Genomic DNA, 202,500 nt, shown 5'->3' with positions numbered 1-202,500 from the left:
GAATATTTTCATTTCGGGGCTTCTTACGAAGACATAACAAAAGAAGTAAAATCTCTGCAACCCGATCTCGTGGGGATTTCGTCCTTGTTTTCTCCCTATTACAGAGAGGCCTTAAAAACGGCGGAAGCCGTGAAAAAAATTTCGGACGTTCCCGTTTTGATGGGCGGCTCTCACGTTTCCGCTTGTCCGACACTGATGCTTTCCAACCCGAACGTGGACTTTATCATCCGAGGAGAGGGAGAAAAGGCCGTCTGTGATTTTTTAAAAGAATTTCAAAACGACAAACGTTATGCGCTCGTTGATTCTCTCGGATGGAAAGAGAACGGAGAACTTCGCCTGAATCCTGTTGGAGAAAATTTTTCGATCCCGGAACTTCCGCCTCCCGATCTATCTTCCTTATCGAAAGAACATTATCTTTTCGAAGGAAAGCCGATGCGTTTTATCGTCACGTCCAGAAGTTGTCCGCATCGTTGTAGTTTTTGTTCGGTTCATACGACTTTCGGAACCAAGTACAGAAGAAACACCGTAGAGAATGTGTTAAACGAAATCAAAGAATCTTATAAACTCGGTTATAGAGTATTCGATTTCGAGGACGATAATCTGACTTTTTTCCGTCCGGAGATGAAACTTCTCTGCCAAGAATTGATCCGCGCCTTTCCGAAAAAAGACGTTCAGTTCGTCGCGATGAACGGAATCTCTTACATCAGCTTGGACGGCGAACTCCTCGGTTTGATGAAGGAGGCCGGATTTACGAATCTGAATCTTGCCCTGGTCAGTTCCGATAAACTCGTACGAGAAACCACAAAAAGACCGCATACGATCGAAAAGTATCTTCAAATCGTTCGAGAAGGTTTTGAACTCGGATTTCAAATCACTTCGTATCAAATCCTCGGACTTCCGATGGAAACCTTGGATTCGATGATTCAAACAATGGCGTTTAACGCGGCACAACCCGTTTTGATGGGCGCTTCTCTTTTTTATCTAACGCCGAATTCTCCGATCGCTTCGGGTTTTCCGGAAAGAAACGAATCGGACATTTTCCTTTCCAGACTGACCTCGATGGCGATCCCTTCCGAACATTTCGAAAGGGAAGACATCTATTCCCTTTTTATCGTAACCCGCATTCTGAATTTTCTAAAAAGCGCCGCCGTCCCCAAGGAAACGACCCTCTCTCTAAATGAAACTTTAAGAATATTAGAAAAATCTGGAATTCGATCCTCGATAGGCGTTCGTCTTTTCGAAAAGTTGCTCCATGAGAAAAAGTTATACGCTTTCACAAACGGGGATTGGATCCTTTTGGAAAAATTTCGTTACGAGGTTTTTGAAAGGGTTTTTTCCGGATTGGATCGGATCGTCGCTCTTTCCGGAGGAAAAATCGATCTGCAAAATTCGAATCCGCTTTTGTTTGCGGATTTTAAGCCGAGTTCGATTTCGTTTTAAAACGGAAGATTTCGATTTGTCTACGATTTTCGTAAAAAAAAATTATAGTTTATACGAATATTATAATTTTCGGCGAGAAGCTTCCACACGATCGGACCAAAAATCCAAAGTCTTTTTGAAAGCCGGCAAATCCAAAGGTTTGAAAAGACAGTCGTTCATTCCTTTAACAAGGTATTGTTCCTTACTGTTATCGATCGCGTCCGCAGTCAAAGCGATGATGATCGGAAATTCCGCGTTTTCTTTTCTGGAGCGAATCCATCTCGTAGCCTCGATTCCGTCGACTTCGGGCATATGAATATCCATAAGAATCAAATCGAAAAATTCCAACTGCATCCTTTCGATCACTTCTCTGCCGTTGTGAACGACAAACGGATCGTAACCCAATTTTTTAAGCGCCCTTTCGATCAAAAGGCGATTGGTTTCATTATCTTCCGCAACGAGAATTTTTATGCTTTTAGGAACCGCATTCGAATAGGAACTTTCCAGATCTTTCGTTTTTTCCGCTTCCAGAATCTTTTCGATTTCCGATTCGGAAGGAATATCGTAAGTAATCGCAAACGCAAACTTGGAACCCCGACCTTCCTTACTCTCCAAACTCAAAACTCCACCCTGAAGTTCCACAAGTTGTTTCGTGATACTGAGACCCAAACCGGAACCTCCGAACTTTCTCGCAATGGACGTGTCGCTTTGTGAGAACGCGTCGAAAACTTGTTTCTGTTTTTCGAAAGGAATTCCGATCCCGGAATCCAAAACCGTAAATTCTATCGAAACCTTATCTTTCGAAATATTTTTTTGAAACGCGTTAAGCACAACTTCTCCGCGATTCGTAAATTTAATTCCGTTACCGGTGAGATTCCATAAAATTTGCCGAAGTCTGAGTTGATCCCCGTAAACGTATTCTTGAATTTCGAATTTACCTTCCAGACGAAAATCGATTTGTTTCTGTTTTGCAAGAGGATATAAAAGATCGTGTATCTCGTCCAAAACCGAGCGGACGGAAAACACTTCCTTATCCAATGAAATTTTTCCGGCTTCGATTTTGGAAAAGTCCAGAATATCGTTGATAATCTGTAACAATGATTTGGCGGAAATGGAAAGAATATTGACGTATTCTTTTTGTTCCTCGTTGAGTTTTGTGGTTCCCAAAAGTTGAACCATCCCCAACACTCCGTTCATCGGAGTTCGGATCTCGTGACTCATGTTCGCAAGAAAACTGCTTTTCACCTTGGCGGCTTTTTCCGCAACTTCCTTCGCCTGAATCAATTCCCATTCGGTTTCTCTTCTCTGTTGGATTTCTTTTTTGAGAAGAATTATGTTTTTATGAATCTCGGATTGTAATCCGTCCTTCAGCTTATATTCCAATTCCTTAATTCTTTGAACGAGCATGATCGAAAAAAGGACGGACTGGGAAATAAAGGCCAATTCCAAAAGGTGAAGCGAAAGATAATTGATCGAAATCGCCTCAACGGCGCTTAAATTCGTGAGAATTCCCGCGATAGGAAATACCATATGAATCAGTAAAAAGTTTTTTGCGGACTTAAAACCGTCCCGAATCCTCACGATACAAAAATATGCGATGATTAAGTTGTTGATCAGTCCCAAATAATAGGAAAAACGATTGAGCGAAGTCGGATAAAAAATCGAAAGCGACATCAAAAGAAAACTGAAGACGACGTATCCGATCGCTACAATTTGAACCTTCTTTTCCTTTTTTTCCGGATACAAAAATTCGAAAGAAAACAAAAATAAGAACAAAGCGGAAGTATAAATCAGAATCAGGACAACGGAAAGATAATACCGTCCGTACTCCGGTTTAAACAAGGGTAAAGTCAATCCGTCCCAAGAAGTCAGGTAAGCCGTAGAGAATAAAATCATAATAAAGTAATATAAATACGACTTCTCCCTAAAAAAGAAATATAACGACAGATTGTATAAACCCATCGCAATTCCGAAGCCGATGGTCAAACCGACTAAGATCGACCTGAGTTGTTTCGTAAAACCGTATTTTTTTTCCGATTCCAACACGAAAGGAATACGAAGAGGGGTTTCGCTTTTGATCCTACAAACGATCTGGATTTCTTCTCCGGGGCGGAGATAAAAATCGAAAGTGGGAAAGTTTTCCTCGTAAACGCGGTTCGTTCCCGCAGAAATTTTTTGAATTCGATCCTGATTCCCGTATCGATAATGGATATCGACTTCTTCGAGATAAGGATTATATATTTCGAATATTCCATAATATTCCTTTTCTGTATCGTTCTTCAAAGGAATGTAAAACCAGGCCGTTGTTTTCGTAAACCCCAACGAAAACATTTCGGCCGGAATATTTCGAAACGAAAGAGAAGGATCTTTTGCAAAAATTCTTTCCTGAAAATTTTCGTTTTCGGAATCGCTGAAATAATACACGAAGGAACGGAAATAAACGCTCTTCTGCAATTGAGAAATCTTTCCCGAAATAGGAGACTCCCCAAACAGAGAATGATTGAGCAGAAAAGTTATGCCGAATAATATTAAGAAAAATCTCATATTAAAAAATAAGAAACCGATTGTTGAAACGGTAAGTTCGATATAGTATCCGAAATTTGTTCTATAACTAACAAGATTTTTTAGACAAATCTTTTTTAGATCGGATTTTAGAATGTGAGACGAACAATTTGCGCTTATTTCGGCAAAGTAGGAGGGAACTCCGCATCGGTTCTTCCGTTACGGATCGGATTTTAGGAAGAAAAGACAAAATGCGTTCCGATCAGGAATTACTTTAAATTCTTCCCTTATCCTTGAGTCGTTTCTGCAAATCTTTGGACATTTGTTTGTCCTTTTGTTTTTTCTTTCTGGCCTCTTCCGGGTCGTTTAAAACCTTATAAGCCCGCAATTCTTTTGAAAGTTTCAAATAAGAAGAATAACGTGCCTCGCTAATCCTTCCTTCCTCCAAGGCGGCCGCAACTCCGCAATTCGGTTCTCCGTTATGCGAACAGTCGTTAAAACGACATTCTTTAGCGGCCGTCGCAATTTCCGGAAAAATTTCTTCGAGCTCTTCCTCGCCTTCTCCTCCGGAAAAAAGACCAACTTCCCGAATTCCGGGATTGTCCATGAGAACTCCACCCGAAGGCAAAAGAAACAATTCCCTGTGAGTCGTAGTATGTCTTCCGGTTCCGTCGGAAGATTTTACTTCGTTTGTCTTTTGAATTTCGGCACCTAACAGTGAATTGATGATCGTAGACTTACCCGCGCCCGAAGATCCCAAAAACGCGACCGTCTTTCCGGGTTTGATAAACGACAGGATGGTCCGAGTTTGCGATCCGTCTAAAGCGGAAATCATTTCGACCGGAATTTCTCCGGCGATCGTTTTGATTTCGGAAAATTTTTGTTCCGGATTTTCGCAGAGGTCTTGTTTGTTCAACACGATCGCGACGTCCGCTCCGCTTAACTTCGCCAAGAACAAATAACGTTCGATTCTTCTCGGACTGTAATCGTTGTCCAAACCCATAACCACGAGCAACCAATCGATGTTCGACGCTATCGCCTGAACCTGATTTCGTTTTCCCGGATCGTTTCTTCTTAAAAAAGTTTTTCTGGGAAGAATTTTCTCCACGATACAAAGATCGTCTCCGTCGATTTCCCGAACGAGAACCCAATCTCCCGTTACGATCGATTCCCCCGAAGAAGTCAAAACGCCGGAGGGAATCCCTCTCAGTTCGCCTTGCTCTATTATAATCTTTGAATATTCTCCGTAAACGGAGACAACTCGCCCGGGTTTTAAGTTTTCGAGAGATTCGGTTTCCGAAAGGAAAAGTTCCGGTTCCCATCCGTAAGATACGAGGATTGAAGTTGACTGTGACATGTAATTCCTTCTGATTTTAGATAAAGATACATAACGCCCTTCCCTTTTCGGGAAACGGTAAGTTTAGATTTTCAGAATAGAATCAAACAATCATATGCGTATTTGATACGTTAGCCTGTACGATTTTAAATCGGGCGTCAACCACAAAGAACGTTTCATTATTTTAAAGAATCAACATCCTTGAGCCGCTTTTTCCTTGCAATATTTTCCTTTTTTGGAAATATTCTGCCAATTTAACCCAGGTAAAGACATTGATTCAAAAAATTTCTCAACCCATCGAAAAAATTAAAAGTCAATACGGCGCGGTTGTAATCGGTTCCGGTTACGGCGGCGGCATCGCAGCCTCTCGGCTTTCCAGAGCGGGAATCGAGGTCTGTCTTTTAGAAAGAGGCAAGGAAATTAGACCGGGAGAATTTCCGAACAAGGAAATCCCCGCCCTGGAAGAAGTGCAAGCGAACTACGAAGACAAACACATCGGTTCCAAAACGGGACTGTTTGATTTTCATTTTAACAAGGACATCAACGTTTTAGTCGGTTGCGGCTTGGGCGGCACTTCGCTTATCAACGCAAACGTGAGTTTGAGAGCGGTTCCCGAAGTGTTTCAAGATCCCGCTTGGCCGCAGATCATCCGCGAAGAAGCGAACAGCCACGGAATGGACCCGTATTATTCCCGCGCGGAAGAAATGTTAAGACCGAACGTTCTTCCGAGTCGATATCGCAGTCTTGCCAAACACCAAGCGCTTAAAACTTCCGCCGCGTTTTTAAAAAAAGAATTTTATCCCACTCCGATCAACGTCACGTTCGAATCCAAAATCAATCACGTCGGAGTCAGGCAAGACGCTTGTACGAACTGCGGAGATTGTGTCACGGGTTGTAATGTGTCTTCCAAAAACACGACTCTGATGAACTATCTTCCCGACGCGGTTAACTTCGGAGCTCAGATTTTTACGGAAGTAAAGGTAAACTACATCGAAAAAAAAGACAACTCTTGGTTGGTTCATTTCATTCCTCTCGGAATGGATCGTGAAAAATTCAACAACGACGAATTGTTCATCCGAGCCGACACGGTAATTCTCGCGGCGGGAGCTTTAGGTTCCACGGAAATTCTTCTTCGTTCCAAGGAAAAAGGACTGAAGGTTTCGGACGCGGTCGGAGTTCGGTTTAGCGGAAACGGAGATATGTTAGGATTTTCTTATAATGGAAATACTACGATCAACGGAATCGGTTTCGGTTCCAAAAAAACGAACGGAAACGCCAACGTAGGTCCTTGTATTACGGGAGTCATCGATACCCGCAAAAGTGCTCCTTTGAACGAAGGTATGATCATCGAAGAAGGTTCGATTCCCGGCGCGATCCGCGCACAATTGCCCGCGATTTTAGCGTTGGGTTCGGAACTCACCGGGGTCAAAACCAAAAAAGGTTTTGTTCAATGGGTAGTTGAGAAAATTAGAATTTTCTTAAGTTTTATCCTGGGTCCTTATCGAGGTGCGGTTAAAAATACCCAGACTTATCTCGTGATGGCTCACGACGGAAACGACGGCAAGATGTTTCTCAAAGACGATCGATTGAGAATTTCCTGGCCGAACGTCGGTAAAAAACCGATCTTCGAAAAAATCAGTACGATTTTAAAAGAAGCCACGGTTCCTTTGCAAGGAACCTATATTAAAAATCCGGTATGGAATCGTCTGACGGATCAGGATTTGATTTCCGTACATCCTCTCGGCGGATGTCCGATGGGAGAAGACGCGTCCTCCTCCGTCGTAAACGAGAACTGTCAAGTTTATTCGGATACAAGCGGTTCCGCGACTCACGACGGATTGTATATCATGGACGGTTCCGTAATCCCAAGGTCTTTAGGAGTCAATCCTTTGCTTACGATCTGTGCGATTTCGGAAAGAGCTTGCGAGAAACTCACGGCTCAAAAAGGGCTCAAGATCGATTACAATCTTCCTTCTTATCCTAAAAACACGGACGTTCAAGACGACACCACTCTCGGAATCGAATTCACGGAATGTATGAAAGGATTCTTTTCCACTCAATCGAAAGAAGACGCGGAAAGAGGTTATCAAATCGGTAAAGACGAAGGATCTTCCATAGAATTTCTGCTTACGATCCGAAGCGAAAACCTGGAGGAGATGGTAGGGAACCCGGATCACAAAGCCACGTTATTCGGCACCGTAAAAGCTCCCGTCCTTTCCAAGGACGTTATCACGGTCACGGGCGGAGAATTTTTACTTTTCATTTCCAGAGAAGACCGAGTGGAAACGAGAAACATGGTCTATCGTATGATTCTCAATACGGAAGAAGGTAAGAAATATCTTTTTGTGGGAGCCAAGTGGATTCAAAACGACGGACTCACGAACATTTGGAGAGACACGAGCACACTCTTTACGACCGTTTACGACGGTGAAACCGAAAATTCTCCCGTACTCGGAAAAGGAATTCTGCATATTCTTCCCGAGGATTTTGCGAAACAAATGACCACGATGAAGGTCATTCATGCGAAGTCGATGCTCGACGACATCAAAGGAATGGCGAAGTTCGGTTCGTTTTTTGCGGGAGCGTTGTACGACGTCTACGGAGGAGTTGCGAGTTCGATCGTTCCCTGGGACAAGGACGCAAGACCCAGAACCAAAAGACCTCTTCGTGTTTCTTCTCCCGAAGTTCATTTTTTTAAAACAACGGACGGAGCGGACTTAAGACTTTTAAGATATAAGGGCGGCAATAAAGGTCCGGTTCTTTTATCGCCGGGTCTCGGAGTTTCCAGTTTGATTTTCAGCATCGATACGATCGATACCAATCTTTTAGAATATCTTTTTGAAAACAAATACGACGTTTGGCTTTTCGATTATAGAACTTCGATCGCTCTTCCCTCCGCGCCGCTTCCAAATACGGGGGATGTAATCGCAACCAAAGATTACCCGGCCGCAGTCAATAAGGTTCGAGAACTTACCAAAGTCGATAAAATTCAAGTGGTCGCTCATTGTTTCGGTGCAACGACGTTTACGATGGCCTTACTCGCAGGTCTGGAAGGAGTTCGCTCCGTCGTACTCTCACAGGTTTCGGCTAACGTGGAAGTTCCGACCTCGATGGATATCAAAGTGGGACTCCATACCGCGGAAATTTTGGACGCGCTCGGAGTGGAAGACATGACGGCTTATACGAGCGATCGGGACGGATGGTTGGATAAATTTTTCAACTCCGTTTTGGCCCTACAACCTCAATCTCTTTTCGCTCACGACGTAAATCCGGTCAGCAGGAGAATCACCTTTCTTTACGGAAGCCTCTATAAATTAGATAATTTGAATGAAGAAACCTATCGATACGGTTTGGGGGAAATGTTCGGAGTATCCAACATCAAGGCGTTCGAACATTTGTCCAAGATGATCCGCGCGCACAAAGTGGTGAATGCGGAAGGAGGGGACGTTTACGTTCCGAATTGGGATCGACTCAACCTTCCGATCACATTCATTCACGGATCGGAAAATCAGTGTTATCTTCCGGAAAGTACGGAATTGACTTACAAAAAGTTGATCGACCGTTTTAATCCTTCCCAGTATAGACGTCACGTGATTCCGGGTTACGGACATATCGATTGTATATTCGGTAAAAACGCTCACAGAGACGTGTATCCTTTGATTCTACAGTCCTTAAAACAGTATTGAAGAATTTTGAATTTTAGAGATTTATAATGTAATTCCACGGAAGAAAATATGTCAAAAGACAACGTATACCACGACGCTATCGTAATCGGCTCCGGATTCGGAGGTTCTATCAGCGCTTTAAGACTTTCCGAAAAAGGTCAAAAGGTTCTCGTTTTGGAACGGGGAAAAAAATATCCTCCGGGATCCTTTCCGAGGGACGTGCGTCAAACCGACAATTTACTCTGGCGTTATCCTAAAAAAAGAAAATCCCTAGGGCTCTACGAACTCAACTTTTTCAGCGGACTCGGAACCGTAACCGCTTCGGGTTTGGGAGGAGGTTCTTTGATCTACGCGAACATTCACATTCGACCCGATCAAAAGGTTTTTGAAGATCCTCGTTGGCCGGCTCCGTTCAATCGAAACTACTTGGATCCTTATTTCGATAAGGTCGCCGCCGAATTCGACGTAAAACCCGTTCCGCCCGAATGGGATCTTCCGAAAAGAAATAAATTTCGAGCCGCTGCGGAACTGAATCGGCATACTTATTTCGATCCGGACGCGGCCGCGAGTTGGCTTAAACCTTCCAGGCCGGGACAATCCACATGCCAACGTTGTGCGGAATGCGAGTTCGGATGTAATTACGGAGCCAAAAATACATTAGATTTTAATTATATTGCGGACGCTCAAAAAAACGGCGCTTTGTTTCAAACGAATTCCATAGTATCGCATATCGCCCCCGATCCCAAAAACGGTTATGCTGTTTATTACGAAAATACGGAAACCGGAGAAAAACAAATCGCATACGCAAAAAGGGTCGTTCTTTCCGCGGGAACGTTAGGCACCAATCGAATTCTTTTTAACAGCAGAGACAGATACAAAACATTACCGAACCTCAGCAAACATCTTGGAAAAGGATACTCCGCAAACGGGGATTTTTTGGGCGGAATCGAATCGAGTAAAACCGATCTCAAACCTTGGGACGGCCCGGACGTAACGACCGTAATCAATTATTTTCCGCAAGGGTTTCAATTCACTCTGGCGGCGCCTACGTTCAGTCAACCCGTAATGGCCGTGCTTGCTTCATTAGGAATCTCTAAACCGAATTGGTTTTTAAGATTGATCGGACCTTTTTTTTGGAAAAGTTTAAAATGGATTCTTCCTTTCGTATTTAAAAAGGGATTACTTTCAAAACCTTTACCGCCCGGTCTTCCGGGTGCGGGAAATCCCACCTATATGACAAACTTATTTGCAATCGGAAGGGACAACGCAAACGGAAAAATCGTCCACCGTGGTAAAAATATCGACGTGAAATGGAAGTATTCCAAGGAAAATAAAACCCTCATCCAAAATATGACGGCCTCCATGCAACAGATGGGAGACGCATACGGAGGGCAATTCGGGCCGTTGGCAAGTTTTTTCCTATTCAATCGGATCATTTCGGTACATTCTCTGGGAGGTTGTATTCTCGCCTCTAATCCGGACAAGGGAGTCGTATCCGAAACCGGAGAAGTATTCGGTTATAAAAATTTGTTTATCGCCGACGGATCGGTCATCCCTTCTTCGATCGGATTTCATCCGGTGATGACGATTTCAGCCGTGGCCGAACATACGGCCGCTTCGATTTGTGCGGGATTATAATTCGACGCGGGAAACCGCGCTTTTGACGGTAATAATCCATATTTTTTGAATACAACAATATTCTAATGTGTTTTCGGAATATACTTGAAGAATTCGGATGAAAAATAAATCGTGCCTTATTCGGCGGAACCCGAACGTTAAAAGGACGAAAAATGCAACAAGATAAATTCTACATCGATCTTGGATTGTCTGAAAATCAGTACAGCCCCGAGGTCATAGAAGGACAACAAGTTTATACTCCGAGTTTTCTGAGGTTTTACGACCTCATCGTTTTACATATCATCAGCAGATGGTTCTGGCGTTGCCCCTCTCAAAACATGATCGACCTTTATAACAAAAATTTAAGCGCCAATCACTTGGATATCGGGGTGGGAACGGGTTATCTTTTGCAAAACGCCACATTCCCGGTTGCAAAACCCGCTCTATCCGTAATGGATTTGAATCCGAATTCCCTGATCGAAGCCAGAAGAAGACTTTCCAAAATCGCGGGACAATTCAACGCGTATAGGGCCAACATTCTGGAACCTATCAACACAAAAGAAAAATTCGATTCCATCGGACTGAGTTTTTTATTCCACTGCGTTCCGGGACCGATCCGCACAAAAGCATCGACCGCATTTAAGAACTTGATTGCGATCCGCAAACCGGGCGGAGTCATTTTCGGTACGACCGCGTTACACGATCTCGGACAAACTCATTACTTATCCAGAAGAGGAATGAAAAATCTAAATCGGGAAGGCGTTTTTCATAATACGGAAGATACGTTCCCGGATTTGGAAGCGGCTCTCAAAGAAAACTTCGAAGACTACGAGTTGTATGTCATCGGAGCCATCGCATTTTTTGTCGGTAGGAAAGCGAAGTAAAAAAGAAGGAGATAATTTAACAAATGAATACGAACCGATTTAAAATTCTCACAGGTGTTCTCTTGATTCTCGCGGGAATTACGTTTTGGTTGAGCTGGTATTTAATGCCCGATCCGGGAACAGTGGACAGCGCGCATATTCTTGCGATCGTAAAACAATCCAGAATGTCAGTGTTCAGTTCCGTAATCGTGCAAATCGTTTCTTCGATTCTATACACAATTGCATTTTTTTCTTTGATTCAAATTGTATTTCCTCCAAGAAGATATACTTCGATCGGAATCGTGCTGGCAGCAATCGGTGTTTTAGGATTTTGTTCGGATGCATTCTTTCACCTTCTCGCGTATTACATGACGGATGATTCTATCAATATTCAGGAGAATGTAGTGCGAGTGATGCATTTTATGCAAACGGGAGGCGTGATCTTTTTAATTCCGTTGTTATTGCCGTTTTTAATCGGAAGTATTCTTTTTGCGATCGGACTGAATCAACAGAGGATCGTATCCAAGATACCTGCGATCTTGTTTATCGTGGTGCCTATCTTCGGATTTTTAGGATCCGTTACGGCAAAGAAGATTTTTTTGTATCAGGGCAATCTGGTTTCTTTGATGGCCCTCGGACTTTTTGCACTCGGCCACGCTTGGATCGGCTGGGAACTGATTTCTTCTTCCGAGAAATAAGAATTCAAAACGAAAGAATACGCGAGAATTTACATTCCTGCACATTCAAAACTCTAACTGAATTTTTACAATTCAGCCGATCAAACTTTCTTCCAAACGTTTCAAATCCGCCTTAGCTCCGAGTTGTTGAAGAATTCCCTTAGCGATGAAAATACGATCCTTATCCTCCAAAAGTAATCCGGCTTCATACAATGCAGTCGCGTATTCCCATTGATTCAGCGTATTGGATAAAAAGGATTCCGCTTCTTTAAAGATGGACTCCGCTTTTTTTCGGTCGCCGCCGTAGAACATTAACTTTCCTTTGAGCATCAAAGCGGGACCGTAAAGATACGGAAGAGACTTTCCGAGTTTTAAAGCGCTTTTTAAACCGTAATCGATGATTTTGTTCAGACTATTATCGCCCAATTCTCTCTTTGCATAAAGAGCCGCTTCCGCAAGATAGACGTTTCCGATTTGAAGTTGAGGAAACTTAACCTCGCACTTTAGAAATCCCGCATAACTTCTTTTAGACCAATGCGCCGCTTTTTCAGGCCAACGTTCGAGAATCGCCAGTTTTAATAATTTATTGATTGTGGAAAGTTCGTTCATCACGTCGTTTTCCAAAGCGGCCCTTTCCACCTCGATTAACAATTTTTTTTCGAGTTCGAGGGAATCCACTTCGCCGAGAAGATATCCGAAATACGGGGACCAAATTCGAGTCCATCGGAGTTGCAACTGAGCGCCTAACTCGCTTGCGATTTCTCCGATATCGTCGAAATATTTTTTTGCGGTTCTAAAGTCGGATTGAAAATAGTAGAGAAACCCGCCCGAAGAAAGCGCGGAAAGCAGATCCCATTTTTCTCCGACCTGACGATAGATCGAAATCGAATCGTGAAGGAACGGAAGTCCTAGATCCGGACGATTGAGCATCATATAATATACGCCTTGCACCAAAAGGCTGATCGCCTTTGCGTAAGGATCGCCCGTTTTTTCGGCGAGTTCCCTTCCTTTGATCAAAAAATGTTTGGAAGGTCCGAACAAATTCATTCCCACAAAAACCTGACCGAGCGCACACTCCGCAAGAGATTGACGAACCGGATCCTCAAATCGTTGAGTTGCGTTGTACTGAGTGAACACGGACCAGCCGAACTTCTTAACGTCCTTCATAATATACATTTTTGCTAATGTAGTTAGGATGGCGCATCTGAGTCTCAAACGTTCGGCCTTATCCGAAGAAGTATAAGAGGATCCGAAAATGGAAAATCGAAGAACAAAAGTAAGTTGTAATACGATTTTTAAAATCGTATCGGGCCTACTTCCAGGCGGACGAATTCCGGTAATTCTCAATGCGTTTTCCAAGGTTTCCATCGCGCGGGAAATATCGTCCTGCTCTTGATAAACCTGACCGAGTCCGGTATAAGAACGAATCAAATTGAGCGTGGATTTATTCTCCAAACATTCCTTAAAAAGAACTTCTGCGATCGAATATTCTCCGAGCTGGCGATGAGCATGTGCGAGTTCCAATTGAACTTCGTAATAGGTTTCGCTTTTTGTTTTTTCAAACTGAGCGATCGTCTCCAAAGCCTTGCCGTAGTGATAAATCGCGTCTCTGTTCGCATATTTGCTTCTCGCCTTACGGGCCGCCATCAAAGAATATTTGGAGGCTTTTTCAAAATCCGAACATTGCTGATAGTGAAACGCGAGAATGTCCGCCATCTCAATCACGTTGTTTTCGTTTTCCTTTTCGATAAACGAAGCGATTCTTTTGTGAAGATCCTCTCTTGTGGAATGTAGAAGAGTGTTATAAACGATATCCCGAATCACGATATGTTTGAATATATACGTAAGAGGTTCCGTAACCTCGAGAGGGGTGAGATCCAAACCTTCCAAACTCTGTAGAATGTTCTGGATTTGAGAACGGAACTCCGGCGGTAACAAATGATTGAGAGTTTCAACGTTGATTAAACGTCCGATCACGGATGCGGTTTTTAAAACGATTTTCTCCCTTTCCTGAAGCCGATCCACACGTGCGAGCAAAACGTCGTTTAACGTATTCGGAATCTGGATGTCCCGAGTTTTATCGGAAGTAGACAGGGTTCCGTCCTCCGATTTTTTGAGAGTTCCTTCTTCGATCAGGTTGTGTACGATGGACTCGAGGAAAAACGGATTTCCGCTGGATCGGTTGAGAATCTGATCCAAAAATTCTTCCTGGCTCGTGTCCATCTTGAATTTATGAATGAGAAAATCCCTCGCCTCTTCCGGTTTGAATTCTTTCAAACGAATGAGTTCTTCGTTAGGCGAAACCGTGTCTTCCGCGAACTGACCTTCCGGTCTGGATACGAGGATGAGCATCGCTTTCATCGCGGGTAATCTCGAAGCGAGTTGTTCCAAAAGGCGACCGGAAAGTTCGTCGATCCAATGAACGTCTTCGAAGATCAACATCAACGGTTTTGTCGCGGCTCGTTCCTGTAACAAGGAGATGATGATTTCAAACAATCTTTCATTTTTTTGTTTTCGATCGATCTCTTTTGTAAGGGGATCTTCTTCCACGGGAGCTCCCATCAAAGCTACGAGCGCCTTAGCCCAAGCGACGTCGAACGAATTCAAATTCTCTAATGCTTTTTCCGCTTTCGCAACTCTTGTTTCCAGAGAATCGTCCTCGAAAATTCCGAGAAAAAGGGTCAACAATTCTTTCCAAGGATAAAACGGAGTGAACTTTTCGTACGGATAACAATAACCGATGAGAATCTCAACGTTTCGATCGTATGCCTGATCGATAAAAGTGTTTGTCAATCTGGATTTTCCAAGTCCTGCGTCCGCGATAATTCTGCAAACCACTCCGCTTTTTTCCATAGAAACGTCCAACATCTTGTGGAGACGATCGATCTCTTCCTTCCTTCCGATCATCTTATCCCTATATTGGATCAAAAGTCCGGGAATATTCTTTTGCTCGGACGTTAGCTGAAATACCTTCTTCGCGCCCGAAACTCCTTTGAGCTCGACGTCTCCCACTTCGTGAAAGGAGAAATTCTTCCCTAACTTGTTTTTCGTCTGCAAATCGATGAGGATTTTTCCGCTATGATCGGAAAGAGTCGCAAGTCTCGCGGCGATATTCATCATCTCGCCGATGGCGGTAAAATCCTTTCGGAAAGGCGCACCTAAATCTCCGCAATACGCCATTCCCGTCGAGATCCCGATCTGCAAATTTTTTGCCGCGGGATAATTGGACGCACCTTCCAAAAGTCGAATCGCAAATCGAGCCGACAACGCTTCCTTGTTTTCAAGCGCGGCAGGAGCTCCGAATAAAATACTGAACACTCCGCCTTTGTCGGATAAATCCGTAAGAACGAACGTTCCCGAACAGGAGGCCGCGGCGCTTTGAACGTATATAAAAAAGTCGTTAAAACTTTTTGAATCCGTGTTCGACTCCAAAGGAGAATCGATTCGAACAAAAACGGAGGCCACTTCGCGGTAATCTCCGGAGAACGCCTTGTGAATACTCGTTACTCTTTGATACAACTCCGGTACGATAAAACGTTTACAACGTTTGAAAAAACGTTCGTCCGAGATTCTTTCTTCCGGCGCGGAACGGGTCGGAGGTGGGACGATATTCTCGCATTTTTCGCAATCGATCAAACGATAGAAATTGGAATCGACGCTCTCGCCGACTTTGGATGCCGGAAGAAGATCCCAGAGCCCGGCGCTGAGAATGATTTCACCACCTAACGCGTGTTTTTCGGCGGAAATGGATTGATCCACCGGAGCGCCTGCGATCACGGCCCTTAAGAATCTATCCTGTTCCCCTAAGATAAATTCATGATACACTCCGTAAGCCAAGCCGACTCGAGCCGGAAGATTTACGGTTTCACCCAAAAGTTCGTTGGAGACATATTCGGAAATCGAATTAAAAATTCCTAATGCACAATTCGCGACACGGAGAGCGGCTGCCGCGTCGGTTTCCCCTTCCCTTTTCTCGAAACTGACTAAAACGGAATCTCCCGCAAATTGATAAACCGCTCCCCCCCATTGGCTGAGATGTTTTAACAACCCCGTATAATAATTGGAAAGAACGGTTTGTAAGGCGTCAATTCCTCGCGTTCCTTTGGCGGCTAACGCCAATGTGGTGGGAGTAAACCCGACAACGTCGAAAAACAAAATGGCGCCCTCGAAAGACTGCGATCTTTGCAGTTTCGATTCGCCGAAATCCGCCAATCTCCGAACGATCCCGGAGGGCAGATAAGGTCTGATCAATTCCAGTGTGTTTTTGGGGGATTCCGTTGTGCTATTCATAATAATCCTAAAAACGAATATTATTTTCGTGTATTCAATTTTGCAAGCCGGATAGGCAAATCGATATGACTTAGCTTAGCCCGTACCAAAACCTCAAGTGAGTTAAAGATTAGCGGTCGGTTTCAATCCCGTAATCCCCTCGGCCACTCTTTCGGAAAGAGCGGCGATCGTCATGGACGGGTTGGCGCCGATCGCGGTGGGAGAAAGACTTCCATCGGCCACGTAAAGTCCTTGGTATGAAAAAACCTGTCCGAAAGTTTTCGAATCCGCCGAGGTCACGGCGTCGACCTTCGAATTTCCGAGGACACAACCGCCTAAGGGATGTACGGAGACGTTGTTCCGAATCGGCCAAGACCAAGTCGGAAGCGGAAAATAAAAATCGGTTTTGATAAACGAAGCAAAATCTTTCATCACTCCTAGAATCGCTTCATAAAGCGGCATACTATTTTTTTGAGGCCATTGAATCTGAAATCCTCTTTTGCGATCCAAAACCATCCGACCGTCCGCGCGATCGATTCCCATACAAAGCAACACCGCCGACGTGTAAGAAAGATCGCCTTTCAACAACTCGCTCATCAGATAACCGACCTTTCCGAAAATTTTTCCGTTCAAAAATCTTCTTAAAAGTTCGCCTAACATGTGAAAGAAAAATCCGATCCTTAAAAACCAAGGAACTGCGGCCGCGGCAAAATAAGCGGCAAAAACCGGATAACTTGCGTCTTGAAGCACAAAAGCCTTTTTAGGATCGTAACTTTTGAATAAATTATAGTCCGTGTATTGTGTGATCACAGGACCGTAGTTCGGATTTGCCGGTTCTTTTCCTTTGATCGCAAAGGACAAAAAGTCTCCGTTGCCGGAAAATTGTTTTCCGAGATGATCCGAAATATCGGGAAGGGTTTTGAATTCATTCTTACATTTGAGAAGAAGTTCGGTACTTCCTAACGTGCCCGCCGAAACTACGACTCGTTTTGTAACGACGGAAGCCAATTCCCTCGTTTGTCCGGAAAGATCTCGGAAATAAACTCGGTAACCGTTTTCACCGTGACAAGAAGGATTGTCCTGTCCATCCGATCCGAGAGGAACGATCTTTTGAACCAGATGTTCGGTTCTAATGTCCGCCTTATATTTATTTTCCGCGACAAAAAGATAATTCAGATCCAAAGTATTTTTGGAATGTGTGTTACATCCTATATCACATTCCGCACAATACGTGCAGGAAGTTTGAACGGCTCCGTACCGATTTTTTTCCTGAAGTCCTATCGGAGTGGGTTTTTTAAAATCGTTACCGAAAAAAACGTTGATATCCGCAAGTTTGGATTCGCGGCCCGCGTGTTTTGCGAATTTTTGATAGAGTGTCGTTCGAACGATTTTTCTGCGCGGATCGTTGTTAAGCGGGATCGGTCTGGAACCCAAAATTTCTTTTACAATTTTATAATATACTGTTAAACTTTTCTTTTTTACGTTTGCGGGCCAACGTTCGTCAAAGACATGATCCGGCGGTTCGAGAAACACATTCGCGTAAATCAAAGATCCGCCGCCGAGTCCCGCGGAAATTACGACGTCCATGTTCTTGTAATTTCGAACGTCAAACAAACCCGTTTGATTCAATTTGGAAAGTTTTCTCGGACGGGTTTTGGAGTTTTTCTCTTCGGGAACGTTCCAAAAATTCTTGGACATATCGTGTGGAGAACGAGGGAAAGAACCCTTTGGATAACGTTTTCCGCGTTCCAGAATCAAAACCTGGCCGGGCCATTTTTTACTCAATCTACAACCGTTTACGGCTCCGCCGAATCCGGTACCGATCACAACCGCTTCGTATTTTTTCATCACAACCCCGAATAGTATGTTCGTACATTAAAATAAACTAAACTCAAAATGATTCAGAAGATAAATCCCGACGATCAAAGCCCCCAAAAAGGAAACAAACGAAACCGAAAAATGAATCTTATCCCATTTTTCCAAGGATCGAAACCCCTTATAAATCCGTTTTGAAGACCATTTGGGCAGTTCCTCGAGTTCGTCCCCCAATTTGTGAAGATCCACGAACGTCAATAGGATTAGGAACAAAGTTAAAATCAAAAGAAGCGGATTGATCGCACCGGAAACGGTACAAAAAACCTCTCCGGTATAACTCAAATTTCCCCAACATACGAAACTACGAAAAGAAATCCAAGCCATCAAAATCGGAAATCCCGCGAATACGATCAGGACCTCTCCCCAAATCGACTTCCTCTTAACTTTTCTTTTTCTTTTTTTACGCGGGTGCTCTTCGCTTAACGATTCTGCCATAAGTCGTCCCCCTTGTAGAGTTCGATTTGTTTGCGAGACTTTTCGTCCTCAAAGTAACCTAAACTTTTCCAAACATTCAAAGAAACTTGTTTGTAAATTTTCCAGGAGCCGCCGCAATCCGGAGTAAACGGAATGTCCTTTTGTTCGACTACTCTGCGAACGTATTCTTGACAATTGTCCGCGGGATAACGGTCCTTCTGAATAGGATTGTATTTTGGAAAAGAATCGGATTCTCTCAATCGATGTAATAAAATTTTTCTGAGTTTGTCCTCGCATTTCCTTCCGAACATACAATGCCAAGGTTTATTGTTTCCGGTAAGTTCTCTGACTTTTTTAAAGTCGTCCTTGGTTACGATTTCCTTCAGATCGGAACGAAACAAATTCGGAATTCCTTTCGCGTAACTTTCCCATTCCACAACACGATCGTCGTTGTAAACCGGATGATCGGGCAGGGTCATATCGGAAGCGTGTCCTCTTCCCGTAGGATACATCTTTTTAGAATTCCGTAATTTACGATGTGCGAATGAATCTCCCAATAGATGAAAAGCAAAACCTAACGCGCATAATTTTTCGGGAGATTTTTCTTTTTGAGAAGTAAGTTCCGTACGCAATCGATCCAAGGTGACGACTGCAATATTACGAAGATGTTCGCTATCTCCTCCGGTCAAACCGTGTAACAACTGTTGCACTTCGGCCATTCTCCCGAGGGTGTTAGGCGAACCTTTATCGGTAAAAACCCAAAGTGTATAATCGAATGGATGTTTGAGGGCCAACTTTTGGTACACGGAAATCGCATCCAACTCGGGAACCTCGTCCGGAAGTTGAGTACAAAAAGCGACAAGAGCGATTTCCTCTTTGGTTAACGGAGAAGAAGTCTGAAAGTTATTTAAAACGGTTTGAACCGTATAAAAATGTCCGTCTTCTTGATACGCATTCAAGCCGTGACATAACGGAAACAACAGAATCAGTAGGGATTGAGTCAATTTCTTCCAAGACATAGTCGGCAATAAATACATTTTTTGACAACAATTGCAACAATTGTTTCTCTTTTCGATGACTTTCCCGACATTTTTTGAAAAAGTTTGCAACATCGAATAACGGGGATTTAACGTTTGGAATTCGAAAAATACGTCCGCCAAAGTCGTAATTTAACCTGAGTTCGCGGAGAAAGACGGCGAATTGAAAATTCAACGCCTCATTTGCAATACACCGATTTACTTTAGAAAAGTCTAATAGAACACAATGTCTTCGATTCACAAAACGATAAGAATTTCTTTTAAGAGAATCGATTCTCAAGAACGAAGGTATTTTTTTGTTTACAGGCCAGTGGCTTCGCTATTCTGGGAAAGGGATCATTTGAAACGACTCATGGGAAATCACAATCCTCACTCGCATAACCATTCTCACGATCACTCCCACGACCACCATTCCGGAAACGCGGGCAAAAGTCTTGTGATCGCGATGTTTTTCAACCTCGTTTATGCGGGAATCGAAGCGGGAATCGGCTTGGCGTCGGGATCGCTTGCTTTGCTTTCGGACGCGGGCCATAACCTGATGGACGTGAGTTCTTTGCTTCTCGCTTGGATCGCGATTAAACTTCAAGAAAGGGGGCCTTCTCCCGGATTTACTTACGGATGGAAAAAATCTTCGATCTTAGTCAGTCTTCTAAACTCCACTCTCATTTTCGGCGCCGTAGGTTTTATCGTTTACGAATCAATTGAAAAATTATCCAAACCGACCGACCACCTATCCGGAGGAATGATCGCCATCGTGGCGTTTGCGGGTGTTTTGGTGAATTTCTCTTCGTCTTTCCTATTTCACAAAAGTAAAGACGAAGACATAAACATGAAAGGTGCGTATCTGCATCTTCTTGCGGACGGATTGGTATCCTTGGGAGTGATCGTTTCCGGATTATTGATTCAGTGGTTCGGGTTTTTGTGGATCGACCCGCTCGTCGGTCTTTTGATAGGGTTCGTCATTCTTTACGGAAACGTTCCTCTTTTTAGACAAAGCCTCAGATTGAGTTTGGATTCCACCCCGGATACGATCCAATCCGAAACCGTGGAAAAGGAACTCAAGTCCATAGAAGGTGTATTAAATATTCATCATATTCATATTTGGCCCTTGAGCACGACTGAAAACGCGCTTACCGCGCATCTCGTTTTGAAAAACGATCTTTCTTCCGAACATCAAAGAATCGTCAAGTCCAAGGCGCGGGAAGTTTTGAAACGTCTGAGAATCGCCCACGTCACTTTAGAAACCGAAGAAGAAAGGGAAAACTGCGGACAAATCGATTGCAACTGACCATGAGATTCTTACATTCTCAATAAATACACGATCGCCAAACCCGGCAAACGTTGGACTGCAAAAGTCCGCTTTCACGGACCGCACCGACTCCGCTTTTGATTCCATCAACTTTTCTTAATATTCCGCTTATAAGTCCTAAAGGTAAAACTATTCTTGTTCCTGTCTGCCGTTCATTCTTTTTAACATCGATTCCTGTAAAATCAAAGCGCTCGTAGTGGCGATCGCAACGAGTTTATTTTTCGGATTTCTAACTTCCGCTTGCATCGTCAACATAGCGGGGGACTTGGAGACCACTTTGGCTTCGATCAAAACGTATTCGTCTTTTGGAGAAAAGGTTCTAAAAAACTGAGTGGATAAATCGGTGGTAACACAAGGTCTTTTGGCGGCAAGATAGGAAAGAGGACCGAACGTGTTATCCAACGCGGTGCAGAGCATTCCTCCTTGAAAAATTCCGATCGGGTTCGTAAAACGATCGTCGTAAGGAATCCGGACTACAATCCTTTTCGATCCTTCAAATTCAACGAATTCCGCATTCATTTCCTTAAAGGATTTGGGCGGAAGTTCAAGGTTAAGACCGTATTCCTTAAACATTTTATCCGCCATCTTGTTCATATCAACCCACGCGTGTGTTACGGATTCAGAAACCGACATTTTTATGCTCCTTAATTTGTATCATCGACTTAAGACTTTTGATCGTCTTCGAGAAATATTCCTTATCCATTCGGATTCTTGAAATCTGCATCGCCCCTTGAATCGCGGACATAAATAAATCCGCCGTGTCGCGAACGCCGAGAGTAAGCGTAAAAGACCCGTCCTTAATTCCGTCTTGCAGAGTTTGTATTAGAAAATCGCGATGTTGATTGTGAAGAACCCGCGTTTTGTCGCGGATCGTTTGAGAAAGAACGTGATACTCCGTACCTACGACGCCGAACGGACAAATCCTTCCGTTCTCGCCCGCGTAACCCTCGTAGAGTTTAAAAAGCCCGAACAGCCTGACTCTGGACGATCTTTCCTTTATGTTTTTCTTATATTCTTCAAAGTCCTTATAATATACTTCCAGTATTTCAAGACCCAATTCATCCTTGGAAGGATAATGATAATGAACACTAGCCTTTTTAATTCCTAAATCATCCGCTATATCTTGAAAGCTGAAAGATTGAAAACCGACGTTTTGAAAATAATCTCTGGCAAGAGCGACAATTTTTTCTTTTGTGTCTCCCATCGGTTTCATAGCACCACTTACCTATCGGTAGGTAAGCGAGTCAAATCTAAAATTAATTAAAAAAATCGGACAGGTTCCGATAAAATTCCTTCATCTTTTTAATTTAAGAATGACAAAACCGGCGAGAATAAAAACATGTCTTCAAGATTCCCGGTGACTATAGAGAGAGGGCCACACCCGTTCCCATCCCGAACACGGAAGTTAAGCCTCTCATCGCTGATGGTACTGTGTGGTTCGCTGCATGGGAGAGTAGGACGTTGCCGGGTTTTCTTGTTTTACGGCTTATTTTCTTTTACATCAATCCATTACAACGTTCTTGAAAGCGAAATCACTTCTTCCCGAGTGTAAGCGTCCGGTTTTTTTAAGATCTGAATCAATGCTTTAAACTGATTCGTTTCCAAGTCGATCGGTTTCTTTTTAAAATAATATCGAGAAGCCTGATTCAAACCGCTCATTCCCCTACCCCAATAAACGCTATTGAGATAATATTCTAAAATCATATTCTTTCCCAGTTCGTCTTCCAACGCCGAAGCGATCTGAATTTCTTTCCATTTTCTAGATAAGGATTTTTCCCGAGATAAAAAAAGCGTCCGGGCCAATTGCTGAGTGATCGTGCTCGCGCCTCTCATCTTCCGAAAAAATAAGGCGGAAGAAACTAACGTAGAATGAATATCCGAAATGGAATATCCTTTATGAGAATAAAATCTTCTGTCTTCCACCTGAACGGTGTATAAAATCCACTCTTCCGGAATCTCCGAAAGACGGACCCATTCCAATTCCAACGGAATCGATTCTTTTCGATCCGGTAAATAAATCAAACGATCCTGTTGTACCAAAATTTTTCTTTCCGGAAAGAACTGTTCGTAAATTAAAACGGAGGCAAAAAAAATCGGAAGAACTCTCAAAAAAAAAGCGAGGAACAATTCCTTTTGTTTCATATATCCGGGCGTTTGATTTTTAAACTTCTACCGTTTTTTCATATATTAGAAAAACTTCATTTTCTAATATTTCCGAAGAGATTAAATCCCATTTTTTTAGATCGAAGTCCAAATATTCCTTATAACCGCCGGTAATCGAAGGAAGATTTTTTTGTCCGATTAAAAAGGGAACGATTGTGAGGTAAATTCTCGAAATTAGATCGGATCTAAAGAAAGAGTCGTTTAGAGAAGGTCCTCCTTCCAAAAGAATTTCTCGATATCCCATTTCGGACAGGACCTTAAGAACTTCCGAAGGGCTCAAATCGTTTCCTGAAAGTAAAACGATTTCCGCCGAGGAACCGAGATTGTCGCGGACCAAGGAATAATTTTGATTCAGACAGAAAATCAACGGAGGTTGATTAGAAAAACGGAATACTTTTTTATCTTCCGGAAGGGTTCCGGACCTAAGAAGAATCACGGGGCGCGGATCTTTACCGCTTTCAACGTAACGAAGATGAACGACGGGATCGTCGTTAAGAATCGAGTTTTTTCCGAGGATTAAAACGTCCGACTTGGAACGGATTTCATCCATTTTTTTCTTATCGTTTCTGGAAGAAAGTCCGTACCACCTTCCATCCGGACGAGAAACCTTTCCGTCCAGAGTCATCGCCATATTGATTGATACGTTAGGAAACGAAGTCATGCTCTCGGAGCGTTCAGTTCTCGAGCCAAAATTTTACGAACCGAATTCGAACAGGTCCCGCATCCGGTCGAAGCGCCCGTATCGTCCATAAGTTTTTGCAAGGTATCGTTTCCGTTTCGAATCGAAGTTAGGATATCTTCTTCGGATATTTGGTTGCACACACAAACTTTACGAGGGCGCATAAGTTGGCAGAGATCTACTTGGTTGAAAAATGAGGAATCCATATTCTTCTATTTAATTGGACAGTCGGAAAACGATTTTCCATTCAGATTAGAGATTCCGAAAATCTTCTGCAAGATAAATTTTTTACGGTTTTCATTTGACACAGGGTTTTCGAAAAAATAGCCTTCGAAATTCCTGATTAAAATCAAAAAGGCAAACCATGCAGGATACCAAAAGAGCCCCCTTTCGAGAAATTCTTGGATGGTGCATGTTCGATTTTGCGAACTCATCTTATACGACTGTCATCATCAGCGTAACTTACGGAATCATTTTCAGTCAATTGGTGGTTCCCTCCACCACAAACCAAGAAAATCCGTTCGAATACGGAAATCTTCTCTGGTCGATCGCTCTTGCGATTTCGTATCTCCTAGTGGTTGTAACGGGACCGATTTTCGGCGCGATCACCGATTATTCCGCGCGTAAAAAACAATTCCTATTTTATAGTTATGTTTTTTGTATCATCTCCACGGGCGCGCTTTGGTTCGTAATCGCTCCGGGACAATATCTTTTGGCGTTTATTCTCATTATCTTTTCCAATTTCTTTTTCGCCTCCGGAGAAAACTTCGCTTCCAGTTTTCTTCCGTACTTAGGACCGAAACAAGATTTGGGTAAAATCTCCGGTTATGCTTGGGGAATCGGATACTTCGGCGGAATCGCAGCCGTTGCGTTAGTCAACACTTTGGGTCCTAAAACGTTGGCGAATTTTGACAATCTGCGTTTGGTCGGCCCTTATACGGCGTTCTTCTTTTTATTCGCAGGAATTCCGACCTTTCTTCTTTTAAGGGAATACGCCGCGGGAAAAGAAAAACCGGAAGGACTTTCCTATCTCAAAATCGGAATCGAAAGAGTCATTTCCACGATGAAAGAAATTCACAAGTTCCGTGATATGGCTTTGTATCTTTTGTCTTTGTTTTTTGCGATGGCCGCACTCGGAATCGTAATCAGTTTCGCCTTTATTTACGGCGCGCAGGAAATCAAAACGGAAGAAAAACACGAGATTGCAATGTTTCTATTGATCCAACTTTTTGCCGCGATCGGAGCGATTATATTCGGTTTTATTCAAGATAAAATCGGGGCGAAGAAAACTTTCAATATTACGCTTTTATTATGGGTTGTTTGTCTCCTACTGATCTATTGGGTAAAGGATCTAACGGCGTTTTTGATCGGTATCGGAATTCCAACCACACAACAATGGGTATTCGTAGGTACGACCGTTTTTGCAGGAGCCGGACTCGGAGCCACACAATCCGCAAGCCGCGCAATCGTAGGTCTTTTTGCGCCCGAATCCAAGTCCGGAGAATTTTTCGGTCTTTGGGGTTTATCCGGAAAAATAGCCGCCGCATTCGGTCTCGTTGCGGTGGGAGGATTGCAGGTTCTTTTCGATTTAAGAAATTCCTTCTTGGTGGTTTCCGTTTTTTTTATCATTTCTCTTCTCATCAACTTTTTAGTGGATGAAGAAAGAGGGATTCAAACCGCGATCGATTATCGGGAGACTTAGACTTAATCGGGGATTCTCGGGCTTTTGTAATATTGGATTGCGAAGAACGACTTGCGTTTTCCCGAGATTTTGATACTCTGAACGAAAGGTAAAAAGTAAGATGGCTTTCGTGACCGAAGACGAGTTCGAATCGCATCAGAGTCAGCGTAGATTGGCTTTGTCTACGATCGACGAACTGACACAGACAAAATTGGATTTGTTGGAAGCGGGAAAAGAAATTCCGCGATTTATCAACAACGCCATTTCCTATCTCAACAAAAAATATCTGACCCAAGAAAAAGTCATCAGCGACTTCTTAATCAAAAAATAACGTTAGCCGTAATTCAAAGCAACCGTTACACAATCCTAAATTTGAATATGCCGATCATCTAAACTCCAACATTTTGGAGATCATGATCTTCTGATCCAATTCCATTCCATGGAGTTTAAGACTTACCATTTTATCCACTTTTCTCAGATATATTTTGTACTGAAGAACGATCTGTTTTTGTTTACTGTATGGAAGCGGATTTGTCGCATCGTGCAACTTGGTGGAAACACTTGCGGGAACGGGTTGAACCGGATTATCCGGCCAAAGAAAATCGGTGTCATGGCTCGAAAAGAATTCCAAAAGAATTTCACTGTTGTTGTTCGGAGTTCTTTTTCCCTCCCCTAAGAAAGTCGGTCCCTTCGGGGAATTATTGACCAAACGTCTCATTTCTCGGATGAAAACTTCTCCCTTTGCGTTCGTTCTTTTAAACTGAAGAATGATCTTTTCCAAGGATTGTCCGTCCGTTCCGGGATAAATATAAATTCTAGATTGATAGAGATACGTTTTCGGATAATCGGCAAAAGATTGACCGAGACCTAAATCGAGTTCCAAATATTGTTTATTTTCCTTATCTTGAAACAAGAACTTCGAGGCTTCCCGAGGTTCGTCTTCGATATAACGAAGCGCTTTTTTATACGTTTCATTGCCGAGTAGACCGTTGATTTTAAGAATATTCCCGGCAATGGACGCGTGAAGGTTATCGATTTCAATATCCGTAAAACCGCTTTTACGTACGGTTTCGATCTGTTTTAATTCTTCCTTTTCTTCCATCGTTAGGACCTTGTTAGGTGCGGCTCCCAAACCGGCCACGGAAAGAATCATCAGAAATGTCAAAATACGGATGTTCATAAATTTACCCTTATTCAGATTATCGAAATTCTGATGTTCCATTCTTGATTTTACAAACCAAAAATTTTAAGACATTATGACTCGTTATTGCAGGTTCAACGGATTTTTTGAGGAAGAGTTACGATCCGGAAAGATCGCTCCCGAAAGATTGGATTTGAAAAATCGATCTCTGGAAAATCTGTTTTTTCTCTTTCAATCGATTTGTAATCCGTCGACGACGATTTTCTTGCGAGAACGTCCCGATCCGAGTTGGATCGAATTTTGGGAAACGAGAGGAATTCGATTTTGCAAATTTCAATTCTTAAAAAGAAATTCCGATCAGAATCTTCAAACTTCACCGATCGATCCGATCCGAACCTGGGAAGAATGGGGTTCCGTTTCCGATCTGAATGATTCGGGCGAAATCCTTTATTCTCCTCAAAAAGCGGAACTTTCCAAAAGGTTGAATTCTAAAATTCTTCTGGCTCGTTGGAAATCGGAACGGGGCTTTCAAGATATCCCCGCCAAGATTTTGGAGAAACCTTCTTATCTCTCCGCGTTGATCTCCGAATGGTCGGAACTACGGCCAGACAAGACCGTTCTCAAACCGGAGTTTAGTTTTTCAGGAAGACATAAAATTCTTCAATTTTCTTCCCTGGTTTCGGAGAATCGGGAAGATTGGGACGCCGCAAAAGATTCCTCTTGGTTTCCAAGCGTCGCCGAACCTTGGATGATACGAACGTTTGATTTTTCGTGTCTCTATGATTTTAACGCGGGAGTTCCCACATTTTCCGGAACTACGATTCAAATCTGCGACCAAAAAGGAAAATACAACGGCGCTTATCTTTCTTCAGAAAAAGAATCCGAACATCTCGCTTCCCTTTTGGAACCGGTCGTGAAAGAATTATCCAAAAGTTTTTCTCCGAAATACGTTGGTCCGGTTTCACTCGACGGTTTTGAGTTCTATTCTCAAAATATAAAAAAAATACAAAGGATCAGTGAAACGAATTTTCGATGGTCCATGGGAAGAATTCTGTTTGAATTTTCAAAGTCCCCCGCCCTCAACGAAATCAAAAAAGGATTCGGTGAAAATCTTTCCATTCTTCCCTTACCATTGAGAGAACCGATTCCGAAATATTCGGAATGGATTTCAGACTGGGGCAAGCCCAAGGGACTGAACATTCTTCCCTTGACTCCGGATCGATTTACTTCGGGAAAGTCTTACGGAATTTCCTGGATTCTTTTGAGCTTTTTAGAAAGTTCTCGAGAAACGATACAAGAGAGAATTGAAAAGTTTTATTCCGATTGGAGGAAACGAATTCTCCACTGAAATGTACTTGAGGCTTTTTCAGACCTTGCCAGGATGTCCTCCAGGTCGCGGTTTACCGCCCGGAAAACCATCCGCAATCTATGCGGTCCACATTCAGGATAGAAAATGGAACTGTTTTTAAACTACGCTCTTTACATAATCGTTAGCATCGGGTTTATGATTCCCTTTACCGGGTTTGTCATCGGAGCCGGGGCGATCATCAGCGCGACTCTCGCGGGATTTACCGTTAACTTTCTTTCTCAAGTTTTAGAAGAAAATAAACTCCAAGACTTTATTACAAGAAACAAAGACAATAAATTAGGAAAGGCTCTTCAAGACGCAGTTTTAAAAGGCCAGGAAAAATTGAAAGGCGCTTCGGCGACCGTTCCCGTTCACGCGGAAGAAAGCCACGGTTCACACCATGTCATCTCCGTAAAAACCTATTCCCTGATTTTTGCCACTTTGATTTTCTTTACGTTGATTACGGTATGGGTTGCAGGAATCGACTTCGGTGCGATGAACGTGATCATCGCCATGGCCGTTGCAACCGCAAAGGCTTCTTTGGTGCTCGGATATTTTATGCACCTTAAATACGATTCGATTATGAACCGAGTCATTTTCGGTTCCGGTTTCCTCTTCTTGCTTCTCCTTTTCGGATTTTCCGCTGCGGATATCTTTACAAGATTTAAGGTTCTGCTTTCTTTCGCATTCTAATCGATCGTTCTTGAAAATCCTAAAAAGCCGATCTGCGGATCGGCTTTTTTATTTCTTTAAAAACCCCTTTTCAATTAAAACACAACCGAACACAAGAATCCTTCGCCTTATTTCCGTTAAATGAAATAAAGCGGCTTATCTTAAATTTTTCACATTCGACAACTTTCTTCGTACATGCGGAAAAGAAAATAAGATACGTTCTAGGATAAATTCTAAATTGACTCGCTTTTTTTTATCGAAAAAAGTATTCTTTTCATTTCTTAGGAGATCCAACCGTATGAAACACAATCCGATTCGTATTCTCTTCATCCTACTCTTCTTAACATTCGTAATACTCGATTGTAAAAAAGAACATTCCTTAAAACCAAACGCGAAAGTGGTTCAAATTCCTTCTCTCGGACTCGGACTCGACTACGAAGGTTGGAATTTTAACGATAATCCGAACCTCATGAACCAAACGGAAAAAATCGCATCGGACACGGACAATTCAGGCACGATCAAAAAGGCTCTTGAATTTGTAGGAATCAACTTTTTTCTTTTTGAATATCCGCAAGGAAGTACGGAAGCAGGTTTATTCAATACTAACATCAATTATACGATAGAGGACCTTTCCAAACAACCGAGGGAAATTTCCTTGGATGATTACATTTCCACAATGACGGGTCTTTATCCGGTCGTATTACAAAAATATGAAATGATCAATCCTCCGAAAAAATCCAAAATCCACGGAATCGATAGTGTCCTTTTAGAAAGCAGGTTTGAACAACCGGTCGGCGGTAAAAATCTTAAAATTCATAACTATCAGAGAATTTTTATCGTGAATCAAAAGGCTCATGTTTTTACGGGCTCGTTTTTAGAAAAAGAGGCAGGTTCCAAAGGACCCAAGGTCCTGGAAGTTTTGGGTAAGTTCGTGAAGTTGTAAGTTAGACGACATTCTTGAAAGAATGAAAACGATACTTTCCATGAAACTTTTACAATCCAAACGAATTCAATTATTCTTATGGATTATTCTTTTAGCTCCATTTTCAACGAACGGAATATGGAGTCATGATATTACACTTCCGAATTATTTCAAAGAAGAGGAAACTTCCAGTTATCCATTTTATTTAAACTTCAAACTGAACAACGATCTTTCTGCGACGATTCGATTCCCTACTAAAATATCGGGCAATTATCAGATCGTACTTGGTGCAAACACTCGGTTTCCCTCCGAATTTATTTCTTTATTCAAAATTTCGTTAAACGGGGAAGGTCACAAAGAACTTCCGTTTCAAATCAGAAAGCCAATCAAACAAGGTAGAATATTTTCAAGTATTGATTTTTCAATTCAGGAAGGAGAAGCCTATCGAAACGAATATGTCGATTTTCACATTACGGTTATAGAAAAAAAAGTGAAACTTCTCAGTCCGAAAAACGCTGCTTTATTCCACCAAAACTTTTTGGAATTAGGTTTTAGGAAAAAAGATTGATCCAAAATCCGAAGACCTTCCCAAAACCTTAAAAAAGTCATTCAAAATACGTAAACTACCGAAAGAGACGGTTTTAGGTTTTTGTGGATCCGAACAAACTCTTTATTCTTTGAAAGGAATTCCCATTCCCTTTAAAATTTCTTTCGCGCGATTTTGAAATTCAATTTCTTCTTCGGTTGTAAAAGAACCGAAAATCCCCTTTTTAAATCGATCGGCAAGAGCGATGTATTCCAAACAACCGGCGACACTCAAAACGGATTTGGCTTTTCCTTCGAAAACTTTCAGCTCCCCGTTCTTCTGTATGACCATCGCTCCCGGAGGAATTTTTTTTCCGCCTCGAACCGTACAACCGGCAGTCACCATAGCGCCGTCTCCGATTTCGGCCTCGTCCAAAACGATACTTCCGATTCCGATGAGACAACCTCTTCCGATCTTACAACCGTGCAACATCGTATTATGACCGACTAACGTGTAGTCTCCGATAAAAATTCCCCGACTCGAATCGGTATGAAGAGTGGAGTTATCCTGAATATTGACTCCTTCTCCTAAAACGATCCGATTCATATCCGCGCGTACGACGACTCCGGGCCAAAGGGAAGAATAGGGGCCCATCTCCACGAGACCGATCGCGGTCGCTTGAGGATGAATAAATGCAGTTTCATGAATATTCATTTTATCGATTCTCCCGAATGAATCTATCAAATGGCTTTACAAAGTCCACAAAAAATGGCGTGGTGTTGATTGAGACTGTCACAAAATCTTAAAATATGCGAGCCGGTAACGAGAATTTAACATCTACAAACACCATCCGCAAGAATTCCCTCACTGATACGGTAGACGGTAAACTTTTGAACTATGAGACTTTATATATTATATTCAATTTTCATAAATTACTTTTCAAACATATATTAAGAACCGATCTTATCGTAAAACGAATCCGTTTTTCCCGGCAAGCGCGACTAACCGATCGGAAATCTCCTTGATTCGTTCTTGTGTGAACGTTTTTTCGTAGTTGACCAATCGAAAACGATAACTCACCGATCTTTTTCCTTCCGGAACGTTACCGCCCGCAAATTGAGAATAGACCCAACCTTCCTCCAATTCGGGAATACTTTCCTTTTTTGCGAGATCGGTAAATACGTTCGTATTTTCCTTTTCTCCGATCAAAATCGAAAGATCGATTTCCGCTTCCGGAAATTGAGAGGGAACGATAAAACGGGAAACTTTTCGGTTTTGATTCCAGAGTTCGACAATTTTCTCGAATTCAATAGAACCGTAAATTACCCTTTTCTTAAGTTCAAAAGAATCCAAAACCGCAGGGTGAACGTATCCTAAATTTCCAACGACCTTTGTTAAATTTTTTTTGTGCGACCTAACGACCAAACGCAAACTCGCTCCGGGATGAAAAACCGGCTCCGGCTCGATCTCCCAGGTACAATCAAAAATTTGAATGGAGTTTAAAAAGGATTCGATTTCCTTTCTCACCTTCAGGAAATCCTCCTCCAAAAGTTTCAGATCCGATTCGGAATTTTTTCTGTCATACGAAACCGCAAACGACAGAAATTTCTTTTCGTTATCCGGTTCCGGAAGATTGAAATACGCTCGTCCAAATTCAAAAATCTTAATCTCCGAAAAACGATCCTGATTGGTGCGAATGTTTTTTAACAGGGAAGGTAATAGAGAATTTCGAAGAACCGATTGTTCTTCCGGCATTTCATTTTTGATCTTTACGGAAAGTTTCGGGTCTCCATCCAACTCGTTCTCCTTTAAGGATTGAAACGAATAGTTAAAAACTTCGCGATAACCCAAACTTCCCGCAAAAAAAGTTTTACATTTTCTTTCCAATTCTCTACTTAGATTTCGAATCGGCGTTTTGACTTCCGCCAAAAGAGGAGACACTTGAATCGTATCGTAACCTCTGGTCCTTCCGATTTCTTCCACGAGGTCTTCCGGAATCGTGACGTCGTAGTTATGACGAAATTTCGGAACCAACACTTCAAGATGATCCCCCTTCCAAGAAACCACAAAATGCAATCTTTCTAATATATCGGTGATGTCGCCTTGAGATAACATAACGCCTAACTTCGCGTTGATAAAGTGAATGTCCGTATGAATGTGAACTTCTTTATGAGGAGTATGTAAAAATCCGACCGGCTCGGAAGCCTTGAGAGAAGGACAACCGTTTTCTTTTAAAAGATTGAGCGCGCGACGAATCACGGGAAGAGTCGTAGTCGCTTCGAGTCCCTTTTCGTAACGTACGGAAGAATCGGATCGGATTCCCGTGGAACGAATGGACTTACGAACTCTTTCCCTTGCAAACACCGCCGATTCCATCACAACTTCGGAAGTAGTATTTTGCACGGCGGATTCTTTTCCACCCATCACTCCGGCGATCGCAACCGGTTTTCCTTGATTGCGTATAATAAGAATATCCTCTTCCAAAGACGGAGACGTTTCGTCCAATAGTGCAAAACTTTCTCCCTTGTTTGTATAGGAAACTTCCAGAGCAACCCCGCCTTGACCTTCCAAAAACTTCTTATCAAAAAAATGTGTGGGTTGTCCCATTTCCAACATTACGTAATTGGAAACGTCGACCACGTTGTTGATAACTCGAATTCCGCATTTCTGCAAACGGGATTGAAACTTTCTTCGGGAAGGAAGAATGGAAATTTCACGAATCGAAGACGCGTAATAGGAATGTGCATTCTGATTTTCTAATACTTTCGGAAGTTCGATCGAAAGATCGAAATTCCACAAAGACTCGAACGGATTGAAAGTGATCGGCAAACGAAGTTGGGATGCAAGTTCTCTCGCAAAACCGAAATGGCTCCAGAGATCCGGCCTGTGTGTGATGGATTTATTATCAACATCGAATATAATGTCATCGTAATGTAAAAAAGACCGAATCGTTTTTCCGACTTCCGCGCCTTCGAGTCCGTTTAAAATCCAAACCCCGTTGTTTTCTTCCGACAAAAAAAGTTCCTTTTCGGAGCATAACATTCCGGAACTTTTGACTCCTCTGAGTTCCGATTCTACAATTTCCTTTTCTCCGAGTTTGGCGCCTGGAACCGCAAGAGGGACCAAATCTCCCGCTTTTACGTTGGTGGCTCCGGTGACGATTTGAGATTTGGAAGATCCGTTGGAAACCTGCGCGATCTGAAGTTTATCCGCGGAAGGATGTTTTTCCAAAGATTCTATTTTAACAATCTTTACAAAGTCCAACTCGGGTCGATAGGAGTCCGCACCGTCGATCTCACAAACGGAGATTGCGATCTTCTTTAAAATCGCTTCGAGACCAACCTCTTTCAAAGGTGTAAAATCGTTCATCCAATCTAAGGAAAGTTTCACGTAGCCAAACTCCGTTCCAATTACTGAGGTCCAGAAACCTCGATCAAAATCGGATGTCGAGCAGGAAAATCCGCTTGGCTTTAGTTCGGGAGATATACCTGAAAGAGTTGAAATCGATGTTGAATCGTTTTTCCGTTTCTTACCTTACGAAGCTCTCGATCAAAGTCTTCCTTAACTTTCTGAATTTCGTTTCGAGTTCGGTTCATCGCCGATTTTTTTTCGGGCTTTCCTTCCCATTTAAAGGCGGCTTCTTGACGCATCCATTTTTCTTCGAGTTGTCTGAGCGTATTCTGGTTGCTCGTTCTGATTTTGAATTCTTCCTTTTGAAAAAGATCCAAAGTCTGATCTCCGAGTTCCTTTTTTCTGGATTCCAAGATTTCATCCAAGGCGAGAAAAGTTCGGATTAAATTTTCCTCCAAACGGGAAGGAAGTTCGAAATGTTCGGGCGTTGAAGTTGAAGATTTTGAGACGGAATGAACTTCCCTAATTTCTTCGGGAAGTCCTTCGATTCTTTTTACGGAACCAGTTCGTGGGTTTGTCTCGAAGTAAAATAACTCGGTTCGATTGAGTGTGAACTGAAACTCCACCAAGAAAACGTAATATTCCTTATTGGAAATCGAATGAAAAGAAGCGCTCCATCCCTTTTGATTTTGAATCAGATAAGAAACGGTTTTATCGACAAGAGGATGACCGAAGGCTAAAAATTCCAAACTGTCGTTTTGAAGCGCGAGTTCGGAATCAAACGTTCCTAATTTTCCCTTATACTGAGGCGAATCGATTTCGTAAACCTGAGGTTTTTTCCGAATCAATTTAAAACCCGCTTCTTCCGGAAACGTACGCGTAAACTTGGAAATAAATTCTTCCAAATGTGTGTTGTTAAACGAACGCTCTTCAAGCGTGTGACTGTAATAATCCAAAAGATTGAAGTCGATCAACTTAGGAGTTACAAGCGCGCCCAATTTCTCAAAACCTTTTTTTGCGATCTTGATCCGGTTATCGATCTCGTCTTCCATTTCAATTTTGGACTTATTACCCGTTACGAACTTCATAAAGGAAGAATTGAAATCCAACTCGTCTTCGATCGCTCCAAGCAGTTCGTCCGAGGACCCGATCGACTCCTCGAAAAGACGGATCTTGTTCGTGAGTACTTCCAAAATTCTTTCCGCAACGGTATCCTTACTCGCAAAGTTAAAGATAAATACGTTGTCCTTCTGACCGAATCTATGAATCCTTCCGATTCTCTGTTCGATTTTGAGAGGGCTCCAAGGAAGATCATAATTGAAAAGGACGTTTGCAAACTGAAGGTTCCTGCCTTCTCCTCCGGCTTCCGTACAAATCAGAATTTCCGTTTTCGTTTTAAATTCCACGATCGCCCTTTCCTTAGCGTCGGCGCTGAGAGAACCGTGAAACAAAGTGACTTGAAAATCGGAAAGAACGCCGGCCAGAAAATCCTGAGTCGATCTGAACTGAGTAAATATGATGAATTTTGAATGTCCTTCTTTTTGAAGTTTGAGAATCGTTTCCTTTAACTTGATGGATTTTTTGTCTTCTTTGATTTTTTTTCCGAGAAGAATCAAACGATTGAGGGAAAGAAGTTCCCTCTTTAAACTCTGAAGATCGAACTGAACGGATTCGTCCAAACCGGAAACAAATTCCTCCACGTCTTCGGTTTCGTCCAGATCCCACTCCTCCAATTTAGATTCCATTTGTTTAATATGATGAAACCGATTTTCCAAAAGGAATTTTCTTTTTGTAAGCGCGGAAATAAGAGCGAACACCGAAGAATCCAACAATTTCTGAAATACGATCATCACGAATCCGATCGCGCGGTTCTGAGTTCTCATCGCAAGGTTGTATTCTCTTCGAACGTAGTTGGTAGTTTCCTCGTAAAATTCCCGTTCCACCGGAGAAAGCTCGATTCTGACCGTTTTTGCGAATCGTTTCGTAAACCCGCCGACTTCCACCTTTCTTCTTCGTAAAAGAACCTTGGATATTTTGTCCTTGAGATCGGTTTTGTTTCCTAGAATATAATCGTTTACGAATGTATGATACGGACCCAAAATATTCGGATCTATCAGGTGCATTAGATAATAAAGTTCTTCTAATTTTCCTCGAAACGGTGTCGCTGTCAAAAGAAGAAGACATTCGCACTTCTTGGAAATTTTTTCGGCAAATAGATAAGCGCGTGTGATTTTATGATAATCCCTTCTGAGCCTGTGAGCCTCGTCGAAGATCACGATATCCCATTTTGTTTTTAGGATCTCTTCGGCATATTTCGGATTTTTAATAAAGTCGACGGAAGTGATGACGTGTTGAAAATTTTTCCAGTTCTTATCGCCTTCGGTATGAAAATTTCTTCGTTTAACGATTTCAAAATCCTCGTTGAACTTGTTCTTCAACTCCTGTTGCCATTGAACCAAAAGAGGAGAAGGCGCTACGATCAAAACCTTCTTGTAACCTCTTCGAAAGATCAGCTCCTTCATCACAAGAGCGGCTTCGATGGTTTTTCCCAAACCGACTTCGTCCGCCAAAATAAAACGAGGACGCAAACTGTTGACCACGATATAAGTCGATTCGATCTGATGAGGAAGAAGTCTCGTTCTGGAATTGGAAAGCGCGGAAAGTTTATCGAATGCGTGTGTGAGTTTTAACTCATAAGCGGTCAGAGCGAGATCCATCAATCCCGCTTGTTCGCATACGTTTCTAAGCGGTGACGGATAACCCGGAAGAATTTTCAAATACGGAGAATTTTCCGAAACCGTCTTTTTGGAAGAAGTCGACGTAAACTCGATCGTAAATTTTCCTTCGCTCGACGAAACGATTTTTCCTATGCCCAATTCGGGAGAACCTGTGAGATAACAAAAATCTCCGCGATAACCCGAGCGGGGATTGGATTCAAAGTCGAGATTGAGTTGTAAAGTATTTTCCAACTAAACTCCTCTTTGATCGCCCCAGATATATTTATGAGTTTGAAGGGAAAGGCGAAGTCCGGAACCCAAAGAGGATTTTATCCATTCCGCGAGAACTTCGGGCGGCAATTCTCCTTGCACCGGAGAAACCAATAGGTTCCCGGATAATTTATGATTTTCGATCACTTCGAGGCATCTTTCAAAATCGTTTCTATCGCGGATCACGAACTTAATCTCGTCCAAATCGTTCTTTCGTTTATTATAAATTTCTAAATTTCTCAAACTCATACGGTCTTCCATTCCGGAACCGGGGAGTTTGTAATCCAAGGTAAAAACGAATTGATCCAATCCTTCGATCGATTCCGCTCCGTTGGTTTCCACTCTCGGCCTTGGATACAAACCAGATGGATTTCTAGTTCTAAAAATTTCGTTTCCTAAGGCGACGCTGAAGTCGCGGTTCCTTCCTTCAAGAGGTTCTCCGCCGGTAAGAAGAACTTGAGTAGGCGCCGGACTTAAATTTTGAATTTTATCCAATACCCGGTTCAAGTTCCATTCTTCGCCCGCGTTCGGAGACAATGCGTATGGAGTATCACACCATAACTTTCTTCCGGTCGCCATTCCGCATCGAAGCGAACATCCGGCCATACGAACGAATACGGTCGGGATACCCGTCGAAATTCCCTCTCCGGAAAGAGAAAGATAAATTTCATGTACGGAGGTTTTCAGATTGTCCATGGGTTCTTTCGAGTACAAGATTTTTCTTTCAACAAACAACGAGATCGTAAAAAAATAAAAAGGTAAATTCCAGAATTTACGACCTGCCCTTTGCGGTCAACTCTCGGAGCTTCCGAGTTTACGATGAGGATTTTTTTCACGAGTAAAACTTCGTGTTGACAAATGGACGTTTTTAGAATTGCGAAAAAATTAAAACGATCCTTTCCCGTTAAAGTCCGCGTAAAAGAACCGGATCTTTTGCTTGTCAATCCGGATCGAAATCGTTCTCCTAGTAATCAAAAAATGATTTCGGAGCTGCTCCTTTGATTCGTTATATACCGTCTTTTATCTTTGTTTATTTGTTCTATCTTCCGTTTCGAATTCTACCGTATCGTTTGTGTCTTTTATACGGAAGATTTCTCGTGATTCTTCTCTATCCGCTTGCAAGAAAACACAGAAGAATCGCATACGAAAATATTTCTCACGCGTTCCCCGAATATTCCGAAACGCAAAAGAAAGAACTCGTTTGGAAAAGTATTCTTCATATCGGGAATCTGGCCGCGGGAACTTTGTATGCTCCGCGTTTGAACCAAAAATGGATGGATCGTTATCTCGTTTATGATCCCGAATCCTTAGCTCTTGAAAAGAAAACAAACGAAGAAGGCGTCGGAGTCGTTTTGATCTCCGGTCATTTCGGAACCTGGGAAATCTTAGTTCAGTTTATGGGGATGCGTATGAAAGGCGGAGGGATTTATAAAAAAGTTAGAAATCCGTTCGTGGATAAATTGATCTATAAACTCAGAACTAAAAACGGAATCAAACTCGTTTCTACGGAAGAATCCAGTCAAGTGACCAAGATGTTAAAACAAGGTTATTGGGTCGGCTTCGGTTCGGATCAAAACGCGGGTAAGGTCGGAATTTTCGTAAATTTTTTCAATCGCCCCGCATCCACTTATCAAGGTCCCGCATTGATGGCTTATCTTACGGGCGCAAAGATGCTTTTGTATTCGGTTCTTTGCGGAGAAAACGGTAAGGTGATCGTTCGAGTCAAAGACCTGGGATTTGTGGATAAAAAAGCGTTCCCGGATCGGGAAACCGCAATTCGTCATTACACGGAAGTCTGGACAAAAGCCTTAGAAGAAGAAGTGAAATTGTTTCCGGAACAATACTTCTGGGTTCATAGACGCTGGAGAACGAAACCGGGAGATTTTCCCGGTCAAGTTTGACTGGATTCTTTTTTTTGAAAAGCCGTAAGGTTGAAAACAAAGTATATTCCAAAACTAAATTCTAATTTTGGAATATACTTTTTTTTGCGACCGAGTTTCCGACCGGATTTAAACCGAAACTCTTAAAAGTTCAATCGTTCGCCGAAAACTAAGATTTACCGATTATTTTTTTGGGAACGTTTTCTTATACAATTCCAAAGAATCTAAAACGATCTTTCTTGCCAACTTCGCGTTTTGAAAGTCTTCGATAACTACGGTTTTGTTTTCCAGTTTTTTATAATCTTCGAAGAAGTGCTTGAGCTCCAATGTAAAATGCGGAGGAAGTTCCGAAATATCGTTGATATGATTAACGGACATATCGTTGGCCGCGACTGCGATGATCTTATCGTCTTCCTCTCCGGAATCCAACATTCTCATCACACCGATCACTTTTGCTTTTACCAAACAAAAAGGTTCCAACTCAACCTGAGAAAGAACCAAAATATCCAAAGGATCGTGATCTCCACAATAAGACTGTGGAATAAATCCGTAATTTGCGGGATAATAAAAGGAGGAATATAAAACCCGATCTAGTTTCAGAATTCCGTATTCTTTATCAACTTCGTACTTCGCGCGGCTTCCGCGTTTAATTTCAATAATGCCGTTTACAAATTCCGGAACTTGATCGCCCGGAGAAATATCGTGCCAAGGGTGTACCATAATAGAAAACTATTTTAACGGTCCAATGAAAGGCAAGTTAAAATACAACCCTCAATCGAGTTAAGCCTTCGGCTTCCAACTCCAAGTAACCGCAAGTAATGCGAGAGAGATCAATGTCGCACCGATGATGAGATACAAGGATTGTTCCCAATGAAATCCCGGTTGTTTGCTCAACCATCCCACCGCTTTGGAAAGAGCCGTTCTTCCTAAATAACCGAACAATCCGATAAAACCCGCGGCGGCTCCCACCGCTTTTTTCGAAGTGAAATCAAGTCCCGCAACACCTAACAACATGACAGGCGGATAGATAAAAAAACCGATTATACCGAACAAAGTAAGATCCAACCAAAGAAAACCGGGAGGAGTGAACAACAATACGACAAGAGCGGAAAGAATCGGAAGCATACATAAGAAACTCACCATTCCCCTTTTCCCGCCGAGTTTATCCGAACCCCAACCCACAAGAAGTGTGGAACCGATTCCCGCAAATTCGTATATGAGAGTACTGATTCCTCCCTTTTCCAAAGAGGCCCCCTTTGCAAATTTTAAATATGTCGGACCGATATCCGTTAAACTATAACGAACCACATAAATGAAAAAATTCGCAAATGCGAAAGTCCAAATATAATAATTCTTTAATACGGATCCGACGATAATTTCCTTAAACGAAAGTTCCCTTTCTTGTTCTTGGGAGGATATTCTCAATTCCTTTTCAGGATCTTCCTGATACTCTTCGATCGGAGGAAGACCTACCGACTGAGGAGTGTCCACCAATCGAAACAAAAGATACATTGCGGTTACGATCGCTATCGAAGCCGGAATATAAAACGCGTTTCTCCATCCCCACCAGGCGGCGCTATAAGCGGCGACAACCCCCACCAAACCGCCGCCCACGTTATGTGCTATATTCCAAATTGCGAATTTAGATCCTCTTTCCGAGACTCCGAACCAGTGACCGAGAGAACGTCCGCAAGGAGGCCATCCCATTCCTTGAACCAGTCCGTTCAATGCCCAGAGATAAAAGTGAACGTCGTATTGACTCGAAGCCCCGAACAATAAATTACAAATCGCGCTTAAGATCAAACCCAAAGGCATGAAGTATTTCGGATTACTACGATCGGATAAAATTCCCATTAGAAATTTTCCGATCCCGTACATGATCGCGGTCACCGCTAAAATGTTCGTAATTTGTTCCTGGCTGTAATGAAGTGTTTCTCCCATCTCCTTGGAAACGACCGGAAAATTATTTCTTACGAGATAAAATACGGCATAACCGATAAAGGTCGCTTCTAAGATTCTCCATCTAAACAGAGGATAAGATCGATCGATTGTTTCTTTCGGTAATAGTGGTTTTGCTTTTGCAGGAAGCAACCAATGGAATGGTGAAATCATTAGGCCCAATCTTATGAATCTAGAATCGCTTACAAGGTCATTTTTACGGTTCAACGACCATTTCGTTACCGGCAAAGTCGAAAAGATCAACGATCAAAATAGGAGTTCCCGCAATTTGCGGAACTTGTAAAAAAATTATACAAAAACGGATTTGCATTTTTTAAAGACCTTCGTTTCCTTACGCCTTATGATAGATTTGAATCCGGACTTAATTAAAAAAATGAAACTTAAGGAAGGAAACAAATTGATCGTTATTGAGAAAGAGAACGAATACAAATCGACTCCTCTCTCGGGCGTTATTTTTACGAATGAAATTTCCGAAGCGGATGGAATTCTTCTTTTTGCGGATTCCACCTCCTCTCTCAAATCTTCTTTTTCAAAAACTCTCAAATCGATCGATAAGGACGTTCTACTTTGGATCGCTTATCCGAAAAAATCCTCGGGAATCAAAACGGACTTAGACAGAGATCACGGTTGGGAACCTCTTTCCAAAAACGGATACGACGGAATCGCACTGATTTCCTTAAACGATACTTGGTCCGCAGTTCGATTTAAAAAAACCGAGGCCGTAAAAAGAGGAGGTTCTAAAGCGGAAAAACAAAAACGCCCGGAACTTTCCCAATATATCGATTACGAAACCAAGATCGTAAAACTTCCGGAAGACGTGAATAAGGCTCTTTCCAAAGATAAGAATATAAAAAAATCTTTCGAGTCCCTATCTTGGTCGCACAAAAGAGAATATATCGAAGCAATCTTAGACGCAAAATCGGCGGAAACCAGAACAAAACGAATTCAAAAATTAGTACAAACGATGAATTCTAAAAAATGAAAGAAACACGAGTCCAAAGAATGAACTCAAGCCACGTCGCTCCCAAACGTAAGTCAACGTCTCTAAACAAAGCCGTGTAACGTCCTAACTCCCGTAACGTTACCCGCAAGTTGAGAAGGATTTTGAAATCGGAAGGATCAAAAATGCCGACGTTTCAAATGACGAGTGGTTAGATTTTAGGACTTTACAAAATTCTTCTTTTTACAATTTCCAAAAAATAAATCGGCTCCTTTAAAAAAATTCCAATCAACAATCTTTGATCCGACATAATCGATAAAAGTTTGTATTATTTTCCATTCGAAAATTACGTCTAAAAACACTATATTCAGTTTTTGAATTTTAGAATATATTTATATTTTATAATACGATAGATTCTAATCATAAACACTCGAATTGATCTTAACGATTCCGCAAATTTAAATTCGGCATCGGTTGAGCGCTTGTAACAACACAAACAGAAAATAAAATCGAGAGGGCCCAAGTTGAAAACTTACAAATTGGGAGTGATCCAACTTTCGTTCCTACTAGTTGTTTTTTCATTCTCGGAAATCAACGCTAAAAAAACGAAAAGAGCCAAACGTCCGAAAGCTCGGACTCACACGATACAAATGGTTCGACAAGAACCGATCGAAGTTCAAAAACAGGAAGTAGCTCCTCAGACCAACACGACCGAAGTTGAAGTTAAAGAACCGAAAAAGGAACCACCCTGGTACGAGTCGGTTAAACTCGGCGGATTGATTCGAATTCGTCCGGAAGCCAGATACAATTACGATTTTGATAAATTCAAAAACGATAATATTTCTTTCGTAGGCGCCAAAGCTCAGATTTGGATCGAAAAGGAATTCACCGAAAAAACGAAGGCAAGAATCACCTTACAAGACTCCGCGCTTTGGGGTGGTGAAAAAGGTTCTTCCAACGGGCTCGATACGGCAAACGACAACACAAGGCAATCGGTCGGAATTCGAGAAGCCTGGATCGAATCCAAAGAATTAATCGGTCCCGTTACGTTACAAGCGGGAAGACAAATTCTAAAATACGGAGACGAAAGGCTCGTGGGCGCGTTGGAGTGGAACAACGTTGGAAGAAGTTTTAACGGTTTCCGTTTCAAAATCGATAAAGAACTTTTTTCCTCTCATGCCTGGGCGATGATCGTAGGCGAACAAGATTCGGACGTCGCTGGTAACTCCACTAACTTAGGAAAAAGAAATTCGTTTCCGATACAATACAGTTGTCCGGCAAATTCCCTCTCTCCTTCCGCATGTACGTTTACTACGGAACTTTCCAAACAACAACAAGGAGACGCGACCTTCACCGGCTTTTACAATACGATCAAACCGTCCGACTTACTTCACATAGACGCGTATTATATCGGATTGTATAAGAAATGGTTGCCTCATAACAATTCTACGATTCTGCTCCTTCCCAATCCCGAAACGATTCCGAGAGATTCCAGATACGATCAACTGCATACGTTCGGGTTCAGACTTTCCAACAGAACAAGTCCCGATAAAAAGGCGAAAATTCCGTTTGATTTTTCGATCGAATACGCGAGACAAACCGGAAGGAACGGACTGAACATCGCGCCGAGTTGGGATCGTTTAAACACGAACTTTGCCACGGTGGATCCTCTTACCGGCAAAACAATGACGAATAACGTTTACAAAGAAAAACAAACTTACGACGCTTATGCGTTTGCACTCGACTTCGGTTATACGATCGGATCTTTTCGACTCGGGGGCGTATACGACGTCGGTAGCGGAGATCCGAATCGAAAGGACGGAAAAATTGCTACGTTCTCAAACTTGTTTCATTCCAATCACGGTTTTTTCGGAGAAGCGGATCAAGTGAGTTGGGTCAACATGATCGGTAAGTCCGTAAATCTTACATGGGACGGGGGCGAATTCGGTAAGTTAAAAATCGCCTATTGGATCGTTGACAAACAAAAAAGACAAGACGGTTGGTACGACGTTACGGGAACCCTGAAAGAGGGAGCCAGCACGGAATCGTACACAAACGACCGTTTCAAGGACCCTTACATCCAAAACGAAAAAGGCGCCTTGGATCAAAGGGGAGTAACCACTCTTGGAAAGAATTTGTTTAGAGAAATCGATATGTTTTATTCATTCAAATATAAGGATATTCTTTGGGCCTTGGGAGGAAGTTGGATTTTTGCGGGCGACGCGGTTCGACGTAAACTCAACGACGATTCGATTTCTCCCGAATTTAGAAAAACCGACTTTCTTCCTCAAGCGCAGTTCGGTTACTTAATGATGACGGTCCAATTTTAAACCGAAGAGAAATAACTTTCAAAATTTTGAATATACTTTCGATAAAACGCGTTCAGTTCGCAATTCGCGTTTCACGCGCAATCGTTAGTTTTTAAATGGAATTCATCTCGAAATCGACGCGTTTCGTTTTAAAATTCGGTTATGCGACATCCGAACTTACATTTGAAAGCGGCTCCGCAAACTCTCCCGAAATCTGCAAACAAGGAGCGTTCTATTCTTTTATCCTTGTATAAATAACCGATTCTAAAATCGTAGTAAATATAAACGTCTCATTAACGAAGACGCAAAATATCTCCTGGTTCCAACCTTCCTCTCTTCGATCGGTTTTTTGATCTTCCGGATGTTCATCTTGAAAATTCAAAGTATTAGAGGTTCCCGGAATTCGGGCGATTCATCGTTTTGAAAGGAACATCTATGAAAAAACTCAAGTTTAGCGAACTAAACTTATCCGCCGAAATCCAAAACGCGATTTCGGAAATGGGCTTTGAAGAAGCCTCCCCCATCCAATCGGAAGCCATTCCGGTCATATTAAAAGGAAAAGACATCATCGGACACGCGCAGACCGGAACCGGAAAAACGGCCGCGTTTGCAATTCCGACGATAGAACTTCTGGAAGTGGAAAGTAAACATCTACAAGCCTTGATTCTTTGTCCGACTCGAGAACTCGTCATCCAAGTCAGCGAACAATTCCGCAAGCTGATGAAATACAAAGGGAACTTCGAAGTTGTACCGGTTTACGGCGGTCAGGAAATAGACAGACAACTCCGAGCGCTTCGTAAAAATCCTCAGATCGTAATCGCAACGCCGGGGAGAATGATGGACCACATGAGAAGGGGCTCCATCCGCCTGGAAGACATCAAAATCGTCGTTCTGGATGAAGCCGACGAAATGTTGGACATGGGTTTTCGCGATGACATGGAATTCATTCTAAAAGACACTCCCGTGGATCGTCAGACGATTATGTTTTCCGCAACGATGTCGAACGATATTCTTACCTTGATGAAACGATTTCAAAAACATCCTCAAATCATCGACGTAACTCATCAGAAACTGAGCGCGCCTAAAATCGAACAAATCTACTACGAAATTCAAGAAAACGCAAAAGGGGAAGCTCTTGCGAGATTGATCGAATACAGAAACGTAAAACTCGCATTAGTATTTTGTAATACAAAAGCCCAAGTGGACACCGTCGTCGAACTGTTGAAATCGAGAGGTTACTTTGCGGAGGCGCTTCACGGAGACTTGAATCAGAAACAAAGAGACAAGGTGATGAACGGATTTCGAAACGGAAGTATCGAAATTTTAGTCGCGACGGACGTGGCGGGAAGAGGAATCGACGTCAACAACGTCGAAGCGGTGTTCAATTACGACCTTCCCAGAGACGGAGAAGACTACGTTCACAGAATCGGTAGAACCGGAAGAGCCGGTAAAAAAGGAATCGCGTTCTCCTTTATCGTCGGTAAACAGATCTACAATCTCAAAAAGATCGAACGGATCAACGGAATCAAAATCGAAGCGGGAAAAATTCCAACGTTAGACGATCTTGAAGAAACGAAAATCCATTCTTATACTTCCAAGGTCAGATCCATCGTGGACGCGGGGCATATCGGTAAATACGTAAACCAAGTGGAAAAACTGATGGGAGACGATTACACCGCGCTCGACATCGCCGCCGCCTTGTTTAAGATGACAATCCTTAAAGACAGCGTTACTTTCGACGATTCCGTACAATTCGAATCCAACTTTAAATTCGATGATAGAGATCCTTCTAAAAAGAAATCCGGCGGAGGAGGAAGATATAGGGATCGGAATTTCGGAAGATCGGAGCCGAAGTCCAAATCGAGTTCGAGTTCACATTTCGGCAATAGTAGTTCCGGCAACGGATCTCGTTCTAAATTCTCCCAAGGTGATAAAAGTCAAAAATCGAGCGGCGCTCCTTCTTTCAAAAAAAAGAAAAAGTAAGAACGGCCTTTAGTCGAAAATCGACTTAGAGCCTGTCCCAAAACTTAAAACAACCGTAAAGATTTGCGGCCATTCCGATAAAATCGGACGGTTTTGTTTTGGGACAAACTCTTAATCAACATGAGTTCAATGTAAAAAACAGGGGCGAATCCAACCCTGGCGCTGCGATCCGTAGAAAGCAGTGCCGCTTTAGTTTTTTGAAACGGACCCCCGTTTAAAATTCTTTTCCAAATCGGAAATTTATGCCGAAACTAATAATAGTAAACCGTCCTTTCGATAAAAAGGGCGATCGAGTATTATGATTTTCGATTTCATTTTTAAACTCAAACGATTGATCGTAATTCTTTTCCTTTTTGTCTTAGGATCTAATCCTTCTTTATTCGCACAAACCCAAGAAAAGGAAGAATCCGCACTCAATCTAAGAATGGTTCCGCTTTGGAAAGGAGAAGTGGAGGCGGTTTATAGTGGAAAGGGAAAAGTAAAAATTCGAATCCGAAGAGGTTCCATCTTTTACGGAAAGGAAGAAGAGGAAATCAAAGCCATCCTGGAAAAAAAAACTCAATACGCAGTTTTACAAAAAAATCCTGAAAAAGAAATCGGCTCCTTTTCCATCCGCCAAATCTCGGTCGCTTATCAAACCAATTCGACGGGAAAAAATGCCTCCGAAATCGAACTCTTCGGTTCGTTTACCGCAAACTCGGGCGTACCGGAAAAACTCCTTACGGCGGGAACTTTCATTCAGGACTATAAACAAGAAATCGCTTATATAGAACCGGGCGCCTTCTTCACCGAAGACAGAAGAAGAACCAGGCCCGCAAAACAACTCAGACATCCGAAAGACGGAAAAGAAATGGTTCTCGTATTCGGAGGATACGAACAAAACGGAGAATCGTTTTACGAGTCGATGGGATTTTTTCTTCACGGACAAGGAAACGAACCTTCGGAAGACAGTTACAATCCGTTTTATTTCAAACCCGAACGAGGCAACCTTCAGGACATTTCCTCCTTTTACATCGATAAATATGAAGTTACAAATCAAGAATATTCAAAATTCCTAAAGGAAATGAATACGCCTCCTCCGCCCCATTGGAAGGGCGGAATGTACCCGGCGAGTCAAGAACATCATCCCGTAAACGGAATCACTTACAGAGAGGCGGAAGCCTACGCGCGCTGGTCCGGCAAACGACTTCCGACCGAAATGGAATGGGAAAAGGCCGCACGCGGAACCGGCATAACTTGGATGATCAATCGAGACGAATCCTATTCCTTTTTCCCGAATGTTTTGGAATATCCTTTCGGAAACGATTTCGATTCTTCCTTATGCAATACTCTCGAAAGCAAAAAAATGGATACGATCTCCGTTTACGAACTTGCAAAAAAATCGGCCAGCCCGTACGGAGCGATCGGAATGTGCGGGAATGTAGCGGAGTGGACGAGTTCGGATTATCTTCCGTATCCGGGACATTCACTCAAAAGAAACGCATTCGGAAAAATGCATAAAGTCATTCGAGGCGGATCTTTTTCCTCCGCAAAGGAAGAATCCACGACGTATTTCCGATCCTTTGGAGGAATTCCGAATTTAAAAACGGATCGCAGAGCGGGAATTCGACTCGTATGGGATCTACCCGGAAAATAAACGGAAAAATCCTTTAGCAAATTCAATCTCCTTAAAAGATGATCCTAGAAGAATCGGAAAATGTTTTGTTTAAAAACGTTTCTTCGGAATAAGAGGTTTGAATGAATACGTTGCAGGAGCTTAAGGAAAGGATTCGTTTTCGGAATACTGACTTCCAAAGGAATTATGAAAGCAGGTACTATTGGTTTCCGGAAGAATCCCCTCCGTTCTGTATCATAGAAGTAAACCAATACGATCCCTATCACGATATGACTTTGTATCTCGAAGTCGATCTAACGACGTTGAAAATCGTCAAATCGGGCGTAGACGAAAAAAGAGTTCCTTACGAATCCTGTCCCGCCGCGGTTAAAACATACGATTATTTAGTCGGAGAGGAAATGTCTTACGTAAAACTGATGAATCGTTTTCCTGCGGATAAAACGTTAGGCTGTCTTCATATCAACGAATTGATTCAAAACGCCGCGATGAATTTTCATTCCGCGTACGCTTTCTATCTCAAAGAAAGAAATTTTCCGGCTCAATTCGACGAATATAAAATGTACGAAGGAAACCTTCCCGCTCGAGAAAGAAGGGAAATCGGAAGACATTGGTGGATGAAAGACAGAGGCGTTAAAAATTCCTGTTATTCTTTTTCCTCGCGTCACGAAAAACCCGAACTCAAGGATCAGGTGAAACATCTTGACAGCATTACTGCAATGATGGTAAAAGAATTTAAGAAGTCGAAGAAAAACGAATCCTGAACTTTTTTAGTCCTCCGGTCTACAACCTGCTTTTACTTAGGTAGCATATTCACGGACAAGGCGGATGATGTAGCCTTCGTAAAAAGAACGTCGAAACTTGTTTTCGGAAGTTGGTATTCAAGATTCTTCTTTCTTCAAATCGACAAACGCCCGCTTAGCTCAGGGGTAGAGCATTTCCCTCGTAATGAAAAGGTCGCCGGTTCAATTCCGGCAGCGGGCTAATCCTAAATCTCTTGCCCTATCGCGGACGCGAGAGACTTTGTACATCGTGTCTCATCTAATACTCATTCCGTTTTGTCTTATAGGAGGTTGGGTACTCAAACGGGGAAAAATTTTTCCCGAAAACTCGGGACTCGTACTTGGAAATTTCGTAGTTTATATTTCCCTTCCTTCTCTAATTTTAGCTAACGTCCCGACGATGAAACTCGAAACGTCTCTGGCTTTTTTGGCCTGGATGCCCTGGTTGATCTTCGGGCTTTCAGTCGCATTTTTTTATACGATCGGAAAGTTCTTCGATTGGGATTCGGAAACGAGAATCGCCACGACACTTTGTTGCGGATTGGGGAACACGTCCTTTTTAGGACTTCCCGTCTTACGAGCGTTCTACGGAGAAGAGGTCACTAACTCGGTGTTGATCATCGATCAGTTCGGAACCTTTCTCTGCCTTGCGATTCCCGGATTTATTCTCGCGTTACGTTTCCTATCCGAGAAAGATCGAGAAAAAAGTGGAAACCCGATCGGATCCATTTTGCAAAAGCTCTTTACTTTCCCTCCTTTTCTTGCTTTACTTTTTTCGTTTTTCCTAAGACTTTTCCCCATTCCGGAATCGATCCGTTCCGTGTTTGAAATTTTGGGAGGAACACTCGTGCCGATCGCTTTATTTACCGTTGGATTTCAAATGGAATTTCCGGCTTTGGGTTCTCAATCCGAGAACTTCATCCAACCTCTATTCGTCGGCCTCATTTATAAATTGCTCCTCGCTCCGATTCTGATATTTCTAACGTATCGTTTTTTAAACGTAAATCAGAGTCTATTGCGGATAACGGTGTTAGAAGCCGGTATGGCGCCCATGATCACCGCGTCCATTGTTTGCATTCAGATGGGTTTCAGGCCCGCGCTTGCAGCCGCTTTTCCGGGACTTGGAATCCTACTTTCGATTCCGACTTTGTTCTTATTCTATACATTATTGGAGAATTTTGTCTGACTGATTTTTCAGAATCACTGGCCGACCTATTTTCCGCAGTCAAAACCGGAAAGATGGAAGAAATTCAAAAACTCCTTACCGTCATGGAAGGAGAACAGATCCTCGTCGATTGGTTAAAAAACTATAGAGACAATTACGGATCTGGAGTTTTATCCTGGGCCGTAAAAAACGGGGATCAGGAAGCGATCGAGCTTCTACTCGGAGCCGGAGCCGAGCCGGATGAAACGAACGCAAGGGGAGAAACTCCCCTTTTGACGTCTTTAGATCAGGGCAACTTAGATTTAATCCGAATCTTTTTGGAAGCGGGAGCGGACACGGATAAAAAGGATTTTGCGGGAAACACTCCGCTTACAAAAGCGGTGAGCGCCGGAGACTTGGAAATCGTGGAAATGGTTTTTGAAAACGATCACTCGCCGACTCCGGACTTAGAAGAAAGAAACGGAGAAGGATATACCCCTCTTCTTTTGGCGGTGGATTTGGGACATTTGGAAATCGCGGAATATCTTCTGGACAAGGACGCAGATTGTTTAAAAAAGAATTCGGAAGGAAGAACCATCCTCCATCTTACCGCCCTTCATAACGATTTTGAGATATTGGATCTATTCCTATCAAAAGAAGAAACAAAAACAATTTTAGAAGATAGAGACGCGGACGGAAATACGGCGCTTCTTCTCGCGGCTTCGCACGACAGTGTGGAATGTTTGGAAAAACTTTTGAAAGTAGGAGCCGATCTTTTACAAACAAACGCATCCGGAAAAACCGGATTGGAAGAAGCGGAAAGACAGAAATACCATCACGTTTCCAAGATTCTTAAAAAAGCCCTTACCGAAAAATTATTTTTTGCCGCCAAACACGGAGAAGACGAAACGTGCCGAAACATTCTTCGACTTGGAATTTCCCCAAATCCGATCGATCAGGAAGGAAACACACCGCTTCACATCGCGATCATTCACGACCGGACTTCCACTGCGGAAGTATTGTTGAACTCGAACGCGTCTCCATTTTTAAAAAATCTGGAAGGAAAATCTCCTTTAGACATCGCAAAAGAAGAAGAGAAAATAGAATTGATTCGGTTGTTGGAACCCGAGCCTGAAAAAGAATAAGAACGTTTCAAGTAGATAGGGATTAGTTTGTTAGGGGTTAGTAAATCAGATCCAAAGATTACAAATTAATTTTCAGAACTTTATAAGATTACATTTTAGGCAAGCGCTGAATCATACAAAACCTTTTACAAAATAAAACGTTGGCTGAGTAGATCGAGTAATTCTTCCGGATCATCCGAAACGATCAGACCGTTTTTAGTTTCCGGATCTAAAAAACCGTCGTCCACCATTCTCCCCAATTGTTTGAGCAAATAGTCGAAATAACCGTTTACGTTGAGTAGACCCAAAGGTTTTGAAATCAGCTTCAATTGATTCCAAGTCGTAATTTCCACGAGTTCGTCCAAGGTTCCGATTCCACCGGGCAACGCGATAAAACCGGAGGACTTTTCATACATTCTAAACTTTCTTTCGTGCATGGAAGAAACGATCATAAGATCTTTGACTCGATCGTGTTTGACTTCTTTGATGGAAAGAAAATCGGGAATGATTCCCGATACTCCGCCTCCTTTTTCCATCACCGCATCGGCGATCGTTCCCATAATACCGCAGGAAGCTCCCCCGAAAACCAAATCGAAATTTTTTTCCACGAGCAATCGGCCCAAGTCCCGAGCCGCCTCGGTATAAACCGGATTGGTCCCCGAACGGGAACCGCAAAAAACACAAACCGCCAATTTGGTTAAACTCATAATCTCTCTTTTTATTTCTATTCGGATCGGATCGTTTCGGAACCTGTTTTAGGACGTAAACATTCGATAAGATCGTTCTATTTCGTTATTTTTAGCGAAGAGAATTTTGTAACGTTTTTCTTTTTGCATACTCGGGAAAAAAATGTTTGAATTCTTACGTCTTATCTATCTCTCACTTCCTAAAACCTATGAAAAAGCAAATTCAAAGATCAATCCCCTTCTTCCTTTTTACGGTCTTTTTCCTCCTGTTTCAAACGAACGTAATCGGGCAAAACGATTTATCTCAATCCAACCCGGACGTTTTGGAAAAAGAAGCCGACGAACTCGAAATCAAAGCGGGTAAGGCGCAAGATCCGGTCACGAGAAAAAGGCTGATTCTCGAAATTCAGAGAAAAAGGAAAGAAGCCGGCGAACTTAGAGATAAACTTCACGAACAAGAACTTGCCAAAACTCCGAAAGGAGCCACGTTTGAAATCACGTTTTTGTTCAATCAAACAAATTGGATTCCGGAATCGTTAGCGAGAAGGCAAAACGTTTCCGTCAACGAGACAAACACCTTTCTTTACACGAACGGACTTTATCAAAATATAGATACGATCGCGAGAAACGGAAATTTCGACGCGCACACGATCAACAACACCGGAAGTTTTTATTCCAACCCGCAGGGAAACACGAAAACCGCGTATCCGATTCGATTCTTATTCTTAACCGAGTCCAAAAAGTTCGGAGTGGAAGCTACGTTCCTAGATCTTAGAATCAATCCATCTTATTCCTCCGTAAATATTAATCCGACTTCGGGAAACTTAAATCAAACGTATAGTTTGTACGGTCCGCAACTTCGAAGAACGGATATTCAATTGAACTTTCTTTACTTTTTTGAAACGGGATCAGGAACCAGAATCGGACCTTCTTTAGGAATCCGGAACTTGGATACGTATTCCAAAGAATACGGAAACTTACCCGGAGGATTGGGCTTCGGAAATATGGAAGAAAAAGCCGGCGGTTTAGGTCCTCAAATCGGATTTAGAATCGTTAAGAAACTGAATAATTTTTTTCAGTTTCACGCAAGCGCCGATTACTTTAAAACATTAGGAAAATATCATCTAAAGACGAACGGAAGTACGACCTATAACGGCGCTCAAAACTTTTTAGTTACGGAAACTTCGGGTTCGGCGGGAGAAAACCTCGTCAAAAGAGGCGGTTATCAAATCGATACCGGACTTTCTTTTTTAAGAACGAGCTGGCTCAAATTTACGTTCGGTTTTCAATATACGGAAATGAGATCTTCCGTCACCGGATATAACTACGACGCGAATTTGTTATTTCCGGATATCATCAGTTCGACGGCGCTGAATACGGTTACAAAAACGGTGGACTTGACTACGACAAGACCCGCACTTCAAAAGGAAGTGATCGATACCTATTACGGGTTTTATTTGGGAGTTTCTCTGACTCTTTAAAACGAGAGTTGTTGAAAAATTAATTTTCTTCTCTTTCTTTTTTAACAAAACGAACGAATGACGCCATTTTGTTAAAAGCAAATATGGAATTTTTCAAAAACTCTAATATAAGAATTCTCTTGAGAATTCTTTTTATGAATCCTAACCTAGTTTTGCGGAAAGGAAAAAAGATAAAACAGCCTTCGGAAACTCTTTCGAGTCAACGAAGGCGAGTTGTTCAAAGAAAGAATTTATTTAACGGGAACGGGTGCGAGTTTCATCCAACCCAATCTTTCGATCAGAGCCAATCCGCCGAAAAGAACGGTCGTATAAAACGCGTCTCCCAAAAGAGAATTTTGAAAGAAAGGAATCGCCATAATAAAACACTGAACGAGTCCGTTCAGATCATAGGAATAATATCCGGCCATCCATACGTAAAAGTTGGTGATCAGAAAGAAAAAAATCGACCCGCCCAAGGACCAAAGTGCAATTCTAACTGCGGAAGAAGAAGTTCTCAACTGCCATCCCGCTACGACCAAAAGTAAAGATATTCCGTAAACCGGAAGTATCTGATCGTGAAAGCCTATCAACAGGTCGCTGATAAAAAGGGCGCCTATCGGAAGAAGCAGAGACAGTTTTTTAGAAACAAAATGGGCTCCCGCAAAAAGGGAAATCGCAAGGATCGGCGTAAAATTAGCCGGGTGTGGAAAATAACGACTCGCAACCGCGACCAGAATGAGTGAAAGAACGATAAGACTTTTTGAACGTATCATAAAGCGCCTACAAAGTATTTTTTTTAACTATACTTCAGTTTTACGGCTCCCGTCAATCCAATCCCGATTCCAAACGGACTGAAAAAGGGTGCAGACTTAGCTCGGCGATAAAAAGTTGGAACAAAACTCCCGCCGTTCTTGGAGGAAACGTATATGCAATCAAAATCACTTACGGATGAAATCGGTAAACTCCAAGAAGTTACAGCCGTTCTTCGAGGAGAAAACGGATGTCCTTGGGATAAGGAACAGGATCATCAAACTTTGGTTCCGTATCTGATCGAAGAATCTCAAGAAGTCATCGAAGCAATCCTAAAAAACGACGACGAACTTCTCAAAGAAGAATTGGGCGATCTACTGTTTCAAGTCGTGTTCCACGCAAGACTTGCGGAAGAAAGAAATGCCTTCGACTTAGGGGACGTAGCCAAAGGAATTTCGGATAAACTCATTTTTAGGCATCCTCATGTATTCAAGCCGGAAGGGCCGGCGTTTTCTTCTTCTCAAGAAGTTTTGGAAAATTGGGAAAAAATCAAGGATCAGGAAAAAAAGAAATCAAACGACTCGTCTATTTTTTCGAACGTTCCCGAGAATTTCTCTTCCCTTTTAAAAGCGGAGAAATATCAAAAGAAGGCGGCTAAAGTCGGATTTGACTGGAAGAACATTTCGGATGTGCAGGGAAAAGTTAGGGAAGAAATGGAAGAATTCTTAGCCGAGTTCGGTCGTGTTCAAGCGAACGGAAGCAATCAGGTTCGTATCGAAGAAGAATTCGGGGATTTACTATTCAGTTTGGTAAATTTAGGAAGGCATCTTGGAATTTCCTCCGAAACCGCGCTCACAAGAACAAACGCAAAATTTAAGAAAAGATTTCAATATATAGAAAAGACCTTACAAACCCGCGGCAAAACGCCGAAGGATTCCGACTTAGAAGAAATGGACCGTCTTTGGGACGAGGCAAAAAAGAATGAATGAACCGGATTCATTCGAAAAGAGAATCGAACAAACGGAAACTTTGATTTCTTTTCTTTCCAGACATTTTTTTTTGGAACTTAAATCGAATTCGGAAGAATGGCCGCGCGCCTATGAATTTACCTATCTGGAAAAAAGTTATAAGACGATGTTTTCTCTTTTCGGTTCCTTTACTTTGATTCCGAACGATACAAAACGAATTGTGGGAACTTCTCCGATTTATTATCTCAGCCTAAGTATGAATTACGACCGACAACTTGTTTGGACCAAACCGGACGGAGAAATCATGAACGACCGGCAACAAATCGTAGACGAGTTGAAAAAATACATTCAAATTTTTGAAACTTCCATTTCAGAGATCGACAAGAAGGGAAAAAAGATTTGAAGGTGCTCGTTTTAGATTCCGGTACAACCGTCAGAAAAATCATATCGTCTTTTTTTCCGGCGGAAGATTTTCAAATCTTCGAAGCGAGTTCGGCAAAGGAAGGATTGGATCTTACCTTTCGGGAAAATTTCGATCTAATCACGATCGGAATGATCCTTCCGGACTCCGACGGATTTACGGTTTGCAAAACCATTCGAAACGGCCTGCGAGAAAACAAAGACAATATATGCAAAAATTCTAAAATATATCTGATCACTTCGGGAGATATCGAAGCCAATCGTACAAAATCCATTGAATTCGGTTTTGACGGAATTTTTCCGAAACCTTCCGGAATCGAAGAATTCAAAATAGTAATTAAAGAAATCATAAAACTCTCTTATCAATCGAATTCTATAGAATCGCAAAAGGCGGGAAAAATTCTCATCGTAGACGATTCGGAGCTGAATTTACTTCTTTTAGGAAAAATTCTGGAAAAAAACGGTTACTCTTTCCATGCATTTACGGAAGGAAAAAAGGCGTACGAATACCTTCAATCTTTCGGCGAAGAAATCTCCTACATTCTCACCGATTGGATCATGCCCGACTTTTCGGGAGAAGAACTCGTGGAAACGATCCGCAAGCAGGAAAAATTCAATGATATTCCGATCGCGGTAATTACGGGACTCGAAGAAAACGAGGATTTCAGGATCTCAGTCTCTCAAAAAAACGTTTATGTCCTTCATAAACCGTATTTTGAAAGAAAAATTTTAGAGTACATTCGAAAAATTTAATTTACTGCGGGGAATTGAATTTCTCGAATCACGTCCGGATGACAGTCCGTTCTGAATTCCCCCGAAAAAGGTTTTAAACCGGAAAACCATTGTCCGTTTTCATACTGCAGATCGTTCCAATACAAAAACAAAGTCGTATCTCCGAATTGATTGTTTAAGGAGACCTGTTGGATCTCGCCGGTCGGGGAAGGTTCCTTGTAAAAAGTTTCTCCCGAAAAGGAAATCATCTGGATTTGATACGGTTCGGCTCGATAAGGAGTTCCTTCCTTTCGTTTATGGGAAGGTTTGAGTTTCCATCCGGTGATTTTGATCTTGGAAACCTCTTCAAGCTTTAAAGATTTTGAATATACAATATTACTTTTTTTATGCTGAAACTTGAATTCAATCGGAGGATTTTTCCAAAAACCTTCCACGTCGCGACCGTCGCAAAAAATCACTTTGATCTTTTTTTCTCCCTTTTCATCCACCCCGGTACCGGTTTGTTTTTCGTTTTCTCCCCTTTGATTTCTGGAATCTCCGACCGTCGGTTCTACGGGTAATGTCGGTTCTTTGGGAGCTTTTTGTGCGTGGACCGAAAAATTTAAAAATAAGAGTAAAAATGCGAACGTAAAAAAATATTCCAAACTTAGAAATGAAATTTGGTCGGAAATCGAAGTTCTGTGTTTCAAGGTTTTCATAGTTACGATTGAAATTCCGAGCTGCACGAGTTATATACGGATCGATTTTAAATTCCCGGCCCGGCGGCCACGTAAAATGGCCGCTGCGGAACCTTGTATGGCTGCCGGGAACTTTTGTTTGAAACGATTAAAGTTTTTTCTGGATCGCTTCCATAAACTGAAAAGTATCCAAGGCTTTTGCGTTCGGATCCGTGCAGAGAAGAGTTAAATCCTTAGTCATCTCTCCGCCTTCGATCGTATCGATCACGGCCTTTTCCAGTTTATGGCCGAAAGCGGTTACGTCCGGAGTTCCGTCCAATTCTCCTCTTTTGATGAGGGCTCCCGTCCAAGCGAAGATGGAAGCTACGGAGTTTGTGGAAGTCGTTTCCCCTTGTTGGTATTTACGGTAGTGTCTGGTTACGGTTCCGTGAGCGGCTTCGTATTCGAATTTTCCGTCCGGAGAAACGAGCACGGAAGTCATCAGTCCCAAAGATCCGAACCCGGATGCGACCATATCGCTCATCACGTCTCCGTCGTAGTTCATCAGAGCCCAGAGCATTCCACCTTCGTTTTTCATAATCTGAGCGACCGCGTCGTCTATTAGATAATACGAATATTCGATTCCCGCTTTTTTGAGATCTGCGGCTTTGGCTTTCGCAAGTTCGTCGAAAATCGCGCGAAATCTAGCGTGATACTTTTTAGAAATGGTGTCTTTTGTCGCGAACCAAAGATCGATCTTTTCGGAAATCGCATAATTAAAACAAGCCTGAGCAAAACTAAGAATGGATTTATCCAAGTTATGCTGACCCATAATTACACCCGCTCCGTCGAAGTCGTGAATCAAGGCTCTTTGTTTTTCCTTTCCGTCTTTTCCGGTATAAACGAGTTCCACTTTTCCGGGTTCGGGAATATAAAGTTCGGTGTCCTTATAAAGATCCCCGTAAGCGTGACGTCCTACCGTGATCGCTTTTTTCCAAGAACGAACCGCGGGAGGAATATTTTTTACGATGATCGGTTTACGGAAAACGGTTCCGTCGAGAATGGAACGAATGGTTCCGTTAGGCGATTTCCATTCTTGTTTGAGATTGTATTCTTTAACTCTGTCTTGGTTCGGAGTAATGGTGGCGCATTTAACGCCGACTCCGTATTTTTGAATCGCGTGCGCGGAATCCACGGTAACTTTATCGTCCGTTTTGTCCCTATATTCCACGCCTAAATCATAATAGTCCAGTTCGATATCGAGATACGGATGAATGAATCTATCCTTGATCTCCTTCCAGATGATCCTGGTCATCTCGTCCCCATCCAACTCTACGAGCGGGGTTTTTACCTTGATCTTTGCCATTGAATTCTCCTTTAAAATTTTGCAATGATAGAATAATAGAATATGATTCTGTTCTAAAGTTTGAATGCGTTATTGGGAAGGAAAATTCGGATTCTCCGTGATTTTCATGATCCCGTTTCTGAGCCAAGTAAGGTTCTGCATTTCGAAATAATTGATCGCAACCGGAAGGGATACGATTCCGATCACGGAGAAATAACGGTATTTCAACGAATCTTTTTTATTCAGACCTTGGATCGTTTTTTCAAGTTTGGCGAGAATTCCTTTCCAACGAAGAAAAAGCGGTTTTAGTTCCGGATTACAATCTTCGAAAAAAAGTTCTTCCGCGCTTTGAGTGATAATTTCCTTGAGACCGATCGGCAACGCAGGGGAACCGAATTGATCCCGTAAACGAACCAAATCCTTTTCTATGTCTTCTTCGGATTGTCTTGCGATCGGGAGAATGGAACTGATTCCGACGGAAATCGGAAGCGAAACCCGAAGAAAAAAATCGCCCGCGACCATACCTTGCAGAAAGGAGCGAACCGACTCCCGAGGCGCCGCCGAAAAATCAAGCTGCTGGGAACTAAAATTCTTGGTGGTTTGAATGATATATTGGGTCAGCTTGATTTTTTCTGTCCAAAATATAGCCAATAGATCGGATTTCATAGTTCTGAATGATACTATTTTGATTTTCGCTTTTTTAGCAAGATTTATTAAAAGGAAGTCTTTGAAGCTAAAAATCGAAATTTTCTTTTCTATTTCAAAAAAAAATCGGGTTTACCCTCCTTGAATTCTCCTTTCCGGAACCGTTTTCAGAGAGGTAAAAAATGGAGAACTCGATCGATCCGAAACGGGAAGAATGGAGGAAGCTGATTTCAAAAAAGGACGACTTTCGAAAGATCGTATCAACGTTAAACGACTTTTACATTCCGAAAATTCCGTTCTCAAAACTGGACGAAGGACAAAGAATGAGAGTTCGACTAGCAAAGGGAAAGATTAAAAACTTCGACGTATTTCTAAAGAAGACGGACGATCACGAGTTCTTAATTTTTCTGAAAGTCGCGGACCGGTTCGAATCCTGGATTCATCAGGACGGAGTCGGGCAAGCGAAGGAACATTTCTCGAAAGAGGGAAAAACCGATCACCTTGTGTTTCGATTTCCTTGTATCGGCGAGCTTTACGAAAAACACAGCGCTTTTGTTCGGGAAGAGGAAATGAAAACTCCAAACGCAAAAGATTCCGCTTGATCATTTTTCTCCCGGACTTAAGGATCTTCGGAATGTTCAAACAAACCGACTCGGAAAAATTTTTCGATCGTATTTCGTCGTTTCCTAAATTCGGAACTTTTTTACTTTTGTTCTTTTGTCTTTTTCTCGCATCCAACGGAACGATCAAAGCGGATGATCCTCCGGTTTTAAAAAAATCCGAAGTTCTCAAAAGAGCGGGACTCAAGGACTATTCCTTTCAACCTTACACACAAGAAGGTTATTTTCAGGCTTGGAACTATTCCTATCGAGACGATAAAACCTTCATCTACGCGACCTTTCTGATAAGTAACTTAGGTCCCGGAACGAAAAACTGCGGGATCAGTTTGGTGATTCACACGTTAGGCGAAGGAACCGAATTTATCACGAAAGAATTTTCCGCAAAAGAATTAACCGCGGAAAAAGGAAAATTCGATCTCAAGATAGAAAACAACCGGATGAACCTCAATGGAGAAGGAATCGAAATCCAACAGGACACGAAGAATATTAAATTATTCTTATCTTTTAAATCGGATCTGAAACATGGCGTTTCCCTTTCCGGAGGTAAACATACGGTCAAGGATCCGAACGGATTTGTGCAGGCGGATATGGCGTATTCGTTCCAATCCGCTTGGGGTTATTTGATCCAAGACGGTAAAAAGAAGGAACTTCTCGGAACCGGCGGGTTGGAACATCTTCTCACAAACTACGAAGTTTACAAATACAGCCGGAGATGGGAACTTTTCCGTTCCATCAATGCAAAGGATTTTCGTTTTTATACGGGAGGTTTTTTAGGAAACGATTCTTTTCCCGGAGGTTATTTCAGAACCGCCACGCTTCTGAACCCAGAAGGAAAAACGGTCGTTTCGGGTAAAATCACCAAGTTTGAAGTGTTGGAAACGGAAAAGGAACCTTTTTCGGGATACGATCTTCCACTTCGGGAAAAAATTTATTTTGAAGACGGTTGTTTTGCGGAACTCGTTCGAAAACAATCGGTCGGCAGCATCAACGTTCTTTCCAACATTTCTTCCGTACTTCGATTTTTTATCCGTTTGTTTTTTGCAAAACCGTATCAGATCTATTCATTAGCGGATTTGAATGTATCTTGTCCGGATAAAAATTTACCTGCGGGTTCGCTCGAAACCTTTAGCGGAATTCTTTCCTATTATTTGATCAATCCTTAATATTCCAAAAATGAGTTTTTTGAAATAAAAATTTTGATTTTAAGGATTTCGATATTTCATGCCGCGATTCGTTCAAACAAAAGATACAAAACCGAGTGTGGCGCGAAAGAGTTCGAAAGTTTTGAGACAAGTTATAAGATAATTTAAGATTTACAAAATCAATAAAAAGAGCGGAATCGAAAGTAATCCCGCTCTTTTTATTATTTTTCGAAATTGGATTGTGTGGCATTTCTACAAAATCGAATATTCTAAAATCATTATTCGATCTTATTTCTCACTGTTCCACACAGACCAGACCTAAATTATACGGACCATAGGCTGTACGAGTGCTGGAACAAGACGTCGTAAAGTTTCCTCCCGTCGAAGCCTTAGCCGCAAGAATATCCGAGTCCGTACCAGTCGAACTCCCAAACGATCCAAAAAGATTAAGGGCAGAACTATTCCAGGAGGTACAAGTAATCGGTAAACCTCCGGATTTCCAAACTGTCCAATCCGAATTTAAGCCGGTCCACTGACCGGAAGCGGCAATTTGCGTAAATGGATTTTCCAGTCTCGCGCCGTTTGCAAAATCAAACATACCGGAACTATTCGTAGTCATTACGATCGCACCGTCCTCGGCTCTTTGATACTGTTGATTCGGTTGGAACACCCAGTTTACTTGTCCATCCGTGGAATTAGGACCCACTGTAGTCGCCACTCTAGCAACTCCGTCCGTGATCATCGCTTTGTATATTCCAGTGCTTGGAACGCTCGAAGGAATATGATTCTGACAAAACGCATCCGCTTCCGTAACACCCCCAAAGTTTCCATTGTGAACAACACCCGAAGACGATGTCGTAAAGATATACGGAGTCATACCTTGTGGAAAAGCCGACTGTAGACTTTGTCCACTCTGAAGCTGATTACCGCTTGCCGTCCGATTCTTTGGACAATCCAATCCGACACATCCCTGCTCGTTAGAGATAAGCGAAATCAATCCACTTAAAACCGTACTGTCGTTACCAGATGACTTATTTAAACACGCGACAAATACCAGCGTGAAAGCCGATAGAATCGCAAGTTTATTTTTGATTCTCATAATCATTGATTTACTCCTTAAATCACGAGAAACTCTGAATCTAATCCATTGACACTATTGGGCCAACAAAACATAAAAGATTCATATTTATCGTATTTTTGATATTTCAACAAATCATATTTCATTTTTTTCAAAAATAAGACAAATAAAAATGTTTTCACGCTCAAATCAAAATAAGACTTCTTTTTGTACATTTAAATTTCGACTAATGTAACTTAAAATGGGAATCCGTTTCCTAAAGGTTCATTTTTCCGTAAAAAATAAAATCGGAATATAACAACTTTTATATTTTTTTAGTCTTTAAAAATCAGAACATTAGTCATAACTGCTTATTCCCGTAATGTAGGAACTCGCGTTACGTGAGTTCGGCCTAAGGAGCGAATAAAACCGGCAATTGTTTTTAGATTTCAAAGTCAAAGACGGTTTTTTGGAAAGAATGAATATGCAACCAAACCGCTTAAAAGATTAACAGCCCATTGAAAAAGCTCCGATGTCTGGTATGTTGAATCTGGCATATATTTTTAAGCTCATCATGAACCGATTCGATGATAGCTCTTTTTCTTAAAAGCCTGTCCCAAAACTCAAAACAATCGCAGAGATTTGCGGCCATTCCGATAAAATCGGACGGTTTTGGGACAAACTCTAAAAGAATTTTGTCGACTAAGGGCATTAATTTATTCTTCATATTCTTTTTTAATTTTGTAATGAGTTGAATTCCTTTTTCATAAAGACTTTCAAAAAGAGATTGGCTAATGTAACCTCTATCTCCGAAAAGTTTACCGAAAATATTTTTAGAAAGTGGGGAGATCACTTTTGAATTCCTGTCGTCGATATTTCCAGGAATAATCATAAATGATGGAATGAAATTCCGGAACATTTTTCCAGGCAAGAATTCGATAGAAACGAAGCTATGACGCCTAACGCATTGGCATCAATTCAACAAAACGATTGTAACTCACTGCTTTTGGAAATTCGGACTTCATATCCTTTTTTATTTCTATCAAATAAAAATTCTTAAATTCTCTGCAATGAGAAAGATGAAAGTAAACTACGATCGTTGCTACTTCACTTAAGGCTAAAGCCGTAATTATACTAGGTGTTTTACAAACAACAGAACTCTAATTTTTTTTCCGTACCGGTTTTATTTTTGGTGTGTACAAAAATCATCGATTGCACAATACATTGTTGTCAGATCCATTATTTTACCCTCTTTTTGCCGTAAGATTCGGTTTAATATGCGATCTGGCGCTTTTGAGTACAAGTTTTTTACTCTTTTTTCTCCAACCGTCGAACTCACGTTAGTTATGTTATTTTATAAAGATCGCAAATAGAGATAGATAGTATGATGTCTTGCTGAGAGAGAGGCTTGAAAGATTTCGGAAAGAGAAAACTCTCGGAGAAACCGGAACCGAGAGGCTGGCAGCATACAGATAAACCCTTTGGAGCTTTGACTCCGTTGTGTTAGATTGGCCTAAGTCGGCTGCTGAAAACCCTTGTGCGGCTCTTTAGGGAGATGAATGCGGATAGGAAGACTAGGCATATCTCACCCCGGGCTTTCTAAGTCCTCTCGGCTACTTAAAGGAGGGTTTAGGGGCGAGGGATTTACAGAGCGACAATAAAGCGATAGTTATTTGTCCATTTTGTGCCTATGACGGATCGGGTCTTTTGTGCGAATCTTGTATTGAAAATCATAAGTGTGTAGAAGAGGAAGGAGAGGATGTACTTTTACCTGTTGTAAATTCTCCAAGAGTGGGAGAATGTGCATACGCCGGTCACGAGGATAAGTACGTAAAAAAGTTTTTTCCGAAAGAAATATTTGAGGATGTAGAGAATCGATATGCAACATCACCTAACCTACACAGACGAAAAGTCGGACAAATTCTGGAAAATTGAAGTTAGTGGAAATTCCTTTACCGTGACCTACGGTAAAGCAGGTACGACAGGACAAACCCGGACGAAGAAGTTCGAGGATGAAAAAACAAGCCTGATAGAAGCGCAGAAACTCTTAAACGAGAAGTTCAAGAAAGGCTATGTGGAAAAACAAGGCGCCAAAACCGATCCCGGCAAGTCGTCTCAGAAAGGTGGAGCGGAAACGGATTACCTGCTCGAATGGAAAAAAATTGCGAATCACAAAAATCCCGATGACTTACCCAAATTACTTACCGAACATTTTTCTTATTTGGCGGATATGCCCGGTTTTGACGCTGTCCTTTGGTCGTTGCTACAAAATGTGAAGCATATCGAAATCCGCGGCGAAGAAGAAAAGAATAAGGAGATGGTGATTCGATTTCGCAATGATGACGATGAACTGATCGCATCATCTCCCGCTTTGGGCTCCGAGTATAAAACATATCCTCATAGTTTTCAGAATTTAATGAAAAAGCATGAAAGACTTTATCTGAATAGATCATCCTTGCTCTTGGGCAATGACGGCGGATTTGAGGTCGAAGGACTCGAGGACGCGGGTTCCGAATGGTTGAGTCTTGTAAAAAAACCGTCACAGATCCAAGTCGCATTATCGGATGGCCCCGATTGGTGGCTTTATCATCCGAAGAAGAAAAATAGTTTCGGAGAGCCCTCCTTACATTTTTGTTCACACGGAGATATGAAGATAGAAGAAGACGGCGAGTCTTATAATGCCGGTGCGTTTTTTCTAAAAAGACTAGTCGAGCGCTTGCAATTCGATATTCCCGTACCTCGTGTTTCGATAGAAGCAAAAACACCGGACAAAAAAAAGAACGAATGGTGGAAATATCTAGTCTGGATTTTGAACGAAAAGCCTTCACCGAATCAATCGAGGAATTTGTATTATCGTCCGAAAGACGGGCTTCTTACAAGCCCGCCTTCGGACGACAAACTGAGCCAAGGTACGGAAGTGCGGTTCGACGGATTGACTTCGTTAGACCAGGTTCCGTTAGGCAAAATGTCGGCTCTCGATAAATTGGTATTACTTCCAGGACAGGAAAAGAAAGCTCCCAAACTCCTATCGCTGGAAGGAGTCGAGCGAGCTCCCTGGTTAGTCAGATTGAATGTGAGTAATCAGGAAGTTTCGGACATCGGTCCTTTGTCGAAACTTCCCAATCTCGAAGTTTTTGACGGATCGTATAACTCGATCAAAGAACTATCTCCGCTCTCTAAGTGCCGAAACTTAAAAATACTTTATCTCAACAAAAATAAAATTTCCGATATCTCTCCGCTTTTCGCACTTTTAGAAATAGAGACGCTTTGGATATCGGACAATCCAGTCAAAGATATACTTCCTTTGGCCGAATTGAAAAAGTTGAAAGAATTGAAAATACCGTTGAAGGTTCCGAAAGAGAATTTAGCGAAGTTCGAAAAATTACGTTCCGATGTGAAAATTTCTTATTGAATGCTTATCCCCAGCGGAAGGATCTTTTCAGTGTCGAAACTCATACCCTGATATCTTGGAACCAACTCCGAATCGTTACGGGCAATCGAGAGGTGTATTCATTTTATCGCAATTTCGACGAAGTAACGATGAAATTACATATTCGATTTTTATTAATTAACGTGAGTTCGGCCGAAGGAGCGAGTAAGAACCGGCAATTGTCTTTAGATTTCAAAGTCAGAGACGATTTTTTTGGAAAGAATGAATATGCAACTAAACCGCTTAAAAGATTAACAGCCCCATTGAAAAGCTTCGATGTCTGGTATGTTGAATCTGGCATATATTTTTAAGCTCATCATGAACCGATTCAATGATAGCTCTTTTTCTTAAAAGCCTGTCCCAAAACTCAAAACAATCGCAGAGATTTGCGGCCATTCCGATAAAATCGGACGGTTTTGGGACAAACTCTAAAAGAATTTTGTCGACTAAGGGCCCGTCTCAAAACTGGTTGTACTCAGAAAGGGTAATAATATAAAAGTGAAATGGACAAATATTATTCAGAGATACCGAACGAGCTTTGGGAAAAAATTGTCCCATTGATCCCGAAAGAAGATCCAAAGCCAAGGAGGCCGCAATCGGGTTCCTGCAAGAGTAGTAATGGCAGGTATCATCTATCGAATGAAAACAGGCTGTCAGTGGTGTGCAATTCCGAAAGAGTTTGGATCCGGTCAAACTTGTCATAGGAGATTTCAAGAATGGGAGCGTGCAGGAGTATTCAAAAAGATATATAAACGCATTTTAAAATATTATGATGTAAAGAATAAGATAGCTTGGGACTGGGCTTCGATGGATAACGTAATGGTTAAGGCTCCAAAAGGGGAGCTTAACCGTGAAAACCCTACGGACCGCGCCAAATTGGGGGTTAAACGGCATATTCTTACAGATGGAAATGGAATTCCATTGGCTATAACATTGAGTGAAGCCGATGTTCATGACAAGCACGGTGTAAAAGATACGTTGAATTCAATCCTAATATTTTCCGAAAAAAAAAGAAAAAAACCAAAACACCTTTGCTTAGATAAAGGTTATGAATTTAAAGATATAGAAGTATTAATTAAAAGAAGAAACATTCGATCTCATATTCGTAAAAAAGGTGAGAAGCCTCTCATCGGTAAATACAAAGGAAAGCCTCGAAGATGGGTCGTTGAAAGAACAACAGTTGGCACAATCGATTCAGGGCCATTCTCATCCGTTGGGAGAGAAAATCGGAAAATTATATGGCTTCTCTTTACCTCGCGAGCACTATTATTGTTTTCAATTTCTTTAATAGATAGTTTTGGGACGGGCTCTAAGTTTTTCGCAGCTACTCTAAAAATAACTTTAATATATTTCAATATTCAATAAAACGAATACCAAAGAAGAGTCAAATCCGGGATGGACTTGGCGATTCACACGTTAGGGAAAGGAACCGAATTGATCACGAAAGAATTTTCTACAAAAGAATTAATCGCCGAAAAAGGAAAATTCGATCTCAAAATAGAAAACAACCGGATGAAGCAATCAAATCATCGGACGATGACAATACATAGGCTTAAAAAACGAGCCTATGTATATCAACCTTCTCTTCATCAAGTCCTTTGGATTCTTTTCAAAAATTCCTAGGAATTTTCAGACTCAGTCGTTTTTACGTTCTTCCCTTTCCGAATTCCGATCAAAAGATTCAGATAATAAAGTCCGGTCAAAACAAGCATCAACCAAGGAATCAGATTTCCGTACTGGGTATAAAAAGTAGGCGGAGAATCGATTACGTCGATCGTCTCGGAAAGCGCTTCCGTAGTCATAAGACCGGTTTTTTTTCCGCCCACAAACCTGCCCAAATGATCGATATTCGCGGAAATACCCGAATTCGTCGAACGCACCATCCATCTGCGTAGTTCGATCGAACGCAATCTTCCGAGTTCCATGTGCTGATCGCTTTCCGTTGTCGTTCCGTACCATTTATCGTTCGTAAGATTTACGATAAATTCGGGATTGCCGGCGGTTCTAAATTCTCTGACAAACTCGGGAAGAATCACCTCGTAACAAATCAAAGGAAGAAATTTACCCGCTTCTTGCACTTCGGTTTTTGCGGATTCGTAGTAAACGCGAACGGCCTCGTGACCTAAGTTTTCCGTATCAACCCAACCCAAATGTCGTCCCTGGGGCGACTTTTCCTTATCGGCCGGAGTGTAATATCGAATGAGGTTATGAGTCAGACCGGGTTCGAACCTTCCGGTTTGTTGACTGAGTTCGTAGAGAAAATCGAAGGGCATGTATTCGCCGAACATCAAAAGAAATTTCTTTTGATAGGAGTCCCTACGATCTCCGTTCGGATCGTACAATACGTTATTATTATAATATCTTAAATTACGATTACTCGGTTCGCCCTTGTATCCGGCGTCTATCTCGTTGAAAAATACGTTCGCTTTGTATCGATTGGCTAGAAGAAACATCAAAGAATCGAAACGATGCCAATAAAGTCTACGGGCCACGGTAGTCACCGGCGTATTGTGCGCGGAAAAAAACGGCACACCGGCCTCGGGCAACACGATGAGGTCCGGTTTTTTTCCCATTTTTGCGACGCCTTCATCGGTCAGTTTCTCGATTCGAGACATCAGGGCCTCGATCGATTCCTTAACCTCTCGTCCGTCTCTAAAACTCAACGGAGCGTCCGGTTGAACGATCAATACGTTTAAAGATTTAACGGGTTTTATATTCTCCCATTTTTTATAAAGAACAAACCCTGAAACGATAAAAGTTAAAAGTAAAAGAGCGGGTAACGTAACAAAACGAAGATACTGTTTTGTTTTTTCTTGAGAATGAAAAATTTCCTTCCAATGCCACGGATTGGATTGAAAGAGCGTATAAGAAACCACAAAGACCAAAAAACTGATTCCGTAAACCCCGGTGATCTCCACGTTCTGCGCGAGAATGATGTTTCCCGCCGCAAGGTTTCCCCAATACCAAGGAAACAACTGAGGTCCGATCAATTCGGATACAAGCCCGCAAAAACCGGCGACCCATACGGAATGACGGCCGATCTTTCCCGAAAGAAATGAAAGGCTCATCATAAAAATCGGAAACTTTAAACTGAATAAAAGTCCGGCAAATAGAAGAATCAGGATCGCAACGATGTACGGAAAATTTCCGAACGTGATCGCCATATGAACGATCCAATGAAAAGAGATCGCATAAAAAACGACTCCGATGATAAGCCCTTGGTAAAATAATTTTTTATACTTCCCATGATATTTCAAACTCAGCCAAAAAAGACCGAAAGGTGCGATCCATACGAAGTGACTTAAAGAAACGGGAGCAAAGGCTAAAAAGGAAAAAAAGCCGGTCCAAAAATAACAGAATAGATTGAACCAGATTGTTTTCTGGAACGTTTGAAAATGATGGTGTAAGTTGTCCATGGATAAAACGTTTATCTCCACTTTGGAATCGGAAGTCAACAGAATTCATTGAGAAGGGCCGTTTCCGATTCAGTCGAACGTAAGCATTTCCAAAAAGCGAAATAAAAAATTCGAGAATTCAGAACCGGTAAATCAAAAGCCGCCTTTGGCTAAAATTCAAACGATTCAAAAGTAACATTGAGTCACAATTCGATTTGCCAGAAAGACCGGATCCTACAGCTTATCACTATGAGTTCTTCGTATTTCAAGATCATTGGAAAGACCCCGCTTCATGGAACCGTGGTTCCGCAGGGAAATAAAAATGAAGCCCTACCTTTACTCGGCGCCGTTTGTATGGTTCCCGGAACCGTTCGTATCGGCAACATCCCGGTTATCTCGGACGTACTCATGCTCATGGAAGTTCTCCGTCACTTAGGTATGGAAATCACCGAAGAAGAATCCGGAACTTATACTTTTAAACACGACGGTAATCTTAAAAATCAACTCCCCGAAGAACTCTGTTCTCACATTCGAGGCGCCGTCACTTTAGCGGGTCCGATCCTTGCCGTAACAGGAAGGGTTTTCTTACCTAAACCGGGCGGGGACAAAATCGGAAGAAGAAGATTGGACACACATCTTCTCGCATTACAAGCATTAGGCGCAAGTATCGAAGTTTTTCCGGACGGTTATGAAATCAAAGCAGATCGTCTCAGAGGAACCGATATTCTGATGGACGAGGCTTCCGTAACCGGAACCGAAAACGCGGTGATGGCGGCGGTTTTTGCGGAAGGAACCACGACCCTTCGTCACGCGGCGAGCGAACCGCACGTTCAAAGACTTTGTCATTTTTTAAATTCTGCGGGAGCAAAAATTTCCGGAATCGGTTCCAACATTCTTACGATCGAAGGGGTTACTTCTTTAAAACCTCCCGAAAAAGAACACAGGATCGGATCGGATTATTTGGAAGTCGGTTCGTTTATCAGTTTGGCCGCGGTCACCGGAGGAGAGCTGATGATTCGAGACGTGGAACTCGAAGACATTCGTATGATTCGAATGGTATATTCAAAACTTGGAATTGAAGTGCGTCCGCACGAAAACGGAATTTTGGTTCCTTCCGATCAAAAGATGGAAATCATTCCGGATTATCACGGAGCCACTCCGAAAATAGACGATTCTCCTTGGCCCGGTTTTCCAGCGGATATGACTTCGGTAGCGCTCGTAACCGCGACTCAGTGTAAAGGAACCGTTTTGATTCATGAGAAAATGTTTGAGTCGAGACTCTTCTTCGTGGATAATATCATCGCGATGGGAGCGCAGATCATTCTTTGCGATCCGCATCGAGCGATCGTCATCGGACATTCCAGATTGTACGGACAAAAAGTGGCAAGCCCGGATATCCGCGCCGGTATGGCGATGATCATCGCGGCGCTTTGTGCGGAAGGAACGAGTACCATTCATAACATCGGACAAATCGATCGGGGTTTTGAAAACATAGATACCCGCTTGCGAGCCTTAGGCGCCAGAATCGAAAGAGTTAAACAAGATTGAACCGGAAGGATTTTTTTAAAAAAGGTCTCGCGAGAATGTTGGACTTTGCGGAAGAAAGCGCAATCGACATCGCTTCCGGTTTTAAAGAAATCGTTTCCGAAGAATCCCCTTCTCGCCAACCTACGCCTAAAAAAACCAAAACGAAAAAATCAAAAAAAGAAACCGAGTTTTTCCTTCCACAACCAATCCAACCGAATCGAAAAAGAAAAATCGCCAACGTTCAACTTCCTCCGGGCGCGTTAGCCGAAACCGAATTCCTTCGAAAATGTACCGGCTGCGGAGACTGCATCTACGCTTGTCCTTACAGCGTTTTGTTTCCGGTTTTCGACGAAACCGCGGAAAAACACATTCCAAGAATGGACGTCAATCTCAACGCTTGTATGCTTTGTAAGGATTGGCCCTGTATCAACGCCTGCAAAGACGAGGCGCTCCTTCCTTTGAATGACGATTCTCCGAAGTTCGGCCAAGCAAAAGGGATTTTCGAATTTTGTCTGAATCATAAAACGGGAGAATCCTCTTGTTCGAATTGTAAGGATAGTTGTCCCGTAGAAGGGGTCGTCGACTTTAAAGGAAATAAACCTTCTTTCTCAAAAAACTGTACCGGTTGCGGTCAGTGTGTTAGCGCTTGTCCTACGTTTCCGAAAGCGATTCGAGTTCAGTGATATTCAAAGAACGTAAACAAAGGGATCGGGAAAAATTATCGCAGATGCGGTGATTGATGGAAAACGAAACTTTCCAATTCCTATAAAAATAGAGTTCGAAAACATTTGCCTTAAGTTTTTACTACTGATTTCTATAAAATCGAGTACCGTTCATTTTTAACACAAAATACCGTTTCAACGCAAAATATTAGGTACTTTATTATATAGTTATGAGCAAAGGATCAATACCGCATAACGCGTTAATGGTTTTATCCGAAATTCGTATTCCTTAGTAACCTAAATTTTTCCGGATCTTTTCGGGAATGTCTTCGAAATGTTTATATTTATGTTTTTTACCGTCCGGAAAAATCACATAATAAATTCCGTTTAAAATTTCCATATAATACTTGCCGGCTTTTTTTTCGCCGGTAGCGCGATGATCCATTTCTTTCACCATTCTTTGATAACGGGAAGGAAGAGTTTGCCAAGAACCGTAGACTTCGATCTCGCCGCCGGTGTTTACGGTATAAATTCCGTTCTCGTGCATAATCTTGATTCCGTTATAATCGAACACTTCCAAAATATTTGTTTTAGAATTTTTATTTTCTGCGGGATCAGAAATTCGATTGATCGAGGAATTCAGATCCTCTTTCTCTTTAGGCAGCGAATATTTTACGATGGAGTTATGAGCGGTTTTCTCCTTCCTTCTTACCAGAAGAAGGAACAAATAAATCAAACCCGCAAGTAAAAGACTGATCCCGAAAAACCATTCCGCAGGTTTCATCCGTTTCCTCAGTATCGAAACTCAATCGACTTACAAGTTGAAGGTGTGGAGTCGACGGAAGTGGAAGCCCAAGATTGACAACTCACGGCAAGTACCGCGGTCACACAAAGATCAATGTTTTTTTTCCGAGCGCGACCCGGAACAAAGGCAGTGATTCTTCGACTCGTGTTACACGTCACGTTTTTGGATTCGTACGCGCTGATCAGTTTCAAATTTGCGTCTTCAAACGTATAAAAATCCGCGTCCGTATTTTTCTGATAACATCCCGTTACGCTCAAGAATAACGCCGAAAGAAAAGTCACAAACTGCGTTCTTCCGTTTGTACGGAATTTTGAGCTTGTCCCAAAACTTGAAAATGTGGGAACTACTACGTTTCTAAACGATGGGAAAATATTACAAAAGCCTAATAATCGCCCAGGAGACAAAATCTGTGGGAACTCCTGCAAATTTCCTTCGAGGTTTTGGGACAGGCCCTTTATTTTCTTAAAAAGGAATTTCATACTGATTTTACAAATTTCGGAATCCATATTTCTCTATGGCTCGAAATAGAACGCCGCAATCGCTTTCGCATTTTTTATACCGAGTTCACTAGCATTTTTATCAAAGATCAAACCGCAAAAAAATTCAAATTCCGAGACCGTTCTTCTTTCCCGCTTTCAAAAAAGTTTTTTCGTTCACCGGAATTTGAACGGAACCGAAAATCGTTTCGTATTCGAAACTTCCTCGGATCGAAAAATTGAGCTCTTTGCCCGCCATCCTTGCATGCAAAATTCCTAATGCGATCTGAAGAAGATTCCGATCCATCCTTTTCTCAAAGAGAGTTTCCACTTGAAACTCGACTCGTTTTTTTTGGAGAGCGGGAACGACAATTTTTTCGTTCGAGAGAACGCGGGCCAGTTCCGATTCTTTTTCGGAGTTGTCGGGTACGTAAAAAGAGAGATCGAACTTATGAAGCGTCACGTCCGTTTCGTTGGGATTTTCGATTTCAACGTTCGCTAAAAAAATGATTTTGGGAACCGGCGGAAAGGAAATCAATTCCGCCTTTTGGGTCTCCAAAGACAAAACCTGAAATTTGCATTTCTGAAGGGCTTTGTAGTTTTCCTTCAGAGCCGAACAGGAATACAAAGAAAAAATCGAAACTCCGCACAAAAGAATCCATTCGATTCGAAATTTAGAATATACGTTCCTCAATCTCTTACTTACCTTCCGCAAATGAAGTCTGAATCAAAACCTTTCCCTTTGTCATGTTAGCCGCGTAATTATCGATCGCTTCCGACGCTTTTTCCAAAGGAAATCTTGCGGCGATGTCGGTCTTCAATTCTTTTTTAGCCAAGGATCTGAGTTCCTTTGAAATCTTCCAGATTTTATACGGAGTTTGTTGCGGAACCCAAGTGGACAACCAAAATCCTTCCAACTTTTTATCTTGAAATATCATCATTCCTGCATGTAACGGAATCTCTTTTTCCGAAAGCGCCCCGTAGACGATCACACGACTTCCATAAGGCATCGCTAATAAAACCTTGGAGGTCAGTTCTCCCGCAACCGCATCCAAACAAACGGTGGCCTTGAGTTCGTTGGAAAGAACTCGGAGTTGTCTTTCGAAGTTGGAAGTTTCCGAATTTAGAATATACTCCGCCCCGATCGCTTTTAAAGCGGCCTCTTGTTCGGGTTTACGAACGATATTGATCACCTTCATTCCTTTGCGAGTCGCAATTCCGACGACCATTTTTCCTAACGCGCTCGCCGCCGCCGTCTGAACCAAAGCCTTGGCTCCGGCCCTTTGTGCTTGTTCAACCATCGCGATCGCGGTAATCGGATTCACAAATAGACAGGCTCCTTGTTCCAAGGAAAGATTTTTCCCGATCGGAAAACAACTAAAGGCATCGGTGATCATATATTCCGCGTAAACCCCGTCCCCTTTACCGGATGCGGTACACGCGACATTTTTTCCTTTTAAATAGGAACCGTACAAACCGCCGCCGGAAGCGACGACGTTTCCGCTTCCTTCAAAACCCGGAACCACCGGAAGTTTCTTTTTGATTCCGTAAAGACCTCTCATAAACATCAAGTCGGAAGGGTTGATCGAAGCGGAGTGCATTCGAATCAGTACTTCCCCTTTTTTTAACGGGCGAATCGTTTTTTCAACGATGACCGCTCTGTTCTTATTTTCGCTGTACTCTCTGAGTTCTAAAGCTTTGTATGTGTTTGGGAGATTCATTAGTTTTCCTTTATGATTAAATGTTCGATTTTTTCAATTTGTTCGGATTGTATATAATATTTTAAGAATATATCTACGTCTTCTTCCGTTTTCAAAGAGAACCACCTTCCTTCCGGATAACTCACTTGGACGGGACCGAGTTCGCATCGATCCAGACAACCGGCTCTCTGAATTCTCACTTTCCCTTCCATCGAAAGATCCTTCATTTTTTTCTTGAGGGACGCCAGTAACTGAATCGAACCGGATCGACCGCAAGAGACTCTTTCCCCTTCGGCTCTCACGTTCTCGCATACGAAAACGTGTTTGGTATAAAAGTTCGACATGAAGTAAGAACCTCGCGATTTCTATTTTCAATACAATCCGACGCCTGCTCGGTTCTGCAATCCGTTTCCGTAGTAAGAATCATTAGAGTTGTTGAAAAATTAATTCTCCATTTGTTTCTGTTTCATTGAAATGGACAATTGAAGCAGTTTTGTGAATCGCGACTATTGAATTTTTCAACAACTCTATTCAAAAAACATCATAAAAAACGAAATATCTTTCCGACAAATATCCTTAACCAAAAAGGATTATGATAGTAACTTGTCATCCTGAATAATTTCGATACGATTTGCTTCTTTTGAAAGCTCTAAGAAGTAAGAATCCGTCGTCGTTCGTAATCCTGAATCAGCGAATATTGTATTTGAATATCATCTTGACGTTTTTGATAAGAACCTGTCCCAAAAGAAACCAATAACACTAAGACGCACGCTGTAAGTAAACGAAACTCAACTTCTCACTTTACGGACCGCTAAACAAGTTTCGGCATACTTATCAACGTTAGATTTGCATTTTTTAGATTTTAGACGATTCCGTATTTACACCGAGGTTTTTTCAGGAATTATAGACTTAGGTTGATACGCTTTTTATCGGAGATTTGTAGAATGCAAAAAATTTTAATCTTATCCATTGGTATTCTTATCTTTTTATCGTCCTGTAAAAAAACTCCGCCGGTTGTGACGGAACCGGAAAAGGACATCTTACAACAAATTCTCGTGGAAAACGAATCCATTCACGGTTTTTTAATGAAAGAAGAAGGTAAAATTCCCGACACGAGCCGGTTAGTCGCTCGTGTAAGGGAACTCGTTTCTTTAAACGGAGGGCTTAAGAGTTCAGCCGAAAAGATGCAAAATTCTTTGAAAAACCAAGACGTCAAAGACGTCGAAAAATTCTTCCAGGCTTATTCTTTTTTTTCCGAAAACCTTGCGGAGAGCCTAAAACTTGCAGGTGGAACCGGTGTGTTTAATCGCTTCTATTGTCCCATGGTAAATAAAACTTGGGTGAGCCAAGGAACTAAAATTCAAAATCCTTACGCTCCCGAAATGAGAGATTGTGGGGATTTAGTCCGATAAAAGTGGGTTTGCCTGGATAAAGAAATTAAACATCGTTGCAAAATCGGCATTTCCATGGGAGAACCGTGCCCTAACAATTGTAGACAAAATCTACTGCCCAACGATTGGAGCCGGGAAATTCGACAATCCTGCATCGCAGGCGAAAAAATGACGGCCTTTGCGGAAGGACGAGTGGGAATTAACGTCGGAGCGTCCGCGTTTTTACAAGCACATCCTCTCGTTTTGGAAGAATTCATTTCCAAAGGAGACGTTTATTTCGAAGTTCTGAGATATTTTCTATCGATCCTAGAACCGAAAAAAATCAAGGAAATCATAGACACGTTCAGCAATAAGTTACTTTATAAAATCATAATTTACGAATACAATATATTTCAGCAAACCGAAGACGAGAGAAAACGTTTAAGAAAAACGGCTTCGTTTTTGGATTTAAAGTCCAACGCGTATTGGGCTTCTCTTTCGCCGAAAAGAATATGCAGTTTTATCGCTTATTGCCTTAAAGAAGCGAAAGATCCGGAGTTCGCTTCTCAATTTTTAATCATCCTTCCCCCCGATGCCGTTTCCGATTTAAAAAATCTCGCGGGTCTGAATGTGGAAGAGGAAAAAGAACTTTATCTTTCTCTCAAAGACGGAATTTACGAATTGCCGATTCAAAGTCCCGGAATCTATCGACATATTCTGAAATTGTTCGAAGACGATCCGGAAATCTTTTTAATCTTATCCACGATGGAAGAGTTGGTTTTGAGAAAAGAACAAATCATAGAATCCTCACACGTCATACTTGAAAAATACAAATCGGGAAAACTCAATCACCAATCTTTATTTGCGGATTTATCGGCTTTAGAACCGGAAATTACGATGGAAATCTTGGGAATATTCGAAGAGAAAGGAATGTTGGGAAGATCCGAAAAAAATCTCATTAAAGAACTTCTTTCCAAACATAAATAAGGGTTTCAAAAACGAAACGACTTAACGTGAGTTTCGGTATAAGAAAGTTTGGGCGAATCCGGCCTTGGCAGGCCGGACCTATCTCGCTTCAATCGCTTTCGCATTGGTTACGCCGAACTCACGTTGGTTATATAATTTTGCGGAACACAAAAACAAAAACGACCCAGGAAACTTAGTAAACGCCTTCCTGTAGATCGGCGTTCAGGAAGTCGTTATTAAACGACCCTTTCTTCCACTTGGTATTCTTTAAAAAGACTTTTTTGATTTCCCAACTCGCTCTGAAACTCCACCGGATATTGGGCCGTAAAACAAGCGTTGCAAAATCCTCCGCCCTTGTGATCCATCACGGCGCGGTTCATAGACTCGACCGAAAGATAGGCGATGCTGTCCACTCTCAGATATTTTCGAATTTCTTCGATTGTGTGGGTCGCGGCGATCAATTCGTTGTGAGTCGGAATATCGATTCCGTAATAACAAGGCGAGATCGTAGGTGGCGCGGAAACCCTGAGATGAATTTCCTTGGCGCCCGCGTTTCGGATCATTTTGATGATCTTTCGGCTTGTGGTTCCTCTCATGATGGAATCGTCGACTACGATGACTCTTTTTCCTTCGACTACGTTTCGAACCACGTTGTATTTGATCTTAGCGCCGAAGTCCCGGATCTTCTGATCGGGTTCGATAAAAGTCCTACCGATGTAATGAGAACGAATCAAACCGGACTGATAAGAAATTCCGGATTCTTCCGCATAACCCAAGGCCGCAATGTTCGCAGAATCCGGAACCGGAATGACAACGTCCGCTTCGACGGGCAATTCTCTGGCTAAGAATCTTCCTAAATTCTTCCGAACCTTATAAACGGATTCCCCGAAGATACTGGAGTCGGGTCTTGCAAAATATATATATTCGAAAATACAAAGACTGGGAGTCGCTTTCGGAAACGGATAGTAAGAATTGACTCCGTTCTTATCGACTACGACCATCTCTCCCGGCTCCACGTCTCTTTCATACTTCGTGTCCGTAATGTCGAAGGCGCAGGTTTCCGATGCGAACACGATCGATCCGTCTTCGCGACGACCCATCACCAAAGGACGGAACCCGTTCGGATCTCGAACCGCAATCAACTGAGATTTGTTCAGAATGACGAGGGAATACGCGCCTCTTACTTTTTTGAGAGCGGTGGAAAGCGCCGAAAGGAAATCGGTTTCTCCGGAACGAGCCATGAGGTGAACGATCACTTCCGAATCGATGGTCGTCTGAAAAATACTTCCTTCCTTTTCGAGTTGGCTTCTGAGTTCCCAAGAATTGACCAAATTTCCGTTATGAGCCAGAGAAACGGCCCCGAGATGAGATTCTACACGAAGCGGTTGGGCGTTTCTTAAAAAGCTCGCACCGGTCGTAGAATAACGATTGTGACCGATCGCGGAATGGCCCTGAAGCTCTTTGAGTTTGGTTTCGGTAAAGATATTGGCGACCAGACCCATCCCTGCGTATCGATAAAGATGCTCTCCGTCCGAGGATACGATCCCGCTCGATTCCTGCCCCCGATGTTGCATCGAGTAAAGACCTAAATATGTGAAATTAGAAGCTTCCGATGAATTAAATATACCGAAAATCGCACACTCATCTTTTGGTTTGTCATTCTGGGCTTGTCTTCTTACTCTGGATTTATCGGGAATTCGACTCATTCTCTGCCTTCTTAAGCTTAAAATCTCAGGTCGCGTATTTCATGCAAATAAATTCCGATTACATTGTCGTAGATACAATTCGAAGCCTACAACTCGTCCTCATCAATTTGAGTCAGGCCGATTCCATCTCCATCGATACGGAGTCCTCAGGTTATTATACGTATTTTTCCAAGGTCTGTCTGATCCAAATTTCGGCTAAGGGAAAAAATTACATCATCGATCCGTTGAAGTTACAAAACTTAGATGGACTCGGAAACTTATTTGAAGATAAAAAAATTCTAAAAATATTCCATTCCGCCATTGATGATATCAAAGCGCTCAAAAAAGATTTCGGTTTTAAATTTCAGAACATCGCGGACACCGGATTCAGTTCCCGTCTTTTAGATCACGATCAATATTCCTTAACTTATCTTGTGGATTATTACCATAAGATCAAACTTTCCAAGAAGGAACAGAAGTCTAACTGGGAAAAACGACCTCTCGAAAAAAGCCAACTTCAATACGCCGCTTTGGACACGGTTTATCTGGAAACGATTTGGGAAAGGATGAAGGAAGAACTTACCAAACGAAATCTCCACGAGGAAGCGCTTTCCGAGTTTGAAAAGATCGCATGCGAAGAACCGGGGGCCGAAGGAAATTCCATCTCCATGGATAAGTTCCCCGAGATTTTGGAATACAGCGCGGACGAAAGAAGATTTATCTATGACACTCTGGTTTTCAGAGACGATAAATCCAGAAAGTTGAATAAGGCTCCCTTTCGAGTATTCAATAACGAGAAAGTAGTTCTTCTCGTAAAATCCAGAAGAGACATGGCTAAGTTAACCGAAATCGTAGGCAAAAAAGACGCGGAAACTCTCTTTCGGATTTATGCGAATCCGAGCGGGCCTCCGATTCAAAAATCCGAACTTTTTAAAAAGCCGGGCGAGAATCTGACGAACGAAGAAGGCGAACGTTTTAAACGTTTGAGAATTTGGAGAGAAACGATCATGTCGATAAGAAGAATGAGCCATCAAATGATGCCTTCTAATAAAATGATCGCGGAGTTGGCGCAAAGAAATCCGAAAACTTTAGACGAGTTGAGAGAGATGAATCTTTTCTCGGAATGGAAAGTGATTCACTACGGACCTTCGATTTTGGCCGCATTGGAAAACGTACCTTACGAATCGAATATCAAAGGACTGATTCCGATTAATAAAAAATTCGAATAAGAATATTCAGTATTTTGAATGCAGTTAAAAAATGAGATTCGATTTTCAATCACTCAAAGAACAACTTATTGTCCCTCGGGAAAGTTTTACCGGAATTCCCGCGCCGCCGATGGGAGAAGAAAAATCAAGGGCCTCGTCCGTCATCCTTCCCATTTATGAAAAGCCGGACTTCACTCAAGGAATCATTTTACAAAAGAGGAATTCCAACCTTAAGGCACACCCCGGACAAATTTCGTTTCCCGGCGGAGCTTATTCCCCAAAGGATAAAAATCTTTTGGATACGGCGCTTAGGGAATGGGAAGAAGAAATGGGCGAATCCAGTTCCGTTCTGGATGTGTTGGGGGAATATCGAGGACTTTTTACTTTTACGGGATTTCATATTTCTCCGTTCATTGCGCGTTACAAAGGTCCGTTTCTGTTTAACACAAATCCGGACGAAGTGGAACGTTCGATTCTGTTGGATCTGAATCGTCTCGAAACTTCTCCGTTTTATTCGATTCGAATTCGAAGATCCGGCGCAAAAGAAATTGAAATTTATTATTTCGATCTTGAAGAAGGTTTACTCTGGGGAGCCACCGGAAGAATTATCGTAAACTTTTTAAGGGAATTCGCGGGCTTTGAAAGAGAAGCGACCCGAGTCGAACCGAATTTAGGCCATCCTCCTTTTTTTGATCCCATTCGAAAATTCTCTAAAAAAAATTAAAAAGACATTTTTTTCTTCAGCTAGTTTGCCCTTTGAGAATTGTGGATAAGTTCCTGTTTTATAGAACACGCAAAAACGCGAGTGGATAAGATCTAAACTTCAAAAACGGAAATAGGTCTTTAAAAAAGAATCGGGAAATTATGCGGCGAATCTTTTTAATCTGCCGATAATCTTAATAAGACATAAGAACCCGTCCGCTTAAGCCGCTTCGTTCTTTCCGAATCGCTCGGCAAGTTTGGGGAAACGACGTAGTTCAATTGCTTACGCGAAAAACCTAACACAATATCATTTGAATTTTAAAACGCACTGAATCATAAAAGGAGATAAAAACAATGAATACGATCAAAAACTTATTTCAAACGGAAATGCGTAATTCATACTTAAAAGAAAGTTTTCAAGAGGAAGAATGGTATCAATCTTTGATCAACCGACCCGGTATCGAGGAAAGAATTCCCTACTTCAAAACCAAAGCGGAAAATGAAAAAGCGGCAGCCGTTGTAAGATGAACCCGGAAGAAAAAGTAAAACTACTGGAAACGTTGGATTTGATTTTGAAACACCTTCAAAGTCAAAGCTCCAATTCCGGTTCCGACTACAAAGTGGTTCTTTATTTGGTTCCGATCTTCGGAATCGTATTCGGTTGTGCGTTGTTGTTTTTTGTTTTTTATTGGTGGTACAGACAACGGATCGAGATCATCAAAGCGGGGCTTTATAAAAAAGAAACCTTCGATCTGAGAACGTATTCTTTCTTTTTAGGATTGATTCTTACCTTTGTAGGAATTGCACTTTCCGTCGGATTCATTTCCGTTTTGGGACAATCGCTCGCAATGCTCGGCGGACTCGTTCCACTCGGCACCGGATTGGGGCTACTCTGCTATTATAAATTTTCCCAGTCCCGATGAGGGAACCCATTGTATGCAACCGGGATGACTGGGATTGCATTCAAAAAGTTTTACACGGCGATTTTAATTCTTTCGAACTGCTGATGAACCGGTATCAAGTGCTGGTTTATTCTCAGGCAATCAAAGCCTTTCGTAACGAAACGGAAGCCGAAGACTTCACTCAGGATATTTTCTTAAAAGCCTTCGAAAGTTTATCCACATTTCAAGGCAGATCCCAATTTTCCACTTGGTTGTTCGTAATCGCTCGCAACGAAATCATCCGAAGATATCGCAAAGAACACCCGGAAATCGCGGGACTGGACGCGCTCTTTCTTGCGGAAAACGAAAAAGAAAAAAAGATCGAATCCGAACAAGAAACAAAACTTTTAAAACAGGAAAGCTCCGAAAAAATCAGAACCCTCGTGGAAAGTTTACCGGAACTCTATCGAAAGCCGATCACGCTCCACTATTTTGAGAATATGTCCTACAAAGAAATTTCGAAAAAATTAAACTTGAAAATGAACACTTTAAAGAGTTATATTTTTAGGGGAAAGGAAATCATGAGAGAATGGTTAAACAATGAAAAACAAGAATGATTTTCATTCCACCGAGATCGATCCCGTTCCGGCGGAACTCGAAGAAAAACTGCATTTCTTCGAGGAAGGACCGCAGAATCCTGAGGAAAATACGCCCGTACCACCGGACTTAAAACGTAGAGTGATGTTACACATCGTTCCCGTACGTCACATTAAAATTATCTTATTCGGTTTGTTTTTTCTTGGGTTCTCTCCCTTATCCGTTTTGTTTTTTTTGGACCTGGGATTTTTGATCCAAACCGGTCTTCTTTCTTTCATTTTAATCACGAGTAGTATTCTCTTTTGTGTTTTCGCTATTTTAGCGGGAATCTATCTTGTCCACTATAGAAATCCATACACCAAAGAATGGAAAAACAAATTAGGCTTTTTTGAATGATTCACTCTACTTTTAGAACTTTGATCCTCGCCCTGTTGATTACTTTCGTTTTAACTTCGACTAACAACCTGTTGGCGGATAAAAATTCTCCCGGAAACGAAGGAAGCGTAAAACGGGTTATGAGCGCCAAAGAATATCTCGATTCCGATCTGGATCAAATTTTCCCGATCGTTCAAAAGATGAAAAAAGAAGAAGCGGCGATCTTAATCACTCAGATTCGGGAAACATCCAAAAAAGAGTGGCCCGACGCGGATAAATTCTACTTTTTAATTTCTCACTTGGAAAGTATCAAAGCGATCGAAGAAGAACACGAACGATTGAAAAGTTTGAACGAAGTCTATTTAATCGGAGCCTTGTTACTGAGCGGATTTCTGGTTTTTTCAATTTTCCGTCAACGTTCCCTCATTCGAAAGATCAATGCTCAGTTGGATGATAAGGAGTAATTGGGAACGCGCGCGGCGGAATAGTTAGGTTTTAGCCCGACTTTACGCTTCGCCTTGCGGATAACGAGACGGTTTTGAAGAGGAAGATCGAATTTCTGTAGTTTGTAATTTTTTCGTATTCCAATTGTAACGAATTTCTGGAATATTAAGAGATTATAAACTCTGCCAAGCCGGTTAGAAGGATCTCTCGATTTTCTAAAACGGTAAATCGGTTTCTAAAAAACAGCGATCGGCAAAAGAATAGAACTCATGAAAAACCAAGCAGGGAACCCAGGGCAAAAAGTCCTCGTCGTCGACGACGAGGAAGATATCGCCGAACTGATCCGATTTCACCTCGAAGAAAACGGTTACCAAGTCGACACTTGTCAAAACGGTTTGGAAGTACTTCCAAAACTTGAAAAGAACACTCCCGATCTCGTTATTTTAGATCTTATGCTTCCCGGAATCGGCGGAATGGATCTTTGTAAAAAAATCAAAGAAAAATACTCAATGCCCATCATTATGGTCACCGCCAAATCCGGAGAAACCGAAGCCGTTCTCGGACTCGAACTCGGCGCGGACGATTACGTTCGTAAACCGTTCAGCACGAGAGAACTGATCGCAAGAGTACGTTCCGTTTTAAGAAGAACAAAAGACGGAGAGGAAGAAGAACAATTCGAAGGAAACGTCACCATCGGAAATATCTTTCTCAATCTGAAAGCGCATAAGGCTTTTATAAACAACTCCGAAGTCGATTTAACCCTGATCGAATATAAAATTCTGAATCTTTTTATGACCAATCCCGGCGTCGCCTTTACCAGGGATAGATTATTGGATCGGGTTTGGGGAAAAGATATTTACGTTACGGACAGAGCCGTCGACGTAAATATTAAGAGATTGCGCGATAAACTCGGAGACGAAAAGGAAAGACTCGAGACGATACGCGGAATCGGCTATAGATTCAATGAGGCGTAGCTTATTTTCAAAACTTCTTCTTAGCAACTGGTTGCTTTTGCTTGTACTGATCGTTACCGCGGGCGCGGTTCTTTTTACGGAGAAGTTTGTTCATCCCGATTTTAGATTTCTCCTGTTTTCGTTTTACGTTCTGTTTGCTATGTTCGGAACCTTTTACGTGTCCTACTCGATCGCAAAAAGCGTTTCGGAACCTTTGGACAGAATCGAAAAAAAAACCGGTGAAATCAACGCGGGAGATTTCGGGTCCGAATTACCGCTTTCGGACATACGAGAACTGGCGAACCTCGCGTCTTCCATCAACTTAATGTCCACAAGACTTAAGAATCAATTCGTGGATCTCACGATCGAAAAAGAAAAATTCGATTCCGTTTTGCAGAACTTAAAGGAAGGTGTTTTTGCGATCGATCCGAAAAACGCCTCCATCCTTTTCCAAAACAAAAGTATTCCCGGTTCTCTCATCGAACCGAATTCAAGATCCAGAAAAGTCGCAGACGCGATTCGGAACCCGAAACTTTTGGAATTCGTATCGAGTCATCTCCAAGGAGCCGGCGATTCCAAAATGGAACTGGATCTCGGTCAAAATTTTTACACGATCAAAATGTATCCGTTGAAAACGAACGGTAAAACTCTGATGTATATCGGCGTTATCCGAAACATCACCGAAGAAAAACAATCTCATATCATCCGAGAACAATTCGTTCAAAACGCTTCTCACGAACTCAAAACCCCGATCACATCCATTAAGGGATACACGGAAACGTTACTCGATCGTCTTCGTCTTTCTCCCGAAAGTCACGAGAAAAGATTTTTGGACGCGATTTCAAGAAACACGGATCGTATGGTTCGGATCGTGGAAGACATGCTTACGATCACTCGAATTGAAAACCAAACGAAAATTTCCGGAAACGAAGAATTCTCCTTAAAATCTCTCGTGGACAACTTAAGTTATACGGTCGAAGGAGTCGTATCTTCCAAGAGTCAGAAGTTCGTCGTAGAGATGCCCGAGCCCTTAATGATTTCGGCGGATTGGATTCTTTTGGAACACATGCTTCTCAACTTAATCTCAAATGCGTCTTCTTATTCTCCCGAAGGAAAAACGATCGCTCTCAAAATTCTCACAGTAAAATCCGATCAGGTTCAGTTTCAAGTGATCGATCAAGGAATCGGAATTCAAGACGAGGACAAAAGCAGAATTTTTGAAAGATTTTTCCGAGTTGATAAGAACCGTTCCCGAAAAGAAGGAGGAACCGGCTTGGGTCTTTCCATCGTAAAACATATCGTTCGTCTTCATCACGGCTCCGTGAAAGTTTTTGACAATCCGGAAGGTGGAACCGTTTTCTCAGTTACGATTCCAATACGTTACCGACCCGAAACGTTCTGAATTTTTCTTTTCGACAGAGATAATTTTCCAAAGATAGATCCAATCGACACGTTGAGGGATCTTATCCATGACCATGCCTAAAGGTTTTTTATCTTTTGGAATTAATATCGGTATCAAAGACGACACAAAAGACTTCGGCGTTATTTATTCCGAAGCGCCTTGTAAAGCGGCAGCCGTGTTCACCAAAAACAATTATCCCGGCGCTCCGGTAATCGTCGGAAAGGAACACGTTCAATCGGGTGTCCTTCAAGCCATAGTCATCAACTCAAAAAATTCAAACGTTGCAACGGGTGAAAAAGGAATTCAAAATTCGAGAGACATCTGTAAAACAATCGGAGAATCTCTCGGCATCGACGAAACGTTAGTCCTTCCTTCCTCCACAGGCGTGATCGGAGTTCCCCTCAAAATGGAAATCATTCTGCCCGCTTGCAAAAAAGCGAAATCACTTTTAAAACCGGGAAACTTGGAAGAAGTCGCGGAAGCGATGATGACGACGGACACAAAAAAAAAGATTTCTTTTAGAAAAATTAAAACGAAATCGGGAGAAGGTACGATTTACGGAATCGCAAAAGGCGCCGGAATGATCGAACCGAATATGGCGACGATGCTCTGCTACATTCTTTCCGACGTTTCTCTTCCGGAAGGAAACAACCTCTACGACGTTTTAAAATCTTCGGTGGATCGGAGTTTCAATTGTTTAACGATCGATTCCGACACTTCCACCTCCGACACGGTCGCGTTACTTTGCAACGGTTTATCCGGTGAAAGTTCGCTCGAAGATTTTTCAAAGGCTCTTTCGGAAATCTGTATCGATCTTACGAAACTCATCGCGATCGACGGAGAAGGCGCCACTAAACTGATCGAACTTACGATTACGGGAGCGAAAAACGAAACTCAAGCGAGAAAAATCGGCAAGTCCATTTTAAATTCTCCCTTGGTAAAAACCGCAATCTACGGCGGAGATCCGAACTGGGGAAGATTGATAATGGCAGTGGGTAAGGTCTTTGACGAACCGATTCCGTTTGAAGGTCTTGAAATCCATTTTGGAACCCTTCCGGTCAAGGAAGCAAACCCGGAAACTTTAAAAAAGCTTTCCGAATATCTAAAAAATAATACTGAAATTTCCTTAAATGTAGTATTGAATGTTGGAGCGGTTTCCATGAAATTTTGGGGCTGCGATTTTACGGAAAAATACATAGAAGAGAATGCCTACTACACTACCTGAAAGTAAAGATACTCGGCGGGGATTTAAGGAAACATTTCGTTCTCTTGTAACGGATTATTATCTCATTTCCGGAATCATCAATCTATTCGCAAAAGGAACCTCGGTTCTCGTCGCGTCGGGATTCTATTTTTTTATTCTCTCCGTGTTCCCGACGGCGATCGAATACTACATGGAAGTAAGTTTACTTTCCACTTTGATATTTGCGGTTTTTATCATATTCCCTCTTCAAGAAAAACTCAGCGGTAAACTTAAGTCCATTCTGATTTCCGAATATTTAAGCGACGATCCCCGCTCATCCCGATTGGCTTATCGTAAATTCGATCACGAAGGTCTGATTAAAAACGTTTTTCCCGATCTCGTTCGATTGTCCGAAAGTAATTACGGAAAACTCGCCTTACTCAACAACGATTTGAGAACGTTCGAACTCTATACGTACGCAAAAAAGAAACAAAGAAAAGTAATCACACACGACGGGATCAACCCCAAGGCAAAACTTTTGAAATACATTTTGAATAAGAAAAACGGCACGATCATCGGAGAACCGGATCAAAATCACGAGATCAACGAGGACTTTGTGAGTCTCAGGGCCAATTTCATATTACCTTTTGTTTATAGAGAAACTCTTTTCGGTTTTTTAGCGGTATCCAACATTCCCAAGGATTCGGTCAGACAGGATCTGAGTTTCCTTTCCGGAAAATGCGGGATCGCCGTTCACAATCATATCCTTTCCTCTCAGGTTGCGGAAAATAAAAAATACAGAAAGGAATTGGAAACCGCCGGAAAAATCCGAAAGTTCCTGGAAGCCGCAGAGCCGCCTATGATCGGAAACATTCGCATCGAACTTCTTTCCAGGGAGCCGGGAGAACTCGTGGAGTTCCTGAATTCGGACGGAGACGAAACTTACTTCGTCATTTTAAAACTGGGAGTCACGAATCAGGTTTCCGTATTAGTTCTTTGTTATATATTGGGAACATTATATTCGGCGAGAACTTCCAGATCCGTTCAAAGTTTGAGTTACATCAAGAGTCTCGTGGAATCCTACCTCAAAGAAATTTCCTGGAACGAAGAATACGATCTTCTCGTCGGAGTTATTAGAAGAAACGAGAATACGGTCTCCTTAAAAACGTCCGGAAAAAATTTCAAAGTTCATAGAAACTCCGATTTCGGTAAAAACCTTCTTTCGACCGGGTGGGAAGTGGAAGAAAACATCGAAAACGATCCTTTGGTCCTTACCTGGAAGAGTCGCACTATGATTTCGATTCACGATCTGAGGCTACCGTCGTGAGAAATATACTTTTACTGTTTATCTCCCTGATTTTGCTCAGCATCGCTTTGCTTATCGGAGTTTTACAAACTTCTTCCGAAACGTTAAAACCTCCGTTTTATTATTATCCGAACGGAACGATCATCCAAAGCAGCGAAGAGTTTCCGGGTATTCTCGGAAAAAAAGTCGATCTTTTGGAATTGGAAATCGCCGTAAAGATGGCCGAGTCCGGACAAACTTACGAAAACGGAATACACGTTTACGACAAGGGTGTAAGTGAAACGATCCCGGTGATTTTAGCGCCTAAATCGTATTACTCGGTCATCAAAGAATTTACGAGAGATATTCTGATCTCGCTCTTGTATCTTTCCGTGGCGATTTGGTTTTTCTTTTATACGAGAGACCTTTATATGCTTTTACTATTCGGGTCGTTATCGTGTTTGAGTTTATTTAATTTCTTTTTAGTGGGATTTCACGAATTTCACTTTTTATTTTTCTTTTTTCTATACTTTACAGCATTCGTAATTTTGAATATTTCCTTCAGACTCAGAGGAAAGGAACTCCCTACGCGTTGGTTCGCTCCGGAAATTATCTTTTCTTTGATCGCGGGTTTTGTAGGCAGATCGCAAAAAGCGGATCCTCATATTTTCGGAATACTCGCGACCAACGGAGTTTATTTTATCTTATTCTGTTCCGTGATCTGTATTTTTTTTCTCATTCTGGATTCGATACGAAATCTTTTTCCTCTTCAGAGTTTATTCAAAAAGTTGAGTTTGATCCTAGCGTTCAGCGCGATTTCCATTCTCCCTTTCGTTTCGGTCGAGTTTTCGGAACTGATCTCTCCCAATTTCTCCAAACTAATGATCTTATTCGCGTTTCTGATTTTTCCCGCTTTGATCATCTACGGAACCTTTATGTATTCGATCGTTCCGGTTCAAATCGCATTCAGTTCTTCCCTCACTTCGATTTATCTGATCCTCATCTTAGCCGGCGGTTATTTGTTTTTGCTCGGAGCGTTTTTCAAATTCGATCCGATCGCCGCGGATAAATATTTGGAAGAATTCAACATTCTCTTTCTTGGTTCGAGCGTTTATACTTTAAGTTCCATCAATAGACGTCTTTCCAATCTTGTAGACACGTGGAGTTTTAAACGGAACCAGAAATTACATTCCGCGATGGAAACGATTTCCGCGATGATCAGCGCTCCGATTTCGATGAGGGCGACCATCAACAGCCTTATGAAAAATGTTTCGGAAGCGCTGGACATCACCAAAATTCTCGTATTGATACCTGCGGATAAGTTCCCCAGAACCGATCTGAAAAACATCAACTTCATTCGGATTTCCTCCAATTCCGAAATATGGCGATATTTCGCGACCAATACGGAAGTTACGGTCACCACACATCTCGCGTACGGACTCGGGATCCGAGAATCGGTTTATAAATTTCTTCACAATTCGGGAGTACAACTTACATATCCTATCCTCAATTATTCCAAAGGAAAAGAGGTTTTGGCCGTGTTTCTAGTGGGTGAAAAAAGTAACAGAAAGAACTTCAACCTCGGAGAACTTCATTTTTTGAAGGAATGCACTCGAATGGCTTCCATGCTTCTACAGAATTACGCTTTATTGGCGGAAGAAGTGGAGAAAAAAAGAATCGTTCGCGATCTCAACATGGCTTCGATCATCGATAAAACTCTCCACGTAGCGGAAGGCGGACAGATCCAAGGAACTAGGGTCGGATTCTTTTCGATACCCGCCGTCGGAATCTCAGGCGACTACTTAGACATTCAAAAATTGAATTCAAACACGATGTTGTTGGCTTTAGGAGACGTTTCAGGTCACGGATTGGGAACTGGATACTTAGTCAGCGCCATCAGAGGTATCATACAAAATCAAATTCGAAAAAAATCGGACTTATCTACGATTTTCAAAGTGATCAACTCGTTTCTCATCGAACGATATAGAGGAAGCGAGTTCATGACTTTCATCTGCGGAGAATATAATTCCCATAAAGAAACGTTTCAATACATCAACGCAGGTCATTCTTTTCCGATTTGTATTCGAAAAGACGGAAAAGTTGAGTTAAGAACGGAAACCCAAAGAGTTTTAGGCGTCTTACCTACCGAATACAAACACTTAACGATTCCGATTCATCCGGGTGATAAATTAATCTTATTCACCGATGGAGTCACTGAAACGTTCAATGATAACGAAGAGATCTTCGGCGATGAGAATTTTTTAAATCTCTTAAAGAACAATCATCAATTGAATCCAAAAGATCTTACCGACCTTGTGCTAAAAACAATTCAAGACTTTAGAGGTAAGAAAGATCCTAGCGATGACATATCTTTTATCTGCATTGAAGTCGATGAAAAGACTCACGAATGAAAAAGAAATCGATGAGATAAATAAATTTTAAAAAAAATGTAAAAATTTATTAAAACACTTTACATTTTTATCTTGATCCATTAATTATGTCTCTAATCACGGCGTTAAGCTCTGAGTTCATTCAGAACTTAACGTTAGTAACACGGAGGAAGAGTCAATGGTTGCAAAAAAGAAAGCAGCAAAGAAGGCAGCTAAGAAAAAAGTTGCAAAGAAAAAAGCAGCTAAAAAGAAAGTTGCGAAGAAGAAATAAGTAAATCTAGCAACACATTTTCATTCTAAGAAGGGATGAAATTTTAAGACCCGCTTCTCGAAGCGGGTTTTTTCTTTTAAAGACACTCTTTCAAACGTTTTGGATCGTTCCATCAAACATCAATCGGCTTAAATACCTAAAAATTCCGCGAGAAAACTCATTTCATCCTTCATCTCGGGCAAAATATCTCCGTAACTCTTGATTTGTTTGGACTCTCCGTCCACATTGATCTCATAAAGACGATATTCTTGATTGGTTGCGGATGATTTTTCTAATTTGAAGAAGCGAGTAGGATTCTTTGAGAAACGATTGTATAAAGTAAACTTATGATAATAAAATCCTTCTTTGTTTGTATTGATCGGATAAGGCATAAAATATTCCGCACCGATGAACAATGAATCCCGTTTTACGATCACCATTCTCGTCCAAGTAGCAAGATTGATCGGATAATTTTCCTCTAAGAAAGACTTCTTATGTTTACTTTCCCATATCGATAGAATTTTTAAACGGACATCCTTCGCTTGTTTGTATCTCTGAAGTCCGTTCAAAGAAATTTCCAACAATGATAAAAGCGGAATCGTCTCATTTTTACCACTCTTAACGAGTTCAAGTTGAACCAACTTTTTGGAAGAATGAAAATCTTGATTATAAATTTCTTGCCAGATCCTTTCCTGCACCTGCGCGCTCTCCGTATTTTCCGATAAAAGAGAGGGAGGAAGTGTAATCCATACGGAAGCCGTACAAATCAAAACCGATAAAAACAGGAAGTGATCCCTACAACGTCTGATGGACTGAGTAATGTCTTCTAAAAGAGTCATTTTGTATGAAGTTTTATATGAGACTTTGTCTTTCCGCGTCGTGATACCAAGGAAATCCTTTTTCGTTCCACATCCGGTTGAAAAATTGAATTCCGTCTTTTTGCGCGTATTCTTTTTCTTCTTCCGATACCGGTAATAAGGTTAAAAATCGAACCTTCTTTCCGTTTTCGGAAACGAGTTCCGAAAGATCCGGCACATTCGGTAAAGAAGTAAAACTTTCGAGATCCCGAAAGAGAATGGAAGTAAAATTCAAATAAAGAGCTTCCGGATCCCTTCTTGTCATGGTGATCGTATGTCCGTCGCCGAACCACTTCGCCATATTCCAAGGAAAACGAATCAATTCTCCGATTAAATGCGGAACCCAGGATTCCGATCTTTCCAATCCTTCGGATCCGATTTTAACGGCAAGAATCAATTCGATTCTTGCGTAGTTCTCGTAATCTTTATGAAAGAGTTCCACCGTAGGCATGTTTTGCGCGCTCATTCCGATCGTAGAATAGATCAGAATTTCGGGAAACTTCTTCGATCTAAATCGTGCGATTCCTAGTTGTGGATACTTTCCTCCGTCTGCGGACCAATATTTATCATGTTTTCCGAATATAGATTCCAAAAAGAGAAGTCGTTTTTCCTGAATTTCTTTCCATCCTCCCGTTTTAGAACGCGCCTCCCAAAAATCTCGAGACGTACGCACACGATCCGGAATGATCCCGAACTCCGAATTGCCCAGAGGATATGCGGTAATGGCTTCTATTTTTGTATGAAACGAATATCCGTGAAATCCTTTGACACCCGACCAAGGAGGAAGAAACGCAATCAAAGTTTCTTTGTAAAAAAGAGCGACTCCGTCCCCTTCTTCCGTCCAGATAAAATAAATTTCTTTTTCTTCCAAAGCGGGATGCGGTTTCGATTCGTTGACTTCGGAACGAAGAAGAATCGGCGCGAGTCCGTTGGAAAGATCCTCCTCGCTTCTTTTTTCGGGAGCTTCCACACGATTACAAACCCACACGGACTTGATTCCGAATTCCGGATTTTGTTCTGCTTGAAGATAAAGATAAACGGTTCTTCCGTCGTCCTCTAAATACGCGGTAAAGGTTCCGTACGGATTTGCTTCCTGATAAATTACTTTAGGTTCGGCAAAAGGAGTCATTGAATGGGAATATCTACGATTCTTTGGTTGAATTTTTCAAGAAGCGGTCGAATCGATCGTTCGGATCTAGTTTCGTTTAAAATATCCGGGAAATAAAAAGAAGCGTTTAGAAGACCGGTAAGTTCGATCTCATTCCAAGATTGAAAAGAATCTAAAACTAAAATCACTTCTTCCGAAACGGGTTCTTGTTTTTTTTGGCTCAGAATGAAAGTCTCGACGGCTCGAGTAGGTGTCATCGGTTTTTTGTACATAGGTCTTTAGACAAGGTTCCAACGGAATGAGAATGTTTCAACTCTCTAAAGAATGGAATGAACGTAAGGATTCTAAAAAAGGCGAAGGTGAAAAAAGTAAGAAACCGGGAACGCTGAGAACCTTAACGTCTTTCCCGGCTTCCAAAGGACTCGAGAACTATCGATGAACGTACTGTTTCAAAGCGCGAATCGGAATTCTTTCCCGGGAAACCCTGGTTTTATACTGCTCAAATAGAATTAAGAATAAGAGTGTGATCAGAAATAAGTTTTCCATATCTATAATGGACTACAATTCTCATAAAAAATCGAATCGTTTTGGAAATTTTTTTCCAAAGTTTCCGGAAAACAATTCCGGCCTTTTGGAAAAAAATTGACTGAATTAAAAAACGAACCGTTGAAAAGAAAATCGTTCTTATCAATCTTCCAAAATATTCTTAACCGCCGCCTTGATAGAATTTTTGAGTTTGATCCTGTTTCCGGAGGTCAACTTAGACATAATTTCGATCGTTTTCACAAATTCTTCCGCCGCAAGATCCAACATATCCGAAAGCCGAATGTCGTTTTTTTTAACCGAAGAATTTACGGAGCTTTTGTTTTTTTTAGGAGCCGTTTTCCGAGCTTTGGTCTTCTTCTTTTTTTGGACCATGATTGAATTCCCCTAGAAAAGAATGTCGCATTACGGATTCTATGATTGGTTGAGTTCGAATCCAGCAGAAAGTGATTCTTATTCTAAAAATATTCCCATCACTCGATAACAATCGATTTTACTTTCGGAGATTTCAAAAACGGATCCGTCCGGTCCGACTTCCTTCAATTTAATCGAATCGGGAAACCCGGTTTTAGAGACGGAATCGGAAACTACGAAAAAGGTGGAATACTTTCTAAGGTTGAGGCAGTTTTCCACCTTTCTTCCGTGAAGAAACATGGTTCCTTCTTTTTCATTCGAAGAGTCGGGAACCAAAATCAGATCGGAACCGCTAAAGGTTCGAACCTGACCCGTTTGAATATTCTCAGCCTTGATATGCATAAATCGACCCAATCCTGAATTTTACGGAACCTTGGAAAATGTCTGACTTATGATTTTGGAAATTTCTTTCAGCTTAGGATAAAATTCCTTTCAAAAAACCGTTTTCACTCGCAATTTTTAATTTCGAAGAATCGAGTTGAAGCGTCCCGTCCGTTTTTAATAGTTCTCCTTTGGAATTGTAAACGTTTACCATTACGTATCTTCCGGGTTTCATTTTTACAAGAGCTAAAGAATAAGGCGCTTTCGTAAAAGATCCGGGATTCATATTTACCGTTGTCGAAGAATAAAGGGTGCCGACTTCGTTGTTCTTGGCCCCGTTTTGATTTAAAAAAAGACGTCGGGCTTTGATTTTTTTCGGTTTTAGTTTGGAAGGTACGGATGAAAAAATCGCGACCGAGTTGATACTATCCACTCCCCCGTTTCCTCCCAACAAAGATTTTCCCGGACGAGTGATCGAAATGTTCGGCACCGATCGAGAATACAATCCATAGTGGGCGGCGACGTCGATCAATCCGGTGGCCGCCGAAACGGACATGGCCGCTTGGTAGTTCAAAATCCCCCCCATTTCGTTGACCCGAATCGTTTTACCATTTTTGAATATTATATTTCCGTTTTTTAAACTCTCCGCCGTTTCCTTTTTGGAAATTCCAAAGTATTCCGAAGATTGAAGAATCACCATTCCCGTAAAACAATCATAGATCCAAGCGTAATCGATATCTTCCCTTTCGATTCCTGCGGATGCGAAAGCGAGATCGCCCGCCCTTCCCGCAGGTGTGTCAAAGTCTCCCTTGAACATAAAATATTCCGCATGTGCCGCGTGACCGGCTCCGATCAGATACATGGGATCGATTTCTTTTTTGATCTTTCCCTGTGATTGAAGTTTTTTGGCTTTTTTTTCGGACATTAGAAGAGTTGCAAATCCATGATCGGTAACGATCGCAATCATCGGTGCGGAATAAGGATCGGCGATCGTTCTGGTAAGTTGTTTTTCGGTGATCTCTTGTCCGTAAACGTTGGCCCTCGGATTGGAGATCGCGTTGGCTCTGAATTTTTTCGTGATCGTTTCCAAATCTTTCCGAGTGATGTCGTTTTCAAACATCATTCTTTTCATCAGAAGTCCGTACATCGCGATCAAAGTCGCTCCGTATTTGAGTTCGTACGCGGGATGACAGACCGTTTCGTTCAGACGTTTCATATCGGAAACCTGTCTGAACGCGGATTTGGGAACATCCGCTGCGGCGATCAATACGACCGCTTCCGGATCGGACTGAAGTATCGTTCTCGCTTGCCCTAGCGCACCCGTAACGCTGGCTCCTCCCAAATCCACAAGATGAGAACGAAACCCTGCAAAGCCCAATTCATTTGCGATTTTTACGCTATGTCCGTAGCCGGTTTTTCCCAAAGACGCGGGTTCTATGCTCACAAAATCCGTAAGAAGTCCCCTGAGAGTTTCCGGTTTCATCTCTAAAAAACCGAGCAGATCAAATATTGATTTTTTATAATGTTCTAATACTTTTCTTTCTCCGGACCATTCTTTGTATTCTTCCGAAAAATCGGACGCGACGGAATCGCTTATTCCCAGCAAAACAGGATTCATGGATTTACCTTATGGATTTTATTTTTGTTCGTGAATGACGGATTCGGAATTCGAACCGGGCGGAAGAACCTTACATTCCCCTTTTCCGATCGTCTCCCCTTTTTGATTGGTCCAAAGAATTTTCATTTCGACCATTCTCATCCTTTCGACTTTGTTTTTGACTTCCACTGTACAAGTTACGGTGTCGCCCGGATAAACCGGTTTACGAAACTTAGTCACGGTTTCCAAAGCCACGGTTCCAAGTCCGGGCAGTTTCATTCCGAGAACGGGCGCCAGAAGAGAAGCCGCAAGTCCTCCGTGTGCGATTCTAGTTCCGAATATCGTGGTTTTTGCATATTCTTCGTCCACGTGGAGAGGATTGAAGTCCCCGCTGATCCCCGCAAAAAGATAGATATCCGTCTCCGTGATCGTCTTCGCAAAACTCGCCTTATCTCCGATTTCAATTTCTTCGTAAGTTTTCCCTCTTTGATACATTCTCGATTTCTCCGATCGTTTTATTCAGGGCCTGTCTCAAAATCCAAAAAGAAAAAACGTAGTAGTTCCCGCATTTTTAAGTCCTTAACACAAGCTCTTAACGAGCATTCGGCGTAAAAAAAAATCGGTCACTTTGTGCTACGGCAAGTCGGTCGCGGCAGGGATCAAGGCGGAGTCAATAAATTGGATAGGAAGGGAATATTTCGTTTAACGTTTCCTTCATTCAATTTATTGACTGTAGCCGCGAGCCCGGTTTCGGAGAAACAAAAAGGGTGATTTCCATAGAATACAATCATTTACTAAAATACGATCAAACATTTTCTCCGAAAACCGCCCCGTCCTTTTTAGTTATCCGTCCTCGGTTTTTTATACTCCGAACGTAACGTTACCCAGAATTCCTTCCTTTAAGAATTCGATACAACTTTCTATTTCCTTTTCGGGTGCGTTTAAATTTCCGAACGCGCGAATCAGATCGTTTACCCCGTCCTCGTCCAATTCTTTTAAATATGCAATTCCTCGAATATACCGCGCGGTCAGATAATACGTTAGAATATTAAGATCCTTTTCCTTTTCGGAGGTTTTGTAGTCGTTGTTGTCTTTCGTCAAATCCCAAACGCTCAGTTTTAAAATAGCGGTTAACGTCAAAAGATCCGCAAAACCGAATTCGAGAGCCTGTCTTTTTTTCCTTTCCGGATTTTCTCCCACGGATCGAATCAAAGAATCCAAACAGCGAATCAAACCTCCGATCGGAGTTCCTTCCGTTTTTTGTTCGGAAAGATTTCTCGTTTCCTCCGTAGCCGCGCTTTGGATGATACTTTGAAACTTTTCGTAACCCCCGTAACTCGCGGAGATAATACTTCTTTGGACCTCCGATGTTCCTCCTCCGATCGTCGCCAACTTTACGTCCCTGTAAAATCGACTTACGGGAACCTCCCTCATGTAACCCATTCCACCGTGAATCTGCACCGCGTCGGAAGCGACTTCTTCACTTACTTCGGATGCGAAGAGTTTTACGATGGAACTTTCCATCGGTAGACTTACGTCGGGTTCGGAATCTTTTTTACGAGCGACAAAGTAAATGACTCTTCTGGAAGCGCAGAGATAAACCCAGATTCTCGCGATCTTCTCCTTCATTGCAAAAAAAGAAAGAATCGGTTTGCCGAACTGTTGTCTTTGCCAAGTATATCGAATACAACTTTCTACGATGTTTTCCATTCCGCCCATCAACGCAGCGAGAAGTACGGTTCTTTCCCATTCCAGAGTCGCTTTGCCGATTCTTAAAAATCCAGAGTGTAAAGGACCTAACAAATTCTCATCCGGAACGAACATATCTTGGAAGGAAAGTTCCGCAGTTGTCGAAGTGTTGTGACCTAACTTTTTTAAAACCTTGGAAACTCGGAAACCTTTCCGATCGGATTCGACGATAAACGCCGAAATTCCCATCGGACCGCGAGACTTTACGGTTCTCGCCATCACGATAAACACTTGTCCGATCGGTCCGTTGGTGATGAACATTTTACTTCCGTTAAGAACAAAACCTCCCGGAGTTTTTTCCGCGTAAGTTCTCATTCCCGCCGCATCGGAACCCGAATCCGATTCCGTCAAAGCGAGACCGGCGATCCATTCTCCGGAAGCAAGTTTAGGTAAATATTTATTTTTTTGCGCGTCCGTTCCCTGAAATAAAATCGGAAGAGTTCCGATGATCATGTGTGCGCCCCAGGAAAGTCCGAAACCGGCATCCAACGAACCCGCGTTAAACGCCTCTTGTGCGAGACAACATTGAAAACAGGAACCTCCTTGTCCTCCGTATCGTTCGGGAAGGGGAATTCCCAATAATCCCATGGAACCCATCTCTTTCCAGAGTTCGTCGGCCCAAGTACAATCTTCGTCTCTTTGTTCCACGGAAGGAAGAACCTTTTCCTTTGCGAACTCTTTGACCGTATTGTAAAAATCCCGGTCTTCGTTTTCTAAATACGGGTTTAAAAACAACATGCAGAAAGAATAGAAAGGGAACTTACTCCATCAAGCTATTTTTGAACCGCCGCTGGAAAGGAAAAAGAAACATACGTTCAATTGAATATTCAATTTTTGTTCATTTTAAGAGGGCTTTCTAAAAATAGAACCGGGGAATTTTTAAAACGAACTTAAATCAGAATCAAGTTTTATCAAAATGAAAACGAAGTTTAAGGACGAGTTCTAAATCGGGTTCTTAAAGTCGATCTTCAAGGACTTCAGCAGATCCAAAAATTGTTTTTCGTCGTAAACCGCGACCCCAAGTTCATTCGCTTTTTCTAATTTAGATCCGGCGCCCGGTCCGGCCAAAAGATGAGTGGTTTTAGAACTTACGGCGCTTACTTTTCTTCCTCCGAAATAGACGATCAAATCCATCGCCTTATCCCTGGGCTGAAAATTTTCAAAGGAGCCCGTAACACACCAAGATTGTCCCGCAAACGGTTGTTGATCGGCGACTTTTACCGGATCCGCTTTCAACTTGAGTCCCGTTTTTTTAAGACGTTCTATGAGATTTAAGATTCTTGGATCGGAAAAATTCTCTTGAAACGCTTGAACCGTAGAAGGTCCGATACCCGGGATTTCCAAAAGCGACTCGATTCTTTTTGGATCCTTGGAAATGGAAAGAATTTCGTCCATGGAATCGATTCCGTGTTCGATCAACAATTCCGTTACTTTATGACCGAGCTCCGAAAGTCCGATGGATGGAAGTACAAAACGAAAATCTTTTTGTTTGGATTCTTCGATTCCGTTGAGAATAATGGTTACGCTTTTCTCTCCGAAACCTTCCTCTTCCATCAATTTTTCTTTTTGATCCTTTAGATCGTACAAATCTGCGACGGACTTTATATAACCGTGATCGTATAAGAATTCGATTTGTTTATCGCCTAACCCTTCGATATCCATCTGTTTTCTTTGACAATAAAAGATAATTCCGTTTTTCACTCGATCGGGGCAATCCGGGTTCGGACAAAACAGATCGACTAAACTTTCCTTTTTGATCGTTTTCGTATTACAAGAAGGACAACGATCCGGAATCTGAAAAACATCCTTACCGGGAGTAACGACCTCTTCCACGGCGGGAATGATTTCTCCGCGTTTTGCGACTCTTACGATCGCTCCGATTCCGACTCCGAGTTCGTCTATATAATCTTGATTGTGAAGAGTTGCAAACGTAACCGTCGTACCCGCAAGGCTCACCGGTTCGATTTCGGCCCTCGGAGTGATTTTTCCGGTTCGACCGACTGCATAAGTGATGTCGACGATCGTACTTTCTTTCATCACCGCGTCGAACTTATACGCCCTCGCCCATCGGGGAGAATGGGAAGTATAACCCAAAGCGTCCCGCTTGGAAACGTCGTCGAGTTTAATCACAAGTCCGTCGGTCGGAAATCCTAAGTTATCCTTTTTCTTTTTAAAATCTTTGATCGTCTTTGCGATCTTAGAGCCGGTCACAAAAACGGTGTTAGGCGGAACCGGAAACGTAAGTTTTTCGAGTTTGGAAAGAATCTCTTCGTGTGTTTTGAATTTTTTCGCGGCGTCCGGAAAGGTCGCGTCGTAGGTAAAAATCCGAAGAGGACGTTTTGCCGTATCCGAAGAATTTTTTTGTTTGATGGATCCGGCCGACAAATTCCTTGGATTTGCGTATTTACCCGAAGATAGCGCGTTAAATTCCTCGAAGTCCCTGAAGGTCATAAAAACCTCTCCTCGAAGATAAACCGTAATCGGCTCCGGCAGACGAAGAGGAATATTACGGATCGTGCGGATATTATCGGTAACGTCGTCTCCGATCCCGCCGGAACCTCGGGTAACTCCGTTCTGAAGCATTCCATTTTCGTAATATAATACGATGGACGCTCCGTCTATTTTCCATTCCACCGAGTATAGTCCGTCCGGATCGGTTTTATTGACCCAATCCATCAACTCGTCTTCGTTGTATGTGTTGATGAGAGATAATACGGGGAGTTTATGCTGAAACTTTTCGAAGTCCTTGTCCAGATCCGAACCCACAACCAAAGTAGGACTTGCCGAATCTTTGAACTGCGGAAATTCTTCCTCTAAGTCTTGAAGTTGCCGGAACAGCTTATCAAAATCGAAATCCGATATCTTAGGTCGATTTTTTACGTAGTATAAATACTGATGACGGCGGATTTCATCGGAAAGTTCGGCTATTACTTTCTTAGCCTCCTTCTCCGAAAGAGTTTTACGAGAATCGTCTTTCTTCTTTGGCATATCGACTCCGATGAAATCAATAAACGGGGATTTTGAGATATTCCATAGGATCGGTGCGGTTGGATTCCCCGATCCATACTTCGTAGTGTAAGTGAGGCCCGGTAACGTTTCCCGAGGAGCCGACCGTTGCGATCAGATTTCCTTTGCGGACCTGTTGTCCCTCCTTCACGAAAATTTTCGTACAATGTCCGAAAAGGGAAAAGTAACCGTTCGCGTGTTGAATTACGATATGATTTCCGTAACCTCGATTCGAATAAACGACTCGATGAATTTTTCCGTTACCCGTCGCATAAATCGGAGTTCCCGGCACGTTTGCAAGATCGATCCCATCGTGATATTCCATATAACCGGTCGTAGGCGATCTCCTCGTTCCGAAATAAGAAGTGAGATTGTAAGAATACAACGGTTCCCCGAAAGGAATCGCATCCATCACGTCGTACCTGAGATTTAGAAAATCATAAACACTGTCCATCAAAGGTCGATGTTTGTCCATGTAAACCCGCGTTGTGCGATATCCGTAGATTTCCGAAAGATAACTTCTCCCCAACATGAGATCCTTGTCCGCCGATTCTTCCGTTTTTAGTTCCGCGAGCGCGATCGTTTCGATATCGGACTCATCGGGAAGTTTCAGCATCTCGTCTCCGTGTCCGTCGATAAGAGAATAAATTTCTTCTAAGTTCTCCGTAAGCGCGAGAAAATCGTCCTGAACTCCTTCGAGTTGTTCCGAGTATTCGATATATTCGTCGAAGTATTTTCCGTAGACTTGCGCTAAGGCGTTGATTTGTTTTCTTGTATTATTGTATTTTACGATTCCGAAAACGGCGATTCCCAAAATGGAAATCAAAAGGCTGAACAAAAAGAAAATCGTAAAAACCGAAATTTGAAAATGAAAGGATTTATCGAAGCCGTGAGGGATGAGAAGTACGGTCAGTCTTTGATGACCCTTCTCCTTAACTCGATCCAATCGTTTACGGATTTCTTTTTCCATCGAAATAGACTCGAGATTAAGAATCTATCCGGGGGAAATACAGGTCAAGTGGAAACCGGATCGATAAACCCGGTTCCTTTCCGATCCATATCGATCGGTTCAGCGTAGTACGAGTCGATCGAACCGAATTACGTCTGTCGTTATCTTCGATCCAAAGAAGCCTCGATCAAAGTATCCACGTCCCAAGAAACCGGAGCGTTTTTCATCGGATCTTCCGCTTTATGGATCGCATTCTGCACGTTAGATTCCGCTTCCACAGTCGTTCCGTAAATCTGTTCCTGAATCCAGGAATGAAGTTCGTTACGCGCGAGTCCCGCTCCTTGATTTTCAAAAAAAGCGAGCCATACAAAAGAAGTGGAAAAAAACGCGAATAAAAACGTAATGAACGCCAGTTGAATCATTCTCCAGCGGCGTTTTTTGTAAACCGCGTCACAGATTTTAGAACTCCAAACCTTGCTACAAAGTCTGTCCGAAATTTCCTTCTCGAATCCGTTCGATTTCATACTGCTTTGATCCTATCTACTGCTTCTCTACGAAAATTTTCTTTAACATTTGTTTTCCACGAAACGCCCGAGACTTTACGGTTCCTTCGGGAATACTCAACTTTTCGGCGATCTGTTGTTCCTTATAACCTTCTCCGACAAGACTCAACACGGATTTATACTTCCACGGAAGTATAGCTAAAAGATCTTTCAGTTCAAAATCGGTAAAACTCGCCGACGCGGCTTCTTTTTCCTGAATGGAATTGTCCAAGATCACTTTCTCTTTCAACTTACCGGCAAGCACGGTTTGTCTGGATCTTTTTTGATTCATTCTTAAAGATTCGTTTCTTGCGATCGTATAAAGCCAAGTGCTTATGGAAGAATCTCCGCGAAACTTATTTGCGGAAAGACTTTTGTATGCGCGGAAATACGTCTCCTGAACTACGTCGTCGATGGAATCGTGAAATTCCTCGAATAAATTCTTCTTAATCGCCGAAAGTACGATATGTTTGGTCGAGTCGATCAATTCGGTAAATTCTTTCTGGTCCATAATACCTCAGTGTAAAATTCCTTGTATAGGAAGGATGATTCTCTCCGGAGAAAAAAGATTCACGGGGAATCCGGGCTCCGGACGAGCGGAAGGTTCTTTGATTTTGGATTTTTGATCCTGAGTAAGCACTTTTTCGATAGCAAGACGATGCGAGATTTGATTGATCCGAATTTCGGCGGTATACTTTCCGATCTCGATTAGGTGTTTCCTGATTTTCGTTAGATCCACGTTAGGCTCCATTAAAAGTCCCTCCAGTTCTATTTCGATCGGAGAAATTTTTTGGAGCCATTTGAAATGTTCCCGTTTGTGTTTTTCATTGATCTTAGAGATCTCGTCCAATTGTTTTTCGGAAAGAGCAAATCTTTCTCTTACCGTGTCCACGTTTCCGAATACGAGACCGAAACTTCTCAATTGACGAATCGGCGCCAACTGCCGAACCGGAGGAGGATTGGAATCCATACCGGAACGAAGCCCCATCAACTCTTGGGAAAAAATGACCGCCGGCGTAACAAAACAACCGGCGACAGTAATTCTGACGAATGTATTCAGGAGGTTCATGAGGTTTTTTCTCAATCGATAAGACCCTTGGTTCAAAAGTTTGTTTCCTGTTTCGAAAATTTTTCCGGGCTTGGATCCGTTGAAAAGAAAAAAAGAACTTTCTCCGTTGAATTTTGGCTTGTAAGCTTATCAAAAAACCTTCCTGATTTTGACGGATTCGCGATTTCGTGTTTAACCTAAATTTCCTCAAAAAATCCAAATTTTATACCCGAAGCCTTTTCGTTTTTTGCCTCGTTATAACCGTTCCGATCGCGATCGATTTTAGCTTTGAAGAATTATACCTCCGCACCGAAAAGTATCAGAATCATAGATCCGCCCGTCCGGCGATGGTCGCGGTCGTTCCCGGAGCTTCCGTTTATAAAAACGAACCTTCCGCCGTTTTAAAAGATCGATTGGATTGCGCTCTGGAATTGTATCATCAGGGTAAGGTGAAAAAGATTCTTCTTTCGGGAGACAACGGTTCGATTTATTATAATGAAGTAAAACCGATGTTGCTCTACATCCTGAAAAACAAGGTGAACGAAAAGGACATATTCGTCGATCATGCGGGTTTTAGAACGTTAGACACATTGGTCCGTGCAAAGGAAATTTTTCGGATAAAAGATCTGATCTTTGTCAGTCAGAGAGTATATCAACCTCGGGCGGCGTTTCTTGCGAATAAGATCGGTCTCAGATTTCAAGCCTTTGAATCGGATCGAAGAATTTATACGAGCGGACCTTTCAGCAGGTTCAGGGAATTTTTTGCAAGAACTCTCGCTTGGATCGATATGAATTTATTCAAGACGAATCCGAAATATCTGGGCGATCCGTTTCCGATCGAAGGAAGCGGCGTTAAAACCTGGAAAGGTTCTGCGCTTTAGAATTTTATAATGTAATTTCGGATTCAGGTCGTGAGAATCGACGCGGGCGTGTTAGTGGTTTCCGATTCGCCCGAATTTCCAACCGCCGAACTCACGTTATACTACCGTCCCGACCTGATTTCGAAAATTACGGCTTGATCTTCTTGATCAGTTTCAGATCCGCCTTGTTAAAAACCGTAATCTGCACACTGCCCGAACTTTCTTCCTTACCGGTAACATAAATTTTTTCACCGTAAAAAGTTACGTTCGAATTCGGACTGATTTCTTCCGAAGACTTGGCTTGTTTTTTGAGGTCTTTACCGAAACGAGAAAGATAATATTTCTCCTCAACTTCCTCAAAGGCATAAATTTCGTCGCCTTTAACGATCATAGGAGATCTCCAGAAAATATTGTCTTCCGCTGAAATCGTCGGCTTCAGAGTTTCTTGATCGATCAAAATCAACTTATGATTGGAAGAGTGACCGTCTTCAAAACCGATCACAAGAGCTTTTCCGTCCACAATCTCGAAAGTTCTACCGCAGATCTTGTTGAAGTCTCCTCTAACAATCGTGTCGTCTTTGGTAGGATCCAAAACCTGAAGTTCGTTGTTATAATGTCCCTTATCCAAATATTTCAGAGTTTTTAAGAAAAGAATTTTTCCACCCACAACGTTCTTATCGAATTCTTCTTTTTTCTTTTCTTCCTCTTTTTTGGTCTCCAATTCTTTCTTCGTGTCTGCGAGTTCTTTTTTCAACTCGGCTTCCGATTTTTTATCATCCGAAGAAGATTTGCTATCGCTTCCGGACTTACTGCTGCTATCGCTTTTAGAATCGGATTTAGAAGAACTTGAGGAGCCGGAAGAACCCGAGGAACCGGTTTTATTATTTTTTCTTTCTTCGTCTTTCTTAACGACTTCCTTTTCTTTTTCCTTTAACTTCTGCTCTTCTTTTTTAGCGGCTTCCTTTTCTTTTTGAATCTGCTCTTTTTCTTTTTTCTTTTCCGTTATCTGAGTTTTATTTTTTACGGGATCCTTGTTCAGATCTTGAAGTTCCTTATCGGTTCTCGTTTCCTTATCGGAAATTTCTTTTTGTTTGTTTTGATTCTCTTCTTTTCTACGTTTAACTTCTTCCAATTCTTTCTTATTTTTTTCGTTCTGAAGATCGCTGAACTTATCCTTTTCGCCTTCGCCTTCTTTTTTCTTATCCAGTTCTTTATTTACCTCGTCTTCCAATTCGTCCGTATGAACGTCCTTACCGAGAACGTCTTCCACAAGAGGAATCAGAATCTGGGTTTTTCCGGGCCATTCGGAATAACGTTTGGAAATTCCGATGTAATTATGACTTACAAACTTAATTACGGAATTGGAATATTTCTTTCCGACGTAACCCTTATCCTTTCTATGAATGGCGTTGTAATACAAAATATAAGTGGCGAGAATGTCCGAATTTTTATCGTCGTAACCGAAATTGGATTTTACAAAACCCGCCAGAATTCTCTGAATCGAATTGATATGTCCGTAATCGGAATCTTCCAAAATCGCAAAAACGTCCGCTCCGAATTTTTTTTCTTCGGGAGCGATCCTAGTTACGCTGATTCCGCCTTGTGTATGAGTTTTATCGGGTTCCTTTTTCAGAATGTCCGCAAGACTCAAACCGACTTTCTCGTTGGTTCCTCGCACTTCCTCCCCGGCTCTCTCCGAAGATCGATTGATAAAACGAACCTTCTGCGAAGATCGAACTTCTTTTTCTCCGAGTTTGGAACTATCTTGAGAAAATAACGATAAAGAAAAACCGAAACATACGAACGCGATCCAGATTCTGAACATTCTAAAATTCTCCTTTTTATTCTCCCGAAGAGAAAGAGTCGTTTGACCCGGGAATAGATTATCCTTAAGCATTCTATTGAGACAAGGATTTTTCCCGATCCCGAGTTTTCTTTGTCGGAAGAAAGTTGATCCCCAACCTCCCTTCCGTAACTCTATCCCTTATGTATTTGTTCCAAGAAAGAATTTACAATTTCGGTGCGGGGCCCGCGATGCTCCCCAACGAAGTGATGGAAATCGCGGCGGCCGAATTTTTGAACTATAAAGGTTCCGGAATGTCCGTGATGGAAGTCAGTCATAGAGAACCTCTTTTTGAAGACGTAATCAAGGAGGCGGAAATCCTTCTACGCAAACTTCTCAATCTTGGAGACGATTACTCGATCGCATTCTTTTCGGGAGGCGCCACGTTACACTTCTCCGCTCTTCCTCTCAATCTTCTCAAAGAAGGAGAAAGTTTCGACATCGCACATACCGGAATCTGGACGCAAAAGGCCCGGGAAGAAGGTCTTAAGTTCAACGGGGTCAACGTTATCTACGATGCGACGGAAAATCATTTTACGGACGTTCCCGTTCTGACCGACGCAAGCCTTTCCGGAAAAGGAAAATATCTTCATATCACTTCCAACAACACGATCTACGGAACTCAGTATCCCGAACTTCCTAAAATCAAACGTATCCCTCTCGTAGCCGATATGACGAGCGAACTTTTGTCCCGTAAGATCGACGTAAAGGATTTCGGAGTCATCTTTGCGGGCGCTCAGAAAAATATCGGACCCTCCGGACTCAGTCTTGCGATCATCCGAAACGATCTTCTCGGAATTTCAGGAAGAAAAATTCCGGTTCTATTGGACTATTCCGTGATGGTAAAGAACCGATCTCTTTACAACACTCCTTCCACGTATTCGATTTATATCGCCAAACTCGTGTTCGAGTGGCTTTTAAAGTTAGGCGGAATCGAAACCATCGAAACGATCAACGAACAAAAAGCGAAGTTGATTTACGACTTTATCGATTCTTCTTCCTTATACGTCTGCCCGGTTCAAAAAAGGGCGCGTTCCAGGATGAACGTGGTATTTTTACTCAAGGACAAAAATTTGGATTCTAAGTTTTTGGACGAGGCGGAAAAGAACGGCTTACACGGATTAGGCGGACATAGATTGGTGGGAGGTTTCCGGGCTTCGATCTACAACTCCATGCCTCTGACGGGAGTTCAAAAGCTCGTTTCCTTTATGAAGGATTTTGAATCCAAGGTTTGATGAAACTTTCGTCCTTTAAAAAGAATTTTCGGATTTTGATCCTAATATCCGCGTTAGGCGGTCTTGTGTCCGGAAATCCTTTCGCTTCCGGGTTGAATTTCAATACACAAACTCCGGTTCGGGATTGTTTTACAAACGAGGCCGCTTCTTCCGAACTTTCGAACTTATTCAAGTCCCCTCTTCCTTTGGAGGAGAAAAAAAGAATCGCGGAAACGATCGCATACAAAGAAGGAAAATCCAGATTTCAATCGATCGTTTGTATCCAAAGTAAGAATTTATCGGAAGAAGATTATACAAAACTTCTTTTGGATTGGAATCGTTATCTTTTCATATACGCGGAGTTGAATTCTTATTATGAGAATTACGTCCTTTCGGATGAAAAAACAAGATCTCTAAACTCGATCGAATGGGAACTTCTCACGACGCACCTCAAACAAAAGAAGGAACTTTTGACCCGGCTCAACGACGCGACAGGCTTTGCGCTCAAAGGGGAAAAAATCTCCGAAGAAAATTTTTCAATGATCTATCTTTCGTTATTCCTCCTTCAAGTCGAGTTCTGGGATGCAATGTCTAAAACGTTTCGAGATTCCATTCTTTAAATCGACTTGGCTCTTTGTTACAAAGGCGCGCTCTATTATCTTACTTACAGCGTCGCTTGCGCTAGGGTTATCTCACTTATAAAGTCGCTCGTAGAATTCAATAGGGAAAGAATTATTTGCTTGAAACCTGAATCCGGTAGAAACATAACCAATATAGGTCATGAAAAAAATCGGAATCGCCTCGGATCACGGAGGCTTTGAACTCAAAGAATTTCTTCGCAATTCCCTCTCCGGAGAATTGGAAATCGTGGATTACGGAACCAAGGACGAAACCTCCGTGGATTATCCGATTATCATCTCACAAGCTTGTAAAAAAGTTCTTTCCAAAGAAGTGGAGGGATTGATCGCCCTTTGTGGAACCGGAATCGGAGCTTCCATCGCCGCAAATCGTATGAGCGGAATCCGCGCCGCGCTTTGCCACGATCAATTTACCGCGGAAATGTCCAAACGCCATAACAACGCAAACGTTCTCGTTTTGGGCGGAAGAATCATCGGTAAGGAACTGGCTCTCAACATCGTTCGCACTTGGGTAAATACCTCTTTCGAAGGCGGACGTCACGAAAGAAGAGTCAATCAACTCGAAACCTTAAATTCCTAACAAAAAATCGGATGCGATCGATTTCAAATTCTAAAATCAAAATCGTCTTCCCTCCGACCGTTTTATTTTTTTTTATTTCATCCTTCTCTCTTTTTTCGGAGACCAAAGTTCTTCCGTTAGGCGACCTGCAAAAAAACGGACTCGAACTTGCGGGAAAAAACGGAGATGACAAAACTCTTAAACTACAAACTCGAAATCGAAACGTCGGCTCCGATCTTTATTTGAATTTCGAATCCGGAAATCCCTCCGATCTGAAAGATATATCAGGAAATTATAAAGTTCTTATGTCTTCGTATTTACCCGATTCGGAAAACGTATTCCATTCGACCCGGAGCGCGCGTTTTTCCGGAAAACGTACCGGAATTAAAATCGCACATTCCAACTCGGGTCTTTTGACTTCCAAAGATCTAACCAAAGAATTTTACATCGGTTTTAACTTTCTTCCGGGAACGGTCGAAAAAGACGCGACTCTGATTTCCAAACTCTACGAAACTTCCGGAAACAGTTACGGTTGGAATTTAAAAATCGCCGACGATCGACTCAAGGCTGGATTTTATTCCTTTTTTGAAACGGAGGAAAAACGTTTTCTTTCCTTGTTTCTCACTTCGAACACGACCTTACAAAAAAATCAGTGGAACCGAGTTCTTCTCCATTTCAATCCGTCCGAAAGAGAAATCGTACTTTATCTCAACGGAAAGGAATCCGCAAGGGGAACCGTTCCGGCCAATCAAAATTTGACTCGCATCGGATTTCATCCGGATGACACGACTTCGTTTCGTATCGCAAGTTCGTATTACGGTTGGATGGAAAATTTTTCGGTCTTTCAAGGAAAACCGAACCCGAGTTCCGAAGATACTTCTTTTTCCGGCCAAAACTTTGATCCCGAAACACACACTTCGGAATCCAAGTTCGGAACGGGAATTTCGCCCGTTTATAAGAGCAAGTATTCAAGTTCTTTTCTGGATGAAGTTCAACTCAAGGCCGCGGTTCCGACCTCATCGGCGATGGAACTTTATTTCAGAGTTTCTCCGACCCCGTTTACGCCCGCTTCCGAAACCCCGGCGTGGATCGGAGTAGACTTAAGAAAATTAGAAAATTATAAAGTAGATTCGCTCGAACCGGACACGTATAGAATTTCCTTGAAAGGTTCCCTAAAGAAATTTCTGGGGATTTCGGACCACAAAGAGGATCTTCTCCCGTTTCGATACTATCAATGGAGAACCAAACTTAAAGCCGACCCGAGCGGAAACCGAACTCCCGAATTAAAAAATATATCCCTGACGTTTCGGGAAACCGATCCTCCCGTACGTCCTCTCGGTTTAAAAGTTGCGGAAAATGGAGTGGATGATTCCGGACCGAGCGTTTGTTTGAATTGGAAGTCCAATCCGGAAAGGGATGTAATCAACGGCGGCGGCTATTTCATTCATTACGGAACTCATCCGGATCGAATGGTAGGAATCGTTCGTGGAACTTTCTCCGAAGGAACGCCGAATAAAAAGAATCGTCCAAAACATCCGGCCTCCGACTATCTCGATCCGATCACGGGACTTCCTCCGGGAAAGAACGCAAATCATATTCAAGAATATTATAATAAACTTTCGACGTGTATCGACAATAGGATCATTTCCCTGAATTCGGAAATCCTTTTGGAAAAGAATCAGTTGTTCTTAAAAAAAGGAACGACTTACTTTTTTAGAATCAGCGCCTACAATAAATTCTATCATTTTCAAACCGGAAAAGATCAAGTATCGACCTTAAGCGATCCCGTCGAAATTTATTTCCTGAGCGAGTAAGACCTTGATCATCTTTTGATCCGGAAGATTTTTATCCACGGTGATAAAACCGTCCAAATCCTTTTCGATCGCGATCGAAATTTCGTTCCAAACCCAATCAACTTCCCCGAATTCTTTGGAAAGTTTTTGCGCCAAGGAAAGATTTTCGGATTTAAAATCCAGGATATCCAAACAAAGCCGTTTTGTCTGACTCCAAAAGATTTCTCGTTTGATAGGATCCTTTTCTTTTTCCAACAAAGAAAAAACGGAAATCGTGCCGGTATAAAACAGATGTTGTTCTTTGATCAATCTTTCGATCGAACCCGCGACGACCGTTTTTAAATCGGAAGGGCCTTGAACGAGAATTTCCAATAAGGACTTGGAGAGATAGTATTTCATTCTTCCTTTAAGTTTGCGAGAATTCTGAGTGCTTCCAATCTTTCGTAAGAATCGGATCGATACACTTCGTTTCTGAAAGACAATCGTAACATCTCACCCGCAGAAAGATTTCTTTTTTCGGCTTCGTTTTTGAGAAGTTCGAGTTCTTCCTCCGTCATAAGGAGCTGGAATCGTTTATCGACTCTTGCCATCAGTTTTCTTCTCTCATTTCCTTATCGTTCTTAAGATATATTCTAAAATAAATATCCGCATCCTTCAATTGACCCAGGGTTTGATAGATACAAGCGATATTGTAGTTCGCTTCGTTCAGTCTAAAATCGTATTTAAAGGACTTCTTAAAAATCTGAATCGCCCTGTCTTCTCTTCCTGCGTACCATTCGGACATCGCCCATATAAAATGCCATTTTCCGAGATCGGGATCTCTCGGAGTCGCTTGAGAAAGATATTCTAAAACTTCTTCGAACGTTTTTGCGGCAAGAAGATAGTTCTCCTTGATTTTCTTGAGTTTTTCCATTCTGGAAAAAACGTCTTCCGCGTATCCGGGAATTTCCAAATCCTTACGATAGAACAAGGCTCTCGCATACCAGAGTTTAACCGTAAGATCCGCAGGATTTTTTTCCACGAACTTTTGAAGATAAGGAATCGATTCGGTATCCTCCTCGGCTTCGTTCAGCTTTAGAATTTTTTCCTTAACCGCGCGGTTCCATTCCTTCCGGCTTTCCTCGTTTGCAAAAATCGAAAAACAGAAAAACGTTAAGTAGAAAAGCAGAATTGATAAACGAATTGGAATCATGACACGATGGGAAAGAAACAACTTACAGATACATGAAAAGATTCTTTCCGTTTTCCGGATAAACGTCCACTATAAAATCGTACGCGCTTCCGGTTTGATCCGTCAAGGAACGCACCTGCTCTTCCAAATCCTTTTTCGTATATAAACCGAACGCTCCGACTCCGATTACGAAACATATATCTTCCGGACCGATGATTTCTGAAATTTGCGACATTACTTTTTTACGAAGCGACTCGAGTTTGTTGTATTCCTTTCCGTGAAATTCGATCCGAAAAGATTTCGTAAGTCCTCTTTCGCCGTCGGTCGCAATTCTCATCAAATGAATTCGGGAAGAAACGACGTCTCGTTTATCTCGGAACAATTCGCCTAAAATCTTTCGATCGTATTCCTCAAAAGCGGGAACAACCGGTTCCAAAGAATGAAAGACTATGTTTTCGATTTCCTGTGCGTGTTCCTCCATCGGCGGATCTTTGAAAAACAGGAAAAATCGAAACGGAATTCCGAAATTGGACAAAGGGATCGTAAGAATGGAAAGACAGGATTCCAAATCGATCGGATCGAATTTCTTTCGAAAAAAACGATCCGACTTTTTTTCGTCCGTAATTTCAATGAGAGAATACGTTCCCGATTCTTTTCCGATATATTGATCGTCGTAGAGAAAAATCATATTTGCAGAAGTGCGGTCTCTGAGTCCGTGTGTCACAAAAGGACTATAACTCCCGTTTCTTCTGTCGTAGTAGTGAATCGAAAACCCGAAAAGTTTAAGACCGGAAAATACGGAAATGTAGTATTTTAGAATAAACGAATATTCGGATTCCAACCCGTAACCGAGTTCGTCCAAAACTTCCAGAATTTTTCTCCGCTCCCGAACTTGGAGAGTATTCAGCCATTTCATATAACCCGGACCCAACTCCATACGATGGGAGGAACGATCCGGCTCCGGTTCGGAACGAGGTTTGTCCGTAGGTATATTAGGTTTTTCGCGAGTAGGTTCGTTCACCTTGGAAATCAAACTCTGCAATTCGGAAGTAAAAATTTCGGAACGTTTTTTTTCGATCTCGGGCGGAACCGGCGTTTGAGCCTTGAACTTTTGCGGATCCCTTAAAAACGCGGGGGAAACATAACCTTCTTTTTTCAGTTCGAAAGGAAGGACGAAAATGGAAGGACCGTCTTCCCGTTTTACTTCCTTCATACTGATCGGAGAACTTTTTAAATCGAAGTCCACTTCTTCGGAGGTTAAGGTTTGTATTTCTTCTACTTTGTCCTTTTGTGCCGACTCCAGCGCATTTTGTTTGGCGGTTTGGAGCGCGGCGATTCCCTTTGAGATCCTTCCTACGATCTCTTGGATTTCTTTTCCTTCCCGATTCGTAAAAAAATTCCGTTTGATTCTTAAGATTCGAATCATCAGATCGATCAAAAATAATACGGCGAGAAAACCCGAAAGGAATAAGAAAAAAAGTCCGTCGTTTCCGGGTTTTAAAACGAGAATTCCTTTTAAGAAACCGTAAGAATTTTCTGGTGTCGCATAATAATATCCGATAAACGAAACGGAACCGATTTGAATCCGATTGACCGGACTTTTCGATCGGTTCATTTCGTCGACCAGCAGGGAAGAAATACGACCTCTGTTCAAACCGTAAGATTGTTTTCCCGGTTCCACATAACCTCCGAATTTCAAATCGGGGATCAATATGGATTCGGTTCCTGAAAAAGAAACACGAAACAAATCCTCCCTGAGTTCCGCGAGAATCAATTTCTTTTCCTTAGGATCGGGAAGGCAAAATACCAAAGAAGGTTTTAAGGAAAATAAACGACTTGTTCCTTCTTTCAACGTTTCCTCAAGAAGTTTGCCTTCCGCGTCTTTGCGGGAAGCGAGATCCGATTCCGTTACGAACTTCAAACCGGAAACGATTGGAAATTCCAACTGCAAATTTTCCAATTCCGACGGCGAGTGTACCCGGCCTAATCCGATTTCAAGACGACGAAATTCCTCGTTCAAATTCGTAAACACGGAGTTCATTCTATATTTATAATATACTCCGTCCGGAAAATACGGCGCGAGAATATAATAAAAAAAAGAAAGCGCCGATAAGATTAAAATCGCGATTCTTAATTTGAGTCCGGTCATGACAAATCCCTTTTTAAAAGAAGTATGAACCTCAGGAAAACGTCCCTCAATTTGAGAACCTTCTCTTTATGATCGAATTCCTTCTCCACGACGATCGAATGAACCAAAGTGGAGGAGATGATTCCCAATCCGCAGGCTCCGAGTAAAAAGGACAGAAACGCGAAAATCCGAAACGATTGTTCCAATCTGGATCCCTTATCGTACGAGAGAAAAATGGTATGACTCCCGATTTTATTTTTTTCCCAAAGAGGACGATCCTTCCAACCGATCGTAGGTTTATTAAATTCCGCTAATATTTCTTCCAAATTGTCCGGATAGTTAAGCGATCTAAGATCGTTCGAACCGATCAAAGAATCGTGCCCGATTTTTCCGGATTCAAAAATCCAATAAACCTGTTTGTCCCTGATATTAAACGGAAGCGACATGTGTTTTCCCAATTCAAAACCGTTCATCCATAGGAACCACTCTCCATCCTTACTTCGATAGATCGGAATTCCCGAGTTGTCAAAGTTGATTTCGGAAGGTGCAACTTTCAAGTCGCCTAAACGGAGATCTCCGTTAAAAATCTCTTTCGTCTCTTGGCTGGAATACACGAGGCGGTACGACGAATCGTATATCTTGATCGATCGCAGTTCCAAATTCTTAAGCAAACTTTCGCCGAGTTCCTTAGCGTTTTTGGGAAGAGAAAAATTTCGAATCGTATATTCTATCTTGGAACCCACTTCAAAAAGAGGAGCCTTTCTGGCTTCGGACCAAACCTTTAAAAAAACGTCCCGCCTTAAAAATCCTTCGTTACCGGCGGGGTTTAACGGAAACTTCATACAAGACTCTTTCCATTCCTCTCTGAAAAAAGGAATGGAAACGGGAATCAGCCCTAATAGAATCAGCGTTAGGGCAAAGGTGATTTTGCTGTAAAAGTCGGACGTCACTGTTCTGAGTATCGGTCCTTTGGGTCTAACCTAAGAGAAGAAAACCGGATAGAAACTTACGGTTCGTTCCAAAACTCGAATCATCTTTTACAAAAAGCAACAAGGTTCCCGACCTTTAGGGACAGGTTCTTATGATCTTTTATATGTTTATCGACGGCGTCGGGTTTGGACCGGATGATCCGGAAACGAATCCGTTTTCCAGATACGCGAAATCGTTTTTCCTTCCTCTCGCGGGAAAACCGATTCCGGAAAACGCTTCGCCGTTTCTCAAAGACGCCGTCTTTCTAAAAACGGACGCAAGTATGGGAATCAAGGGCCTTCCTCAAAGTGCGACCGGTCAGACTTCTCTTTGGACGGGAATCAACGCTTGTAAGGTACTGCAAAGACATCTAAGCGGATTTCCCACTTTTACTCTCAAAAAAATCATCAGCAAATATTCCATTCTTCGAATTTTGGAAGAACACGGTTTTAAAGCCGATCTTTTAAATTGTTATACTCCGGCCTTTGCGGAACACGTAAAAAAAAATCCTCGCCACGTTTCGGCCTCCACTTTGATTCAAATGGCGAGCGATAAACCCCTCAAAGGAATGGACGATCTTCGTCAAGGTAAAGGTCTTTACATGGACATCACCCACGAATATCTGAAGGAATTTTCCAGAGGTTATTTGGATGAATCCGACGAATTGTTTCAAATCCGAGATCCGTACGAAACCGGAAAGTCCATCATCCGCAATTGTAAAGAGGACGATTACGCTCTTTGTATTTATGAGTTTTTTCTAACGGACAAGATCGGTCACAAGATGAATTGGGAAGCGGCTGAGAAATACATCGGAGAACTGGAAGGCTTTTTGACCGGAATATTAGAAGAATTGAATCCAAAAGAGGATCAGTTGATCGTAACTTCCGATCACGGAAACCTGGAAAACTTGAGCGTGGATGTTCATACTCTCAATCAGGTTCCTACGGTTCTTTACGGAAAATATACTTCGCAGATGAAAGAAAAAATCCGCTCGATCGTGGACATCCCTTCCGCAATCTATGAAGTCCTTGGAATTCAAATCGAACTCAAAGACGAAGAGTTTATAAAAACGGAATCTTAGAATTTTAGAATATTCTCAATCACATCTCGGATCCTAATCGAGTCTTTCCGTTTCCAGATCTTCTTTACTTTTTTCCTTATCGAAATTTTTGTAATGAAGATTATCCTCCACTTGATCCAGGGATTCTTTTTTCCAAGCGCTCGCTTTTCTTCCTACGGGAGAATCGGGATATTTATCCGTTGCCTCTTGGAATAAGGCCGCCGCCTTTTCGTACTTTCCGTTTTTGAAATGGATCGTTCCTTTTCGAAAAAGGGCCGTTTGATCCAAGGAACCGTCTTGGTTTTCCAAAACTCGATTTAAGTATTGAAGGGAAGAATCGGATTTTCCGATCGCATCGTAACTTTCAGCGATATAAAACAAAGCCTGTTCTTCGGCTTTAGGACTGATTCCCATATCGAGAGCTTTTTTAAAAGTATCGATGGCTCCGTGATATTGTTTACGAACGTAAAGTTGCCTCGCCTTCTCTAAGATTCCGTTTCTAAACTCCGAACCTACTTTTTCTTTTTCAGGATCAAAGTAAAATCCGGCTTGAGAGTAGTCGTCGTAGACGTCGTAGGCGGACCAGTCCTTACCCATTCTGCGTAAGGATTTTCCCCAGCGCACTCGGGCCTTCACGTTTTCCGGATCTTCCTGAAGAGCAAGAACGTAGTTTTTGCGGGAAAGATCGTAATTCCCCTTTTTCATATAATAGTCCGCGATTGCGGATAACGCGTTCGATCGAAGTTTCGGATCCGCTGAAATTCTAAGGACTTCTTCCAGATGACCTTTTCCTTCCTCGTCCCGATTGAGTTGTAAAAGAAGATTTCCCATCGAGTACGCGACCTTTGCGCGTTCGTCTCTGGAAAGACCTTCTTTCTGATTCAACTCGCGATAAATTCCGAGCGCCAAAAGGTTGTCTTGGTTTCTTTCCAAGGCTCTGCCCATGTCGTATTTCACTCGGAAAGAATATTCTTCTGGAATTTCTTTCGCGGAAAGTTCGGAGAAAATGTCGACCGCTTTTTCGGCGGCTTTGGCGTTCGTCTGTTTTAAATATTCTTCGCCTTCTTTGATTCTTTCCAAAGCCGTCGCTCGTTTGGAATCCTCGTCTTTAATCGTAGTCTGGTAAACTCCGATTAAAAGGCCGGCACAGATAAATAAAAATCCGGTAATTAAGATGATGGAGCGATTCATGGATTTCCTCCGGAGATCCGAGACAGACAACGCCTCGACCAAAACTCCGAGCGTTCTGCATTGTAAAATTTACTATCTCTATTGATGAAATACTTAAGGGCTTCTTTATAATTCCTTTTTTTGTAGTAAGAGAGTCCAGTGAAAAACTTCGCCTTCCCTCTTATGTAAACGGAATTTCCGTTTTTGACGTACGGTTTCAAATCGTGAATCGCGTCCGAAAATTCCTTTTTCCAGTAGGTTCGTATCAAGATCCTATCGAGTTCGTCGCCGGTTCCGGAAAACTCTTCTTCCTGTTGTTTATCTTTGGAATGTTCTTTCTGATCAATCGAATGTTCTTCCGACTCATCCTTCTCCTTCGGTTCGGTTTCTTCCGAACCTTCGGTTTTGGAATCCTTATCGGAATTGACGGCGACAAAGGATTCGTTTTCAACAAGATTAAATCCTTCCTTATCGATATGTTTTACCGTGACTCCGAAATAAATTTTCGAATCCAAGGATTTCATACGGATCTGCGCCACCGTATCCGGATGATTGACCTCGCCCAATTTACGAATATTTCCCCCGAGAAAGGTGGCGGTTCCGCCGCTCAAAGGTTTGAGAGCTTGGTAGATCGTGTAAACCGTATTTCCATCCGCTTTTTCGGGAGACTTCCATTCGAGTTTTACGTTAAGATCCTCGACGGTCGCCGTAAGGTCTTTTACGTGCATTTCATCTTCCGAATATTCCGGAGTTTTAATATTCTCGGAGCCGCCTTTACTCGGACCGCCTATGTAAAAAAACCGAGTGAAGGATTGACCGTTTATCAAGGGTAGGATTTCCTTTGCACCGGATCGAACGCTGATTCCGTAATAGACCGTCTGAGACTTGTTCAGATCCTGATCCAAAAATGTGGATTCGGGATGACTCAATTCGGTCAATTTTTCCGCTTTCCTCATCAAAGATAAGGAAGACATGGGTTCCGAAGAACGGTAAACGGTATAAACGGTCGCGTTCTGAATCGCCTTTTCATACGGCGTCCAATTCAATCGGAGATGTTTGCCTTCTTTTTTAACGGTAAGATCGGTTATCCTTGCATCGTCCGGAATTTCCGGAACTTTGTTTTCGGAGTTAGGCGCCGCAGGAGTCAGCGCGTGTTCGATAACTACCGGAATCGTCGTAAAGTTTTTTCCGGGAATCAATTTGATCGTCTGTTTTTTAACATGGTGCGCCAAAATGACCGCGTAATAATAAGTTCCCGGTTTGAGATTATAATCGAAGATCTGAGTCACTCCGCCCGCAATTCCGCTCGGATATTTTCCCAACGAATCGGCGATCATACATTTTTCCGGAGTATCGATCATAGAAGAAGAACGTGCGATAATGATTTCACCGGTTTCTTTCGGAGCATCCCAAAAGATCCGAATCGAATTTTCATCCTTCTTTAAAATCTCCGCATGAATGGAATTTGCCACACTATAGTTTTCCACCTGATTTTGATTGAACGTGTTATCCTGAGCCCCCGGAAAGGAAACTAACGTTATGAACAAGACTAATAGAGTGCGAATTTTCATAAAAGGAATGTCTTTGGTACTGATTATCGACAGTCCAAACCGTGTTATTTAATTGCAGTCCGAAGAGAAATCGGTTTTAACATCGGCAAAGAGGGAGTTCCCGCACTCTTTGATAACCCGTTGAATTCAACATCATTAGTACAAACGATACGATCGCGATTTCGGGTTTGACATTTCCGAAATGATGGATTAGACATAATCCAGATAAAAATTATGAGCGACCTGGATTATTACGAAAACCCCGAATATCAGAATTTCTTGATTTCCAGCCGACGCCGCGAACTTACTTCTCCGGAAGTCGTATTCAAACATTTCAATCTTAAAGAAGTAATGAATTTGGTCGATTTCGGAATGGGACTCGGCTATTTTACCTTAGAATTAAAAAAACAACTTCCGAAAGACGCTTGGATCTGGGGCGCGGAATACCAACAGGATTTGATCGACGAAGTGCTTCATTGGAAAAATCGAGACGAGATTTCGAACTTCACACCGTTCTTCATCGAAAAATCGGATCATCCTCTTTTACCGGAATGGATTCCGGCGCCCGACGCGGTTTTTGCATCCTTAGTCCTGTCGACATTTCCGGATCCGGGACTTGCAATGGACGGTCTCATACGTTCCGTAAAAAAGGGCGGCAAGTTGATCGTTCTAGATTGGATGAAAAACGAATATTCCATCGGCCCTAAGATCAGCGACAAAATCTCTTTGGATAAAATGAAATTCCTAGCGGAGATGTATCATCTCGACGTGGTAAAGAATGTTAGAATATCCGAATATGTTTACGGTTTGGAAGTTGTAGCAGGAAGAAATTTCGAGTACAGTTTTTACGATCTCAAAGAAGAAGAGGACACAACGGAAGAATTCATACGATCTTAGAGCCTACTTACTTAATTTGAAAAAGTGTATTCGCACCGCCTCCCAAATACGTATCCGGATATTTACCGTCCCATTTTTTGATTCGTTCCATCTCCACCATCATCGGAGTGATTTGTTGCGATTTGAGTCTTAAGGTTTCGGCCTCGGCTCGCGCGTTTACTACCTGTTGTTCCGCTTCGATTTTAACCCTTTCCAACTCGTTTTTAGCCCGAAGCGCGTCTTGTTCCGCTTTTTGTTTGAGTTCAATCGATTCCGAAAACGATTCTGCAAAATTCAAAAACGATAAAATCAAATCCCGATTTCCCCTCAGAATCGGCGACGGTTTAATTATAAAAAAATATCCAAATCCATGTTTAAAGACGATAAAACATTCAAGTATTATAATCAAATGTGAACCTTAGAAAACGGCTGCTTTTTAAATTTCATAATGAAATGGTGTGGATTGAAAAAAAATCCCGCGTTCTAACTTATGGCTCAAACCTTTCATGATAAAATCTTCCGTGGATCTCGCGATCTCCTGAAATTTCCGAAACGTTTTCCAATTAGAAATTCCTAATACTCGAAACGTTTTTCTGTGATCTAAAATCACCGCGACGCAGGCCGCAAAAGCGACGATTCTCCATAACATTCTAAAAAGGATTTTGGTAAAAAAGTTTCGGATCCGAATCCTAAAAAAATCGCTGTGAAATTTCAGATGTTTTTCCTCGTCCTTAACGATATCGAGTAAAGCGGATTTCACCGATCCGTTCGGAATCTTTTCGGCGATCTTTCGATAAAAACAAATTCCTATGACTTCCGCAGCGAGAAGAACCATCAACTTCAGACGAACGCCGAGCATCCTTCTTCCAAAATAAAACAATCTTTCGGTCCAATTGGATTCGATGAGTTCTCCTTTTAAGGCGCGGACGCATTCTCCTAAAATTCTAGCGTGCCTCCCTTCTTCCCTAACGAAAAGTTTCAACGCTTCCCTATAAAAATCGTCGATCCCGAAAAGAATGGTTTTATCGATTTCCTTCGCGATCCTACCTTCCCCCGCTTCGCCTAACTGAAATATGGCGAGAGAGTACGCGATGGATTGCATCTCATTCGGACGAAGTTCCAAGGTTTCAAAATCGATTTTAGGTAACGGACGGTTTTCATTGCCGCTAAAATGTTCTCTCCATTGTTTCCAACGGATTCCTATTTTTCTATCTTTCAGATCCGATTTCAGTTTTTCTCGAATTCTATTTTTACCGAACGCATTCATCGCAAACGTAAGGAAAACGATACGAACATCGAGGCTAAAACTTTTCGACTTAAAGTAAGAACGATCAAAACAAAAGGAAACACCAGCGCCCATTCCGGAATACAACTGAGAAAGACCGGTGATGCCGGGTAGAACCGACCAACGAACGTCGTAGAATTTTCGGTTCCATCCTAAACGATCCACGTCGTACTGAGTCAAAGGTCTAGGGCCGACAATGCTCATATCTCCGATCAGAATATTCCAAATCTGCGGAAGTTCGTCGATACCGGTTTTCCGAAGCCAATAACCGAGGTTCGTGATTTTTCCGTCTTGCATCGTTCTGAATTTCAGAATTTGAAACGGCTTTCTAAAAAGACCGAGACGATCCTGACAAAAGAAAATCGGACGACCGTCTACGAAGAGAACTAACAATCCTACTCCGATCAAGACGGGAGAAAATAACGCCAAGGCGATTGCCGACAAAGTCGATTCAATGATTCGTTTCATGTTTGAGAATATACAAAAATTTCCGAAAGGATTCATCCTCTTGAGTGTGAATGTCAAAGCACGCAAGTGCTTGACAGTTACGCTTCCAAAAACTTAAAATCGGGTCGTTCGTTTACAGCGCGTCCTATTTTACCGGTTAAGTTCTTATGAAAGATAAAATCCTAAATCTAATGATTGTAGAAGATAACGAAAAGTTAAGGAAGTCCCTCATAACGGGCCTGAAAGAGTTCGGTAAGTTTACGGTCTCCTACGATTGTGCAAGCGGAGAAGAGGCTATCGAATTCGCATTAAAAAACGAGTTCGAAGTTTTGCTGGTAGATGTGCGGTTGGCGGGAACGTTAAACGGAATCGAAACCATTCTCGCGATTCGAAAAGAATTTCCGAGAAAGCCGGTCGTCATCTATTCCATACAAGACAGCGACGAATACTTTCGCACGTTTCGCAAAGCCGGAATCTTAAGTCATTATGCTTACGTTCGAAAATCAAATTATCTTTTACCTCGAATGATAGTTCCGTTGATCGAACTTGCATACGAAGGAAAAAGTTTTATCGATCCGGAAATAGAATCCAGAATCGTCGAAGTAAAAGAGCAAGATGAAAATTCTCCCATGGCGATCTTGGAACCGAACGAAAAAATAGTAGCTAAGATGTTAGCCGAAGGACAGAACAACGAACAAATCGCCGCACGTTTGGGTTTTAAAGATAAAAGAACGATCAGCAGAATCAACGGACAAATTTATGCGGCCTGGGATTTGAACGAATCCGCCTCGGATGAAAAAGTGGCGAGAACGAGAGCGGCATTGATCGTAAGAGAAAATCGTTTTCTTCAATGGGAAGAGGACGGAAGCGCGTATTACAGAAACGGATCCGGAGAATGGATTCGATGGGATTGAATTTTAATCCGGAAATTTTTATCTGTTCCGTATTTTTATTTTTATCTTCCATACTTTTTTGGCTCGCATCCACGACCATAATCAACTTAGAAAAACAGGATCGTTCCGCTACGTTCACAATCGTGATCGTGATCGTAGTATCCGCGTTATTCGGATTTTTTTCTTGGATTGGAGAATCGGGTCTCATTCGAGTTTTGAATTATTCCGCGGTTTATTTTTTTCCGGGAATTTTCGGATTGATTTTGATTCCATTCGGCTGGTTTTTTATCGTCGTTTGGTTCTTGGGTTTTTTAAGAGAAAAAAGGATTTATAGAATTTTTCTTTGGATTTTGTCGGTCTCTCAGATTGTTGCGGTCGTCTTCTTTTTTATCTGGGGTCGTAAAATCTCTTCCGGCTTATCTTTATTCCATTTTTGGAATGTAGTTCCGTTTTCATTTCGGCTCGCGTATCTCATTTATATTTTATTTTGTATCGCGATCCCAATCTTCGCTCTTTTTTCGTTTCAAATCTCAAAAAACATTCTTCCCGAAATCGCGAGAAACAAAGCGGTTCCTTATCTCAAGACCGTATCTCTTTTACTTTTCGGAGTTCTAATACTCGTACTTTTTCTATTCTTAGGCGAAGGTTTGGGAATTATAGAAGATCCGGTTTCCAGATCCGACAACGATCCCGAACCTTTTTACGGTTTTTTAATCGGAATTCAATTTCTGATAACGATTGCTATTCTCGTTTTAGGAAAGGCGTTGATCTCTTACGAAATTTTTACGGGAAGAATTTTACCAAAGATCAGTTTACGTCAAGAATGGAAAAATGCAGTTTTTGGATTTTTAGCCGTAACACTTCTCTATTTTACTACTGCCGTACTTCGTCTTTCGAAAATAGAACTTTTTCTGACAGGATCCTATGTTTATTGTATTTCAAGAACCTTTCTATTGAAAAAAAACAAGGATCTCCGATTGGAAAAAAATTCCATCTTAGGATCGATTCTTTCTCTCAAAAAATTTTCAGAAAACAATCCGTCCGACACAAAAGATCTGAAAGAAAAGTTCCAAAGATCTTTCGATATTCTCTGCTCCGACATTCTCGAAACTTCCTCAGCTCTATTTATCAACGAAAGTAGAATCCCTTTTATCACGGATATGATTCTGCAATACCCAAATAAAACGAAGATCGAAAACATAGATACATTCAGAAATTTGAATATATTTTTTGAAAAAGAAAACATCGCGTATTTGGAGGAAAAAAACGTTAACGATTTTGTGCTCCGTATTAAAGTAGAAAACGATCACTCGGGAGAAGGACTTTTATTCCTAGGTCAAAAAATAAACGGAGGTTTGTATGCGGAAGAAGAGATCGAAACCGCAAAGGCGACGGTTTCTTGGATGCTTTCTTCCCTTTTTACGGAAAGCAACTCTCTCGTGTTAAGTTCGTTGCAAAGAAAACACACGGAAGAACAAAGAATATCCGATTATAAAACTCGTCAGATTCTTCACGATGAAATTCTTCCGGAAATCCATTCTTCCATTCTAATTCTTTCTCAGTTGCAAAACGAAAGTGCGTTTTCCGAACAAATCCAACTTCTCACGAATTTACACAAACGAGTTTCTAGTTTTTTAAGAGAACTTCCCGATACAAGTCTGGAAATCGCCAGGCTTGGTTTGATCGACGCATTGATTCGACTGACCGGTTCCGAGTTCGAAACATCCCGGTTTGATTGGAGTTACGATCCCGAGCTTAAAGAACGATTTCCGATTTCCAAACCGGAGATTTTGGAAATTCTTTTTTATGCATCCAGAGAATCCATCCGGAACGCTGTGAAATATTCCGGAGAAGGAAATCCGAAAAAAATTTCCATTTCGTTCTTAGAGAAACATGGAGAAAAAAAAGGAATTCTGATTCAAATCAAAAATCAAATCGAAAAAAACCGAACTCAATCCGTTGAATCCGCAGGGCAAGGACTTAAAATTCACAGCGCTTTGCTGAAAGTTTTCGGCGGATATCTTACTTTAGAATTTTTGAATGCGGAAGAAGCGTTGGTCGAGATTTATCTTCCGGCGATCGTTTGAATTTCCCGGTTCATAAGATAGAAACCGATTCATAATTTATTTTCAACGGCTCTAATCATTTTTTAATCGAATCAGATCCGGACTTCAGGCTCGATAAAAAATGACTTCAAAGAAAAACCTGTTTCTTGAATTGAAATCGAATGAGATTCTCTCGAAGACAAATTAATTCTTATCTCGAAACCTTACCGATAAAGGTTCTGATCTAACGAAAAACACGTCCCGAGAAAGTCCCTTCTTTGTCGGTTTCCGTTTCATATTTTAGAAGTTCCACGTTCAAAAACTGGCCCGTCTTTAAGTTTCTCTGCTCCGCTTCCGAAATTCTCACTTTGAGATAATTGTCCGTAACGGCAATTCCACCTTGTTCCAGGATCGCTTCCCGAGTTTTTCCGGTTTCAGCGATTGCATAGTTTTTATGAAGATCTCTGGACAACACATTCAGAAAGTGAACTCTTTCCTTTTTGATTTCCTTACTTACGGAATCCGGAAAGGTTTCGGCTAACGTGTTTCTTCTTACTGAAAAAGGAAAAGCGTGAATTTTTGCAAAACCCAGTTCTCGAACCATATTCACGCTATCTTGAAACATCGATTCGGTTTCACCCGGAAAACCGACGATCACGTCCGTTCCTAAAAACAGACCTGGGATTTTTTCCTTGGCGATTTCCACTCGTCTACGGAAAGTTTCCGGAGTATAAGTGCGTTTCATTCTTTTTAAAATATCGGCGCTTCCGCTTTGCAAAGGGATATGAAGAAACGGAGTAAAACGAGGATGAGTCATCAGTTCCGCGAGTTCGTTTCCTACATCGGGAGGTTCGATGGAAGAAATTCGAATTCTTGAATATTCTAAAATACTTAATATGTCGTCCAGAATTTTATTGAAGGCTTTTTTGTTTTCGGAATCCCGATACCAACCGAGATTGACTCCGGTTAAAACGATCTCGCCGACGCCGTTATCTTGTAAAAATCGAACCTGATCCACAACGTCCCGGTAGTTTCTGCTGACTCCGAGCCCACGGGCCTGAGGAATTTTACAATACGAACATTTACGATTGCATCCGTCCTGAATTTTCAGATAAGCGCGGGTATGGCCGTTCGGCAAAACATCCGAATACGAAAAACGGTCAAAGGTTTGGCCGTTGATCGCAGCTTCCTCTATCAATCCTTTCTTTTCAAGGATGAGGGAAGGAAGTTTCGACTTCTCGGTATTTCCGACAACACCCGCGATTCCAGGAATGGCTTCGATCGACTCGCGATCCGTTTCGGCGTAACAACCCGTAACCCAAATTTGAGAACCCGGAAATTTTTTGATCGCGTTTCGAATCGTATTTCGATTTTTAGAATCCGCCTTGTTCGTCACCGTACAAGTATTGATGATCACCACTTCGGGATGTTCTTCCGCTTCCGCGGAACGATATCCGTGTTTTGTGAGAGAGGCAAACAAGCCGTCGGACTCGAAAAAATTGAGTCTACATCCGAGAGTGTTAAAAAGAACCGTTTGTTCAGCTATTGGAGAGGGCATTGAGTTTGAATTCGATTCTTCTAAGGTTATCTTTGAAGTGAGAATTTTCTGGCTCGAGTTTCAAAGCCGATTCGATTTGTTCTTTTGCGGAATTTAAAAAATTCTTCGCGTTCCCAAACCTGCCTTTTTTGTTTTCCTGATTGGAAGCCTTCTCATAAACCAGTGCGAGGTTGTTTAATACGCTCGCGTTGTTTGGAACGATGGAATTTGCCCATTTCAAACTGACTTCCGCTTTTTCAATATTACCCAGATAATAATAAATCTGCCCTTCCAACACCAATGGACGATAGTCGTTGGAATCCTCGGACTTTAATTTTTCGGTGACGTTAAGCGCGTCCTTTACTTTTCCGTTATAAAGAAGCGCCGTTCCGAAAAGAAGGCGAATGTCCTTATTACGCGGATTGAGTTCATACGCTCGAGCGATTACTTGTAATCCGTCGTCCTCTCTTCCGTTGTTTAAAAGATATTTTGTATAGTCCAAACTGACCGCCGCGTCTCCGGGTTTGATCGAAAGAGCCTCCGACCAATGAGAACCCGCTGACTTGGTCCTTCCTAAAGCAAAATGAGAATGTCCCGCAAGATAATGAGTTTCATACGAACGCCCGCCTTTTTCATGCAAGGCGCGAATGATCTCTAAAGATTTCTCATAATTCCGATTTTCAAATTCTTTCAATGCGAGAGAATAATCTTCTCCTGTCTGCGCGATCAATGAAGAATGAGTTGAAATCACCGAACAGAATACGAGGAATAAGAATCTTTCTCGGAACCGAGGTGGAAACTTGCAGTTTGATATTTTTGATAAAATGAAATTAAATTTTGCGAAGCGCTGTAAAAATAAAAACTTACGAATTGGCATTTTGATACACTCTAGATTGTTAGGCGGTCATACTTATGGACTTCGCATTAATGCAGTCGATGAGAGAATGAAATGGTTCTACAGGATCGATATACACGATGATACTCGGATATCTCTGCATGAGAAAATGTTCAATTTGTTCTTCCGAAAGAACGATTTGATCTTCCATTTCAAGAACGGGAAGTCCGTCCGCATTTCGATAAATTGAATATTCTTCCTGGCCGAGAAAATCGGTCAAAAGCATATATCCGGAGCCGTAGTAAACTCCGCCCTGAAAGTAATACTTATAAAAGACCCGTACTTCGGGAAGAAATAAATCGGGATAAAAAACACAGAGAGAAATTTTCTCAATCCCCGCAATGGTCCTGATTTTCCTAAGGTGAAACCAGATCTTCCGAATCAGAAGATAGGAGATCAGAATCAATACAGGGATGAGTATCGGCATCCTTAGACTAAGGCAATCTCTTCCGACCTTTCGGGATTACCGGAAGAATTGTCGTTCCCCCCGGCCTTCGCATCGACCGGTTTATAGTCCGTCCAAGGAGTTTCCATAAATTCGAGCTTACCTTCTTTGAAATCAATTTCGATTTTAGTAGGTTCTTTGTAGGCTCCTTTGAGAGTTTGAACCGCCATGTGATCTTCGAGTTCTCTTTGGAAAACTCTCCGAAGCGGTCTCGCACCAAACTTCTCGTCGTAACCGATATCCATGATATGATCTTTTGCCGCTTGAGTGATGGAAACTTGAATCGTTTTTTCACGAAGCCTTTTGTTAGTATCGACCACCATAATATCGATGATGGACATGATATTTTCTTTGGTGAGAGATCCGAAGTAGATCACCTCGTCCACACGATTCAAGAATTCGGGATTGAAATATTTCTTCAACTGATCCCGGGTTTGATCGGATTTGTATTTCAACGCTTCGTCCTTACGATCTTCAAATCCGAGTCTTCCGCCCGATTGAATTTCCTTTGCTCCGATATTGGAAGTCATGATGATGATCGTATCTCGGAAGTTTACTTTTCGTCCTTTCGTATCGGTCAAGTTCCCTTCTTCCATGATCTGGAGGAGAATGTTAAAAATGTCGTGGTGCGCTTTTTCAATCTCATCCAAAAGAATGATGGAGTAAGGTTTTTTTCTCACGAATTCGGTCAACTGACCTCCGTCGTCATAACCCACGTAACCCGGAGGGGCTCCGATCAAACGGCTGACTGCGTGCGGTTCCATGTATTCCGACATATCCACACGAAGCATTGCGTCGTCGTTTCCGAAAAGAAAGTTCGCAAGAGCTTTTGCAAGCTCCGTCTTACCGACTCCCGTAGGTCCCAAGAAGATGAAAGATCCGGTAGGACGTCTTTCGCTCTTAAAACCGGTCCTGGCGCGACGTACGGCTTTCGCAATTTTTTCGATCGCTTCTGCCTGACCGACGATTCGTTTTTTCAACTCGTCTTCCAAACGCAGAAGTTTATCGGATTCGGATTCTTCCATTTTTTCCAAAGGGATTCCGGTCCACAAAGAGATCACGGAAAGAATGTCGTCCTCTTCGATGTTGACCGCAAAGTCTTCCATCTTCTCCTGCCAAGAACGGATCTTTTCTTCCATGGCTTGTTTTTTCCGATTCACTTCGTCGCGAACACCGGCGGCTTTTTCATATTCTTGAGCGCGAACCAATTCTTCTTTTTTAGAAGCGAGAGATTTGATTTCTTCTTCTAGATCCTTGATCGTTTGCGGACGAGCGCAGTTCGCTAAACGAGCTTTTGCACCGGCCTCGTCGATGATATCGATCGCCTTGTCGGGTAGATATCGATCGTTGATATATCTGTGCGAAAGTTTTACGGATTGTTCCAAAGCCTTATCGGAGTATCTCACTTTGTGATGAGCTTCGTACGCTTTTTTCAATCCTTGGAGAATCTGAATCGCATCGTCCACGGAAGGTTCCGCCACTTTCACGACTTGGAATCTTCTTTCCAAAGCGGAATCTTTTTCAATATACTTACGATATTCCGCGCTGGTTGTAGCTCCGATACATTGCAGTTCTCCTCTCGCTAACGCAGGTTTGAGAATGTTGGCCGCGTCCACCGCGCCTTCCGCAGCGCCGGCTCCGATTAGAGTGTGAAGTTCGTCGATAAAGATGATGATGTTTGTGGAAGTGGTGATTTCCTTCATGATCTTCTTCAGACGTTCTTCAAATTCTCCTCTGTATTTGGTTCCTGCGATTAAGGATGCAAGATCCAAAGAAAGAACTCTCTTTTCAAACAATAGATCGGGAACACTTTTCTCAACGATCGCAAGCGCAAGCCCTTCTACGATCGCGGTCTTACCCACGCCGGATTCTCCCACAAGAACCGGATTGTTTTTCGTTTTTCTGGAAAGGATCTGGATCACTCTTTGAATTTCCGTCGCTCTTCCGACAACCGGATCCAACTTCTTATCTTTTGCAAGTTGAGTCAGGTCGCGTGCAAACTCGTCCAAAATCGGAGTTTTTGTTTTCTCCTGACGAGGTTGTGTTCCTTGTGGACCGGACTGAGTCGCGGAACTTACGCCCACGGAACTCGTTGGAGGAGCTCCGAGTAAACGTAAGATTTCGCTTTTTATAACATTATAATTTACGCTAAATGAATATAGCGCGCCACCCGCTATGTTGTTGTTATCTCGGAGCAACGCGAGAAGGATGTGTTCCGTTCCGACATAGTTGTGTTTGAGACGTTTGGCCTCTTCCTTGGAGAGTTCGATAATTTTTTGATATCGATCCTGACCGCCGGCTACGTCCATAAGCAAAGCTCCCGAAGCTTCGCGGGTTCTTCTTTCCACCTCTTTGCGTAATTCGTTGAGGTTAATGTTGAGGTTGTTCAGGATTTTGATAGCGACCGAGTCTTCTTCTTTCAGAAGACCGAGCAAGATGTGCTCCGGCCCGATATAGTCGCTACCAAGACGCTTGGCCTCATCCTGAGCGATCTCGTTGATGACTCTTTTGGCTCTTTTTGTAAATTCAAGCATAACGGCGCCTTTGTTTTTATTTGTAAAGATTAGACTGAATTCGCTTCGAAATTCCCACCCAAGGACGGCGACCCGCTTGACAGCGTTTCAAAAAATTTCATTTTTCTCTTCTGAAAATTTGAAACCGCAGTGAGGTTTATCCAAGGCGGATTTTTCAGTTTTTTCTCGAACGGATTTCTTATAATTTCAGTATCGGAACATTTTCGAAAAAGGATTGGAAGTTCGAGTAAATTCCGGGCTTATAACGCCGGTTCCACTTGTAAGGCTAAATAATAAACTAAATTTAAAAAGGAATTTTTTTGAGAAAAAGCAAAATTTTTCAGATAAAACACGGCGAATTCGGATGAATTCTCAAGATAGAATTCCAAAAAACCCGGTATTTTAAAGGAGGGATTCATCCGATTTTTCCAGGTTTTCATGGAAAGTTTTAAACTTACTTTGGCTCCCGAACCGGCATTCGTAGGACAGGAAGTGACATAACCGAATTCAGGATCGTAGTCAAAAAGATTTTGATCTTCTAACTTTTCCAAAGGTGAATTTTCAATTTGTCGGAATAATTCGGACATCGTAGGAGCTAATACCTCCCAACGGAGATGGTCTTCGTCTCCGGAAAATAAATTTCCTTCTCCCCAAGGAATCCGAGTCGGTAGGTCTTTGGTTCCAAGAAGGGTTGAAGCAATGCCTAACGTTTCGCTTAAAAACTCCCTTAGGATTTGGGTCGGAACTCCGGCGCTCCCTGCCGCCGCCGGATAAATTCTACCGGAAATATTGCGCCCGATTCTCAATCGGTATGTGAACGGAGGAGCCATACGATCCAATTCGAGAATTTTTCGGGACTCCGAAAGAGATTCGAATCTCAGAAAATTCTCGAATTCCTTACCTTGCAAAAACCGGGAAGAAAGTTCGAAGTCCTTTTGTCTCAGGTGTACCTGATATTCTTTTCGAAATAGTTTGAGACAATGAATACAACCGATCTTTCCTCTTTCGTTCCAGGCGGCCCGATCCGTCCCGCAATATAAACACTTCTCGGAGGACATTGTTGATAAACTCTTAGAATCTTTTATAAAAGCGAGGAGTTTCTTAATTTTAAAACCGGAGTTTGGAGTTCCTAAAGAAAGTTTCCAATGGAAATCCAACAAAGAGTTTGTCTCAAAATTTAAAATGTGGGAACTCCTACATTGATGCTCTCATACGGAGTTCAGTTGATTTCATAAGCAAAGAATCGGACTTCAATTACATTTTCCTAATGGAGCCATTAGACTTTAACAAAGGCTAATTTTTCAATTCGGTAAATTACGCTGAAATCTGATTTCTGATTTCTATCCACTAGAATATCGGCTGAAGTTTTCCGCCAGCCATCTGATTTCTCTTATGAGCTAAAGCCGCGAGTTCCATGTCATGTGTGACGATCACCATCGAAAAACGAAATTCCTTTTGCAGCTCTAAAATCAAGGCCATCAGATTACGAGAATTCTCGCGATCCAAATTGCCCGTCGGTTCGTCCGCAAGAACGAGTTTTTTTCCGGCAACGAGCGCTCTTGCAACTCCGACCCTCGCACTTTCTCCACCCGAAAGCTGAGAAGGAAAATTATCGTGACGATCCTTGAGTCCGACTCGATCCAACATCTCAATGGACAACTGCCTTGCCTTTCCCGGTTGAACTCCGTTGATCAAAAGAGGAATACTTACGTTTTCAAGCGCGGTAAAATCCGGAAGTAGGAGATGGTGTTGAAAGATAAAGGAAACCTTTTCGGCTCTGAATTTTTCTTTCCCGGTTTCGGAAATTCGATCGAGTGAAACTCCGCAAACGTCAACCTCGCCCGTATCTGAGGAATCCATGGAACCTAAGATGTTCAGAAGAGTGGACTTTCCGATCCCGGATTTCCCTTCCACGGAAACGATCTCACCCTCTTCGACGTCCAGATCCAAATGATCCAGAATCTTAAATTCCTTATCGAGAATATGATAATTCTTTACCAGATTTCTTACTTTGATGAGACTCACGTTAGTCGTTCCTTATAGTGTCGACGGGATTGAGACCGGCGGCCCATCTCGCGGGGAAGTAACCGGCAATTCCCGATAAAATCGTAGCGGCCGTCGTAACCATAAATATAAATGAAATGTCTATATCCACGGGAATATGATCGAAGTAATAGACGTCTTTCGGAACCAATTCCACATTCGTCCACTCGGAATGATAAAAATAAAACCCGACCATATTGATGAGTTCGGAAAGTCCGTTTATGATCGTCTCCAAATTGCTCGCTATAAAAATTCCGGAAACTCCTCCGACAAGAGAAGCAAGAACTCCGACAACCATCGCGTTTAAAGTAAAGATCAATAAAATGCCGGAAGAAGGTAATCCGAGCGCTTTTAATACTCCGATCGATTTTCTTTTCGCTCTCACTAAACTGTAGACGCTCGCGACCATTCCCAATGCGGCCAAAATAATAAATAAGAAAACTATAATAGAGATGATCGTCTTTTCCAGCTTCAAAGCGGTGAAAAAATTCTCCTGCTCTTCCGCGATCGTTCTTACGCTGAAAGAGGCGGAATAACCGATCTCGTTTTCAAATTCGGGATCTCTGAATTCTTTTAAAATTTCCCTTTTGCAATTTTGCAAATCGTCCAGGGACTTCACTTTGATCGCGATCTGATTTACGGAATCCTTCAAATTGAAAAATCTTTGTGCGACCGGAAGCGAAAGAAAAACGTAATGTGTATCGTAGTTATAATAACCGGTTTTAAAAAAGCCCACCGTATGAAACGTTTTGATGGAAACGTCCACACCCTTTCCAAGAGAGAACCTTCCGCCCGGAACGGCCATCGTCAAATTGGCTCCGAGATCAAAATCGTAAATACCGGCCATTTCCTTTCCGATCAAAACCTGATTGTCAATGTTGTATCTCTGGATCTCTTCCCGGTTATGATGTACGATTCTTGGAAAGTTAGTAAGACGATTTGCAATGAGATCGTGAATGTTTTCAACCGGAAGTGCGCGCACCATAATGGGAATAAACGAATTGGTGTTTTGAATCAAACCGTGGCTCGTAATACTTCCGCCGATGGAAACGATTCTATCTTTGAGATAAGGATTCTTACGAATCCATGCGATTATCTTTTCGTAATGTTGAATATCACCGGAATCGAATTTATTTTCAACCGTGATGTGAGGCCCGCCTTGCCAAAGAGATTCTTTTACCTGTCTTTGAAAGCCGTTGAAGATGGATAAGACGACGATCAGAAGAGAAACTCCGACGGCCATAACTATGAAAGATAATCTAGATTTTAACGAGAGAAGACCTGCTACACGCGACCCCCGAATGTAACGCGAAGTTACCAGAAATATCAAAGAACCTCGGAACAAATTTACCTTCATCAAAAAACTCTTAAAATTAGAAGGTGAGATCCTTCCTTAGTTTGACAATTCTCTGAATCCGAACCAGAATGTCAAAAATAAAGAAGAAAGTTTCTCAAGCGTAGCTTCCTTAAATTAAAAATACATGAGTTCCAATCAGGTTTATACGTTTCAATTCATCTCAAAAGACACTTCCTCATCCATTCATATTTTATTTACAAGCATCATCGATATCCGACAGGCAAGGATGGAAAAACTCGAAGTAGTAGCGGTCGGGCAAGCGGAAAACATCGGATCCGTTCAACTTTCCGTTTCGACTCATAAGGACATCGTGAAAGTTTGCCAAAAGTTGAAATACGAAGGTAAACAACTTAAAAATCTTACGAATAAGTTAACCGAACTGTTCCAGACAAACGGTAAATCGGACGATTTCATGGAACAATTGATCCATTACTTTAACGGTAAGGACAACGATAAGATCAAAAATATTCTTCATCAAGTAATCAACCAAGCCGCAGGAAACTCAAAACCCGACATTCAATTTTTTTATATTACCGTAGATCGAGCCAAACTCAACGAAGAAAGTCAAACCAGTGTTTTCGAAGATTCTTCCGAAGAAACCAACGAAGATCTTCCCTCTTTAGAACCGGCCTCTTTTGAAATGAAAAAGACCGCGGAAACAACCTTGGAACAATTCATCCCATCCGGTTCCAGAGTGATTCCTATGAAGTATGTTCTTTCTCCGGTTTCCGGAATTCAGATCAACACACTGAAACCCGGAGACAAGATCATGATTCAGTTATTAAAATCGGATTCTTCTTCTCAGAGTATTATCCAAGCGATGAAGTTGGAGACTCCCGAAGGACAAATCCGTCCGTTACCCGGAACCGTCGTCGCTTCCAAAAACAACGGAGTAGAAAATGAAACCGTCGTTCAAATCGGCTCGGACGTATTCGGAAAAATTTATGAAGAAGAGAACTCGATTAAGGTTCGTCCTTACTCCGGAGAAAAAACGATCCTGACCGGAGAGAAACCTCCCGTTTCCAAAAGTTCTACAAAACATTCCGGAACTTCCGAAGATTCGGGATTATTGATCACAATCCTAATCGCACTTGGAGTTTTGGGAATCGCAATGACCGCAATTTTCCAATTTCTTTTTTAAATAAAAACCAAACTATGAAAACAAAATTCGCTCAGATCATGCCCTTTATCATTTTGTCCTTTTGTCTGATTAACATTTCTTTCGAACCGATCTTTTACGATCCGAAGGATATGGATTCAATGGAAGCTTTGCTGGAAGGGTCCGGAAGGGAACTCGCTCCTCAATGGGGAATCGAAAGAGGATTGATTTCGAAAATCCGCCTTACTTCCAAAGTTATGGAAGAATTAAACGAAAAAACGATTCCTACCGACGCACAACTCGAAGCGACCGTAGATAGGATGGGTCGAATTCTTCTCGGACAGAAAATCATGCTGTTTATTTACGGATTTTTAATATTACTTTCGATTACTTCCTTTTTAGCGATCCATTACAAAGCATGGTTTTATACGTATTTAAATAGAAGTTTATATTTGATTTCCATTCTTCCGGTTTTAATGTCTCTTCAGCACCCTCTGAGAAGCATTCAGCAAACTCCGGTAATCGGCGCGATCTCTTCCCTATTTTTGTTCGCATTAACGATTTTATTAATCTACATGCTTTTTACGATCTCGAAAGTTTACGAAAACAAAGCGGATCGTTTTGGCGTTTTTCAAACCGCACAAAACGGAGAAGAGGGAGAATTTCAGTCCGCTTCTTCTAAAATTTCATGGATTCCTATGTTCTTTCATTTCGCAGGGATTATGTTGACGGGAATCCTGTTGGGGAATTTGATTTATATTCCGATCTTCCTTCTTCAAAAACATTATTCGTTCGAATTCGGAATTCTTCTGATCGTTCTTGTTTTTCTTATGATGATCTTTTACATCCGCAATTATTTCAGAATGGGTAAAAACGACGAATTAACTTCGACCGGAAATATTACGTTATCCGTAAGTTATCTTCAATTTAGAGTGATTCGAAATACGATTTTTATCGTGTTTGCGGTATTAGGAGTCACACTTTTTGTGGTTTTACTTTTTACGATCTTATCCATGAACACTTGGGTTCTCGATTTTGCCTCGAGCAAAGGTCTATAGTAAAAACTCAGAATATAAGATAATCATAATGATTTTCCTTTGGATCGTAACCGATGTAATACAAATTACGGTATAGGCGGGAAAGATATAATCGATATAAGCTTCCAAGATCCCGGTTTGATCGTATTCAATCGGCGTTTTTCTATCCCGATCATATCCGCTTTGAACATTTGAATTTAATAAAATCTTAATATTCTAAGATAAATCCCCTAAATAGTCCATTAGAGTTGTTGAAAAATTAATTCTCCATTTGTTTCTGTTTCATTGAAATGGACGACTGACGCAGTTTTGTTAATGCGACTATTGAATTTTTCAACAACTCCATTTGTATTTGGCGATCATTTTTATCGTGAATGTTTCTTACCGGAGAATCAAAAATTCCGTTTTGAATCCCAAAAATTGGCTTCGAGTGCCTATGGATTAGATTTCAGAGATTTTACAGCGCAAGTTTCACAGAAAATTTCTCGTAATTCCGACTGATTTATCTTCAGATCCAAATACTTGTGGGATTGATTATGACTCGTTACCAGCCGCTCGAGCGGGAGTTCCCACGTTTTAAGAACCCAGTTTCTTTTTGCGGAGAAAATACGGCGCTATAAACGAAAATCTTTCGAAGCGCCAAACATCTCTTAAATCATGATGATCGTGAAATTGAAGTTTTGTTTCGTTTTTTCAAACCAAACCCCAACCACTTTCGTCCTAAATTCCTTATATATACTTTAAAGTTCTCAAATTATAGTTTTGTAATTCTTTTCATGGGTTCAAATTTTCATTTGACACGTTTTTGTGCGCTGCATAAAATTGGTCTATTCTCAGTGCAGAAAACAGAGGAAAAACTTATGGAAAAAGAAATCAAGGAAGCGCTTAACTTTGCGATTGGAGCTGCAAAATCACTCCGCGAACAAGCCGATAGCATTCTCCTAAAAGTTGAAAAAGAATTTAAGGAACTTGCATCTAAAGGAGCGCAAGATCAGTCCGAGGTCGCCAAAAACCTTAGAAAATACATCGAAGAAACTCTTCACTCAGTCGAAGGAGTTGCAGGACAAGTCAACTCTAAGGTAGAGGAAGTTAAATCGAAAGTTGGCCAAAGCGTTTCGTCCGCAAAGATCCCTTTGAACGGATCTTCAAAACCGAAAGCAGAGACTGCCGCTAGACATTGATTGTTTTCCTTCCTGTATTTTTTAGATGCAGGAAGGATTTTGTGTTCATTGGTGTTTTGAGTAAACTTCGGTTCAAGTTCAAAATCAACAAAGGAAATCGTAATGAATCAAATCCGCAAGGCGAAATTCATCGGTCGATTTCGTTTAACAATTCAGGCGTGTAAGTAAGATTCAAAAGTCGAATCAAAACTTCCTTTGCCGGGCCTTTCTCCTCAACCATCGGGATTTCAAAAGAAGTATTCATCATCGCAACGTTTTGATCGATTTTTCGTTGAATCAATCGTTTCAAAAGATCTTTTTTGGATCGAAACAATTCCTCGATGGAAATTCCCGTTTGAGAAAAAGTTTTTTCGATCAAGTCGAGAGTTTTGTAATCGGAAGCGATCGCGGAATAAGTGAAAGAGTCCAATTCCATTTCACCTAAAAGATTTTCCCAAAGTTTGGAACTTTTACGTTCCATGTTTCTGCATTCGTAACCTTGGCAGATCGACGAACCGTAAAAAGAATAATTTTGACTCAGCGGATCTCCGCTAAAAATCGGATGGATCATACACCCTATCTTTTTTCCGAAAGCTCCCAGAAAAGGACAATTATAAGTAAGTTCGTCCTTTCTTCGAATGGATACTTCCCTTTTTTCCCGAACTTTTCGATATTCAGCCATCGTCCAAGGTTTTTTAAAATCCACGGAAGTTTTGAATTCTTCCGTTCTTTCTGAAATCAATTTGCGGATTTCATCCGGACTTAGATCCAAATTAAAAATTCCACAACAAGAACCGCATGAAAAATTACCCTTATCGGGTTGACAAAGACTCAAAATATTAAAGATTCTGAATGGAGTTTTTTTCCGATTTAAAACCGGGAAAGCTGAGTTCTAACTCCTTAGTTTCCGTATTTTCTATCACGCTACAAAGCATCGGGATGATCGTCATTCTGGTTTCGTTGAATATGATCACCTTACCTCGGAACTTTTCTATCTGTTCTCCGATATAATCCTGTTTGACCACAGGAGCTACTACCAAGGAAGTTTCCGGTTTTATTCCTCGAAAGAAAAGATGATTGTTGGAATTCGTCGAAACGAGAAAGATACTCGTCTTTTCCAATTCATCCAACTCCATCAAAAGATTTTCGTAATAGTACTGAAAAGATATCAGATAACCGTCGGCCGAATCGGGTAAAATCTGTCCGCGCCGATAGAGATCGATCCATTGAATCATTTTTTGGATCGTATCTTTGTTCACTTGCAGAACTTCCTGAATGTTGCCGATAAGCGGACTGATTTCGAGTTTTCTAAAATCCGTAAGACATTGATAAATCAGTTCCCACCATTTTTTGATTTCCACCGAGTCGTCCGGGTTGTTCGGAATGTATTTTCCCAAAGAATGATGTTGATGATCGCTGAAGATAATTCCACCGACAATTTTGGAAAATTCTTCAAAAGAAAAAATCAAAGACCGAATCAATTCGAAAGAAGATTCGGTTTCTTCCTTTTGTTTTTGAATGAAGTTATAGTACGAAGCGGCAATGTTTGAAGGATAGAAATTCGAAATTAGAGAAGGATTGATGATTTTTTGAATCGGTTTTCCCTTGGTCGGATCCACCATCACTTGTTGATTCGGAATTCCGTGAAGCGAATAATTCGTCCACGTAAGATCGTTCGTATCGAAAATTCTTCTGGCATATTCTTTCGCTAAAAAAAGCGATTCTCCGATACTTTTATCGCTGAACAGATAAGTATAAAACTGAATCGTAAAATCGATCGTATTTTGGTTATCGATGATTTCCCAATTGGTTCCGATAAAACTTTTGATTCCGGACATCAAAAAAGCTCCGGCAAAGTTGTTCATCAAATCGGAGTTGAGAGTTCTGGACGCGTTCGAATTGGACTGACAAGAATTGGAAAAAACCAAGTCGGTATTGAATCCCGAATTTTTAATCTCTCTCGCTTTTAGGATTTTACCTTCGGAGATTTGCCATCCGTTTTCCAAAGAATCGTCCGAAAAGTAAAGATGCCCGGAGTAGTGAATGATGTTCTTGCCCTTGATCAAAGAAAGCAATTTCAATTTTGTTACTTGCCTTCCCCCGATAAATTCGATTTCCAATCGGGAAGGAGAAACTTTTGCACTTAGAACCTTAAAAAGCTGCTCCCCTTCTTTCTGAGCCCATTCCAAATCCTCCGTCGGATCCGCCACGATGAGCATCCTTAATTTTTCTTTTTCTTTAAAAGCGTTTTGGCTCGATTCTCCTCGAACCGTTTTACCGATGAAAAATTTATCCGATAAAAAACAAGTCCCGTCGTGCAGAAGTTCCCACGGAATCACTCCTAGTTTAGGATCCATATTCAAATGAAGGTATTTTTCCGTGGTGAGCCTCAGCTTTTCTTGAATCGGCACGGGAAAAAACTGATCGTAAAAGGTTTCTCCGAGGATTTTGAACTCGTGAAGAATTTCGGTTTCCAAAGTTTTGTGACTCATTCCTTTGGAATTTACCGCATTGGATACACGAACTAAATTTTCAATTTCTTTAATATACTCTAAGATAAGGTCTTCGTCGATCGTAGATTGTATATGGGATTCGGATCCGCTTCCAGACGTATCTATAATGTTGAATACGTTTACACTTCCGACTCTATCTATAATTAATTTCAGCATGGCTAAAAATCCAGGATCAAATTATAACACGGGAACGTTTTTTTCAGAAAACTTTTTGTTTGGAAAAATAAAAAGGAAATCCCTTTCCAGGAACTTCGGTATCATACAGCGTTGGAAATTTTTTTCCGGAAAGCCGTTTTCCGGTATTAGGCTTCCAAAAGAATGAAAAGATCCAAGGATTTGGAGTTTTCTTTTCCTTGGAATTCTACGGTGTATTTTCCTTCTCTTAGGCCGGAGAAGTTAGCGATTCCTTCGTTATTGAATTGGTTGGAAAGAATAAATCTTGTGTCCTTATAAAGATTCACTCTTTGAAACGAATCCACATCCGGAGATTCGATCTTAACGCTTAAAAAAGCGGTTTCAGGCGTTTCTTGAACCAATTGATATGTAAATTTTGAGTTATCCAGAACCTTTTCTTCGAAAACAACGAATTCGGAAGGATCCTTGGTTAAGGCCGAACGCATGGAAGGCGCGTAGTCAACTCTTGTATTGATCTGAAGAGATTCTACGAGACTTTCAAAGATCCGGGCCCCGGACTTTCCCAATTTTACTACGATTGACTCCTTTCCAGGGGATTTCCTCGCCAGTTCCAATGAAACATAACGTTTTAGATATTCCGGAATGCCCTTCGTCAGATAACCGGTTAAATCCGCCTTTTGCAAATCGATCGTTTCCTGAAGTTCGGAATATTTTCCCTTTTTAGAAACTTGGTCTAAATACGATAAGGTAGAGGCGCTGATACCGGCTTGGATCGACTCTTCCATTTGAATCAGTTGATTCTGCAGTTTTATATCTGTATCTGCATCAGCTACCTCTCCATTTAAAAGCGAGAGCATAAGCTCGTTTGTTTGGTTCATTTCAGATCCCGAATCCATTTTAGTTCTCCAATAGCATAAAATGACGGAATTTTTTAAAATTCCAAATCACTAAAATCCAGCTTTTTCTGAATTTTTTCAATTAAACGGAGTAAAGTGACGCTTACGTTCCCTTCCGAAATGCCGATTAAGTCCGCAACTTCACGGTACGGGGTTCTCGCAAGGAAATGCCCTTTCTTTTTCTTTTCCAAAAGTTTCTTACGTTGCTCGTATTTTTTTTTCAAAGCGTGAGAAGTTTTGTCCACTTCCATAGGAAGAATAGGCGCGATCTTTGCCGTATTCTGCTGCTTTTCTTTTAACTCTAGAATATTCAGATAAAGAGAAGTAATCTTATCTTCCATTCTAATATTCTCTTCTTCTCGATTGGAAAGCTCCGACCGGAGTTGAAGAATTTTTTCTTTCAGCGTGTTTGGAGATAATCCCGTTTTTTCCAGAAGATACTGAACTTCGTCTTCGTTTAGGTTTAAATAATAAATGTAGGAAAGTTTGAAAATGACCCGTTTATCGACTCCGATTTCTTCCAGGGCCTGATTGAATCGATCGGAAAATTCGCTCGCTTCTTCCTGCATTGTAGGACGCGTATCCGGTTCGTCCTCGATGGTCGCGTATTCTTTTCCTTCTTTGCTGATTTTTCCGAGATTGGTGACCTTGAGCTCTCGTTTGGTCCTTTGCCAATCGATCAACATATTCCTAAGAACCGAATAGAACCAGGTTCTAAAACTGGATTTTCCCTTAAAACTTCCGAAACGAGATCCGGTTTTTAATCTTTCAAATGCATAGATAAAAAAATCTCCGGCGTCGTCTTCGCTCAGATGAAAGATTTTCATCGGGAAATTATAGATATCTTCCGAATAGATTTCGAAGAATTGTTTGAGCGCTTCTTCTTCTCCATCTCCACATCGAGAAACGAGATCTAGGGTTTTATCTTTTGACAAATTCATTTTGTATAAGTTACTTGCACTTAGGTTTGGGTCCTGAATGAAAAGATTTCTACTTATCGTCGTCTGGACCGCGTTCCATCTCAGCATGGAAGCGGAAAATAATAAAGTAATAAATTATCTCCTCCCCGTCAAAACCGATCAACTGGAAAACAAAATCACCTCGACTTTCGGAGAATCCAGGGGAGATCACTTTCACAATGGATTGGATATCTCTTCCGTGAACGAACCGGTGGTTGCAATGGCGGACGGAAAAGTTTTGTACAGTCGTTATACGGAAGATCATTCTTTCGAGGACGAACTAGGAACGGGAAATTCGGTTTGGTTGGACCACGGATCCGGAAATTTTACGGCCTATTACCACTTGAAAGATGGCAGGATTTCTAAATTATTAAAACCTGATGGACTCAAAGCCGGTGATAAAATCGGCGTTACGGGCAATTCCGGTCACTCAAGCGGAGCCCACCTCCACTTTGTTGTACTTCGAAAATACGGGCTCGAAATTTTGGATCCTATGAAATTTCTTTCTCCGATTCCGGACAACACTGCTCCCGAAATTTCAAGTCTGCTCGTTCATGTAAATGGAAAATTTACAAACATCAACGACGGGGATAATATCAATCTTTCGAGAGAATTTCCCTTTACGGTTTCGATCGTAGACGCGGGAGAAAAAAAATCCCAGAGAAGGGGAATCACCCTGGTTCGGTATTTTCTGAACGGGGAAACTCTTAGATCCGTCGATTTCGGAGGTTTACAATACTCCGCTTCCGAATGGAAAAATCCGGACGGATTTTCCTTTACGAGTCTTTACCATAAGGATCAATATTTGATCGGAAATCTGAATTTGAAGTCCGGCGAAAATACGATCAAGGTAATCGCTCGGGATTTTAGAGGAAACGTCAACGAAAGAAGTTTCACTTTTTACGTTAGTCGCCTTTGATCGAAACAAGTTCGATATAAGAAATGCGAGAGAATACGAGAGCGATTTTGAAAATCGGATTTTTTTTTGCGCAGCCTCCGACTTTTCCGTGTTAGCCGACGTTATCGGCGATCTGATTTTTATTGATCGGTTTGATTTGTTCTCCGACGGAATAAAAGACCGTACGATCTCCCAAAAGATCCGCCAGCCGCAAAAAGAGTTCCTTGATCGGTTGAATGGAATACGTATCGTGAGCGCGGATCACTTGTTTTTCTTCCTGGTTTTCAACGATGTGAAAGTAAACGGAAGATTCTCCCTTATAACAGGCGAGCAACGCGTACAATTTCGGAATCAGTTCCGGATCTTCGGTATGTCTTTCTTCGAGGCGAAGATGAAGTGATTTTTCAAGTTTTTCTTCGATCGTTGTATCGTCTAAAATTTCGATACTGTTGACTTTAACCTGCCCGCGGAGTTCCGTATCTCCCACTTCGATTTTGTCCAAGTCGCCCTTGATAAAGATCGCCTGGTCTTCCTTTATAAATTCCTTATATTTCTGATACGTTTTTGCAAAAGCGACACATTCGATCTCTCCGGTTCTGTCTTCGAGTTTGAAGTTCGCAAATTCTTCGTTTCGTTTGCTAAGTTTGATATTCTTGGAAGAAATCACTCCGGCGACTTCCACCTTGGTTCCGGATTTCAAGTCGTCGAATTTTTCGATCGGAATCGTCCTTAAACTTTTGAGCTGTTTCTCGTATTTGTCGAGCGGATGACCGGAGAGATAAAGACCGGCTATCGCTTTTTCGCGTCTTAACTTTTCGTCGATTTCCCATTCGAGCGCGTCCTTCGGAAGGTTGAGCGTGAAAGAACTTTCCTCTCCTCCAAAAAGAGAGAACTGTCCTTCTTTTGTTCTCTCCTGCTCCTTTTGGGCAAAAGTAAGAATGGAGTCCACGGATTCAAAAAGACATTTACGAGTATAACCGAAAGAATCCAAAGCTCCCGCTTGGATCAAAGCTTCGAAAACTTTTTTATTGATCAATCTCGTATCTATGTTGAGAGCAAACCCTTGCAGTGTTTTAAAATTTTCGACCTTCGTTCTTGCTTCGATGATACTGTTTGCCGCGGTCTCACCCACACCTTTCATCGCGGAAAGTCCGAAACGAATCGTAGTATCGTCGATGACGCTAAAAGAAGTTTGAGATTGAGAAACGTCGGGATTGAGAATTCGAATTCCCATCTCTCTCGCGTTGTTGATATATTTCACTATATCGGTCGTTTTACCGTGATCGGATGCGAGAAGCGCGGTGAGATATTCGATCGTATAATTCGCTTTTAAGTAAGCGGTTTGATACGTGATGATCGCGTAAGCCACAGAATGGGATTTGTTGAATCCGTAACCGCCGAATCTTTCTAATTGTTCGAAGATATCCTTGGCGACTTTTTCTTGAGTGCCTTGTTTCACCGCGCCTTCAACGAATTGTCCTTTCAGTTTTTCCATCAGATCGGCTTTTTTCTTCGCCATCGCCTTACGCAACATGTCGGAATCTCCGACCGAAAATCCTCCGACAACTCGGGAGATGCTCATGACCTGTTCTTGATAAACGGGAACGCCGAAAGTTTCTTTCAAAATCGATTCGCAGGAAGGATGCGGATAGGTGACTTGTTTCTTGCCTGACTTACGGTCCAAGTATTCGTCCAACATTCCCTCGCCCATCGGACCGGGACGATACAACGCGATCAAGGCAACAATCTCGTCGAAGTTGCTTACCTGACTTTTCGCAACAAGATCGGTGATTCCTGTGGATTCCAACTGAAAGATACCGAGTGTGTTCGCTTTTCTTAAAAGTGCGTATGTGTTCGCGTCATCGTAAGAGATTTCGTCGAGATTGATTCGAATCCCTCTTCTTTGTTCGATGAGTTTGATCGCGTAGTCGAGGGTCGTTAAGTTTTTCAGACCCAGGATATCCATTTTGATCAGACCGATGCTTTCCAAGTTGTTCTTATCGTATTGAGTTACGATGGATCGAAAACCCGGTCTTTCTTTTTCTGCGACCGTGGAAAGTGGAACGACTTCTTCCAAAGGATAAGGAGAAATTACGACTCCGGCCGCGTGTCTTCCGGGTTGACGGTAGTTTCCTTCGAGCCTTTGAGCGATCGCAAAGATTTTATGATTGATATCGTCTTTTTCCGAAAAGTTTTTCAGCTCGGATGAAGCTGTGAGCGCTTCCGCGATGGACATCCCGAGTTTGTTCGGAAAAGCCTTCGTCATCTCGTTCGCTTCGCCGAAAGGAAGATTCAATACGCGCGCTACGTCTTTGAGAGCGGCTTTTGCGGCGAGAGAATTGAACGTGATAATCTGACCAACTCGCTCTTCTCCGTATCTTCTGCGGATATAATTGATGACTTCTTCACGCCGTTCCACGCAAAAATCCGTATCGATATCCGGCATATCCTTACGATCGGGATTCAAAAATCTTTCAAAGAGGAGGTTGTGTTGGAGCGGCTCTACGTTCGTGATTCCGAGCGCGTAGGCTACGATGGAACCGGCTGCGGAACCCCTTCCCGGACCGACGGGGATTCCGTTTCTCTTCGCGTAATTGATATAATCCTGAACGATTAAGAAATAACCGGCAAACTTCATATTCTTGATCGTATTGAGTTCGAAAACGACCCGGTCTTTGATTTCCGGAGAAAGGTTCGGATACTTTCTTCCGATTCCTTCCCAGATCAGTTTTTCAAGATAAGAATCCGCGTCGTATCCGTCTGGAACTTCGAATTCCGGAAGAAGATAATTCCCGAACTGAAGTTTCAAATTTACTTTATTACTGATTTCTAATGTATTATGGAAGGCCTCCGGAATTTCGGGAAAAATCCTCGCCATCTCGTCCGGACTTTTAACGTAAAATTCTCCGTTAAAGCCGAATTCCATCGGGTCCGTTATGCGTTTTTGCATTCCGATTCTGAGAAGAATATCCTGTGCTTCCTGGTCGTTCTTTTTTAAAAAGTGAGAATCGTTCGTAACGACGAGAGGAATGCCGCTTCTTTTTCCGAAATCGTGGATTTGTTTGGCCACGGTCATCTGTTCGGGAATTCCGTGATTTTGAATTTCCATGTAGAAATCTTCTTTGCGGAAGATCTCGTTTAATTTTCCGGCCAACTGAAAGGACTCGTCGATCTTTCCTTCCAAAATTTTCCGATTGACTTCCCCCGCGAGACAAGCAGTTAAACAGACAAGACCGTTGCTGTGTCTGTCGAGAAGATCGTAATCGATTCTCGCTTTTTTATAAAAACCTTCGGTGTAGGATTTGCTGGAAAGACGTATTAGATTTTTGTAACCTTCTTCGTTCTTTGCGAGAAGGATTAAATGGTATGCGTTTCCATCCGCGATCTTGACCATTTCCGATTCTTGTTTTCGGTTGGGAGAAACGTAAAACTCGCTCCCGATAATCGGCTTAATACCTTGTTTCATCGCCTCGTTGTAAAATTCAACGGCGCCGAACATGTTTCCATGATCCGTCATCGCAACCGATGACATACCTTGCTCTTTTACGTGTTGCATCAATTCTTTGATACGAATCGCTCCGTCAAGCATGGAGTAAGTTGTGTGCAGATGTAGATGGGCGAAATCCTGCATTGTAAGGGACATAATAGAATTTTGGTGAACCCGACGTCAAGAGTCTAATCGACGGAAATCCGTTGGTTAGACCGAATTCTGAAGCCTTCTATGAGATCGAATTTTTCAAACACTCTTGGAAAAAGGAAGCGCGAATCAGTAATTCAATATTTTCGGTCAAATTCCTATAAACTGAATAATTAACGTGAGTTCGACGGTTGAAATCTTGGGCGAATCGCTTCGCGACCGCGTTTGAACTCAATGTTGCTCCTGCGGTCGCAACATAATCGCTTTCGCATTTGTTATACCGAACTCACGTTAATTACAAAAAACCTAACAACCTTATCCACAAGTCATCGTTTCTTGAACAATCCGAAACACATAGTATTTCCTAGGAGTTCCCACAGTTTACGGAAAATCTTAAATTTGCAGGAGTTCCCACATTTCAGAAGAACGCTTACACTGACATAGAGTCCCTATCCCATTGCCCTCAACGTGTGGATTCGTGGTGACTAAATTTTCAATCTTACAAATTCAGCTTTGTCTGAAAACGTGATTTATCATCGAATAAACGCAAAATTTTGATTACATTCTCCATTCCCTCAACCTTTCGGAGGCAACGGTCCCAACTTATCCAAAAGCATTTGGTTTACCAACTCCGGATCCGCCTTTCCTTTGGAAACTTTCATCACGTAGCCGACGATGGCGCCTAACGCACGATCCTTTCCGCTTTTGTACTTGGTCACCGCGTCTTCGTTGTTTGCAATCGCTTCGTCTACGATTCTTTCGATTTCTTTATCGTCTCTGACTACGAGCAGATTTTTTTCGGTGACGATCGTTTCCGCTTCTTTGTCCGATGTAAGAAGTTCTTCGAACACCGTTTTTGCGATTTTACCGGAAATTTTACCGTCCGCGATCAGTTTTACAAGTCCGCCGATCCTTTGTGCTGAAACAGAAAATTCTGATATTGTAATACTTTCTTTGTTTACGATACCGAGGACTTCGTCCTTGACCCAGTTGGAAGTTTTTTTGGCGTCTCCGGAAACTTTCAGAGCGTCTTCAAAGTAATCCGCGATTTCCCTTTCGGCGGTCAAAACTTCCGCATCGTATTTAGGAAGTCCTAATGTTTCCACAAAACGATTTTTTCTTTCGTTCGGAAGTTCGGGCAATTTGGAACGAACGGCTTCCACCGTTTCTTTTTGAAGAATGATTACGGGAAGATCCGGATCGGGAAAGTAACGATAGTCGTGACTCATTTCTTTCGTTCTCATCGTTACGGTTTTATTGGCGACGGAGTCCCAGAGTTTGGTTTGTTGTTGGAAAGTTTTTCCTTCCAAGGCCATTTCCGTTTGCCATTCCACTTCGTAGTCGATCGCGGCTTTGACCGCTTTGAAAGAATTGAGGTTTTTAATTTCCACTCTGGTCCCGAATTTATCCGAACCTTTGGGACGGATCGAAACGTTTGCGTCGCAACGAAGGGAACCTTCTTCCATATTACAATCCGAAACTCGAATGTATTTCAGAACGGCTTTTAAAGAATTGAGATAATAGTATGCTTCGTCCGAAGAACGCATGTCCGGCTCGGAAACGATTTCGATCAAAGGAGTTCCCGCTCGATTTAAATCCACGTAAGATTGAGGAACGTTCGGGTCCGCCGAATGAATCAGTTTCCCCGCGTCTTCTTCCATATGAATTCTCGTCAAGCGCACATAACGCGGAGATTCTTCCCCTTTGATCGTAAAGGTGACTCCGCCTCCGGTGCAGATCGGTTTATCAAACTGAGAGATTTGATACCCTTTGGGAAGATCCGGATAAAAATAATTCTTACGATCGAATTTAGTAAAAAGAGTGATGTCACATCCGAATGCAAGCCCGGCCATGATGGCTTTTTCTAAAACGGTTTCGTTGAGAACGGGAAGGGCGCCCGGCAATCCCAAACAAACGGGATTGGTCTGAGAGTTCGGAGGAGAACCGAACTTCGTCGCACTTGTAGAGAATATTTTCGATTCCGTGTTGAGCTGTGCGTGAACTTCCAGCCCGATGATGGTTTCAAATTCTGCCAACTGTATCTCCTTTTCCGGATTGTCATCCAAAACCGATTGAGGATTCTTATCCCTAATCCTTGGAGAACGATCTCTAAATGTAGTCTCGAGAAATCGGAATCTACGGGCAACGGATTTTTTATGAAACAGATCCTCTGTATTGCAAACCAGAAAGGCGGGGTTGGTAAAACGACTACTGCGGTGCATCTCGCCTTCGGGCTTGCTCTCAAAAAAGAGAGAGTTGTTCTTCTGGATTTGGATGCCCAAGGAAACGCAACCTCCGTTTTTGTCGAAGAGAATTCTCTATCTTTGAACAAGGATGAAGGAAGAGAAAAAAGTCTTTATAGAATTTTTAGGGACGGGATTGGTCTCCGAGAGGTTTTGGTTCCGACTCGAATCGAAGGTTTAAAGATCGCGCCGTCTCATTCGTCCCTTGCGGAAGTGGACGTAATGCTTGCGGGAAAGATCGACGGTTTTTTTCATCTTAGAGATTCATTGGAACGGATCAAGAATGAGTTCGACTATGTGATCATCGATTGTCCGCCGAGTCTTTCCATGATCACTCTCAACGCGTTCGTTGCGTCGACGGGTTTGCTCGTTCCTTTGCAGGTTTCCAAGTTTTCTTTGGATGGAATCGAAGCCATCTTAGAAGCGCATAAGAATACCGTAAAACGATTCAATCCTTCTCTGAAAGTTTTAGGGGCCGTGCTTACGATGTTCAATCCGAGAACGACTCTTTCTCAAACTCTCGAACCCATGATTGAACCTTACTTAAAATTGTTTTCATCCAGAATTCCTCCATCGGTGAGTGTGGAAGAAGCTCACATGATGAAACAGACTCTCTTTGAATACCAACCCAAAGGAAAGGCGGCAAAATCCTATCAAGGTTTTGTAGAAGAGGTTTTGGCTCTTGGCTAAGAAGGATCTTTTAAAACAAGCCGCGGGCGCACACGTTCGAAAGACTTTGGGAGGAGAAACTCCGCAAAGTGAATCTGTATTTTCTCCTTCTTCATCCGAGTCAAAAAATTTTTTCCTTAAAGAATCCTCGAAAGATCATTTGATTCGCTCCGAAGAATCAAAATCCGTATCTTCAAAAGAATTTGTCTCATCGGAAAAAACAAATCCTCAAGACGAATACGATTCATCCGTTTCTACACTAGGAGATGTTTCTTCCCAAATTCACTCGGATAAAAACGAATCTTCCGCACAAACCGAAAGTAATTCTTCTTTGAAAACCGATAAACCTGAGAATTCTCCGATTTCGAATTCATCCTCTTCCGAGGCAAGAGAGGAAAAACATTTGCCCAAAAAGAACCACCTTCACAGGATAAGCAGTGTCATGAGATTGGAAGATTATACAAAACCGGAATCCCCCGAAAGAGAAGGCTCTTCGCGTTTTTTGAAAATTGCAGGAGTGATTCTTTTGGCGCTCGCCATTTGGTTTTTCTGGCCCGCAAAACACGAAATCTATATGGACATAGATAAGATGACTCCCGAAAAAGTTTCCGGAATGAGTTCTCAAAAAGAATACCATTTCTCTCATGGGCAAGACTTCTTCGTCTATTACAAGAAAGGTTGGTCCACTCCTAAGAAGGTGCGACTGACCATTTATCGAACGGACGGCGGAAAGGAAGAATTTTCGGTTCAGGAAAAAGACTTTCGTAAGAATTTCGAGAAGTTCCAGACTTACTACGACGATACTTTTTTCGATCAACCGGGCTCTTACGAAGTGGAAATTCGCGACGAGGACGAAGAATTGCTCGTAAATAAAAAGTTTACCATCGATTGAACTCCGTAGACGATCGAGTATATAATAAAAATCGAATGAACCCTAAGTCTATTTTTTTTCTCGGAAGGATTTTCGTTTTTTCACCCAAAAAGGCCGTTGTATTTTTTGCGTTCGCTTTTTTCTTTTCTTGTCTAAAGGAGCCGCTTCCCGCGGGAATTCCGACCGGCGCAAAGTTTCAAAAAGAATCGAACACGTATGTGCTTTCCGAATCCGGAAGGAGACGAATTTATTACGACAATGGAAAAATTTATCAAGACTGTTCCATAAACGAACTCGGGCTGGAAAACGGTCTTTGCAGATTCTATTCCAAATACGAGGACCGTATATTAGCAAAAGGGAATTTTGAAAACGGAATACGCAGGGGCGAGTGGATCTGGAACTTCGACAACGGTAATCTTTATATCCGTCAAAATTTCGGAAAAGGTTCTCGTAAACCCGAAGTGATGATGAGCGGAGACGAAGGAAACGAAGAAGGCCTCTACGAAAGATTTTACGAGAACGGCCAAGTCGAACTCAAGGGAAGATATGTGGAAGGTTATAGGAACGATCTCTGGCAAAAATATTTTCCGGACGGAGAACTGGAATACACCGGCTATTACAAAAACGGACAGAAAGTAAGAACCTGGTTTTATTATTATCCAACGCATAAAACGGAAGCGATCGAGATTTTCGACGAAAACGGAAATTTTATTTCCAGAACCACGTATCTTCCGGACGGAACGATCAATTGCAAAACCGATAAAGGTTCCGAGTCCGTATGTCAATCCCTGACTTCTTCCGAAAAATAAAATCGTGAGGACAATCTTCGGAATTTTTTTTCTTCTCGTAGTCTATCTCAGCGTTTATTTTTCGCTGACCGTTTTTAATCTTTGGATTCTGCTCTCCACGTTTTCAGCGGTTCACATAGGACTCTTTCAAACGTTTCGAGAATATCTGAACGTAAAGTTTTATCTCTTCGTTGCAATTCTTCATTTGTTTATCGTTGTTTGTCTAAATCTGTATTTCAGGCAAGTAGGGTATCGATAACGTCCTAAACCTTTTGCAGCTTTTTTTAAGCCGACTCGCATTGAATATGCTTTATAAAAAAATTTGTTTAAGAGCTTTGTCCCAAACCATCCGATTCTTTATTGTTATCGAACTTTGCGTGTAAGTTCCGACAGAAACCGTCTCTTTGCAGTTTTGAACAACTTTTTCGATAGTAAGTTCCCGCATTTTAAGAGTCATCCCGTGGAAAGAAGAACGTGCGAAACTGTGGATTTTAGAATTTTCGGGGATTTGAATATTAAAAAATTTTTATATACGGGAGACCTTTAGATCCCCGTATATAAAAATCGGATTCTTAGATTTTCGGGCCAAAAGCGGTAAAGTCGAAATCTTTCGATCCTTCCGCGTACTGCTTAAAGTTTTTAATGAACATTTCCCCTAACTTCTTAGCGGCTTCATCGTAAGCGGCTTTGTCGCTCCAAGCCTCTCTCGGATCGAGAATCGCAGAGTCGACTCCGCTGATCGTTTTAGGATATGCTACTTGAAAAACCGGGTGAGTCACGAACTCCGACTTCTCGATGTTTCCGTTTAAGATTTCATCGATGATTTTACGAGTGGAAGGAAGATTCATTCGTTTTCCAACGCCGTAAGATCCGCCGACAAGGCCGGTGTTCATCAGATACGCTCTCACGTTGTGTTTTTTCATTTTTTCACCGAGCAACTTAGCATATTTGGTCGGGTGCAGGGTCATAAACGCCGCTCCGAAACAGGCGGAAAAAGTCGCGGTAGGTTCTTTGATTCCTCTTTCGGTTCCCGCAACCTTCGCGGTATAACCGGAAAGGAAGTGATACATCGCTTGTTCGATGCTCAGTTTAGAAACCGGAGGAAGAACCCCAAACGCATCATAAGTTAGGAATATAATGGTTTTTGGATGTCCCCCTTTAGAAGGAGTTTGAATATTATTGATGTGAAAAATGGGATAAGAAACTCGGGTGTTTTCCGTTTTTGCCGCGGAGGAATAATCCACCGTTTTCGTTTGAGGATCGTAAACCACGTTTTCCAGAAGAGCGTCTTTACGAATCGCCTCGTAAATGTCCGGCTCGGTTTTAGGATCTAAGTTGATTACCTTTGCGTAACAACCGCCTTCTATGTTGAAAATCCCGTTGTCATCCCAACCGTGTTCGTCGTCTCCGATCAGTTTACGATTCGGGTCCGTAGAAAGAGTCGTTTTACCGGTTCCGGAAAGTCCGAAGAAAAGAGCGGTGTCTCCGTCTTTACCTACGTTCGCGGAACAGTGCATACTGAGAATTCCCTGTAAAGGAAGTTTGTAATTCATAACGGAGAAAATCCCTTTTTTCATTTCTCCGCCGTATTCGGTTCCACCGATGATACAAATCTTCTTAGCAAGATGAAAGATCACGAACACTTCGGAATTCATTCCGTGTTCTTTAAACTTTTCGTTCTTAATACCACAAGCGTTGATGATCGTAAATTCAGGATCCAATCCGATCAATTCTTCTTTTGTAGGACGAAGAAACATATTGGTGCAAAAATGATGTTGCCAAGCTTTTTCGGAAACAACTCGCAGGCTCACTCTGGTTTCGGGATTGGCGCCGGCATAACCGTCAAAAACGTAAAGTTTTTTGTGACTCAGATAGTTTACACATTTCTTATAGAGTTCGTCAAAGATCGATTCGGATACTTTGAAATTGATATGACTCCACCAGATGTTTCCGTTTGAGGAAGGTTCATCCACGAAATATTTGTCTTTCGGGGATCTACCGGTAAAAATCCCGGTGTCTACCATCATCGTTCCGTTGCTGGAAACTACGGTTTCTCCGTTTTTTTTCTCATGCTCATAAATCTCATCATAGGAAAGGTTATGGAAAATTTCAGAAGGTTCGAGTCCGAGTTCCTTCAAGCCTTTTACCTGAGTCTGGGCCTGCATTTGATTGCTCCTTGGGAATTCTATTTCAATTATTTTACTCTAAAGCTGAAAGTCAACCGATTCAAGAAGGATGAGGTTGGCGATTTCCCTTCTCGGAAGATCCGTTCGGATTCGCTTTCGTGAAAATCATTTTCCCGGCAGCCGTTTGAATGATGGACGTCACTGTCACTTTGACCTCTTTTCCAACGAGGTGCCCGCCGTTCTCAATGACAACCATCGTTCCGTCTTCGAGGTAACCGATTCCTTGATTTTCGTCCTTTCCTTCTTTGATCACTTGGATTCCCAATTCTTCTCCGGGAAGAACGACGGGTTTCAACGCGTTCGCAAGTGTATTTAAGTTGAGAACCTTAACACCTTGCAGTTCGGCGACTTTGTTCAAGTTAAAATCGTTGGTTACGATTTTACCGCCGGTATCTCTGGCTAACTTAATCAGTTTGGCGTCCACTTCGCGAGTATCGGAATAATCCTTATAAGTGATTTTTACTTCGATCGATCCTTTGCGTTGAAGTTTGTTCAACATCTCAAGACCTCTTCTTCCTCTCGCTCTTTTAATCGGATCGGAAGAATCGCTGATGAGCTGGATTTCTCTCAAAACAAAATTAGGGAGAATCAACGGTCCATCCAAGAAATGTGTATCGGCTATATCTAGAATTCTACCGTCGATCACCACGGAAGTATCGAGAATTTTATCTCTGACTTCTTCCTTTTCGATGCCGACTCCAAATCCGCTTCCTGAAGTTCCGCCTCCGCCGAAAATTCCGAGACCGGGTTCTTTCGCGAAAGCGATTCCGGAGAGAATTCCAAAGAGCGCGAATAAAAAGTAAAGGGCTACGTTTAATTCTTCAAAATGAACGACGGCTCCCACAAACCAAGCGATCGCAAGTCCGAGAAGCGCGCCGAATCCGGCGCAAAAAAGGACGTCCGCTTTGAGTTTTGGAAAAAGATTGGATTCTCCATAAAGAAGAATGATGGAAACTAACAGAACGACTCCGGCGATAGGCCCGGCTAAATAGATATCTCCTGCTTGTTTATGGGTTACTGCAAATGTAATTCCGGAGAGGAATAGAGACGTGAGTACTTTGTAGAAATGAATCATAACTCAAATCCTTAATTGTATTTGAGTTTTTGCGGAACTTTTTACTCTTCTTCTGCCTTTTTTTCACTAGGAGAGAGGGTGCTCGCCAATACGTCGGAAACAAGATTCCCCGCTTCTTCCTGCGTAACACCTTTACTCAATGCAACTTCCATTTTCACAAGATTATAGGCGCTCTCGTAAAGTTTTCTTTCCATGATGGAAAGTTCTTTTCCACTCGCTCTACGAAATAGATTTCTGCAAACTTCTCCGACCTCATAAATGGATCCGGATTTGATCTTGTTGAGGTTATTTTGGTAGCGGATCTTCCAGTCTTCTTCCGTATCAACTTCATCCTTCTTAAGGAGCGCGATGACTTTCTTGATCTCTTTTTTATCGATGATAGGACGAATTCGAACCTGTTCTGCTTTATCAACAGGTATCATAACCTTCATCTTACTACCTTGGATCTCGAGAACGTAGCAATCCTTCTTTTTACCAAGGATGTTTTTTTTGGAGATTTCAAGAATCTCCCCAACCCCATGGATGGGATAAACTACGTAGTCGCCTACCTTGTGTTCGATTTCGGAATTTTTCTTTTTGGCAGCCAAGTAAGTATGATAACTTCCGTTAAAACTCTGCTTAAGAAAATAGCATAAATTTGACGAAAGTCAACAAAATTATCCGAAAAGGTTATTAAAGTTTCAATGAACGAACCTTTGCGGAATGAAACGCCGGATCGTTGAGCGGTTGAATTTTTTCCAGGGCTTCTTTTGCTTCTTCTTCGGAATAAAAATAGCCCAAATAAAGTTCGCCCTTAGCGGAACGAAAAATTCTCCCTTTAAACTCGTTCCTTGCCATCAGAAGCCTTTTTCCAAGTTCAACCGCTTGCAGAGAATCCGAAGTCGGAATTACGACCAGATAATTCGTTTCGCCGGCTTGAGGCGGATATAATATCTTAGAATCCGTTGCACCGGACTCTTTAGGATTTAATTTAGAAAGACTTTCCTGATTTTTGAAGGGTTCTTCGTTTTCCTTTGTAGGAAATAAGGATCTCAGTCCGCCATTCTCATTCTTCCTTGTTTGAGAAGAAACGTTTCTGAAAGTCTGAAGTTCGTTTTGGGCAAAAGTTTCCTCTTTGTGATCCAGTTTGAGACCTACAACAAGACCGGCTGTAAAAAGGGAAATCGAACCCAATAATAAAACAAAGGCGGAACGAGTAGATGAGAAAATCTGAATCGGCGATCCGGATTTTTTATTGTGTTGAACCGTTTGAATTGTTCGATTGAAATCGGCGGTTTCGCGACCCGGAGTTCGGACCGAAGATTGTTTGAGTCTTCTCGAATAATCGATATTCTGCATTCAGGAATCCTGGTTCTATTTTTAAAATCGGCCTAAATGCATAATTTCTGTTGAAAAAAAATTCAAAACGAATCGAAAGAATTAAAACAGGACCCACATATTCAACTTGAGTTTTCTAAATCGCTACATCCGATTTTTAGATGGATATCAAAACTTGACGTCACGATATGGATAGTAACCGAATCGATAGTCTTTCTGTTTTCACTACTAATCGGTGTAAGGGATATGTCATGTTCAAAATCTGTTCCTCTGTTACGAAATAATTCTGTTTGAATCCTCTTTTTTGGAGGGTGTTCGACTCCAACCGATTGAAATGAAATCGAAAACAACTAAAAAAAAATAAGGACTTAAAACTCGACCAATGTGATCCGTATCTTTTCGGAAAACATCGTCGAGTTTTCAGGAAAAAACTTATTCCACGGATTTTTTTAAAGGAACGATCAAAGCATCGTAATTGGAAGATATACCTTGGCAAGCCTGAGCGTTCCGTTCCATTAGGCCGACGCTTTCAAGAATCACCCCGACTAATTTTCTCCTTCCGGAACGATACTGATCTTGATCCTCTGAAGGGACTCCGGGTTTGCCCATACTTTTCCATTTTTCACACTTTGAACCCAAGTCCGCACAGATTTTTGCTTCTAAGTCCGAACACGGTTTACAACCGATCATTGCAACCGAAAGGATCATTCCTAAAATCAACGTTTTTTTCATACATTTTGCTCCTTTAAATCATCTATTGAAGTTTTGATTTTGTTTTATTCGATCAAGAAGGGAATTTGCTTTTATAGATGTCTTAAATTTAAAAGACGTCTTTGCTTTTTTCGAAGCAAATTAGATTCATCGGAAAGTGCAGGCAATTCTTTTATTTTTCCTGAATGAATGATAAAATCGGTTATACGAAAATTTTTCTTTCCTCTGATCGGTGTAACGTAATCCGCCTTGCCGTTAGACGAAATCAAAATCGTTCGACTGAGATCCTTAAGAAAGGGATCTTGTCGAATCGCGACGTCGCGTCCCACTTTGAATTGATAAGAAGAAATTCAAGGTTTACTCTTTGTAAGATTTAACCGGCCCAAACGATCGAAAAATAAAAAAACCCGGCGTTTTACCGTCGGGGTTTGTTGTTCCGGAAAAATCCGGTTCAGAATTCTAAACTGAAAATTTCAACCCACTAAATAAAGAAGCGGGAAAAGATAAATCCAGATCAAGTCGACTACGTGCCAGAAAAGACCCACACCCTCCAACGGAGTGTAATAAGAAGAATTCAATTCTCCTTTGATTACCTTGATCATCACCCAAATGATAAGTCCCGCTCCGATCAATACGTGCGATCCGTGAATCCCGGTCATTACGAAGTAAAAACCGAAAAACATAGCCAAGTTTTTAACATCCGGCATCTCGTTGTTTGAAAAGAATTTACCGGGAAGAAGTCCGTGATGGATCTTCGCGGTATATTCAAAATACTTCACGACCATAAAGGTAAGAGCGCAAAGAACCGTTACAGCAAGCGCGATCACGGCTTCTTTTTTCTTATCCACTTGAACGTAGTGAATTCCAAGCGCCATCGTGAAGGAACTGAAAAGCAGAACGACCGTGTTGAAAGCTCCCATCGGAACGGACAAGTGATGACTTCCCGCGTGGAAAACTTCAGGATACAAAGAATGATAAATGGTATAACCCACAAAAAGGGCGCCAAACATTAGAATTTCTGTAACAAGGAATAACCAGATTCCTTGTTTAGAAGCGTCATACTGATGCTCTGCACTATCAAAGTGATGAGCATGGTGGAATTCCGCATGTTTAACGGTACTCATAAGGCCCTCCGGTTACGGTTGGAGTTTTTTCAAAATTTTCGTGCGTTGGCGGAGAAGGAATGGTCCACTCGAGAGTTTTTCCGCCCCAAGGATTATCTCCAGCCGCTTTACCTGCGATCAAACCGTGAATCACGGCCGCAAGAACTACTAAGAATCCGGTTCCGATCAACCAAGATCCAACTGTGGAAATTTGGTTCAGATTTGTAAATTCAGGTAAGTAGTCGTAGTATCTTCTCGGCATCCCCATCGATCCCAAAATAAACTGTGGAAAGAAAGTTACGTTAAATCCGGTGAAGATAAAGACCCAGGAAATTCTTCCTAAAAGATCGGAAGTCATCTTACCGGTAACTTTTGGAAACCAGTAGATGATCGCTCCCATCACCGCCATCAAAGTTCCACCCACCATGACGTAATGGAAGTGAGCCACTACGAAATACGTATCGTGAAAGTGAACGTCCATCCCGGTAGAAGCGAGGAATACTCCGGTTAAACCGCCGATCGTAAAGAGAAACATAAATCCGATTGCGAAGAGCATTGGAGCGTCCAGACGAACGGATCCTTTATACATCGTCGAAATCCAGTTGAAGAGTTTGATCGCCGTGGGAACTCCCACGAGCATTGTGATAAAGGAGAACAAAACACCCGCAAACTCGGACTGACCGGATACGAACATGTGGTGTCCCCAAACCAGGAACGAAACCGCAGCGATCGCCAGAGAAGAATACGCAATCGCGGTATATCCGAAGATAATCTTTCTGGAGAAAGTAGCCACCAGTTCGGAGATAATACCCATCGCAGGGAGAATCATAATATACACAGCAGGGTGAGAATAGAACCAGAAGAAGTGTTGGAACAGAACCGGATCCCCACCGAGAGTCGGATCAAAAATTCCCACACCTAAGGTTCTTTCCGCAACGAGCAACAGAAGAGTGATCGCTAAAACCGGAGTTGCCAAAACCTGAATGATGGAAGTTGCATACAACGCCCAAACCATCAGTGGAATCCGGTTCATCGTCATTCCGGGAGCTCTCAATTTATGAGTGGTTACGATGAAGTTCAACCCGGTCAAAATGGAAGAAAATCCCATTACGAAAGCGCCCATGACCAACAAGATAACTCCGTTGGAAACGGAATTAGAGATGGAATACGGAGTATAAAAGGTCCAACCGGTATCCACTTTTTGAGTAAAAAGGGAGAATGCCGCGATCGCCGCGCCGGACATAAAGATATACCAGCTCGCTAAGTTCAATCTTGGAAACGCAACGTCCTTGGCACCCAATTGGATCGGAAGGACGAAGTTTCCAAAAATCGCAGGAATTCCGGGAACGATTACCATGAACACCATGATGGCGCCGTGGTACGTCATCATTCTGTTGTAGATATCCGGAGTTACGAATCCGAGGGTCTGTCCCGGAGTAAAAAGTTCGATACGAACCAGAAGCGCGAAAATCCCTCCCAAAAGGAAGAATGACATAATCGCAAAGAAATACATGATCCCGATCCGCTTGTGATCGATTGTCGTGAGCCAGGACCAGATTCCCTTTTCGTGGTTGAGGTAGTTGTCAGTGTGACTTGCGGTTGCTGTAGACATGTCCTCTCCTATTTAAGGGTTTTGATATATTCGATCAGAGCGTTGATTTCGTCGTCGGAAAGTTGCCCCTGATAAGAAGGCATCGCAGGCGCATATCCTTTTACGACTTGAGCCGTCGGTTGCAGGATCGATTTGCGAATGTAGTTTTCATCCGCAGTCACTCCAGCTCCCGATTCGAACTCTCGCGCACTTCCGAAAAGACCTTTGTAGGACGGACCTACCAGACGAGAACCGTCGAGTGAGTGACAACCCGCACAAGCTTTTTCCGCGTAGAGTTTTTTACCAAGTTCCGCAGGAGGAAGTTGAGTTTTGCTCGCTTTCTCAGCCGCTGCATACCATTGGTCGTAAGTCTCCGAGTCCACGACACGAATTGCGGAAAGCATGTTCGAGTGAGAAGTTCCGCAGAACTCTGTGCAATAAACTACGAAGTCGCCTTTTTCAGTCGGAGTAAAAACAAGCGTAGTATAACGTCCAGGGATCACGTCCATTTTGTTCCGGAAGGCGGGAACGAAAAAAGAGTGAAGAACATCCTGAGAGGTCATAACAAGACGAATTGTTTTTCCTACGGGAACGTAAATCCCATTCGGCTGAAACAAAGTGTCTAACTTTTCAGTTGCGTTAGGCGAAACAACGGTAACTCCGTTCGCATACTTGAAAGTCCACTGCCATTGTCTTGCAGTTACGTGGATTTCAATATCACCCTTATCATGAACTTTTCTGAGGTCTGCAAAAATCATCCAACCCCACCAGAAAATCACGATCATAATCACCAAGGGGATAAAGGACCAAAGAAATTCTGCCAAAGTATTGTGTGTGATATAGGCAGTTTTATCCGCGTCGGTCTTTCTCCGGTATTTAAAAATAAACCAAGTCATTCCCCCGATGAGAATGACAAAGGAGATCAGACTGGATACGAGCAGAAAGAGATAGAGATTGTCTACGCTCTTTGCTACTTCGGAAGCCTGAACCGGCATAAAACTTGTTGCCGTAATGAGGTTCAACCAGGTCATTTTTTTGAAGTTACTCCTTCCTAATGAGTTCGGAATTTCTGTTATGCCTGATCCAGAATGGGATCAAGAACGCCGCCAGAATGAGAAGAGTGAAGAACCCACCCAATTTCATAATATTATAAGCGTACAAAGTATATGTATTTTTGCCGGGGTCAAATTGAAAGCAAAAAAGGGCAAATTGATCGGTGAAATCCCCTATTTTACCGTCAGACGCTTCCAATAACGAAAGTTTCAACGTTCTTTCATCGAAAGTAATTCCGTGCAGATAACGAGAGATTTTTCCGGAAGGTGTGATGACATAAGCGACGGAAGAATGAATCCATTGTTGATTTTCAGGATTCCACTTATAGGAAAATCCGACGGAATCGGCAAGAGCGCTGATCTCCTTTTGATCTCCCGTAAGAAAATGCCAGCCTTGTCCGTTACCGCGAGAATATTCTTTGAGATAAGCGTTCTTCTTGGCGCTTGCGAGATCGGAAGTTTCCTTGGGATCAAAAGAAACGGCGACGTATTCGAATTCGTTTCCGACTTCCCAATTTAATTTTTTGAGTACGTCCGTAATTCCATTCAGATGAAAGTTACACAACGTCGGACACTTATAATAAACGAGGGAAAGAAGAACCGGTTTATCTTTTTTAAAGAACGAACTTAAGAGAACCGGCTTTCCGGTTTCGTCGCGAAAGGAAAGCGAAAGGTCGAGTCCATTTCCCAACTTCTCTTTGACTCCCACTCCTTCCAGCTCCTTGGGTTTTTCATTTTTATCAAACCGAGCAGCCGGATCATAGGAGTAAAGAGAAACGGTGAATATAAAAAAAACGATCCCTGAAACCAGGGAATTTTTAAGAGTCAAGGTTTAGCTCCGGGGTATTTCCCAGATATTATTTCGCCTGAACGTTTGCAGGAAGGTTGAGAGAATGTTCTTTGACTCCGGGATGGAAAAAAGACAGGTAAGCAAAGAACGCTAAGTTTCCTAAAAGAACTACGATAAACGTCCAAAATCCCGGTTGATTGTATCCACTTTGCTGCGCCATGGAAGAGGCTCCTGTAATTGATTCTCATTCTTTTACAAGAAGAGAATCCAAAAGATTCAAGGACAGGTTTCGATGAATCTCTTTTTTTGGAAGTAATATTTTAATACAACCGAAAAGCCTCGATCGATCCACAGGAAAAATTACGATTTCTAAGAGCTGGCGCCTTAATTTTTACAACAACTTTCATTGCTCTTAAGGACCGACTTACGATTATGGTAATTTAGAAGCCCCTTACAAAAGGCTTTCCTGACAGAATGAACTCCGACCTTTCTTCAAAATTTCGTTTGTTTTATAAAATCTCTCTATTCCTGAGCATACTTATCTTTTTGAATTTGCTCTACGGGCCTTTAGTGAGAGCCACCGGTTCGGGACTTGCTTGCCCGGATTGGCCGTTTTGTTTTGGGAAAATTTTCCCGACCTTCGATTTTCAGATTTTTATGGAAGTTTCTCATCGTTATTATTCCGGTTTTTTAGGGCTGATTCTTTTGGGACTTACAATTTGGACGTTCACGGATAAAATTCTCAGGAAAGAATTCGGAATCTATTTAGGACTGGCGATTCTTCTTTTGATTTCACAAATCAATCTCGGAAGATTGACCGTAACCTTAAAACTCGATCCCACTTCGGTAAATCTTCACTTGTTGAATGCGATCGTTTTCTTTTTAGTCATCCTTACCGTTTCCATCGATTCCAGAGAAAAGGCGCTGAATCAAAAGGAAGTTTTCATCAAGGCGAACGCTTTATTCAGAAAAGATAATGTTTTTTATTTTCTTCTTTTGATCGGCATTGTGGTTCAGATCGTTTTAGGCGGACGTGTTAGTTCTCATTATGCGGGACTTGCTTGTCCGGACTTTCCTACTTGTTGGGGACAGTGGGTTCCGGATCATCCATTAGAAATCGTTAAAATTCAAGTGTTTCACAGATTTGGCGCATACGCGGTCGTGTTCCTGCTTACGATCGCGTTGGGTTTCGCCATTTGGAAAAATTTTCCGACAACCGCAAAAAGATTTCTTCAGATATCCATGTATCTTGTCGTGGCTCAAATCATTTTAGGGATTTTGAATGTATTTTTCGGACTTCCGAAACTCGTAACCGCGCTTCACACGGGTTTTGCGGTTCTTTTGCTCACTTCCGCTTACCTTTCCCTGATTTCCAGGGCAGTTATACTGACTTCGGAAAACAAACGGAGGGCCGAAAAATAATTTCGGGATATTATGATGGCAAGTTCCACTTTTTTTTCCGATTGGAATCAAATGATCAAACCCAGAGTGACTTCCCTGGTTTTGGCAACTATCATTCCGGGTTTGTATCTCGCAAGCGAACAATCCCCTTCCGGTTTTTTGATCGCGGTCACTTTATTCGGAACTTTTTTGATGTCTTCCGCTTCGTTTATTTTCAATCAGGTGATCGAAAAGGATCGAGACGCGAAGATGAAACGAACTTCGAACCGTCCGGTTCCTTCCGGAAGAATCGGCGTTCCGCAGGCTACGTTAGTCGGCTTTGCGATGATGGGATTGTCCTTTTACATACTTTCAGTTTACGTAAATCTTTTAACCGCGTTATGTGCGCTTGCGGCTTTGATTTCTTACGTATTTCTTTATACGATTCTTTTAAAACCGAGAACTACCCAAAATATCGTAATCGGCGGAGTCGCCGGATGTGTGGGACCTTTGATCGGTTATGCGGCAATCGGAAATTCGCTTCCAATACAAGCTTGGATTTTGTTTACAATGATTTTCTTATGGACTCCGGCACATTTTTGGGCGCTGGCGATTTTTCTTAAAGAAGAATATTCCGACGCGGATTTTCCGATGTTGCCCGTCGTTAAAGGAATCGATCAAACGACAAAGTCCATATTTTTTTATACGATTCTCTATTCTCTTTCTTGTGTTAGTTTTTATTTTTTAGAACCCTCGATGGGCTTTCTGTATCTCACTTCCGTTGTGCTGGTTTGTATCTGGATGGGAATTCTTTCCTACCAATTGATCAAAAATCCCGAACGTCAAGCCGCGAGAAAATTTTTCTTCTTTTCAATCTTTCATCTTTTCGCAGTGAATATCATGATCGTAGTCGATCATATTCTTTGAATTTTAGAAAAGATTAAAATTTCGCCGATTTTATCCATAATGGCACGAAACTTATCATTCGTTTAAAAACGTAAGCGGAGTTCCCGGCTATCCAAGACTATAAAACGAGTAGTTTACCGTAAAACGCCACCTTGCAGGAGTTCCCGCAAATTTCGGGCGGTTCCTGCGATGCCGACCCAAAGAGATGGGACCGCATTGAGTAGCGCAGGACCGGGCTCGCAGCTTCGGTCGATCCATTGGGGGTCGTTTTAGAGAAGAAAATTTCCGGATTTGCAATGGATCGACCCCGCTTTGATCCCTACCGCGGGGAAACGAAACTTTACCGCCGCACAAGAAAACGCAGTAGTTCCCACATTTTTGTGAAACTAAAGAGTCTCGCTTCTATTGGCGTTCGGTAATGCTACTGTGCGCTGAAACGCTCGTACGGATCGTGAGATAGGATTTGCACAGACATTGATCGTCCAAAATTCGAATTGAAAAATACAATATCAAGTTTTTGTTATGCGTTAAATTCAAGAACCGCAGTGGAACCCGAATTGGACAAGATCTGAAAACTTCCTTTGATTTGTTTCGTCAAAATCTGAATCAACGTAAAACCTGCGGTGTTCGGTTTCATCCAAGTTTCAGAATCTTCAATGCCGGAACCGTCGTCCGTAATTTGCAGACGATATTTGCTTCCTTCCTTTTGAAAATAAACGCTGACCGTTCCTTTTTCCATAGGGAACGCATGCCTCAGTGAGTTGGATAAAAGTTCGCTGAAAATCATGGCGCAAGGAAGAGCGCTTTCGATTCTTAAAAACGTCTGCTTCGTGGAATTTTCGATATGAACGGTTTCTTTACCCAGTTTATTGGAAAGATTGTTGATAATTCCTTCGATCACTTCCGAAAAATCTATGTCGAAATAATTTTCCGACTTATAAAGATAATTATGTACTTCAGAGATTGCGAGTATTCTATTTTGAAAATCGAATAGAATACTTTGAATATTCCCTTTATCCAATCCGCTGTGCATTTCCACCAAACCGGAAAGAACCTGTAAATTATTTCTCACACGATGGTGAATTTCTTGGATCAATTCGTTCTTTTCTTCGATCGATCCTTGGAGAGTTTTTACCGCGATAATGGAAATCACGGAAAACATCGAGAACAACGCAATCCTATCCGCGATGTGTATGAGATCGTGATTTTGTTTTGCAAAAAATTCTTCGATAAATATCAGTATAAAACAATAAACCGTAATCAGAAACGTCCACTTTAGATTTGTAAAATATAAGAAAATCATTATGAATATTGCCAGTGCGATATTCTTATTCCCTTCGTCCAAAAGCGTTTTAGCGCTCAAAAGTCCGAAAACCCATCCGAGTCCGACTGCGACTACGCTCGCAATTAAAACGATTTTAAGCGCTATTTCGAATTTTTTTCTCAATAGAAAAATCATGGATATTGCGGAAGCGATCAGCATAATCAAAAAACCGGGACGTAAAAAATAACCCTTCATAAACAGAATATAGAGATTTACGAATATACCCAGTAAAAGCGATACCACATTGAAAACAAAAAGATGAAACGCCCTATTTTTAGTAAGATAGTCCCTGTCTTTATAGATCTGATCGGTCAATCCTGAAAGTTTCATCCGCTTACATCCTTTTTAAATCGCGATGAACTCTAAAATCGTTGTAAAACCGTTATCCGAAAAAATTTGAAAACGTCCCTTCATCTGCTTCGTTAGTATTTGTATTAAAGTGAAACCTGCGGTTTTCGGTTTCAACCAAATCTTAGAATCCTTTATCCCGGAACCGTTATCCGAAACTTGAAGACGATACATATCGCCCTCTTTTCGAAATAAAATTTGGATCGTTCCCTTTTCGGAATGAAAAGCGTGTTTTAAGGAATTGGATAATAACTCGTTGAAAATCATGGCACACGGGATCGCATTCTCGATTCTCAAAAAGGTGGACTCGGTTTTGTTTTCGATCTTCACGGATCGGTTACCCAGTTTACTAGAAAGACCCAAGATGATCTTATCCATTACTTCCGCAAAATCGATTTCGAAATAATTCTCCGATTTATACAAATAATTATGAACTTCAGAAATTGCTAATATACGGTTCTGAAAATCGGATAATATGATTTGTGTGCTTGCCTTGTCCGATCCGCTGTGCATTTCCACCAAACCGGAAATAACTTGAAGATTGTTTCTCACACGATGATGAATCTCGTGAATCAATTCGTTCTTTTCCTGAATGGATCCGGACAAAGTTTTTACGGTGAGAATCAACATCACGGTAAACATAAAGAATAGACCGATTCGATCCGCGGTATAAATGGTTTCGTGTTTTTTGAGATAAAATTCATCGATGAAAATCAAAATAAAACCGTATATCATAATGAATATGGTTTTTTTAACATCCGTAAAATATAAAAAAATCATAATGAATATACTGAGAACGATGTTTTTATTGCCGACGTCGCCGCCGCCGGCATTGGGAATTCCTAAAAACCAACCGACGGATACCGAAAGAATGCTTGCGAATAGAATTATATTTAAAGCGAACTCGAACCTTTTCCGTATCAGTAGTAGGCAAGAAAGGGCGGCGGCGAAGGTCATAGTGGTAAAACCTGCTCTAAAAATCTCTCCTTTCGTAAACCATAGAAAAACGGCGGATGAAATTCCCAATAGAATTGCCGCAATGTCAAAAACAAAAAGATGCGCGGCTCGTTTGCGAGTTAAGTAATCTCTGTCCTTATAAATTCGCTCAATCAAACCGAAAAATTCCATGGCTTCCCAGCTCCGCTTAAAAGAAAGATTTCAAAAGATTCTTCCCTAACAATAACATAGGACGGAATTCATCGAAAAGATACGATTCCGTCCGAAACAAATTAAGCGTTCTTTCCAAAATCCTGTTTTATTCTAACAAGAATTTATTTCTACTCGTTCCAACGAATTATCTCGCAAAAAATCGCCTAAAATACGAGACCCTAGATCCAACCAATATAGAATCAGGTAAAACATCCTTTATCAAGGATAAATCGAAACATCTCTTTTCGTAAGCGAATGTAAATTTTGCGGCGGTTTTTTATATTTTTCTAAAGCGTAAAAATTCCGGATCCGCCGTGACCACCTCCACTTCCTCCACCGCTACCACTTCCGCTGTGACCTCCTCCGCTTCCCCCACCGCCACTACTTCGTCCTCCACCATTACTACTGCCTCTTCTTACGGATCCAACTCCGCCGCCGGAAGAAGTTTTTACTCTACAGTTATCCTTACACAGATCACACACCTGATAACAAACAAAGGGAACGGTGAACGACTGATTTGCGGTTCCTGAATTGACTGCAACGAGAAGACAGGTGGATAGTTGAATCTCGCAATTTTTTTCACAGCCTGAAGTATCGACCGTACACGATTCAAAAAACAAAAAAAGAATCCCCGATAGAAAATAACGCATCAGTTTCATTGTTTTTTACCCGCACCGGCTTGAAGAAGAATCTCCTGAACTCTTTTAGAATCTTCTAATGTAGCTTCGGACCATGCGGTATGGCCTTGAACCGTTGTCGCGTGCAAATCCGACCCGGATCGGATGAGTAACTTCACAATTTCCGGATATCGATTGAACACAGCCATCATCAGAGCCGTATGCCCGTCGCGAGTCCTCGCGTTCACGTCCGCACCGTTCTGAATGAGATATTCCGCAATCAGATATTCCCCTTCTCTCGCCGCCACCATCAGAGGAGTATAATTTCGAAAGAAAGGATCCCTTTGATTGATTCCTTGTCCTGCGCGGAGCGAGTTTTCCAAACCCTGTAGGTCGCCTTTATAAACGTAGTCTGTGGGACTTAGATTCGGATAAGAGGTATATCTTTCTTGCGGAACGAAACAACCGGTAAAAATGAAAATAATCGCCGCAAGCAAACTACAAACAAACATCCGAATATTTTGATGAAAAAAAAATTTTCCAAATTTCTTAAAAATAAAATTAGAAAGTTTCATGGGATTTTTCCTCGCATACTCAAACAGTGTATCTTTTTGCGCATCTCAATCAATAGGTGTAGACAGCAATTGCGGGAATTACTCAGAAACCGTTTTGTGATTAGTGGTTTTTACCTAAGAATTCTTAATAGTCCTTATCCCGCTTGACTCTTGGATGGAAAAAATTCTAATTTTCATTTGTGTGCTAGGATAAAAACTTAGAATTTTTTAAATTACGTTTTGACGTTACCCGAAAAACTGCGGATGAATAAGAATCTTTCGAGAAGGTAAAGATGAAACTCTGGTTTCCCCAAGAAAAACGATTCTACTTTTTTTCAATTTATGTTTTTCTAATTTTCCTTTGGATCCTTGAAGAAATTCTAACGTTCGCGTTCGACATCAACTGGATAGAAAGGTCCCAAGCCTATTTTACAACGATCGAAACTACTTTCGGACTTTTATCCATTGTCGGAATTTTCTTTTTATTCCAAGAAATCAGAAGTACACAAGCAGACGTAGAATCAGCCAGAGTTGTGATCGAAGGACTCAAAAATAAAAATCAACTTTTAGTCCACACCAATCAATCCTTCTGGGAATCTCTTCAAAGGCAATTGGAAGAATGGGATCTTTCCGATAAGGAAAAGGAGATCGCTCTTTTACTTCTGCGAGGAATGTCCAATCATCAAATCGCGGCTATTCGAGGAAAGAGCCTGAAAACGATCGAAAATCAAACGTTTTCCATCTACCAAAAATCGGGGACGACGGGAAAGTTGGAATTTATCGCCTATTTCATCTCCCCTTTGCTCCCGGAAGAGGATTGATTCGTAGTAGTTCCGAAAAACATCATATTTATTACTTACGAAAATTATAATTTTCCGATGTAAAAAAAATATTTGAGTTAAACCTTTTGCGATTCACGGAACTAAAGCGTAGGACTTTCGGAACAAAGACGCGTTTATCCATTCGAAAATTCGCATTCATGAATTTTGAAATTTCATTTTTATGGAAATCGATCAGGAGTTTAGCGATGTGGATGTTCTCTGTTCGGATTCGGCAGAATTTTCAAAAATTTTCAGAACGGATATTCGATCGTAGTTCGTTTAAAACGAAAAAATTTTCTTACGAAGTATTCGGACAAAACGTTCCAGTCATCAAACCAATGGGTTTCGTTTATCTCCAAGTTGAACAACAAATTCTCTCGATTGCCGGATCACAATTCAGGGAAAGAATCCGACTTCTTAAAAGCGAATCCAGCTTGACAACGAAATTTTTTTGACAATCTTAGTTGTCCCAATTTATAATTTTTTTCTAAAGGTTGCGAGAATATGCAAAGATCCTTCAAATCCATTCTCTTTTTCGCAGGAACGATATCGCTCTATTTTCCACTCGGCGCTCAAAAGAATAATACGGTTAATTTTGACGCGGAGTTGTATGCGCAAATCGTTCGACAAAGCGGCTATCAATATGGGGTTATTCTTAAATCCAGAAAGGTTCTCAAAGATTATAACAATTGGAAAAAACCGATCGATACCGCGTTCCGTAAACTCGCGGATTCCTCCGGAAATCCCAGCTTTCCGATCGTTTACAATTTAATTCAGGACAACTCCTTCAACGCGTTCGCTATGGCGGGCGGTCAGTTTTGTATCAACTCGGGAACCTTGGATATTTTGGATCAAGTGATTAAGAATTCCGAACCGGAAGCGAAGGATAAATTGAATTTTTACAGGGAAAGATACATCGCAGGAGTTTTGTCCCACGAGCTTTCTCATTATTACAACAAACATACTTTCAATTCCGTAAAAAAATTCTATCAATTGAAAGAAAATCCTACGGGAGAAGCAATATTAGAAAATCTTAAATTTTCCCAGGAACAGGAGGTCGATGCGGATCAAACCGGATTCCAACTTTTAAACAAAGCCGGATACGGGGGAGAATATATGATCCGAACCTTGGAATTGATGAGCGATATAGACAATCAATATAAGGAATATATCGCAAACAAAAAATTGGATAAGATAAGTCCCGAATCCATGACTTCCTTATATTTCACGAGCCATCCCTCTCCGAACGATCGACTTTCCAGATTCAGCGGAGACAAGCAGGAACTCTATTCTTTACTTGCAACTTTGGAAAAAACGTATGACGATATCCAGTTCGGTAAAAATTTAGATCCGGCCAAATCCAATCTCGAGAAGGCGCTTTCCAAATTTCCAGGGAACACTCATTTAGAAAAATCTTATGCGGTTTGTCTTCACAAAATTTGGATGGCGACCGCAAGCAACGACGACTTAAAAGTAAAACCCGTCGTCGATATGCCCTCTTTCCGGGATTCCATGATATTTCCGGGAGGACTTCGCAAAAGAGCCGTTATGCGAGCTACTCCGGGCAATCAGACCGCATATAATAAGGCCAAAGAAGCCTATCAAAAAGTGATCGTAAAAACCGAGGACCCGTATTTTATTTCGAACTATGCGGTTCTTCTTTCTTATTCCACCGAAGAAAACGACATGAACGTTGCAAAGTCGCTTGCAGGAAGTACGGTCCGAGCCGAAAATTCCATTCCTCTTGCAAACAACTTCGGAGTGGTTTTGTACTGGACCGACGATCAAGACAAGGCTATGGAAATTTTCAAATCGGTCGCAACTATGGTGGACAAAAGAGTTCAGTCTTTCGGTGAAAAAGCAAATTCGAATCCGGACATTCAAGCCTATTTACAAGGAATCGGAAACTCGATTCGTCAAAAAACGCAGTTGGATCCGGATTATGTTTACGAAAATTTCACTCCGATTTTAAATTACGTTCTTCTGGAATCCTACAAAGAGAAAACCCCTAAGACAAAACAATTGGCTATGTATTATCTGGAGAACTACGATTCCTCTTCCGGTTGGGCAAAACACCTCGCTGATTTTCACGGAATCGTACTTCCCGATCCTTCGCAAAATACAAAACAAAACGTTTTCAAAGTCGGCGGAGTCGGTCCGGGCGATAAGCTGGAAGATTTATTAAAACTCTGGGGAAAACCGGATAAGATCCAAGTTGATAAATCTTCCGGAAGCGAATTTTACATTTACAGCAACAAGGAAACTTCTTTTTTACTGAGCATCGGTTCGGTTCTTCAAGTAAACGCATACGGAGACAACAGTCCGGGAATCGACAAAGGAGTTCCGATCGGGGCCGATCGAGGAAACGCGGAAAAAGTTTTCGGTAAACAATTTCAGAAAAACGGACCGTATCTCGGGTATTCTCAAAACGGTAGCGCGTTCGTTAAATACAGAAAGAATAAAGTGGATCAGATTATTCTTCAGTAATCATTGCATTCTTCAACGTGGAAACCGATTTGGAAAGAAGTTTAGAAGTTTTGAATATTTTAAACTTCGCTTGGCTCGTGCACTCAAAATCCTTCCTTTAAATCCGATTTTACGCGGACTTTTGGGAAGAAAACTTCTCCAAAAAGAATGATAGGCATTTATACACTTCGAGCGGACCAGGCTCTCGTAAAAATTTCGCTTACAAAGGAGCTTGAAGTCCGGTTCAAGTATTTTAACGAAACATCTTTAGATTTCGAATCGAATTTAAAACGGATTCTTTCGGTTTTCGACAAAGAAAAATCGGTTCGTCGATCGACCTACTGTATCTGCGAGAAAATCGACCTATTAAAACAACCTCGCCGAAGTTCGTCCTCAATGTTTCTTCCGGATATCCGATCGCTAAAAATAATTTTGCATCTATATTTTTCGGTCTCCATAAGTAATAATTATTATGACCGCTGATCACAGGAGCTAAATTAAATCCGAATTTCTCCAATGTGCTTGCTTGTCCGTAAGAAGCCGCAAGAACGATCAATTGTTTTCGATCTTCTTCCGTTAATTTTAATACGGCCTCTTCTACTTTTTGAACGTAAATTTCCCAATCGTATCGATCGGCAAACCATTGGGGAAGAAGCGAATGTTTTCCCTTTTCTATAACCGGCACCACTCCTAAAAAACGAGTATAATTCGCCAATGCTTCCGCCGGTAAAATTGGAATTCCAATCGGAATAAAAACAAATCCGGACAAAACGCATAACGCAGATACATATGTTTTCCAACGCTTTGATATAAGGATTTCCAAATATACGGCTCCGGCCGCTAACAAAAGAGGATACAATCCTGCGATCCTATCCGGACGACTCGATCCGCTGAGCAACATCAATAAAAGAAGAGCAAGATATGCATAACCCAAGTAACAAAACCGTCGAGTCTTTTCGATCACGAGCAGATACAATAAACCGCCAAACCAAATCGGAAACAAAAACGGATTGTGTGATAATATTTGATCGAACAAAACTTTCCAAGGGGGAGTGAAAATATTTTTTAACTTGTTTGCATTGGAATAAAATTCAAGGGAAACCCAATCATTTTGATACATCCAAAAAATATTTGGAATCATTATGATTAACGCAATCAAGGCGGAAAGAAGAGATTTTTTTGAAAAAATACGTCGAGAATGACCTCCGAGGAGTAAACCTAACAAGATCGCGGCTACGTAAACCGAAAAAGTATGTTTGTTCTCTACTCCGATACCGATCACTAATCCGGCTGCGATCCAATACAAAAAACGATCTTTTTCAATTAAGTTAATAGATAATAATATTAAAATATTCAATAATAGAATTTCGATACTGTTCATGGAATAAAAGCCGAATAAGACCTGAAGCAAGGGAGAAGTGGCAAAACAAAGGGATGAAAAAGCGGCGGCCCAGGTTCCTCCTCCGAGTTTTTTTGCGATAACACCGGTCAAAAGGACGGATGCCGCACCGAATAACGCTGGAAACACTCGAATTGCATCGACCGAATCGCCAAACAGAAAGACGATTATTTTGAGTAGGAAAATCGAAAAGGGAGGATGATCGACATATCCGAACGCAAGACGATCGGCACAGGACAAGTAATAAAATTCATCCACAAAGTATCCGACGCTGAACGGCCCGTTAAAAATATACTCCAAAAGAAAATAAACGAATCCGATCAAAATCGAATATTTATATTCTTTCGTAAATGTAAGGAACGCAGATTTCCACATTAGAACTCCATAAAACGAATCGGTAGATCCGTTTTTTTTACTTTAAATGATTTACTCAATATCTTAATCACTGTTTGATTAAAGAATACAAATCTTCCATAGTCGAAATAGGACAAACATCAAAAGATCCCGCAAAGTGGTGTTTGAACTCAAGTGTTGCTACATCCGCCCGGCATTTGTACGTAGTTGTTTTATTTTGCAATCTATTCCGCATTCACCCAGGATGTCAGATTCATACTTTACTCTTTTTTGTCGAAGATAGCCGAGTATGTGATAAGTTTTTTTGTAAAAAAAATAGGAAGTTTTTTACAAAAAATTCGCGCAATTTTAGGCGCAAAGGCGAGATGAAGTAAGTATTCTATTTAGAACTTGTCCCGAAACTTCCACGGTCTTACTTTTGATACGTAACTTTCTTATTTTGGGACAGGTTCTTTGGAAAAAAATTAGGAAATTTCTATGGAAAAGAATATTTTGAAATTGGCGACTGCTTGTATGATCATCATCGCGTTCCATGCCTGCAAAGTAAACGACCACGAAAACGACAGTGATGATCTGATAACATCGAGTTTGGTCTATTCCCTAGACCAAACCGGTGGAAATTGCGCTTTTGTCCAAAAATTATTTTGGAGCGGCGGAGACTTTCTCTATTATTATGCAAGTTTCAGTACGAAACCGAAAAAAGACTGCGACTTTAATAAAATCATGGGTTCCGATCTTGCATCTCGTAAAAAAATCATCGAAACCAATTACAATAAAATCACTGAGCTTGCGAACACTTTACATTGTTCCGAAGCTACGAAAACCCTGATTACGGATTTTAAAAATGACGAATTGACAATCACCCAGACACAATATGATAATCTACGAGCAAGAATCAGATTTTTTCCGATTGCGGATTTTCGGACGGAAGCGATCGCCCACCTCTCCTCCCCTACCCATCCTTTGACTTCATTTGGTTTCTCGGCTGAGGAAATCAAAGTCTTAAATAGATTGACAGTTGAACAAGGGGAAAACGTCGGATACAGAGAACTGTTAGCGGCATTTGCCGAAGAAACCCTTGATACCGGTTGCTCCAATGCACTTGCCAGTAGCAACCGAAACCTTTTTCCCGGTTTTTACGGTTTGGATCCGGATGCGAATACAAAGGCGAAAATTACGGGAATTTCAAATAATGGAACCGCATCGGCAATCTGTACCTACGGCGGTCAAACAGTAGCCTCCGCTCGATGCGCCACTTTAAATAAAGAATTTTAAAATATTTAAATATTATAAAAAATTTATAAATCATTAGGGGACTTATTGAACGTGAGTTCGATGGTTGAAAATCTGGGCGAATCCAGCCCTTGCATGCAAGGGCTGGATCGCGCTTGAACTAAAGTGCTGCTCCTGCGGTCGCAACATATCGAATACTTCCCGATATGGACAAAATTTTCATACGGAATCGTTAGAATGGAATCCGTAAAAAACCGGCTTAAAAAAAATAAGGTTTTGGAGAGAATGATCCGAAAGCGGTTCCGAAATTCTATCGGCTTTTGACCCAGATGGTACCCAACCATCGCTTCCACCCGATTTTTCGTGATGAACAAAGTTTGTCACAAACCTGGTTTTTTAGCCTTTCGCAATCTTTTAAGCAGAACATTCGTTCTGTTTTAGAAGCCCGATTCGTTTGAAAAAAATCTTTCCTCCCGACCTGGCTGTTTTAAACAGGTTCTATTCCATTGAAAATCCAAGAATGGGTATAGTTTCATGAGAGAAATAAAAACAGTAACAGTACTCGGCGCGAATGGTACGATGGGCGCCGGATCGGCAGCAATCGTAGCCTCGTTCGGAAAGGCAAAAGTCCACATGCTTGCAAGAGACGTAAGCAAAGCGAAAGAAGGGATTGAAAAAGCGATCGGCTCGGTCAAAACCGATACGATTCGTCCCAGACTGATTCCCGGTTCGTATGACGCGGATTTGGAAAAAGCGGTCGCGGAATCCGATTGGGTTTTTGAACTCGTAGCCGAAAGCTACGAAGTGAAAGAACCGATCAACAAAAGAATCGCAAGTTCCAGAAGACCGGGAACGATCGTTTCCACCGTTTCTTCCGGCCTTTCCATCGAAAGACTTTCCAAAGCATTTGATGCAGACGGACAAAAGCATTATTTCGGAACGCACTTCTTCAATCCTCCTTACAAAATGATTCTCTGCGAACTCGTTTCACACAAAGGATCGGATAAGAAAGTTCTCAAACAACTCGGAGAATATCTGGATCAAGTTTTAGGACGCGCCGTCGTTTATACGAACGATACTCCTGCGTTTGCCGGAAACAGAATCGGATTTCAACTCATCAACGAAGTCGCCCAGATCGCTGAAAAATATTCAGACAAAGGCGGGATCGCTCTTATGGATGCGATCATGAGCGGTTACACAGGAAGAGCGATGGCTCCTCTGGACACTGCGGACTTCGTCGGGCTCGACGTCCACAAAGCGATCGTGGATAACCTCTATGAAATGACAAAGGACGCGGCTCATTCTACTTTTAAAATGCCGGGTTATTTCCAAAAGCTGATCGATAAAGGCGATCTGGGAAGAAAAGCGGGCGGCGGACTTTATAAGATGTCCAAAACTCCGGACGGTAAGAAAGAAAAGTTAGTCTATAATATAGGCGCCGATCTGTACGAGCCGGTTCCTAAATTCGAGATTGATTTTATTCGTCAGGCGAACAAAAAGATTTCAGAAGCGGACTACACAGGCGCGATGAACGTCGTAAAAGAAGCAAAAGGTTTCGAAGCGGACCTCGCGAGATACTTTATCGCAAGATACGTTAGTTACTCTTTATCGATCGTCGGCGAAGTTGTGGACACAAAAGAAATGGCGGATCTCGCAATGGGAACAGGATTCAACTGGGCTCCCGCTTCTGCATTCGTTGATTTCTTAGGCGGACCTAAGGATACGATTCAACTGATCGAAAAAGCAAAACTTCCGGTTCCTGAAGTATTAGCAAAAGCGAAAGTAGGAAAGCCGTTTTACGAGCTGAAAGAAAAACTGGATGCTCGTTCTCTTTTCAAAGGATAATTTAGGGGGTCACCATGAGCGATAAAATTTACGTCCTCGGCGGGGAACAAACCGATTTTCAAAGAAACTGGACTAAGGAAGGAAAATCCTTCATGTCCTTGATGCGCGAAGCCGTTCAAGACGGACTTGAAGCTGTCGGACTTACACCCGATGAAATCAAAAAACTGAATAAACAAAATAGAATCGGAATTTTCGTAGGAAACTTCGATGCGGAACAGTACGCAACTCAAGGCCACTTGGGCGCATTCTTAACCGAAGTCGATCCTGCATTCTACGGAATACCGGGCGGTCGTTTTGAAGCGGCTTGCGCTTCCGGCTCCATCGCTCTCGATGCGGCTGCTACAAAAATCCGCGCGAAAGACTACGACGTTGCCATCGTTCTCGGAATCGAGATCATGAAAACCGTAAGCTCTTCCGTGGGTGGAGACTTTTTAGGAACCGCCGCTTATTACGAAAAAGAAGCGAAGGGAGTTCAATTTCCTTTCCCGAAACTTTTCGGAAAACTCGCCGACGTGATCTTGGAAAGATACAAACTTCCGGAACAAAGATTTATGGGAGCGTTAGCCGAAATCTCAAGAATCAACTACGACAACGCAAAGAGAAATCCGAAAGCGCAAACTCGTTCTTGGTTTATGAACAAAGAACACGCGAACGCAAGAGGCGGAGAATTCAATATGGCGGTGGGAGGAAGACTCTGCATTACCGATTGTTCTCAAGTTACCGACGGCGCTGCGATGGTAGTTCTCGCGAACAAATCTTATACCGAAGAATACGCTAAAAAAAGAGGAAAGAAGATCAACACGATCCCAAGACTGAAAGGTTGGGGACACAGAGTGGCTCCGATCACTTTTGACGCGAAGGTTGCCGAATCGAAAGGAGACAAATACATTCTCCCTTGGACAAGACAAACCGTTAAAGACGCTTATGATAGAGCGGAACTCGGTGTGAAAGACATCGACGTTTTCGAAACTCACGACTGTTTCACTTCTTCCGAGTATGCTGCGATCTCCGCGTTCGGAATCACTCAGCCCGGAAAAGAACACGAAGCGATCGAAGACGGCGTGATCGATTTGAAAGGCAAGAAGCCGATCAATCCATCCGGCGGACTCATCGGAGTCGGTCACCCTGTGGGAGCTTCCGGAGTTCGTATGATGCTCGACCTTTACAAACAAGTGACCGGAACCGCCGGGAACTATCAAGTAGAAGGCGCTAAAAACGGACTGATGCTGAATATCGGCGGGTCCGCGACAACTAACGTAGTGTTCATTGTAGGAAAATAAGAATGAGTTTAAAGACTGCGAAAGATTGGAATCAGTTTCTTTTAAGATTGTTTATCGCTTTCGGTTTCTGGGAAGTGATCTCCGTACCACTTCGCAGTCTTTTGTTCTCTCGCTTTTACTACGACCCTGCCTATAAATCTTTTTTTCAATCCGTGGGAATGATCCTGTGGGTGGGACCGATCGTTGCCGATCTCATTCAGGTTTTCTTTTTAGGAGTTATAGTCCGTCTTGCTAAAGATTCCCTTCCTACGGGAATTGTAGGCGGCTTGATCATTGCGATCTGTTTTTCTTTGGCGGCTTACGTCGGTCCGGCCATTTCTATTTTAAACTTTGTGAATGTTCTTCCGAACATGATCGTTTGGCTTTGGGTGTTCTCGCAATTTCTTCTAACGTTCTTTGCGTCTCTGATTTTGACTTACATTGCGGAAGAGGAATACTGATTCGAATTTTAAATCGGAGAATTTTCCCTGGTTTAAGTCGAAGAAGGGTTCCGATACAAGCTTTCAAATGATTCATAATAGAATGTGAACTCACGTAATTAAACTTGGGCGGCTCCCGCCAACGTATTGCAAAAGTAAGTTTGAACGAATCAGGCGGGACCGGGCTCTCCGCTCCGGTCAAGTTATTGAAAACTAAAAAGTTAAGTACCATTTTTCTAGAATACCAATAACTTGACCCCGCCTCGATCCCTGCTGCGGCGATCCAACGTTGCGACAGCAGGCAGCAACGTTTTGAGTTTCGAGAGTCGCGGCATTGAATTTTCTTCCGCATCAATTTAAACCAAGACCGAAAAAAATGTAGGAGCTACCGCAGATTCCATTAGAGGTTGATGAACGCTCAAAATAGCCTTCTTTGTTTTGTAAGACTCATCGGAGTTCTTATTATAACTTAAATTTTTTCGCCCGAGTTTTCTCAGGATTCTTTGGCACACAATATACGATCTTTTTGTTATTCAATTGGGATGTTTTGAAAAATCTCCGGAGCAAAATCTATGATAATAAACGTAAAATTAGTTTTAAGTCTTTTGTTTGTTTTTACCTTCCTGTCCTCTTGTTCCACTGAAAAAGAAAATAAAAATACTTCCGATCTCCTCTTACTTCTATTACTTCCGGATCGTGCGGAAAACTACGATCGGGACGTTCAGATCATAACGCATACAATTATACCATACCGCGGCGCTTCTTACGATACGAACTATTCCGATGAAGATTTAAACTTTGTTAAAGATTTCGTTGAAACTGAAATTGCAAGATACCCAAGAGGATATTTTATCAAAGCCCGCGCAGAAAAGATAGTACTCACTCGAAATCTCCTTGCAAATCCGTCTGGCAGCGCAGCAGCTCTATCAAAACCGGAAGACAATACTATATTGATAGACGTTTCGGACGGGATAAAAGCCCGCGCGGAGGCAGATTCTAGATTATATGGTGCAAGTAGGATATCAAAGGTAGTTCACCATGAAGTGACTCACAGTATCGATGACGTTATGAGATATTACTGGGATCCAAAATGGGAATCCTTAAACCCGCCTTCATTTCAATATGGAAGTTACCAATATTCTTCCAGTCCTCGTTTTTCCACTAATTTTAACGTTCTATTCACTAAATTCTGGAATCCTATTGACGGTTTTGTGAGTGAATATGCCACAACGAATTATGCAGAAGATAGAGCGGATATCGGCGGTGCCATTCAAGGGCGTCATTTTTCTTATTTAAATGGAATTTGTGCCGTCGATCCGATCGTTGCCGCAAAGGTGCGTTTGACGATCGATGAAATGAATCGTTTTTGGCCTTATCCTGGAGCGGAAAACACGGCTTGGAAACGTAGATTCACTGAGATTCAATGTAATTGATCGAATTCGTTAACAAAAACGAAACGACGTTAGACACCATCAAACGACTCCTTTTTGCATCGGACTTCTATTTCCGAACCGGGTGACCGTCTTTAAATTCTCCTTGCAAGATGGTTCCGTCGGAATAGATCAGTTTTCCGTTTCCATTGGCTAAATCGTTTGAGTAAGTTCCTTCAAAACTTTCACCGTTGTTACAAGTATAACTACCTTTTCCGGTTTTTTGATTTTGTAGAAACGTTCCCTGAAAAATGCATTTCACATTCGAGTCGAATATAAATTGAACCCAAGTGCGACATCCGTTTTGGTCACAAATTCCATTTGTAAACCGCGTTCCGTATTCGGTTTTTCCAGTATCCGAATGGACGAATTTTGATTTTCCATGATGCGACGGATCTTTATAAACGCCGGAAAATCTTCCGCTGTTTTTAAATTCAACTTCACCCAATCCTTCCAACTTTCCGTTTTCGAAAATTCCCATAAATTTGTTTCCATGGACATCTATAAAAACGCCTCTTCCATTTTGACAATCTCCGAATAAACATACATCTTTTGATTGGGAAAAAACGGAAAACGAACTCAGCCAAAGGAGAACCGATAGTTTTTTGAACTTTAAATACATGTTTTCGTGTTACGAATTAGGACCGATAAGGAAAAGTTGAGTAGCTTAGATTTAAAACACTCTGCTTTCATTTTCATAGGTTGTCAGAACTTCTTACTGCTTCTGATCGTGCTTATTCTAATTGTTTTTTCAACTTGTGGTTTGGTTATAGTTAGAACTCTAAAAATTTTTAATGATGTACGCAGCAATCAAGACGCTGTATAAAAACCAAAGATACAAATAAGTTCTAATTTTTTCTTTGAAATTCCCTTAAATCCTCCTCCAAAACCGCGCGAACGTTAGGCGGAATTGGAATAGTAGACTTGGTTACGTGATCAAAGGCCACCTGAACCGTTCTCGCCACTGCAAAAACTTCCTTTGTATTCGATTCTAAAATTGTAGATTGAAAATCCCAAGAGCTGTTTCCGATCTTCGTCACAGCGGTTTGCACTTCCGCAGTATGATGTATCTCTATGGATTTTTTAAGATCGATTTCGATTCTCGCAAGAATAAACGGAACGTCGAAAACGTTCTTTACTCCGAAACGACGGCGACAGTAATCCACCCTTCCGATTTCAAGATACGAAACAAAAACCGAATTGCTTACGTGAGCGAACGGATCCATATCCATCCATCGAGTCTGAATCGGAGTGGAAATCATATTAGAATTGTTTTAAGAATCTTAGATTGCCCGATTGGAAATAACGAATATCGTGAATTCCATAACGCATCATTACAAGACGATCCAATCCGAGCCCGAACGCAAATCCGGTCCATTCTTTCGGATCCAGTCCCGCATGAGACAAAACGTTGGGATGAATCAAACCGCAAGGTAAAAGTTCCAACCAACCGGATTGTTTACAAACGGGACAACCCTTTCCTTCACAAACGAGACAATTGATATCAAGTTCGAACCCGGGCTCTACGAAAGGAAAGTATCCCGGTCTAAGTCTGGTTTTAATTTCTTTTTCAAAAATCCTGGAAAGCAAAACCTGCATCGTATCGATCAGATTGGCCGCGGAAATATCCTTTCCGACTACCATTCCTTCGATCTGATAAAACGTATGTTCGTGAGAAGCGTCCACTTCCTCGTAACGAAACACTCTTCCGGGCGCGATGATTCGAAACGGAGGTTTCAATTTTCTTAATGTTCTTACTTGAATTGCGGAAGTATGAGTTCTGAGAAGATTTCCGTTTTCCAGATAAAACGTATCTTGCATTTCTCTCGCGGGATGATCTTCCGTAAAGTTAAGAGCGCCGAAATTATTGATGTCGGTTTCTATTTCAGGACCGTCCATAATGCTGAAACCCATCGAAGCGAAAATATCCTCGATCTCGTATTGAATCTGAGTGATCGGATGTAAACTTCCGATCGAAGGGTTGGAAAGAGGACGAAGTGCGTCGAAAAACTCGGACGCGGCCTGATTCTCAAAAAGTTTTTTCTTGAGAGAAGTTTTCGTATCGAAAACAAAAACTTCCAATTTTTTAGAAAGTTCATTGGCCTTCTGGCCGACGGTTTTTTTTTCTTCGATAGAAAGAGAGGCAACGTTTTTCAAGACCGCGGTCAACTTGCCCTTTTTACCGATAAAATCGTTTTTATTCTTATCTAAATCCTCTTCGGAAACGGAAGAGCCGATTTTTTCAATCGCTTCTTTATAGATAGAATCCAGTTCCTCGGATAAGTTCATACGTGTTTGCGAGCCAACTCAACGAGTTCGGGATAGATACCGCCGAAGGAACCGTTGGACATGGCTAGGATCAGGATTTTCTGTCCCGTAAATTGGGGAATCATTTTCTCAAGTTTTGCAAGCAACTCCTCCGGATCCTTTGCATAAACAGGAATCGTTTTGGAATTTTTCAAAAGTTTTTGAACGAGTTTTTTTACGTCCAAACGAATGTCTTTAGAAACCTTTTTCAGGTTATGGATCTCGGTTAGAATTGTAAGATCGGAACCGAGAAACGAATACGAATATTCTTTCTGAAAAACGTTTCTGTGAGAAGTAGCGCTGCGCGGTTCGAACAGAGAAATGATTTTATAACCGTGAAATTTCTTTTTGATCGCGTGAATCGTCTCGTGAACGGCAACGGGATGATGTGCGAAATCCTCCATGACGATCGCGGTCGGAGATTGGAAAAGAATATCCTGTCTTCTTTTAACTCCCGGAAAGGAATCGATTGCCTTTGCGATTCCTTGTTTGTAACCGGAAGGATTTTGCGTTTTCAAAATTTCGGAACAAACTCGGATCGCAACTTCCATGTTTCTATAATTATGATCTCCGAAAAGAACCGGATCGAGTTTTACATCATCCCAAAGGAGTTCGTGTTTTTTCCAGGTAAGATAAGAATCCCTTCGATTCCATTCAAAACCTTCCGCCTTTGTAAACTTAACGTGTTGAACCAATTTTTTAAGGGAACCCGAACCGTTCCAATAAAAGATCTTTCCGTTTCCGGGAACCAAATTGATCAAACGTTTGAACATCGTTTCGATCGCAGCGATATCCGGAAAAATATCCGCATGATCAAAATCTAATGCGTTTAACACCGCATAAGTCGGTCTGTAATGTAAAAACTTGGAAGATTTATCAAAAAAAGCCGTATCGTATTCGTCTCCTTCTATCACAAAGTAAGAGCCGTTTCCGAGCTCGAAACCCGGAAATCCGTCTTTTCGAATTCCGCCTACGAATAAACCCGGTGAAACTCCGTTCTCTTTGAGTATATGATGAATTAGGAATGTAGTTGTCGTCTTTCCGTGTGTTCCGGCGACTACGATCACCTTCTTTCCTTTGAGAAAAAATTCGCTGATCGCGGCGGGCATGGAAAGATAATTCATCCCGGAGTTGAGCATTTCCTCAACCTCGGGATTTCCTCTGGAAATCGCGTTACCGACTATGATCAGATCCCGACCTTTGATATTCTCCGCTTTAAAACCTTCAAAGTATGGAATATTCCATTCTTTTAATTTATCCGACATAGGAGGATAAACACCCGCGTCCGAACCGGAGACTTCGTGTCCGCTTTTCTGAAGCATATGGGCGAGATTCCCCATTGCGATGCCGCCGATTCCGATCAGAAAAATCTTCAATTGAGAACGGTCCTAATTAAATTGTAGACGATTGTTAAAAATAAAATTCCCGTCAAAAAATACGCCGAGCCGGACAAAAAGAATATTAGAATTTCCTTATCATTCCAGTTCAGATTTTTTTTCAGATTTCGAACGGAAAGAACGCAGGAAAGAAAAAACGAAATCGTGATAAAAACCGCCTGCAACGGGGAAGGTAAAATCCAAAACACGGAAGACGCGCTGAATGGAATAAACGAAACCAAAAGAATATTCGCCGGAGGAAGTGTTTCCCCTTTAGTTCGATCTGCTTTTTTCATAAAGATACGAAACACGTCGAACTGAGCGACTAAAAATAATACCGCAGGATACATCACAAAAGAGAAAACGACTCCGGAGAACAAATTCCATTCTCCTTCGTCGTATCGAACGAAAGAAAGAACGGAAAAAATGAAATTGGAAATGAGTTTTACCGCAGGAGCGAAAATCCAAAGTAGAAAATGAGTTCTTAAAATTTCGGAATAACCGAAACCTTCCGTTTTTTGATAAAGATCAAAGGCGTTTTCGGGAGACTGAAAAACTTTTTGAAGAAATTCGGTTCTAACTTCGGAAAAATCTTGTTCTTTATCTACGATCATTTTTTGGGAAGGGCGGACTTCTTAGGAAGCGTGTTCTGTTTTACAGGTTCCTTTCTCTGTTCCGCTTTCTCCAAATTCCCCACAACTTCTTTTAACCGCAAGAAACTATCTTCACGGATGTAAAAAGGAGGTTCGGAAAATCTCCCGTTTATGATCCGAATCGCAGGTCTGTAATCCACGGAATTGATATTCGTCTTCGGATAATAACGCAGTGTGATCCAATCTCCGTTGGAGATTCGAATTTTAAGAGAAACATCCGCGGGAACTCCGGTTAAACTTTTGGCTACGGTGTAACCCGCTCCGTTCGGATCGTCCGGATACAACTCCACAATTTGTCCCACGACTTGATTGTTCCAAGAATCACCCAAAGGTTGTTCCAAAGAAATCAGTTTTCCGGAAAGTCTTCTCCAAAAGTTTTTCTTAATCGTTTTCTCTTTAAACGGATGATTGTCTAGATGAAGGGTCTTTCCTTCCTCTTCCCAAATCGTTTCGACGATGGACTCGTCTTTTAGATTCACGAGTTGTTTTTGTCTGAATTCTCCGATTCCTCTCGTAAACCGTTCGGCTGTGTTTCCTTGGATGATAAAAATCTCGTTTCCTTCTCGGACAATTCTCGTAGAATCGCCGGATTTCTTTTTACCGATCCTAATTGACTTCAGCAATTTTCCGGAAGACTTCAAAAGTATCCGCGGAGAATTTTCGTTTAACTGCAATGAGGTGGAAACCTTTCCGTCCACGATCGGCTCGACACCTTTTACTTTGAGAACGGAAAGTTCTCGGAAAATATTTTCCGAATTATAACCGCCTTCGAACGCGAGAGTTTCTCCGGTTTCTAAGTCCTTGGATTCTACCGTAAGAAAGTTAGGGTTTTCGCTGATTCCTTTTTGTTTTTTGAGAATGATAGGCGCTCGATAAAATGCGGAAACGTCGTCTCCGTCCCAAGAATCCTTAGGAGGTTGATATTCGATTTCGTCCATATCGATCTCCCAAACGGAAATTTCGGAACGATCCTCCTTTTTTTCCTCCAAAAAGAAAAAGCTGGCTGCAAGAGCGACTAACGCAAGAACGAGAAGAAGAGCCCGTTTCAAGATTCTTCTCCTTCTCTTTTACGTTTTTGAATGAGAACGAAGGAGGAAACGAGCGCGATCAAACCCGGAAAAATAAACATTCCCAAAATCCAAACGACTCTTTTCTGAATATCGGTCAACGAAACGGTATTCACTTCCTCTTTCTTCGGTTGAATGGAAGATAGAGAAAGATCCTGATACATCCAAGTGATCGAAGAGGTTGCAAGTTCGTAGTTCGTTCCGTAGGAAATGAACTGATCGGTGATCCAAGAAGTTCCCGAAAAGATCACAACTCTTCCTTCTTCCTTCAAATCTGTATTCGTATTTTGAGCAGCGGATTCGTTTTCGATCTTCGCAGGAGCCGTTCCCTTTTCGGAGTTCAGGCCCGGCGGCAAAGAAGAATTGGAAGGGTTCGGAGAATCTTGTTTAGAATTTTCTAAACCGATTTCCTTCTCCGTCGAGTTCGAACCGTTTTGTGATTTTTTTTCGGTCTCGATCGATCCGTTCTGAATTTTCGGAATCGTCTTCAAAATCATCCCGAGGATTACGTTTCTCTTTTCCTCTCCCGTATCCAACTTTCCATTATTATTTTTATCTAATATGGATTCTCCTCCGGATTCCATCAGAGGAAAAACCTCGAGATTTTTACCGCCCGACCCGAGATTCGTCTGAGGAACAAAATAACCGGCAAACGGAAACATGGCGCCCATGTCTTTTCTGGTTAACGTTTCCTCGATCGGATGTTTTCTAAAAGACTTTGCGAGAACCATTCCGGCCTGGCCCTGAATTTGGGACAAAGGCCCTTTTGCAAATTCATAACCCGACCTTTCCAAAAGCCATCCAAAGTTTTCCGTTCCTTTCGGATCGATCGTAATAAAAACCTTTCCCTTTTTCTTTTCGATAAAATTCAGGAGAGCGGTTTGCGCTTCTTTCGAAAACGCGACGGTCGGTCCCGTGATCATCAGAACGTCCGTATCTTCCGGAATTCGAACCGGCCAACCCTCCGCAATCCCGAGTCCTTTGACTTTAAAGTTTAAGAAACTCAAGGAGTTGGATAAAATTCCGACCTTTTCGTTCGGAAGATTTTGAAAGATCGGTGAAAATCTTTCTCCGTTGGATTGAGTAAAATAAATATTCTTTTCTTCCGTTGTGATGTTCACGACCGCTTGTACGATCTTACGCTCCAAATCTTCCAGATCGTTTTTTTCTCTGATCGCAAGTTTTTGTTCCGCGTATTGTTTTCCGGTCGCCTCAGCCAAAGGTTTTTTGGTTCTAAAAAGAATGATTCCGTTTGAAACCTGGCCGAACTCGGCGAGATCGTCCAGCTCCACGTCCGCATTGATAAAACGAACCTTAAACTGAGGACTCAAAGATTTCAGTTGATCCAAATAAATTTCCAGATCGGGACGAATCCTTCTCAACGAAAAAGAATTGGCCTTATCGCTCGAAGAAGAATTTTCCAGAGGTCTCGGATAAAAAGCGATTACCTCGACTTCTTTGCCGACGTTTTTAAGAATTTTGACGGCTGTCGGGCCGAAAGAATATTGTCCCTTGGAACTCAGATCGAAATTGTGATTTCGCATTACAGAAATGTAATTTACGATCACAAGAGCCGCAAAAACGATCGCGAGGTTCATGATAAAGTATCGAACCAAAGCCTGTTTCGAGGTTTTCAAAACGCTCTGAGCGCCCGCGGAATCCTTTCCCAATTCCTTTAACAACGTGAGAATTAAAAATCCGGCCGTAAAAAAAACCAGAAGCACCAAAAGAATTTCCCGGATTCTTTCGTTTCCGGAGCCGGTCGAATTGGACCTCAGCGCCAGCTCTTCCAAAAAAACCCGAAGATGATAGATCCCGAAAGCGACAAGGCTCAAAGCCGCAGCTATATAAGAATTCCATTCTTCTTGAATATTCTTTTTTTGGAACCAGCGATAAGCGGGCTCCAAAATCAGGATCGTCAATACGAAACCCGCCCAGAGCCAACGACTTGCGGGCAACTGTATGCTGTCCCGAACCGGAAAATATAAAAACAAAGACGCGAGGGAAACCCAGGGAAAAATTCTCAACAAAACGGATTCTTTTTTCATCCTCTCCATCTCCTAGATTCCAAAACTTTTACGGTGAGATAAAGAAAGAATAACGCGCCACTCACAAAGAAAACGATTCCGTTCAAAGGCAGAACTCCTTTACAAAAGCCGACGAAGTGTGAAAAAATATGAAGGTGATAGAGAATTTTTCTCGTTACGGAATCGAACAGATACGAAAAATATCCCGATACCCAAAGGGTCAAAACGATCACGATGGAAATCAGAAGCGAAATCATCTGATTTTTACCGAGACTACTTCCGAAAAGCCCGACCGCAAAAGAAAAAATTCCCAAAAGAAAAACTCCGATCGTTCCCGAGACTACGATGTACAAAGGAGCCTTCCAGAAGGAATAAAGAAAGATCGGAAACAATCCGTTTACGAAAACGGAAATCAAAAGACAAATCAAAGCTCCGAAAGCGAACTTGCCCGCTACGATTTCCAAATCCGTAATCGGAGCCGTAAAAAGAAGTTCCAAGGTTCCTCGGTTTCTTTCCTCGGTGATACTTCCCATCGCAAGAATCAACATCGCGATGATGATCGTCGACATAAAGGAAAGAAAAGTGATAACCGTCGTATCCACGTAATTTGTGCCTGAGTTAAAATTCAGAATGAGCACAAACAAAGAATTTAAAAAGGCGGTTCCGCCGAAAACCAAGGGAGCCATAAAAGTTCCGAAGAACACTTTCACTTCTTTGAAAAAAATCCATTTAATATTTTGAAACATCGTTGTCTAAACCTGATTCATAAAAATCTGTTCTAAGGTGACTTCCTGTTTGCGAATGTATTCCAAACGGGGAGAAGAAGATGCGGATGCGAAAAGTTTTTCCTTAAATTCCCTTTCGGTGGAGGTGGAAACGAGAAACGTATTTCCTCTCGAATCCTCTCCGATGGATTGAATCTTATCCGAGTTCACTCCGGGAAAAGCGGAAAGAAATTTCTTACCGGACTCGGCGTTCGCCCCCGAAAGAGTAACTTCAAGACCCGAGAGTTTTTCCATTTCCTCTTCGAGTTGTTTTCTATCTCTTTGATACACCATTCTCCCCTTATGCAAAAACAGGAAACGGTTGCAAGTTTTGTAAACTTCGGGAAGAATATGACTCGAAAGTAAAATCGTATGCCCTTCTTTCAAAGAGTGAATGAGATTTCTGATCTCGACGATTTGTTTCGGATCGAGTCCGGAAACGGGTTCGTCTAAAATGATAATTCTCGGATTTCCAAGCAGCGCTTGTGCGATTCCCACTCTCTTACGAAACCCGAGCGAAAGAGTTTCGATGTTACTCTTACGAACATCCGTGAGAAAAGTCCTTTCACAAACTCTCGCGATCTCGGAGTCGATCGACTCGGACGAAACCTGTTTGATTCTCGCGGCGAACTTGAGATAATCTTCCACCGAAAGTTCCGGATAAAGAGGCGGTGTTTCGGGAAGATAACCGATCTTCTTTTTCACTTCGAGAGGATTCTCGAACGTGTTGGTTCCGTCGATCTCGCAGATCCCGTCGGACGCGATCAGATATCCGGTGAGAATTCGAATCGTGGTCGTTTTGCCGGCTCCGTTCAAACCGAGAAGACCTACGATTTCTCCTTCTCCCAATTCAAAATTCAGACGATCTATAGCGAGTTTTTTGCCATAGAATTTAGATAGGTTTTTAACTTTGATCATCTTTGTTTAAACTTTTTATCGGGAAGTTCATTACTCAGGAAGTCCGATAGGATGGAATTTTTAAATCTTACGTTTATCGTAAAGACTCAGAAAAAAATAAAAAAAATTTATGAGTTCGGGTCAATCACTTTCTCGTAAATGAATTTTTTCGAATCCGCAAAAATGGGATCGATCGGCGCGAGTATTTTCGACCGAAATCAACGGTTGATTCGTTCCAAAAAACTTTTGTAGAAAATAAAAAACTCTTTTATCTCAAAAAATTAGGATTTTATAATTAAAAACAAAAGCCCTTATGTGTTTCACCAAATCTTCGTTTTACGAAATGAACAAGATTTTTTTCTTACTGAACGTGGAAATTGAAAACGTAACATTTCCCGACTGAATTCATTCACTTGAAAAGTTTTTTATTTCATCGTTAAACATCGTTCTAAAACTTTTTGGGACAAGCTGCAAAATATTTCCGAGACACTCCTATGACTTTGTATCCTGGATCGGAATCGGTTTTTTCGAATGATCCTCGTAAAGATTCGTTCGGGTTCTATCTTTCAAACGATCTCCAAACCATTATAAACACAATTGACTCGTATAAAAAATTGAAAAGGTTTTAAAGGAGTCGTTCTAGAAAATCCTCCTTCTTCATTCGATTTGTTTTCATCCATTTAACTCAATTGAAAAAAACAACATCTGAAGATCGGGAATTCAAGTGCGAAAGTAGAACACAACCCAAGTTCTCGGAATAAAAAAGAATTGCGAAACCTCCCGTAAAACGAGATTCATCCTTAAACACCTAAGGAAAAACAAAGTTCATGGCAATTGCAAACTTTCTGAATCAAGTTAAGGTTAGCGGAGGGAAACTCTTTCTGCAATTCGGAGGACAAGGATCTCCCTTCTTGAAAGAACTCTCCAAACTTTACGAGTCCGAGCCTTCTCTCAAAGAATTCTTCGATATTTCTTTTAAAACCATCGCCGAAGAAGTTCCCAGACTCGATAAAAAAATCGTCTACGGCGGTTATGACTTCGAAAGCTGGGTTAAAAATCCGGATTCGGCCCCGGATGAAAACTATCTCTGTAGTGCGCCCGTTTCCATCGTCGGGATTTTTCTAACCCAAATCGGAAACTACGTCGCATTCACGAACAAAGGTTTTCCGGTTTCCGAATTGGTCGCAAGCTTGATCGGTGTTACAGGACATAGCCAGGGAGTTATTTCTTCCGCGTTATTCGCGCTTGGTAAAGAAGGCGCGGATTTTTATTCGGCATATGCAAAATTCTTAAAGTTCGTTTTGTATATCGGTTACAGAGCGCAGGAACTCGTGGGCGCTTACAATCCTTCCGAAACTCTTCTCAAAGCAAACGAAGAAGTGGGTGATAAACAACCGGCTCCGATGGTTGCGGTCATCGGTTATTCCCAAAAAGAACTCGAAGACAGGGTGAAACAAACCAACGAGGCGCTCGGATTAAGCGGAGCCAAAGCGGTTTACGTAAGTCTTTTTAACACTCCCGATTCCAACATCGTTTCCGGAAATCCCGAATCTCTTCTCGAATTTCGTAAAAAGTTCAAAGCGGAAATGGACGAAAAAAAAGTGAAGTTCGTTTATCTGAGAACAACCGCTCCTTTCCATTCTCCGCATATGGAAGATACGAACAAAACTATTCCCTTGGACATGGAAAGAATCGGTTTCAATTTCAAAGGTTCCGATCTGAAAGTTCCCGTTTATTCCATCTTCGACGGAAGAAACATGCAATCCGATGCGGAAATCGGTCTTCCTCTTTTTAGAGAGATGTTGATCAAAACTCTCCATTGGGATAAGGCGGTTAAACCTTTCGTTACCACCGCAAACGTGACCGGTATCGACTTCGGGCCGAGTGTGGTGAGTCAAAAACTGACTCAAGCGAACATGGGAACTTCCGAAAATAAAATCTACGCCGTTTCAAGCCCTAAGGATATCAAGGTTCTATTGGCCTGAAAAATAGAATATCTTCGATTCTAAAGCGGATTTACCCGTTTCGGAAATATCTTCCGAAATGGGTTTCCGGATTTTTTTCCCTCAAAAGACCCGAAGGAGAAATTCCAAAACTCGCAAAGGCGAACTTTACAACCGGCCTTCACTGCGAATATCTTCTTTGGCTAAACACGTATCAACGTCGCCCCGATTTCGATCCCTTTGAACACCAATACATTTCCCCGAAACAAAAATCCCTTTTACGGGATCTTTCCCATTCCCTTTTTCCCGAAGCCAAAAACGTTCGTTATTCCGATTCCGAAACCAGAAAAATTTTGAAATCCGGCAAGGGAGTCAGGTCCGCCTGTTTGGAAACGGAAAAATTTTCCATGAAGGCGGAATACATTCTGCCAAACGAAAAAATACCCGGAACCTTCGAAATAATCGTTCTCAAAGTTTCGAGTTCATTCAAAAAGCAACATATTCCGGAAATTGCATTTCAAAAATTCGTAATGGAAGAATGCGGTTTTCCGGTTTCGGGATGCACTCTTCTTTTCGTAAATTCCAAGTTCCACTTCCAGGACGAAATTCGAGTCGATTCTCTTTTTGTGCGTAAGGACGTGACAAACGAAGTCGCCCTTAAAGAAAAGGAAACGAAAGAAGCCGCCTATTCCTTATACGATCTTCTTTCTAGAAAAAATCCTCCTCCTCGTTTTGCGAGTAATCTATGTTCTCATCCTAGAAACTGTTCTTATCCGGAAATCTGTTTGGCTCCTAAAATTCCGGGCGATATCTTCACACTTCGGGAAGGGAAGGAAGAATCCGTAAGGTTTTACGAACAGGGAATTTTCAATCTAAAAGACATTCAAGAAACGGAAAGTTTGACTCCTCGTCAAAAAATTCAGGTTCAGGCGATGCGAACCGGAACTCCCTATACGAATCAAAAAGCTTTCACCGAGTTTTTCGAAAAACTTCGTTATCCGATTCACTTTTTGGATTTCGAATCGATCAATCCTCCGATTCCGGTTTATCCGAACACGAACCCGTTTCAACACGTTCCGTTTTTGTTTTCGCTACACGTGATACGGGAGGATCTTTCCCAAGAACCCGAAAGTTTTCATTATATCGACGACGGAATCATAGATCCCAGAAAAGGAATATTAGAAAAACTGCAAGAATGGATTCTTCCGGGAGGGACCATCCTTTGTTTTAACGATAAATTTGAAAAAAGATGCCTGGAAGAATCCGCTTCGGCCTTTCCCGAATATAAGGATTGGCTTAAATCGATCGGGGACGATTTTATGGATTTGGCAAAACCTTTTTGGGAATACGATTATTATCATCCGGATCAAAAAGGAAGTACTTCCTTAAAAACCATTCTCCCGGTCGTCACAGGCAGGAATTACAAGAGCCTCGAAATCCAATCCGGTCAAATGGCAAACTCCGAATTTCTACGAGCCAAAACCGAACCGATGGCTAAATCCGAAAAGTCGGAGATCGAAAAGAATCTCATCGAATACTGCAAACTCGATACCTATGCAATGGTTTTGATTTTGAGGGAAATCAAAGAATGGATCGAAACGAACTAAATCGGCCCAGCTGAGCCGATTTAGAAACTCTTCGCCGTTTAAGATTCTAAAGACTGAATTGGCTAACGGTAATCGTATAGTCTTCCACTTCTCCTTCAGTGAACGATTCGTCGGCACGCGGATAAGTTTCCGAACCGAGAGCGGCTTTCATGGAAACTCTCATTTTTAAATCTCCGGTGAGTGCGCTCGTAGGGATCAAAATCGATTTTTGTAGTGTTCCACCATACGAGGAGTAAACAGAATCCTGAACTACAATTTCCGAAGAATCAAAACTACCGTCCCGATTGAAATCAATCCATACTCTCCAGCGATGAGTTCTAGAAGGAATACTTAAAGAACCCTCGCTCGATAACACGATATTGTAAGTGAATCCTTTCCAAACGTTCGGGTGTAGATAAGTGTTATCCTTATATCCACAATCATTTCCGGAATTTTTTTCCAGACTTGAAAGTTTAACGGATGTGATGAAATGTCTCGGTTTAATCATTCCCTCTCCTCCGCGAGAATTTGTTTGCGCAGGAACACCTACCGCATCCCAAGCATCGATTGTATTTTTTACTTCCGAAGAAAATTTCCCATACAAAAATTTAGCTGCAAGAACAGCAGCACTTCTTGCAGACTTATAGCCCGATGTAGGAGAAAGATAATGGAGCGCCGCGTAAGCGATTTTTTCCGCTTTTTCAATGCTGATTCCTGACGCCTTATACTCACACCAATGATCATTGATCCCTTGTTTTCCTGTGGAAAGGATATAAAACCAGTGACTCAAAACAAGACTGTTCGTATGTGGTTCGTTGTTTTCAAAGTCCCAAAGACCCCCATAGTACGTATTTGGTCCGGGATTGAGAACCGTAGTCAATTTCGGATTTTCTGCGGAGCGCATTCCACCTCCCGGAACCGTTTCATCCGCTATTAACCAAATATTTTTTTGCATTCCTAGAGTTTTGTTCACAAAATGATTCACACCAATGTTCCAAATATCACTGAATCCTTCATTGAGAGCACCAGGCTCCGGATCAAAATTGAAACCTGCAATGTCCCCATTTACACCGTGCCCAAATTCATGAGAGGTAACATCCAAAGAAGTCAAATCTTCAAATCTTGGATCTAAAATAATAGCCACATCAAAACTCTTACATATACTACTATTATGAGGACAATATATATAATATATTTCTTCCGTAACAGGATCCCAAAACGCGTTATTGGCTGCAAACATATCAAAGTAATGCACGTTATTCACTACTTTGCTATTATCTCCATCATAACTCAAATGATTGTGAATGGATTTGAAATAGTCATAAGTCATTTCAATTCCCCAATGTGCATCCAACAAAGCATCATGGTTATAGTCATCATGATATTCAGATGTTATCCAACTATTGTTAGTATCAATCATTGGAATATTCAAAAATTGAATTCCCAAGAAAGGGTCTTGTACAAATTCCCAAGAATACGTAACAATTCCGTGTCCTCTTGAATAATCCTTAAGTTCATAATGATTCTCTTCCCCCGCAGTCCAAGTTGTAATCGGTTTCACTCCGCTAAAACGAGTCGATGCAAATCCCTGTTTGATACAAGGAGTTTTATCCGGAAAACAAAGTCCGTAATTCGTATCCGGCAGGGGTTGTGGAGTTGTCGGAGTCGGATCACCTCCATTCGCTTCGTATCTTCTAGCGTCTCTACTCGACAAAATCTCACCGGAGTTAGAATCCACATAAATATATTTGGAAGCAGACGGTTCGATCGCCGAAATCCCAAACTTATATGCCAATCGAAATTCTTTTTTAGAATTTGGTTTGCCTCCAGAATGTTGATAAACCAAAAGCTCCCCCTTTGGAAAATAAGTTGCTTTCGGATCATTTCTTTTCGCTTTCAAAGCTTGTTCTCTTTCCGGAGATTCCCAAATATATTTTTTAGCTCCAAAATGTTTGAGTGCATTGGAAAGCGCTTCTTCTTGAGACAATCGAGGAGAAGAACTTAAATCCTCCGGAACTTGATAAAATTGCCCGACCATCGATTCGATCGTGTTCCCTTTTGAAATTACCGTATAAATTCCGTTTTCAACTTTAATTCCTTTGTATTTCTGTTGGAATCGATCGTGATCATAATCACCAACATGATTCGAACGCAAAAAAACCGGTTCTGAATTGAAAGGTAATTGCAAATACGTTTTTAAAACTTCAGGAGCCTGTTTCCGAGCATAAGGAACAAGATCCGAATTAAACTTTGCAAGTGTAATCGAACCGTCAGACGTATATACCCTCTCCGAGATCGCCTTGTTATCCGGTTTGACCGGATTTAAAATTCCCAACCAAGATTCTATCCTGGATCCTTGTCCGTCCTTACAAGAAAATAAAAATAAAATTGAAAAGAAAAAGATACCAATGAGTATCTTTCTCCTCAAGTCAACTCCTAACCGCTTAAAAAATTTCATAAAATTCCTCCGTTTAAATTTGTATTTTGTGAAATCCCAAAACATCGACCGCGTATATGGACAATCATTTAAAAATTTTTCACTTTAAAATAAATATGTTAAAAAACGAATATTCATAAAAATGAAAATTTAATTCAAATTGGATTGAACTAGTAAAAAAATACATAATAAAAGTAAACTATTTTTTATATAGAATATAAAAAATTAATAAATCTTGTTTTTCTAAAGAATCTTAGACAACATAAAACTCGCCCGCCGTCAAATCCGTCCTAGGTTATTTTTCTTTGTTCAAAACATTTTTATTAAAATGAAAAATACACGATCGTTCAAAAAGTAGAAGTCAGGAGAAAAAATTGAGAGAAAAGCTATCTTTACAAAAATGTTCTCAAAAAAGAAATATAAACCGTGTAATACGGCATTCATTTTTACGACTTCTAAGATTTAAGAAAAGCCGGAACTTCCGAAAACAAAAACTATCTAAATCCCGCTACAAAATCGGGAAAATCCGGTTGTCCACAGACCCGCACCGATTTTCAGTGTTCTCAGAATGGCGCAAAACAAACCTGTTAAAAAAATCGTCCTCGCTTACTCCGGCGGTTTGGATACGTCCGTAATTCTCACTTGGTTGAAAGAAACATACGGTTGCGAAGTGATCGCCTTTACTGTGGACGTGGGTCAAAAAGAAGAACTTTCCGGATTGGAAGAAAAAGGAATTAAAACCGGCGCTTCCAAGGTTTATATCCAAGACCTCCGTTTGGAATTTGCGAGAGATTTTATTTTTCCGGCCATCCAAGGAAACGCGCTTTATGAAATGCGTTATCTTTTGGGAACCTCTCTCGCTCGGCCTCTGATCGCCAAAGCGATGGTGGAAGTCGCCGAAAAAGAAGGCGCGGACGCTTTCGCTCACGGGGCGACCGGAAAAGGAAACGATCAGGTTCGTTTCGAACTCGGCGTTAAGTCTTTGGCTCCCGAAAAAACAATCATCGCCCCTTGGAGAATCTGGAGTTTCGGCGGTAGATCCGATCTGATCGAATACGCAAAGACCAAGGGAATTCCGGTTCCCGTAACCGCGGAAAAACCGTATTCCATGGATCGTAACCTCATGCACATTTCTTACGAAGGTGGAATATTAGAAGATCCTTATAGAGAACCGAACGAGAATATGTTTCTTTTGACGACTTCTCCCGAAAAAGCTCCCGATGCGCCCGAATATTTGGAACTTGATTTTCAGGAAGGAAATTGTGTCGCGATCAACGGTAAAAAACTGAACCCTCTCGAAGTGATGGAAAACCTCAATACCATCGCGGGCAAACACGGAGTGGGAAGAGTGGATATCGTTGAAAATCGTTTGGTTGGGATCAAGTCCAGAGGCGTTTACGAAACTCCGGGCGGAACCGTGTTGTTCGTCGCTCATAGGGATTTGGAATCGATCACGATCGATCGGGACACACAACATCATAAGGATAAATTATCCATAGAATTTGCCGAACTCATTTACAACGGTCACTGGTTCTCCTCAAGAATGAAAGCGGTTCGCGCTTTTATTTCGGAAACGCAGAGATACGCGACCGGAACCGTAAAAGTAAAACTCTACAAAGGAACGTGTTCCGTCGTGGGAAGGAAATCTTCCGTCTCTCTTTACAATCCGGAAATGGCAACCTTTGAAAAAGAAGAATTGTATAACCAAAAAGACGCGGAAGGATTTATCAATATCTACGGTTTACCCGCTCAAGAAACGGCCAGGCTTCGTAAAAAATGAAACATTTGGCGATTTATCCGGGTTCCTTTGATCCGTTGACCAACGGACATTTGGATATTCTTCAAAGATCCATGGGACTTTTCGACAAGGTGATTATCGCGATCGCGGTCAATTCCAACAAGTCCACTTTGTTTTCGATCGAAGAAAGACTCGGGTTTATCCGCGAAGTCACCCGAGGAATGAAAAACCTGGAGATCGACACCTTTCCGGGTCTCACTGTGGATTACTGCAATCAGGTCGGAGCCAACAGTATCATTCGAGGACTTAGAGCGGTCACCGACTTCGACTATGAATATGCAATTTCTTTAATGAATAAAAAATTGGCTCCGAATGTGGAAACCGTCTTTCTCATGTCTTCGGGCGAATATTCCTTCATTTCTTCCACGATCGTAAAGGAAGTCGCGAGACACGGTAGGGACGTGAGCAACCATGTTCCTGAAATCGTCAGCAAAGCATTACTTAAAAAACTCTCTCAATAAGGAAAAAAAATGTCCAGAACGTTCATCATGATCAAACCAGACGGAGTAAAAAACAAACACGTCGGAAACATTCTCGCGAGAATCGAAAAAGAAGGGTTCAAAATCCTAGGTTTAAAATACCTAAAGTTATCTCTCGAAGATGCAAAACAATTCTATAAAGTGCACTCCGCTCGTCCGTTTTACAACGACTTGTGCAACTACATGTCTTCCGGACCGATCGTCGCCGCCGCTCTCGAAAGGGATAACGCCGTTCTTCATTGGAGAGAAGTCATCGGAGCGACCGATCCGAAAGAAGCGGCAGCCGGAACGATTCGCGCTCTGTATGCGGAAAGTAAGGAAGCGAACGCTGTGCACGGTTCCGATTCGGACGATAACGCCGCTCTTGAAGTTTCTTTCTTTTTTAAAGGAAACGAATTGTTTTAAAACGGTTTTGGGTCTGACAATCGTTAGACCCATTCGTATTTTTTCAGAATTTCTACGACGATGAATTTCGACTTCAGTCTAAAATATTTTTAAATGATTCGATTTTTTAGTTGTACTTTTTGGAAAGAAATTATTAATTATTTTCTAAATTCAGTTATAAAACGATTTTTTAAACCGACAATTTGAATATGAACGCAAGCACAAGAGAACAACTTCAAAAACACAGCGAAATCATGAAACAATATAGGGCCAACGATCCGTTCGGTGATCCGAATCACGGAACCCCGGATTGGATGGACGACGTGATGGAGCTTATTTATTCCAGAGAAGAGTTTCTTGTGGATTCCGAATCGGATTTTGAAATCGAATAATCTGCGTTCCTGCATAAAGAAACTTACGTTCATGAGGAGTCGTTTTCGATTTTAACCTTTCGCAACTCTGTCTTTTCAAACAAGATTTTCGGATTTTCCAAAAGACGAATTCTTACAAATCTTCTCTTTCTGCCTGACATCCCTTCCCGAATTTTTATCCGTCTTCTATTACAAATTCCTAAATTTTCTTTGGTTCCAATTCAGTTTCTTTTTCATCCCGTGCAATGCAGTAAGTTCCACATTTTTCCGGAATGACATTAGGATTTTGTAAGAGTTCCTACATTTTCTTCCAACTCGATTCTCCCTAAGATGTAAGAGAATTGACCTCTTTCTTCGTTCTCATTCTAATAGAAGTATTAGGAGACGAGAATGTCCGAAAAAACAAAAATCGCAATCGCACACGGAGATGGGATCGGTCCGGAAATTATGGACGCAACTCTCAAAATTTTGAATGCGGCCGGAGCCAAGATCGATCCGATCGAAATCGAGATCGGGGAAAAAGTTTATAAAGAAGGACATTCTTCCGGAATCAAACCGGAAGCCTGGGACATTCTCAGACAAACCAAAGTATTTTTAAAAGCTCCCATCACAACTCCGCAGGGAGGAGGTTACAAAAGTTTAAACGTCACCGTCAGAACGACCCTTGGATTATTCGCCAACGTTAGGCCCTGTTTTTCTCTTTATCCGTATGTGGAAACCAAACATCCTTCTCTCGATATCGTCATCATCCGTGAAAACGAAGAAGACCTTTATACCGGAATCGAACACAGACAAACCAACGATACGGTTCAATGTCTCAAACTGATTTCCCGTCCCGGATCGGAAAAAATCATTCGTTACGCTTTCGAATATGCAAGAGCCTACGGAAGAAAAAAAGTAACGGCGATGGTAAAGGATAATATCATGAAACAAACGGACGGTTTGTTCCATGATATCTTAAAAGGAGTCGCCAAAGAATATCCGGACCTCGAATCAAATTCTCAGATCATCGATATCGGAGCCGCCAACCTTGCGGACAAACCTCAAAACTTCGACGTAGTGGTTACCTTGAACTTATACGGAGATATCATTTCCGATATCGTCGCACAAATCGCCGGATCGGTCGGCATGGCCGGCTCTTCCAATATCGGAGAAATCGTTTCCATGTTCGAAGCGATCCACGGATCGGCGCCGGATATCGCGGGGAAAAATCTCGCCAATCCGTCGGGTTTACTCAATGCAGCCGTTATGATGCTCGTTCATATCGGACAACCGGATGTTGCGGCAAAGATCAACAACGCTTGGCTCTTGACGGTCGAAGAAGGAATCCACACCGGAGATATTTTTAAAGCCGGCGTAAGCAGAATCAAGGTCGGAACCAGGGAATTTGCGGAGGCTGTAATCGGAAACCTGGGTCATCTTCCCGAAAAATTCAAACCCGTTTCTTTCGGTAAGGCAAAGAAAATTATAATTCCCGAATATAAGAGAATCGTCCAAAAGAAAGAATTGGTCGGTGTCGACGTTTTTCTGGATTGGATCGGAAACGATCCGAACGAACTCGGAAACAAACTCAAATCCCTTTCAAACGAACTGATGTTAAAAATCATCACGAACCGAGGAGTCCAAGTTTATCCCGACGGACAACCGGAAACTTTTTTGATCGACCACTGGAGATGCAGATTCGTGAGCAAAGAAGCCTTGATCAAACAGGAGGATCCTTCGTATCATCCGATCTCTCACAAACAAGTGGCGGAGCTTCTCTTAAAACTGGACTCGGCGGGTTTTGATACCATAAAAACCGAAAACCTATATTACTTTGACGGAAAAAGAGCCTTCTCCTTAGGACAAGGGGAGTAAGAAAAGATAGGAAAATAAATCGAATTTAAAAAAAGAAAGCTACGTCATTTCGGAAATTTTATAACCGGTTCTGAATATTCAGAAAATTGCAAGAACATATTATATTCAATTGTAAAAACTAAATTTAATTTTTACAAACCGCCTTACGTTAGTTCGCTATAAAGCTTTTGAATATGATCCTGAGTGAGAGGTTTGGAAAGATAACCTCTAACTTCCGGAAAAGAGTTCGCTTTTACGATGTCCCTTTCATCGACGGAAGAACTTACCATAAAAATTGTGACCTTTTTTGCGAGTCCCCCTTGGATCTTTTTAAATTCGTCTAAAAATTGCCAACCGTCCATAAACGGCATATTGATATCCAGCAAGATCGCATCCGGAAGTTGTTCCCGATCGGAGCTCAATGTTTGAAGCTGCTGAAGCGCCAATTCTCCGTCCTGGAAATCGCGTAGTTCCGTGACTCTACCGTCCTTTTCCAAGAATCGTTTTGCAATCATGATATAGATGGAATCATCATCGACTAACCAGAAGTTCATATTACGTTTATTCAAAGTCATTATACTTAGAGTTTGTCCCAAAACGTCTCGAGTTTTTTCGGCATCGCATTCATTTCCGCAATTTTCCTATGTTTTGGGACGAGTTCTTATTAAAATTGATGGTGAAAGATGTACCCTTACCGGGAGAACTTTCAACCGTTATTTCGCCGCCAAGGGACTCTATTTGATTTTTCGTCATAAACAATCCGATCCCCTGCCCTTCCTTTTCTCTGTGAAACGTTTTGTTCATTTTAAAGATTTGGCGACGTACTTCCTAAGATCGATCCCCAGACCGTTATCCCGTACCACTAAAAAGAATTTCTTATCCTCGACAAATGAGACGAAAGAAATCTCCGATTTTCGGTTCGAGTCCGAGTATTTTAAAGCATTACTCAATAAATTTAATAAAATACTTTCCAAGTATATTTTTGGATAAAAAATTTCCGGAGCCTCGGCAAAGTCGGTTCGAATCTCCACGTTTTTCCTTAATTTGAGCGAAGAGAAGATTTTGGACCATATGAAAAGCGTCCTTAAAAAAACGTCTGTTTATCCACGTTCTTGTTTCTGCGAATTTTGATCACTTCCACGATATCGTTCAACGTGGTCATCAAATCCTCTACACTCGTTTCCAAGGATTTGAGAAGTTGTTCCTTGTCCGTAACGTCTTTTTCATTCAACATAGTCGTAAGCGTAAAAATATTTCCGATCGGCGCACGCAAATTATGAGAAACGATCTGATTGAATTCTTCCAATTGAGAATTTCTTTCCGTTAAGTGATTGCTTAAAGTTTGCAACGTCTCATTTTTTTCGATTAAAGCCGAAAGCATATTTTTACGATCGGTAATATCCTGGATCTGAGAGATGAAAAATAAAGGTTTCTTTTGGGAATCTCTTACAAGAGACACGATCAATAAAATCCATATCGTACTTCCGCTTTTATGGAAATATCTTTTCACCATACATCGATTATGTTCCAATCGGAAAGAACGCGCCTCGATTTCTTATGTTCATAAATCAACATATCGAAACGTCGTTTTTTAGAACCGTTGTTGAAAAGTTTCCTTGGATAAAAAGAAGGGAAATCGAAGATTTTCTTAAAGATCAAAAATGAATATTCTTGTCGAACTTGAAAATAAAATCCTACAAGTTTTTAAATTTATTCTCCGTCGTTTCCGAGGGCTTCGATAGGACAAATCTCCATCGCTTTTTTTGCCGCGATTTCTTCTTCCGGAGTAGCAGGTTGTCTATGAAAGTAAACTTTGGATTCGTCGTCCGTATATTTCAGAAGCATAGGCGCTTCTTCCATACAGTCGTTACAAGGAACGCAGCTATTATCGATATAGTATTTTCCAGGCGCGTTCTGTTTGACTTTATCGTTTTTATCGGCCATGTTTTATAAAGTCGGTTGGACGATTGTTTCGTCAACCTCTTTTCAGAATTGACATCCGTTCCGATCTAAGGATACTCACCGAAGTTATGAGCTTATGGACGGAAAAAATATCCAGACGAAAGTTATTCGGTTTCGGCCTTGGAGGATTGTTGAGTATCGGTATCGGCGCATTCTTTTTGAGCCGAGCTAAAAACCGATCCGTCGCCAAAACCTTATTCTTTTCCACATCCGAAGTTGAATTCTTATCGGCTTACTCTCAAAGCCTTTTACCCCAAGAACCCGGTTTTCCGGATCTTGAAAAAGCGGAAGTAATACGCAGATTGGACGAAGAGTTTTTCTTTGTGGACCCCGATATCTCCGACGATTTCAAATCCCTCATTCTAATTTTGGAATATCTTCCTTTAGTTACGGGTTATTGGAGTCGTTTTTCCAAGTTAGGCGAAGAGGATCGAAAAAAATTTCTACACGTTCAGGAATCCACCGAGTCCGACACGATTCGAGCTGCATTAGTAAATCTTAAACTACCGATCTTTTTGGTTTACTACGGACACGAATCTTCCTTCAAGGCGATTTCGTATGACGGACCTTTTGGAAATCCTCCCGAAAAGTTAAGCGAATCCAGAATCTATTATAAGAAAATCCTGGGGGAGTCATGAGCGGGCGCGTTTACGAATGGAAAAACCTAGGAAATTCCAGAACCGTTAAAGCGGACGTAGTCATCGTAGGAACCGGGTGCGGCGGTGCAACGCTTGCTTACGAACTTTCCAAAAACGGCAAGAAGGTGGTGATGATCGAAGAAGGCGGTTACTATCATACCGGAACCTTCGACAATCGCGAACTCAATATGGCCGGAAAAGTTTCAGCGGAAAGAAACATGGCTACGGATGCAACCGGAACGATCAATCTCGTCTATGGCAAGAACGTAGGCGGCGCTTCGGTTCATTATTGGGCCGATAGTTACAGAACTCCGGACGACAGACTCGACTTTTGGAAAGAAGAGTACGGAGTTCACGGTCATTCTCCCGAAGACCTAAATCCTCATTGGAAAGAATTGGATGAAACGTTAAACGTTCATCCCGCTAAAGAAGAATATTATAATAAAATGAACCAGCTTGTGAGGAAGGCTTGCAAGTCTCTCGGTTGGGAAGGCAATCCGGTTCCACAAGCGAGAAAGAACTGTCAGAAGTCCGGTCATTGTATGCAGGGCTGTATGTACGGAGCCAAACAAAGTCAATTGATTACGCATATTCCAAGAGCGATGGCCTTAGGAACGGACATCTATGCGGATTGCAAAGCGATTCGTTTGGAACTCAAAGGCGACAAGGTGGAATTTTTAGAAGCGGCCATGATCGATCGTCCTTCCGGAAAAGAATCCGGAATTACTTTAAAATTTGAGGCGCCCGTTTTTGCGATCGCGGCGGGTGGATTCGGAAGTTCCACATTCTTACTGAGAAACGGATGGAAGAAAAAACTTCCCGCTCTCGGAGAACATCTCGCAATCAATCCGTCTCCGTTCGTACACGCGTTCTACGACGAACCGATCGTTCAGTGGAGAAATATCCCCTCCGCATTCGGGGTCGAAGAATTTCGTTTGGCCCGTTTTAAAGCGGACGGAACTTATATCGAAGGCGGATTTTTAATCATGGCAAACCAACTTCAACCCGGAAGCCTCGCGGCTTTGATCCCCGGCTTCGGAGTTGAACATAGGGAAATCATGAAACAACTTCCGCACGTCGGCGGAACGATCGGGTGGATCGACGACGTTCCTTCCGAACTCGGAAACATTTCGATAAGCTCCTTCGGCAAACGTACGGTGACGTATAACTTCGGAAAGTTGACGAAAGAGTTTTTGAAAGATTGTATCCGTAAACAGGTTCGATTGAATTTTAAAGCCGGAGCCAAGTGGATTCTTTTACCGGATCTGAAACGAACAAAAATACTTTCCGAAAAAGAAATGGATAAGATTGATCGACTTGAACTCAGTCCCGCTTCGATGATGATGGCCGCTCCTCACCCCGCAGGCGGATGTAGAATGGGTCAAGATCCTTCCCGATCCGTCGTGGATTGGAAACACAGGGTTCACGGATTGAAAAATTTATACGTTTCCGATTCCAGCGTATTTCCTACGGGAGTTTCGGTGGATCCGAGTTATACGATCATGGCTTTCAGCAAACAAGCCGCAAAATTCATTCTCGAAGATTCGGAATGAAAAAATTACTTTTAGTTTTTGTTCTTCCTTCGTATTCGGAATTTTCGGGTTTGATTTACTCGAAGACAACATTTGGTTCGTTGATGAAAACGGAAAGTTAGAATCAAAGTCGCTTAAATACCCGAATGACTACGGATCTTTTAACTAAAATTATTTTACCGTTTTTAAAAGTAAGAATGTTTGAAATCATCCATGGAAACATCAGTAAAATTGAATTTATCCGAACGAGTTTAATAAGCCCGATTGCTCCTTGACTCGAAAATAAAAATCGTTAAGATCGAAATTATCCATGGAAAATTTTGCCAAACCGTTTTTGATTTTAGGCGTTTTGTTTTTGTTCATAGGTCTTTTCATCCTCTACGGAAATAAAATCCCTTTCTTGAATTATTTAGGAAAACTCCCCGGCGATATCCGTATCGAAAGGGAAAACTTTCGATTCTACTTTCCTTTGGCTACTTCCATCTTAGTCAGCGTCCTTATCTCCCTGATTCTTTTTTTGATTCAAAAATTCAAAAGCGGTTCTCCGTGAAAGAAACGTTTTCTTTCAGTTCGCGCTTTTCGTTTCAAGAAGGGGAAAACGAATTCGCAAAAATATTATCCGAATATAAGAAAAACCGAATTCCCTATTACGACCTCACGATTTCCAACCCGACACAAGCGGGTTTTCAATATCCGGTGGAAGCGATCCGACACGGCTTTGGAACTGCGGATCTCATTACCTATCATCCCAATCCTCGCGGGAATTTAGAAGCTCGAAAAAAAATTCAGGAATATTACGGCTCAAAAGGATTGGAAATCGATCCGGACGATTTATTTTTAACTTCCTCTTCTTCGGAAGCATATTCGTATTTGTTTAAATTGTTTTGCGATCCGGGCGATTCGATTTTGATTCCCGCGCCCGGTTATCCTCTGTTTGAATTTCTTTCCGTGATGGAAGGACTACAAACCGTTTCTTATTTTACGAAAAAGAAAAACGGTTGGAAATTAAAGGAATCGGATCTGAACCCGAAGGATTTAGAAAAATGTAAACTTCTCTTGGTCGTCAGTCCGAACAATCCCACGGGCTCCGTCTTAAACGAATTCGATTTTAACTCCTTAAAAAACACTTTAAAAAATCATAATTTACCGTTGATCATAGACGAAGTTTTTTCCGACTACGTATACGGAGAAGAATCTCATAAGACATTGATCGATTCGGAGATACCGGTTATCAGCGTAAACGGATTGTCCAAAATGCTCGGCCTTCCTGGAATGAAACTTTCTTGGATTTTACTCAGCGGGCCGAAGTTTTGGAAACAAAAGGCGAAGGAATATTTGGAACTTATATCCGATACGTATCTTTCGGTAAATACTCCGGTTCAAAACGTACTTCCCGATCTTTTGCAATGGAAGAATTTAATCCAATCCCAAATCATAAAACGGATTCAAAGAAATCTTTCTTTTTTAAAACGAACGCTAAACGTCTCGACCGTTTCACAAACGATTCGATGCGACTTTCCGAACGCAGGTTGGTACTGCGTTTTAGAAAGTGAGATTTTTTTTCCGGAAGAGGAATTCTCACTTCGCTTATTAAAACAAGGAAAAGTTTATTCTCATCCCGGAGAAATGTTCGGTTTTCCCGACGAAAAAAACACGGGAAGACTCGTTTTGAGTCTTTTGACGCCAACGGAAACGTTCGAATCCGGTTTGGAGAAAATTTTGAACTTCAAGAAATGAATTTTTTCTGTCGGAAGTACGACAATCCTCCGTCAAAAGCTCGGCCCCCACAACGCGCCTTATCGAACGACCCTTAGGGAGTGAGATTGAGTTTAGGAAGCGTTGTGTTGAGTTTCCCCCGTGTTTGCATATCCTTACCTATAGTACGACTTTGTGTAAGTAATTTGAACATAAATCCGATATCAAGCGCTCTCATGAGACCTTTGAAGATCGTAAGAGGCTCGGAGGTTTTTCTCTATCAGAAAATCATACTTTTTGCAAGTAAAAAACCTCATTCTTGTCGGAACATTTTAGGGATCGGCGTATTAGCGTCAGTGAATAGAAATCAGAGTGCAGGGGATCTTCCTAATAGAGCATTCGGCTTTAACAAAGTTGATTTTCCTCTTCTGTAAATTAACTATCCACTGATTCTTACTCATCCCTGCAAAAAAAGATAGTTCTGCAAAAAATGAAATAAAGAAAAAAGACTCGAAGATTTACAGAAAAGAAAACAGAAGGGAGTCCGCTTACTTGAGAAGGGCTACGCATGTTATTTGGTTAGATAAAAAAACAGAGAATGAAGGTTTTAAGATCATATTTTTAGATAAAAGAAAGCGGAATCAGTCGGAATCCTTATACGGTAAAAACTTGGAACTCAATAGAAAAATTGAAATCAAATACGAATCGTTTTAAAAGTTATTGGAGACAGGCGGCATTTAGGTACTTACTTTTAAAGGGATGATTAGTTTGCATGCGGGCGATTCGCCCAGATTTTCAACCGCCGAACTCACGTTGACTTAAGGACGCAAGTTTGCCTCCCAATTTTAAAATTTTCAGAATTCTTTTATCGTATCGATTGAGTCTTTTCAGACCGGCAACATATTCAATTTCGATGTTGTTTGGATTGAATGGCCTGAAGTCGATTGCAGTCCTCGGAAAGTTTTAAAACGCCTTTTTGAATTTTTTCACAGTTTTCGTCGATCACTGCTTGGAAACAACCTCTGACTGCCCTTTTGATAACTTCCGGATTTTCGTTTACAAGTAAGTACGAGTTCGACTTACGAAACTTTTCGGCGCAATGAGCGGGGTTCAACCTTTCCAGAACCAAAGTTTTGGAAGAATCCTTCAAATCCGAGAAAGATCCTTCCGCGCAAGTCGCTAACTTCCGGCAATACGCGGAAACCAGTTCGGAAGATTCTTCCCTCCATAGATCGTCTTGAATCCCTTGCGATACGGAAATTTTTTTACAAAAAAATAAATTCAAAAAAAAGAATATTCCAAAAATAAAAAATAAAATCCTTAAATTATCTCGCCTCATGAATTCTCCGATCAATGTTCCGTTTTTTTGCGAATAAAAATTTCCACCCTTTCCCCCGAAGCTTTTCCTTCGGGAGTCGCCGCGGAAGATTGTACGGGTTTATACGAGCTGGAAGCCTCGATGGAAATTTTTTCCTTGGGGATTCGGTAATTTTTAGACAACGAATCCGCGATCAGTTCCGCGCGATACGCGTTGTATTCCCAAACGTTTCTAAAACCTTTTTGAGCGGCCTCGTTTCCGTAGGGGATTTGAACTTTAAGAACAATGTCCACATCCATCGCCGAAGATAATTCCGAAATTTTCTGAAATGCAAAAATCATTTCCTCGTCCGGTTGGAATCTACCTTCTCCCAAAGAGGAGCCGAAAAGTACGATTTTAATTTCTTCGGTTTCCTGGATTCCGATATTGAGTTTGGCTTTTTCTTTCAACTTCTTTAAAGCGTAACTAACGCGTTCCCAAAAACGATAGAGCGACGTCCTCGGTTGCAACAGAGGATCCTCTTCTAAGGTAATCGCACTTCCTTGAAAAAAAGATTCTCCCAAACCGAAACCGCCTCGGATCACGTCGGCGACTTGTTTGAGTTTTACCTGATCGACTTGAGAAATCGAATACATGATGATGAACAAACCCAAAAGAAGAGTGATCATATCCGCGTAAGTCAAAAGCCAACGCTCTCGATTCTCGTGAGATTCATCCTTACGGCGCCCCCTTTCCAGAAGTTGTCTGCGAAGTCTGCTCACGCTTCTTTCCGGTTTTCTCCGAGTAACCTATGAATGTATTCCGTTTCTTTCTTTTTCACTTCTTCATAAAAAGAATTGAATATGTTTGAAGATACGGGAAGAGTCGCGTTATACGCTTCTTCGACGCTTTTAAATAAAGCGGACACACCGAGAAGGGAAGCCATAAATCGAGCCGGTTTGATTAAGAATGCGCTAATCGGTTTATGAGCCAATTCGTAAAAAATTTTTAGATTTCGTAAAACGATTTCCAACTGTCTCATCCGTTCTTTGTAGCGACCCATTTGACCGTAGTAAAGATCGTATTCCTCCCTACTCAAGCGTTTGCCGTCCCAACCGGAATCCACCAGATGATTGGCGAAAATCGTATCCAGCTCTTCCGTAAGATTATTGAGTTCGATGAGATATTCTATGTTCTCCCGCGAAGTTTCTTTCATCATACCTTTTACTTTTTGGTACGTGTCCATCGCAAGATGGAGCCAGAGTTCTCTTCCTTCTAGGTTATAGATTTTTTCGAAAAAGTATTCGACCATCGGAATCGTTTCTTCCAGATGAAAGTAGTTCGCGTAAAAAACTCGAAACCGTTCGACCTGCGCCCGAACGACTTCCGTTCTTGCCGCTTTTAGTTATACTAGGTGT

General features: G+C 41.8%; 175 protein-coding genes, 1 tRNA gene, 1 rRNA gene and 14 pseudogenes (1 of these 191 only partly in view). 87 read left to right on the top strand and 104 right to left on the bottom strand.

Going from position 1 to position 202,500, the window contains the following annotated elements; translation table 11 throughout:
* Positions 1-1,440, top strand: the 3' portion of a protein-coding gene (locus tag LEP1GSC060_RS14165) for a B12-binding domain-containing radical SAM protein (RefSeq protein WP_003006247.1). Its footprint begins 255 nt before the window's first position; 1,440 of the gene's 1,695 nt are visible here — the last part of the coding sequence; its start codon lies beyond the left edge, outside the window; the stop codon is at positions 1,438-1,440.
* Positions 1,441-1,500: 60 nt separating this feature from the next.
* On the opposite strand, the gene LEP1GSC060_RS14160 is transcribed toward LEP1GSC060_RS14165, so the two are convergent.
* Together LEP1GSC060_RS14160 and rsgA are read right to left on the bottom strand one after the other, a co-directional pair.
* Complete coding sequence (locus LEP1GSC060_RS14160) at positions 1,501-3,963, bottom strand: hybrid sensor histidine kinase/response regulator (protein WP_036096513.1); 2,463 nt, start codon at positions 3,961-3,963, stop codon at positions 1,501-1,503.
* Between the two features lie 232 nt (positions 3,964-4,195).
* Positions 4,196-5,278 carry a ribosome small subunit-dependent GTPase A gene (rsgA, locus tag LEP1GSC060_RS14155; protein WP_003005761.1) on the bottom strand — a complete coding sequence of 361 codons (1,083 nt, stop codon included), beginning with the start codon at positions 5,276-5,278 and terminating at the stop codon, positions 4,196-4,198.
* A gap of 251 nt (positions 5,279-5,529) precedes the next feature.
* Here rsgA and LEP1GSC060_RS14150 point away from each other — a divergent pair, with 251 nt between their 5' ends.
* The 4 genes from LEP1GSC060_RS14150 to LEP1GSC060_RS14135 all read left to right on the top strand — a co-directional run bounded on the left by LEP1GSC060_RS14150 (position 5,530) and on the right by LEP1GSC060_RS14135 (position 12,100).
* On the top strand, positions 5,530-8,943 hold the full coding sequence (locus LEP1GSC060_RS14150; protein ID WP_003006463.1) for an alpha/beta fold hydrolase: 3,414 nt from the start codon (positions 5,530-5,532) through the stop codon (positions 8,941-8,943).
* Between the two features lie 48 nt (positions 8,944-8,991).
* A complete protein-coding gene (locus tag LEP1GSC060_RS14145) occupies positions 8,992-10,560 on the top strand; it encodes a GMC family oxidoreductase N-terminal domain-containing protein (protein WP_003006101.1) in 1,569 nt (522 codons plus the stop codon).
* Between the two features lie 152 nt (positions 10,561-10,712).
* Positions 10,713-11,423 (top strand): methyltransferase, encoded by a 711-nt coding sequence (locus tag LEP1GSC060_RS14140; protein WP_003006517.1) that lies wholly within the window; start codon positions 10,713-10,715, stop codon positions 11,421-11,423.
* A 23-nt stretch (positions 11,424-11,446) separates the two neighbouring features.
* Positions 11,447-12,100 (top strand): hypothetical protein, encoded by a 654-nt coding sequence (locus LEP1GSC060_RS14135; RefSeq protein ID WP_003005744.1) that lies wholly within the window; start codon positions 11,447-11,449, stop codon positions 12,098-12,100.
* Between the two features lie 72 nt (positions 12,101-12,172).
* Here LEP1GSC060_RS14135 and LEP1GSC060_RS14130 read toward each other — a convergent pair whose 3' ends face one another.
* The 4 genes from LEP1GSC060_RS14130 to LEP1GSC060_RS14115 form a co-directional block, all read right to left on the bottom strand.
* Positions 12,173-16,369 carry an adenylate/guanylate cyclase domain-containing protein gene (locus LEP1GSC060_RS14130; RefSeq protein ID WP_003005983.1) on the bottom strand — a complete coding sequence of 1,399 codons (4,197 nt, stop codon included), beginning with the start codon at positions 16,367-16,369 and terminating at the stop codon, positions 12,173-12,175.
* A gap of 102 nt (positions 16,370-16,471) precedes the next feature.
* Entirely contained in the window at positions 16,472-18,196 is a 1,725-nt protein-coding gene (locus tag LEP1GSC060_RS14125; protein ID WP_003006360.1) for a GMC oxidoreductase, read from the bottom strand.
* Between the two features lie 27 nt (positions 18,197-18,223).
* Entirely contained in the window at positions 18,224-18,658 is a 435-nt protein-coding gene (locus LEP1GSC060_RS14120; protein WP_003006291.1) for a hypothetical protein, read from the bottom strand.
* The gene (locus LEP1GSC060_RS14115) at positions 18,643-19,656 is read right to left on the bottom strand and encodes a hypothetical protein (RefSeq protein WP_036096623.1); all 1,014 of its coding nucleotides are present in this window, start codon (positions 19,654-19,656) and stop codon (positions 18,643-18,645) included. The genes LEP1GSC060_RS14120 and LEP1GSC060_RS14115 overlap by 16 nt, the downstream gene beginning before the upstream one ends.
* Before the next feature lie 370 nt (positions 19,657-20,026).
* On the opposite strand from LEP1GSC060_RS14115, the gene LEP1GSC060_RS14110 reads away from it, so the two are divergent.
* Positions 20,027-20,962: a cation diffusion facilitator family transporter gene (locus tag LEP1GSC060_RS14110; RefSeq protein WP_036096621.1), complete on the top strand. Its 936-nt coding sequence runs from the start codon at positions 20,027-20,029 to the stop codon at positions 20,960-20,962.
* Positions 20,963-21,112: 150 nt separating this feature from the next.
* On the opposite strand, the gene LEP1GSC060_RS14105 is transcribed toward LEP1GSC060_RS14110, so the two are convergent.
* Positions 21,113-21,616 (bottom strand): PaaI family thioesterase, encoded by a 504-nt coding sequence (locus tag LEP1GSC060_RS14105; RefSeq protein WP_003006744.1) that lies wholly within the window; start codon positions 21,614-21,616, stop codon positions 21,113-21,115.
* Positions 21,603-22,196: a TetR/AcrR family transcriptional regulator gene (locus tag LEP1GSC060_RS14100; RefSeq protein WP_003006429.1), complete on the bottom strand. Its 594-nt coding sequence runs from the start codon at positions 22,194-22,196 to the stop codon at positions 21,603-21,605. The genes LEP1GSC060_RS14105 and LEP1GSC060_RS14100 overlap by 14 nt, the downstream gene beginning before the upstream one ends.
* 140 nt (positions 22,197-22,336) lie before the next feature.
* Between LEP1GSC060_RS14100 and rrf the strand changes: the two genes are divergently transcribed.
* Positions 22,337-22,453, top strand: a 5S ribosomal RNA gene (rrf, locus tag LEP1GSC060_RS14095).
* Positions 22,454-22,492: 39 nt separating this feature from the next.
* Here the strand turns inward: rrf and LEP1GSC060_RS14090 are convergent.
* The 3 genes from LEP1GSC060_RS14090 to LEP1GSC060_RS14080 are packed head-to-tail and all read right to left on the bottom strand — an operon-like array spanning position 22,493 to position 24,031.
* The gene (locus LEP1GSC060_RS14090; RefSeq protein WP_003006163.1) at positions 22,493-23,125 is read right to left on the bottom strand and encodes a biosynthetic peptidoglycan transglycosylase; all 633 of its coding nucleotides are present in this window, start codon (positions 23,123-23,125) and stop codon (positions 22,493-22,495) included.
* Positions 23,126-23,144: 19 nt separating this feature from the next.
* The gene (locus LEP1GSC060_RS14085) at positions 23,145-23,807 is read right to left on the bottom strand and encodes a RibD family protein (protein ID WP_036096510.1); all 663 of its coding nucleotides are present in this window, start codon (positions 23,805-23,807) and stop codon (positions 23,145-23,147) included.
* On the bottom strand, positions 23,804-24,031 hold the full coding sequence (locus LEP1GSC060_RS14080; protein WP_051061440.1) for a (2Fe-2S)-binding protein: 228 nt from the start codon (positions 24,029-24,031) through the stop codon (positions 23,804-23,806). Before LEP1GSC060_RS14080 ends, LEP1GSC060_RS14085 begins: the two co-directional genes overlap by 4 nt.
* A 95-nt stretch (positions 24,032-24,126) precedes the next feature.
* On the opposite strand from LEP1GSC060_RS14080, the pseudogene LEP1GSC060_RS14075 reads away from it, so the two are divergent.
* Positions 24,127-25,527 (top strand): annotated as a pseudogene (locus LEP1GSC060_RS14075) (MFS transporter).
* 100 nt (positions 25,528-25,627) lie between these two features.
* Positions 25,628-25,837, top strand: a complete 210-nt coding sequence (locus LEP1GSC060_RS14070) for a hypothetical protein (protein ID WP_003006326.1) — start codon at positions 25,628-25,630, stop codon at positions 25,835-25,837.
* A gap of 54 nt (positions 25,838-25,891) precedes the next feature.
* Here the strand turns inward: LEP1GSC060_RS14070 and LEP1GSC060_RS14065 are convergent, their stop codons facing one another.
* Positions 25,892-26,686, bottom strand: coding sequence for an LIC13212 family protein (locus LEP1GSC060_RS14065; protein ID WP_155119697.1), 795 nt, complete (start codon positions 26,684-26,686; stop codon positions 25,892-25,894).
* Between the two features lie 76 nt (positions 26,687-26,762).
* On the opposite strand from LEP1GSC060_RS14065, the gene LEP1GSC060_RS14060 reads away from it, so the two are divergent.
* From LEP1GSC060_RS14060 to LEP1GSC060_RS14045, 4 genes are all read left to right on the top strand, one after another.
* Positions 26,763-27,995, top strand: coding sequence for a hypothetical protein (locus tag LEP1GSC060_RS14060; protein WP_003006605.1), 1,233 nt, complete (start codon positions 26,763-26,765; stop codon positions 27,993-27,995).
* Positions 27,996-28,100: 105 nt separating this feature from the next.
* Positions 28,101-28,688 carry a cytochrome C oxidase subunit IV family protein gene (locus LEP1GSC060_RS14055; RefSeq protein ID WP_003006685.1) on the top strand — a complete coding sequence of 196 codons (588 nt, stop codon included), beginning with the start codon at positions 28,101-28,103 and terminating at the stop codon, positions 28,686-28,688.
* A gap of 277 nt (positions 28,689-28,965) precedes the next feature.
* Positions 28,966-29,610 (top strand): LIC_13215 family putative lipoprotein, encoded by a 645-nt coding sequence (locus LEP1GSC060_RS14050; protein ID WP_003006017.1) that lies wholly within the window; start codon positions 28,966-28,968, stop codon positions 29,608-29,610.
* A gap of 40 nt (positions 29,611-29,650) precedes the next feature.
* Positions 29,651-30,157, top strand: coding sequence for a hypothetical protein (locus LEP1GSC060_RS14045; protein ID WP_036096617.1), 507 nt, complete (start codon positions 29,651-29,653; stop codon positions 30,155-30,157).
* Positions 30,158-30,259: 102 nt separating this feature from the next.
* Here the strand turns inward: LEP1GSC060_RS14045 and LEP1GSC060_RS14040 are convergent, their stop codons facing one another.
* From LEP1GSC060_RS14040 to LEP1GSC060_RS14025, 4 genes are all read right to left on the bottom strand, one after another.
* Entirely contained in the window at positions 30,260-30,829 is a 570-nt protein-coding gene (locus LEP1GSC060_RS14040; RefSeq protein ID WP_003006044.1) for a gamma carbonic anhydrase family protein, read from the bottom strand.
* A gap of 249 nt (positions 30,830-31,078) precedes the next feature.
* Entirely contained in the window at positions 31,079-33,505 is a 2,427-nt protein-coding gene (gene pheT / locus LEP1GSC060_RS14035) for a phenylalanine--tRNA ligase subunit beta (RefSeq protein ID WP_003005767.1), read from the bottom strand.
* Between the two features lie 80 nt (positions 33,506-33,585).
* The gene (locus LEP1GSC060_RS14030) at positions 33,586-36,435 is read right to left on the bottom strand and encodes a DEAD/DEAH box helicase (RefSeq protein ID WP_003006526.1); all 2,850 of its coding nucleotides are present in this window, start codon (positions 36,433-36,435) and stop codon (positions 33,586-33,588) included.
* Complete coding sequence (locus LEP1GSC060_RS14025) at positions 36,436-37,149, bottom strand: 7-carboxy-7-deazaguanine synthase QueE (RefSeq protein ID WP_003006682.1); 714 nt, start codon at positions 37,147-37,149, stop codon at positions 36,436-36,438.
* A 302-nt stretch (positions 37,150-37,451) separates the two neighbouring features.
* On the opposite strand from LEP1GSC060_RS14025, the gene LEP1GSC060_RS14020 reads away from it, so the two are divergent.
* The gene (locus tag LEP1GSC060_RS14020; protein WP_003005792.1) at positions 37,452-38,354 is read left to right on the top strand and encodes a lysophospholipid acyltransferase family protein; all 903 of its coding nucleotides are present in this window, start codon (positions 37,452-37,454) and stop codon (positions 38,352-38,354) included.
* A 162-nt stretch (positions 38,355-38,516) separates the two neighbouring features.
* On the opposite strand, the gene LEP1GSC060_RS14015 is transcribed toward LEP1GSC060_RS14020, so the two are convergent.
* Entirely contained in the window at positions 38,517-39,053 is a 537-nt protein-coding gene (locus LEP1GSC060_RS14015; RefSeq protein ID WP_003005784.1) for an inorganic diphosphatase, read from the bottom strand.
* 60 nt (positions 39,054-39,113) lie between these two features.
* The gene (locus LEP1GSC060_RS14010; RefSeq protein ID WP_003006613.1) at positions 39,114-40,445 is read right to left on the bottom strand and encodes an MFS transporter; all 1,332 of its coding nucleotides are present in this window, start codon (positions 40,443-40,445) and stop codon (positions 39,114-39,116) included.
* Between the two features lie 187 nt (positions 40,446-40,632).
* Here LEP1GSC060_RS14010 and LEP1GSC060_RS14005 point away from each other — a divergent pair, with 187 nt between their 5' ends.
* The 8 genes from LEP1GSC060_RS14005 (at position 40,633) to LEP1GSC060_RS13965 (ending at position 50,207) form a co-directional block, all read left to right on the top strand.
* Positions 40,633-41,274 (top strand): YdeI/OmpD-associated family protein, encoded by a 642-nt coding sequence (locus LEP1GSC060_RS14005; RefSeq protein ID WP_036096616.1) that lies wholly within the window; start codon positions 40,633-40,635, stop codon positions 41,272-41,274.
* A gap of 482 nt (positions 41,275-41,756) precedes the next feature.
* Positions 41,757-43,562, top strand: coding sequence for an alginate export family protein (locus LEP1GSC060_RS14000; RefSeq protein ID WP_003005997.1), 1,806 nt, complete (start codon positions 41,757-41,759; stop codon positions 43,560-43,562).
* Positions 43,563-43,976: 414 nt separating this feature from the next.
* Complete coding sequence (locus LEP1GSC060_RS13990) at positions 43,977-45,524, top strand: DEAD/DEAH box helicase (RefSeq protein WP_003006353.1); 1,548 nt, start codon at positions 43,977-43,979, stop codon at positions 45,522-45,524.
* 298 nt (positions 45,525-45,822) lie between these two features.
* Positions 45,823-47,160 (top strand): formylglycine-generating enzyme family protein, encoded by a 1,338-nt coding sequence (locus LEP1GSC060_RS13985; RefSeq protein ID WP_003006666.1) that lies wholly within the window; start codon positions 45,823-45,825, stop codon positions 47,158-47,160.
* A 101-nt stretch (positions 47,161-47,261) separates the two neighbouring features.
* Positions 47,262-47,900 (top strand): DUF2889 domain-containing protein, encoded by a 639-nt coding sequence (locus tag LEP1GSC060_RS13980; RefSeq protein WP_003006733.1) that lies wholly within the window; start codon positions 47,262-47,264, stop codon positions 47,898-47,900.
* Positions 47,901-48,048: 148 nt separating this feature from the next.
* Positions 48,049-48,120 (top strand) — tRNA-Thr (locus LEP1GSC060_RS13975).
* 48 nt (positions 48,121-48,168) lie between these two features.
* Positions 48,169-49,104 (top strand): AEC family transporter, encoded by a 936-nt coding sequence (locus tag LEP1GSC060_RS13970; protein WP_036096615.1) that lies wholly within the window; start codon positions 48,169-48,171, stop codon positions 49,102-49,104.
* Between the two features lie 53 nt (positions 49,105-49,157).
* Positions 49,158-50,207 (top strand): ankyrin repeat domain-containing protein, encoded by a 1,050-nt coding sequence (locus LEP1GSC060_RS13965; protein WP_003005990.1) that lies wholly within the window; start codon positions 49,158-49,160, stop codon positions 50,205-50,207.
* Between the two features lie 125 nt (positions 50,208-50,332).
* Here LEP1GSC060_RS13965 and LEP1GSC060_RS13960 read toward each other — a convergent pair whose 3' ends face one another.
* Positions 50,333-50,893 carry an LOG family protein gene (locus LEP1GSC060_RS13960; RefSeq protein WP_003006604.1) on the bottom strand — a complete coding sequence of 187 codons (561 nt, stop codon included), beginning with the start codon at positions 50,891-50,893 and terminating at the stop codon, positions 50,333-50,335.
* A gap of 188 nt (positions 50,894-51,081) precedes the next feature.
* Between LEP1GSC060_RS13960 and LEP1GSC060_RS13955 the strand changes: the two genes are divergently transcribed.
* Positions 51,082-52,353, top strand: a complete 1,272-nt coding sequence (locus LEP1GSC060_RS13955) for an LA_2444/LA_4059 family outer membrane protein (protein WP_036096614.1) — start codon at positions 51,082-51,084, stop codon at positions 52,351-52,353.
* Between the two features lie 230 nt (positions 52,354-52,583).
* Here LEP1GSC060_RS13955 and LEP1GSC060_RS13950 read toward each other — a convergent pair whose 3' ends face one another.
* Positions 52,584-53,105 (bottom strand): DUF6580 family putative transport protein, encoded by a 522-nt coding sequence (locus LEP1GSC060_RS13950; RefSeq protein ID WP_003006084.1) that lies wholly within the window; start codon positions 53,103-53,105, stop codon positions 52,584-52,586.
* A gap of 153 nt (positions 53,106-53,258) precedes the next feature.
* Here LEP1GSC060_RS13950 and mazG point away from each other — a divergent pair, with 153 nt between their 5' ends.
* Genes mazG through LEP1GSC060_RS13935 form a run of 3 tightly spaced genes read left to right on the top strand, consistent with a single transcriptional unit; the run spans position 53,259 to position 55,223 of the window.
* Positions 53,259-54,071, top strand: coding sequence for a nucleoside triphosphate pyrophosphohydrolase (gene mazG / locus LEP1GSC060_RS13945; protein ID WP_003006435.1), 813 nt, complete (start codon positions 53,259-53,261; stop codon positions 54,069-54,071).
* Positions 54,064-54,453 (top strand): LIC_13241 domain-containing protein, encoded by a 390-nt coding sequence (locus LEP1GSC060_RS13940; RefSeq protein ID WP_003006587.1) that lies wholly within the window; start codon positions 54,064-54,066, stop codon positions 54,451-54,453. The genes mazG and LEP1GSC060_RS13940 overlap by 8 nt, the downstream gene beginning before the upstream one ends.
* Complete coding sequence (locus LEP1GSC060_RS13935) at positions 54,450-55,223, top strand: response regulator (RefSeq protein WP_003006592.1); 774 nt, start codon at positions 54,450-54,452, stop codon at positions 55,221-55,223. Before LEP1GSC060_RS13940 ends, LEP1GSC060_RS13935 begins: the two co-directional genes overlap by 4 nt.
* On the opposite strand, the gene LEP1GSC060_RS13930 is transcribed toward LEP1GSC060_RS13935, so the two are convergent.
* The 3 genes from LEP1GSC060_RS13930 to LEP1GSC060_RS13920 all read right to left on the bottom strand — a co-directional run bounded on the left by LEP1GSC060_RS13930 (position 55,220) and on the right by LEP1GSC060_RS13920 (position 57,869).
* On the bottom strand, positions 55,220-55,900 hold the full coding sequence (locus tag LEP1GSC060_RS13930; protein WP_003005841.1) for a hypothetical protein: 681 nt from the start codon (positions 55,898-55,900) through the stop codon (positions 55,220-55,222). The genes LEP1GSC060_RS13935 and LEP1GSC060_RS13930 overlap by 4 nt on opposite strands.
* A 127-nt stretch (positions 55,901-56,027) precedes the next feature.
* On the bottom strand, positions 56,028-57,224 hold the full coding sequence (locus LEP1GSC060_RS13925) for an NADP-dependent isocitrate dehydrogenase (RefSeq protein ID WP_003006195.1): 1,197 nt from the start codon (positions 57,222-57,224) through the stop codon (positions 56,028-56,030).
* Between the two features lie 69 nt (positions 57,225-57,293).
* Complete coding sequence (locus LEP1GSC060_RS13920; protein ID WP_003006450.1) at positions 57,294-57,869, bottom strand: hypothetical protein; 576 nt, start codon at positions 57,867-57,869, stop codon at positions 57,294-57,296.
* Between the two features lie 161 nt (positions 57,870-58,030).
* Here LEP1GSC060_RS13920 and LEP1GSC060_RS13915 point away from each other — a divergent pair, with 161 nt between their 5' ends.
* Both LEP1GSC060_RS13915 and LEP1GSC060_RS13910 read left to right on the top strand, forming a co-directional pair.
* On the top strand, positions 58,031-58,450 hold the full coding sequence (locus LEP1GSC060_RS13915) for an LIC_13246 family protein (protein ID WP_003005832.1): 420 nt from the start codon (positions 58,031-58,033) through the stop codon (positions 58,448-58,450).
* A 32-nt stretch (positions 58,451-58,482) separates the two neighbouring features.
* Complete coding sequence (locus tag LEP1GSC060_RS13910; protein WP_003006427.1) at positions 58,483-59,631, top strand: hypothetical protein; 1,149 nt, start codon at positions 58,483-58,485, stop codon at positions 59,629-59,631.
* A gap of 277 nt (positions 59,632-59,908) precedes the next feature.
* On the opposite strand, the pseudogene lenF reads toward LEP1GSC060_RS13910, so the two are convergent.
* Both lenF and LEP1GSC060_RS21105 read right to left on the bottom strand, forming a co-directional pair.
* Positions 59,909-60,709: pseudogene (gene lenF, locus LEP1GSC060_RS13900) on the bottom strand (endostatin-like outer membrane lipoprotein LenF); the annotation flags it as partial.
* Positions 60,710-61,024: 315 nt separating this feature from the next.
* Positions 61,025-61,907 (bottom strand): annotated as a pseudogene (locus tag LEP1GSC060_RS21105) (transposase).
* A 413-nt stretch (positions 61,908-62,320) separates the two neighbouring features.
* On the opposite strand from LEP1GSC060_RS21105, the pseudogene LEP1GSC060_RS19585 reads away from it, so the two are divergent.
* Together LEP1GSC060_RS19585 and LEP1GSC060_RS13885 are read left to right on the top strand one after the other, a co-directional pair.
* Positions 62,321-62,527, top strand: a pseudogene (locus LEP1GSC060_RS19585) (hypothetical protein); the annotation flags it as partial.
* A 19-nt stretch (positions 62,528-62,546) separates the two neighbouring features.
* Entirely contained in the window at positions 62,547-64,079 is a 1,533-nt protein-coding gene (locus tag LEP1GSC060_RS13885; protein ID WP_080634579.1) for a WGR domain-containing protein, read from the top strand.
* A gap of 175 nt (positions 64,080-64,254) precedes the next feature.
* Here LEP1GSC060_RS13885 and LEP1GSC060_RS19580 read toward each other — a convergent pair.
* Positions 64,255-64,451, bottom strand: a pseudogene (locus tag LEP1GSC060_RS19580) (transposase); the annotation flags it as partial.
* 264 nt (positions 64,452-64,715) lie between these two features.
* On the opposite strand from LEP1GSC060_RS19580, the pseudogene LEP1GSC060_RS20620 reads away from it, so the two are divergent.
* Positions 64,716-65,213 (top strand): annotated as a pseudogene (locus LEP1GSC060_RS20620) (IS5 family transposase); the annotation flags it as partial.
* Here LEP1GSC060_RS20620 and LEP1GSC060_RS20615 read toward each other — a convergent pair.
* A pseudogene (locus LEP1GSC060_RS20615) lies at positions 65,169-65,434 on the bottom strand (AAA family ATPase). The pseudogenes LEP1GSC060_RS20620 and LEP1GSC060_RS20615 overlap by 45 nt on opposite strands.
* Positions 65,435-65,492: 58 nt before the next feature.
* Between LEP1GSC060_RS20615 and LEP1GSC060_RS13870 the strand changes: the two are divergent.
* Positions 65,493-65,720 (top strand): hypothetical protein, encoded by a 228-nt coding sequence (locus tag LEP1GSC060_RS13870; RefSeq protein WP_003005773.1) that lies wholly within the window; start codon positions 65,493-65,495, stop codon positions 65,718-65,720.
* Here the strand turns inward: LEP1GSC060_RS13870 and lnt are convergent.
* The gene (gene lnt / locus LEP1GSC060_RS13865) at positions 65,717-67,513 is read right to left on the bottom strand and encodes an apolipoprotein N-acyltransferase (RefSeq protein ID WP_036096608.1); all 1,797 of its coding nucleotides are present in this window, start codon (positions 67,511-67,513) and stop codon (positions 65,717-65,719) included. The two genes, LEP1GSC060_RS13870 and lnt, sit on opposite strands and share 4 nt — an antisense overlap.
* A gap of 228 nt (positions 67,514-67,741) precedes the next feature.
* Between lnt and murA the strand changes: the two genes are divergently transcribed.
* Positions 67,742-69,040, top strand: a complete 1,299-nt coding sequence (gene murA / locus LEP1GSC060_RS13860) for a UDP-N-acetylglucosamine 1-carboxyvinyltransferase (RefSeq protein WP_003006027.1) — start codon at positions 67,742-67,744, stop codon at positions 69,038-69,040.
* The gene (locus LEP1GSC060_RS13855; RefSeq protein ID WP_003006720.1) at positions 69,037-69,702 is read left to right on the top strand and encodes a 4Fe-4S dicluster domain-containing protein; all 666 of its coding nucleotides are present in this window, start codon (positions 69,037-69,039) and stop codon (positions 69,700-69,702) included. Before murA ends, LEP1GSC060_RS13855 begins: the two co-directional genes overlap by 4 nt.
* A gap of 268 nt (positions 69,703-69,970) precedes the next feature.
* On the opposite strand, the gene LEP1GSC060_RS13850 is transcribed toward LEP1GSC060_RS13855, so the two are convergent.
* The 5 genes from LEP1GSC060_RS13850 to LEP1GSC060_RS13830 form a co-directional block, all read right to left on the bottom strand.
* The gene (locus LEP1GSC060_RS13850) at positions 69,971-70,465 is read right to left on the bottom strand and encodes a hypothetical protein (protein WP_003005771.1); all 495 of its coding nucleotides are present in this window, start codon (positions 70,463-70,465) and stop codon (positions 69,971-69,973) included.
* An 8-nt stretch (positions 70,466-70,473) separates the two neighbouring features.
* On the bottom strand, positions 70,474-70,767 hold the full coding sequence (locus LEP1GSC060_RS13845; protein ID WP_036096501.1) for an LIC13255 family lipoprotein: 294 nt from the start codon (positions 70,765-70,767) through the stop codon (positions 70,474-70,476).
* 322 nt (positions 70,768-71,089) lie between these two features.
* On the bottom strand, positions 71,090-71,677 hold the full coding sequence (locus LEP1GSC060_RS13840) for an LEA/WHy family protein (RefSeq protein WP_196221652.1): 588 nt from the start codon (positions 71,675-71,677) through the stop codon (positions 71,090-71,092).
* Entirely contained in the window at positions 71,661-72,683 is a 1,023-nt protein-coding gene (locus LEP1GSC060_RS13835) for a zinc-binding dehydrogenase (protein ID WP_003006755.1), read from the bottom strand. The genes LEP1GSC060_RS13840 and LEP1GSC060_RS13835 overlap by 17 nt, the downstream gene beginning before the upstream one ends.
* Positions 72,683-73,006, bottom strand: a complete 324-nt coding sequence (locus LEP1GSC060_RS13830) for a (2Fe-2S) ferredoxin domain-containing protein (protein WP_003006767.1) — start codon at positions 73,004-73,006, stop codon at positions 72,683-72,685. Before LEP1GSC060_RS13830 ends, LEP1GSC060_RS13835 begins: the two co-directional genes overlap by 1 nt.
* 600 nt (positions 73,007-73,606) lie before the next feature.
* On the opposite strand from LEP1GSC060_RS13830, the gene LEP1GSC060_RS13825 reads away from it, so the two are divergent.
* Together LEP1GSC060_RS13825 and LEP1GSC060_RS13820 are read left to right on the top strand one after the other, a co-directional pair.
* Complete coding sequence (locus tag LEP1GSC060_RS13825; RefSeq protein ID WP_003006618.1) at positions 73,607-74,074, top strand: LIC13259/LIC11441 family protein; 468 nt, start codon at positions 73,607-73,609, stop codon at positions 74,072-74,074.
* A gap of 54 nt (positions 74,075-74,128) precedes the next feature.
* Positions 74,129-75,019: a hypothetical protein gene (locus LEP1GSC060_RS13820; RefSeq protein WP_003006370.1), complete on the top strand. Its 891-nt coding sequence runs from the start codon at positions 74,129-74,131 to the stop codon at positions 75,017-75,019.
* Between the two features lie 215 nt (positions 75,020-75,234).
* On the opposite strand, the gene purF is transcribed toward LEP1GSC060_RS13820, so the two are convergent.
* Positions 75,235-76,704 carry an amidophosphoribosyltransferase gene (gene purF / locus LEP1GSC060_RS13815; protein ID WP_036096496.1) on the bottom strand — a complete coding sequence of 490 codons (1,470 nt, stop codon included), beginning with the start codon at positions 76,702-76,704 and terminating at the stop codon, positions 75,235-75,237.
* A gap of 41 nt (positions 76,705-76,745) precedes the next feature.
* Here purF and LEP1GSC060_RS13810 point away from each other — a divergent pair, with 41 nt between their 5' ends.
* The 12 genes from LEP1GSC060_RS13810 (at position 76,746) to LEP1GSC060_RS13760 (ending at position 88,124) form a co-directional block, all read left to right on the top strand.
* Positions 76,746-77,912: a ribonuclease D gene (locus LEP1GSC060_RS13810; RefSeq protein ID WP_003005758.1), complete on the top strand. Its 1,167-nt coding sequence runs from the start codon at positions 76,746-76,748 to the stop codon at positions 77,910-77,912.
* Positions 77,913-77,943: 31 nt separating this feature from the next.
* Positions 77,944-78,615 carry an NUDIX hydrolase gene (locus LEP1GSC060_RS13805; protein ID WP_003006726.1) on the top strand — a complete coding sequence of 224 codons (672 nt, stop codon included), beginning with the start codon at positions 77,944-77,946 and terminating at the stop codon, positions 78,613-78,615.
* 332 nt (positions 78,616-78,947) lie between these two features.
* Positions 78,948-79,121 (top strand): LIMLP_16695 family PerRB-regulated protein, encoded by a 174-nt coding sequence (locus tag LEP1GSC060_RS20065; protein ID WP_003006380.1) that lies wholly within the window; start codon positions 78,948-78,950, stop codon positions 79,119-79,121.
* Positions 79,118-79,516, top strand: a complete 399-nt coding sequence (locus LEP1GSC060_RS13800; RefSeq protein ID WP_003006212.1) for a hypothetical protein — start codon at positions 79,118-79,120, stop codon at positions 79,514-79,516. Before LEP1GSC060_RS20065 ends, LEP1GSC060_RS13800 begins: the two co-directional genes overlap by 4 nt.
* Positions 79,513-80,091: an RNA polymerase sigma factor gene (locus LEP1GSC060_RS13795; protein WP_036096494.1), complete on the top strand. Its 579-nt coding sequence runs from the start codon at positions 79,513-79,515 to the stop codon at positions 80,089-80,091. The genes LEP1GSC060_RS13800 and LEP1GSC060_RS13795 overlap by 4 nt, the downstream gene beginning before the upstream one ends.
* Positions 80,075-80,467 carry a hypothetical protein gene (locus LEP1GSC060_RS13790; protein ID WP_003005949.1) on the top strand — a complete coding sequence of 131 codons (393 nt, stop codon included), beginning with the start codon at positions 80,075-80,077 and terminating at the stop codon, positions 80,465-80,467. The genes LEP1GSC060_RS13795 and LEP1GSC060_RS13790 overlap by 17 nt, the downstream gene beginning before the upstream one ends.
* Positions 80,464-80,910 (top strand): hypothetical protein, encoded by a 447-nt coding sequence (locus tag LEP1GSC060_RS13785; protein WP_036096492.1) that lies wholly within the window; start codon positions 80,464-80,466, stop codon positions 80,908-80,910. The genes LEP1GSC060_RS13790 and LEP1GSC060_RS13785 overlap by 4 nt, the downstream gene beginning before the upstream one ends.
* A gap of 249 nt (positions 80,911-81,159) precedes the next feature.
* On the top strand, positions 81,160-81,864 hold the full coding sequence (locus tag LEP1GSC060_RS13780) for a response regulator (protein WP_003006643.1): 705 nt from the start codon (positions 81,160-81,162) through the stop codon (positions 81,862-81,864).
* The gene (locus LEP1GSC060_RS13775) at positions 81,854-83,245 is read left to right on the top strand and encodes a HAMP domain-containing sensor histidine kinase (RefSeq protein ID WP_036096488.1); all 1,392 of its coding nucleotides are present in this window, start codon (positions 81,854-81,856) and stop codon (positions 83,243-83,245) included. Before LEP1GSC060_RS13780 ends, LEP1GSC060_RS13775 begins: the two co-directional genes overlap by 11 nt.
* A 73-nt stretch (positions 83,246-83,318) precedes the next feature.
* A complete protein-coding gene (gene argJ, locus LEP1GSC060_RS13770; RefSeq protein WP_036096486.1) occupies positions 83,319-84,470 on the top strand; it encodes a bifunctional glutamate N-acetyltransferase/amino-acid acetyltransferase ArgJ in 1,152 nt (383 codons plus the stop codon).
* Positions 84,451-85,755 carry a hypothetical protein gene (locus tag LEP1GSC060_RS13765; RefSeq protein WP_003006266.1) on the top strand — a complete coding sequence of 435 codons (1,305 nt, stop codon included), beginning with the start codon at positions 84,451-84,453 and terminating at the stop codon, positions 85,753-85,755. The genes argJ and LEP1GSC060_RS13765 overlap by 20 nt, the downstream gene beginning before the upstream one ends.
* Entirely contained in the window at positions 85,752-88,124 is a 2,373-nt protein-coding gene (locus LEP1GSC060_RS13760) for a PP2C family protein-serine/threonine phosphatase (RefSeq protein ID WP_003006412.1), read from the top strand. The genes LEP1GSC060_RS13765 and LEP1GSC060_RS13760 overlap by 4 nt, the downstream gene beginning before the upstream one ends.
* Before the next feature lie 378 nt (positions 88,125-88,502).
* On the opposite strand, the gene LEP1GSC060_RS13750 is transcribed toward LEP1GSC060_RS13760, so the two are convergent.
* The 3 genes from LEP1GSC060_RS13750 to LEP1GSC060_RS13740 are packed head-to-tail and all read right to left on the bottom strand — an operon-like array spanning position 88,503 to position 90,590.
* Complete coding sequence (locus tag LEP1GSC060_RS13750; RefSeq protein ID WP_003006700.1) at positions 88,503-89,192, bottom strand: hypothetical protein; 690 nt, start codon at positions 89,190-89,192, stop codon at positions 88,503-88,505.
* 13 nt (positions 89,193-89,205) lie between these two features.
* Complete coding sequence (locus LEP1GSC060_RS13745; RefSeq protein ID WP_003006793.1) at positions 89,206-90,339, bottom strand: suppressor of fused domain protein; 1,134 nt, start codon at positions 90,337-90,339, stop codon at positions 89,206-89,208.
* The gene (locus tag LEP1GSC060_RS13740) at positions 90,336-90,590 is read right to left on the bottom strand and encodes a hypothetical protein (protein ID WP_003005872.1); all 255 of its coding nucleotides are present in this window, start codon (positions 90,588-90,590) and stop codon (positions 90,336-90,338) included. The genes LEP1GSC060_RS13745 and LEP1GSC060_RS13740 overlap by 4 nt, the downstream gene beginning before the upstream one ends.
* Positions 90,591-90,622: 32 nt before the next feature.
* Here LEP1GSC060_RS13740 and LEP1GSC060_RS20750 point away from each other — a divergent pair, with 32 nt between their 5' ends.
* Positions 90,623-90,757, top strand: coding sequence for a hypothetical protein (locus tag LEP1GSC060_RS20750; RefSeq protein WP_003005769.1), 135 nt, complete (start codon positions 90,623-90,625; stop codon positions 90,755-90,757).
* A 248-nt stretch (positions 90,758-91,005) separates the two neighbouring features.
* On the opposite strand, the gene LEP1GSC060_RS13735 is transcribed toward LEP1GSC060_RS20750, so the two are convergent.
* The 10 genes from LEP1GSC060_RS13735 to LEP1GSC060_RS13690 form a co-directional block, all read right to left on the bottom strand.
* Positions 91,006-91,236, bottom strand: a complete 231-nt coding sequence (locus tag LEP1GSC060_RS13735) for a hypothetical protein (RefSeq protein ID WP_003006377.1) — start codon at positions 91,234-91,236, stop codon at positions 91,006-91,008.
* A 78-nt stretch (positions 91,237-91,314) separates the two neighbouring features.
* Positions 91,315-91,617, bottom strand: a complete 303-nt coding sequence (locus LEP1GSC060_RS13730) for a hypothetical protein (protein WP_003006508.1) — start codon at positions 91,615-91,617, stop codon at positions 91,315-91,317.
* 73 nt (positions 91,618-91,690) lie between these two features.
* Positions 91,691-93,214, bottom strand: coding sequence for a thiolase C-terminal domain-containing protein (locus LEP1GSC060_RS13725; RefSeq protein ID WP_003006810.1), 1,524 nt, complete (start codon positions 93,212-93,214; stop codon positions 91,691-91,693).
* Positions 93,215-93,232: 18 nt separating this feature from the next.
* Positions 93,233-93,688 (bottom strand): MaoC family dehydratase, encoded by a 456-nt coding sequence (locus LEP1GSC060_RS13720; protein WP_003005930.1) that lies wholly within the window; start codon positions 93,686-93,688, stop codon positions 93,233-93,235.
* A 366-nt stretch (positions 93,689-94,054) separates the two neighbouring features.
* On the bottom strand, positions 94,055-95,680 hold the full coding sequence (locus tag LEP1GSC060_RS13715; RefSeq protein WP_003006401.1) for an acyl-CoA dehydrogenase family protein: 1,626 nt from the start codon (positions 95,678-95,680) through the stop codon (positions 94,055-94,057).
* A gap of 204 nt (positions 95,681-95,884) precedes the next feature.
* Positions 95,885-97,930 (bottom strand): NAD-dependent DNA ligase LigA, encoded by a 2,046-nt coding sequence (ligA, locus tag LEP1GSC060_RS13710; RefSeq protein WP_003006487.1) that lies wholly within the window; start codon positions 97,928-97,930, stop codon positions 95,885-95,887.
* 16 nt (positions 97,931-97,946) lie between these two features.
* Complete coding sequence (locus LEP1GSC060_RS13705) at positions 97,947-98,918, bottom strand: M23 family metallopeptidase (RefSeq protein WP_003006659.1); 972 nt, start codon at positions 98,916-98,918, stop codon at positions 97,947-97,949.
* A gap of 140 nt (positions 98,919-99,058) precedes the next feature.
* On the bottom strand, positions 99,059-99,421 hold the full coding sequence (locus LEP1GSC060_RS13700; RefSeq protein ID WP_003005815.1) for a hypothetical protein: 363 nt from the start codon (positions 99,419-99,421) through the stop codon (positions 99,059-99,061).
* A gap of 16 nt (positions 99,422-99,437) precedes the next feature.
* Positions 99,438-99,950 (bottom strand): RNA polymerase sigma factor, encoded by a 513-nt coding sequence (locus LEP1GSC060_RS13695; RefSeq protein WP_003006281.1) that lies wholly within the window; start codon positions 99,948-99,950, stop codon positions 99,438-99,440.
* 6 nt (positions 99,951-99,956) lie between these two features.
* The gene (locus LEP1GSC060_RS13690) at positions 99,957-100,508 is read right to left on the bottom strand and encodes a Spy/CpxP family protein refolding chaperone (protein ID WP_036096606.1); all 552 of its coding nucleotides are present in this window, start codon (positions 100,506-100,508) and stop codon (positions 99,957-99,959) included.
* Between the two features lie 167 nt (positions 100,509-100,675).
* On the opposite strand from LEP1GSC060_RS13690, the gene LEP1GSC060_RS13685 reads away from it, so the two are divergent.
* Complete coding sequence (locus tag LEP1GSC060_RS13685) at positions 100,676-101,368, top strand: SanA/YdcF family protein (RefSeq protein ID WP_003006813.1); 693 nt, start codon at positions 100,676-100,678, stop codon at positions 101,366-101,368.
* 127 nt (positions 101,369-101,495) lie between these two features.
* Here LEP1GSC060_RS13685 and LEP1GSC060_RS13680 read toward each other — a convergent pair whose 3' ends face one another.
* Positions 101,496-103,172, bottom strand: coding sequence for a P83/100 family protein (locus LEP1GSC060_RS13680; protein ID WP_036096603.1), 1,677 nt, complete (start codon positions 103,170-103,172; stop codon positions 101,496-101,498).
* A gap of 125 nt (positions 103,173-103,297) precedes the next feature.
* On the opposite strand from LEP1GSC060_RS13680, the gene serC reads away from it, so the two are divergent.
* From serC to LEP1GSC060_RS13660, 4 genes are all read left to right on the top strand, one after another.
* A complete protein-coding gene (gene serC, locus LEP1GSC060_RS13675; RefSeq protein ID WP_003006188.1) occupies positions 103,298-104,425 on the top strand; it encodes a 3-phosphoserine/phosphohydroxythreonine transaminase in 1,128 nt (375 codons plus the stop codon).
* Entirely contained in the window at positions 104,425-105,024 is a 600-nt protein-coding gene (locus tag LEP1GSC060_RS13670) for a hypothetical protein (protein ID WP_036096484.1), read from the top strand. The genes serC and LEP1GSC060_RS13670 overlap by 1 nt, the downstream gene beginning before the upstream one ends.
* Before the next feature lie 160 nt (positions 105,025-105,184).
* Positions 105,185-105,622, top strand: a complete 438-nt coding sequence (rpiB, locus tag LEP1GSC060_RS13665; protein ID WP_003006736.1) for a ribose 5-phosphate isomerase B — start codon at positions 105,185-105,187, stop codon at positions 105,620-105,622.
* An 11-nt stretch (positions 105,623-105,633) separates the two neighbouring features.
* Positions 105,634-107,415: a LamG-like jellyroll fold domain-containing protein gene (locus tag LEP1GSC060_RS13660; protein WP_003006714.1), complete on the top strand. Its 1,782-nt coding sequence runs from the start codon at positions 105,634-105,636 to the stop codon at positions 107,413-107,415.
* On the opposite strand, the gene LEP1GSC060_RS13655 is transcribed toward LEP1GSC060_RS13660, so the two are convergent.
* From LEP1GSC060_RS13655 to LEP1GSC060_RS13635, 5 genes are read right to left on the bottom strand one after another with little or no spacing between them, the layout of a single operon-like run.
* Positions 107,377-107,793 (bottom strand): hypothetical protein, encoded by a 417-nt coding sequence (locus LEP1GSC060_RS13655; RefSeq protein WP_003005838.1) that lies wholly within the window; start codon positions 107,791-107,793, stop codon positions 107,377-107,379. The two genes, LEP1GSC060_RS13660 and LEP1GSC060_RS13655, sit on opposite strands and share 39 nt — an antisense overlap.
* Entirely contained in the window at positions 107,790-107,984 is a 195-nt protein-coding gene (locus LEP1GSC060_RS13650; protein WP_036096483.1) for a CopG family transcriptional regulator, read from the bottom strand. Before LEP1GSC060_RS13650 ends, LEP1GSC060_RS13655 begins: the two co-directional genes overlap by 4 nt.
* Complete coding sequence (locus tag LEP1GSC060_RS13645) at positions 107,984-108,586, bottom strand: tetratricopeptide repeat protein (protein ID WP_003006362.1); 603 nt, start codon at positions 108,584-108,586, stop codon at positions 107,984-107,986. The genes LEP1GSC060_RS13650 and LEP1GSC060_RS13645 overlap by 1 nt, the downstream gene beginning before the upstream one ends.
* Before the next feature lie 22 nt (positions 108,587-108,608).
* Entirely contained in the window at positions 108,609-110,714 is a 2,106-nt protein-coding gene (locus LEP1GSC060_RS13640; protein WP_003006087.1) for a hypothetical protein, read from the bottom strand.
* A complete protein-coding gene (locus LEP1GSC060_RS13635; RefSeq protein WP_003006052.1) occupies positions 110,711-111,643 on the bottom strand; it encodes a hypothetical protein in 933 nt (310 codons plus the stop codon). Before LEP1GSC060_RS13635 ends, LEP1GSC060_RS13640 begins: the two co-directional genes overlap by 4 nt.
* 131 nt (positions 111,644-111,774) lie before the next feature.
* On the opposite strand from LEP1GSC060_RS13635, the gene LEP1GSC060_RS13630 reads away from it, so the two are divergent.
* Entirely contained in the window at positions 111,775-112,743 is a 969-nt protein-coding gene (locus LEP1GSC060_RS13630) for a metalloenzyme domain protein (protein WP_003006404.1), read from the top strand.
* A 33-nt stretch (positions 112,744-112,776) separates the two neighbouring features.
* Here LEP1GSC060_RS13630 and LEP1GSC060_RS13625 read toward each other — a convergent pair whose 3' ends face one another.
* Together LEP1GSC060_RS13625 and LEP1GSC060_RS13620 are read right to left on the bottom strand one after the other, a co-directional pair.
* Positions 112,777-113,913 carry a tetratricopeptide repeat protein gene (locus tag LEP1GSC060_RS13625; protein WP_003006351.1) on the bottom strand — a complete coding sequence of 379 codons (1,137 nt, stop codon included), beginning with the start codon at positions 113,911-113,913 and terminating at the stop codon, positions 112,777-112,779.
* Complete coding sequence (locus LEP1GSC060_RS13620) at positions 113,910-115,463, bottom strand: tol-pal system YbgF family protein (RefSeq protein ID WP_036096482.1); 1,554 nt, start codon at positions 115,461-115,463, stop codon at positions 113,910-113,912. The genes LEP1GSC060_RS13625 and LEP1GSC060_RS13620 overlap by 4 nt, the downstream gene beginning before the upstream one ends.
* Positions 115,464-115,676: 213 nt before the next feature.
* Between LEP1GSC060_RS13620 and LEP1GSC060_RS13615 the strand changes: the two genes are divergently transcribed.
* The gene (locus LEP1GSC060_RS13615) at positions 115,677-116,339 is read left to right on the top strand and encodes a class I SAM-dependent methyltransferase (RefSeq protein WP_003005760.1); all 663 of its coding nucleotides are present in this window, start codon (positions 115,677-115,679) and stop codon (positions 116,337-116,339) included.
* A gap of 7 nt (positions 116,340-116,346) precedes the next feature.
* Here LEP1GSC060_RS13615 and LEP1GSC060_RS13610 read toward each other — a convergent pair.
* Positions 116,347-116,610, bottom strand: a pseudogene (locus tag LEP1GSC060_RS13610) (hypothetical protein); the annotation flags it as partial.
* Positions 116,611-116,754: 144 nt separating this feature from the next.
* A complete protein-coding gene (locus LEP1GSC060_RS13605; RefSeq protein ID WP_003006760.1) occupies positions 116,755-118,107 on the bottom strand; it encodes a sugar transferase in 1,353 nt (450 codons plus the stop codon).
* 110 nt (positions 118,108-118,217) lie between these two features.
* Between LEP1GSC060_RS13605 and LEP1GSC060_RS13600 the strand changes: the two genes are divergently transcribed.
* Positions 118,218-118,964, top strand: coding sequence for a response regulator transcription factor (locus tag LEP1GSC060_RS13600; RefSeq protein ID WP_003006438.1), 747 nt, complete (start codon positions 118,218-118,220; stop codon positions 118,962-118,964).
* Entirely contained in the window at positions 118,961-121,030 is a 2,070-nt protein-coding gene (locus LEP1GSC060_RS13595) for a sensor histidine kinase (protein WP_036096599.1), read from the top strand. The genes LEP1GSC060_RS13600 and LEP1GSC060_RS13595 overlap by 4 nt, the downstream gene beginning before the upstream one ends.
* 202 nt (positions 121,031-121,232) lie before the next feature.
* On the opposite strand, the gene mtaB is transcribed toward LEP1GSC060_RS13595, so the two are convergent.
* The 7 genes from mtaB to LEP1GSC060_RS13560 all read right to left on the bottom strand — a co-directional run bounded on the left by mtaB (position 121,233) and on the right by LEP1GSC060_RS13560 (position 129,778).
* Complete coding sequence (gene mtaB / locus LEP1GSC060_RS13590; RefSeq protein WP_003006484.1) at positions 121,233-122,546, bottom strand: tRNA (N(6)-L-threonylcarbamoyladenosine(37)-C(2))-methylthiotransferase MtaB; 1,314 nt, start codon at positions 122,544-122,546, stop codon at positions 121,233-121,235.
* Positions 122,527-123,402, bottom strand: coding sequence for a tetratricopeptide repeat protein (locus LEP1GSC060_RS13585; RefSeq protein ID WP_003006098.1), 876 nt, complete (start codon positions 123,400-123,402; stop codon positions 122,527-122,529). Before LEP1GSC060_RS13585 ends, mtaB begins: the two co-directional genes overlap by 20 nt.
* Positions 123,403-123,421: 19 nt before the next feature.
* Entirely contained in the window at positions 123,422-123,847 is a 426-nt protein-coding gene (locus LEP1GSC060_RS13580; RefSeq protein ID WP_036096481.1) for a hypothetical protein, read from the bottom strand.
* A gap of 2 nt (positions 123,848-123,849) precedes the next feature.
* Positions 123,850-126,399, bottom strand: a complete 2,550-nt coding sequence (locus LEP1GSC060_RS13575) for an ATP-dependent Clp protease ATP-binding subunit (RefSeq protein ID WP_036096480.1) — start codon at positions 126,397-126,399, stop codon at positions 123,850-123,852.
* Between the two features lie 239 nt (positions 126,400-126,638).
* Positions 126,639-127,436 (bottom strand): ATP--guanido phosphotransferase, encoded by a 798-nt coding sequence (locus LEP1GSC060_RS13570; protein ID WP_036096594.1) that lies wholly within the window; start codon positions 127,434-127,436, stop codon positions 126,639-126,641.
* Between the two features lie 289 nt (positions 127,437-127,725).
* Positions 127,726-128,403 (bottom strand): ABC transporter ATP-binding protein, encoded by a 678-nt coding sequence (locus tag LEP1GSC060_RS13565; RefSeq protein WP_003006126.1) that lies wholly within the window; start codon positions 128,401-128,403, stop codon positions 127,726-127,728.
* A gap of 1 nt (position 128,404) precedes the next feature.
* Positions 128,405-129,778, bottom strand: a complete 1,374-nt coding sequence (locus tag LEP1GSC060_RS13560) for an ABC transporter permease (protein WP_036096479.1) — start codon at positions 129,776-129,778, stop codon at positions 128,405-128,407.
* Positions 129,779-129,902: 124 nt separating this feature from the next.
* Here LEP1GSC060_RS13560 and LEP1GSC060_RS13555 point away from each other — a divergent pair, with 124 nt between their 5' ends.
* Together LEP1GSC060_RS13555 and LEP1GSC060_RS13550 are read left to right on the top strand one after the other, a co-directional pair.
* Complete coding sequence (locus tag LEP1GSC060_RS13555) at positions 129,903-130,919, top strand: hypothetical protein (protein ID WP_003006060.1); 1,017 nt, start codon at positions 129,903-129,905, stop codon at positions 130,917-130,919.
* 14 nt (positions 130,920-130,933) lie between these two features.
* The gene (locus tag LEP1GSC060_RS13550; RefSeq protein WP_003005864.1) at positions 130,934-131,935 is read left to right on the top strand and encodes an LIC_10230 family protein; all 1,002 of its coding nucleotides are present in this window, start codon (positions 130,934-130,936) and stop codon (positions 131,933-131,935) included.
* 19 nt (positions 131,936-131,954) lie between these two features.
* On the opposite strand, the pseudogene LEP1GSC060_RS20850 reads toward LEP1GSC060_RS13550, so the two are convergent.
* Positions 131,955-132,160, bottom strand: a pseudogene (locus LEP1GSC060_RS20850) (hypothetical protein); the annotation flags it as partial.
* Between the two features lie 614 nt (positions 132,161-132,774).
* Here LEP1GSC060_RS20850 and LEP1GSC060_RS13545 point away from each other — a divergent pair.
* Positions 132,775-133,095, top strand: coding sequence for a phasin-related domain-containing protein (locus LEP1GSC060_RS13545; RefSeq protein ID WP_003006776.1), 321 nt, complete (start codon positions 132,775-132,777; stop codon positions 133,093-133,095).
* A gap of 127 nt (positions 133,096-133,222) precedes the next feature.
* Here LEP1GSC060_RS13545 and LEP1GSC060_RS13540 read toward each other — a convergent pair whose 3' ends face one another.
* The 4 genes from LEP1GSC060_RS13540 to LEP1GSC060_RS13525 form a co-directional block, all read right to left on the bottom strand.
* Complete coding sequence (locus LEP1GSC060_RS13540; protein ID WP_003006479.1) at positions 133,223-133,909, bottom strand: YkgJ family cysteine cluster protein; 687 nt, start codon at positions 133,907-133,909, stop codon at positions 133,223-133,225.
* Positions 133,910-133,913: 4 nt separating this feature from the next.
* Entirely contained in the window at positions 133,914-135,743 is a 1,830-nt protein-coding gene (locus LEP1GSC060_RS13535; protein WP_003005821.1) for a CHAT domain-containing protein, read from the bottom strand.
* 146 nt (positions 135,744-135,889) lie between these two features.
* Positions 135,890-136,618: a hypothetical protein gene (locus LEP1GSC060_RS13530; RefSeq protein WP_036096477.1), complete on the bottom strand. Its 729-nt coding sequence runs from the start codon at positions 136,616-136,618 to the stop codon at positions 135,890-135,892.
* 35 nt (positions 136,619-136,653) lie between these two features.
* Complete coding sequence (locus LEP1GSC060_RS13525; protein WP_036096475.1) at positions 136,654-137,559, bottom strand: RNA polymerase sigma factor; 906 nt, start codon at positions 137,557-137,559, stop codon at positions 136,654-136,656.
* Between the two features lie 37 nt (positions 137,560-137,596).
* Here LEP1GSC060_RS13525 and LEP1GSC060_RS13520 point away from each other — a divergent pair, with 37 nt between their 5' ends.
* A complete protein-coding gene (locus LEP1GSC060_RS13520) occupies positions 137,597-138,496 on the top strand; it encodes a M23 family metallopeptidase (RefSeq protein ID WP_003005963.1) in 900 nt (299 codons plus the stop codon).
* 91 nt (positions 138,497-138,587) lie between these two features.
* Here the strand turns inward: LEP1GSC060_RS13520 and dnaE are convergent, their stop codons facing one another.
* Both dnaE and gatB read right to left on the bottom strand, forming a co-directional pair.
* Positions 138,588-142,106 carry a DNA polymerase III subunit alpha gene (dnaE, locus tag LEP1GSC060_RS13515; RefSeq protein WP_080634576.1) on the bottom strand — a complete coding sequence of 1,173 codons (3,519 nt, stop codon included), beginning with the start codon at positions 142,104-142,106 and terminating at the stop codon, positions 138,588-138,590.
* A gap of 581 nt (positions 142,107-142,687) precedes the next feature.
* Positions 142,688-144,148, bottom strand: coding sequence for an Asp-tRNA(Asn)/Glu-tRNA(Gln) amidotransferase subunit GatB (gene gatB, locus LEP1GSC060_RS13510; RefSeq protein ID WP_003006506.1), 1,461 nt, complete (start codon positions 144,146-144,148; stop codon positions 142,688-142,690).
* Between the two features lie 120 nt (positions 144,149-144,268).
* On the opposite strand from gatB, the gene LEP1GSC060_RS13505 reads away from it, so the two are divergent.
* Genes LEP1GSC060_RS13505 through LEP1GSC060_RS13490 form a run of 4 tightly spaced genes read left to right on the top strand, consistent with a single transcriptional unit; the run spans position 144,269 to position 146,942 of the window.
* On the top strand, positions 144,269-145,045 hold the full coding sequence (locus LEP1GSC060_RS13505; protein ID WP_003006529.1) for a ParA family protein: 777 nt from the start codon (positions 144,269-144,271) through the stop codon (positions 145,043-145,045).
* Positions 145,038-145,916 carry a hypothetical protein gene (locus tag LEP1GSC060_RS13500; RefSeq protein WP_003006249.1) on the top strand — a complete coding sequence of 293 codons (879 nt, stop codon included), beginning with the start codon at positions 145,038-145,040 and terminating at the stop codon, positions 145,914-145,916. The genes LEP1GSC060_RS13505 and LEP1GSC060_RS13500 overlap by 8 nt, the downstream gene beginning before the upstream one ends.
* Positions 145,917-145,951: 35 nt before the next feature.
* Positions 145,952-146,704 carry a toxin-antitoxin system YwqK family antitoxin gene (locus LEP1GSC060_RS13495; protein WP_036096592.1) on the top strand — a complete coding sequence of 251 codons (753 nt, stop codon included), beginning with the start codon at positions 145,952-145,954 and terminating at the stop codon, positions 146,702-146,704.
* Between the two features lie 4 nt (positions 146,705-146,708).
* Positions 146,709-146,942: a hypothetical protein gene (locus LEP1GSC060_RS13490; protein WP_003006742.1), complete on the top strand. Its 234-nt coding sequence runs from the start codon at positions 146,709-146,711 to the stop codon at positions 146,940-146,942.
* Positions 146,943-147,255: 313 nt separating this feature from the next.
* On the opposite strand, the gene pckA is transcribed toward LEP1GSC060_RS13490, so the two are convergent.
* From pckA to LEP1GSC060_RS20060, 10 genes are all read right to left on the bottom strand, one after another.
* On the bottom strand, positions 147,256-148,848 hold the full coding sequence (pckA, locus tag LEP1GSC060_RS13485) for a phosphoenolpyruvate carboxykinase (ATP) (RefSeq protein WP_003006180.1): 1,593 nt from the start codon (positions 148,846-148,848) through the stop codon (positions 147,256-147,258).
* Between the two features lie 61 nt (positions 148,849-148,909).
* Positions 148,910-149,944, bottom strand: a complete 1,035-nt coding sequence (locus LEP1GSC060_RS13480; protein WP_003006495.1) for a PIN/TRAM domain-containing protein — start codon at positions 149,942-149,944, stop codon at positions 148,910-148,912.
* A 41-nt stretch (positions 149,945-149,985) separates the two neighbouring features.
* Positions 149,986-150,531 carry a CarD family transcriptional regulator gene (locus LEP1GSC060_RS13475; RefSeq protein WP_000729197.1) on the bottom strand — a complete coding sequence of 182 codons (546 nt, stop codon included), beginning with the start codon at positions 150,529-150,531 and terminating at the stop codon, positions 149,986-149,988.
* Positions 150,532-150,616: 85 nt separating this feature from the next.
* Complete coding sequence (locus tag LEP1GSC060_RS13470; RefSeq protein WP_003005927.1) at positions 150,617-151,282, bottom strand: hypothetical protein; 666 nt, start codon at positions 151,280-151,282, stop codon at positions 150,617-150,619.
* A 411-nt stretch (positions 151,283-151,693) separates the two neighbouring features.
* Positions 151,694-151,993 (bottom strand): hypothetical protein, encoded by a 300-nt coding sequence (locus LEP1GSC060_RS13465; protein ID WP_036096473.1) that lies wholly within the window; start codon positions 151,991-151,993, stop codon positions 151,694-151,696.
* Between the two features lie 452 nt (positions 151,994-152,445).
* Positions 152,446-153,096 (bottom strand): cytochrome c oxidase subunit 3 family protein, encoded by a 651-nt coding sequence (locus LEP1GSC060_RS13455; RefSeq protein ID WP_080634575.1) that lies wholly within the window; start codon positions 153,094-153,096, stop codon positions 152,446-152,448.
* Positions 153,083-154,687 (bottom strand): cytochrome c oxidase subunit I, encoded by a 1,605-nt coding sequence (gene ctaD / locus LEP1GSC060_RS13450; protein ID WP_036096470.1) that lies wholly within the window; start codon positions 154,685-154,687, stop codon positions 153,083-153,085. Before ctaD ends, LEP1GSC060_RS13455 begins: the two co-directional genes overlap by 14 nt.
* An 8-nt stretch (positions 154,688-154,695) precedes the next feature.
* Positions 154,696-155,697, bottom strand: coding sequence for a cytochrome c oxidase subunit II (gene coxB, locus LEP1GSC060_RS13445; RefSeq protein ID WP_196221651.1), 1,002 nt, complete (start codon positions 155,695-155,697; stop codon positions 154,696-154,698).
* Between the two features lie 10 nt (positions 155,698-155,707).
* Positions 155,708-156,547, bottom strand: coding sequence for an SCO family protein (locus tag LEP1GSC060_RS13440; RefSeq protein WP_003006727.1), 840 nt, complete (start codon positions 156,545-156,547; stop codon positions 155,708-155,710).
* A 28-nt stretch (positions 156,548-156,575) separates the two neighbouring features.
* On the bottom strand, positions 156,576-156,728 hold the full coding sequence (locus LEP1GSC060_RS20060) for a hypothetical protein (protein WP_003006328.1): 153 nt from the start codon (positions 156,726-156,728) through the stop codon (positions 156,576-156,578).
* Positions 156,729-156,982: 254 nt separating this feature from the next.
* On the opposite strand from LEP1GSC060_RS20060, the gene LEP1GSC060_RS13435 reads away from it, so the two are divergent.
* Both LEP1GSC060_RS13435 and cyoE read left to right on the top strand, forming a co-directional pair.
* A complete protein-coding gene (locus LEP1GSC060_RS13435) occupies positions 156,983-157,930 on the top strand; it encodes a COX15/CtaA family protein (protein WP_003006112.1) in 948 nt (315 codons plus the stop codon).
* A 15-nt stretch (positions 157,931-157,945) separates the two neighbouring features.
* A complete protein-coding gene (cyoE, locus tag LEP1GSC060_RS13430) occupies positions 157,946-158,815 on the top strand; it encodes a heme o synthase (protein ID WP_003005847.1) in 870 nt (289 codons plus the stop codon).
* Positions 158,816-159,314: 499 nt separating this feature from the next.
* Here the strand turns inward: cyoE and LEP1GSC060_RS13425 are convergent, their stop codons facing one another.
* The 4 genes from LEP1GSC060_RS13425 to LEP1GSC060_RS13415 form a co-directional block, all read right to left on the bottom strand.
* Complete coding sequence (locus LEP1GSC060_RS13425; protein WP_003006104.1) at positions 159,315-160,448, bottom strand: sensor histidine kinase; 1,134 nt, start codon at positions 160,446-160,448, stop codon at positions 159,315-159,317.
* A 15-nt stretch (positions 160,449-160,463) separates the two neighbouring features.
* On the bottom strand, positions 160,464-161,594 hold the full coding sequence (locus LEP1GSC060_RS13420; RefSeq protein ID WP_003006691.1) for a sensor histidine kinase: 1,131 nt from the start codon (positions 161,592-161,594) through the stop codon (positions 160,464-160,466).
* A 308-nt stretch (positions 161,595-161,902) separates the two neighbouring features.
* Entirely contained in the window at positions 161,903-162,274 is a 372-nt protein-coding gene (locus LEP1GSC060_RS20610; protein WP_080634574.1) for a hypothetical protein, read from the bottom strand.
* The gene (locus tag LEP1GSC060_RS13415; protein WP_003005775.1) at positions 162,271-162,807 is read right to left on the bottom strand and encodes an ankyrin repeat domain-containing protein; all 537 of its coding nucleotides are present in this window, start codon (positions 162,805-162,807) and stop codon (positions 162,271-162,273) included. Before LEP1GSC060_RS13415 ends, LEP1GSC060_RS20610 begins: the two co-directional genes overlap by 4 nt.
* Before the next feature lie 272 nt (positions 162,808-163,079).
* On the opposite strand from LEP1GSC060_RS13415, the gene LEP1GSC060_RS13410 reads away from it, so the two are divergent.
* The 3 genes from LEP1GSC060_RS13410 (at position 163,080) to LEP1GSC060_RS13400 (ending at position 166,094) form a co-directional block, all read left to right on the top strand.
* Positions 163,080-163,607 (top strand): helix-turn-helix transcriptional regulator, encoded by a 528-nt coding sequence (locus LEP1GSC060_RS13410; RefSeq protein WP_003006697.1) that lies wholly within the window; start codon positions 163,080-163,082, stop codon positions 163,605-163,607.
* A gap of 158 nt (positions 163,608-163,765) precedes the next feature.
* Positions 163,766-164,062, top strand: coding sequence for a DUF4269 domain-containing protein (locus LEP1GSC060_RS21025; protein WP_036096468.1), 297 nt, complete (start codon positions 163,766-163,768; stop codon positions 164,060-164,062).
* Between the two features lie 49 nt (positions 164,063-164,111).
* Positions 164,112-166,094, top strand: a complete 1,983-nt coding sequence (locus LEP1GSC060_RS13400) for a M48 family metallopeptidase (RefSeq protein WP_003006299.1) — start codon at positions 164,112-164,114, stop codon at positions 166,092-166,094.
* A gap of 232 nt (positions 166,095-166,326) precedes the next feature.
* Here LEP1GSC060_RS13400 and LEP1GSC060_RS13395 read toward each other — a convergent pair whose 3' ends face one another.
* The gene (locus LEP1GSC060_RS13395; protein ID WP_003006628.1) at positions 166,327-167,847 is read right to left on the bottom strand and encodes a glycosyltransferase family 39 protein; all 1,521 of its coding nucleotides are present in this window, start codon (positions 167,845-167,847) and stop codon (positions 166,327-166,329) included.
* Positions 167,848-168,303: 456 nt separating this feature from the next.
* Here LEP1GSC060_RS13395 and LEP1GSC060_RS13390 point away from each other — a divergent pair, with 456 nt between their 5' ends.
* From LEP1GSC060_RS13390 to LEP1GSC060_RS13370, 5 genes are all read left to right on the top strand, one after another.
* Complete coding sequence (locus LEP1GSC060_RS13390; RefSeq protein ID WP_003006707.1) at positions 168,304-169,101, top strand: hypothetical protein; 798 nt, start codon at positions 168,304-168,306, stop codon at positions 169,099-169,101.
* 492 nt (positions 169,102-169,593) lie between these two features.
* A complete protein-coding gene (locus LEP1GSC060_RS13385) occupies positions 169,594-170,904 on the top strand; it encodes a 3-hydroxyacyl-CoA dehydrogenase family protein (RefSeq protein ID WP_036096466.1) in 1,311 nt (436 codons plus the stop codon).
* Positions 170,905-170,918: 14 nt separating this feature from the next.
* Entirely contained in the window at positions 170,919-172,184 is a 1,266-nt protein-coding gene (locus LEP1GSC060_RS13380) for an acetyl-CoA acetyltransferase (RefSeq protein ID WP_003005952.1), read from the top strand.
* A gap of 2 nt (positions 172,185-172,186) precedes the next feature.
* Positions 172,187-172,624: a hypothetical protein gene (locus LEP1GSC060_RS13375; protein ID WP_003005750.1), complete on the top strand. Its 438-nt coding sequence runs from the start codon at positions 172,187-172,189 to the stop codon at positions 172,622-172,624.
* 551 nt (positions 172,625-173,175) lie between these two features.
* A complete protein-coding gene (locus LEP1GSC060_RS13370) occupies positions 173,176-174,036 on the top strand; it encodes an LIC13305 family lipoprotein (RefSeq protein ID WP_003006174.1) in 861 nt (286 codons plus the stop codon).
* A gap of 67 nt (positions 174,037-174,103) precedes the next feature.
* Here LEP1GSC060_RS13370 and LEP1GSC060_RS13365 read toward each other — a convergent pair whose 3' ends face one another.
* From LEP1GSC060_RS13365 to LEP1GSC060_RS13325, 10 genes and pseudogenes are all read right to left on the bottom strand, one after another.
* The gene (locus tag LEP1GSC060_RS13365) at positions 174,104-174,655 is read right to left on the bottom strand and encodes an MORN repeat-containing protein (protein WP_003006556.1); all 552 of its coding nucleotides are present in this window, start codon (positions 174,653-174,655) and stop codon (positions 174,104-174,106) included.
* 226 nt (positions 174,656-174,881) lie between these two features.
* On the bottom strand, positions 174,882-175,295 hold the full coding sequence (locus LEP1GSC060_RS13360; RefSeq protein ID WP_003005935.1) for an acyl-CoA thioesterase: 414 nt from the start codon (positions 175,293-175,295) through the stop codon (positions 174,882-174,884).
* A 1-nt stretch (position 175,296) separates the two neighbouring features.
* The gene (gene pheS, locus LEP1GSC060_RS13355; RefSeq protein ID WP_003006312.1) at positions 175,297-176,322 is read right to left on the bottom strand and encodes a phenylalanine--tRNA ligase subunit alpha; all 1,026 of its coding nucleotides are present in this window, start codon (positions 176,320-176,322) and stop codon (positions 175,297-175,299) included.
* On the bottom strand, positions 176,319-177,716 hold the full coding sequence (locus tag LEP1GSC060_RS13350) for a UDP-N-acetylmuramate--L-alanine ligase (protein ID WP_003006133.1): 1,398 nt from the start codon (positions 177,714-177,716) through the stop codon (positions 176,319-176,321). The genes pheS and LEP1GSC060_RS13350 overlap by 4 nt, the downstream gene beginning before the upstream one ends.
* A complete protein-coding gene (locus tag LEP1GSC060_RS13345) occupies positions 177,713-178,330 on the bottom strand; it encodes a hypothetical protein (protein WP_003005785.1) in 618 nt (205 codons plus the stop codon). Before LEP1GSC060_RS13345 ends, LEP1GSC060_RS13350 begins: the two co-directional genes overlap by 4 nt.
* Entirely contained in the window at positions 178,327-179,418 is a 1,092-nt protein-coding gene (locus tag LEP1GSC060_RS13340; protein ID WP_003006121.1) for a DUF4340 domain-containing protein, read from the bottom strand. Before LEP1GSC060_RS13340 ends, LEP1GSC060_RS13345 begins: the two co-directional genes overlap by 4 nt.
* A pseudogene (locus LEP1GSC060_RS21020) lies at positions 179,415-179,714 on the bottom strand (hypothetical protein); the annotation flags it as partial. The gene LEP1GSC060_RS13340 and the pseudogene LEP1GSC060_RS21020, both read right to left, overlap by 4 nt.
* A gap of 185 nt (positions 179,715-179,899) precedes the next feature.
* Positions 179,900-181,493 (bottom strand): annotated as a pseudogene (locus LEP1GSC060_RS13335) (hypothetical protein); the annotation flags it as partial.
* A complete protein-coding gene (locus LEP1GSC060_RS13330) occupies positions 181,481-182,209 on the bottom strand; it encodes an ABC transporter permease (protein ID WP_003006589.1) in 729 nt (242 codons plus the stop codon). The gene LEP1GSC060_RS13330 and the pseudogene LEP1GSC060_RS13335, both read right to left, overlap by 13 nt.
* Before the next feature lie 6 nt (positions 182,210-182,215).
* Positions 182,216-183,145, bottom strand: coding sequence for an ABC transporter ATP-binding protein (locus LEP1GSC060_RS13325; RefSeq protein WP_003006418.1), 930 nt, complete (start codon positions 183,143-183,145; stop codon positions 182,216-182,218).
* Between the two features lie 806 nt (positions 183,146-183,951).
* Here LEP1GSC060_RS13325 and LEP1GSC060_RS13320 point away from each other — a divergent pair.
* Together LEP1GSC060_RS13320 and LEP1GSC060_RS13315 are read left to right on the top strand one after the other, a co-directional pair.
* On the top strand, positions 183,952-185,109 hold the full coding sequence (locus LEP1GSC060_RS13320; RefSeq protein ID WP_003006307.1) for an ACP S-malonyltransferase: 1,158 nt from the start codon (positions 183,952-183,954) through the stop codon (positions 185,107-185,109).
* Between the two features lie 311 nt (positions 185,110-185,420).
* Positions 185,421-186,674: a DUF2779 domain-containing protein gene (locus tag LEP1GSC060_RS13315; protein WP_003006242.1), complete on the top strand. Its 1,254-nt coding sequence runs from the start codon at positions 185,421-185,423 to the stop codon at positions 186,672-186,674.
* A 46-nt stretch (positions 186,675-186,720) separates the two neighbouring features.
* Here the strand turns inward: LEP1GSC060_RS13315 and LEP1GSC060_RS13310 are convergent, their stop codons facing one another.
* Positions 186,721-189,111 carry a M4 family metalopeptidase thermolysin gene (locus LEP1GSC060_RS13310; RefSeq protein WP_036096589.1) on the bottom strand — a complete coding sequence of 797 codons (2,391 nt, stop codon included), beginning with the start codon at positions 189,109-189,111 and terminating at the stop codon, positions 186,721-186,723.
* Between the two features lie 547 nt (positions 189,112-189,658).
* Here LEP1GSC060_RS13310 and LEP1GSC060_RS13305 point away from each other — a divergent pair.
* From LEP1GSC060_RS13305 to LEP1GSC060_RS13285, 5 genes are all read left to right on the top strand, one after another.
* Entirely contained in the window at positions 189,659-190,870 is a 1,212-nt protein-coding gene (locus LEP1GSC060_RS13305; RefSeq protein WP_003005876.1) for an argininosuccinate synthase, read from the top strand.
* Positions 190,867-191,349, top strand: coding sequence for a pantetheine-phosphate adenylyltransferase (gene coaD / locus LEP1GSC060_RS13300; protein WP_003006177.1), 483 nt, complete (start codon positions 190,867-190,869; stop codon positions 191,347-191,349). The genes LEP1GSC060_RS13305 and coaD overlap by 4 nt, the downstream gene beginning before the upstream one ends.
* 9 nt (positions 191,350-191,358) lie before the next feature.
* A complete protein-coding gene (locus LEP1GSC060_RS13295; protein ID WP_003005802.1) occupies positions 191,359-191,772 on the top strand; it encodes a nucleoside-diphosphate kinase in 414 nt (137 codons plus the stop codon).
* Between the two features lie 188 nt (positions 191,773-191,960).
* Entirely contained in the window at positions 191,961-192,143 is a 183-nt protein-coding gene (locus tag LEP1GSC060_RS13290; protein WP_003005890.1) for a hypothetical protein, read from the top strand.
* Positions 192,144-192,512: 369 nt separating this feature from the next.
* Positions 192,513-193,979 carry an NADP-dependent isocitrate dehydrogenase gene (locus tag LEP1GSC060_RS13285; protein WP_003006799.1) on the top strand — a complete coding sequence of 489 codons (1,467 nt, stop codon included), beginning with the start codon at positions 192,513-192,515 and terminating at the stop codon, positions 193,977-193,979.
* Between the two features lie 143 nt (positions 193,980-194,122).
* On the opposite strand, the gene LEP1GSC060_RS13280 is transcribed toward LEP1GSC060_RS13285, so the two are convergent.
* From LEP1GSC060_RS13280 to LEP1GSC060_RS13270, 3 genes and pseudogenes are all read right to left on the bottom strand, one after another.
* Entirely contained in the window at positions 194,123-194,512 is a 390-nt protein-coding gene (locus tag LEP1GSC060_RS13280) for a response regulator (RefSeq protein ID WP_036096587.1), read from the bottom strand.
* A gap of 70 nt (positions 194,513-194,582) precedes the next feature.
* A pseudogene (locus LEP1GSC060_RS13275) lies at positions 194,583-195,471 on the bottom strand (sensor histidine kinase); the annotation flags it as partial.
* Between the two features lie 197 nt (positions 195,472-195,668).
* Positions 195,669-195,902 (bottom strand): ferredoxin, encoded by a 234-nt coding sequence (locus LEP1GSC060_RS13270; RefSeq protein WP_003006257.1) that lies wholly within the window; start codon positions 195,900-195,902, stop codon positions 195,669-195,671.
* A gap of 86 nt (positions 195,903-195,988) precedes the next feature.
* On the opposite strand from LEP1GSC060_RS13270, the gene LEP1GSC060_RS13265 reads away from it, so the two are divergent.
* The 4 genes from LEP1GSC060_RS13265 (at position 195,989) to LEP1GSC060_RS13250 (ending at position 199,827) form a co-directional block, all read left to right on the top strand.
* A complete protein-coding gene (locus LEP1GSC060_RS13265; protein ID WP_003006219.1) occupies positions 195,989-196,558 on the top strand; it encodes a hypothetical protein in 570 nt (189 codons plus the stop codon).
* On the top strand, positions 196,555-198,111 hold the full coding sequence (locus LEP1GSC060_RS13260; RefSeq protein ID WP_003006515.1) for an FAD-dependent oxidoreductase: 1,557 nt from the start codon (positions 196,555-196,557) through the stop codon (positions 198,109-198,111). Before LEP1GSC060_RS13265 ends, LEP1GSC060_RS13260 begins: the two co-directional genes overlap by 4 nt.
* Positions 198,112-198,400: 289 nt before the next feature.
* Positions 198,401-198,640, top strand: coding sequence for a DUF2905 domain-containing protein (locus LEP1GSC060_RS13255; protein ID WP_036096460.1), 240 nt, complete (start codon positions 198,401-198,403; stop codon positions 198,638-198,640).
* Entirely contained in the window at positions 198,637-199,827 is a 1,191-nt protein-coding gene (locus LEP1GSC060_RS13250; protein ID WP_003006078.1) for a pyridoxal phosphate-dependent aminotransferase, read from the top strand. Before LEP1GSC060_RS13255 ends, LEP1GSC060_RS13250 begins: the two co-directional genes overlap by 4 nt.
* 762 nt (positions 199,828-200,589) lie before the next feature.
* Here the strand turns inward: LEP1GSC060_RS13250 and LEP1GSC060_RS21015 are convergent.
* The 4 genes and pseudogenes from LEP1GSC060_RS21015 to LEP1GSC060_RS13230 form a co-directional block, all read right to left on the bottom strand.
* A pseudogene (locus LEP1GSC060_RS21015) lies at positions 200,590-200,694 on the bottom strand (carboxypeptidase); the annotation flags it as partial.
* The gene (locus LEP1GSC060_RS13240; protein ID WP_003006152.1) at positions 200,690-201,124 is read right to left on the bottom strand and encodes an LA_2478/LA_2722/LA_4182 family protein; all 435 of its coding nucleotides are present in this window, start codon (positions 201,122-201,124) and stop codon (positions 200,690-200,692) included. The pseudogene LEP1GSC060_RS21015 and the gene LEP1GSC060_RS13240, both read right to left, overlap by 5 nt.
* Before the next feature lie 11 nt (positions 201,125-201,135).
* Entirely contained in the window at positions 201,136-201,864 is a 729-nt protein-coding gene (locus LEP1GSC060_RS13235; RefSeq protein WP_003005752.1) for an OmpA/MotB family protein, read from the bottom strand.
* Positions 201,861-202,487: pseudogene (locus LEP1GSC060_RS13230) on the bottom strand (FFLEELY motif protein); the annotation flags it as partial. The pseudogene LEP1GSC060_RS13230 and the gene LEP1GSC060_RS13235, both read right to left, overlap by 4 nt.
* Positions 202,488-202,500 lie beyond the last annotated feature (13 nt).

The organism is Leptospira weilii serovar Ranarum str. ICFT (assembly GCF_000332415.1).
GTDB classification, from domain to species: Bacteria; Spirochaetota; Leptospiria; order Leptospirales; family Leptospiraceae; genus Leptospira; species Leptospira weilii_A.
This window is presented reverse-complemented; position numbering and strand designations above follow the sequence as displayed.

Bases quoted from the DNA above. Each gene is read 5' to 3' on its own strand.
- LEP1GSC060_RS13320 (WP_003006307.1), top strand. From the start codon at position 183,952: ATGGCAATTGCAAACTTTCTGAATCAAGTTAAGGTTAGCGGAGGGAAA.
- argJ (WP_036096486.1), top strand. From the start codon at position 83,319: ATGCCTAAAGGTTTTTTATCTTTTGGAATTAATATCGGTATCAAAGAC.
- LEP1GSC060_RS13360 (WP_003005935.1), bottom strand. From the start codon at position 175,295: ATGATTTCCACTCCGATTCAGACTCGATGGATGGATATGGATCCGTTC.
- LEP1GSC060_RS20065 (WP_003006380.1), top strand. From the start codon at position 78,948: ATGAATACGATCAAAAACTTATTTCAAACGGAAATGCGTAATTCATAC.
- mazG (WP_003006435.1), top strand. From the start codon at position 53,259: ATGCAATCAAAATCACTTACGGATGAAATCGGTAAACTCCAAGAAGTT.
- LEP1GSC060_RS13800 (WP_003006212.1), top strand. From the start codon at position 79,118: ATGAACCCGGAAGAAAAAGTAAAACTACTGGAAACGTTGGATTTGATT.
- LEP1GSC060_RS13835 (WP_003006755.1), bottom strand. From the start codon at position 72,683: ATGAATCTCCCAAACACATACAAAGCTTTAGAACTCAGAGAGTACAGC.
- LEP1GSC060_RS13285 (WP_003006799.1), top strand. From the start codon at position 192,513: ATGTCCGAAAAAACAAAAATCGCAATCGCACACGGAGATGGGATCGGT.
- murA (WP_003006027.1), top strand. From the start codon at position 67,742: ATGAGTTCTTCGTATTTCAAGATCATTGGAAAGACCCCGCTTCATGGA.
- LEP1GSC060_RS13495 (WP_036096592.1), top strand. From the start codon at position 145,952: ATGAACCCTAAGTCTATTTTTTTTCTCGGAAGGATTTTCGTTTTTTCA.
- LEP1GSC060_RS13260 (WP_003006515.1), top strand. From the start codon at position 196,555: ATGAGCGGGCGCGTTTACGAATGGAAAAACCTAGGAAATTCCAGAACC.
- LEP1GSC060_RS14040 (WP_003006044.1), bottom strand. From the start codon at position 30,829: ATGAATATTCATGAAACTGCATTTATTCATCCTCAAGCGACCGCGATC.
- LEP1GSC060_RS13600 (WP_003006438.1), top strand. From the start codon at position 118,218: ATGAAAGATAAAATCCTAAATCTAATGATTGTAGAAGATAACGAAAAG.
- LEP1GSC060_RS14045 (WP_036096617.1), top strand. From the start codon at position 29,651: ATGAAACTTTTACAATCCAAACGAATTCAATTATTCTTATGGATTATT.
- LEP1GSC060_RS13720 (WP_003005930.1), bottom strand. From the start codon at position 93,688: ATGTATCAAAGAGGGAAAACTTACGAAGAAATTGAAATCGGAGATAAG.
- LEP1GSC060_RS14115 (WP_036096623.1), bottom strand. From the start codon at position 19,656: ATGTCTTGGAAGAAATTGACTCAATCCCTACTGATTCTGTTGTTTCCG.
- LEP1GSC060_RS14005 (WP_036096616.1), top strand. From the start codon at position 40,633: ATGATAGATTTGAATCCGGACTTAATTAAAAAAATGAAACTTAAGGAA.
- LEP1GSC060_RS13750 (WP_003006700.1), bottom strand. From the start codon at position 89,192: ATGACTCTTTTAGAAGACATTACTCAGTCCATCAGACGTTGTAGGGAT.
- LEP1GSC060_RS13735 (WP_003006377.1), bottom strand. From the start codon at position 91,236: ATGGTCCAAAAAAAGAAGAAGACCAAAGCTCGGAAAACGGCTCCTAAA.
- coaD (WP_003006177.1), top strand. From the start codon at position 190,867: ATGAAACATTTGGCGATTTATCCGGGTTCCTTTGATCCGTTGACCAAC.
- LEP1GSC060_RS20610 (WP_080634574.1), bottom strand. From the start codon at position 162,274: ATGAAACTGATGCGTTATTTTCTATCGGGGATTCTTTTTTTGTTTTTT.
- LEP1GSC060_RS13455 (WP_080634575.1), bottom strand. From the start codon at position 153,096: ATGAGTACCGTTAAACATGCGGAATTCCACCATGCTCATCACTTTGAT.
- LEP1GSC060_RS14065 (WP_155119697.1), bottom strand. From the start codon at position 26,686: ATGAACATCCGTATTTTGACATTTCTGATGATTCTTTCCGTGGCCGGT.
- LEP1GSC060_RS13820 (WP_003006370.1), top strand. From the start codon at position 74,129: ATGGGAGAACCGTGCCCTAACAATTGTAGACAAAATCTACTGCCCAAC.
- LEP1GSC060_RS13695 (WP_003006281.1), bottom strand. From the start codon at position 99,950: ATGGACCAGAAAGAATTTACCGAATTGATCGACTCGACCAAACATATC.
- dnaE (WP_080634576.1), bottom strand. From the start codon at position 142,106: ATGCAGGATTTCGCCCATCTACATCTGCACACAACTTACTCCATGCTT.
- LEP1GSC060_RS14105 (WP_003006744.1), bottom strand. From the start codon at position 21,616: ATGTCGGTTTCTGAATCCGTAACACACGCGTGGGTTGATATGAACAAG.
- LEP1GSC060_RS14070 (WP_003006326.1), top strand. From the start codon at position 25,628: ATGGCTTTCGTGACCGAAGACGAGTTCGAATCGCATCAGAGTCAGCGT.
- LEP1GSC060_RS13690 (WP_036096606.1), bottom strand. From the start codon at position 100,508: ATGAACCTCCTGAATACATTCGTCAGAATTACTGTCGCCGGTTGTTTT.
- purF (WP_036096496.1), bottom strand. From the start codon at position 76,704: ATGAGTCGAATTCCCGATAAATCCAGAGTAAGAAGACAAGCCCAGAAT.
- LEP1GSC060_RS13700 (WP_003005815.1), bottom strand. From the start codon at position 99,421: ATGAAATCGAACGGATTCGAGAAGGAAATTTCGGACAGACTTTGTAGC.
- LEP1GSC060_RS13655 (WP_003005838.1), bottom strand. From the start codon at position 107,793: ATGAAATACTATCTCTCCAAGTCCTTATTGGAAATTCTCGTTCAAGGC.
- pheS (WP_003006312.1), bottom strand. From the start codon at position 176,322: ATGAACTTATCCGAGGAACTGGATTCTATCTATAAAGAAGCGATTGAA.
- LEP1GSC060_RS14130 (WP_003005983.1), bottom strand. From the start codon at position 16,369: ATGAATAGCACAACGGAATCCCCCAAAAACACACTGGAATTGATCAGA.
- LEP1GSC060_RS13965 (WP_003005990.1), top strand. From the start codon at position 49,158: ATGGAAGAAATTCAAAAACTCCTTACCGTCATGGAAGGAGAACAGATC.
- LEP1GSC060_RS13545 (WP_003006776.1), top strand. From the start codon at position 132,775: ATGGAAAAAGAAATCAAGGAAGCGCTTAACTTTGCGATTGGAGCTGCA.
- LEP1GSC060_RS13580 (WP_036096481.1), bottom strand. From the start codon at position 123,847: ATGCCGATACTCATCCCTGTATTGATTCTGATCTCCTATCTTCTGATT.
- LEP1GSC060_RS13290 (WP_003005890.1), top strand. From the start codon at position 191,961: ATGAACGCAAGCACAAGAGAACAACTTCAAAAACACAGCGAAATCATG.
- LEP1GSC060_RS13650 (WP_036096483.1), bottom strand. From the start codon at position 107,984: ATGGCAAGAGTCGATAAACGATTCCAGCTCCTTATGACGGAGGAAGAA.
- LEP1GSC060_RS20060 (WP_003006328.1), bottom strand. From the start codon at position 156,728: ATGGCGCAGCAAAGTGGATACAATCAACCGGGATTTTGGACGTTTATC.
- LEP1GSC060_RS13850 (WP_003005771.1), bottom strand. From the start codon at position 70,465: ATGAAACCTGCGGAATGGTTTTTCGGGATCAGTCTTTTACTTGCGGGT.
- LEP1GSC060_RS13830 (WP_003006767.1), bottom strand. From the start codon at position 73,006: ATGTCGAACTTTTATACCAAACACGTTTTCGTATGCGAGAACGTGAGA.
- LEP1GSC060_RS13985 (WP_003006666.1), top strand. From the start codon at position 45,823: ATGATTTTCGATTTCATTTTTAAACTCAAACGATTGATCGTAATTCTT.
- LEP1GSC060_RS13380 (WP_003005952.1), top strand. From the start codon at position 170,919: ATGAGCGATAAAATTTACGTCCTCGGCGGGGAACAAACCGATTTTCAA.
- LEP1GSC060_RS13915 (WP_003005832.1), top strand. From the start codon at position 58,031: ATGGAGAACTCGATCGATCCGAAACGGGAAGAATGGAGGAAGCTGATT.
- LEP1GSC060_RS21025 (WP_036096468.1), top strand. From the start codon at position 163,766: ATGAATTTTGAAATTTCATTTTTATGGAAATCGATCAGGAGTTTAGCG.
- LEP1GSC060_RS13615 (WP_003005760.1), top strand. From the start codon at position 115,677: ATGAGCGACCTGGATTATTACGAAAACCCCGAATATCAGAATTTCTTG.
- LEP1GSC060_RS13870 (WP_003005773.1), top strand. From the start codon at position 65,493: ATGGACTTGGCGATTCACACGTTAGGGAAAGGAACCGAATTGATCACG.
- LEP1GSC060_RS13960 (WP_003006604.1), bottom strand. From the start codon at position 50,893: ATGAGTTTAACCAAATTGGCGGTTTGTGTTTTTTGCGGTTCCCGTTCG.
- LEP1GSC060_RS13390 (WP_003006707.1), top strand. From the start codon at position 168,304: ATGGAAAAGAATATTTTGAAATTGGCGACTGCTTGTATGATCATCATC.
- LEP1GSC060_RS13645 (WP_003006362.1), bottom strand. From the start codon at position 108,586: ATGATTCCAATTCGTTTATCAATTCTGCTTTTCTACTTAACGTTTTTC.
- LEP1GSC060_RS13920 (WP_003006450.1), bottom strand. From the start codon at position 57,869: ATGAAATCCGATCTATTGGCTATATTTTGGACAGAAAAAATCAAGCTG.
- LEP1GSC060_RS13345 (WP_003005785.1), bottom strand. From the start codon at position 178,330: ATGATCGTAGATAAAGAACAAGATTTTTCCGAAGTTAGAACCGAATTT.
- LEP1GSC060_RS13310 (WP_036096589.1), bottom strand. From the start codon at position 189,111: ATGAAATTTTTTAAGCGGTTAGGAGTTGACTTGAGGAGAAAGATACTC.
- LEP1GSC060_RS13265 (WP_003006219.1), top strand. From the start codon at position 195,989: ATGAGCTTATGGACGGAAAAAATATCCAGACGAAAGTTATTCGGTTTC.
- LEP1GSC060_RS13395 (WP_003006628.1), bottom strand. From the start codon at position 167,847: ATGTGGAAATCTGCGTTCCTTACATTTACGAAAGAATATAAATATTCG.
- LEP1GSC060_RS14025 (WP_003006682.1), bottom strand. From the start codon at position 37,149: ATGGACAATCTGAAAACCTCCGTACATGAAATTTATCTTTCTCTTTCC.
- LEP1GSC060_RS13410 (WP_003006697.1), top strand. From the start codon at position 163,080: ATGAAACTCTGGTTTCCCCAAGAAAAACGATTCTACTTTTTTTCAATT.
- coxB (WP_196221651.1), bottom strand. From the start codon at position 155,697: ATGACCTGGTTGAACCTCATTACGGCAACAAGTTTTATGCCGGTTCAG.
- LEP1GSC060_RS14140 (WP_003006517.1), top strand. From the start codon at position 10,713: ATGCAACAAGATAAATTCTACATCGATCTTGGATTGTCTGAAAATCAG.
- LEP1GSC060_RS13670 (WP_036096484.1), top strand. From the start codon at position 104,425: ATGAAACTTTCGTCCTTTAAAAAGAATTTTCGGATTTTGATCCTAATA.
- LEP1GSC060_RS13465 (WP_036096473.1), bottom strand. From the start codon at position 151,993: ATGAAAAAAACGTTGATTTTAGGAATGATCCTTTCGGTTGCAATGATC.
- LEP1GSC060_RS13630 (WP_003006404.1), top strand. From the start codon at position 111,775: ATGATCTTTTATATGTTTATCGACGGCGTCGGGTTTGGACCGGATGAT.
- LEP1GSC060_RS13955 (WP_036096614.1), top strand. From the start codon at position 51,082: ATGAAAAAGCAAATTCAAAGATCAATCCCCTTCTTCCTTTTTACGGTC.
- LEP1GSC060_RS13780 (WP_003006643.1), top strand. From the start codon at position 81,160: ATGAAAAACCAAGCAGGGAACCCAGGGCAAAAAGTCCTCGTCGTCGAC.
- LEP1GSC060_RS13730 (WP_003006508.1), bottom strand. From the start codon at position 91,617: ATGCATATCAAGGCTGAGAATATTCAAACGGGTCAGGTTCGAACCTTT.
- LEP1GSC060_RS13555 (WP_003006060.1), top strand. From the start codon at position 129,903: ATGAGTTCCAATCAGGTTTATACGTTTCAATTCATCTCAAAAGACACT.
- LEP1GSC060_RS13805 (WP_003006726.1), top strand. From the start codon at position 77,944: ATGAGATTCGATTTTCAATCACTCAAAGAACAACTTATTGTCCCTCGG.
- LEP1GSC060_RS13505 (WP_003006529.1), top strand. From the start codon at position 144,269: ATGAAACAGATCCTCTGTATTGCAAACCAGAAAGGCGGGGTTGGTAAA.
- LEP1GSC060_RS14125 (WP_003006360.1), bottom strand. From the start codon at position 18,196: ATGAAAAAATACGAAGCGGTTGTGATCGGTACCGGATTCGGCGGAGCC.
- LEP1GSC060_RS14050 (WP_003006017.1), top strand. From the start codon at position 28,966: ATGAAACACAATCCGATTCGTATTCTCTTCATCCTACTCTTCTTAACA.
- LEP1GSC060_RS13825 (WP_003006618.1), top strand. From the start codon at position 73,607: ATGCAAAAAATTTTAATCTTATCCATTGGTATTCTTATCTTTTTATCG.
- LEP1GSC060_RS13520 (WP_003005963.1), top strand. From the start codon at position 137,597: ATGAAAAGATTTCTACTTATCGTCGTCTGGACCGCGTTCCATCTCAGC.
- LEP1GSC060_RS14080 (WP_051061440.1), bottom strand. From the start codon at position 24,031: ATGGATTCCTCATTTTTCAACCAAGTAGATCTCTGCCAACTTATGCGC.
- LEP1GSC060_RS13950 (WP_003006084.1), bottom strand. From the start codon at position 53,105: ATGATACGTTCAAAAAGTCTTATCGTTCTTTCACTCATTCTGGTCGCG.
- LEP1GSC060_RS13660 (WP_003006714.1), top strand. From the start codon at position 105,634: ATGCGATCGATTTCAAATTCTAAAATCAAAATCGTCTTCCCTCCGACC.
- LEP1GSC060_RS14145 (WP_003006101.1), top strand. From the start codon at position 8,992: ATGTCAAAAGACAACGTATACCACGACGCTATCGTAATCGGCTCCGGA.
- LEP1GSC060_RS13575 (WP_036096480.1), bottom strand. From the start codon at position 126,399: ATGCTTGAATTTACAAAAAGAGCCAAAAGAGTCATCAACGAGATCGCT.
- LEP1GSC060_RS13680 (WP_036096603.1), bottom strand. From the start codon at position 103,172: ATGTTCAGAATCTGGATCGCGTTCGTATGTTTCGGTTTTTCTTTATCG.
- LEP1GSC060_RS14160 (WP_036096513.1), bottom strand. From the start codon at position 3,963: ATGAGATTTTTCTTAATATTATTCGGCATAACTTTTCTGCTCAATCAT.
- LEP1GSC060_RS13240 (WP_003006152.1), bottom strand. From the start codon at position 201,124: ATGAGGCGAGATAATTTAAGGATTTTATTTTTTATTTTTGGAATATTC.
- LEP1GSC060_RS13925 (WP_003006195.1), bottom strand. From the start codon at position 57,224: ATGGCAAAGATCAAGGTAAAAACCCCGCTCGTAGAGTTGGATGGGGAC.
- LEP1GSC060_RS13470 (WP_003005927.1), bottom strand. From the start codon at position 151,282: ATGCAGAATATCGATTATTCGAGAAGACTCAAACAATCTTCGGTCCGA.
- LEP1GSC060_RS13415 (WP_003005775.1), bottom strand. From the start codon at position 162,807: ATGAAACTTTCTAATTTTATTTTTAAGAAATTTGGAAAATTTTTTTTT.
- mtaB (WP_003006484.1), bottom strand. From the start codon at position 122,546: ATGCCCTCTCCAATAGCTGAACAAACGGTTCTTTTTAACACTCTCGGA.
- LEP1GSC060_RS13370 (WP_003006174.1), top strand. From the start codon at position 173,176: ATGATAATAAACGTAAAATTAGTTTTAAGTCTTTTGTTTGTTTTTACC.
- ctaD (WP_036096470.1), bottom strand. From the start codon at position 154,687: ATGTCTACAGCAACCGCAAGTCACACTGACAACTACCTCAACCACGAA.
- LEP1GSC060_RS13330 (WP_003006589.1), bottom strand. From the start codon at position 182,209: ATGTTTCAAAATATTAAATGGATTTTTTTCAAAGAAGTGAAAGTGTTC.
- LEP1GSC060_RS13550 (WP_003005864.1), top strand. From the start codon at position 130,934: ATGAAAACAAAATTCGCTCAGATCATGCCCTTTATCATTTTGTCCTTT.
- LEP1GSC060_RS14060 (WP_003006605.1), top strand. From the start codon at position 26,763: ATGACTCGTTATTGCAGGTTCAACGGATTTTTTGAGGAAGAGTTACGA.
- LEP1GSC060_RS13940 (WP_003006587.1), top strand. From the start codon at position 54,064: ATGAATGAACCGGATTCATTCGAAAAGAGAATCGAACAAACGGAAACT.
- LEP1GSC060_RS14055 (WP_003006685.1), top strand. From the start codon at position 28,101: ATGGAACTGTTTTTAAACTACGCTCTTTACATAATCGTTAGCATCGGG.
- LEP1GSC060_RS14110 (WP_036096621.1), top strand. From the start codon at position 20,027: ATGGGAAATCACAATCCTCACTCGCATAACCATTCTCACGATCACTCC.
- LEP1GSC060_RS13705 (WP_003006659.1), bottom strand. From the start codon at position 98,918: ATGGAAAAAGAAATCCGTAAACGATTGGATCGAGTTAAGGAGAAGGGT.
- LEP1GSC060_RS14010 (WP_003006613.1), bottom strand. From the start codon at position 40,445: ATGATTTCACCATTCCATTGGTTGCTTCCTGCAAAAGCAAAACCACTA.
- LEP1GSC060_RS13790 (WP_003005949.1), top strand. From the start codon at position 80,075: ATGAAAAACAAGAATGATTTTCATTCCACCGAGATCGATCCCGTTCCG.
- LEP1GSC060_RS20750 (WP_003005769.1), top strand. From the start codon at position 90,623: ATGTTTCAACTCTCTAAAGAATGGAATGAACGTAAGGATTCTAAAAAA.
- LEP1GSC060_RS13295 (WP_003005802.1), top strand. From the start codon at position 191,359: ATGTCCAGAACGTTCATCATGATCAAACCAGACGGAGTAAAAAACAAA.
- LEP1GSC060_RS13640 (WP_003006087.1), bottom strand. From the start codon at position 110,714: ATGACCGGACTCAAATTAAGAATCGCGATTTTAATCTTATCGGCGCTT.
- LEP1GSC060_RS13885 (WP_080634579.1), top strand. From the start codon at position 62,547: ATGCAACATCACCTAACCTACACAGACGAAAAGTCGGACAAATTCTGG.
- LEP1GSC060_RS13280 (WP_036096587.1), bottom strand. From the start codon at position 194,512: ATGAACTTCTGGTTAGTCGATGATGATTCCATCTATATCATGATTGCA.
- LEP1GSC060_RS13305 (WP_003005876.1), top strand. From the start codon at position 189,659: ATGGCGCAAAACAAACCTGTTAAAAAAATCGTCCTCGCTTACTCCGGC.
- LEP1GSC060_RS13745 (WP_003006793.1), bottom strand. From the start codon at position 90,339: ATGACTCCTTTTGCCGAACCTAAAGTAATTTATCAGGAAGCAAATCCG.
- LEP1GSC060_RS13620 (WP_036096482.1), bottom strand. From the start codon at position 115,463: ATGAAAATTCGCACTCTATTAGTCTTGTTCATAACGTTAGTTTCCTTT.
- LEP1GSC060_RS13365 (WP_003006556.1), bottom strand. From the start codon at position 174,655: ATGTATTTAAAGTTCAAAAAACTATCGGTTCTCCTTTGGCTGAGTTCG.
- LEP1GSC060_RS13530 (WP_036096477.1), bottom strand. From the start codon at position 136,618: ATGGATTCGGGATCTGAAATGAACCAAACAAACGAGCTTATGCTCTCG.
- LEP1GSC060_RS13325 (WP_003006418.1), bottom strand. From the start codon at position 183,145: ATGATCAAAGTTAAAAACCTATCTAAATTCTATGGCAAAAAACTCGCT.
- rpiB (WP_003006736.1), top strand. From the start codon at position 105,185: ATGAAAAAAATCGGAATCGCCTCGGATCACGGAGGCTTTGAACTCAAA.
- LEP1GSC060_RS13385 (WP_036096466.1), top strand. From the start codon at position 169,594: ATGAGAGAAATAAAAACAGTAACAGTACTCGGCGCGAATGGTACGATG.
- LEP1GSC060_RS13570 (WP_036096594.1), bottom strand. From the start codon at position 127,436: ATGTCCTCCGAGAAGTGTTTATATTGCGGGACGGATCGGGCCGCCTGG.
- LEP1GSC060_RS13400 (WP_003006299.1), top strand. From the start codon at position 164,112: ATGCAAAGATCCTTCAAATCCATTCTCTTTTTCGCAGGAACGATATCG.
- LEP1GSC060_RS13435 (WP_003006112.1), top strand. From the start codon at position 156,983: ATGAACTCCGACCTTTCTTCAAAATTTCGTTTGTTTTATAAAATCTCT.
- LEP1GSC060_RS13775 (WP_036096488.1), top strand. From the start codon at position 81,854: ATGAGGCGTAGCTTATTTTCAAAACTTCTTCTTAGCAACTGGTTGCTT.
- LEP1GSC060_RS14135 (WP_003005744.1), top strand. From the start codon at position 11,447: ATGAATACGAACCGATTTAAAATTCTCACAGGTGTTCTCTTGATTCTC.
- LEP1GSC060_RS13425 (WP_003006104.1), bottom strand. From the start codon at position 160,448: ATGAAACTTTCAGGATTGACCGATCAGATCTATAAAGACAGGGACTAT.
- LEP1GSC060_RS13585 (WP_003006098.1), bottom strand. From the start codon at position 123,402: ATGCCAATTCGTAAGTTTTTATTTTTACAGCGCTTCGCAAAATTTAAT.
- rsgA (WP_003005761.1), bottom strand. From the start codon at position 5,278: ATGTCACAGTCAACTTCAATCCTCGTATCTTACGGATGGGAACCGGAA.
- LEP1GSC060_RS13525 (WP_036096475.1), bottom strand. From the start codon at position 137,559: ATGAATTTGTCAAAAGATAAAACCCTAGATCTCGTTTCTCGATGTGGA.
- LEP1GSC060_RS13795 (WP_036096494.1), top strand. From the start codon at position 79,513: ATGAGGGAACCCATTGTATGCAACCGGGATGACTGGGATTGCATTCAA.
- LEP1GSC060_RS13990 (WP_003006353.1), top strand. From the start codon at position 43,977: ATGAAAAAACTCAAGTTTAGCGAACTAAACTTATCCGCCGAAATCCAA.
- LEP1GSC060_RS13910 (WP_003006427.1), top strand. From the start codon at position 58,483: ATGTTCAAACAAACCGACTCGGAAAAATTTTTCGATCGTATTTCGTCG.
- LEP1GSC060_RS14100 (WP_003006429.1), bottom strand. From the start codon at position 22,196: ATGAAACCGATGGGAGACACAAAAGAAAAAATTGTCGCTCTTGCCAGA.
- LEP1GSC060_RS13375 (WP_003005750.1), top strand. From the start codon at position 172,187: ATGAGTTTAAAGACTGCGAAAGATTGGAATCAGTTTCTTTTAAGATTG.
- LEP1GSC060_RS13715 (WP_003006401.1), bottom strand. From the start codon at position 95,680: ATGTTGTTTTTAAACCCGTATTTAGAAAACGAAGACCGGGATTTTTAC.
- pckA (WP_003006180.1), bottom strand. From the start codon at position 148,848: ATGCAGGCCCAGACTCAGGTAAAAGGCTTGAAGGAACTCGGACTCGAA.
- LEP1GSC060_RS13605 (WP_003006760.1), bottom strand. From the start codon at position 118,107: ATGAATCCTTTCGGAAATTTTTGTATATTCTCAAACATGAAACGAATC.
- LEP1GSC060_RS14090 (WP_003006163.1), bottom strand. From the start codon at position 23,125: ATGAAACAAAAGGAATTGTTCCTCGCTTTTTTTTTGAGAGTTCTTCCG.
- LEP1GSC060_RS13625 (WP_003006351.1), bottom strand. From the start codon at position 113,913: ATGAATCGCTCCATCATCTTAATTACCGGATTTTTATTTATCTGTGCC.
- LEP1GSC060_RS13725 (WP_003006810.1), bottom strand. From the start codon at position 93,214: ATGAATCCTGTTTTGCTGGGAATAAGCGATTCCGTCGCGTCCGATTTT.
- LEP1GSC060_RS13785 (WP_036096492.1), top strand. From the start codon at position 80,464: ATGATTCACTCTACTTTTAGAACTTTGATCCTCGCCCTGTTGATTACT.
- LEP1GSC060_RS13480 (WP_003006495.1), bottom strand. From the start codon at position 149,944: ATGATTCATTTCTACAAAGTACTCACGTCTCTATTCCTCTCCGGAATT.
- LEP1GSC060_RS13810 (WP_003005758.1), top strand. From the start codon at position 76,746: ATGCAAATAAATTCCGATTACATTGTCGTAGATACAATTCGAAGCCTA.
- LEP1GSC060_RS13255 (WP_036096460.1), top strand. From the start codon at position 198,401: ATGGAAAATTTTGCCAAACCGTTTTTGATTTTAGGCGTTTTGTTTTTG.
- LEP1GSC060_RS14085 (WP_036096510.1), bottom strand. From the start codon at position 23,807: ATGACTTCGTTTCCTAACGTATCAATCAATATGGCGATGACTCTGGAC.
- LEP1GSC060_RS14015 (WP_003005784.1), bottom strand. From the start codon at position 39,053: ATGGTACACCCTTGGCACGATATTTCTCCGGGCGATCAAGTTCCGGAA.
- lnt (WP_036096608.1), bottom strand. From the start codon at position 67,513: ATGGACAACTTACACCATCATTTTCAAACGTTCCAGAAAACAATCTGG.
- LEP1GSC060_RS13560 (WP_036096479.1), bottom strand. From the start codon at position 129,778: ATGAAGGTAAATTTGTTCCGAGGTTCTTTGATATTTCTGGTAACTTCG.
- LEP1GSC060_RS13765 (WP_003006266.1), top strand. From the start codon at position 84,451: ATGCCTACTACACTACCTGAAAGTAAAGATACTCGGCGGGGATTTAAG.
- cyoE (WP_003005847.1), top strand. From the start codon at position 157,946: ATGGCAAGTTCCACTTTTTTTTCCGATTGGAATCAAATGATCAAACCC.
- LEP1GSC060_RS13740 (WP_003005872.1), bottom strand. From the start codon at position 90,590: ATGTACAAAAAACCGATGACACCTACTCGAGCCGTCGAGACTTTCATT.
- ligA (WP_003006487.1), bottom strand. From the start codon at position 97,930: ATGCCAAAGAAGAAAGACGATTCTCGTAAAACTCTTTCGGAGAAGGAG.
- LEP1GSC060_RS13535 (WP_003005821.1), bottom strand. From the start codon at position 135,743: ATGCTGAAATTAATTATAGATAGAGTCGGAAGTGTAAACGTATTCAAC.
- LEP1GSC060_RS13420 (WP_003006691.1), bottom strand. From the start codon at position 161,594: ATGGAATTTTTCGGTTTGATTGAGCGAATTTATAAGGACAGAGATTAC.
- LEP1GSC060_RS14120 (WP_003006291.1), bottom strand. From the start codon at position 18,658: ATGGCAGAATCGTTAAGCGAAGAGCACCCGCGTAAAAAAAGAAAAAGA.
- LEP1GSC060_RS13270 (WP_003006257.1), bottom strand. From the start codon at position 195,902: ATGGCCGATAAAAACGATAAAGTCAAACAGAACGCGCCTGGAAAATAC.
- LEP1GSC060_RS13930 (WP_003005841.1), bottom strand. From the start codon at position 55,900: ATGAAAACCTTGAAACACAGAACTTCGATTTCCGACCAAATTTCATTT.
- LEP1GSC060_RS13980 (WP_003006733.1), top strand. From the start codon at position 47,262: ATGAATACGTTGCAGGAGCTTAAGGAAAGGATTCGTTTTCGGAATACT.